Genomic DNA, 229,064 nt, shown 5'->3' on the forward strand with positions numbered 1-229,064 from the left:
CGTGTGCCGCTCCCCGTTGCCGCCGACCACGATCGGGATGCGCTCCTGCACCGGGCGGGGATAGCAGATCGCCTCGGGCACGGTGAGCACCCGGCCCTCGAAGCGCGGGCTGCCCTTGCCCCACAGCAGCGGCAGGAGCCGCAGCGCGTCCTCCAGTAACGCGTACCGGTCCGCGACACTCGGGAACTCCCAGCCGTAGGCCAGGTGCTCCTCCTTGAACCAGGCGAGCCCCAGCCCGCACACCGCCCGCCCGCCGGACAGCACGTCAAGCGTGGCGAGGATCTTGCCGAGGTGCGCGACGTTGCGGTACGTCACGCCGGTCACCAGCGCGCCGAGCCGCACCCGCTCGGTGCAGGCGGCGAGGTACGCGAGCGTCGTGTACGACTCGAGAAAGTCGTCCCAGGCCCGCCCGACCTGCGGGATCTGCCGGAAATGGTCCATGACGTACACCGCGTCGAACCCGGCCTCCTCGGCGGCGCGCGCGGTCGCCCGGACGTCGACCCCGTTGAACTCTCCCAGGTGCAGCCCGAACCGCAGCCGCGCGGGCGCGTCCGCCTGGCGCCGCGCCGCCTCGGGCGCCCCGGCGAAGACCGGCGGCACGGTCCGGACCGTTGTTTCCAGGTGTACCGCCGAAAAACCCTCATCGGCGAGCACCGTTTTCGTGCGGGCCCAGTCGCGCAGCTGGCGGGTCAGCGCGTCGGCGGGAATCCGCTGCTGCGCCCGGGCCCGGTTGCGCGCCCGGCACTCGGCCGCGGGCGTGTCGAACGCGATCGCCACGCATGGCACCCCGTGCTCCCGCGCGAGCCCGATCCACCGCTGCCGCCGCCGCGCATCCAGCCCGAGCGTGTCGACGACGGTCGTCAGCCGCCGCCGCACCCGCCGCTCGACCACGGTCTCCAGCAGCTCGAACGCGTCCGCACTGGCCGCGATGTCGTCGTCGCCGGCCCCGACCAGCCCCCGCAGCGCGTCGCTGGACACGACCCGATCCGCCCGGAAGTGCGCCGCCGCCCACGTCGACTTCCCGGACGCCCCCGGCCCGACCAGCACGACGAGACACGGCTCCGGCAACGTCAGCACGCCCCGATTCTGCACCCGGCACGTACGCTGGGACGATGCTGATCGCCGGCGGCTGGACCCTCGACCTGCCCGGCACCTGGCAGCGCCGCGCAGCCCGCCCCGGACCTGTGGACCGGCCCGCACGGCGCCATCGTTGGCGCTCGATGCGCCGCGCCGCCGGGCAACCCCGCGATTGACGGAACCGCCGCGCACCCTCCGCTTGCACGCTACGGACCTCCGCCCAGCGGCGACACACCCTCCGAGCTGCGCGGCCTGGGCGGCGGTATGTCTCCGTGATCATGATGTCCACGGTGGCCGCACACCGGGTTTGCCATGATCCCGGAGACTTGTGGTACACGGGTGTACATCAGCACTCCGTGATCATGAAAAACCGTTGGTGTCGATGCCGGGTGCGCATGATCACGGAGACTTCCGGTCGCTGCGCCGTGCTCCGCGGCGTGCGGCTCCGTCCGGGCGGCGGCACAATTCACGGCGATGTCGTGCATGCCGGAAATAGGCGACCGGCCGGTAGCGTCCGGCTCAACGTCGCCGCTGCCGAGCCAACAGCCAGCACGGCTGCGGCACCGTGGCGGCGCGTTCACCTGAGCAGCCGCGGGCGGGCGAAAGCTAGGATTGGCCGGCGGTAGCGGTGCGGCAGGGAACGGAGCGGTGTGTGAACGCGTGGGAGCAGGTCGAGGCGCTGGGGTTCCCGGGGCGGGAGTTCGATGCGCGGACCGGGGTCGCGCGGTTCCACTATGCGCTCGGTGACCTCGTGCTCACCGAAACCGTCGACTTCGGGCCGCCCAGCGTTGAGCATCCGGCGATCGAGCGGGTGCTCGACCTGTTGTACGTCGCGGCCTCCACGTCCTACTACAAGATCGCCGCGCCGCGGCGGGTGGAGCTCGGGGTCGCGCTGGCCGAGGGGGCGTTGCCCTGGGTGCGGGCGCTGTTCCACGACGGGCTGGGTGAGTTCGCCTACCGCAACAAGCTGGAGTACGTGCTCGACCTGCCGATCGAGGCGGGGGCGGCGGCGGAGGCGCCCGGGTGGCGATACCAGCCGGCCGGGGCGCCGCTGGCGGCGGTCGGGGGTGGCAAGGACTCGATCGTGACGATGGAGGCGCTGCAGCTGGCCGGGCTCGACCCGGTGCTGTTCTCGGTCAACCCCAACGCGATCATCCGCGGGGTGATGGAGGTGTCGGGGCAGCCGGTGCGGACCGTGCGGCGGCAGCTCGACCCGCGGATGCGCGAGCTCAACGAGGCCGGCGCCTACAACGGGCACATCCCGGTCACCGCGATCAACTCCCTGATCGCCGTCGCCGCGTCGCTCATGCACGGGCTCGGGCCGGTGGTCATGTCCAACGAGAGCTCCGCGTCGGTGCCGAATCTGCACTGGCTCGGGCGGGAGATCAACCATCAGTGGTCGAAGGGGCTGCCGGCCGAGGCGCACCTGCGGGACGCGCTGCTGGCGCACGCCGGGCTGGCCGACGCGTACTTCTCGCTGCTGCGCGGGCTGTCCGAGCTGCACATCGCCGGGTTGTTCGCAAAGTTCACCGCCTACGACGAGGTGGTGACCAGCTGCAACGCCGCCTTCAAGCTGCGCGACGCGTCCGAGCGCTGGTGCGGGCACTGCCCCAAGTGCCGGTTCGTGTTCCTGGCGCTGGCGCCGTTCACCGGGCGGGACCGCCTGCTGCACATCTTCGGCACCGATGTGTTCACGGACCTGACGCAGCTCGAGGGGTACCGCGAACTCATGGGCCTCACCGCGCACAAGCCCTTCGAGTGCGTCGGCGAGATCGAGGAGTCGCTGGTCGCGTTGCGGCTGCTGACCGAGCACCCCGACTGGCGCGACGCCCCGATCGTGAAGGCGCTCGCCGCCGAGGTGCCGGTGCTGCCGACGGACGCGGAGGTGGACGCGGCGTTCGCCGGGGACGGGCCCAACGTCGTACCCCCGAAATATCTGGCGGCGCTCAACGGCCTGGGGCGACCCCGCTCGGCGAGGCGATGAGCGCGCGGATGGCCGCGGCGATCCGCGGGATCTCGCGGCGCTCGAGCTGCGTGTAGCTGTCGCCGTAGGGCGCGTCGCGGACCAGCATGGCCAGGCCGTCGTCGAGGACGCGGCAGCGCGACAGGGCCCGGGCGACCATGGCGACCGGGTAGCCGCCGGACGGGTGGGCGAGCAGGCCGGTCGTCCATTCGCGGGTCTCCGGGATCTCCTGCATCTCGGTCCACTCGAACCGGCCGATCACCCACAGGCCGCCGACCTCGATCTCGTCGATCTCCTCGCGGGGCCGGCCGAGGCGCTGCTTGACGAAGCGGGAGCGCCGCTCGACCACGGTGGCCGGGGCGATGCCGGCCGCGTAGAGGTCCAGCACCGCCTGGCCGGAGGTGACCCAGTCGCGCTCGGTCGCCTCGCGGGCCTCGGACCGCCCGTCGCCGCGGCCGCGGACCCGCTGGCGCCGCTCCAGGCACTGGATGCACAGGGCCGCGTAGCCCTCGCCGGTCACCTCGTTGTGGGCCTGGTGCGACATGCAGAACGCCCGGCCGCACTCCCGGCACCGCCCGATCGCGAGGACCGCACACTTGTCGATGGCACACTCGGCCGGCATGGGCCCGACCCTATCGCGGCCGCTAATGTCTGCGCATGACCGGCGTACGCTCCGGACCGGCGATGCTGCTGACCCTCCTGGTCGTGGCGCTGCTGGCCGCCTGCGCCGCGCCCGCCGGCACCGACGGCGACCTGGTCGACGGCTGGCCGATGCTGCCCGCCGCCTCCTACGCGCCGCCGCGGCCGGGCGAGTGCCTGACCGGCGGGACGTTCAGCGCGTTCGAGCAGCCGGACCGGGCGGCGCCGGCCCCGGTCGACTGTGCTCAGCCGCACCTGGTCGAGGTCGTCTGGGCCGGCCCGATGCCGGACGCCGCCGCGGCGCCGGCGTGGGACTCCGACGCGACCCGGGCCGCCTACGCCGCCTGCGACGCGGCCGCGACCGCCTACGTGGGCGGGGACTGGCACGGCGGGCGGCTGCTGCCGTACCTCTCGATACCCGGCGCGGCGGCCTGGCGGGGCGGGGTGCGGACCGCGGTGTGCGGGCTGGCCGAGGCCGCCGACGACCTGTTCGCCCCGCTGGCGCGCACCGGGAGCCTGCGCGACGGGCTCAAGGACCCCCGCCCCCTGGCCCTGGACTGCGTCGACCTGCAGGGCGGCGACGTGTCCCCGGAGGGCTTCTACCGCAGCGTCGACGCGGTCACCCCGGTGCCGTGCGCCGACCCGCACGACACCGAGTTCGTCGGGGTGTGGACGGCGCCCGCCGGGCCGTTCCCCGCCGACGCGCAGGCGCTCAACGCGACGGTCAGCAAGGCGTGCTTCACGGCGGTGGCGGCGTTCCTGGGGTTGACCGAGACGCAGCTGTACAACCGGAAAGACGTCTACACCTTCTGGGACGGCCTGACCGTAGCCCAGTGGCGGCTGGGCGACCGGGCCGCCCACTGTTTCCTCAACGTCTCCACGAACAACCCGCTGCACCGCTCGTTGCGGGGCTTGGGCACCGCCCCGCTCCCGGCGAGCTAGTCCGCGGCGGCACCGGGGTCGAGGGTGAGCAGGGCGCGCAGGTCGGCGGTGGACAGCTCGGCGAGCCACTGCTCGCCGGTGCCGACAATCTTCGCGGCCAGGCCGCGCTTGTCGTGGATCAGCGCGGCGATCTTCTCCTCCACGGTGCCGGCCGTGACGAATTTCCGCACCTGTACCTCCCGGCGCTGGCCGATGCGGAACGCGCGGTCGGTGGCCTGGTCCTCCACGGCCGGGTTCCACCAGCGGTCGACGTGGATGACGTGGTTGGCGGCGGTCAGCGTCAGGCCGGTGCCGCCGGCCTTGAGCGAGAGCACGAACAGCGGCGGCGAGGAGGGCGAGGCCTCCTGGAAGCGGGCGACGAGCGTGTCGCGGGCCGCCTTGGCCAGCCCGCCGTGCAGGAAGGCGACCTCGCGGCCGAACCGGGCGGAGAGCTCCGCGCGCAGCATGGCGCCGAACTCGGCGTACTGCGTGAAGATCAACGCCCGCTCACCGGCGGCCAGGATCTCCTCGGCGAGCTCCTCCAGCCGGGCCAGCTTGCCGCTGCGCCCGGGCAGCCGGCTGCCGTCGTGCAGGGCGAGGGCGGGGTGGTCGCAGATCTGCTTGAGCCGGGTCATCGTGGCGAGCACCAGCCCGCGCCGCTCGATGCCCTCGCTGGACTCGATGCGGGCCAGCATGTCGTCGACCGTCGCCTGGTAGAGGCTCGCCTGCTCGCGGGTCAGGCTGCACACGACGTCCATCTCCAGCTTCTCCGGCAGGTCGGAGATGATCGTGCGGTCGGTCTTGAGCCGGCGCAGGACGAACGGCTGGGTGACGCGGCGCAGCCGGGCGGCGGCGTCGACGTCGCCGAAGCGCTCGATCGGCTCGGCGAAGCGCTCCTTGAACTTGGTGGCGCTGCCCAGCAGGCCCGGGTTGGCGAACTCCATGATCGACCAGAGGTCGGCGAGGCGGTTCTCCACCGGCGTGCCGGTGACCGCGACCCGGTGGCGGGCCGGCAGCTGCCGCACCGCGGTCGCCTGCCGGGTGGCGGCGTTCTTCACCGCCTGCGCCTCGTCGAGGACGACCCGATGCCACGGTACGGCGGACAGCGCCGCCGCGTCGCGGGTGGCGACCGCGTAGGTGGTGACGACGAGGTCGAACCCGGCCGGGTCGAGCGTGCGGACCCGGTCGGCGCCGTGGTGGACGTGCACCCGCAGGCCGGGTGCGAACCGCGCGGCCTCGCGCTGCCAGTTGCCGACCAGGGACATCGGGCAGACCAGCAGCGTCGGGCCGGGCGCGGCCCCGGCGAGGAGGGCCAGCAGCTGCACGGTCTTGCCCAGGCCCATGTCGTCGGCGAGGATGCCGCCGAGCCCGGCCTGCTCCAGGAAGCGCAGCCAGTTGAGGCCGCGCAGCTGGTAGGGGCGCAGGCTGCCGGCGAAGCCCGGCGGCGGCCCGGCCTCAGCGACGCGCAGCTCGGCCTCGCCGCTGAGCAGGTCGCCGAGCCAGCCGTCGGCGGTGACCTCGACGACCGGCAGCCCGCCCGGCGCCTCCGCGGCGCCGCCGGCGAGGTGGAGCAGGTCGGCGACGGTCATCGACTCGGCCTCGCGGTGCCGCTCCAGGAACGACAGGCCCTCGGCCAGCCGGCGCGGGTCGAGCTCGACCCACTGCCCGCGCAGCCGCACCAGCGGCGCCTTGAGGTCGGTGAGCCGGCGCAGCTCGTCCTCGGTGAGCGGCTCGTCGCCGACGGCCAGCTCCCAGCGGTAGTCCACGACGGCAGCCAGGCCCAGCCCGCTGTCGGTGGCGACGGTGCCGGGCGCGGCCCCGGTGGTCTTGGCGGTGAGCCGGGCGCCGAGGCGGGCCGGGGCCTTGCGCCACCACCCGGGCAGCACCACTCCGAAGCCGGCCGCGGCCAGCCGCGGCGCGTCCTCGCTGAGCAGCCGGTGGGCGCCGTCGGTGTCCAGGCGCAGCGCGACCGGGCGGGCCTCGCGCAGCGCGTCCTCCAGCGCCGGATAGAGCCGGCTGGCCCGGCCCAGCTCGGCCAGCAGCGTCTCCTGGGGTGCCGGAATGTGCCGCTGCAGTGCCTTGAGCGCGCCGCGGGAGCGCCACACCCGCTCGGCGGCGACGACCAGGCTGGGCTCGTCCGCGGCCTGCAGCGCGAACTCGAGCGTCCACCCCGGGTCGGCCGGCGGCTCCTCGCCGTCCTCCGGTTCGGGCGGCTCGACGAGGCGGAAGCAGGCCCGGACCGCGCCGCCGACGGCGTCGGCCTCCCAGGCGGCCAGGCTCGCCCGGAGCCGCTCCAGCTCGGCGGGCGGCAGGCCGGCGATGCGCCGGTCCGGCCCCGCGAGCGCGGACAGCAGGGCGCCGGCGGTCTCGCCGGGCGGCAGCGCGGCCCGGGCGGCGCTGTCGGTGAAGGCGTCGAGGACCTCGGCGGCCACCACGGCGCGGGTGGCATCCGGGGTGGCGGCGATGGCCGCCTGCGGCAGCGCGAGGGCGAGCGAGCGGGCGTAGGCGGCGTCGCGGCCGGTGAGCACGGGCAGCCAGCGGGCCTCGTCGCCGACGACCGCGGGCAGCAGGCGGCCGCGGGCGACGAGCCCGGCGGCGTAGCGGGCGACGGCCGTGAACCAGCGCGTGGTGTCGCCGAGCACGACGTCGTCACCGGACACGGCGGCCAGCCCGCGCAGCAGCCCGATCGCGTCGTCCGGGCGGTACTCGACGGTGGCGACCGTCCACGGCCGCAGCGTCGTGCGGCCCGTGGCCGGGGGCAGGGCGGCAGCCGGCGACGGCTCCGGGCGGCCGCCCCGGGAGGGCAGGACCAGCGTGCGGGTGACCGGGGTGCCCGCGTCGCCGTCGAGGTCGAGCCCGGTGACGGCGAACGGGTGCCGGCGGCCGGGGCGCGCCGGCTGCGGCAGCGACGGATCCTCGGCCCACAGGCCGAGCCGGCCTTCGACCCAGAGGGCATGGACCACGAGCACTCCGGAAGCCTAGTGGAATCCCTGCGTATCGACCGGATGCGACCTCTGTTCAGTGACGGACGTCGTTGTTACCATCCGGTAATCCGAGTCAATTTCACGTTGGCTTCGCCACCCCTCGGAAGGGATCCGCCCATGTCCCTGCCCGTCGTCAAACGCACCCTGGGTGCGCTCCTGCTCGCATCCGCGGTGCTCGTCGCGCCCACCGTGCTCGCCGGGCCGGCGCAGGCCGCCGTCCTGGCGCCCAACGACTACTGCCTCGACCAGTGCAACGACATCCTGCCCCCGGGCGAGAACGGCAACGCCACGCTCGCCGACATCCTGGCCCACCAGGTCTTCGGTACCCGGCCCGGACACTCGGCCGACCAGCTCGGGCCGTACTCGAACCTCGTCGCCGCCTACACCGGCCTCACCGACGAGCAGATCACCTCCTTCTACAACGACTCCTCGTTCGGCGTGCCGGCCGGCCAGGTCGACCGCACCTACAGCCCGCGCTCCGACGTGACGATCGTGCGGGACAAGGCGCTCGGCGTGCCGCACGTGACCGGCACGACCCGGGCCGGGACCATGTTCGGCGCCGGGTACGCCGGCGCCGAGGACCGGCTGTTCGTCATGGACCTGATGCGGCGGGTCGGCCGCGGCAAGGTCACCCCGTTCGCCGGCGGCGCGCCGGGCAACCGGGAGCTGGAGCAGTCCATCTGGCGCAGCTCCCCCTACACCGAGGCCGACCTGCAGGCGCAGGTCACGGCGCTGCGCAACCAGGGCACCCGGGGCGCGCAGCTCTACGACGACGTACAGCAGTACGTCGCCGGCATCAACGCCTACATCAGCGCCTGCATGGCCGCCCGCAACTGCCCCGGCGAGTACGTGCTCACCGGGCACCTCGACGCGATCACCAACGCCGGCGGCCCGGAGCCGTTCCAGATGACCGACCTCATCGCGATCGCCGGCGTGGTCGGCGGGCTGTTCGGCGGCGGCGGGGGCGGCGAGGTCGAGTCGGCGCTGGTGCGGGTCACCGCCCGGGCCCGCTACGGCGCCGCCGAGGGCGACCGGCTCTGGGCCGCCTTCCGCGAGCAGAACGACGAGGAGGCGGTGCTGACCCTGCACAACGGGCAGGCCTTCCCCTACGGCGCGGCCGACCCGGACGCGCCCGGCGTGGCGCTGCCGGACCTGGGCAGCGTGACGGCGCAGCCGATCGTGTTCAACCCGAGCGGATCGGCGTCCGGCGCGGCCACCCTCGCGCCCGGCTCGGCGACCAAGCGGGGCATGTCCAACGCCGTCGTGGTCGACGCGGCACACTCGGCCACCGGTCACCCGATCGCCGTCTTCGGGCCGCAGACGGGGTACTTCTCGCCGCAGCTGCTCATGCTGCAAGAGCTGCAGGGCCCCGGGATCAGCGCCCGCGGCGCCGCCTTCGCCGGGCTCAACCTTTACGTGCTGCTCGGCCGCGGGCAGGACTACGCGTGGAGCGCCACCTCCTCCGAACAGGACATCACCGACACGTACGCGGTCCCGCTGTGCAACACCGACGGCTCGCCGGCCACGACGCAGTCCACGGCGTACCGCTTCCACGGCGTGTGCACGCCGATGGAGGCGCTGGTGCAGAACAACGCCTGGACGCCGACCGTGGCGGACTCCACGCCCGCCGGGTCCTACCAGCTCATCGCGTACCGCACGAAGTACGGCCTGGTCGCGTGGCGCGGCGCGGTCGGCGGGCAGCCGGTCGCCTTCACCCAGCTGCGCTCCACCTACCGGCACGAGGCCGACTCGGCGATCGGGTTCCAGGCGTTCAACGACCCGGCCGCCATGGGCACCCCGGCCCAGTTCATCGCCTCGGCGTCCAACATCGGCTACGCGTTCAACTGGTTCTACGTCAACTCGACCGACACCGCCTACTTCAACTCGGGCAGCGATCCGGTGCGCAAGCCGGGCGCGAACCCGAACCTGCCGACGAAGGCCGACCCGGCATATGAATGGTCGGGCTGGAATGCGGACACGAATACCGCCGATTACATTCCGGTGGCCCAGCATCCGCAGTCGACTGGGCAGGATTATTTTGTCTCTTGGAATAACAAGCAAAGTAAGGACTCCGGGGCGGCGGACGGAAACTTCAGTTTCGGCGCCGTGCATCGCGCGGATCTGCTCGACAAGCGGGTCAAATCCGCGCTGGCGGCCGGCCCGGTCAATCGCGCCGGGGTGGTCCGGCTGGTCGAGGACGCCGCCGTCACGGACCTGCGGGCGGAGAACCTGCTGCCCGAGCTCCTGCGCATCCTCGATCCGTCCGGCACGAGCACCGACCCGAACGTCAGCGCGCTGCGGGCCTGGCAGGCGGCCGGCGCGAAGCGGGTCGAGACGTCGCCGGGATCGCACGTGTACCAGTACGCCGCCGCGATCCGCACCTTCGACGCCTGGTGGCCCAAGCTGGTCGACGCCACGTTCCGCCCGGGCCTCGGCGACGACGTCTACGCGTCCCTGACCAGGGCGTTGCAGATCGACGAGTCGCCGTCCGGGGCCACCGGGCCGACCAGCGCCGGCTCGCTGAACCAGATCCAGGGCCACAAGGGGTCTTCGTTCCAGTACGGATGGTGGGGGTACCTCGACAAGGACCTCCGCGCCGTGCTGGGCGACCCGGTGCGCAGCGGCCTCGGCCGCACCTACTGCGGCAACGGCTCCCTGACCGCCTGCCGGCAGGTGCTGTCCACGACCCTGACGGCGGCCGCCGCCGAGCCGGCGAACACCACCTACCCGGGCGACTCGTACTGCTCGGCCGGCGACCAGTGGTGCGCCGACACCATCGTCCAGTCCCCGCTGGGCGGCATCACGCACGACAAGATCTCCTGGCAGAACCGCCCCACCTACCAGCAGGTCGTGTCGTTCCCGGCCCGGCGCGGCGACGACATCACCAACCTCGCCCAGGGCCGGACGGTGACCGCGAGCAGCACCCAGTCGGGCAACCCGGCCGCGTCCGCGGTCGACGGCAACCCGACCACCCGCTGGGCCAGCTCGTGGAGCGACAACCAGTCGATCACCGTGGATCTGGGCTCGGCCCGGACCGTGTCCCGGGCCATCCTGCGCTGGGAGTCCGCCTACGGGTCGCGGTACCGCATCGAAGTCTCGGCGAACGGGACCAGCTGGACGCCCGCGGCGGTCATCGACAACGGCAACGGCGGCACCGACAACGTCACGTTCGCGCCGGTCAGCGCCCGCTACGTGCGGATGGTGGGCGTGGCGCGCGGGACGAGCTACGGCTTTTCGCTGTGGGAGCTGGAGGTGTACTCCACCTAGCCGCCTTTGCGCCTGACCGACCACAAGTCTCCGCGATCATGCGTCACTCGGCCCGGCACCCCGGGTTTCTCATGATCGCGGAGACTTCTGGTACACATAGGTACATTTTGGCTCCACGATCACGAAAAACCCGCGGTGCACACGATGGCTTGTGCATGATCACGGAGACTTGCGGTCGCGGTGTCAGGCTGGCGCGGTGGCTTTCGACGGCGCGGCGCTACAGCACCGGGCGCTGGCCTTTTCGTCGCACTACACGCTGCCTTTTTCACCGTGCTACAGCACCGGGCGGTGGCTTTTGCGCGGTGCTACAGCACCGGGCGGTAGCTTTTGCGCGGTGCTACAGCACCGCGCGGTGGCGGCCGGCGGGCAGTTCGCTCGCCGACCCGTCCGCCGCCGCCCAGGTGACGTGCTGCCCCGCCTGGCTGAGCACGCACGTGCCGACGAGCAACTCGACGAGCACATGCTGAGCGAAGCCGGGCGGCGGCGCGGCGAGCGCCCGCTCGGCCACGAACGCCGCCGACACGCTGCGCCGCAGCGCCTGGTCACGGGGGAAGATCGCCCGCCCGGTCAGGTAGAAGGCCTCCTCGCCGGCCTCCATGGGAAAGGTATGCAGCGCGAAGCGGTCGTCGCGCAGCAGGTCCTCGAGCTTCGGCGAGACCATGAGCAGCGTGTAGAGCCCGTCCTCGACCAGCAGCGGGCTGACCGGGTGCACCCGCGGACCGCCGTCGGCGCGCACCGTGCCCAGGTAGGCCAGCCCTACTCCGCTGCGGTAGAGCAGCGCGCGGCCGGCCGCGGCGAGGTCGGGGGCCGACCTCCGGAACCGCCCCCACGAGACCATGGCTGCCACCCTGACCTACGCCCGCCCACCCGGTCAATCGCGCCACGCATGTCGGAATTTCCGCCCGCTTGCACGCACCGCGACGACACCGCTACGATCCCGCCGCCGATTTTGTGGCGTGCTGTACGGTGAGTGAGAACGTGCACCGCCACCGGAGCCCGTCCCGTGTTCGCATCGCTCGACCAGCCACGTCGAACGACCAGACGCCTCGGAGACCACGGCAAAGCGCCTTACGAGCCACGACCAGGCGCCTCGCGGGCCGCGCCAGGCGCCTTGCGCTTGCGGGGCACGACTGGGGCCTCGCCGGGCCACGGTTAGGCGCCTCGCGGGGCAGGGCGGGGCGCCTCTCGACGTCTCTGCCGCAGCGCTGGTGGAGCGGAGCGGGCCGCGCCACGCGCCTTTCAGGGCATGGCTAGGCGCCTCGCGGGCCGCGCCACGCACGGATCAGGCCCTGGACCTCGTCGGCGACCTCGGCCGCGTCCAGGTCATCGGTGTCGATCACCTCGCCGAGCGCGCGCAGTTCGCGCCGCACGGTAAGGTAGGCGCCGAGGTGGTCCATCCGCCAGTCCTGCGGCCCCGGGTGATCATCGGCCTCGATCCGCTCCACCAGCGCCGCGGCCGAGACGTCGAGCAGCACGTGGCGCACGTCGTGGCCGCGCTCGCGCAGCCGGCCGAGGATCTCCTCGAGGTACCGCCGGCGCAGGATCGTCATCGGCACGATCAGCGGATCGGCGCCGCGGGCCTGCCACGACGCGGCCGCGACCGTCGCCGCGCGCCACGCGGGCAGGTCCTGGTAGTCACCCGGCCGGGTGAGCCCGATGGTGCGCTTGAGCACCCAGCCGATGCGCTCGGGGTCGAAGGCCCGGGCCCGCCGCTCGCGCCGGCACAGCTCCGCCGTGAGGGTGCTCTTGCCCACGCCGAACGGGCCGTTGAGCCACACGATCACGCCAGCCCTCCCCGCGCCGCCGACCTGCCATCATTCCGCCGCCGAGCTTCCACGATTTCCCGCGCCGCCGACCTTGGCCCTTGGCCCTTGGCCCGCCCCTTGGCCCGCCTCGACCCCGCCTTGGCCGTTTTGCCGGTCCAGACCGATTGCGGGTTTTGGGCGGGCGCCGAGCTTCCACTTTGCCGACCTAGGCGGGATTTTTCCTGTTCTTTCGGACTTGCTGAGGTTTGCCGCGATTATTGCCGCTTTCGGGGTGTTCCCCAGCCGGGCTTTGGAGCTGCGCCCCAGGATGGCCCCCGCAGCGCCGGCCTTCCAGGATTCTCGCAGGCGCCGCCGAGGGCGGTCGCAGCCCGGCACGCGATAAATGAGGCATGGCGATCTCGACCCTTCCCCAGCGCCCGGCCCTCGACCTCGACGACGAGCGGACCAGCGTCCTGCTGGTCGCCGCCGCCCACCGCCTCACCGACCTCGGCCGGCACCTGCCCCCGCAGTGGCTGGTCATCCGCCGAGAAGCGCTGGCGGCCGACGGTCGGGATCCGGACATCGTGGTACTCGACGACCCCGCCGCGCGGACGGTCAGCGCGGCCTGCATGCGCCATCCGACGTCGGCGATCGTGGCCGTGCTCGGGCCCTACAGCGACCACCAGCGGGTGGTCGACGTGCTGGAGGCCGGCGCCGACGCCTGCGTGCGCTCGGCCACCGCCGCGGTGATCGCCGCGCACCTCGAGGCCTGCCAGCGCCGCCAGGCCGCGTAAGCCGCCGCCGAAGACCCCAGCACCCGACAACCGCGGGCCGCGCCTCCGGCCATCGCCACGAGCGGTCGTCGTCCCGGCGCGGCGGGACTGGCCGAGCGGATGAAAGTCTCCGTGATCATGATGTCAGCGGTGGCCGCGCACCGGGTTTGCCATGATCCCGGAGACTTTCGGTACACAGGGGTACATCAGCACTCCGCGATCATGAAAAACCGTTGGTGCCGGTGCCAGTTGCGCATGATCACGGAGACTTCCGGTGGCTGCGCCGCGCCCCGAGGCGTGCAACGCCCCGACAGGAGAACAAAGCTTGGCGGTGCCCGCGCGGCGCGGGGCGGCTGCGGGCCGGCCGCCCCGGACCGCATACGGCACACTACGGACATGCTCGCCCATACACCCCGGCGGACGGGACCGCGGCGCCCGACGACCGGCGCGCCCAGGGACCCCGGCGGCGGCGCCGCGCGTCCGGAGACACGCACCTGGAGGCAAGCCGGCGCGGCCGGGCGGCATGATTGGGTTTTGGCGTTTCCCACAACATATTCCAGAGAGCGCTCTCAGCCGATTCCCTGATTGACATTGGGCTAGTCATGAGCCAGTCTGAATCCAGTCTTGAGAGCGCTCTCCGGCCGAGCGGCGGGACGGGTGACCGGCGGATCGGACCGGCGAAATCGTGATCAGGGTGAAACCGGTGTGAGGGTGCGACGGGCGATGGAGCGACTTGCTCCATCGCCCGTCTTCATTTGTGCGCTACACATCGCCGGGGCTCAGTCATGATGGTCCGGCAGAACAGATATGGGGGACACCACAATGGTGATGTCGGGGCGGGATCGGCCGACTCTGGAAAACGTCGCGCAACGCGCCGGGGTGTCGCGCGCCACGGCCTCCCGCGTGGTCAACGGCTCGACCTCCGTCGCACCCCACATTCGCGACAAGGTGCTCAGCGCCGTCGAGGCGCTCGGCTACGTGCCCAACCAGGCCGCGCGCAGCCTGGTCACCCAGCGCACCGACTCCATCGCGCTGGTCGCCTCCGAGACGGCCAGCCGGGTGTTCTCCGACGACCCGTTCTTCTCCAGCATCATCCGGGGCGTGAGCCTGGAGCTGGAGGCCGTGGACAAGCAGCTGGTGCTGATGATGGTCGGCCCGTCGGGGCCCAGCCACGACCGGGTGGAGCGCTACGCGACCGGCGGGCACGTCGACGGCGCGATCATCTTCTCGATGCACGGCGCCGACCCGCTGCCGGAGCGGCTGAGCCGGGCCGGGGTGCCGGTGGTCTGCAACGGCCGGCTGCTGATCCAGTCCTCGGTGCCGTATGTCGACGTTGACAACGAGGACGCGGCCCGCGCCGCCGTGCATCACCTGCTCGACACCGGCCGCCGGCGGGTGGCCACGATCGCCGGGCCGCAGGACATGAGCGCCGGCATCGACCGCCTGAAGGGGTACCGGGCGGCGATGCAGGACAGCGGGCGCCGCTCGCTGGTGGCGGTCGGCGACTTCACCCGGCAGTCCGGTGCGCTCGCGATGAGCCAGCTGCTCGGCGACGACCCCGAGCTCGACGCGGTGTTCGCCGCCTCCGACGCGATGGCCGAGGGCGCCTTGCGGGCGCTGCGGCAGGCCGGCCGCCGGGTGCCCGACGACGTGGCCGTGGTCGGCTTCGACGACATGGACTTCGCCCGCGACACCGAGCCGCCGCTGACCACGGTCCGCCAGCCGATCACCGACCTGGGCCGGATGGCGGCCCGTCAGGTGCTGCGCATGGCGGCCGGCGAGACCATCGAGCCGGTCCTGCTATTGCCCACAGAGTTGGTGAAGCGCGAATCAGCCTGAGGAAGACAGCAACCGCGACCTGGTGAGGCGGGAAACGGCCGGAAGGTGGCAAGGTGGCAGGCGTGAGACTTGCCACCTGGAACGTGAACTCGGTCAAGGCCCGGCTGCCCCGCCTGCTCGACTGGCTGGCGCAGGCCCGGCCCGACGTGCTGTGCGTGCAGGAGACCAAGGTCGCCGACGACGGGTTCCCGGTGGCCGAGGTCGCCGAGCTCGGCTACGAGACCGCCCACTACGGCGAGGGCCGCTGGAACGGCGTCGCCCTGCTGTCCCGGGCCGGCCTGGACGACGTGCGGCGCGGGTTCGCCGGCGACCCGGGCTGGGCCGGTGAGCCCGGCGGCGCCGAGGCGCTCTTCGACGAGCCGCGGCGGGAGGCCCGGGCGGTGTCGGCGGTCTGCGGCGGGGTCCGGGTCTGGTCGGTCTACGTGCCCAACGGGCGCACGCCGGAGTCGGCGCATTACGGGTACAAGCTCACCTGGCTCGCGGGCCTGCGCGACGTGGTGGCGGCCGATCTCGCCGCCGGCGGGCCGGTGACCGTCTGCGGCGACTTCAACGTCGCGCCGGCCGACTCCGACGTCTTCGACCCGGCCGCCTTCGTCGGCTCGACCCACGTCACCAAGCCGGAGCGTGAGGCGCTCGCCGCACTGCTCGACGCCGGGCTCGCCGATATCGTGCCCAAACCGATGAAAGGCCCTAACCCATTCACGTACTGGGATTACCGGGCGGGCATGTTCCATCAGGACAAGGGCATGCGGATCGACCTGGTCTACGCGAGCCCGTCGATAGCGGACGCGGTGACCGGCGCCTACATCGATCGCGAGGCGCGGAAGGGCAAAGGACCCTCCGATCACGCCCCCGTTGTGGTCGATTTCAATATTTGACCACCCTGTGTCACCATGAGGGCTGACCGGACCGTACTGTTAAGTGTGAAACGATCAACGATCGTCCTGGATAGCCCGTTCTCGTCGGTCTTGCCGCCATGTTTCCGCCACATTGCGTGATCGCACCGTTACGATTCGGCGGCAATTCGCCCGTTTAGGGGGTGTATGGTCCATAAGTCGCTGTGCTTGGATCACGCCCTCATCACGGCGCGGCGTGGACTTGGTTACAGGACAGGGGGTGACCCTTGACGATCGGCCGAACGGGAGACAGGGTTCCTCCAACGAAGGCGACACCACCAAGTCGGCTTCGTGCACGCTCTGCCCGTGGACCGAACCTGCGGATAGGGCACCAGGAGTCCACGAAGACACAGCCGATCGGCTGCTGCCTGCCAGGGGCCCCGGTCTGGCCGACGCGCGCTCGCTCCATGGTGCGACGGCCATCGCTGGCGGGCTCATTTGGCGGCAGGCGGCCGGGGAGAGGGGCACCACGCCCATGACTATGGGACCCGTCACGTCGAAGAGCGACGAGCAGGTGCCGACGGTCGAAGAGGCGACCGCTACACCCGCCGGTGTTCCCGCGAAGGCCATCGAAGGTCGCTCGCTCGGTCAGATAGCGTGGACCCGGCTCAAGCGCGACAAGGTCGCGCTGGCAGGAGCGGGGTTCATCATTTTCCTGGTGCTAGTCGCGGTGTTCGCCCCGGTGCTGAACAAGATCTGGGGCCACCCGGTCAACGAGTACCATTCAGACAAGATCGACCCGACCCTCGGCGGTATCCCGCCGGTCGGCACGTGGGGCGGGATCAGCAAGGACTTCATCCTCGGTGTGCAGCCGGTGACCGGCCGTGACCTGTTCTCGCAGATCATCTACGGCGCCCGGGTCTCGCTGCTGGTGGCGCTCTCGGCCACTCTCGTGGCCGTCACCATCGGGGTCGTCCTCGGCATCGTCTCCGGCTACTTCGGCGGCTTCATCGACAGCGCCATCAGCCGGTTGATGGACCTGATCCTCGCGTTCCCGTATCTACTGTTCTCGATCGCGCTCATCTCCGTCGTGCCGGTCAGCACCGGCTGGCGGATCGGCGTGGTCATCGCGGTCATCGCGTTCTTCAGCTGGCCGTACATCGGGCGTATCGTCCGCGGCCAGACACTCTCCCTGCGAGAACGCGAGTTCGTCGAGGCGGCCCGCAGTGTGGGGGCGGGCCCGGCCCGCATCCTGTTCCGCGAGCTGCTGCCGAACCTCGTCGCGCCGATCCTCGTCTACTCGACGCTGGTCATTCCCACGAACATCCTGTTCGAGGCCGCGCTGTCGTTCCTCGGTGTCGGTGTGCTGCCGCCCACTCCCTCGTGGGGGCACCTGCTCTCCGACGCCGTGAGCTTCTACGAGTTCGACCCGATGTACATGTTCGTGCCCGGCTTCGCGATCTTCCTCATGGTGCTCGCCTTCAACCTGTTCGGCGACGGCCTGCGTGACGCTCTCGACCCGAAGTCCAACCGGTAGTCCCCTCGGACCGCCGGCCGGGCTTCGGGCCTCGGCGCGCAACCCCAGCACCACTCCGTCCGGACCCGCGAGCCCGGGTCGGAACTGCGTGCACACCCCCGGCTTCACACGCACAGCAGCACAGCTCGGACGGCCCGTCCCTCGGCGGGTCGCGCCAAACAAGGAGGGAAAACCCAGTGAGAATGAGGACAGGGGCTGTGGTGGCCGGCTCGGCCGCCGTCGCCCTGATGCTGTCCGCCTGTGGGTCGGGCGGCGACACCAAGAGCACCGAGAGCGCGGCGCCGCAGGGGGTGTCCGGCTTCAACGCCGCCACCAAGGGTGTCGTGAACCCGTCCGAGAAGAAGGGCGGCACGCTCAAGCTCGTCAACAGCGCCGACCCGGACTCGTTCGACCCGGCGCGTGCTTACTACGCGTACGTGTGGAACTTCATGAAGGGCTACTACGTCCGCACCCTGGTGACCAACGAGGCGAAGTCCGGTGAGGACGGCCTCAAGCTGGTTCCCGACCTGGCGAGCGCGATGCCGGAAGTTTCCAGCGACGGCAAGACCTACACGTTCAAGCTCAAGGCGGGCGTGAAGTTCGAGGACGGCGCGCCGGTCACCTCCAAGGACATCAAGTACGGCATCGAGCGCGTCTTCGCGCAGGACGTGCTGTCCGGTGGCCCGACCTACATCATCGACGCGCTCGACCAGGGCCAGAACTACCCCGGCCCGTACAAGGACACGGACCCGAACAAGCTGGGCCTCAAGTCGGTGGAGACGCCGGACGACAACACCATCGTCTTCCACCTGGCGCAGCCGATGTCGGACTTCCCGTACCTGCTCGCCATGCCCGACACCAGCCCGATCCCGGCCGGGGCCGACAAGGGCGACAAGTACGGCGAGAAGCCGGTCTCGACCGGTCCCTACAAGTTCCAGTCGTACGACCAGGGCAAGAAGGCCGTCCTGGTCCGCAACGACCAGTGGGACGCGAAGACGGACACCGTCCGCAAGGCGCTGCCGGACCAGATCGACTTCACCATCGGCACCGCGCCGGAGGAGATCGACAACCAGCTGCTGTCCGGTGAGATCGACATCGACACCGGCCAGACGGGTGTCCAGCAGGGTGCGCAGCCGAAGATCCTGCTCGACGCGGACAAGAAGAAGAACGCGGACACCCCGAACACGGGCTTCATCCGGTACTTCGCGATCAACACCAAGGTCGCGCCGTTCGACAACATCCACTGCCGCAAGGCCGTGCAGTACGCCACGGACAAGACCACGATGCAGACCGCTCGTGGTGGCGCCGAGGCCGGTGGCGACATCGCCTTCAACATGCTGCCGCCGAACATCGCGGGCCACGACGACTACGACCCGTACAACACCAAGTCGGGCAAGGCGCAGATCGACAAGGCCAAGGAAGAGCTCACCGCCTGTGGCAAGCCGAACGGCTTCGACACGGTGATCGCCACCCGTAACTCGGGCAAGGAGCCGAAGACGGCCGAGGCCCTGCAGGCGGCGCTGAAGAACGTGGGCATCAACGCCCGCCTCGACCCGACCGACCCGTCGCTGTACTTCCGCTCGACCATCGGCGCGCCGTCCAACGTGCACGCCAAGGGCTACGGCCTGATGATGGCCGGCTGGGGTGCCGACTACCCGACGCCCGCCGGCTTCCTGCAGGTGCTGGTCGACGGCAAGAAGATCCAGCAGTCCGGTAACAACAACTACTCGGAGCTGGACGACCCGGAGATCAACGACCTGATCGTCTCGGCGGCCAAGGAGACGGACGTCAAGAAGGCCAACGACATCTGGGCCCAGATCGACCACAAGGTCATGGACTCGGCGACCTACGTGCCGTTCGTCTACGACAAGGCGCTCAACTACCGCAACCCCCGCGTCACGAACGTGTTCGTGACCGAGTACTACGGCATGTACGACTTCGGCAGCCTGGGCGTGAGCTGACCCTCGGGTCCGCTCGCGGCACCAGCGCCGGAGCAGCAAGTCCGAACAGCCGGTAACCCGCCCTTCACGAGTACAGAAGGCAGGTGAGGGCCACGGCGCCGGCCGGCGAGACGGGAACACCGTCGCGCCGGCCGGTGTCAGGCCGCACACGTGATCAACTACATCTTGCGCCGCCTGGTCACCGCGGCACTGCTCATCGTGGCCGTCTCCATGGTCACCTTCGCGATCTTCTTCCTGATCCCGAAAGCGGCGCACGCGGATCCGGCTGAGATGTACGTCGGTAAGTCGGCGACCCCGCGCGACGTCGAGGCGACCCGGATCAAGCTCGGCCTGGACAAGCCGGTCTACGTGCAGTACGGCCGGTTCGTGAAGGGCCTGGTCGTCGGGCGCGACTACAACAGCGGCCCCACGGTCACGCACTGCTCGGCGCCCTGCTTCGGCTACTCGTTCCGCACCGACCGGGAGGTGTGGCCGCTGCTGCTCGACCGGCTGCCGGTCACCATCTCCCTCGCCATCGGCGCGGCCATCCTGTGGCTCATCGGCGGCGTCGGCGGCGGCGTCATATCCGCGCTGAGACGCGGGAAACTCTCCGACCGCGTAGTCATGATCATCGCGCTCGCGGGCGTGTCGCTCCCCGTGTACTTCACCGGCCTGGTCTTCCAGTCGCTGTTCGTACACCAGTGGAAGATCTTCCAGGGCGGCGAGTACATCAACTTCGCCGACGACCCGCTCGGCTGGGCCAACAAGCTCTTCCTCGCCTGGGTGAGCCTCGCGCTGCTGTTCGCCGCCACGTATGCCCGGCTGACCCGCGCGACGATGCTCGAGACCCTCAGCGAGGACTACATCCGCACCGCCCGCGCGAAGGGTCTGAAGGAGCGGGTCGTGATCGGCAAGCACGCCATGCGCGCGGTGCTCACCCCGATCGTGACGATCTTCGGCCTCGACCTCGGCACGCTGCTCGGCGGCGCGATCCTCACCGAGCAGGTGTTCAGCCTGCCCGGCATCGGCAAGCTCAGCGTCAACGCGGTGACCCAGAAGGACCTGCCGATCATTCTCGGCGCCACGCTGTTCGCCTCGTTCTTCATCGTCATCGCCAACCTGATCGTGGACGTGCTCTACGCCGTGATCGACCCGCGGGTACGGCTCGGATGACCCCGCACGGCGCATTCGGAAAGGAATGAGCATGTCCAACAGCCTGCTCAGCGACACCGCACCCAGCCCGGGCGGACCGGCCACCGGGACCGCACAGTCCTTCCTGGACGTGCGCGACCTGCGCATCCACTTCAAGACCGACGACGGCGTGGTCAAGGCCGTCGACGGCCTCACGTTCCAGCTCGAGCGCGGCGAGACCCTCGGCATCGTGGGCGAGTCCGGCTCCGGCAAGAGCGTCACCAGCCTCGGCATCCTCGGCCTGCACCGGCGCGGCTCGGCGCAGATCTCGGGCGAGGTCTGGCTCGACGGCGAGGAGCTCATCGGGGCCTCCCCCGAGCGGGTCCGCCTCCTGCGTGGCGCCAAGATGGCGATGATCTTCCAGGACCCGCTGACCGCGATGCACCCGTACTACACGGTCGGCTCGCAGATCATCGAGGCCTACCGGGTGCACCACAAGGTCAGCAAGTCCGAGGGCCGCAAGCGGGCGATCGAGATGCTCGACCGGGTCGGCATTCCGCAGCCGCAGCGGCGCGTGGACGACTATCCGCACCAGTTCTCCGGCGGCATGCGCCAGCGCGCGATGATCGCCATGTCGCTGGTGAACAACCCGCAGCTGCTCATCGCCGACGAGCCCACCACCGCGCTCGACGTGACGGTGCAGGCGCAGATCCTCGACCTGATCCGGGACCTGCAGTCGGAGTTCAACTCCGCGGTCATCATCATCACCCACGACCTGGGTGTCGTGGCCGAGGTCGCCGACGAGATCCTGGTGATGTACGGCGGCAAGTGCGTCGAGCACGCCACTGCGGAGGCCATTTTCCGCCGCCCCGAGCACCCGTACGCCTGGGGTCTGCTCTCGTCGATGCCGCGCGTCGACCGGGAGGTGCGCGAGCGGCTGGTGCCGATCAAGGGCAACCCGCCGTCGCTCATCAACCTGCCGAGCGGCTGCTCCTTCCACCCGCGCTGCCCGTACGTGGAGCGCAACGGCATCCCTTGCAAGACGGTCGAGCCGACCCTGGCGGAGGGCACGCCCGAGCACGGCGTCGCCTGCCACATCCCGCCGGCGGAACGCGCGGCCATCTTCAAGTCGGATATCGCCCCGAACCTCTGAGGAGCACGACAGTGTCGACGAGCACCCAACCCCAGCCGGCCGCGGCACCCGAGCGCGGCGGCGAGAACCTCCTCGAGGTCCGGGGCCTGGAGAAGCACTTCCCGATCATGCGGGGCGCCTTCATCAAGCGGAAGGTCGGCGCCGTCCGCGCGGTCGACGGCATCGACCTGGCGGTGAAGTCCGGCGAGACGCTCGGCCTGGTGGGCGAGTCCGGCTGCGGCAAGTCCACCACCGGCCGGCTGATGACCCGGCTGCTGGAGCCCACCGCCGGCCAGGTGCTGCTGGATGGGCGGGACATCTCGCACTACGGCGTGGCCAAGATGCGCCCGCTGCGCCGCGAGGTGCAGATGATCTTCCAGGACCCGTACTCGTCGCTGAACCCGCGCCACACCGTCGGCTCGATCGTCGGCGCGCCGCTGCAGGTGCAGAACATCAAGACGCCGCACGGGCAGAAGCGGGAGGTCCAGCGGCTGCTGGAGCTGGTCGGGCTCAACCCCGAGCACTACAACCGCTACCCGCACGAGTTCTCCGGCGGCCAGCGGCAGCGCATCGGCATCGCCCGGGCGCTGGCGCTGCAGCCGAAGCTCATCGTCGCCGACGAGCCGGTGTCCGCGCTGGACGTGTCGATCCAGGCGCAGGTCGTGAACCTGCTGGACGACCTGCAGCGGGAGTTCAACCTGACGTACGTCTTCATCGCGCACGACCTCTCGGTGGTCCGGCACATCTCGGACCGGGTCGCGGTCATGTACCTGGGCAAGGTCGTCGAGGTCGGCCCGCGCGACGGGCTCTACGTGACGCCGCTGCACCCGTACACGTTCGCGCTGCTGTCCGCGGTGCCGGTGCCCGACCCGGCCCGGCGGGACAAGGCGCAGCGGGAGCGGATCCTGCTCACCGGCGACGTGCCGAGCCCGATCGACCCGCCGTCCGGCTGCCGCTTCCGCACCCGGTGCTGGAAGGCGCAGGACCTGTGCGCCCAGGAGGAGCCGCCGCTGCGCGAGCTGCTGCCGGGCCAGACGGTCGCCTGCCACTTCCCGATCACCGACGAGGAGCGCTCGGCCCGCGGCGCGGCGGCGGCCCGGGCGGCGGCGGCCGAGATCCCGGTCGACACGGCCGAGGACCCGTTCGCCGAGCCGATCGTCTGAGGAATCCCGCGGGGAGCCGTCGTTCTGGCGGCTCCCCGACTCCATCCGGTGTCCCGGCGATCTACGGTGTCCGGATGTACGCCGACGAAGTCTCCCGCCTGGCCCGCCTCGAGCGCCAAGTCGCATTCCTGTACCGCCATTTCGGCCTCGACCCGCAGCTGGCCGACGCATTCCCCGGCGCGGCGAACATGCCGCCGGAGTTCACGCAGGCGTTGCAGCAGCACAATCTGATCGCCGCGATCAAGATCTATCGAGAGGTCACCGGCGCCGGCCTGGCCGAGGCCAAGGACGCGGTGGAGCGCATCGCCCGGTCTGTCTGAAGAAATCCGCCCTTGCATCGAAGGAATCGCCGGGAAAGGGTTTCGCCGCCGCAACATCTCTTGTTCGATAGCCACATCCCCTCGACCAGGGAGGTTATGTGGGATTCAACAAGAAGCTCACCGGCGCCGCGGTTGTCACCGCGACGCTGACGGTGACGGCGGCCGGCCTCATGTCGGCCCCGGCCAACGCCGAAGCCGGGGCGACGACGCAATACACGGTCGTCGCCGCGGACAACGTCTCCACCGCCGACGCCACCGCCGCCATCAAGAAGGCCGGCGGCACGGTCATCGGCGGCAATGACACGGTGGGCATGTTCACGGTCGTCGCGCCGCAGCAGGGTTTCGTCGAGAAGGCCGCCGCATCGGGCCAGCTCGTCGGCGCGACGCACCAGGTCGCCATCGGCAAAGCTCCCAAGAAGGAGCTGCCCGGCGACGTCGAGCGCGAGGCCCAGCAGGCGGCCAAGGCCGCGAAGAACAAGGGCGGGAACAAGCCGGCCACGGCCGGGCTCGATCCGCTCGACGACAAGCTGTGGGGCCTCAAGGCGGTCAAGTCCGACAAGGCGCGGAAGGTCAACGCTGGGGACAAGCGAGTGACCGTCGGCATCCTCGACACCGGCGTGGACGCGTCGAACCCGGACATCGCCCCGAACTTCAACTGGGCGCTGTCGAAGAACTTCGCGCCGGACAAGACCGACATCGACGGCCCGTGCGAGGTCGCCAGCTGCCTCGACCCGGTCGGTACCGACGACGGCGGCCACGGCACGCACGTCGCCGGCACGATCGGCGCGGCGGCCAACGGCATCGGCGTGTCCGGTGTCGCGCCGAACGTGTCGCTGGTCGAGCTCAAGGGCGGCCAGGACTCCGGGTACTTCTTCCTGGAGCCCACCGTCAACGCGCTCGTGTACGCGGCCGACCACGGCATCGACGTGATCAACATGTCGTTCTACGTCGACCCGTGGCTGTACAACTGCACCGCCAACCCGGCCGACTCCCCGGCCTCGCAGGCGGAGCAGCGCACCATCATCAAGGGGATGTTCCGCGCCCTCACCTACGCGCACTTCAAGGGCGTGACCCTGGTCGCCGCGGCTGGCAACAACCACGAGGACGAGGGCCACCCGCGCACGGACATCTCCAGCCCGGACTACCCCGCCGACTCGGCGTACGACCGGCCGGTCGACAACCGGTCGTGCTGGGACCTGCCGACCGAGGGTCCCTTCGTCATCGGCGTGTCCTCGCTCGGCCCGTCGCTGAACAAGTCGGACTACTCCAACTACGGCCTCGAGAACATCAGCGTCTCGGCGCCCGGCGGATACTTCCGGGACGGCTTGGGTACCGACACCTATCGGACCGTGGGCAACGAGATCCTGTCCACGTACCCGAAGAAGGTGCTGCAGGAGGAGGGCTCGGTCGACGCCGCAGGCAACGTCCTGCCCGAGTTCGCCGACTCCGTGTTCAAGCAGTGCACCGCGGCCGGCCAGTGCGGGTACTACACCTATCTGCAGGGCACGTCCATGGCGTCGCCGCACGCGGCGGGCGTCGCCGCGCTGATCGTCAGCGCGCACGGCAGCAAGCAGGGCCGGGACTTCGGTCTCGAGCCTTGGAAGGTGGAGTACATCCTGGAGCACACGGCGGCGGAGCACGCGTGCCCGACGCCGCGGCTGCAGTCCTACGTCGACGTCGGCCGCCCGGCCGAGTTCGACGCGCTGTGCGAGGGCTCGACCGAGTTCAACGGCTTCTACGGCTTCGGCATCGTCGACGCCTACGCGGCCGTGACCACGCACACCTGGTGGGAGCACCACTAGCAGCACACCGACCGGGGCCGTCCCGTGCGCCCGACCTAGGATCATGGTCGTGGCGTACGAGGCGGCCCCGGGCCGATACCAGGACATGCTCTACCGGCGCAGCGGACGGAGCGGGCTCAAGCTGCCCGCCATCTCGCTCGGCCTGTGGCACAACTTCGGCACCGAGCGCGCGCTCGACACCCAGCGGGCGATCGTGCGCCGGGCGTTCGACCTCGGCGTGACCCACTTCGACCTGGCCAACAATTACGGGCCGCCGCCCGGCTCGGCGGAGTCGAACTTCGGCCGGATCCTGGCCGGCGACCTGCGCCCGTACCGCGACGAGCTCGTCATCTCCACCAAGGCCGGCTACCTGATGTGGCCCGGGCCCTACGGCGAGTGGGGTTCGCGGAAGTATCTGCTGGCGTCGCTGGACCAGTCGCTGGGCCGGCTGGGCCTGGACTACATCGACATCTTCTACTCGCACCGGCCCGACCCGGACACGCCGCTGGAAGAGACGATGGGGGCCCTCGACGCGGCGGTGCGGGCCGGCAAGGCCCTCTACGCGGGCATCTCGAACTACACCCCGGCGCAGACCGTCGAGGCGGCCCGCATCCTGCGCGAGCTCGGCACGCCGCTGCTGATCCACCAGCCGTCGTACTCGATGCTCAACCGCTGGATCGAGCCGGAGCTGCTCGACGCGCTGGAGTCCGCCGGGGCCGGCTGCATCCCGTTCTCGCCGCTCGCGCAGGGCCTGCTCACCGACCGGTACCTCAACGGCATTCCCGAGGATTCCCGGGTGCGCACCAGCCGGTTCCTCAACGAGAGCGACCTGACGCCCGCGCGCCTGGCGCTGATCCGTGCCCTGGACGAGGTGGCCCGCGAGCGCGGCCAGAGCCTGGCCCAGCTGGCGCTGGCCTGGGCGCTGCGCGACCCGCGGGTCACCTCGCTGATCATCGGGGCGTCGAGCGTCCGGCAGCTGGAGGACAACATCGGCGCCCTCGCCAACCTCGAGCTCTCCCCCGACGAGCTGGCCCGGATCGACGGGCTACTTGCTCAGGAAGGCGCCTAGCGCGCTGATCACCGGCTGGAGGGCGGGCGGGATGGCACCGTCCTTCGCCGTGATCTGCCGGCCGCTGTAGGTGATGGTGTACGTGTAGCCGTCGGCCACCGCGCCGTTGTCGTTGACCGACGGCATCTTGTTGAAGTCGGTCGAGGAGAGCGCCGTCTTGAGCGCGGCCAGCTCGCCGGCGCTCAGCGTGCCGTTCTTGCTGCCCTGCTTTGTCTGGATGGTGTACGACCCGTCGGGCCGCACGACGAGCGTGTCGTTGACGCCGGCCAGCCCGCCGGTGCGGTTGAACGTCACCAGGGTGTCGGTGGCGGTGACGTTGCCGCCGGTGTTCGCCGACGAGCTCGGGTCCGTCTGCGGCCCCGCGCTCGGGCCGCCCGCGGCGCTCCCGCTCGTGGCGCTGCTCACGCTGGGCGCGCCGGCCGGCCCGCTGCCACCACCGGCCGGCGAGGCCGACTGACCGGCGCTGCCGGTGTCGTCGGAGCACGCGGCGAGCGTCAGCGTGAGCAGGGCGGCAACGAAGATCCGGGACTTCATCGTGTCACTCCATCCATAGGTGATGCTCATTGGACTACGACCTGTCCCACGTGGTTCCCCCGGGGGCCCCGGGTTATCCGGTCGTTTTCTGTCGTACCCCCGCGACATGATGACCCCATGCGTCTCGACCCTTACCGCCGCGTCCTCGCCTTACCCGGCGTGCGGCCCCTCATGGTGCTGGCCCTGCTGGCCCGCATCCCGATCACCGCTATCGGGGTGACCTTGACCCTGCACGTCGCCCAGGACCTCCACCGAGGCTGGGGCGCGGCCGGCTTGGTGGGCGCGGCACTGACCGTCGGCACGGCCCTGGGCGGCCCGCTCAACGGCCGCTTCGTCGACCGCCGCGGCCTGCGCCCGATGCTGCTGATCACCACGACCGCCGAGGTGGCGTTCTGGGCCGCCGCCCCCTTCCTCTCCTATCCCGCGCTGCTCGCCGGCGCCTTCGTCGCGGGCGTGTTCGCGCTGCCGGTCTTCGCGGTGGTCCGCCAGTCCCTGGCCGCGCTGGTGCCCACCGAGCAGCGCCGCCAGGCCTACGCACTGGACGCGATGTCGGTCGAGCTGTCCTTCATGGCGGGCCCGCCGCTCGCGGTGCTGCTGACGAGCACCCTGTCCGGCCTGGCCGCGATGTGGTCGATCGGCGCCGCCCTGATCGTGTCCGGCGCCGCCCTCTACACCGCCAACCCGCCCGTCCACGAGTCCCCCTCCGCGCCCTCTTCGGCCGCCTCGTCTCCCTCGGCCGCGTCGTCCTCTTCGGCAGCGTCATCTCCCTTGGGCGCGTCGCCCTCTTCGGCAGCCTCGTCTCCGTTGGATGCGTCGCCCTCTTCGGCCGCGTCGTCTGCTGTGGGTGGGGCCGCCGATCGCCCGCGCCGCCGCGACTGGCTGACCCCGCGCTTCCTCGCCGTCTGCGCCGCCGCCTCGGCCACGACGGTCGTCCTGTCCGGCACCGACCTGGGCATCGTCGCCATGCTGCGCAACGCCGGCCGCGTCGAGCTGGTCGGCGCCTTGCTGGCCGCCTGGGGCGTCTACTCCCTGATCGGCGGCTTCATCTACGGCGTGCTCCCCCGCGCGGTCCCGCTCGTCGCCCTCCTCGGCGCCCTGGGCCTGTGCACGATCCCCGCCGGCCTGGTCGGCGACGCCTGGCCCCTGCTGTTCCTGACGTTGCTGCCGGCCGGCACCCTGTGCGCCCCGACCTTGAGCGCCAGCGCCGACCTGGTGAGCCGCCTGGTCCCCCCAACGGCCCGCGGCGAGGCGATGGGCTGGCACGGCTCGTCGCTGACCGCGGGCCTGGCGATCGGCTCCCCACTCGCCGGCTGGGCCATCGACCACGGCTCCCCCGCCTGGGGCCTCGCCACCGTCGGCCTCGTCGGCGCCGCGGCCGCCGCCGCCCTGCTCCCGTTCCACCGCCCGGACTCCCCCACCACCCCACCAGCGCCGTCGCCCTCCCCCACCACCTCCACCTCCGCCACCTCCGCCCCTTCCCCCGCCACCGCCTAGCCCCACCCACCGCGCCGCCACCTCGCCCCCACCCGCCTCGCGGCGCCCCGCCGCCACCCGCCGCACCGCGCGCCGCCGCCAAACCCCACCCCGCCACGCCGACGCCTCCCCGTCGCCGAACCACCGTCGGTCTCGTCGGCGTCTCGGCCGCCGCTGCCCCGCTCCCGTTCCACCACCCCGGGCCACCCCGTCACGTCGCGCACCTCGCCCACCGCCACACCAGCCGCCCGCCCGGTCACCCACGTCCCACCTCGGCCGCGCCGGCCGCCTAGCTCCCACGCCCCACGCCGACGTCACCCCACCACGTTGGGCACCTTACCCACCGGCACACCGCCAACCCGCCAAGTCACCCACGTCCCACAATCGGACCGCGCCGGACGCCTGCCCAACGCACACACCAGCGCCACCGCCTGTCTCGGCGCCGCGGTCACCGGTGGGCCGGTTGCCGCCCACTCGCAATGGCCCGCGCGGACTGCCCCAAGCCGTCGTGGCGGATCGAGGCGACGCGGGGCGGCCGATGGCGGCGAACTAGAAGGCGTGTTGACAGTTAATATTGAAAGACTGGGATGGTTCCAGTCTTCGGATGGCGCTACCGGTGCTCAGAGCAACGACGGGGCCGCGACGAAGGTGTAGCCCATTGACTGCATGCCATCAATCAACTGCGGTAAGTATTGCAAGCCCAGGAACGGGTGGTAGAAGAAGCTCGCCACGTTGTCGCGGACTACCAGTTGATGCTTGGCCGAAGCGAGAAGATCCGGGGCGAGTCGCAGGCCGTGTTGGTTAAATCTTTGTGTTGCCACGTTTCCAAGTGTTTCAGGAATGACCGGCGTACCGTATGCGTCTTTTACCGGATATGGGAAGTACTGGCTCACGGAGCGTGTACCGGTGCCGCCGAGGATGCCGTTGAAGTACAGGACCTGCTCGTAGCGGGCGCGGATGCCGGGGGCCGAGGCGATCGCGCGGTAGTCCGTCGCACTGGCCGTATAGTGCGGAAACTCCCAGATGTCCGGGGGCGTGAGGCCGGCCGCGGTCCACTCCTTGCGGGCCGCGTCCAGGCGGCCCAGCGCCCATTCCGCGGAGTCGCCGGGCACCGGGCCGTCGAGCTGCACCGCCCCGGCCGCATCCACGTGGGCGCGGTAGAACTCGTAGTCCTCGGCGCTGACGCCGTAGGGGTTCGGGCCGCCGGCGTATCCGTGCGTGTAGCCGTGCATGATCAGCGTTCCGCCGTGCCCGGCCATATACCGCAAAGCCTCCACGACCTGCGGCGATCCGCTCAGCGTGCGGTGGACGGGCACGCCGCCGGAATACACGCCCGCGGCGTCGTCGTAAACGGGAAAGACCGCCACGGCGAACGGGACATTGCGCGATTGCAGATAGTCGGCGATCTCGCGCAGCCGGGCCGGATCGGAGTGCGGGCCGACGTCCTCGATGCGCACCAGGGCCCGGTGCCGCACCGGCGTTCCCGGGGCGAGCAGGTCGAACAGCATGTCGGCCACGGCGAGGTACCGATCGTCGAAACTGACGTAGGTGAAGGGCACCTCGGCCACGTAGGTGAGCCCGCCGACCCGCACCGCCCAGGGCTGCGGCGTGCCGTCGGGGCGCACCGCCTCGGCCAGCGTCCGGGAGTACACCCCCTGGGAAATGGTGATCCTGACCAGCGCGCCGGCGGCCTGATTGCGCGTGAGGGCGGCGCCGCCGTATCTGATCTCGGTGACCGAAGCATCGTCGAGCGTCGCTGTCTGAAAACCGATTTGGGGGCACTTCCGGATCAGCTGCCACACGTTGCCCCCGAGCCACAGCACGGGCGCGCCGGCGGCCACGTCGGCCAGGAACGCGTCGGGCAGGGGTTCGTCATACGTCGATCCGATGTAGATCGTCAACCGGTGCCGGCGTGCCGATCCTGGCGTGTACTTCGTCACTGGCGCGGCCTCCCACGCGCCGAAGTGGGACGCCAGATTCCCTGCTTGCACGGCGTACAGCTCGCCCAGTGACCCGTATTGCCCGGTTGTGTCATACAGGACAAGCACGCCGGTCGCCGGGTATGCAGGAGAACGGCCCGGCGACGGGTCCGCCCCCGAAGTACCGATTGGAGAGGTTTTGCACCCGCTCAGCGAGCATGCGGCGACGACGGCCAGCACGATCCCGGTGACCATGACGGCGAGGCGCCGCTCGGGTCCGAAGGTGACAGCCAGTATTCGGCGCAATGCGTCTCGATGCATGAGCAACTCTCCGGAGAACTCGCCATCAACGCTAGCAAATCGGGCGCAATCGGCCCGCTGGTCGGGCGAATCTAGGGGGTCGGTCGACAAACGGGATGGTTGCGTCCGTCACTCAGCGCGGTACGATCCGGCAGAGCCGCCCTGCGGTGATCGGTGTGGAACCCCCTCCGCATCGCACCGCTCGTGGCATACCCGACGGAGGGCGATCTTGATTCGTTGCTGCCCGCTCGCAGCTCGCACGCCGGACACGCTCGGCCGTTCGCGGCCCCAGGGCGCGTCGGTGGCCAGGCGGCCGGCAGCCGCTCTCGGTTGGGCACGGCTCCATAATGCTGAGAGGTCCGCATGAGCACGGCGATGCAGGTGCGGCTGCGGCACTGGCCCGGGATGAAGGTGTCCTGGCTCGGTGCCGGTGCGGTCGTTCACTCCGGTGACGAGCCGGGCCCGGGCGTGGCGACCTTGGTCGTGTCGCCCCACGGCTCGACCGAGTGCGCGGTGGTGATCAGCTCCCACACGGTGAAGCTGCAGCCGGCGATGATCGAGGAGCTGGCCGAGGTCCTCGCCAACGGGCTGCCCCGCGGGTTCACCGCGATGCGCTTCGTCGCCTGGGACGGCGCCTGCGCCACCAACGAGCGCCCCGCCGCCGCCCACATGATCGCCATGCGCCTCGGCATCGACGTCATCGCCGCGGCCGGCCCGCTGCTGGGCGTGCCCGGCGGCTCGCTGTTCGCCCCGATCGGGCGCGGCGAATCGCGGCCCGGCGGCTTCTGGCGCTTCCGCACCGGTGTGCAGCCGGTCCGCGTCGGCTGGCGCTTCCCGGCCCCCGCGTGGGAGTCAGACCTGTGCACCGAGCTGCCCGAGCTGCCCGGCGACCTCGTGCTCGACCAGATCCCGGCCGGCCTGTGGCTGCACCGCCGGCGCGTCGGCAGCGTCACCGACCTGGCGTATTCGGTGCCCACCGACCATGAGCACCCGGCCCTGATCCTGGGCCACCCCGGCGACGAGCCGCTGCTGCGCGACGAGCTCGCGCACGCCGTGTCCGCCATGCCGACGCTCGCCTCCGACCGTTGCGTCTTCACGCCCTATGGTCAGGAGCCGATAGCCGACGGCCCGGTCGGGCCTGTCGTGGCCGACGTCGTCGGCCGCGCCGTCCACGTGCGCACCGGCCTGCCGCTGTGCGCGCCGGCCGGCCAGCGGGCCGTGGTCACCATCGACGACAAGGGCCTGCCCCGCTGGCGCACGTTCGCCCGGGAGCTGTGGCACGCGCCGCGCACCAGCGCGCCCCGCCCGGTCGACTGGGTCAACCCGTGCCCGGAGATCCTCGACACGCCCGCCGGCGCGGCGACCTTCTCGCTGGGGTCGGGCTGGGTCCTCGAGGTCGTGCAGGCCGGCCTGTGGCTGCGCCCCGAGCACCTCAACGACCCGGCGGACTGGATCCGCGGCCTGCCGGTCGACGTCAACCGCTGCGCCGTGATCGTGGGCGCGCCCAACGCGGCCGAGCTGCCGCCGCCGGCGCACACCATCGCGGAGGTGCTCGAAAAGCTGCCGATCGACGCCCGCAAGCGCGCCTACCTGGCCGTTCCGCGCGGCGCCGCGCCCAACGTCTTCATCCTCGCCACCGCGCTGCGCGAGTCGCTGCCGGAGCCGGGCGACGTCGAGCTGGTCGCCCCGTCCGCGGCCGCCCCCGCGACGACCAACACGGGCACCTTCCCCGCGGTCCAGGACACCGGCCGCCACGCCGGCCCGTCCACCGGCCGCCACGGCGACGCCAGCGGGCCGTATCTCGTCGACGGCCGCCCGGCCAACAATCACCCGTCCGGCGCCCACCCGACGGTGGCCCGCGACGCCGGCTACGACGACCGCGACTACGAGCCCCGCCCCACCGACCGGGGCTACGCCGCCGAGCCGCGCACGGGTTCGTTCTCCTTCGACGGATCGCGCGGCTCGCACACCGGCTCCTTCCCGGTGACCGACCCGGGCAGCCGCTCGTTCCCCGACCGCTCCGCGCCGGACCGCTCTGGGCCGGACCGCTCTGGGCCGGAGCCGACCCGGTCGTTCCCCGCGGACCCGCCGACGGGCTCCTTCGCGCCGCTGACGGCCAACGGCTCGCAGCGCCACGGCCGCAGCTATCCGGCCGAGCCCCCCGCGCCGCAGCCGCGCCAGCGGCCCGCGGACACCACGGGGGCCTTCCCGGCCGCCGGAGGCTTCCGTAGCGGCCCGGACGCGACCTCCCCGACAACTCCGATGGCCCCGGGGCCAAACGGCGCTCACGGGCCCGCTGGGGGCCACGGCCCGGCCGGCCTCCACGGCGCACCGGGCGACGGCTTCGGCACAAACGGCCTCCACGGGGCGCCCGGCGACAGCTTCGGCTCGAGCGGCCTTCACAGCGCACCCGGCGACGGCTTCGGCCCGGCCGGATCCCACGGCGCGCCCGGCGACGGCTTCGGCGCAAACGGCCTCCACGGGGCGCCCGGCGACGGGTTCGGCCCGGCCGGCCTCCACGGCGCGGCGGGCGACGGCTTCGGACCGGCCGGCAACGGCCGCGGTGGGCAGCCGGCCAGCGGTCACGCGTCGGTCAACGGCCACGGCTCGGCGGCCGTTCCCGGGCACCCGGGCCCGCACGGCCCGGCCGGCCAAGGCCCCGCAGTCCCCGGCGGGGCGAGCCGCGGCCCGGCCGGCCCCGGCCTCGGCGGCCACGGCACGGCGTCCGTCAACGGTCACGGCGCTAACGGACACAGCGGCAACGGTCACGGCACCAACGGCCATGGGCCAGCGGGCAACGGGCACGGTCCTGCGGTCAACGGCCACGGCGGCGCCGGCCACGGTGGGCACGGCGGTCCTGGGCTGGGCGGCAACGGGCTCAACGGCAGCCTCGGCGGACCGGGCGGCAACGGGCACGGCCCCGCCGTCAACGGCCACGGCCCCAACGGTCACGGCCCGGCCGTCAACGGCCACGGACCTGGCGTCAACGGGCATGGCCCGGCGGGCAACGGGCACGGTGCGGCCGTCAACGGGCACGGCCCGGGCGGCAACGGCCACGGGTCGGCGGGCAACGGGCATGGTCCGGGCGGCGCGTACAACGGCGCCGGCTACAACGGCGTCAACGGTCAGGGCGGCGGGCACGGCGGCAACGGCTACGGCGGGATGCACCCCGACCTGCACGTCGCGCCGCCGCACGCGTTCCACCGCGAGGACCAGCCGCTGCACCCGGGCGGCCCGAACGCGCCGCACGGTTACAGCTTCGACGCCCCCGACTACGACGAGCACCACTTCGACCCGGTGACGCCGCCGACCTCCCGGCCGCACGACGAGGCCACCGGCCGCATGCCGGCGCAGCGGGCCCCGATGCCGGACGAGCAGAACGACGGCGCCGAGGAGTCCTCCTCCATCAACACGGGCCGGGAGATCCGCTCGCACAACAAGAAGGGCAAGGCCGCCCGGCCGGACGACAAGACGAGCACGCAGGAACTGGACCGGCTGCTCGGCTTCTTCGACGAGATCCGTCGAGCGAAGGCCTGGGACGAAGACCCGAGCACCCCGGAGAAGCAGACCGCCGCACGCGCCGCGGCGGGCCAGCCCCCGGCCGGTCCGCGGCGGGCCCGGCAATAAGTAGACGCACCGAACCGGCCCGTCCGTTGCCACGGACGGGCCGGTTTTTTGCCACCACCTCGCCATCGCTGAACAGCCGGCCCCTGGGGCACCGCAGCCCCATGCGGGCCGAACCGCAGCCCAATGCGGGCCGGCAGCGGAATGTCAAGGCGCCTTGGCTACGTGCCGCGCCGAGCGGATCGCGGGCACAGCGGATGAAACGCTCCGCGATCATGCAGGTCGGCGCCCCCGGCACCACCGGTTTTTCATCTGCGTGGAGACATACCGCCGCCCTGGGTACATAGACCATCCGTGATCATGAAAAACCCATGGTGTTGACGGCGCCTTCAGCATGATCACGGAGACTTCCGGCCGGCGCGGCCGTCAGGAGCAAGAACCGGCATAACCGAAATGTCGGATATATCCGTCACGGAGTGGCGGATATATCCGGAAAGGCACCACGAAAGCCCGCGGAAGGGGGCGAGCCAAGCCGGGCCGCTACGATCGCCACGTGCTCGACATCATGCTGCCGCACTACGGCGAGCTCAGGCTGCTCAGGATCGCGGTGGAGAGCATCGTCGCGCAGACCGACGACCGGTGGCGGCTCACCGTGCTCGACGACAACCCCGCCGATCGGGAGACCGGCATCGCCGAGTACTTCGCGGCGCTCGGGCACCCGCGCGTGCAGTACCGCCGCAATCCCCGCAACCTCGGGATCACCGAGAACTTCCAGCAGGCCGTCGACCTCGCCGAGGCGCCGTTCATGAGCATCATGGGGTGCGACGACGTCATGCTGCCGCGCTATGTCGAGCGGGTGCACCAGCTCATCGACGGGCATCCCGGTGCGGTGCTCGTGCAGCCCGGCGTCGAGGTGATCGGGGCGGACGGCAGCGTCGTGCGGACGCTGGCCGACACGACGAAGCGGCGGGTCTACGCGCCGCGGTTCGCCGGCACGGTCACCATGGCCGGCGAGGAGCTCGCGGTCAGCCTGTTGCGGGGCAACTGGTTGTACTTCCCGTCGCTGGTCTGGCGTACCGAGGAAATCAAGGCGGTGGGCTTCGACCCGGCGCTGTCGGTGATCCAGGATCTCAAGCTCATCCTGCAGCTGGTCACCCGCGGCGGCACGCTCGTCGCCGACGACGAGGTCGTGTTCCATTACCGGCGGCACGGCGAGAGCCTGTCCGCGTCCTCGGCGGTGACCGGGAACCGGTTCAGCGAGGCGCGCGAGTTCTTCCTCGCCGTCGCGGCGCGCATGGACGAGCACGGCTGGCCGCGGGCCGGCAAGGCCGCGCGCTGGCACCTCTCGTCCCGCATCCACGCGCTCACCATGCTGCCGGCGGCCGCCAAGCAGCGCAGCGGGGACGGCGTGCGGGTGCTCACCCGCTACGCCTTCGGAAAACCGCGCTGAGGCGGACACTGCGGGAAGGGTGGGAGTCGAACCCACACGGGCTATGAACCCAACGCCGTTTTCGAGACGGGTGCCGGCACCAATCGGCTGGCCTTCCCAACGTACCCCTGGAAGGATTCGAACCTCCGGCCTCCCCGTTCGTAGCGGGGCGCTCTGCTCCACTGAGCTACAAGGGCTTGCTTGAACGCGGAGAGTGAGGGGATCGAACCCCCGCGGGGTCGTCCCCCGTCGACGGCTTAGCAAGCCGCAGCCTTACCACTCGGCCAACTCTCCACTGGCCGGCCGCGGCGACCTGGGCCGCCGCGGCCGCACGTACCCGGAAGAGGATTCGAACCTCCAACCTCCTGACCCTGAATCAGGCGCCTCTTCCCTTGGGCTACCCGGGCGTGGACGTGCGTGGACCCGGCCGGACTTGAACCGGCCGCCTCCGCTTTGCAGGAGCGGCGCTCTACCAGATGAGCTACGAGCCCGGAGGGCCCCGGCGGCGGGCGGTAGCGAGCCGCCGCCGGGGCCACACTCAGCGCTGGATCAGCGCGCCCCACGTCGGAATCGACGGCTTGACGCGCAGCACCATGCCCGCTTCGGCGGGGGTGCGGTCACCCTTGCGCTGGTTGCAGCCCGTGCAGGCCGCAACGGTGTTCTTCCAGCTGTTCCGGCCGCCGCGCGAGCGGGGCAGGATGTGGTCGATGGTCGTCGCCTCGGCCCCGCAGTAGCCGCAGCGGCGGCCGTCGCGGGCGTGGACGCCGGCGCGCGACCAGGCCGGCCCGCCGCTGAAGCGCCAGCGGGTGACGACGTAGGACACGAGCCGCACGACCCGCGGGAGCGGGTAGACCCCGATTAACCGGTCGGGCTCCGCCTCGTGAATGACGGCCACCTCGCGCAGCAGCATGCGGATGGCATGGCGGAGTGAGACTCGGTGCAGGGGTCCGAGGTCGGCGTTGAGTACGAGCACCGCGGTCACCGGGCCTCCTCCCTTCGGTACACCTTCGTATGCGGACCAGACGTTTTCGTGCGTGCCGCGGGCGGGAGTCGAACCCGCACCGACCCCCTTTTGAGGAGGGCGCCTCTGCCGATTGGGCTACCACGGCGTGGTGCGAATATGCATTTGTCAACGAACACGTTCAATGCACAAGGGCATAAGAATGCACGGGCGGCAGGATTCGAACCTACAACCGTCGGATTTGGAGGCCGGTGCTCTGGCCGTTGAGCTACGCCCGCGTGAAATTGGCACGAAAAAGCCGCCCGAACGGTGCCCGGGCGGCTGTGGAGGCTTGGGATGCTCCCCTAGCCCCGCCACCTGCCCGGACGGTCCGACCAGGACATCCCGGCCAGACCGCGCACTGACAGCGCGCTCGGTCGTAGCTCACGGTGCCCGCTCATCGGAAGGTCCTTTCGCTGGTCTGTGGTCGTCTTGACGCATTCAAAGATAGGCGCGCTCTCGCCGCTGCGCAAGAGATTAAATAGCGGCCGTGTAGTGCGCGAGGTAGAGGTTCATCTCGTCGGTGGACTCGTCGCCCTCGTTGACGCTGAACCAGAGCGAGTTCTCCAGCCAGAAGCGATGGACGAACTGTTCGAAGCCGTCGGCGGCGCGGACCATGTTGGCGATGAGCGTGTCCCGGTCGACGTCCTCGAGGCCGACGATCTCCAGCAGCCAGGGCGAGGCGATGACGAACGGCTCGGCGCCGGGGCGCAGGTAGAGGTACCAGATGACGGCGTCCTGCTGGTCGCGCAGGAACCGCACGAGCTGGGCGCCCTGCTCGACCGGGCTGGGCACCGGGCGCGGGGCCAGGTCGAAGTCGCAGCCGGTGCAGGACGGGATGGCGTCCATCAGTGCCTGGCTGCTCATGAACCGTTTGAACGGCGCCGGCAGCGCGATGTGCTCGCCCAGGGCGGCGACCGCCATGGCCCGCAGCGGGTCGTGCGGTGCCTGCGGGAGCAGCCAGGAGAAGCTGCCGTCGAAGCGCGACTCGTCCACTGCCGGCAGGGTCTCGGTGGGGTAGAGCTCGTAGGTGCCGATGCTCGCCCGGGCGGCGCCCAGGTCCGTGCCCCACCAGCCGTGCGGGAAGTCGATCGTCATGTGTCGCACGGTAGTTCGGTGCCTGGGGTTCTTCCGTCGCCTATCGGACCGAGAGCGCGGCGTTTCGGGTCGACGGCGCAGATCAAGCGCTGACGGCGGGCTGCACGTCGGTGAGCGGGACCAGTCCGAGGTACGTCAGTTTGTCGACGATTGCTTCCGTGGTGAACGGTTTGATCACATACTCGTGCGCCCCGGCCGCGAGGGCTCGCACGATCTGTCCGTGTTCGCTCTCGGTGGTGACCATCATGAGGGTCATCTGCCGCAGGTGTTTCTGCTTTCGTACGGCCGTGACGAACTCCAGCCCGTTCATCTCCGGCATGTTCCAGTCGATGAGCGCGAGCGCCGGCTTGAGGTCGTCGTCCCAGATCCGGTCGAGCGCGTCCTTGCCGTTGGTGGCCTCGCGCACCTCGAAGCCCAGCGGTACCAGGATGCGCTTCAGGATGCCCCTCATCGCGCGCGAGTCGTCGATGACCATGGCGAGCTTGTTGTCCATGCAGGCCCCTCCCTCGGGTGCCTGATCGGCCGCCCGGACGCCGACCTGAGCCCGCCCCGCGACAAACCTCGCCGGCCGGTCAGGGCGCGGCGCTGGTGCGCTTGAGCTGGAGGGTGGTGACGCCGTTGGTGAGGCTCATCGCGACGGAGCCGCAGTTGACCCGCATCGGCGGCGGGACGCGGGGCTCGAGCTTGCCCTGGTAGTCGGTGTGGCCGTTGCGGATGAACGTCTCGGTGCCGTCGGGGTGGGGCGCGGAGTAGGTCACCACGCCGTTCTCGAACTTGTACTGGTAGGAGATGAACCCGGCGAAGATGTACTCGAACTGGGTGGAGCCGTTGCTGCCGGTCAGCTTCATGCCGTCGCCGTAGTCGATGACGGCGCGGCCGGTGTCGCTGTAGCGGTGGTAGGCGCCGCTGCCGGTGAACGGGAACGTGCCGGTGTTGAGCACGGTGACCTGCTCGTCGTGCTTCTCCTCCAGCCACACGCCGAGGAGGCACGGGGCGGCCGAGGTGCTGGGGCGGGGGCTGCCGGAGGCCGAGGCGGAGCCGCTGGGGCCGGGCAGGCCGCCCGCGAGGCCGGTGGGCGACGGCTCGGGCGGGAGCGACGGCGTGACCGTGGTCTGCACGACCGGGTTGGTGGCGGCCGGCTCGGCGTCGTCGCCGGAGGTCACCGCGTAGACGATCACGGCGGCGACGAGCACCGCGCAGACGACGCCGAAGACGATCCCGGGGATCAGCAGCGGGTTGCGCCGGGCCGGTGGCGGCGGCCCGTAGCCGGGCGGCGGTGGCATCCACTGCGGCGGCGGGGCCATTGCCGGCGGAGGCGGCGGCGGGACCACCGGGTGCGGGGGCGCGGCGACCGGGGGCGGGGGCGGGGGCGGGACGACCGGGATCTGGGTCGTGGGCTGCGGGGGCGGCGGCGACTGCGGCGCCGGCGCGGCGGGGCCGCGATACAGCCGGCAGTTGACGCAATAGCCAGCGGGATCGATGCCCTCGGCTCCGCAACGTGGACAGCGCACGGGGTCAATCTACCGTGCCGTCCACTGTGGAGACAGGCCCGAGAAGCCTGACGGGTCCCCAAAAATGGTGAGACCGGCATCCACGGGGGAAGACGCCGGTCTCGGTGAAAACTGTAGAGGCAACCGCCGATTTACGCCAGCGGTGCACGAAGGCAATTCGCCGGAACCGGTTTCGAATTTCCGTGCGTCACTCTCCTGAGCTATCGAACTGTCACGGTGCGCTGTGGGTGCGCTCCCAAACTCCGCCGGTGCGGGCCGTGCGCCGGCGGCCGGGCCGGTAGGGTGTCGTGCCAGGCGATCACTGGGAGGAGGCGGATGTCGACCCTGTTGGTGGCCGGGCTCGGCCTCGCCGGCCTGGTCGTGCTGACCTTCGGCGCCGATCAGCTCGTCGTGGGGGCCGGGCGGCTCGCGACCGTGCTGCGGGTGGCGCCGGTGATCGTCGGGGTCGTGGTCATCGGCCTGGGCACGAGCGCGCCGGAGTTCGTGGTGTCCGGCACCGCGGCGCTGCGCGGCAACGCCGGGCTGGCGCTGGGCAACCTGGTCGGGTCGAACATCCTCAACCTGACACTGATCCTGGGCGTGGTCGCGGTCGTCTCGCCGGTGCTGGTGCGCTCGTCGGTGCCGGTGCGCGAGGCGCCGCTCATGGTCGCCGCCGTCACCGTGTTCGGCGCGTTCGCCCTGGTCGGGTTGAAGTTTGTGGCGGGGGTACTGCTGGCGCTGCTGAGCATCGGGGCCCTCGTGCTGCTGGTGCGCCTGTCCCGGGTACCACCGGATGATCCGCTGCCGGACGACGTCGCGGCGTTCGTCGAGCCGTCTCCGCCGCCCGGCCGGTGGTGGGTGGAGGCCACCCGGACCGCGCTCGGGCTGGCCGCGACCCTCGGCGGCGCCCAGCTGCTCGTCGCCAACGCCACGACGCTGGCCCACCGCTGGGGCGTGAGCGACACGGTGATCGGCTTCACCCTGGTCGCGGTCGGCACGTCGCTGCCGGAGCTGATGACGTCGGTGCAGGCGCAGCGGCGCGGCGAGGGCGATCTGATGGTCGGCAACCTGCTGGGCAGCAACCTGTTCAACAGCCTGATCGGCGGGGCGGTGGTCGGGCTCGCGGCCGGCCGGGACCGGATCGCGCCGTTCGGGTTCGCGGCGGTGACCGGGATGGTCCTGGCCGGCGTCCTCGCCTGGCTGCTGCTCAAGAGCGGCAACCGGATCTCCCGGCCGGAGGCGGCCGTGCTCCTGTGCCTGTACCTGCTGATGCTCCCGCTGTTGATCTCGGCCGGCCCGTGACGTTTCCGTTTCCGCGCGTTGGGTACGCGAGCAGGATGGGCGACGCGATGGTCCGGACGCACCGCTCCGGCGAGGTTCCGGGCGGCACAGTTGTGGTGGAAGTGCTGGGGCCGCTGGAGGCGGCGACCGTCGGGGCGCTGCGCTCCGTGGTGCTCGAGACCGTGGACGCCTACCGTCCCCGGGTGCTGACCGTCGACCTGCGGCGGGTGCCGTTCATGGACTCGGTCGGCATCGGCACGCTGGTCGCCGTCTTCAACAAGGCACGCGAGACGGGCGGCGCGATGGAGGTGCGCAACCCGTCCCCGTTCGTGCACCGGCTCCTGCAGATCACCGGCCTGACCGAGCTCTTCGGCCTGCCGGAGCTGCCCGAGGACGCGCCGGTGTCGGGGGTACCGGTGAATCTCGGGGATGCGCAGCCCTAGCGCCCTGCCTCACGGCGCCGTGCGGTCCACCACGACGCTGGAGATGCCGTTCGTGGCGTCGATGTCGTAGCGGTCCTTGGCGGTGTCCCAGCCTTTGGAGGGGTACACCGAGCCGGCGCCGACGCCGTTGTGCGCCACGCCGTCGATCGTGACGCCGCCCGCTCCGCCGCTCGCGTTCACCCGCACGGGCGCCGCCTCCGGCGCGTGCACCCGCAGCGTGCCGACTCCGCCGTCGACCTTGACCGGCACGGTGCCGGACGCCCCGGGCAGGGTGAGCTCGATGGCGGAGACGCCGCCGACGTACTCCACGCCGGCCAGCTTGCCCACTTCCCGCAGGTCGGCGGTGTTGCTCTGGGCGCCGCCGGTGAAGCGCACCGTCCACCGCACGCCGCGGTTGAGCTGGATCGCGACGACTCCGTCGCCGCCGGTGACCTGGACCTGCACGCGGCCGTCCCGGTCGGTGACGGTGGGCGACTGGGGGCTTTCCACGCGGTACAGCGTGCCGCCGAGGTCGGCGCCCTCCACGCTGACCGAGGTGACGCCGCTGAGCAGGTCGAGGGTGGCCGCGTCGCGCCCGGCGACGGGCCCGGTCACGGAGTACGCGGTCTGGGCCCGCTGCCCCTGCAGCAGCGGCCACGCGACGGCGGCCACCGCCGCCACCACGACGAGCGCGACGAAGATGAGCCCACCCACGAGGTACACGGTGCGCGGCGGCGGCCCCTGGGGCGGCGCGGGACGTGCGGCCGATGTATCGATGGCTGACATGCCGATTGTGGTCTCCGGGCACCCGGCCGAACAAACGTCTCCGCGCCGGCTTCCCGCCTTTACGTCGGCGGTGCCACTTCCACGGCTTAACTCACGCCCGCCGCGGCCGCTCTCGCGCCGACGCTTCCACGGCTTTGCTCGCGCCCGCTGCGTCCACTCTCCCGCCTGCCGCGGCCACTCTCGCGCTGACGCTTCCACGGCATTGCTCACGCCCGCCGCGTCCGCTCTCACGCCTGCTGCAGCCGCTCTCGCGCCGACGCCAGCGGTGCCGCTTCCACGGCTTTGCTCGCGCCCGCCGCGTCCACTCTCCCGCCTGCCGCAGCTGCTCTCCCGCCTGCCGCAGCTGCTCTCCCGCCTGCCGCAGCTGCTCTCCCGCCACGGCCGTCGCCCTCCCGCCGGCGCACGGCGCTGCGATGAGCCGTGCCCGCGGTCACGCGCTTGCGCGGGCCAAAGACCAGGGCCGCCGCCACGGGGGAAGCGGCGGCCCCGGCCGTCCTTGGGTTGCACGAAATGTACTCCCGTTGCGGGCCACTGCACAGTCCCCAATTTGTGCCGTCTTCCCCGTGCGTGCGGATCTGTCCAATGTGGAACACACAACCGCACACGACCGGACAATCCGTTGCCCCGGCAGGGTTTCCCGCCGCCTTCTCCAAACAACGTTTACGGTTCCCACCGGCCTGGGCCCGCCCGCCAAGCCGACCGAACTGCGAACACCGTTGCGCGACCGCAAGTAGCGAACCAGGCGACCCGAGCGGCCGGGGCGGACGGATGTCTCCGTGATCATGATGCTCGCGGTGACCGCACCACGGGTTTGTCATGATCCCGGAGACTTGTGGTACACGGGGGTACATCACCACTCCGTGATCATGAAAAACCGTTGGTGTCGAGGCCGGATGCGGCATGATCACGGAGACTTCCGGTCGCCGCGCCGGACGTGCATCGCCGATCGTGGCCCAAGCCATATGTCATCAAGGCCGGCGAGGCCCCCAAGGCGTTGGGACCGGCGCAGGCTGGGCACCGCGGCCACCCGAACCCGCGGCCACCCGAACCCCCCGCCACCCGAACCGGCCGCCACCCGACGTCAACCACCTCGGTAAAGCGGCGCAAAGACCGCGTGCAGGTCAGGTGAGGCGGGCGGCGCGGTGGCCGGCCTCGGCCGGGGTGAGCAGCTCGCCGTCGAGGATGACGGCCCAGAAGGCGTCGAGCGGGATGCGCTCGAACAGCGGCGAGCCCAGGCCCTCGAACACGTCCTCCGGCACCAGCTTCAGCGACGTGGTCACCACGATCGTGGGCACGGTGCGGGCCAGCTCCAGCGTCCCCCGGATGTTCAGCACCCGGGTCGGGCTGATCGCGTCGGCGCCGGCCAGGCCGGTGACCGGCTCCAGGCCCTCCGTGCCGGGGGCGTCCACGGTGCCCGCGGGCAGGCCGGCGACCGTAGCCTTGACCAGGGCGCTGCTCGGGGCGGTGCGGACCCAGCCGCCGCGCTGCCGCAGCACGCGGGTGGCCAGGGCGACCGAGCGCTCGACGTCGCGGTCGAGCTGCTCGCGGATCGCGTGCAGGGCGGTGCGCGGGTCGGGGCCGTTGGCGGCGCGGGCGATGTGCCACATCGAGGCGTACCCGGGCAGGAGACCCGGCAATGGGGCCACCATGGCGCGCAGCGCCGCCGGGTCGTCGACGAGCTCGGCGAGGCCGTCGAGCACCTGGCGGGCCACGCCGGTGGCCCCGGACGTGCGGTCCTGGACGGCGGCGGCGAGTAACGGCGACAACGTTGGCGCGTTCATGCTGCTCCGAATGCTCTCTTGTCGAAAACGGACATCGACCCCAGACGGACTCATGTATGAGACAGCTGGGGTCGATCTCCGTCAAGTAGACAAACGAGCAAGAAGCGCTCGGCGCTGCGGGTCTTTACCGGGCGGCAATGGGGGTGTAATCGCGGGCGCCGTAGCCGGTGTAGACCTGCCGGGGGCGACCGATCTTGGTGTCGGGGTCGTTGATCATCTCGCGCCACTGGGCGATCCAGCCGGGGAGCCGGCCGAGGGCGAAGAGCACGGTGAACATGGTCGTCGGGAAGCCCATGGCCTTGTAGATCAGGCCGGTGTAGAAGTCGACGTTGGGGTACAACTTCCGGGAGACGAAGAACTCGTCGGCCAGCGCGATCTCCTCGAGCTGCACGGCCAGGTCGAGCAGCGGATCGGGCTGCGCCATGCGGCCCAGGACCTCCTGGGCGGCCTTCTTGACCAGCGCCGCCCGCGGGTCGTAGTTCTTGTAGACCCGGTGCCCGAAGCCCATCAGCCGGACGCCGGCCTCCCGGTTCTTGACCTTGCGGACGAAGGCGTTGATGTCGCCGCCGTCGTGGTGGATCTGCTGCAGCATCTCCAGCACCGCCTGGTTGGCGCCGCCGTGCAGCGGGCCGAAGAGCGCGTTGACGCCGGCCGAGATCGAGGCGAAGAGGTTGGCCTGGCTGGAGCCGACGAGGCGGACCGTGGAGGTCGAACAGTTCTGCTCGTGGTCGGCGTGCAGCAGCAGGAGCATGTCGAGGACCTTGACCACGACCGGGTCGATCTCGTACGGCGTGGACGGCACGCCGAAGGTCATCCGCAGGAAGTTCTCGACGTAGCCGAGCGAGTTGTCCGGGTAGAGCATCGGCTGGCCGATCGCCTTCTTGTAGGCGTACGACGCGATGGTGGGCACCTTTGCCAGCAGCCGGATGGTGGAGATCTCCACCTGCTCCTTGTCGAATGGGTTGAGGCTGTCCTGGTAGAAGGTCGACAGCGCGCTGACCGCGGAGGAGAGCACCGCCATCGGGTGCGCGTCGCGGGGGAAGCCGTCGAAGAAGCGCCGCATCTCCTCGTGCAGCAGCGTGTGGTGCTGGATGTTCGACGTGAAGTCGGCCAGCTGCGCGGCGCTGGGCAGCTCGCCGTGGATGAGCAGGTACGAGCTCTCCAGGAAGGTGGATCCCTGGGCCAGCTGCTCGATCGGGTAACCGCGGTAGCGCAGGATGCCGGCGTCGCCGTCGATGTAGGTGATCGACGAAACGCACGATGCCGTATTCACGAAACCGGTATCGAGGGTGACCTGGCCGGTTTGTTTGAGGAGTGAACCGATCTCCAGGCCGGACGGTCCATCGGTCGCTTTACGTACCTTAAGGTCGAGCTCGCCGTCGGGGTATGTGATGTTGTACTCACTCATGCGCGTCGTTCCCGTCTCGTCCCGCAGTCCGGCTCCTGGCCGCGGCCCCATTGCCCGCGACCGGCGCTTATGGCGCCCTTCGCGGAGGATTACAGATGCGCGCGCCCGTCCGCGCGGCGGGGCGCGTTACTGCGATATTTCCTACTCCTAAATCATCGTCGCACCGGAAGAACTCCTAAACCAAGATCCCGGGATCGTCGCCCGCGCCGGGTGTGCGAGGTTCACCCCGTTTTCCGGTGAGATGTACCACATGCAGACTCTCCTCGCTGCGTTCGGTGCCCTCGCCCTCGCCCCGTCCGCCGGCCCCAGCGGAGCCGTCTCGCCCGACACGGTCCAGCCGGGCGGCCAGGTCACGTTCAGCGTGGTCTGCGCGGAGGACGTGCGTTCGGCCGACGTGGCCGGCACCACGCTCGGGCTCGCCGAGCGCATTCCGATGGAGCCGGGGAACGCCTCGGGCGTCTTCTCCGTGTCGGTCGAAATCCCGACGAACACCCAGGAGGGCACATTCAACGTCAGCATCGACTGCGGGGACGGCACGTCGGCGGTCGTCCAGCTCGTCGTGGCCCCGGCCGGAGGGGTGCCCACCGGCGGCGGGTCGAGCGCGCGCCGGCCGAACCACGCACTCATGGCCGCCGGCGGTGGACTCCTGGTCATCGGCGCGGCGGGCACGGTCCTGCTGCGCCGCCGGCCGGATTGAGCCTGCTCGTCCGGCCCGACGGGCGGTGGCGGGGACTGACGGCGCTGGGCATCATCGCGTTCGTGGTCGCCGGGGTGTCGCTGATCGGCTCGTCGCTGGGCGGCGCACCGCCGTTCCGGCCGGCCAACGCCGGTTTGTCGGGTGTTGCTGCCGATGTGGTACTGCGCCCGTCGGCGCCGGTGCGGGTCGCGATCGGCCGGATCGGCGTCGACGCGCCGGTCGAGCGCGTCGACGTGGACGGCGGCGGCACGCTCCAGCCGCCTTCGCTGAACGACCCCAAGAACATCGGGTGGTACCGCCGGGGGCCGACGCCCGGCGAGCGCGGGAACTCGGTGCTCGTCGGGCACGTCGACTCGGCCGCGAGCGGGCCGGCGGTCTTCTACGAGCTGGGCGCGCTGCGCCCGGGCGACCGAGTCTCGGTGGCCCGGGAGGACGGCTCGGTCGCGGCGTTCCGGGTCGACGCGGTGCGGCTGTTCCCGAAGTCGTCGTTCCCGGCCGGGCTGGTCTACGGCCCGGCCGGCTCCGCCCAGCTCCAGCTGGTCACCTGCGGCGGGGAGTTCGACCGGCGGCGCGGCTCGTACCAAGGCAACACCGTCGTCACCGCGTCGCTGGTCTCCGCTACGGGGACGTGAGCCGCTCCAGGGTCACGGCGTGGATGTGCCGTGGTGACACGTTGCGTTGCAGCAGCATGTTGCGCATGACGCCGACGGCGAGGGGGCTGCCGCTGAGGTACACGTCGTGCGAGGTCCACTCGCCGAAGTCGACGACGACCTGGGGCAGGGAGCCGCTGAGGTACGGGTGCGCCGGCCCGCGCGCCACCACCGGGTGGACGGTGGCGTGGGCGCAGCGGGCGGCGTGCTCGCGCAGCGACTCGAGGTCGTAGAGGTCGTCGCGGGTCGACACGCCCCAGAAGAGGTGCACGACCCGCTCGTCGTTGGCGGCGGCGAGCTCGGACAGCAGCGCCTTGACCGGGGTGACGTGCACGTCCTCGGCGACGATGAGCACCGCGCCGGCCGCGCCGCTTTCGATCACGAAGTCGCCCTCCGCCCGGTGCAGCCGGACCGGGTCGCCCACCCGCGCATCGCGGACCAGGGCGGCGGTGGCGCGATCCCCCGGTACCGCCTGGACGTGAATCTCGAGGTGATTGTCCGATGCCGGCGGGTCGCCGATCCAGCAGGCCCGCCAGACGCCGGGCACCTGGTGGCACTCGACGATCGCGCGCTGGCCGGCGCGGAAGGGGTACGGCAGGTCGGTGGCCACGGTGAGCACGGCGACGTCGTCGCGGCGCCGGTCGTGCGCGAGCAGCACGCCGGTCCAGAACGGCGTTTCGCCCTGGTGCAGCTGGGCGCCCTGGCGCAGCCAGCCGGTCGCGAACCGCCATCCGTCGCGCCAGGCGGTGGCGTCCTCGTCGCTCCATCGCTCGCCGCGCGCGTCGCGCACCGCGTCGAGCAGCGCCTGGCCGAACAGGTCGAGCTGGCGGCCGCGCGGCCCGATCAGCGCGTCGAGGGCCGGCGCCAGCCGCCCCAGGGCCGGCACGACGACGCTGGGCTGGTCGAAGTGCTCCAGCAGCCAGGCCAGCCCGCGCTCGGCCGCGGCCGGGTTCGCGGCGAACGCGGTGTGCAGGACCGTGCGCTGATCCGGCGGTACCGCCGCCAGACGACTCACGATCCGGTGGATCTCGGCGCTCGCGTCGCGCAGGCGCGCCTGCAGCTGTGGAAGATAGCCATGATCGCCCGCTTCCGGCCCGTCTTGTGGGATGCTGTCGGTTGGCCGCTGATTTTTCCGGCGTTGTTGCTTCTGTGGGGTTTCGTCCGCTTGCTCCAGCCGCTGCCGCCAGGTCCACAGCACGGTGAGGGGCTCGCCGCCGCTGCCCACGGGTCCGACCTGCGTCATGGGTCCCATTTTATCTGGATAAATACTCTTTTCGGCCGGTACCAAAAATGTCGTACCCGGCTCGTAGAGTGCCGTGCATGTCCTTGGATCTGCTGGAGCTCCTCCCCGCCGGCTGGCGTGACGTGATGAAGCCGCACCTCGACCTGGAGGTGGTGCATCGGTTGCAGGAGTTCGTCGAAGGCGAATATGCGGCCGGCCCGGTCTACCCGCCGCTGCCCGACCTGTTCACCGCTTTCCGGCTGTGCCCGCCCGACCAGGCCCGGGTGCTCATCCTCGGCCAGGACCCGTATTTCAAGGAGGGCCAGGCCCACGGCCTGAGCTTCTCCGTGCGCCCCGGCGTGTCCGTCCCTCCGTCGCTGCGCAACGTCTACAAGGAGCTGCGCGACGACCTCGGCGTCACCCCGCCGTCCAACGGCGACCTGACCCCGTGGGCGGCCGACGGCGTCCTGCTGCTCAACGCGGTCCTCACCGTCCGCGCGGGCAAGGCCGCCTCCCACGCCGGCCGCGGCTGGGAGCACGTGACCGACGCCGCCATCCACGCCCTCAACGCGTTCGACCGGCGCGTGGTGTTCGTGCTGTGGGGCGGCTACGCGCGCAAGAAGGCCGCCCTGGTCACCAACCCGCAGCACGTGGTCATCGAGGCCGGCCACCCCAGCCCGATGAACCCGGCGGGTTTCCTGGGCTCCCGCCCGTTCAGCAAGGTCGACGCCGCCCTCGCCGAGGCCGGCCTCCCCCCGGTCCACTGGACCTGACATGACCGCCACACCAGGCCGGCCGTTGGGGCGGGCATTGCTGCCGCCGGCCGTCCCCGGTCTTCCGCCGCTTTCGCCGGTGCGTCGGGTCTGACATGAGCGACGGGGTCGGGCGCGACGGGGTGCCGGGGCTGGAGGGCCCGCTGTGGCGGGCGCTGCTGGTCTTCCGCCTCGCCGCGCTCGGCTACGCCGCCGTGCTGATGGTCAACAACTTCCGCGACTACGCCTGGCCGCCCGGCGGCTGGCTGATCCTCGCGATCATGACCGCCTGGACGGCGGTGAGCAGCCTCGCCTATGCCCGCCCGGAGCGCCGCGGCTGGCCGCTGCTGACCGCCGACCTGCTCGTCGCGGCCGGCTGCCTGCTCGCCTCCCGCTGGATCGTCGACCCCGGCGGCCTGGGCGTCGGCTCACCCACCTTGCCGATGGCCTGGGTAGCCTGCCCGGTCGTCGCCTGGGCCATCTCGGGCGGCCGCCGCCGCGGCGCGATCGCCGCCATCCTGCTCAGCGCCGCCGACGTGGTCGTCCGCGACGGCCTGAGCCAGGCCACCGTCAACGGCCCGGTCCTGATGATCCTGGCCGGCATCGGCGTCGGCCACATCGCCCGCCTGGCCATCGACGCCGAGACCCGCATGCAACGCGCGACCGAGCTCGAGGCCGCCACCCGCGAGCGCGAACGCCTAGCCCGCGGCATCCACGACTCGGTCCTGCAGGTCCTAGCTCTGGTCCAACGCCGCGGCGCCGAGCTCGGCGGCGAGGCCGCCGAACTGGGCCGCCTGGCCGGCGAGCAGGAGTCCGTCCTCCGCACCCTGGTCACCGCCGCCGCACCGCCCTACCCCACCCCGCCGACCCCACCTCCCTCGCCCCCCACAACCCCGCCCACTGCTCCCGCCTCGGCACCCACCTCCCCGCCCGCCACTCCGGCCGTCTCCGCCGCCCCGCCAGCGGCCGCAGCGGATTCCGCAGCCACCACTGCCCCGCCCGCCGCTCTCGCCTCGGCACCCACTTCCCCGGCCGCCACTCCCGCCTGGGCACCCGCTTCGCCGGCCGCCACTCCCGCCTCGGCACCCGCTTCCCCGGCCGCGACTCCCTCCTCAGCCGCCACCTTCCCGCCGGCCGCTCCGCCCTCGGCGGCTGCTTCCGGCGCCACGGTCCGCGCCGACACGGCCGAAGGAGCCACGCACGCCTCATTCGCGGACCCGACCGGATTTGCGGAGCCGACCGGGGCGTCCGGCGCCCACATCCGCTGGCGCCGGCGCACCGGCCGCACGCCATCCCGCGTCCCGGCCTCTCCCCCACCGCCGCCGGACGTGACCGACCTCCGCTCGCTGCTCGCCCCGCATGCGTCGTCCACCGTCACCATCGCCGCCCCGGCCACCCCGATCCTGCTGCCGTCCGCGGTGGCCGCCGAGGTCACCGCGGCCGTCGCCGCCGCACTGGACAACGTCACCCGCCACGCCGGCCCATCCGCCCGGGCCTGGCTCCTGCTGGAAGACCTCACCGACACGATCACCGTGACCATCCGCGACAACGGCACCGGCATCCCGGACGGCCGCCTGGCCGAAGCCGAGCGCGCCGGCCGCCTCGGCGTCGCCCAATCAATCCGCGGCCGCATCCGCGACCTCGGCGGCACCGTCACCGTGACCTCACTGCCCAGCTCCGGCACGGAGGTAGAGCTACACATCCCCCGATAACCACCGCTCCCCCGCCCGCCGCCCGCCGCCCGCCGCCCGCGCCGCCTGTGGCACGCGCCGTCTGTGGCACGGTGGACGCGCCGTCTGTGGCACGGCAGGCGCGACGCGGCACGGCAGGCGCGGCACGGCACGGCAGGCGCGGCGCGGCACGGCAGGCGCGACGCGGCACGGCAGCACGCGGCGGGCGTGACGGGCACCCCATCTGCGCGGCCGAGCCGGACGTAAGTCTCCTTGGGGATTTAAGTCTTTGGTTTGGTTGTGGCGTTGGGGTTGCGGCCTTTGGGGTGGCCGGTGTTGGCGGGTCGGCCCTTCTTGATCACGGGTTGGCGGGTTCGGGGATTCTTGTTGGTCGATCCTTTGGGTCGGCCGGGGCCGGGCCGGGCGGGTTTCGGCGCACGGGCCGGGGTGGGCAGGGCGGCGACAGTATGGCGAAATACCCGGCGGACCCGGCGGGGGGAGAGCCGGTCGGGGTGGCAGGGTTGTTCCCAGGGCAGGCGCCGGTCGGCGGCCAGGGGTCTGGCCAGGTGGAGTTGGGCGAGGGCGAGGGCGACCAGCCAGGTCCACCGTTCGGCCTGGTCTGGATCGAGGGGGGTGTGCCGGGTCCAGCCGAGGTCTTGTTTGGCGAAGCGGAAGACGTGTTCGATGGTGTAGCGGTGTTGGTAGGCCTCGGCGAGCATGGGCAGGTCGAAGCTGCCTGGCGGGCCGGCCCACCACAGCCACCAGACTTGGGTGCGCCCGGCGGGGGTGGTGTGGTCCTGGCGGATCAGGGTGCCCTCGATGATGTCGGTGCCGGTCCATTTGCGGCGTTGGCGGGGTTCGGGGTGGTAGTGGTGCCAGGCCCGGGTCCGCACCGTGCCGCCGGCGCCGGCGCCGGCGCTGGTGGTGGTGGTGTGTTCGGCGTCGGGGTGGGCCAGGTGTCGGGCTCGTCGAGGGCGAAGCGGGGGCCGTGTTTGCGGGCCCGGCCGGGCGTGCCCGGCTGTTTTGCTGGGGGGCGGGCGAAGAACACCCGGTCGCTGCGCAGCCGCACGAGCAGTTGGGCGCTGTCGGGGCGGTGCTGGGTGAGGTAGATCGGGCAGTAGCGGGCGTCGAGCAGGAACACCAGCGGCACCCCGGCGGTCGCGGTGCCGGCGGCGTGCAGCCGGGTGGTCACGTCGGTGATCTGGGCGGCGGTGACCTCGTTGGCGTTGTCGGCGGTGCCGATCCGCCGCACGTCCACCGGCAGGCCCCACGACCCCCGCCTCACCCGGCCGGCCCCGCCGGTCGCGGGGGATGCGGCGCCGGGGCCGGTGTCGAGGCCGACCTGGCAGGCCCACTGCATCGACCAGCCCGGCACTGCCGGCGACCCGCCGGTGTGGTCGCGTTCGGCGGCGTACTGCATGCCGATGTCCGGGACGTACCGGGTGTCCGGCCGGGGGAACTTCGAGCTGTCCACCCCCAGCAGCAGTACCCGGCCGGGCCGGACCTGCCCGGCCAGCAGCGTCCCCGCCGCGGCCGGGTGCACCTGGCCGTGTTCCAGGGCCTGGTACACGCTGCCGTGCCCGCGGCGCAGCACCGGCTCGAACGTCAGTTCTGCCACCGACCCCACCCGCCCGCCCCCGGCCAGGGCATCGACCAGCTCGAACAGGGTGTCCGCCCACCGGCCGAAACAGCGGTACACCGCGGTGCGGAACTCGGCCAGCGCCCGCAGTGCCTGGTCGGGGGCGGATGATGGGACACCCAGCGGGTGCGGCACAATGATCTCCAACGGCTGGCTTGGCGTTTCCTGATCTTGGTCGATCTGGATCATGCCAAGACAGCCGCCCTTTTTGCACCCCCGTTACCGATCCGCAACCAAGATCACCGATGGCGCTTAAATCCCCAAGTCTCCGTGATCATGCAGTCCGCAGTCGCGCACCACGGGTTTGCCATGATCCCGGAGACTTCTGGTACACGGGGGTACATCAGCACTCCGTGATCATGAAAAACCGTTGGTGTCGGTGCCGGGTTAGGCATGATCACGGAGACTTCCGGTCGCTGCGCCGCGCAGCGTCCGACAGGTGGGACGTGATCGTCCCACCCTGGCACGCGCAGATCGGGCACCACATGGCCGCCGGCGCGCATCGCGGCTGGCGGTGCCGGTCCCGTGGCGGACACGCCAAGCTCATACACCACGCCGCCGGACGTGACCCAGCGGGCGCGGGCCGGAGACGCGGCGGGCGGTCGCGCTGCCCCCGGCTTCGCATCCCGGTGAAGGTCGATGGCGACGCTCGCGGCTGGGCCACGGCGCGCTTGTGCGTGGCGTTGTGGCGCACGAGGCACGCGGCGACGGGGTCGGCCTCCATGTGGGCGGAGTGACGAGGTGGTCGGCGGGCGGGGAGAAATCGGGGTGGCCCGGCGTTTATGGTGCTTGGGTGGACGAGGGGGCGACGACGCTGCGGGTGATGGTGGTCGATGACCATCCGATGTGGCGCGAGGGTGTGGCGCGGGATCTCACCGAGGCCGGATACGAGGTGGTGGCCGCCGTCGGGGAAGGGGCGCAGGCGGTGCGGATCGCCGGGTCGGTGCGGCCCGACGTGGTCGTGCTCGATCTGCAGTTGCCCGATCGGTCCGGGGTGGAGGTGATCCACGGCATTCTCGGTTCCTGTCCGGGCGCGCGGATTCTCATGCTGTCCGCGAGCGGCGAGCAGCAGGACGTGCTCGATGCGGTCAAGGCGGGCGCGACCGGGTACCTGGTGAAGTCGGCCGCGCGGCAGGAGTTCCTGGCGGCGGTGCGGCGCACCGCGGAGGGCGATCCGGTGTTCACGCCGGGGCTGGCGGGGCTGGTGCTGGGCGAGTTCCGGCGGCTGGCCCACGTCACGCGGGCCGAGGATCCCGACGCACCGCGGCTGACCGAGCGGGAGACCGAGGTGCTGCGGCTGGTGGCGAAGGGCGTGACGTACAAGGAGATCGCCGAGCGGCTGGTGCTCTCCCACCGCACCGTGCAGAACCACGTGCAGAACACGCTCGGCAAGCTGCAGTTGCACAGCCGGGTCGACCTGGTGCGGTATGCGATCGAGCGCGGCCTGGACGAGTGAGCGGTCAGTACTGGCCGTAGATGTCGAGCAGGTAGTGGCCGAGGACGGAGCCGGCGGCGAGGTCGAGCACGAGTACCAGGAAGACGTTCGGCTCTTCGCAGTTGACCAGGACGTGCTGCAGATTGCCATGTGGCATGTGCCACGCGTAGGTGACGTTCCCGGCGGAGAAGTCGTGGCCGCCGAGGTCCGCCTCCGGGATCTCGTCGACGTACGACCAGAAATCGAACGGTGGCTCCGCCTCCGGACCGATTCGTACCGGTTCGGGCTCCATTGTCGCTTTGTATTCCGCCTCGCTGAGCAACCGCATCACGTCAGCATGCCGGTACCGCTGCCACACCGGAACACACGGGTACTCACCCAGGATTGAGTAGCGACACCGATTCGCCGCGCTACGGACAGGCCCCATCCTGAGCGGCATGGTGAGCTATCCCTGCCCGTTCTGCGGCGCGCCGGCCGGCCTGGAGTCCGGCTGCGGCGGCTGCGGCCGCCCGCCGTTCCCGGACGCCGCGGAGGTGGTGCGCCTCAACGGCCGCACCATCGAGTTGTACGCCGAGGTCGAGTCGGCCCGCGCCCGCTACGGCACCGCCGTCCAACGCTTCAACGCGACGATGTCGCAGCGCAATATGCTCGCCGCCCGCGTCAAGGCCGCCGTCGCTGCCGCCCGGCCCATATCCACCCCAACGGGCTTGGCATCCGCCGTGAGCGGCGCGGCCGGGCACCCGGCCCCGGTCGGCGATCGGCTGACCGGCGCCAACGGCGCAGCGCAGGAGGTGGCCGGCGGGCTTGAGCGGCGGCCCGAGGCTGCGCCGCGGACCGTCCAGAATGTCCTGTTCATCCTCGGCGGGCTGCTGCTCGGCAGCGCCGCCATCGTGTTCGCCGCCGTGGCGTGGGCGAGCTTCGGCGTGTTCGGGCGGGCCGCCATTCTCGCCGTGGTCACGCTGCTGGTGCTCGCCGTGCCGCCGGTGGCCCTCGCGCGCGGGCTGCGGGCGACCGGCGAGACGTTCGCGGCGCTCGGGGTGTTGCTCGTGCTGCTCGACGGGTACGCCGCCTGGTACGTCGACCTGGCCGGGCTGGCCGGCGCCACCATGCCCAGCACGTACGCGGGGCTGGTCTGCGCCATCACCGCGGGCGTCGCCGGTGGTTACGCGGCGCTCACCCGGCTGCGCGCGCCGCGGCTGGCCGCGGTCGTCGCCGTGCAGCCGGTGTTGCCGCTGCTGGCGCTGCACCGCGGATTCGGTCCGACCGGATGGACCCTGGTATTCGTTGCGGTTGCGGCGATCGGGGTGCTGCTCGGCCGTACCGTCGAGCAAATGGCCTGGATCCCCGCGGGCCTTTCGGTCCTCTCGGCGCTGCCGCCCGCGCTGCACGCACTGGCCACTGTGGACGGTGTGCCGGCGGCCACACGGGACGCCGGGGTCATGGTGCTGCTCGCCGCCGTGGTCGCGGTCGCGGCGCTGGCCCACGAACGCACCGTGCCGGCCGGCTTCGGCGCGGCGATCGGCATCGTGACGCTGGGCGCGATGCGGCTGGCCGCGGAGGTGTTCCCGGCGCAACGGTATGCCGCGTTCGCCGCCGTGCTGCTGCTCGTGGCCGCCGCCGCGACCATTGCGCCGCAAAAGGTCCGCTCCGGCGTCCGGGTGGGGGCATTGGTCATGGTGGGCGGGTTCGCGCTCCCCTACGCGTACTTTGCCGTCCTCGCCGCCGCCCAATCGGTCCGCCGCGCGCTGCCCGCGTGGCATACCGATGGCCGGCCGGGGGCCGCGGGCGCTGACGGCGGGTGGTGGGCGCACCGGCTGTTCGACTGGCAGGAGCCGGTCGCCCTGGTGCTGCTCGCCGCCGCGCTGTGGCTGCTGCTGCGCCATCGGTCCGTGCCGTGGACCGCTGCGGCGCTCGTCGCGTTCGCCGTCCCCGCGGCGGTTCCGAACCCGCCGGTCGCGCTCGCGTCCATTGTGGACGGCGCGCTGCTGCTGGCGCTGGTGGTGTTCGCGTTGCGGTCCGACCGCTTTGCCACGTTGGCCATACCGTTCGTCGCGACGCACCTGGCGCTCACCGGACTGGCCACCCCGTGGACCACCGTTGCGGTGTACGGCGGCCTCTCGGCGCTGTCCACTGTGGTCGCGGCCCGCGCGGCCGAGCGCCGGCTCGGCCTCCCGGCGGCGGTGGTGTCCCTGCTCGGTCTGCCCGTCACGGCCGCCGCGGCAGACCATATCCTCCGCATCGGTACACCCCTATCGCCCGCGCTGCCGCCCGCGCTCATCGGGGCCACGGTCGGCCTGGTCGCGGTGACGGCGATCGCGTTGGTGCTGCACAACCGGGCCCACAACGCCGGCACGATCGCGACCGCCACGGCCGGCGCCGGCGTCACGGTCGCCGCAACGGTTCAGTCGGCGAGCGCCGGCGGCGCGACGTGGTTCGGCGCGTACGCGGCCGTCGCCCTCCTCGCCACCTGGCTCGCCGCCCGCGGCTTCCGCATACCGATCACCGCCGGAACGGACCAAACGGCGGCTCGGCTCGGGCACGCGGTGGCCGCCGTGGTGCCGGGTGTGCTGGTCGTGGTCTCGCTGGTTCCGGCGGTTGCCGAGGTGCTGCTGCGGCCGCTGGGTTGGCTCGGGGCGGTCTGGCAGGGTGCGCCGGTGGGCGTGGGACTGGGCCCCGGGGGTACCGAATGGTGGGGAACGACACCGGCGGCGTTCGGGCCTGCGGCGGCCGCTGCCGGGCTCGGTGTGCTGGCCGTGCTCGCGGTGCTCGTCGCGCGGCGGGTCGGTGCCGGCGTCTGGAGCTTCGCCGGGCCCGTGGTGAGCCTCGCGATCATGCTCGGGTGCGTGGCGGCGGCAGCGCCTTGGCCGGTGGTACCGGCGCTGAGCCTGGCTTTCGGGCTGGCAACGGGGCTCGGGGCCGCGCTGCGGCGGGCGTCGGCGGGGGCCGTGTTCGGGGGCGTGGCGTGCTGGTTCGGGATCGGTTCGGGGCTGGCCGGGCTGCTGGCCACCCGGGCGGCGACCCTCGCCGGGCTGGGCGCGCTCGTCGCGGCGGCGGTTGTCGCGGGGATCGCCGGGCGGACGGCCGGCGCGCGGATGGTCGCCTGGCCGGTCGCCGCGGCGGGCGGGGCGTGGCTGGCGTTCGCCGCCGCTCGGGCCGCGGACCTGCCGTTGCGGGCGGCGGCGTACTGGGTGCTGCTCGCGGCCGCGGCGATCCTCGCGGCCGGCTGGGTGCTGCGCGACCGGCGGCTGCCGGGACGTGCCGCGCGGGCCGGCGGGGCCGAGGGGCTGGTGCTCGACGCCGTCGCGCACGCGGTTGCGGTCGTGGCGGTGTTGCTCACCGTTGGCGACGCGGCGGCCGCGGCGGGAGTGGTCGGGCTTTGGGGGGTGGCGCTCGGGCTGCGGGCGCTGGCCGGTGCCGGCCGGGTCGGCTACGCGGTGGCGGCGATCGGGGCGGAGCTGCTCGCGTACGAGTTGGTGCTCGTCGGCGGCGGCGTTGCGGTGACCGAGGCGTACACCGTGCCGGCGGGGGCGGTCGCGGTGGGGATCGGGTGGTACGCCTCGCGGCGGAATCCGCGGCTCACGAGCTGGACGGCGTTCGGGGCGGGGCTGATCGCCGGCTTCGGGCCGAGCCTCGCGCTGGTGCTCGTCACGCCGGGTGAGCCATGGCGGCGCCTGGTGCTCGGTGCCGTTGCGGTTGCCGTGGTACTGGCCGGGGCGCGACTGCGGCTCAAGGCGCTGGTCACGACGGGTGGTGCGGTGCTCGTCGTGCTCGCGCTGCACGAGGTGTGGACCGTCTGGGACCACCTGCCGCGGTGGGTACCGCTGGCCGTCGCCGGGCTGGTGCTGGTCGGGCTGGCGGTGACCTACGAGCGGCGGCTGCGCGACCTGGGCCGGCTCCGGACCGCGATGGGGCGGATGCGGTGACGGCGCTCAGACCGCCACGATGGTGGAGGTGGAACGGGCGCGCTCGGCGGCCGACAGGATGCGGACCACCTGGGCGCCGAATGCGGCGTCACACGGGTGCGGCCGGCCGGTCGTGGCCGCGTCGAGCAGGGCGGAGACGGCGGTGCCGAACGCCTCGACCTGGGTGGCGTCCCACGGCGGGAGGGTGGTCGCGCCGTGCTCGCCGAAGTACGAGAAGCCGAAGCTCGTCGCGTCGGGGGCCGCGTCCAGCGTCAGGGACAGCGTGCTGGCGGCGCCGCCCTCGTGGCGCATGAGCAGGTGGGCGGTGCCGCGCGGGCCCTCGGCGGCGGAGAGGTCTACGACGGGTCCGAGCAGCGGCAGTACCACGGAAAGCGCGTGCGGACCCAGATCCCACAGGCCGCCGTGCTGTTTGCGCCAGACGGAGCCGGCGTAAGGATTTCCGGGCTGGAAGATGGAGGTGTACATCGTGCCGTGGGCCGCATACCAGCCGCCGAGCTTCACGTTCTCGTTCAGGAACGCGACGATGGAGGGTACGAACCGGTTGGTGAAGAAGACCACGGAGGCGACCCCGGCCTCGGCGACCGCGGCGACGACCTCGTCGGCGGCGGCCGGGTCGAGGGCGAGGGGCTTGTCGAGCAGCAGGTGCTTGCCGGCCCGCGCGGCGCGCACGGCCAGCGGCGCCTGCACGTCCGGGGGCAGCGCGATGGCGACCGCGTCGACGTCGGCGAACAGCGCGTCGACGTCGGCGTAGGCGGGGACGCCGTACCGCTCGGCGAGGATGGCGGTCTTTTCCGGGTCGCGGCCCCAGACGCCGGCGAGCGTCGCCGACGGGTGCGTCGAGAGGGCGGCCGCCTGCGTGACCGTCGCCCAGTGTCCCGTGCCCAAAACCCCGAATCGCATCAGCCCATTGTTCCCCACGCCCGGCCCGCGCCGATCACCACCCGCTGCACCGCCGTCCGCCCGCCGCCCCGGCGCCCGCAAACCGCCCGGCCCACGCCGATCACGACCCACTGCACCGCCGTCCGCCCGGCCCGCGCCGCCCGCAAAACGCCCGGCCCACGCCGACCACCACCCGCCGAACCACCGTCCGCCCGCCGTCCGCCGCCCGCCGCCCGCCCGCCGTCCGCCGCCCCCGCGCCGCCCGCCGTCCGCCCGCCGCCCGCCGCCCGCCGCCCGCCCGCCGCCCGTCCGCCGTCCGCCGCCCGCCCCCGCGCCGCCCGCAAACCGCCAAGCCCGCACCGACCACCACCCACTGCACCGCCGTCCGCCCGGCCCGCGCCGATCCCACCCGCTCAACCGCCGTTCGTCCGCCTCCGCGCTGCCGGAAAATCTGGCCCAACCGGATTTTTCGCCTGACAGGCGAAAAATCCGATAAGTCCGGACACGGAGTGTCTGGACTTATCGGCGTGATCCGCGCGCCGGAAAGGTCCACCCGGGCCGTGCGCCCCGGCCATGTGGGCGGCCCGGCCAGCAGCAGAGGCGGCCGGACGGAGAAACGGGCACGGCGCCCATCGACCATGTGAGCCGCCTGCACTCCGCGACCGGCCTCGTGACTCGCCGGCTGCGCCCGGAGCGACCGAATCTCTCCGCGATCATGCAACTCCCGCCAGCGTGCGGCGGGTTTCTCATGATCGCGGAGCCTTAAGGTACCTCTGGAGACTCGGTCAGGGGTTTTGTGGGGCGATTGTCAAGTTTGGTGGATTTGTGGTGTGTCGTGGTGCGGATCGTGGCTGGTGTGATGATCGTTGATGGATGACGACACAGTTTGTGGGTGCGGACGGGCCGTTGCGTGGTGGCGGGCTGGCTGGGCTGCTGGCGGATGACGATCCGATGTGGCTGGTCGCGGATGTGGTAGACGGGCTGGACCTGTCGGGGTTCGAGGCGGCGTACCGGGCGGACGGGTCGGGCGGGCGGCCCTACGATCCGCGGCTGTTGCTGACCGCGGTGCTGCACTGCTACCGGCTGGGCATCCGCGCGCCGGAGCGGATCAGCGCGGCGATCCGTGACCGGATCGATCTGCGGCTGCTGTTCGGTGGGCGGGTGCCCGCAGGGCGCACGGTGCGCCGGTTCGTGGTCCGCCACACCGCCGCGGTGCAGACGCTGTTCGTGCAGGTCCTGGCGGCCTGCGGCCGGGCCGGGCTGGTGGATGTGGCGGTGACCGCCACGGATGGTTCCCCGATGCGGGCGGCGGCGGCGTTGTCGGCCAACCGGTCCCGGGCCCGGATCGGGCTGGCGCTGGCCCAGGCCCGGCAGCGCCTGGACGAGTTGACCGAGGCGTCCGCCGCCGCGGCCGGCGCACTCGACCCGGGCGGACCCGACCCGGGCCGGGCGTGGCAGCCCCGCGCCGGCGACATCGACACTGACCTCGGCGAATACATCGAGACGGTCTGCCGGCGCATCCCGGCCGAGGCGGCCCGGCTGGGCCGGCGGATCACCCGGCTGCACCGGGCCGAGACAGTGGCCCAGACCCGCGCCCAAACCCACCAGGCCGCCGCCGCGGCCGCCGCCGCCCAGCGCCTCCACACCGCCCAGACCCGGGTCACCCGCCTGCAACAGCGACTCCACGAGATGATCACCGCCCAGGACGCGAAAGTCGCCGCCTACCAGACCCGCGCCGCGGCAGCCGCCGCCCGCGGCCGCCGGCCCGACGGCCGCGAACCCGTCCCCACCAGCCGCAGCCAGCACATCACCCGCCAGCGCACCGCCCTGGCCAACGCCCGCCACCGCCTCACCCACCTCCGCGCCGGCCACCACCCTTGACCCCCGCACCCCCGCCATCCCCCGCGCCAACCTGACCGACCCCCACAGCCGGACCATGCCCGGCAAACGCGGCCTCGCCTGGATCCAGGCCCACAACCTCACCATCACCACCACCCGCCGCAACCACCTCATCCTCGCCGCCACCATCCACGACAGCCCCACCGACCACGGCGGCCTGCACCCATCCCTGCACCAGGCCCGCGCCAACTGCGACCACGCCGGCATCACCGCCCCCATGCGCGCCCACCTCGCCGACGCCGGCTACGCCTCCACCACCACCTTCACCACACCCGCACCCGGCATCCTGCTCATCGCCACCAGCAACGAAGCCACCCAGACCGGCCGCACCACCCCCACCCAGCCACCCCCACCCAGCCAGCACCGCATGACCACCCGCCTCACCAACCCCGCCGGCGCCGCCCTCTACCGACGACGCAGCAGCAAAGTCGAACCCGCCTTCGCCCAGCTGTTCCACCACGGCGGCCGCCAACTCCACCACCGCGGCCCCACCACCGCCACCGAAATCACCCTCATGGCCACCGCCCACAACACCAGCAAACTCATCACCCACCTACACCGCAACACCCCCAACCACCACCAAACTTGACAAACATCCACAAACACCCACGTCCATCACTCGATGAGTACATCAACCTTCCGCGATCATGAAAAACCCGTGGTGCACACCGCGACTCGTGCATGATCGCGGAGACTTCCGGTCGCAGGCTTCGGCGGATAGTCAGACATTTCGCCTGTCAGGCGAAATGTCGGTTTGCGGGTGCGACTCGCTCCTCGCGCCCTTACGGCGGGCGGGCGGCGGGCGGGCGGCGGCCGGTGGGCGGCGGCGAGCGGTGGGCGGCGGCGAGCGGCGGGCGGCAGCGGGCGGCGGGCGGCAGCGGGCGGCGGGCGGCGGGCAGCAGCGGGCGGCGGGCGGCAGCGGGCGGCAGCGGGCGGCGGGCGGCGGGCGGCGGGCAGCAGCGGGCGGCGGGCGGCAGCGGGCGGCGGGCGGCGGGCGGCGGGCGGCGGGCGGCGGGCGGCGGGCGGTCAAGGGTTGTGGCGGTCGATCCAGGCGTCGATGCGGGCCCACCACTCGTACAGCCAGTCGACCCGCTCCTCGCGGCCAGCCGGCACGTCCTCCGGCTCGACGGACCACCAGCGCATGGTGATGGTCAGGTCCAGCGGCAGGTGGCGCCACACGTCGGCGACGGTCAGCAGGCGGTCGAGGCCGGTGTGCGCCACCCAGATCACGCCCGCCTCCGGGGCGGCGTCCAAGGCGGCCAGCGTGCCGCCGGGGCGCGGGGCCAGCACGTGCCGCATCCGGGCGGCGCGCTCCGCCATCGCGGTCAGGCCCAGTTCGCGGAGCCGGGCGATGGCCCGCTCGCGGCGCGACGGGGTGAAGTTGCCGCCCTCCGGGAACAGCACCAGGGCGTCGTTGTCGTCGAGGCCGGTGGCCAGGCTCGCGATGCGCTCCTCGCTGTCCGCGGCGACGGTGACGAAATGGTTGGGCAGGCGGTTGAGCATCACGTCGATGACCGGGTCCCACTGCATGGTCTGCTTGAGGACGATGCGCGGTTCGCGGTCGAACCAGTTGACCAGGGCGTGGATCAGCAGGAACGAGTCGCCGGGGCCGGCGTGGCGGCAGAAGACGAGCTCGGGCTGGCCGGGGGCGGCCACGTCCGGGTCGGTGCCGACCACGGCGACCTTGACGCCCAGGGCCCAGCGCGCCTGGCCGTAGAGGATCCGCAGGAACACGCCCGTGAGGACGTAGTGGGCGCGCTGGAAGCGGGGGCCGTGCAGGCGCCAGCCGAAGCCGCTGGCGACCCAGAGGGCGAAGAGGAGGATGAGGGCGACGACCTCCAGGGCCAGGTAGACGGCGACCATCCAGGTCACCCGCAGGGCGCGCAGGCGGCCGGAGCCGAAGGGGCCGAGCGCGCCGGCGAGCAGCAGCCAGGCGGGCATGGTGGCCAGGGCCGCGGCGATGAGGACCAGGGCGGCGGGGGTGAGCACCAGGCGGCGGAACCAGCGCGGCGGCATCAGCCCTGCGCCTCGAGGTAGGCGCGGGTGGCCTCGTCGGCGCGGTCGATGCGGCCGCGGGCCAGGGCGACCTTGCGGTAGGACAGCGGCGAGTCGTCGCGCGGGGAGCCGCCGCCGGTGGGTAGCACGTGGACCGTGACCCCGGCGGGCGCCTCCTGCAGCTCGCGGGCGAAGCGGTGGCGGCGGGCCACCTCGAAGGCGACCTGCGCCACGTCCCACGGCCGGCGGGGCGGGCGCAGCGGGCGTTCGATCCGGCCGACCTGCATGACGAACACCGTCCGGGCGCCCAGGGCCACGGCCCGCCCGACGGGCACCGAGTTGACGATGCCGCCGTCGATGAAGTGCTCATTTTCCAGGGGTACCGGCGGGAGCAGGCCCGGCACCGCGGAGGACGCGAGCACGGCGTCGACCAGCGGGCCCGTGGAGAACCAGTGCTCGGCGGCGCGCTCGATGCTGGCGGCGCAGCACTGGAACGGCACGGGCAGGTCGGCGAACGTGGTGGTGGCGCCGAGCTCGCGCTCCAGCAGGCGGCGCAGCGGGGCGGGCGAGTGCAGGTGGGTCCGGCGGGCGAAGCGGCCGAGCTGGCGGGGCAGGGAGTCGCCGTAGATGGTGCGGGCCTGGGCCGACGACCACAGCTCGGTGAGCCGCTCGGCGGCCCGCTCGTCGGGCGTGGCGGCCACGGCGGCGCCGTTGAGGGCGCCGATCGAGGTGCCGACGACGAGGTCGGGGCGGATGCCGTGGCGCAGCACGGCTCGTGCCATGCCCACCTCGTAGGCGCCGAGCACTCCCCCGCCGCCGAAGACGAAGCCCACGGGACCGGTGAGCCACCCGGGCGCGCGCTCAGACACGGACGGGGGCGCGCCAGGTGAGCTGGGTGAGCCGGCGACTGCCCAGGTAGTCGGCGGTCGGCCGGGCGGTGGGGCGGGCGCGGCGGCTCGGGTCGAAGCCGGGGGCGTTCGGGTCGCCGCCGGGCTGTCCGCCGGGGTCGTCGCCCGGCCCGCCGGGGCCACCCGGCCCACCCGGCCCGCCCGGATCACCTGGGCCGCCGGGCTGGCCCGCCGGGGGGCGGGACGGCTCGGGGGGCGCGTCGACGAGCTCGGTGATCGCCGGGAGGCTCTCGTCCGGGCCGAGCTGGGCGACGCGCAGGTCGCAGGCGGTGTCGTTGAGCATGAAGTCGCTCGGTGGCTGGGGCTTGCCGCCGTGGCCCCAGACGCCGAAGGTGACCGCCTTGCCCGGTGGCAGCGGCGACTGGCCGGTGACCTGCTGGCCGCCGACGCCGGGCTGGTTGCGGCCGACGCCCTCGAAGCGGTCGACCTGCTGGCCGCCGCGGAAGACGAACTTCAGCGTCCACGGGTCGAGGGTGCGGTTGCCGACGTTGGCGACGGTGACCCGGGCCTCGAACGGCCGGTCCGCGGTGGCGTCCATCAGCGGGTGGATGTAGAAGTCGACGTTGCAGCCGGGCTTGGGGGCCCATGGCTTCCACACGATCATCCCCGTCGTGGCGCCGGCGGCGGCCACGGTCACCGCGACGGCCGCCCAGGCGCGTTTGGTTTTGCGGTGGTACCCCCGGGATCGGCGCACCAGCGGCTCCGACCGTGGCCGGCCCGTCTCGCCGGGCGGCGGCGTGCGCACCTCCTGCGTCGACGAGCCGTCCTCGCCGGGCAGCACCACGTGGATGCCGGTCGCCTCGGCGAGGATGCGGGCCACCTCGACCGCCGGCGGCCGGGCGTCGGGGTCCTTGGCCAGGCAGCGGCCGACGAGCCGGACCACGTCGGCGGGCAGGCCGGGGATCTCCGGCAGCGGGTGCGGCGGCTCGTAGACGTGGTTGGCGATCATCTGGGTCGGCGTGTCCGCGTGCCAGGGCAGCCGGTCGGTGAGGCAGCGGTAGACGAGCAGGCCGACGGTGTAGACGTCGGTGGCGGGGATGACGCCGCCGCCGAGCAGGCGCTCGGGGGCGAGGTAGGCGGGGGTGCCGAAGACGGTGCCGTCGCGCTCGTCGTCGGGGTCGTAGGAGCCGGTGAGCCCGGCCACGCCGAAGTCGAGGATCTTCGCGCCGGCCGCGGTGAGCATGACGTTGCTGGGCTTGATGTCGCGGTGCACGACCCCGCGCTCGTGCGCGGCGGCGAGGCCGGCGGCGACCTGGGCGCAGATCTGGGTGGCCCGGCGCCACGACATCGGGCCGGCGCGCAGCCGGTCGGAGAGCAACTCGCCCTCGAGCAGCTCCATGACCACGTACGGCCGGCGGCCGTTGCGCCCGGCGGCGGGGTCGCCGGCCTCGCCGTAGTCGTGGACGGCGGTGATGTTGGGGTGCTGTAACCGGGCGACGACCTGGGCCTCGGCGCGGATGCGCTCGCGGTTGCCGGACTTGCTGGCCAGCTCGCCGGCGAGGAGCTTGATCGCGACGTCCCGGTCGAGCACGAGATCACGGGCCCGCCACACGACCGCCATGCCGCCAGACCCGACGGGTGCGATGAGCCGGTATCTGTTGCCGAGGACTTCGTCGGCGCTGCCGCTCAACCCAGTTGCCGTCCTGATCGATTCCGGTCGCTAATCGCTACCGGGGCAACCGTACCGGTGATGGAACGCCCTGGCGAGACCCAAAATGTGACCGACCCCGGCAAATCACGCGCTCGGAGCCGTCACAAGACCGTCAGAAATCCGATGCATTTGTCATCCAGTTACAGCGTCAAGAGGTTACCATCCGGTACGACGATCTTGGGGCGGCCCTGCTCCAGGATCGCGGCGGCCTGCTTGGCGGCGAAGCCGGGTGCCTCGGTGATCGCGGTGGAGTAGACGTCGGCGGTGTTGCCGGCGATCGTCGACCAGCCGTAGCGCTCGCTGACCATCGACCGGGCCTGCTTGGCGACCCGCCGGGCGAACGGCTCGTCCTCCAGCAGGGTGCCGACCGAGGCGGCGAGGGCCTCGGGGGTCTTGGCCGGGAACGTCACGCCGGTCACCCCGGGCTCGACGATCTCGGCGAGCCCGCCGGTGGCGGCGACGGCCAGCGGCGCGCCGGCCGAGGCGCCCTCCAGCGCGACCATGCCGAAGGGCTCGTAGATGCTCGGCACGACCAGCGCGTCGGTGGCGGCCATGAGCGCGGGCAGCTCACCCTCGCCCATGAAGCCGGCGAAGCTGACCGCGCGCTGCAACCGCAGCCGGCGCACCTCCTCCTGCAGCTCGGTGCGGTGCGGCCCGTCGCCGGCGATGACCACCCGCAGTCCGTTGTGCCGGGCGCGCAGCTCGGGGAGCGCGGCGATGAGGTCCTGCACGCCCTTCTCGTAGACCAGCCGGCCGGCGTAGCCGAGCAGCGGGCCCTCGCCGGCGAACCGGGCGCGGGCCGCGTTGACCGCCCGCGACGGCGCCCGCCAGACACTCGCGTCGACGCCGTTGGCCACGACCGACACCCGGGCGGGCGCGAGGTCGAGCAGCCGGGTGACCTCCCAGCGCATGTACTCCGAGCACACGATGACCCGGCACGCCTCGTGCCCGAGCCACCACTCGACGGAGTGGATGCACTTGTTCATCTCGTCGGGGAGCCAGCCCTGGTGCCGGCCCGCCTCGGTGGCGTGGATCGTGGCGACCAGCGGCAGGTCGAGGCACTCCTTGAGGGTCACCGCGGTGTGCGTGACCAGCCAGTCGTGGGCGTGGATCAGGTCATACTCGCCGGTCGCGGCGGCGCGCAGCGCGGCCCGGGTCAGCGTGTGGTTGAACGCCATCGTCCAGGCCAGCAGGGTGGAGGTGGCCAGCGGGAACAGCGGCGGGTCCTCGGCGGCGCGCACGATCCGCACGCCCTCGGAATACTCCTCCAGCGGAGCGCCCGGCGCGTGCCGCGTCACGACCGTGACCTCGTTGCCGGCCGCCACCAGCGAGGTCGCCAGGGCGTGGACGTGGCGGCCGAGGCCACCGACGACCACCGGCGGGTACTCCCACGAGAGCATCAGAATTCGCAACGGCTGTCCTGTCCCGGTCCCGATGGTCTCGCTCACGTGGCCGCCCCCACACATCGTTGATCAAAACGTCGCCCCAGATACCCACGCACAGCTCCGCATGCACACGCGCTTTCTCCCCCGCGTGTGAGCATGGTGGGTGGGTTTGAGGTTCATCCTGCCCGGCGAGGGTTACCGCAGCGGCAAATCTCATTTCTAGGGTGTAACGGTCAGCGGACATTCCTCCGAACTCGCAGGGACTCCGCGACCGACCAGGCCTGAAACGGACACCCCGTGGCCCGGTGCGGAGCCTCCCCATCAGCGGTTTCACTGACCGAGCCGACACCCCACTCCCATACGTGGGCCTCGATTCCGTGTAATACGTCACGATCCCGCGAAGTGGACCCAGCGCCGTGGGCGTCGGCGTAGGGGCCGATCAGCCACGGCCACACCGTGCCCTGGTGGTAGGCGGCGTCGCGCTGGGCCGGGCCGCCCGCGTGCGTGCCCCGGTAGGCCGGATCGGCGGCGCCGAGGCTGCGCGGCCCGAGCGGCGTGAGCAGGGCGGACGTGGCCGGCGGGGCGGGCCGGCCGCGCATCGGGCCGCGGGGCAGGCTCCACGCCAGCAGCTGGTTGGGGCGCAGCGCCGGGTCGTCGCCGCCCAGGCCGTCGACGACGTCGTAGAGGTACCCGGCGTCACAGGGGAACCGGCGCTCGAAGGAGGCCAGGGCGCGGCGGCGGACGCCGAGCACGTCGCCGGGGTCGCGGCCGAGGCGCTCGCGCAGTGCGGCGATCGCGCCGAGCCCGTTGATCCACAGCGCGTTCACCTCGACCGGCTTGCCGGCCCGGGGTGTGATCGGGATCTCGTCGACCCGGGCGTCCATCCAGGTGAGCGCGACCCCGGGGGCACCCTGTGTCACCAGGCCGTCACTATCCACCCGGATGCCGTAGCGGGTGCCGCGGAGGTGGGCGGCGACCACCTCGTCCAGCGCCGGGAGCAGCTCGGCGGCGAGGTCGTCGTCGCCGGTGCCGGCGACGTGCCGCTCGACCGCGTGCAGGAACCAGAGGGTGGCGTCGGCCGTGTTGTACTCCGTGCGCCCGGTGTCGGCGGTGTTGGCGAGCATGCCGTCGTCGAGCGTGGCCGAGTACGCGCGCAGCAGCTCCCGGCCCTCGTCGTACCACCCGGTGGAGAGAAACAGGCCCTCGTAGGACGTCATGGTGTCGCGCGACCACGGCCCGAACCACGGGTAGCCCGCCACCACGTCCGGCGCGCCGCCGGCGCCGGCCACCACGAACGCGTCCGCGGCCAGCACCAGCGCCCCGTCGACGGCGTCGGCCGCGTCGTGGGTGAGCGCGCGGTTGCGCTCCCGGGCCCGCTCGACGATCCGCCGCGCGCCGCGGGGCTCGTCGTCGCCGGCCCACGCCTCGACCTCGACGCTGTCGCCGGGCTCCAGCCGGGCGGTGAACTGCCCGGCGCACCACAGGTCCTCGTGGGCGGCCAACCCGCGCTCCGCCTCCAGCCGGGCGCGCGCCCCGCGGTACCACTGCGACAACGGCTCGAACCCGGGGCCCTCGATCCGGAAGGCCCCCTCGACCACGGCCCCGCGCTCGTGCGCCTCGACCTGCGGGGGAAGGCCGCCGGCGGTGCGTTCGCCGTGCACGTCGCGCCAGGTGACCAGCGCCTTGAGCGCGAGCGTCACCGGGCCGGGCGCGCTGACCAGCCGGTGCACGACGCCGAGGTGCGCCCGGCCGTGGACCATCGCCAGCTCCCGCTCGAGCACGACCGGGCCGATCCGCCAGCGCCACCGGGGCAGCCCGTCGACCAGGTCGAAGCGCTCCAGCAGGGTGTGCCCGGCCGGGGCGACCGCGCCGCCGGCCCACTCGTGCACGGCCAGCTCGGCGGTGGCGCCGGAGGGCAGGGTGAGCACCGGGTCGAGCGCGGCCAGGCCGAGCTGCCGGCGGCCGGGGCGGCCGGGCTCGGCGATCACGAGCAGCCCGTGGTACCGGCGGGTCCGCAGCCCGGGAACCGTACCCATGGCGTACCCACCCGCCCCATCCGGGACGAGCCACTCACGCGTAGCACCGACTGACAAATCCCCACATACCTGTGCACCGAACACCACCATGCGCACAATCTTGGTGGCTGATGGTGCTGGCGGGCGAGCGCTTCGCCACAGGATTATTGATCACACCGGTTCGTGGTGTAGGAACAAATGCCACGTAAGTGGTTCGAACGGTCGAGGCTCAACTTGACCGAAACATGTGCAACGGAGAATAGCCGCGTGATCGAGGACGATGGGAACGCCGAGCGCCGGCGGCTCGCCGAAGCCGACAGCGGGGAGCGCCCATGGCGGGGCTGGGGGCCCTACCTGTCCGAGCGAGCCTGGGGCACCGTCCGGGAGGACTACAGCCCGCACGGCAACGCCTGGGACTACTTCCCGCACGACCAGGCCCGGTCCCGCTGCTACCGGTGGAACGAAGACGGCATGGCCGGCATCTGCGACGACCGGCAGACGTTCTGCTTCGCCCTCGCCCTGTGGAACGGCAAGGACCCGATCCTCAAGGAGCGCATGTTCGGCCTCGGCGGCGACCTCGGCAACCACGGCGAGGACGTCAAGGAGTACTGGTGGTACCTGGACTCCACGCCGACACACTCGTGGATGCGATGGCGCTACCACTACCCGCAGGGCGCGTTCCCCTACGACGACCTGGTCGCCGAAAACACCCGGCGGGGCCGGGACGAGCCGGAGTACGAGCTGGTCGACACCGGCGTCTTCGACGAGGACCGCTACTGGGCGGTCGAGGTCGACTACGCCAAGGCCGGCCCGACCGACCTGTGCGTCCTGATCCGCATCCAGAACATGGGGCCCGACCCGGCGACCCTGCACGTGCTGCCGACCCTGTGGTTCCGCAACACCTGGGCCTGGGGGCTGCCCGGCCGCGACTACATGCCGGAGATCCGGGCCAAGGACAACGGCCTGCTGGCCGAGCACCGCCTGCTCGGCCGCCTGGCGCTGACCGGCGACGGGACGCCGCGCGCGCTGTTCTGCAACAACGAGACCAACGGGCCGCGGATCTGGGGCAAGCCCGGCCGGGAGTACCCCAAGGACGGCATCGGCGACCACATCATCCACGGCGCCGACAGTGTCAACCCCGACGGCGTCGGCACCAAGGGCGCCCTGCACTACCTGCTGTCGGTGCCGGCCGGCGGTACCCACGAAATCAGACTGCGGCTCAACCTCAACGCGCCCGGCGCCAAGGACCTCGCCCCGGCCGACCTGAAGGCCGACTTCGCCTCCACGATGGCGCGGCGCAAGGCCGAGGCCGACGTCTACTTCGCGTCGCTCGTGCCGGCCGCGGCGACGGCCGAGGAGAAGATGATCGTCCGGCAGGCGGTGGCCGGGCTCATGTGGGGCAAGCAGTTCTTCCACTTCGACGTGGCCCGCTGGCTGACCGGCGACCCGGTCTCCGAGCCGCCGCCGGACAGCCGCCGCTTCGGGCGCAACAGCCACTGGTGGCACATGAACAGCTGCGACGTGCTGTCCATGCCCGACCCGTGGGAGTACCCGTGGTATGCCGCCTGGGACCTGGCGTTCCACTGCGTGGCCATCGCCCGGGTCGACCCCGGCTTCGCCAAGGAGCAGCTGCTGTTGCTGCTGCGCGAGTGGTACATGCACCCCAACGGGCAGATCCCGGCCTACGAGTGGGCGTTCGGCGACGTCAACCCGCCGGTGCACGCCTGGGCCGCGCTGCGGGTGTTCGTGCTGGACGGCTCGCGCGACTTCGACTTCCTCGCCCGGGTGCTGCACAAGCTGCTGCTGAACTTCACCTGGTGGGTCAACCGCAAGGACGCCGAGGGCAACAACGTCTTCGAGGGCGGCTTCCTCGGCCTGGACAACGTCGGGCCGTTCGACCGCTCGGCGGCGCTGCCGGTCGGCGGGCGGCTGGAGCAGAGCGACGGGACCGCCTGGATGGCGATGTACGCGCTCAACCTGCTCGACATGTCGCTCACCCTGGCCGTGCACGACCGGGTGTACGAGGACATCGCGGCGAAGTTCCTGGAGCACTTCGCCTACATCGCCGACGCCGCCTACGAGTTCGGGCTGTGGGACGAGGAGGAGGCGTTCTTCTATGACGTACTGCGCACCGCCGACGGCCACCAGATCCCGCTCAAGGTGCGCTCCGTGGTGGGGCTGCTCCCGCTGACCGCCACCACGATCATCAGCTCCTCGACCCTGCGCCGGCTGCCCGACGTGGCCGCCCGGCTGCGCTGGTTCCTCACCAACAAGCCCGAGTACGGCGACGTGGTCGGGGCCAAGAAGAGCCGCGGCGGCCAGCAGCTGCGGCTGCTGTCGATGGTCGGCCCGGACCAGCTCATCCGCATCCTGCAGCGGATGCTCGACGAGGACGAGTTCCTCTCCCCCTACGGCCTGCGGACCCTCTCCCGGGCGCACAAGGACGAGCCGTTCACCGTCCAGCTCGGCGACCACGCCTACACGGTCGGCTACGAGCCGGGCGAGTCGACCAGCGGCCTGTTCGGCGGCAACTCCAACTGGCGCGGCCCGATCTGGATGCCGGTCAACTACATCCTGATCGAGGCGGTCCGCCGCTTCGCCGAGTTCTTCGGCGACGACCTGCAGGTCGAGTACCCGGCCAAGAGCGGCCGGATGGCGACGCTGGCCGCGGTCGCCGACGACCTCTCGCACCGGCTCGTCAAGCTGTTCCTCGACGACGAGCACGGCCACCGCCCGGTCTTCGGCGAGGCCGACCTGTTCCAGCACGACCCGGCCTGGCACGACCTGTTGCTGTTCTACGAGTACTTCCACGGCGACACCGGCGCGGGCCTGGGCGCGGCGCACCAGACCGGCTGGACGGCGCTCGTCCTCGACCTGATCCTGACCCTGCGCGGCTGATCTCTTAGCGCTCCTGCGCCACTTTGGTTTTTGGCGGCGGCTTGAGCGCTCCGGCGCCAAGTGGTGGCGGACTTTGGTTTTTGGCGTCGGCTTAGTGCTCCGGGGCCAGGCGGTGGCGGACCGCCCATAGAGCGGCCTCGGTGCGTGACGCGGCGCCGGTCTTGCGCAGGAGGTTGGACACGTGCACGGTGACGGTCCGGATGGAGATGCCCAGCGAGCTGGCCACCTGCTGGTTGGTCATCCCCGCCGCGAGGCAGCCGAGCACCTCCAGCTCCCGGGCGGTGAGGTCGCCGCCGGCCCGCAGGCTGTGCAGCAGCGTCTCGGCCTCGGCCAGCCGCCAGCCGGGCCAGTGCGCGAGCAGCGCCACCGCCCGCTCCGCGTGCCGGCGCGCCTCCCCCGCCCGGCCCAGCCGGACCAGCGCGTGCGCGACCGCGGTGTGCACGGCGGCCTGCTCGGCCCGCTCCGGCGCGTCGCCGAGCGCCTCGGCCAGCAGGCCCACCGCCGCCGCGTCCCGGCCCGCGGCCACGGCGAGCAGCAGCCGCAGCCGGTCCGGCGGGTCGGCGACGTGCTCCTCGACGGTCGCGGCCGGCACGCCGCCGTGCAGCGCCCAGCGGGCCGCCTCGGCCAGCCGCGCCGGCCCGCACCGCCCGACGCAGTCGCGCAGCACCTCGGCCGGGTCGGCCGGATGCACCCCGCGCGCCGCGACCGCGACCCGCAGGACGCGCACCAGTCCGGACTCGCGCCCCTCACCATCCGCGCGGGCCAGCATGCGCACGGCCAGGGGGTCGTCGCCGCGCTCCAGCGCCAGCAGCCCGGCCCGCGCGATGAACCGGACCCGCTCCACGGGATCGCCCTCGATCGGCAGCCGCGACCAGACGAGGCTCTCGGCGCGGGTCAGGTCGCCGGTGCGCAGGGCATGCTTGACGCCGAGGGTGGTGGTACGCCCGGCGCAGAACTCCAGGCCGTAGCGGGCGATGGTGGCCATCGCCTCGTCGAACAGCCGCCAGCCGAGCACCTCCCCCAGCCGCGGGAGACTCACCGCGACCAGGTTGTGCACGGCCCGCCCGATCGTGACCGGATCCCGCTCCCGCGTGGCGAGCTGCCGGGCCGCGCGCAGCAGTGCCACGCCCCGCTCGTGCGCCCCGGTCAGCGCCAGCGCCGTGCCCAGCGTCACCGACACGGGCCCGACCGGCACGTCGGCCTGCTCGGCCGCGGCCAGTGCCGCCTGCGCCAGGGGCAAGGCGGCCGCGGCGTCCTCGAGCCGCAGCGCGCTCTCCGCCTCCGCCGCGCGCTGCCGGGCCTGTGAGGCGGGCGAGCCCCCGATGGCGGCGGCGCGGTCGAGCGAGCGGCGGTGGCCGTCCGGATCGCCGACGCACCAGCGCACGGCGGCGAGCATCCGATGCCCGTCGGCCAGCTCATCCAGCAGCGGTACCGCCGGATCGGCCCCCATCGCCGCCCCGACCTCGTCGAGCCAGTCAGCGGCGTGATCGGCCGCCACCGCGAACCGTGCGCTGACGAACGCCGCCGCGGCCCCCACGGCGGCCAACGCCCGCCGCTGCCCGGCCCCGCCCTCCGCAGCGCTCGCGGTCGTCTCCGCCACGTCCGGCCTCAGCGGCCGCAGGCGCACGTCGGCTGCAGTTGGCGCGTCTGGCCGCTGGTTTATGGCGCCGCCCGTCGGCAGCGCCGCGCCGGCCTGCGCCGCCGGCAGGCGCAGGGCCAGGGTGACCAGGTCGAGCGCGTCCTCGGGCAGGCCGGCGGCGAGGTTGGCGGCGGCGCCGCGGGCGGCCGCGGCGCGGGCCTCGGCGGTGCGGCCCAGCGCCGCCGCGTGGCGGGCGAGGGCCGCGTCGTCGCCGAGTTCGACGGCGAGGCCGCGGGCCAGGGTGTGCACGCGGGTCCGCTCCCGCGGCATCGCGCTCGCCGCCAGGGCCTCGCGCAGCAGCCGGTGGCGAAAGCGCAGCGACCCGGCCGGCGCCAGGTCGGGCGCGATGAGCAGCATGCCGAGGTCGAGCAGCCGCCGCAGCGCCGGCTCGACGTCCCCGCCGCAGACGTGGAACAGCACGTCGCTCTCGATCGGCTCGCCCAGCAGCGCCGCCGCCCGGGCCACCCGCCCGACCAGCGCGGGCTCCCCCGACAGCGGCTCCACCAGCAGCCCGGCGACGTGCGCCGGGAGCGGGGCGGCGGCCAGGTCGTCCGCGGTGTCGAACGCGGCCAGCAGCTCGGTCAGCCAGAACGGGTTGCCGCCGGTGCGGCGCAACGCCCCCCGGACGGCCTCGGGCGCGGGGGCGCTGCCGTAGGCGGCCTCGATGAGCTCGGCGGTCTCCCGCGCGGTGAACGGCGCCAGGTGCGTACGCAACACCGACGGCCCGCCCCCGAGCCGGCGCAGCGTCCGCGCGGCCGCCGGCGGAAACGCCGCCTCCTGGGGCGGCCGGCTGGTGACGAACAGCAGCGCCGGCAGCGTCTCGGCCGCGGCCGCCGCGGCCAGCTCCGCGACCAGCGCCAGACTCGCCGGGTCGAGGTCATGCAGGTCCTCCACCACGACAATCCCTAGCGCGCCGGGCTCTCCACCGCGGCCAACCGCGACCTCCGGCTCCCCACCGCCGCCTCCGACCCCGGCGTGCGACTGCCCACCGCGGCCACCGTCCACGACCTCCCGCTCCCCGACCACGGCTCGCGAATCGCCGCCACCCCCGACCCCGGCCTTCCACCCCCCACCGCGTTCCCCGGCCACAGCCTGCTCGCCACCAGCGCCGCCGGCCACGGCCTGATCGCCACCAGCGCCACCGGCCACAGCCTGATCGCCACCAGCGCCACCGGCCACGGCCTGATCGCCGTCGCGGCCCCCGATCCCGGCCTCCCACGCCCGCCCGCGTTCCTCGACCGCGACCCGCGGCGTTCCAGCGCTGCTGGCCGCAGCCTGCGGCTCCTCGTCTCGGCCTTCCGCCGGCGCTTGCCCATCCCGGCCGCGGGCCACCGCGACCTGGGCCGAAACGGAAATATCGCCTGACGAGCCTAATTTGGTGAAATGTCGGATAAGTCCGGACACGGAGTGTCTGGACTTATCCGGGTCTTCCCCACCGATGGCGTCCTCAACGGGGCTGGTGGCGGCCGGCGGCTGGTGGAGCAGGGCGCGGACCACCTCGACCGCGGCGCGCAGGGTCGCGGCCGGGGCCAGGCGCGGTTGGGCCGCGCCCGGCAGGCCGTCGGGCGAGCGCTGGGCCAGGCGGTTGAGCAGCGACTCCTCCACCGGCAGGGCATCGCGGCGGCCGCTGAGCACCGAGGCGAGCCAGTCGTGCGGGGCGGCGCCGTGCGATCGGGCGGCACCGCGCAGCACCGTCGTCGCGGTCAGATCCAGCCGGGCGAGCGCCTGCGCCACCAGTCGGCTCTTGCCGCTGCCCGCCTCGCCGGTGATCAATATAATGCCAGGCCGGCGGGCCTGCCACGCCTCCGTGATCTCGGCGAGCTGGTGAGCTCGGCCGATAAACGGGGCGGTTGGCATGCGGCCACGATACGCACAAGTGCGTAGTGACGCCCGACGACTCGATGCGGCACGCTGTCTGGCATGGCAGAGGGTGTCGCAGAGGGCGTGGTCGACGGGGGACATCAACCGCTCGCGTTGCACTGGGCGGCGCGGACCGACGTCGGGCTGGTGCGCAGCGCGAACCAGGACTCGGTGTTCGCCGGGGATCGGCTGCTCGCGGTCGCCGACGGGATGGGTGGCATGGCCGCCGGTGACGTGGCCAGCCGGCTGGCCATCGAGGCGATGGGGCCGCTGGACGAGGAGTCCGCGGGCAACGACATACTCACCGCCCTGCGCACGGCGGTCTCGGACGCCAACCGGCGGATCCGCGACGAGGTCGAGGCCGACCCGGCGAAGCTGGGCATGGGCACGACGCTCACCGCGATCCTGTTCTCCGGCGACCGGATCGGACTGGTCCACATCGGAGACTCCCGGGCGTATCTGCTGCGCGGCGAAGAGTTCGGCCAGATCACCCGGGACGACACGTATGTCCAGCTGCTCGTGGACGAGGGGCGCATCACGCTCGAGGAGGCGACCACCCACCCGCAGCGCTCGCTGGTCAGCCGGGTGTTGCAGGGCCAGCCGACCGATCCGGTGTACTCCGTGACCGCCGCCCGGGCCGGCGACCGCTATCTGCTGTGCAGCGACGGGCTGTCGGGCGTGCTGCGCGCGGAGACGATCGAGGAGGCGCTGCGCGAGTACACCGACGTCGACGAGTGCGTGGAGCGCCTCGTCGACCTCGCGCTGCGGGCCGGCGGCCCGGACAACATCACGGCCGTGGTCGCGGACGTCGTCGGCGACGACGCGCCCGAGCGCAAGGGGCTGCGCAACCGGCTGCGGTCGTGGCTGGGCCGCGACGAGATCACCGGCGCGCGGCTGCCCGCCTGAGCTACCCCGACGCCGGCGCCTCCCAGGCGGTGGCCGGCTGGACCTGCGCGAGTCCGAGGGCGCCGAGCTGGCCGAGGTGCTGGCGCGCTGGGCGGTCTCGCCGCGCACCCGGGCGTGGTTCATGCTCATGCTCGACCCGCAGGCCCGGCGCGAGCTCGGCCCGGCGGCGGCGCGGCTGGCGGACGGGTTCGTCGAGCGGGCCGAGCGGCTCACCGGGTCCCGGGCGCGGGGCCGGCTGCTCATCGGGTTGATCGACGGGTTGCTGCTCGACGAGCTCACGCGCGGTACCGTCGCCGCGGAAGAACGGCAGGAGCGCCTCGACGCGATCGGCCGAATTGTCGGCATCGGCCGGTAACCGCGGACGTTCCGGCTCGTTGGGCACGATGAGCACATCCCCTAGGCGCGTCCCCCTCGCGAAAGCGACAACGCCAGTGGTCACCAACCCACGCACCTTCGCGCTCGTCCTGCTCACGACGGCGGCGGCCCTCGGCGCCGCCACGGTCACCGGGCCGGTCCTGGGCCGGTTCGCGGTCGCCGCCGCGGCCGGCGTCGCCGCCCTGGTGCACGCCGGCGCGCTGATCCGGCTGGCCCTGCACATCCACCGCGGCCGGCGCAGCTTCGGGCCGTGCCGCGGCGCCGGGTTCCTCGGCGTCGGCACGCTGATCGTCGGCGCCGGGGTGGCCCTCACCGGCCTGCCCGCGCCGGACCCGGGCCCGATCGCGGCCGCGACGACGCTGCTGGCCGCGCCGGTGTACCTCCTGGGCCTGCTCCTGCTGCCCGGCACCGCGCCCACCCTCGGCGCGCGGCTGCGCCGGCTGCTCGACGGCGCCGGCATCGGGGTCAGCCTGTTCTACTGCGCCTGGGTGCTGGCGCTGGGCCGCACGACTCCCGGCACCGCGCCGCTGCGCCTGGCCGTCGCGGTGACCGGATGCGTCGCCGTCGCGGTCGCGGTCGTCACCGGGCTGCGCGCGGTCCGGCACCGCCCGGCGGCGCTGAGCTGCAGCGGCGGCGCGGCCCTGGCCATTGTCGGCGTCGACGGGTACTCCTTGTTGCTCCTCGACCACCGCGGCACCTGGGCCGCGGCGCCGGCCGGCGTCAACGCCGGGCTGGTCGCCGCCGGGCTGGCGATGATCGCCGGGCCGTTCCTGATCACGGCCGGCGCCCGGCGCGCCGAGGACCAGCCGACCGTGCCGCACGCCGCCGACGAGGGCGGCACGTTCGCCGGCTACCCGCTGCTGGTCGGCCCGGCGCTGCTCGCCGTCGGGGTGTCGGCGTTCCACCTGCTCACCGGGGGCCGCTTCGACGGCACGTCGGTCGCGCTGGGCTTCACCGCGTTCGCCGCCCTGGCGGTGCGGGAGCTGCTCGCCGCGCGGGACATCCGGCGGTACGCCCGGATGCTCGCCGGCCGCGAGGCGCGCTTCCGCACGCTGGTGGCCGGCTCCACCGACGTGGCCGTGGTGCTCGACGCCGACCTGGTCGTGCGCTGGCAGTCCCCGGCCGCGGCCCGCCAGTTCGGCCTGTCCGACCAGGACGCGCTGGGCCGCCCGCTCACCGACCTGCTGCACCCCGCCGACGCCGGCCCGGCCGCGGCGGCGCTGCGCGCGGTGCTCGACGGCCGCCAGAGCGTGCTGGTCCAGGCCCGGCTGCGGGACGGCTTCGGCCGGTGGCGCGACACCGAGTCGACGGTCAGCGACCAGCGCTCCGCGCCCGAGGTCGGCGGCCTGGTGGTACACGTGCGCGACGTCGGCGACCGCGCCCAGCTGCAGCGCACGCTGGACGAGATCACCTGGACCGACGACCAGACCGGCCTGGCCAACCGGCGCAAGTTCGTCGCCGCCGCCGAGCAGGCCTGCCGCGACGGGCGCGCCGGGTCGCTGCTCATGCTGGAGCTGGACCGTTTCTCCAGCGTCGGCGACCTCTACGGGGCCGCGGTCGCCGGGGCGGTGCTGATCGAGGCGGGCCGCCGCCTGCGCGCCGCGACCGGCCGCGACGACCTGCCGGCCCGGGTGACGACCGCTGCCTTCGCGGTACTCACCGAAGCGCCGCTCGTGCACGCCTTCGCCCTGGCCACCCGCCTGGCCACGGCCCTGGCCGAGCCGTTCCACCTGCCCGGCCACACCGTCCACCTCGCCGCCGACGTCGGCGTCGCGGACCTGCTCGGCGCGGGCTCGGCCGAGGAGGCGCTGCGCCACGCCGACGTGGCCCGCCGCCGCGCCCGCCAGCTCGCCCGGGGCCGCGACGGCGGCCGGGTGGAGTGCTACGACAAGTCGTTCGAGGCCGCGCTGGTCCGCCGCACCGAGATCGAGCAGCAGCTCCCCGGCGTCATCGGCCGCGGCGAGCTCGACGTGGTCTTCCAGCCGATCGCCGACCTCGTCACCCGCGCCCCGGTCGGCGCCGAGGTCCTGCTGCGCTGGCGGCACCCCCGGCTCGGCCCGATCCCGCCCGCGGAGTTCCTACCGATCGCCGAGGAACTGGGCGGCGGCATCGCCGACGAGATCGGCGAGTGGGTCCTGCACAGCGCCTGCCGCCAACTCTCCCGCTGGCGCCGCGACGGCCGCGACCTGTACGTCTCGGTCAACGTCTCGGCCCGCCAGCTCGCCGGCGACGGCTGGCTGGCCGCGGTCGCCACCGCCGTCGACACGCACTGCGTCCCGGCCGAGGCGCTCGTCGTCGAGGTGACCGAGGCCGCCTTGCCCGACGACGCGTACGCCGTGGAGCAGCTCGCCGGCCTGCGCGCCCTCGGCGTACGCACGGCGCTGGACCACTTCGGCACCGGCCCGACCGCCCTGGCCCACCTGCGCCGCCTCCCGATCGACGTACTGAAGATCGACCAGTCTCTGTTCAGCGAGCCCGCCGGCCGCCGCGGCCCGGCCACCCCGATCGTCGACGTTGTGGTCGGCCTGGCCCGCCGCCTGGGCATCGACGTGATCGCGTGCGGCCTGGAGACGGAGTCCCACGTCGACGTGGTCCGCGCCGCCGGCTGCCCGCTGGGCCAGGGCTTCCTGATCAGCCCACCCGACCACGCCGAACACGTCGAGGCCTACCTGGAGCGCCACCGCACCCCCCTCCTCTGAAGCGCCCACCCCCGGGCCGCCTGAACCCGGACGCCCGGTCAGCGCCCGGACCGCGGGCCGCCCGGCCGCGCGGGGGCCGAGGCCGAGCGGGCTGCGGGCAGACGGAGCTGCGGGGCGGCGGACGGCGGGACGGCCAGCGCGGGCCGGGCGGGCAGCGCCGGGCGCCGGTGCGGCCGAGCTGCGGGCCGGCTGGGGCAGCGCGGCGGCCCGGGCGCGGGACGGCGGTTCCGGCCGGGCGGCGCAGCCGCCGCGGTGCGGGCAGTTGGGCGGCGGTGTGGCAGGGCGTATGGGGGGTGTTGGACGGCCCAGAGCCAGCGACGCCGCACACCCCGCGCGACCCACGCCCCCGCGCGCCGCGCATGGCCCGGGCGCGACCCACGCCCCCGCGCGCCGCGCATGGCCCGGGCGCGACCCACGCCCCCGCGCGCCGCGCATGGCCCGGGCGCGACCCACGCCCCCGCGCGCCGCGCATGGCCCGGGCGCGACCCACGCCCCCGCGCGCCGCGCATGGCCCGGGCGCCTGGAGGGCGACCGTAAGTCTCCGCGATCATGCAAAAGGAGCCTGGTGCACCAGGGGTTTTTCGTGATCACGGAGAGAACGTGTACCTATTGGTCAATGCCACTTAGCTTAAGTTGATCTTGTGGTGAGGGTGATGGTGGCTGGCCCGGCGTGGCGTACGCCGATGTCGGTGGCCCGTTTGACCCGGTAGCTGTTGTGCCGGCCGCGTTTGACCACGCGGGGGTAGCTGCGGTGGCGGCGTGGTGGGTTGAGGTGCCGGCGGTCGGTGATGTCGGCGTGGACCCTGGCGAGCAGTTGTGGCTGGTGCTCAGGGGGAAAATGCCGCCGGGTCGTCGATCCGGCGGCGCACGATCCGTACCGTGCGCAGGAACTTGACCCGGTCGGGGTCGATACCTGCCTCGGTCGCGGCGTGGCAGATCAGGGCGCTGATCGCGTAATGGGTCAGCAGGTAGCCGTAGATCTCCTGGACGACCAGGTCCGGGCTTTTCGAGCGCAGCACCCGGCCCGGTCCGCGCAGATGGGTCTTGAGCTGGTCGTTACCGGTCTCGTGCTCCCACCGGTCGTGGTAGGCCGCGGCCAGTTGCGTCGCGGCGGCGGCGGCCGGGTCGACGATCGTGGTGATCAGCCGGATCACCTCCGCGCCGGGCTCGCGGTCGCTGGAGCCGCGGTCAGGGACGGTGTACTCCACCACCCGCACCACCACCGCCTCATCCGGGTCCAGGCCGGCCCCCGCCGCGGCCGCGGCCTGCAGATCCCGACGGCGGAACCGGCTCTGGATCTTCGGGTTGATCAGCACCGACCGGTACGACCCGTCCGGCAACTCCCGCAGCACCGGCAGCAGCAGACCGGACTTGACCCGCCACAGCAACTGCGTCCCACCCCGCCGGGCGGCGTTCCAATTGGCCAGGCTGTAGAAGTTCCGGTCAGCCAGCAACAGCCAGCCACCGCCCAACCCGGTCAGCAACCCCCGGGCCACGGTCAGCTCACCCTGACCCGCCCGCCCCACCGCCGCAGCGACCACCGCATGCGACCCGCACTCCGACACCGTCACCACCCGCACCTTCGACAACGCCGCCCCACCCGACCCGAACCCGAACCGGGCAGCGTTCTCCTCGCTGTCCGGCGCGTCCCACTCGAACCCGTCAATCGCCATCAACCGCCACGGCCCGAGCCACGCACCCCGCGTCAACTCCGACGCCACCGGCACCGCCACCCGATCGAACAACTCCACCACCGGCGCCGACCCCAACCGCTGCCGCGCCTGCGTCAACCCACCCGACGTCGGCACCGACCACGCACCATCCCAACACCCCCACCCCAGCAACGTCCCCGCCAACCGGGCCGCGACCTCCTCATAGTCCTCATCAGCAAACAACGCCAACGCCATCACGAAATACACCACCACATGCGGCGGCAACTTCCCACCCGAACGCCGCGCCGCACGACCCGTCACCGCCACCACCTCATCCACCACATCCCGCGGCACCGACGACGCCAGCACGCCCAACGAAATCCAGTCCGTCAACAACCCCCGCACCAACCGCTGCACCATCCGCGGAAACTAACCCGCCCACGCCACAACCCAACCACCAACACACCACCACCCAAAGATCAACTTAAGCTAAGTGGCATTGACCTATTGGTACCTTATGTCTCCGCGATCATGGCCAACCCGCGGTTCGGGGACAGCAGCGTGCATGATCGTGGAGGGTTTCCGCCGGTCAAAACGGGACCTAGAGGGCGTCATGGACAAATACGAAATGTCGGATAAATCCGGATGCGGAGCATCTGGATTTATCCGGCTACAGGCGCGGGGACAGTGAGGTGGTGAAGGTCTTGCCGAAGTTGACGACAGCGGCGTCGAGTTCGGTGTAGGCGGCGTCGCTGATGGAGCCCTGGGCGCGGCGCGCGCTCAGGTTGCGCCGCAGCGACTCGATCCGAGGTGCCGCGTCCGTCGAGTCGGCGACCAGGTTGTTCACCTGGTTCCGGATGTCCATCACCACGTCGTCGCGGATCTCGCCGGCCTGTGAGCGGCGGTCCACGATGTCCAGCACCGCCCGGCCGGCGGCCAGCGGGGTCAGCGGGCTCGGCGACGCCGACGGAGCGGCCGACGAGTGGGGCGCGCCGGCGCTCGGGCGGGTCGGCGCGACGTGGCCCGGAGTGGTCGTCGCGCCGGCCGAGGCGGGCGGCGGGAGGACGATCGGCGGCGCGACGGAGACCACGATGCTGACCGACGTGGAGGGGGCGGCGGCGTCGCGGGCCGGGTCGTCGCGCAGCAGGAAGAGCGCCAGCACGGCGGCGGCCGCGCCCACCAACGGGATGACCAGCATGGCCCGGCGGCGGCTGAGCAGGGCGGCCGGGCCGGTGCCCGCGCCCAGGATCGAGGCCATCTCCGCGGCCGTCGGGCGGCGCAGCGGGTCGCGGGACAGGCAGCGCAGGCACGCGGCCGCGTGGGCGGCCGGCAGGCCCGGGACGAGCAGGACGGGACGGCGGCCCGTCTCCAGGGCGCGGTCCAGCTCCTCCCAGGTGGTCGCGGGATGCGGCGGCGCGCCGGTCAGCATCTCGAACAGCAGCACCCCGAGCGCGTAGACATCGGTCGCGCCGCTGGCGGGGGCGCCGACCAGGCGCTCGGGCGCGACGTACGGCGGGGTGCCGAACGTCATCGCCTCCTCGCGCTGGCCGATGTCGGCGGCGATGCCGAAGTCGAGCAGGCGTACCCCGTCGGTGGTGAGCATGACGTTCTCGGGCGTGACGTCGCGGTGCACGACGCCGCGGCGGTGGGCGGCGTGCAGCACGTCGGCGACCGTCGCGGCGACCGTGACCGCCTCCGGCCACGGCAGCGGGCCGCCGGCCAGGCGGGCGGCCAGGGACTCGCCCTCCAGCAGCTGCATGACCACGTAGGCGGCGACCCGGCCGCGCGGGGTCACCGTCTCGCCGTAGTCGTAGACGCCGATGGCGTGGGGGTGCTCGATGCGGGCCGCGGCGCGGGCCTCGCGGCGGATGCGGTCGCGCTGGCCGCCGTCGGACGCGATCGGGCCGTCGAGGACCTTGACCGCGACGGTGCGCTCCAGCGTGGTGTCCCAGGCCCGCCACACGACGGACATCCCGCCCGCGCCGACGGGCCGCTTGAGGAGGTAGCGGCGGGCGAGGAGGTCGCCCTCCCGCAGCTGTGCGCTCGGCATCCTACGTGGAGGCCCGCACAACGAGCTCGGTCGGCAGGATCGGGTTGTCGGCCCGCGGCTCGAGCAGCAGGGCGGCGGTCACCGCGCCGAGCTCCTCGACGGGCTGGCGGACGGTGGTCAGGGCGGGGCTGGTGAACGCGGCCAGCGGCGCGTCGTCGAAGCCGACCACGGCCACGTCCTCCGGCACCCGCCGGCCCGCCTTGCGCAGCGCCTGCAGGGCGCCGGCGGCCATCGCGTCGTTGGCCACGAAAAGCCCGTCGAGCCGCGGGGTGCGGTCGAGCAGCCAGGCCGCGGCGTGCAGGCCGGAGTTGGTGGTGAAGTCGCCGTAGGCGATCAGCGGCTGGCGGCCGGCGGCGGCCATGGCGGCGCGGTACCCCTCGAGCCGGTCGGCGGCGGCGGGCGAGGCGGGCGGGCCGGCGATGGTGGCGATGGTGCGGCGGCCGCGCAGGATCAGGTGCTCGACCGCCTGGCGGGCGCCGTCGGCGTTGTCGACGTCGGCGTAGGGGATGGACAGCGCCGGGCGGCCGGCGGCGCGCACCGGCACCAGGGAGGCGGCCAGCGACACCGCGACCGGGTGCTGCGGCGGCGGCCCGACGAGCAGCACGCCCCCGACGCCGCCGGCGGTCAGGAAGCTGGTGGTGCTGGCGACGGTACCCTGCGTGGCGGACATGGTCACCAGCGGCACGCCGCGGCGGCTGAGCTCCTCCTCGGCGCCGGCCAGCAGGCGGGCGCAGAAGCCGTCGCGGAAGAGCCGGGCGGTCGGCTCGAACACGACGGCGGCCACGGGCAGGCCGGCGGCGGCGTGGTCGGTGCGGCGGGGGGCGCGGTGGCGGACGTACCCGAGCCGGGCGATGGCGTCGTGGACCTGCACCCTGGCGGAGGTGCTGACCCGGACCCGGCCGGTGAGGACGCGGGAGACGGTGGCGGCGGAGACCCCGGCGGCGGCGGCGACCTCCGTGACGGTGGGCGGGACGGGTTCGGGGGTGTACTCGTCAGGCATCAGGTCTCCTGTGGGGAGCGATTCCTGCGGTCAGCGTCAGCCACGAGTTACCGCGATGTCAACTGTGGGTTTCGATCTCCCTTAAGGTCCCTGCAATTCCCCCTAAAGCGAGGTGTGTCGAGCGTCGCTGGGGCTACCGCAAGCCGGACCGAATAGGGAATAGTCGTCGTTTGTGTCGGGGATCGAGGTGGGCCGCCGGGTGCTCGACCATTACCTCCTGGTCCGGCCGATCGCCCGGGGCGGGATGTCGCTGGTCTATGAGGCGTTCGACCTCGAGCAGATCCGCGCGGCCGCGGTGAAGGTCCTCGCGCCCGCGTTCGCCAGCAACACCCGCGCCTGTCACGCGGCGCGGCGCGAGCCTCACCTCATGGAGCGGATGCGGCACCCGACCGTCCCCAAGGTTTTTGGGTACGGCGACGTCGAGGCCGACGGCGTGATCGTCCCCGCGGTCGCGATGGAGCTGCTCAACGGCGTGCCGCTGGCCACCCGCCTGGCCGAGGGCCGGCTGCCCTGGCCACAGGCGGTGGAGATCGCGGCCTCCATCGCGGAGCTGCTGGCCGTCGCGCACCGCCGCGGCATCGCGCACCGCGACCTGACCGCGGACAACGTCATGCTGACCAACGCCGGGGTGAAGATCATCGACTTCGGGCTGGCGGTGCCGTTCGCGCACCCCGCGTCGCGGGTCGAGCACGCGCCGGCCTGGGACGTCTACGCGCTGGGTGTCCTGCTGTATCACATGCTCACCGGCCGCACGCCGCACGCGCCCGGCGCCCGGTTGCTGCACGCCGCGCCGACGCCGGTGGTGCTCTCCCCCGGCCTGCCACGCTCAGTAGCGGAGCTGTGCCGCCAGTGCATGGCCAAGCGGCCCGACGACCGGCCGGACAGCGCCGCCGTCGCGCTGTCGCTGTGGGCCGAGTTCGCAACCGACTGGCACCGGCGGCCGGAGTTCACTGAGAGCTACGGCACACCGTCCGGACACGCTCTGTAATCGCCGCGTTTGGCCTGCGTAAGCGCTTTGTCGGGCGCTTGGTCGGACTTGCGCCGCACATCCCCATCACCCGTTGTAATCGCCGCCGGGGCGCGACAAGCTTCTGGCACAAGGTGCAGGACGGTTGCCGGCAGGGAGCCGCCAGGCACCACCAACGGATAGCCGAGGGGAAGCTGTCATGTCAGGTTCGAAGGTCACCGGCGTGATCGTGACCGGCGGAGCCACCGCCGGATCACTGCCAGTCACCGGAAGCCCGGTCATCGCCATCGCCATCGCCGGGGTCGCGCTCGTCGTCACCGGACTGCTGATGGTGCGGGCGTCCCGGTTCCACCGCAGCGCCGCCTGACCCATGGCGGCGATCCTTCTGGTCGGCTTCACGCTGATGACGCTGTGGCCGGCGTACAACCTGGCCCTGGTGGCGTTCTCGGCCGGTGACGCGGCCACGGCCGGGCGCCGCCGGCGGCGCGACGCCATCGCGCCGAACGGCAAAGAGCCGCTGACCTTCTGGATCGTCGTGCCCGCCCTCAACGAGGAGCGGGTCGTGGGCCGGACGGTCGCCGCCGCGCTGGCGCTGACCGGGCCGGAAGGCACGCGCACCAGGGTCCTGGTGGTCGATGACGGATCGGACGACGGCACCCCGCACGTGCTGGCCGCCATCGACCACCCGGGCCTCACCGTCCTGCGCCGCGACTTCCCCGACGCCCGCAAGGGCAAGGGCGAGGCGCTCAACGCGGCGTTCCGCACGATCCGGGATCTGTCCCTCGCCAATGGCGAGGACCCGGCCCGCATCGCGGTCGGCGTCATCGACGGCGACGGGCGGGGCAGCGCCAACATCCTGACCGAGGTGTCGCGGCTGATGCGCGACCCCGAGGTGGGCGCGGTGCAGACCCGGGTGCGCATCCACAACCGCGACCGGGTGCTCGGCGCGGTGCAGGACCTCGAGTTCGCCGCCATCGCCAACGCCAGCCAGCTGCTGCGCGACGCGGCGGGGACGGTCGGGCTGGGCGGCAACGGCCAGTTCGCCCGGCTGTCGTCGCTGATGCGGCTGGGCAACGCGCCCTGGTCGCACTGCCTGGTCGAGGACCTGGAGCTGGGCCTGCGCATGCACCTGGGCGGGGACCGCATCCGGTACACCTCCATCGCCAGCGTCAGGCAGCAGGGCCTGGTCGACGTCCGGCGGCTGGTGCGCCAGCGCACCCGCTGGGCGCAGGGGAACCTGCAGTGCATCGCCTACGTGCCGCGGCTCATCGCCTCCCGGCGGATCCGCAACCACGCGCTGCTGGAGATGCTGTACTACCTGCTCGCGCCGTGGATGAACGCCATCGGCACGGCCGCGGTCCTCGGGCTGTGGGTGTACGCGGGCTGGCGGCTCGTGCCCGGCCACGGCGAGCCGTTCCTGATCCACTCGTGGGGCGAGATGGCCGAGGTGGTGGCCTTCTGGGCGATCGGCATGAGCGTGCCGGGCCTGGTCTGGGCGGCCGTGCACCGCATCCAGCTGCGCGACGAGAAGCTGGCCCGGCTGCTGCCCGCGGCGCTGGCGTACTCCTTCTTCCTCATGCTCGGCCTGGTCGCGACCTGGCGGGCGATCGGCCGGCAGATCGGCCGCCGTCAGGCCTGGGCCAAGACGGAGCGGCTGGCCGAAGAGCCCGCCGCCGCATAAATCGGAACAAAACCTCCGCACGGACGCGGTACTGAACCAACCCTCAAGGTGGACCCAACCATGCTCCCTGAAGTCTTCCTCATCGCCGGTACCCGTCCGGAAGCCATCAAGCTCGCCCCCGTCGCCGCCGCCATGCGCGCCGCCGGGCGCCTCAAGCCCGTGCTGGTCGCCAGCGGGCAGCACCCGGCGATGGTGACCCAGGCGCTCGCCGCGTTCGACGCCGAGGCCGACGTGACCCTGCCGCTGCAGCGGGTCACCGGCAGCCAGCCCGAGCTGCTCACCGAGATGATCAAGCAGCTCGACGGGCTGCTGGAGCTCCGCCGCCCGGCCGCGGTGATCGTGCAGGGCGACACCACGACGACCCTGGCCGGCGCGATGGCCGCCTTCTGGCGCCGCATCCCGGTCGTGCACCTCGAGGCCGGCCTGCGCTCCGGCGACCTCGACTCGCCGTTCCCCGAGGAGGCCAACCGCAAGCTGGTCGGCCAGCTCGCCGCGCTGCACCTCGCCCCGACCGCGCTCGCCGCGACGAACCTGCTCGACGAGAGCGTCGCCCCGGCCAGCGTGCTCATCACCGGCAACACGGTGGTCGACGCGGCCCTGGAGATCGCCGCCAAGGAGCTGCCGTTCGACGACGCCCGGGTGGCCGCCGCGGTCGACGCCGCCGAGCACGGCGAGGCGCGCCTGGTGCTGGTCACCGCGCATCGCCGCGAGTCGTGGGGCGAGCCGCTGGATCGCATCCTGCGGGCCGTGCGCCGGCTGGTGGAGGCCTACCCCGACATCCGGGTCGTGCTCCCGGCCCACGCCAACCCCGCCGTGCGGGCGCAGGTGGAGCAGGGTCTGGCGGGGGTACCGCGGGTGACGATCACCGACCCCCTGCCGTACCCGGCCCTGGCCCGCCTGCTGTCGCACGCCTACCTGGCGCTGACCGACTCCGGCGGCATCCAGGAGGAGGCCCCGTCGTTCAAGGTGCCCGCGCTCGTGCTGCGCGAGGTCACCGAGCGGATCGAGTCGCTGCGGGCCGGCTGCGCCAAGCTGGTCGGCACCGACGAGGACCTTATCGTGTCGGAGGCCGGCCGGCTGCTCGACGACCCGATGCTGCGGCAGTCGATGACCGCCAGCGGCAACCCCTACGGCGACGGCCTCGCGTCGCAGCGCGCCGAGCAGGCCGTCGCGGCCCTGCTGGGCCTCGCGCCGATCCCCTCCCCGATGCCCACGTCCGCCTCGCTCGTCTGATTGGTAGCTCATGCGCAAGTTCTCCGCCCTGCTGGCGCTGGTCCTGACCGCGGTGCTCGGCGCCGCCGCGCCGGTCGCCGCCGCGACCACCGTCAAGGTGGCCACCGGCGCCGGCGCGCCCGGGTCCAGCCCGACCACCAAGACCCTCGTCCTCTACGACTCGACCGGCCCGTACGGCTGGCTCGGCGAGGACTACGCGATGATGACCACCAACCTGGTCTCGCACTTCGGCGCGTGGGCCGCCCACCCGGTCGGCACGTACACCGCCGGTGAGCTGGCCAAGTACAGCGCCGTGGTCTACGTCGGCTCCACCTACGACGAGCCGATCCCGACCGCCTTCCTCGACGACGTGCTGGCCACCAGCAAGCCCGTGGTGTGGATGTACGACAACATCTGGCAGCTGACCGCGCGCTCCGCGGACTTCGCCACGAAGTACGGGTACACCTGGAAAGGCTTCGACGTCTCCAGCGTCTCCGAGGTCGACTACCAGGGCACCGCGCTCACCCGCGACCCGGAGAACCTCGCCGGCATCATGGACTACGCCGTCTACGACAGCACCAAGGCGGTCAGCATCGGCGACGCGGTGCGCGCCGACGGCACGAAGTTCCCGTGGGGCATCAAGTCGGGCAACCTCACCTACATCGGGGAGATCCCGTTCGCCTACATCACCGCCAACGACCGGTACCTCGCCTTCTCCGACCTGCTCTACAGCGTGCTCGCCCCGCAGACCGTCGCGCGGCACCGGGCCCTGGTGCGCATCGAGGACGTCGGGCCGGACGCCGACCCGGCCGAGCTGCGCGCCGTGGCCGACTACCTGTCGAGCAAGAAGATCCCGTTCACCGTCGCCGTCTACAGCCGCTACCGCGACCCGAAGGGCGTGAACAACAATGGCAAGCCCGAGGACTACACGCTGCGCCAGCGGCCACTGGTGGTCAGCGCCCTGAAGTACATGCAGAGCAAGGGCGGCACGCTGCTCATGCACGGCTACACCCACCAGCTCGACTCGCTGAACAACCCCTACGACGCGGTCAGCGCGGACGACTTCGAGTTCTTCCTGGCCCACGTCGACGCCTCCGACGCGGTCGTCTACGACGGCCCGGTGCCGGGCGACTCCGCGGCGAACGTGACCGCCCGGATCACCGCGTCCCGCAACGACTGGAAGCAGGCCGGCCTGACCGCGCCGACGATCTTCGAGCCGCCGCACTACGCGGCCAGCGCGCTGGACTACAAGACGTTCAACTCGCTGTTCGGCGTGCGCTACGACCGGGGCCTGTACTTCCCCGGCGTGCTGTCCGGCGGCACGGTCGACAACAGCGTGACGCACATGGTCGGGCAGTTCTTCCCGTACACCGTGCGTGACGTCTACGGCTCGACGGTCATCCCGGAGAACATCGGCAACATCGAGCCGGAGCCGTTCAACCAGCACCCGGCGGTCCTGCCGGCCGACCTGATCTCCTACGCCAAGGCCAACCTGGCGGTCCGCGACGGCGTGGCGAGCTTCTTCTACCACCCGTACCTGGGCACCGACTACCTCAAGCAGGTGGTCGACGGCGTGCAGGGCCTGGGCTACACGTTCGTCTCCGCGGCGGCGATGACCGCCTCCTGACCCGGAAATTCTCGGATGCATCCGGTCACGCAGTGGCCGGATGCATCCGGTTCTTGGCACCGCGGGCCTGGCAGGGAGGGCCGCCAGGCCCGACCGGTCTCTGGCGGGAGCAACGGTCCGCAAGTGACGCGGCCCGAGCCAAAAGCTGGAAACTAGGTCACAGCTTGGCGTGTTTGCCGCACACCCGTGATGCGCCGTGTGTAATCCGGGCATGGCCGGCCCGCAGCCGCCCCGGCGCCGGCCGGCGCCGCCCGGGAACCGGCACCGCCGGCCGGCACGTCCCACCCGTCGGACGCTGCACACCGCGCGGCACGGCGCAGCGACCGGAAGTCTCCGCGATCATGCGCACCCGGCACCGACACCAAGGGTTTTTCATGATCACGGAGTGCTGATGTACCCCCGTGTACCACAAGTCTCCGGGATCATGGCAAACCCGGTGTGCGGTCACCGCGGGCATCATGATCACGGAGACATACGTCCGGCCCAGCCGCGCGGATCGCAGGTTGCGCCCGATGGGTGCGACATCCGCACCGGTCCGCCGCGCCGCCCCGGGGTCGGCGCCGAGGACCGCTTGTGCGCCACTGTCCGCCATCGACGCCCGGCCTGCGACGGCCGCCTGGGCGCCGGCCTCATACACCACACCGGCGGGCGCGGCCCGGAAACTACTGGCCGAGCAGCAGGTGTGGCAGCAGCCGCTCGACCGCGTCGAGGTCGTAGACCCGCCGGACCTCGGTGACGAGGCCAGCGGGGTCGACGGTGAGGAACTCGGCCAGCCGGAAGGTCTCCTCGCCCAGCGCGCAGTCGTAGACGATGGCGACCCGCCGGTCGATCACGGTCTGCGAGAAGACGGTGATCGAGTCCAGCGCGGCCGCGTAGTCGGTGAGGATCTCGATGAAGTCGCCGTCGGGGTCGAGGTTGGACTCGATCGCCGGCGCGGCGGCCAGCAGCCGGAACAGGTCGGTTGTGCGCCCGGTCGTCCAGGCCGCGACCCAGCGCCCGGCGACGTCCTCCACCGCGATGTCCATCGCGCCTATCCTCCCATCCGCCCGGTGCACCCGCCGCGAAGGGTCGGGGCTTATGGGAAAGGGCTTTCCTCGGTACCATCCGGGCATGCTTCGGATCGACGAGCACCTCACGGCGAAGGCCCTGCGGCCCGCCGTGGAGCGGACGTGGGAGCTTTCCGCCGGCAAGATCGCCGCGCTGGATCCGCGGGGCGGCGGCGCCTCGCCGGTGTTCACCGTCGACGGCCGCTACACCGCCCGCGGCTGGACCGAGTGGACCCAGGGGTTCCGGGTCGGCTCGGCGCTGCTGCAGTTCGACGCCACCGGCGAGCGCCGCTTCCTCGACCTCGGCGTCGCCCAGACCGCCCGGCTGATGCCCCCGCACGTCAGCCACGTCGGGGTGCACGACCACGGCTTCAACAACGTCAGCACCTACGGCACCCTGCTGCGGCTGGTCCGCGAGGGCCGCGCCGACGAGCGGGAGGCCCCGGCCGCCGAGCTCGCGCTGAAGGTGAGCGGCGCGGTGCAGGCGGCCCGCTGGCAGCCCACCGCCGACGGCACCGGTTACATCTACTCGTTCAACGGCCCGCAGTCGCTGTTCGTCGACACCATCCGCTCCTGCCGATCGCTGGCCGTCGCCCACCGCCTCGGGCACGCCCTGATGGGCGAGCACGACGAGCGCATCGACCTGCTCGACCGGCTGCGCCAGCACGCACACACCACCGCGCGGTACAACGTCTTCTACGGCACCGGCCGCGACGCCTACGACGTGCGCGGCCGCACCGCGCACGAGGCGCTGTTCAACGTCAACGACGGGCGTTTCCGGGCGCCTTCGACGCAGCAGGGGTATTCCCCGTTCTCCACCTGGACCCGGGGCCTGGCCTGGGCCATGCTGGGCTTCGCGGAGCTGCTGGAGTTCGCCGACGACGACGTCTGTGCCGAGGCGGCGCGGGCCACCTGCGACTTCTACCTCGACCACGCCGCCGCCGACGGCGTGCCCTACTGGGACACCGGCGCCCCCGGCCTGATCCACCTCGACCTCGACGCCCCCGCCGACCCGTTCAACGCGCACGAGCCGGTCGACTCGAGCGCCGCCGCCATCGCCGCCCAGGGCCTGCTGCGCCTCGGCCACCACCTCGGCGACGCCCGCTACCGCCAGGCCGGGCTGACCGTGGCGCGGACCCTGCTCGCCGAGCCCTATCTGTCCACCGACCCGGCCCACCAGGGTTTGCTGCTGCATTCGGTGTACCACCGCCCGAACGGCTGGGACCAGGTCCACGAGGGCCAACGCGTCCCCAACGGCGAGTCGAGCATGTGGGGCGACTACCACCTGCGCGAGCTGGCCCTCTATCTCACCCGCCTGGACGACGGCCCGTACTACACCTTTTTCTCCGGCCTTGTCCCGGTGGCCGCATCATGAGCGCCGCCCTGGTGACCGGCGCCTCCCGCGGCATCGGCCGGGGCATCGCCCTGGCCCTGGCCCGGTCCGGCTTCGACATCGTGGTCAACTACGCGAGCAACGCGGAGGCCGCGGCCTCGGTCGCCGCCTCGGTCCGAGAGATAGGGACAAAAGCCGCGATGGTACGGGCCGATGTCGCCCGCTCCGAAGACCGCACCCGACTCGTCGAGGAGGCGTACGACGCGTTCGGCGACATCGAACTGCTCGTCAACAACGCCGGCGTGGCCCCGGCCGTGCGCGCCGACATCCTGGAGGCCGGCGAGGAGTCCTTCGACCGCCTGATCGCCATCAACCTGAAGGGCCCGTACTTCCTGACCCAGCTGGTCGCCAACCGCATGATCGCGGCCGGTACCCGGGGCCGCATCGTGACCATCTCGTCGATGAGCGCCTACACGGCCAGCGTGAACCGCGGCGACTACTGCATCACCAAGGCCGGCCTGTCGATGCTGACCAAGCTCTACGCGGCCCGCCTGGCCGAGCACGGCATCACGGTCTTCGAGGTCCGCCCGGGCATCATCGCCACGGACATGACCGACGGGGTGAAGGAGAAGTACGACCGCCTCATCCACGACGACGGCATCACCCCGATCCGCCGCTGGGGCACCCCGGACGACGTCGGCCGCGCGGTGGTCGCCATCGCCACCGACCTGCTGCCCTTCTCCACCGCCCAGGTCATCGATGTCGACGGCGGCTTCCATCTCCACACCCTGTGACCCAGGGTCCCGGCAAAGTCGCTAGATGATGTCGAGCAGCGTCCTTGGTCGGTTCGGGTCGTGCGCATTGTGCCGTGTCAGGCGCGGTTCGTGGTAGTCAGGGCGCCGTGTATGAACAGGTCGACGAGTTGCTCGGCCGACAGTTGCGACGGTTGCGGGTGCGGGGTTCGTTTGCGGCCGGAGTACAGAGCGAGAAAGACGTTGGCCAGAGTTCCAGCTTGCAGTCGCAGGTGTTCCTGGTCTGGCTCCAACAGTTTGGTGACGGCTTGGCCGATGACGTCCATGCGGGCGGCGGCTCGGAAGTCCTCACGGCTAAAGGGTCGCGTGCGGGGTTCGCCGGCGGTGCCGCTGTCGGGCGTCGGTTGGCCCTGCGGGGTGCCGTAGGCGTCCAAGGGGGCAAGGAGGGTAGCGATGCGGCCGTGGTAGGTGTCGAGGGCGTGGATCGTTTCGACCAGGCGCGCGGCGAGTGGTTGGTCCAGGGGGATCGATTGCAGTTCCTGCACCACCTGGGTGGGGTCGAGGGCCGTCATCATATGTGCCTGTGCGGCGGCGATGAGGACGGCGTTCTTGTCGTTGAAGACGTGCAGGAGGGTGGCTTCGTCGATGCTTGCGGCGTGGGCGATCTGCGCATTGGTCACCGCATCCCACTCGGCGATAAGCGGTATGACCGCCTGCACGATGGCCTCACGGAGTTGTTCTGGGCTCATTCCCGACGCCCGGCTTTCGGAGTTCGTCATGCTCCAACGCTACGGAGGTCGGCCAATGTGTCGCGACAGAACGTCGACCGGGTAGGGCCCCAGTAAGGCCGTTAAGTGATGCCGAGCAGAGCCAGTGGTCGGTTGGCGTTGCGGGCGTGGTGGCGGTGGCTGCGGTGGTGAAGCGTCGCGGCTCATCGAGCCGGCGCCGGCGGCGCCGGATCTGCATGGCCTGCGCGGCGTGGGGGAACTCGATGCCGGGGGCCCCGGACAGAATCTTCAGGGTGTGGATCTCCCGGCGGCCGTGCCCGTCTGCGATGTCACGGTCAGAATCCAGGTGCGCGCCGTGCCGGGCGAAGTAGGTGACGTGGTCGCGCTGACAGTGCAACGAATCGGCGGTCACCACGCGCTGGTGCGGGGATCCCGGCGGCGAACCAGATCCCGATCGCTGCGGCGAGCCGATCGGGGTCGATGCCCGGCAGCACCGCCGTGTCGGTGGTGGGTTCGCGGCCCATTCCCCAATCGCGGTACAGGGTTTGTCCGCTTTGATAGCGCTGCTGACGGTGGCCGCAGCGCCATTCGAGGCGCTGGGCTCCGGATGGATCGCTTCTGCCGTCGGGTGTCTCGTCGCGATGGTCGGCTTGCTGCTCGGCTCGCGGCATCTCGAGACCAGCGAACGGTCGAACGATCCCCGCAGCAGAACCGCCTTCCGGTCTGCCCGGTAGCTGCGGACCGTACGGTACGGGCATGGCGTCCTTCATCCGCAATGTCGCGTTCGACTGTGCCGATCCGTATGCTCTGGCCGAGTTCTGGAGCGGCGTGGTCGGCCACCCCGTGCACCCGCAGTGCCGGCCCGGCGACGATGAGGTGGTCATCGAGCCGCCGGCCGGTCCGCGGCTGTTCTTCCAGGCCGTCCCGGAGCCGAAGGTCGTCAAGAACCGCGTCCACGTGTGCCTGCAGCCGGCCGCCGGCGGCCGGGACGCCGAGGTCGAGCGGCTGCTGGGCCTGGGTGCCACGCCGCTGGCCGACCACCGCACCGGCGACGGCGGCGGCTGGGTGGTGCTGCGGGATCCGGTCGGCAACGAGTTCTGCGTGACCCGCGGCGAGGCCGAGCGACAGCCCTGACCGCCGGTCCGGGCCGCGCATCGGTGGCGGAGGGCGGCCCGGGTCGCTATCTTCGCGGGGTCGGATCTCTCCGAACGACACCTGGCCTCGAGATGGGTACCTGACGGGATGACCGCGGCCGACAGCGAGGGCGACGGCGATTCGCTGCGCGTGCCGCCTTGGCTCGCCGCGCCTCCTCCGCCTTCGCCGCCTGCTCCGCCTCCGGTGCCTTCCGCGCCGGACGATCCCGATCCGGCCCCTCCGGACGAACCGCCCGCCGAGGACGTCGAGGACGTCGAGGACGTCGAGGACGTCGAGGCTCCGGACGACGACCCGGAGCCGGACGAGGAGCCCATCGACGAGCGGCCCTCGGGACCGCGCCGGGCGAGGCTGCTGCTGATCGCGGCGGCCCTGGTGGTGCTGGCGATGTTCGTGGTGGACGCGCGGCGCGACGGCGGGCGGATCGACGAGCGCATCGGCGCCGGCGCCGTCGGCGTGACCGCCCGGCCGACGACCCAGCCCGCGTCGCCGTCCCCCGCACAGCCCGCACCCTCGCCGAGCGCGGCCGCGCCGTCCGGCCCCTCCCCCACCCGGTCGGAGCACCGCTCGGTCCCGCCGCCATCCCGCTCGCCGACGCCGATCCGCTTCGGCCCGGTCACGTTCGAGGCCGAGGCGGACGGCAACACCCTCGGCGGCTCGGCGTTCGCCGCGCCGTACCCGGGCGCGTCGGGCGGCCGCATCGTGCGCAACATCGGCGACTGGGACACCCGCGAGGGCGACGGCTTCCTGCGCTTCGAGGACATCACCGTGCCGGTCACCGGCCGCTACACCCTGAAGCTCTTCCACGTGAACATCGACAACCAGCCCGCCCGCACGGTCACCATCGCGGTCTCCGGCGCCGACCCCCGCCCGTTCACCTTCGCCGGCAACTCCACCTGCTGCACCGCCTCGACGGTGCAGGTCGACCTGCGCGAGGGCCGCAACACCATCACCTTCGCCAACCCGGACGGCCACGCCCCGTCCATCGACCGCATCGTCCTGAGCCTGCCCTGACCCCCGGCCGGCCCCGTAGGCTGCCGCCGTGTTGCGAGCACTGGACCGGGTCGACTGGGCCGCGCTGAGCCACGCCTACGGGCCCGCCGACGACACGCCCGCGCTGCTGCGGCAGGCGGGCTCGGCGGACGGCGAGGTGGCCCGGGCGGCGGTCTCCGAGCTGTACGGGAGCATCTTCCACCAGGGCACCGTGTACCCGGCGACGGTGGCGGCGGTGCCGTTCCTGACGGAGCTGGCGCGGACGGCCCGGCACGACCGGGCCGGCCTGGTGTGGATGCTCGGCGGACTGGCCGATCCCAGGTATGCCTACGGTCCGGCATTCCCCGACGTGCGCGCGGCCGTCGCGGCACAGCTGCCGGCGCTGCTGGCGCTCCTGCCCGACGACGACCCGGCGGTCCGGGAGGCCGCGGCGTACGCGGCGGCCTGGGCCGGGACGCCGGCCGAGCCGCTCTGGCAGCGCTGGCGGGCCGAGACCGGCGAAGCGGTCCGGGCGTCGCTCGCGCTGGCGTTGGGCGCGGTCGATCCGGTCGCCGCCGAGCCCGAACTGGCCGGGTCGGTGCTGCACGCGGCGCCGGAGGTGCGAGTGGCCGCCGCCATCGCGCTGCTGCGGGTCGCGAAGCCCTGGCCGGACGGCGCGACGGCCGCGATCGCCGCGGCGATCGACGACGGCGCCGCGGTCTCGTACCACTGGGCGGGCAACGGCGGCGCGTGGTCCGAGGAACTGCTGGTGGCGCCGCCCGCGCCGGTCGCCGCGGAGCTGCTCGGCCGGCTGCTGCACGGCCGCGAACCGGGCACCCGCACGCACGGGCTGTGGGCGGCCGCGGCCCGGTGCGACGCCCGGCGTTCGGCGCCGGCGCAGCTCGTCGAGCCGGTCGCGGCCTGCTGGCACGACCCGGACCCCGAGGTGCGGCGGCAGGCGGTCGACACGCTCAGGCGGGCCGGCCGGGCCGCCGGCCGGTTCGCGGACCTGCTGGCCGGCGTGGCCGCCGGGTTCCCGGAGGCGGCTGCGGGGCGGGCGATCACACCCGCGCACGCCGCGATCGGTGCGCTCGCCCGTCTCGGGGATCCTCGGTGGATCGATCCGGTGTGCGCGGCCGCGGCTGCCGGGCACCCGCCGGCACCGCGGATGCTGGCCGCCGCCCGCCGCGAGCCCGCCCTGCTGGAGGCGATCCGCCGGCGGCTGGCCGCCGAACCGGCACGGGCCGACGTGCTGGCCGAGCCGCTCGGTGCCTGGCGCGCCGCGGAGGCCGTACCGGAACTGCTCGCCGCCCTGCCGCACGCGGGCCCGCCGGTCGTCCGGGCCCTGCTGCGGATCGGCCACGACGACGTGGCGGCCGTACCGTACCTGCGCGAGCAGGCTGCGGCGGCCGGCGACCTCGCCGCGGCGCTGGCCGTGCACCGGATGACCGGCGACCCGCGACCGCTGCGCGACCTGCTGCACACCACCCTGTCCGGCACGAGGTGGCCGCCACGCGGCGAGTGGACCGCCCTTTCCGAACTGGGCGACGCGCTGCTCCCGCTGCTGCCCACGGCTCGCGAACGCATCACCGGCGCGGCGGCCCGAACTCACCCGGAGCGGGAGGCATTTCGGCCGGCGCCGCCGCCGAGTTCGTCGCCGACCTGGCCCCGGCCCACGGCGACCTGCTGAGCGACCTCGAGCCGCTGCTGCGCGACCGGCTCGGCGACCAAGGGAGCCGGGTGGCCGCGGCGCGCGCCCTGGCCCGGCTCGGCACCCCGGTCGCGGACCTGACCGACTTCCTGGTCCGCGGCGTGACCGGCTACGCCGGCCGCGACGGGCTGGTCACGATCCTCGAACTGCGCGCGGTACGGACGATCCCCGCCCTGGAAGAACTCATCGCGGCCGACGACCGCCTCCCCGTCCCCGGCTCCGTCGACGACGTGGTCTGGGCCGACGAACTCCTGGCCGAGCGCATCCATGCGACCGTCGCCTTGCTACGCGCCGGCTGACGCGGCCATCAGGGCGTCGCCGCCTCCGCGGCCGCTCGGGCCTGCAGCAGCGCGTGCACCTCGGCGATGTCGGCCGGCGCGGTCTTCGAGGCGCGCCAGAACATGAACCCGGTCGGGATGAAGAACACCTGGAACGCGGCGAGCCCGATGGCCAGGTTCGCCGGTGGCGGGAAGCTGCGCGCCAGGGCCGCGAACACCGCACCGACCAGCCCGTTGCCGGCCGCCCGGCCGACCCCGTTGACGAGGTTGACCAGGGAGTACACCGTGCCGCGGTGTTCCGGCGGGTTGACGTCGGCGATGAGGGCGAACCAGTTCGGGGCGTTCGCCGAGGTCAGCGCCAGGGCCACCAGCGCCAGCAGGAACGCGCCGAGCAGGCTCGGCGAGGTGAACAGCGACCCGAACACGAGGGCCGCCGCCGAGCCGCCGTGCCCGGCCGGCTCCGGCAGCCGCAGCGGGGCGAAGAACAGCAGGACGTACAGCGGTACGCCGGCCAGCATGCCGATCGCCGCCACCTTGGCCCGCCCGCCCGGATCGCGCCGCTGCCAGCGGTCCCCGAGCAGCCCGCCGACGATCGACAGCACGCCGCCGAGCTGGAACAGGATGGTCAGCAGCCCGCCGATCTGGATGGCGGTGTTCTCGTCGTACCCCTGCGCCTCGGCCCGGGCCTGGAAGAGGCGCGGCAGCCACACCAGCGACCCGAACGCGGCCTGCGCGGTGAGCCCCTGCAGCACCAGCCACAGGTTCGTCCGCCGCGCCGCGATCCCCGGCAGGTCGGCCCGGGAGATGCGATGCTCGTATTCCACCCCGGAGGCGAAGACGGCGGCCAGATCCGGCTCGCTCTGCCCGCGCCGGATGTCGGCCGTGGTGAAGTACGCGATGCTGGCCGCCACGCCGAGCCCCGCCAGCACGTAGAACGGCGTCCGCCAGTCTTTCCCGCCCAGCTGGCTGGCCACCAGCACCCCGGCGAGCGTGCCCACCCCTTGCGAGAGCCCCCACAGGCTCATCACCAGCCCCCGCCGCCGCGGCGAGATGAGGTCGCTGACCACGGAGAAGCCGACCGACCCGACGGCCCCGAGCCCGATCGCCGCGAACAGCTGCGCCGCCAGAAACCCCCAGTACCCACCGGCGAGCACGGTCCCTCCGGTCCCGACCGCCCAGATCAGCGTGCCGATCATGAGCATCGGCTTGCGGTCGGTGCGGTCCCCCGCGTAGGCCCAGGCGACCGCGGCCACGGCGGTGAAGAGGTAGCTGATCGCGGTGACCACCCCGAGCGCCCCTTCGGGCACCCCGAGATCCCGGCTGATCGGCGAGTACAGCGGCGGCACCAGGCCGATCGCGACGTTGTCGAGCGAGGCCAGGATGATGAAAACGACCACGCTGTACACCCGATGCACGCCAACACCCAACCATCACCGGCCGCGTTTGGCCAGCTGAACCAACATTGACTCGGGCCGCGTCACTTGCAGACCGTTGCTCCCGCCAGACACCGGTCGGGCCTTGCCGGCCCTCCCTGCCACGTCCGCGGTGCCAAGCCCCTCAGCCGAACCAATCGGCAAGGCTAGGGTCCTCCCAGACTCGCCCGCTCCACCCCGTACCGATAATCCTGATCCTGGAACACCTGCCGCTAACAGGTGGTCCACGTGGTCAGGCTCGGCTGCCAACCACCGGACGCAGTCCATGCTTTGCAGTAGTAGAGGCCGGTCGTCCCCAGGACCTTCAGTGCAATCCAGTCCGAGTAGTAGTTCAGAAAGACAAGAGGATCGGCACTGTTGAGCTGTTGCCCGGTGTTGATGGTGACCGAGCTTCGGCCGATCCCGCCAAGGTCGCGCCAACTGGTCCAGCTGGAGTTGTTACCGGGAATTGATTGATAACTGTCGTAGATGTGGTCATTGGTGCCGACAAGGAAATACTGACCGTGGTTGTCAGGCCATCCGACATAAGTGACGGTGTATTCGCAGATGTAGGATCCCGCTGGCATCGGATACCAGGTGGAGCACGTCGAGGCGGACGCCGCCGTGGGCGCTGTCAGGACGATGCTCGCGACCAGTGCCGCGCTGAGCGCCAGCCCCGTGAGGACTCGTCTGGAACGGTTCACGGTTCTCCCTTCCATCATCCGCACGTCGGAGCCGTCGCCGCGCTGACGAAACAGGCCCGCCACAACGCTTTCCCCGCTACCAGCCGCGGCCGCGGCTTCCAGGCATGGTGAGTAGCCCATGGCAGCATGAAAAGTCGACAATTGTCAATGCCTGACCGGAAAGGGCCCGCCGCCGGCACACGCCCGGTCACTTCCGCTGGCGTGGTGTATGAGGCCGGCGCCTGATCGTGCTGGTGATGTCAGACCGGCAGGCCACCGCCGCAGGCCGGACGTCGATGGCCACCGGCGAGGCGCGGCGGTCATCGCGCCCGGCCGCGGCCGGCGCGGCGGGGCGGACGTTGCGGATGTCTCGCCCCTCGGGCGCAACATCCGGTCTGCCCGGCGGTCTGCCCGGCCGGGGTGGACGCAATGTATCCGTGATCATGATGCTCGTGGTGGCCGCCGCACGGGTTTTTCATGATCCCGGAGACTTGTGGTACACGGGGGTACATCGACACTCCGTGATCATGAAAAACCGTTGGTGTCGGTGCCCGATGCGCATGATCGCGGAAACTTCCTGTCCGCTGCGCCGTGCTTGGCGGCGTGCGGCGCCTGACGTTGGGGACGTGATCGCCGAGCGGGCCGGCCCTGGGCGTCGGGACGCGCAGGCCGGGCACCGCTGACCGTCAGTGGTGCCGGTTCCTGGGCGGCGCCGGTCGGCACGGGTGCGGGCGTAGCAGGGCGGGCTGCGGGCTGGCCACGCCGACCGCACGCCGAGCACCACGGCCGTGCCGGTGCCGGTGCGTCGCGGCACGACATGGTCACCACGCGCCGCGCAGCACCACCGCACAAGCAGGCACTGCCACCACCGAATTCTGGCCACCTCATACACAACGCCGGCGGACGTGACCTCCAACTGGCGGGCATGGATGGATGTCACACCACGCCGGTGAGTGTCAGCGCGAACGCCGGCCCCGACTGTGCGGGCTGCCAGCCGCCGGTCAACGCTTCGCGGATGCCCGTCGCCACTGTTGCGGGACGCACGGGCGGCTCGGCAGTCCGATCCAGTTGCCCGGATGCGCACACGGCAACGAGACAACCAGCGGAGCGCCGGGCTTCTCGGCGAGCTTAAGCGCTTGGACAACGGGCCGGGTCACGTCAGTTGCCGAAGGCGCGAGCGTGGCTGGGCGAGGTGAAGTTCACCACCGGCTGGCCGGCCAGGCCCGCTTTGAGGGTGTACGCCACCGCGTTGTTGATGACCGGGTGCGACATCGACTTGTCGGTCTGCGGATTGTCCGGGTCGGTGAGGATGCCGGCGACCGCGAGCTGCTTGGTCATCGCGACGAACGTGGCGCTCTTGCCGCTGTCGGTGGTGCCGGTCTTGCCCGCCACCGGGCGGCCCACGTCGCCGCGGACGCCGGTGGCCGTGCCACCGTTGGGGCAGGCGTTGAACGCCGACTGGTCGCCGACCGGGCAGCGGGCCATGTCCACCGCCGCGCGGGCGACGTCGGGGTCGACGACCTGCTTGCACTGCGGGCTGCCGGCGTCGATCTTGTTGCCCTTGAGGTCGCGGATCTCGACCACCGGGTCCGGCGCGCAGTACGTGCCGTCGGCGGCGAGCGTGGCGTAGGCGTTGGCGAGGTCCAGCGGGGTCGTGTCGGACACGCCGAGCGTGAACGCGCCCCACAGCTTCGGGTCCTTGGCCAGCGACGCGTCGACCGGCGAGCGGAACTGGATGCCCAGCCGCTTCGCCACGTCGACCGCGTGGTCGGCGCCGACGCGCTGCTCGAGCGGTACGAAATAGGTATTGAGCGACAGGCCGAACGCCTGCCACATGTTGAACTGGCCGGTCGGGTCGCCGCCGGAGTTCTTCGGGCACCAGTGCGGGCCGTTGCAGGCGGCCGGGTTGCTGGCGTCGATCGGATAGTCGGAGACGAACTGCGCCTGCACGTCCTCGGCGTGGCTCAGCGGCCACCCGGCCTCCAGCGCCGCGACCGCGGTGAACATCTTGAACGACGAGCCGGCCTGATAGCCGGGCACGTCCGGGCCGCCGGTGATGAGCGGCACGGTCGTGTTGGGGTAGTTGCCCTTCTGGCCTTTGCGCTTCGGGTTGGTGCTGGGCCCGTTGGCGCTCTGGTCGTTGCTGAAGTTGCGGTTGGTCGCGAGCGCCTGCACGTGCCCGGTCCCGGGCTCCACCGCGGCGACCATGACCGCCTCCGGGTTGCCCATGCCGACCTTCTCGCCGGAGCCGACGTTCGGCTGGTCCTTGGCGTACTTGAACGCGGCCGCCTGCGTCTGCACGTTCAGCGAGCTGATGATGGTGTATCCGCCGGAGCGCAGCTTGTTCTCCCGCTCGAACGGGTCGGCGCCGAACGCCGGCTGGTCCCCCCACCAGCGGCGCAGGTAGTCGCACAGGAACCCGGCGCCGAGGTCGGGCCGCTGCACCGACTCGCACCCCTCGGGCGTGCGCTGCCCGACGATGGTGAGCTTGGTGGCCTGCGCCTCGGTGCGCTGCTGCGGCGTGATGTACCCCATGGTCACCATCTGGTTGAGCACATACGTCTCGCGGGCGATCGCCCGCGGCAGCCCGTCCTCCGTCGCCGGGTCGTTGGTCGAGGGCGCCTTCACCAGCCCCGCGATGAGCGCCGACTCGGGCAGCGTCAGATCCTTCGGGTCCTTGCCGAAATACACGTGGGCGGCGGCGTATATGCCGTAGGCACCGTGCCCGAACGACGATATGTTCAGATACCGCTCAAGAATCTGCTGCTTGGTGAGCTTCTTCTCCAGCGCCATGGCCAATTTCATCTCGCGCAGCTTGCGATCGGGCGTCTTCGCGGTCGCGTCGACGACCTCCTGCGGCGTCTTTGCCGAATATGCGGTCACCTGCCGCACATATTGCATGGTCAGCGTCGACGCACCTTGCTGGTCGCCCCCGTTCTCGTTGTTGACGAACGCCCGCGCCACACCCTTGAGGTCAACCCCGTGATGCTGGTAGAACCGCGTGTCCTCGGCCGCCACGATGGCCTGCGTCATGAACGTCGACATGTCAGATATCGGCACGTCGCGCCGATTCTCGTCGTACATCATGGCGAGCAACGTCTTGCCGTCGGACGCGTAAACGTAGGATATCTGCGGCGCCGGCAGCACATCGAGATCGGTCGGCAGCCCTTCGAACGAGTCGGCCCCACTCTTGGCGGTCAACCCGGACACCGCCAGCCCCGGGAACACCGCGGCCGCCACCACCACCCCGGCGAACAGCCCGCACAACAGCAGGGACGCAACGGCTTTCATCGCAACGGTCGGACGCAGACGCACCTTATAAGCCCTACCCTGTGACTCGCCCGGCGACACGTGAAAAATGACACCGGGATCTATGACAACCAAAGCGCGGCTTCGCCGCAAAAGCCACAAACCTGTTCTGACTCGGGCCGCGTCACTGACAGACCGTTGCTCCCGCCAGACACCGGGCCGGGGCCCAGCATTCGCTGGCCCTGGCCCTGCCAGGCCCGCGGTGCCAAGAGCGAAGCCGTCCTGCCAAGTCGGCAGCCGTCGTCCCGAGAGTGTCGCACCATGACGGTATGGCCATCCCCATGGGCATGGGCGTCCGCGACGTGGCATCGCCACTGACCGCCCAGATGCTGCTCCCGCCGGACCCCGACTGCCACTACGTGCAGTTCGCAAGCCCGTTGTCCGACCCGGAGTACCGCGCGCTGGCGGAGTGGCTCGAGCGCTATCCGACGGTCATCCTGCGGGCCTACGGCGACGGCACCGGCACCGACCTGGGCTTCCTGCGGCACTTCCCCAACGTCCGCGCCTTCCGCGCCGATGCCAGCTACCGCCTCCTGACCAGCCTCGACGGCCTGCGCCACCTCCCGCCCGACCTGCGGCACCTGGGCCTCGGCCAGACCGCCAAGCGGTTGTCCCTCGCGCCGCTGTCCCGGTTCACCGCCCTGCGCCGCCTGTACCTGGAGGGCCAGACCCGCGACATCGACGTCATCGCCACCCTGGACACGCTCACCAGCCTGACCCTGCGCTCGATCACGCTGCCCGACCTGTCGCTGCTGCAGCCACTGACCCGCCTGCGAGCGCTCGACCTCAAGCTCGGCGGCACCAACAACCTGCGCCTGCTGCCCCGGATCGGCGCGCTGCAGTACCTGGAACTGTGGCGCATCCGCGGCCTGCACGATCTGGCCCCGGTCACCGAGCTCCCCGAACTGGAGCACCTGTACCTGCAGTCGCTGGGCCGGGTCAGGACCCTCCCGTCCTTCGCCGAGTCCGCCGCCCTGACCCGCATCGACCTGTTCGGCATGAAGTCGGTGACCGACCTGCGCCCGCTGCTGAGCGCCCCGGCGCTGACCCGGCTGACCCTGTTCGACATGCCCCAACTGCAGCCCGCCGACGTCGCCGTCCTGGCCGCACACCCGACCCTGCGGCAGCTCAGCATGTCGCTCGGCAGCCCGCGCAAGAACGACGCCGCCCACCGCCTGCTCCCCCTGCCACCGGTCACCGACCACGACCGCCACCCGTCCCTCGAAACCCCAAACCCGTAGCGCCGCACCTCGACCACACGCCGACCACCGTCGCCGGGCGCCGGAACCGAGGCGGCGGCGCACGTTCTCTCCGCGATCATGCACGACGCCCGGTCGACACCACCGCACCGGCGGCGGCCAGCGCCACGCGGGAACCGGCACAACCGGCCGCCATGCTCGCCAGCCGCCGCGATGCCCGGCATGCGCGTCCCAACGCCGCGGCGGGCACGATCCGCGATCACCTCCCACATAGCGGGCGCGGCACGCCGCGGAGCGCGCCACAGCGACCAGAAGTCTCCGCGATCATGCACTACGCGCCGCCGACACCACGGTTTTTCATGATCACGGAGTGCTGATGTACACCCGTGTACCACAAGTCTCCGGGATCATGGCAAACGCGGTGTGCGGCCACCGCGCACATCATGATCACGGAGACATACTGCCGCCCAGGCGGCGCCGATCGGCGGTCGGCGCGATGGCCGCCTGCCGCCGGACATCAACCATCACGATCAGGCGCTGGTCACCTCATACACCACGCCGGCGCGGACGTGGCCTGCAGGAAGGCCCGCTACCGCCGGGGCGGTAGCGGGGCATCCCGGCGGATCAGGCGAACTGGGACAGCAGCGCCGCCGGGGCGGGTTGCACGTCCGCGTCCGCCGGCTTGCTGATCGAGACCGGCTTGCCGAAGTCGCTGAACGTCGTCGTGGACGTCGTCGCCGGGACCTGGCCGGCGGCGGGCATCTTCACGGTCAGCGCGGTGAGGTAGCCGTCGGCGCCGACCGTGGCCTCGAACGGCACCGACTTCGCCGCGTCGCCCATCTGCTGGAGCATCGCGGTGCTGGCCTCCGGGAGGTTGCGCTTGGTCATGTCGAACGTGCCCTTGTAGCCGCCCGGGCCGTCCCGCTCGACCGTCGCGATCGCGTCGGCCAAGCCTTTGACGTTGGCCGGGTCGTCCGGGCTGCCCAGGCCCAGCTTGCTCAGCGACGTCTTGGCGCCGTCGATGTACAGCCACTTCTTCGGGTCGATGCCAGGGAGCGGCACGCTGAGCTTCAGGTACACGTCGGTGCCCACGACGACGAGGTCGGCGGTGATCTGCGTGCCCTGCGCGCTGATGGTCATCGAGCCGCTGGCGGCCTTCTTGACCGGGTCGCTGGAGCCGTTCAGCTTGGTGGTCGCGACCGTCCCCGTTTCGGTGTTCGCCGTGTAGGCGAGGGTGACGGTGTTGAGCTTGTTGAACGCGTTGATCAGCTCCGTGCGCGCGTCGGCCTGCGGTGACGCCGCCGCGCTGGCCGATCCGCCGGCCGCCGGGGCGGTGCCGCCGTTGTCCTTTTTGTCCCCGCAGGCGGCGGTGACCGTGAGCGCTCCGGACAGTACCAAGGCAAGCAGCAGACTTCTGCTGGTTTTCATCGGATTCCTCCCGTTGGCGGCCCGCGCCGCCACGGCGAGGGTAGCCACGCCGCGCTACCCGGGGCCCGACGCTGTCGTAGCCCCTCAGCGGGACCGGCGGGTGTTGAGCCGGGCGGCCTGGCGGGTCAGGTGGTCGCGTTCGGCGAGGTTGGGGGCCTGCCGGGCGGCCTCGGCGTACAACCGGGCCGCCGTGGCCAGGTCGCCGTCGCGCTCGTGGAGGTATGCCGAAACCGCGGTGTGGCGGGGCAGCGTGTCGTCCAGCGCCGCGAGCGCGGCCAGCCCGGCGCGGGGTCCGTCGGCCTCGCCGACCGCCACGGCGCGGTTGAGCCGGACGACCGGGCTGTCGGTCAGGCGTACCAATTCGTCGTACCACTCGACGATCTGGACCCAGTCGGTCTCCTCGGCGGCGGGCGCGTCGGCGTGGAGCGCCGCGATGGCGGCCTGGGCCTGGAACTCGCCCAGCCGGTCACGGGCGAGGGCGGACTGCAGGATCTCGACGCCCTCGGCGATCAGATCGGTGTCCCAGCGGGCGCGGTCTTGTTCGGCGAGGGGTACGAGGCTGCCGTCGGCCGCGGTGCGGGTGGCACGCCGGGCGTGGTGGAGCAGCATGAGGGCGAGCAGCCCGGCCACCTCCGGGTGGTCGATCGCGGCCGCGAGCTGCCGGGTGAGCCGGATGGCCTCGGCGGCGAGGTCGACGTCGCCGGAGTAGCCCTCGTTGAACACCAGGTAGAGCACGCGGAGCACGGTGGCGACGTCGCCGGGCCGGTCGAGCCGCGCGCCGGAGACGGTGCGCTTGGCCCGGCTGATGCGCTGCGCCATGGTCGCCTCGGGCACCAGGTACGCCTCGGCGATCTGGCGGGTGGTCAGCCCGCCGACCGCGCGCAGCGTGAGCGCGACCGCGGACGACGGGGTCAGCGACGGGTGGGCGCACAGGAAGTACAGCCGGAGCGTGTCGTCCACCTCGGCCGCGGGCCCGGGCGCCGGCTCCTCGTTGACGAGGTCCTCCCGCCGGCGCCGGGCGGCGTCCGCCCGGGTCGCGTCGAGGAACCGGCGCCAGGCCACGGTGACCAGCCAGCCCTTCGGGTCCCGCGGCGGGTCGCCCGGCCAGGCGCGGACCGCCTCGACCAGCGCGTCCTGCACGGCGTCCTCGGCCGCCGCGAAGTCAGCTCCGCGGCGGACGAGGATCCCGAGCACGTTCGGCGTGAGGCTCCGCAGCAGGGCCTCGTCCATCGCAGCGGTCACTCCGTGATGGTGGGCGGCGCGGCCAGGAACGGGCGCACCTCGAGCCACTCGTGGATCGGCTTCCCGCCCGCACCGGGAGCGGCCGACAGCTCCCCGGCCAGCTCGACGGCGCGCTCGTAGCTGTCGACGTCGATCACCATCCACCCGGCGATGAGATCCTTGGTCTCGGCGAACGGCCCGTCGGTGACCGGCGGGCGCCCCTCCCCGTCGTACCGGACGAACGTCCCCTCGGGGGCGAGCGCCTGCCCGTCGACGAACTCGCCGGTCTCCGTGAGCCGGGCCGCGAAGTCGTGCATGTACTGCACGTGCGCCGTGATCTCCTCCGGCGTCCACCGGTCCATGGGCACGTCGTTGACCGGAGCCGGGGCGCCGCGGTAGTGCTTGAGCAGCAGGTACTTCATCGTGGTTCTCCTCGGTGCGGGTGCGACCCATTCTGGTCACATTCACCGCGGGGACGGAGCCGGTCCCGGGTTCTCGACATCACCGCCCAGATTTTTTCGGATGAGCAGGGTCAGCTCGCCGCCAGGACCCGTTCCAGCGTGGCGTAGCCCGCCGCTTCCCAGGTCGGCTTGCCCCCGGGCAGACCGAGCCGGCCGTTCTTCCCGATCCAGATCAGGCCCAGGGCGCGCAGGACGGCCCAGCCGCGGGCCCGGGTGACGGTGGCCTCGTCGGCCCGCTCGTAGGCGTCGAAGAACCGGCTCGCCGCGCCGGCAGGCAGCAGGATCCACGCGGCCGAGAGATCGGTCGCGGGATCGCCCGCGCACAGCTCGCCGAAGTCGATCACCCCGGCGAGTACCCCGTCATGGACGACCACGTTCGCCGGGTGCAAATCGCCATGCAGCCACAGCGGCGCGCCCTGCCACGCGGGCGCGGCGACGGCCTGCTCCCACACCGCCCGCGCAGCGGCGGCGTCCGCGTAGTCGGCGATGACCTCGAACCAGCGGCCGGACCCCGGCAATCCGGCCAGAGGTACGCCCCGCGCGGGGTTGGCCGGGGCGTCGGCCGGCGCCCGGTGATGCAGCGCCTTGAGGAACTCCGCGAGGATCTCGGCCGCCGCGATGCGGGTGATCGGCGCGCGATCGGCCGGCTCACCCTCGACCCAGCGCGCGACCGTCCAGGTGTGCTCGAACAGCCGCGACGGCCGGCCGATGCGCACCGGGGTGGGCGTCGGCAGCGGCAGGCGCCCGGCCAGCACCGGCAGCCACGTCTGCTCCGTGCGCAGCAGCGCCGGCGCCCGCTCGGTGCGCGGCAGGCGCACGGCCAGCTCCTCCCCGAGGCGCCACTGCTGGTTGTCCCAGCCTCCGCTGACATCACGCAGCGCAAGGTCCGCGAGATCCGGATGCTGATCCCGCAGCAGCGCCCGCACCAGGTCCTGCCCGAACCGCAACTCGTCCATCGAGGCCACTCCCAGTTCGACGCCGGCCGCTAAATCCATCGACGTTGCCGGCCCGTCGTGTGATCCTGCCCGGATGATCGATGGGCTGCGGCACCGGCCGCCCGGTCCATGATGTGGCATCCGGCGTCCGTGCGCGAACCCGCACCACGGCACAGACCCGTGGGCGGGCTGCTGCGGACACGAAGCTTCGGCCTGCTGTGGATCGGGCAGTCCACCAGCGCGGTCGGCTCCGCGATGACGACGGTGGCGCTCCCGGTCCGCCATGTGGGCGCTCGCCGTCCTCTACGTCGTCGCCCCGGTGCCCCTGCTCGCCACCGAGGCCCGCACGCTGCGCGACTTCCCGGCCCAAGGCACGCCAACCGCTGTTCCGTGACGCACCGCAAAGCAAGGCGTCAGTCGGCGGTCATCGCTTCCTCCTTGGCAAATCATTGAACCTGGGCCCGGGTTGTGCGCATCACCCCGGTGGAGCCCAGTGAGGGAGGCGGCTGTTGCGCACCGAGCAGGAGCATGAGTACGTCCAGTATGTGCAGGCCCGGTTGCCGTCGCTGCGACGGACCGCGTACCTCGTGCTGGGCGACGGCGACCGGGCCGACGACGCGGTGCAGGACGCGCTGACCGTGCTGTACCGGCGCTGGGGACGGCTCACCGAGGTCGCGAGCCTGGACGCGTACGTGCACACGATGGTGGTCCGGGCCTGCCTGGCCTACCGGCGGCGCAGCTGGTCCCGGGTGCTGCTGCGCGGCGATCCGCCGGACTCGGCGGTCGATTCCGGCAGCGGCCGGGTCGACGACCGGCTGGTGGTCCGCGCGGCACTGGACCGGCTGCCGGTGCGGCAGCGGATCGCGGTGATTTTGCGGTACCTCTGCGATCTGCCGGTCGCCGACGTCGCCCGGGTGCTCGGCTGCTCCGAGGGCACCGTCAAGAGCCGCACCCACCACGGGCTGCGGGCCCTGCGGGCCGCCCTCGGCGAACACTCGTCCGCGCCGGTTCCCACCAGAGGGAGGCAATCATGATCGAGGACACCTTGCAGCGGTACGCCCGGCAGGACGTACCCCCGTCCCGGCTTCAGGCGGCGGACGTGCTGGTCGAGGCGCGCCGCCGCAACCGGCGCCGGACCCGGCTGACGGGCGCCGTGGCGGGCGCGGCGACGGTGCTGGCCGCGTTCGGCGGGGTCGCGGTGGTGCGCGCCGTCGTCACCGCGCCGATCGCGGCGGCCGGAGCCGGCTGCACCGTCGTTCAGTTGGAGATTCCGGGGGGTACCTCCGGTGGCGTGGTCGCCAGCGGGATCGACCCGTCCGGACGGTACGTGATCGGGAAGACCGGCGCCCGGGACGCGCCACGGGCGGTGCTCTGGACCGATGGGATCCCGGCGGTACTGCGCGAGGCGTTCACGCCCCAGGCGGTCAACGCGTCCGGGGTGATCGCCGGCTTCACCGGCCCGGACCGGCACGGCGGCGAGGCGCAGCAGCGCCCGGTCGTCCACGACGGCACCCGGCTCGTCCAGCTGCCGCTGCCCGACGGCGCGACCGGCGGCGCCGCATACGCGGTGAACGGCCACGGCGACGTTCTCGGCACGGCGGTCCGCGCCGACGGGTCGCCGATCGCGGTTCGCTGGCGCACCGGCGGTACCGCCGCCATCGTGACCACCGTCGCGGGAGCGTCCGGACTCGGTCTCACCGACGACGGCGTGGCGGTCGGTTTCGACCTGCCCAACCCGCACCCGCTGCGCTGGGCCGCGGACGGCGTGACGACCGCGCTGCCGGTGCCGCGCGGGGCCGAGTCGGCCACGGCGGCGGCCGCCGCGGGCGACTGGGCCGTCGGCGACGCGACGCTGCCCCCGACCGGCAGCAAGGACGACCTGACGGCGGAGGCGGCGGTGCGGTGGAACCTGCGGACCGGCGCCGTCGAGCTGATCCCCGGCGTCGGCGGCCACCGGGTCAGCGCGAGCGGAACGGTCGCCGGCACCACCGGCACGGGCGCACCGGCGCTGTGGCACGGCGGCCGGATCTTCACGCTCCCCCTGCCCCCGGGCGCGGCGCAGTTCAACGTCACCCTGTCCGGCATCACCGCCGACGGGCACGGCCTGGCCGGCGGCGTCGAGATCTCGGCGGGCCCCATCGCCACCTCGGGCCCGAACGGCGACCCGGTGGTGAGCGACCGGACGGTACCGGTCCTCTGGCACGGGTGCTGATCGATGTCCGGCCGGCTACGGCGTGTCGTGGATGCGTCGCAGCGCCGCCGCCGTGCTCCGCGGCCGGGCCGGCTACCGCACCGCGTTGCGCAGGCGGATACCGCTGAACCCCACGGTGCTGGCGACCACCGCGTCCCAGAACGTCCACAGGTTGTTCAGCACGCGCAGCTGGATGCCGGCCCGCGCGTGACACTCGAACAGGTCGCCCACCGGCTCCGCCGGGCCGAGCGGCACGACGGGCTCGACGGCGACGTGGGCGTGCGGCTCGGGGGTGCCGAACGGGCGGAAACGGTCCGCCGGCAGCCGGTAGGCGAACAGCCGTACCTCGCGCATCGCCGTCAGCCAGCCGTACTCGACGGCATGGACCCGGTCGCCGCAGCCCGTCCCGATGATTCGGTCGCGGTCGGCGGCCGAGGTCGTGTCCCGGACCCAGGCCATCGCCCGCGGACACTGGCGCGGGAACCAGTAGCCGGGCGCGCGGTCGTGGTCGACGGCCCAGACGTACGCCTCGGGCTGCCGGGCGGTCGCGGCCACGTGCGGCACGAACCGGGTGATCGTCGGGTCCTCTGAGAAGTGCAGCACCTGCCCGGGTTCCGGTCGCATCAAGCCGTCATACGCCAGCGCCTCACCCAGCACTGAACCGCCCTGGGGGCCAAACCTGAGAAGAATCACAGGTTGTACCCCTAAGGAACGGCTTTCAGGTGCAGCCCGGATAGTCGCCGGGGTGCACGTTCCGTAGTCTCGGCGACGTGACACTCATCGAGACGCGTGCGCTGACGAAGCGCTACGGGGGTGGCGTCACCGCCCTGTCGGATCTGACCCTGGCCGTGCAGCCGGGGATCATCGGGCTCGTCGGGGCCAATGGCGCCGGAAAGTCCACCTTTATCAAGATCATGCTGGGCCTGCTCCAGCCGACCGCCGGTGAGCTGCGTGTCCTCGGGCTTGACCCGACCACGCGGGCCGAGGAGGTGCGCGCGCGGGTCGGCTACATGCCCGAGCACGACTGCCTGCCGACCGAGGTCTCCGCCGCGGAGTTCGTGACGCACCTGGCACGCATGAGCGGCCTGCCGGCCACCGCCGCCCGCGAGCGCGCCTCCGAGGCGCTGCGCCACGTGGGGCTCTACGAGGAGCGGTACCGCCAGATCGGCGGCTACTCGACCGGCATGAAGCAGCGGGTCAAGCTCGCCCAGGCCCTCGCACACGACCCCGACCTGCTGTTGCTGGACGAGCCGACCAACGGCCTCGACCCGGCCGGCCGTGACGCCATGCTGGAGCTGGTGCACCGCATCGGCACCGAGTTCGGCATCTCCATCGTGGTCTGCTCCCACCTGCTCGGCGAGGTCGAGCGCATCTGCGACTCGATCGTCGCCATCGACGGCGGGCGGCTGCTGCGCTCGGCCACCGTCGAGGACATGACGACCAGCCGCGACGTGCTCACCGTCGAGGTCAGCGAGGGTGTCGAGCAGCTCACCGCGCGCCTGGCGGAGCTGGGCATCCCGGCCACCCGTGACGGCCTCGCGCTCAGCGTGCCGCTGGACGGCGAGGACGTCTACGACCGCATCCTCATCGCGGTCGCCGAGCTGGACCTGCCGCTGCACCGGCTCGACCAGCGCCGGCACCGGGTCGCCGAGCTGTTCCAGCCGCCGGCCGTCACCTCACCCGTCACCGTCGCTCAGGAGGCCGGCCGTGGCGCCGCAGACTAGTGTCATTCATGACATCGGCTATCAGCGGTACTCCGGGCCGCGCCTCGGCCGGTGGTACGCCAACCGCTCCCTCTACGAGCACAGCGTGCGCAGCGCCTTCGGCATCGGCCGCGGCGCCAAGGCGAAGGTCTTCCCCTGGATGATCATCGGGATCGTGCTGCTGGTCGCCGTGGTCGTGATCGCGTTCCGCTCGATCAGCGGGCAGACCCTGATGACCTACCGGCAGTACGAGGCCGGCCTGAGCTACCCGGTGATGCTCTTCCTGGCCATCGTCGCGCCCGAGCTGGTCTCCCGCGACCTGCGCGACCGCACGCTGCCGCTGTACTTCTCCCGGCCGCTGGCGCGCACCGACTACGCGCTGTCGAAGTACGCCGCGCTGGTCACCGCGGTCATCCTGCTGCTCGGCGTGCCCCAGCTGCTGATCTACCTCGGCGCCGTGTTCACCCGCACCGACGGCTTCCACGGCGCCTGGCTGGAGCTCGGCGACCTGGCCCCGGGCCTGGCCGGCGCGCTGATCCGGGCCTTGGTGCTGGCCGCCATCTCGTTGCTGGTGGCCTCGCTGACCAGCCGCCGGGCGTTCGCCGCCGCGTTCATCGTCGGGGTCTTCCTGATCACCTCGCCGATCGTGGGCATCCTCAGCGTGCTCGGCAACGACACGGTGAAGAACCTGGCGTTCCTGGTCAACCCGATGTTCCTGCTGCTGGCCCTGGAGCAGTGGGCGTTCGGCGTGGAGAACAACAACGGGCTGCCCCTGGGCGACTACGGCCCGGTGTACGGCGCCGCCGCACTGATCCTGCTCGGCGGGGCCGTGGCGCTCCTGCTGCAGCGTTACCGGAAGGTGGCCGCCTGAGATGAGCACCGTCGATCTGCAGCACGTTTCGCGGTGGTACGGCAACGTGGTGGCGGTCAACGACGTCACCATGACGCTCGGGCCGGGCGTGACCGGCCTGCTCGGCCCGAACGGGGCCGGCAAGACCACCCTGCTGCACATGATGTCCGGGTTCCTCGCCCCGTCGCGCGGCACGCTCACCGTCGACGGCGCCCCGGCCTGGCGCAACCCCGACGTGTACCGCACCCTCGGCCTGGTCTCGGAGCGCGAGAGCGTGCACGGGTTCCTCACCGGCATGGAGTTCGTGGTCGCCAGCGCCAAGCTGTTCCGGCTCACCAACCCCGAGGAGGCGGCCCGCCGGGCGCTCGCCCTCGTGGAGATGGAGCCCGCGCAGGACCGGCGGATCGAGACGTACAGCAAAGGCATGCGCCAGCGCATCCGGGTCGCCGCCGCCCTGGTCCACGAGCCGAGCGTGCTGCTGCTCGACGAGCCGTTCAACGGCATGGACCCGCGGCAGCGCTTCCACATGATGGACCTGCTGCACAAGATGGGCGACGACGGCCGCACGGTGCTGTTCTCCTCGCACATCCTGGAGGAGGTCGAGCAGGTCTCCGGCACCGTGCAGGTGATGGTGGCCGGCCGGCTCGCCGCGTCCGGGGAGTTCCGCACCATCCGCCGGCTGATGACCAACCGCCCGCACGTCTTCACCATCCGCTCCAGCGACGACCGCCGCCTGGCGGTCGCCCTGATGGCCCAGGAGTCGGTGGCCGGCGTCGACATCGACGCGACCGGCCTGCAGGTGCGCGCCTCCGACTACGGCACGTTCACCCGCGCGCTGCCGCGCGTCGCGCTCAAGGAGGGCGTGCGGGTGCGCCGGCTGCTGCCGGCCGACGAGTCCCTGGAAAGCGTCTTCTCCTACCTGGTGGGTGCCCGATGAACGCCACGATCGCGATGATCACCACCCGCGGCCTGCTCGGCCGCCGCCGGATCTGGCTGCTCGTGCCCATGCCGCTGCTGCTGATCGGCCTGGCCCTGCTCGCCCGCGGCGTCGGCGCCGAGCCGGCCGAGTGGGGCGAGGCCGTCATCGGCGGTCTGGGCTTCACCGCGGTACTGCCGGTGATCGCGCTCATCATCGGCACGGGCGTGCTGGGCTCGGAGATCGACGACGGCACCATCACCCACATCCTGTCCAAGCCGATCCCGCGCTCGGAGATCATCTTCACCAAGCTGTTCGTCGCCACCGGCGTGACCGCCCTGTTCGCCGGCATCCCGCTCTTCGTCGTCGGCCTCATCGCTGGCCAGCCCGCCCTGGCCTTCGCCCTGGTCGTCGGCGCGGTGATCGGGTCGCTGGCGTACTGCTCGCTGTTCCTCATGATGAGCGTGCTGACCCGCCGCCCGGTCCTGGTCGGCCTGGCCTACGTGGTCCTGTGGGAGGGCGTGCTGGGCAACATCCTGAGCGGCACGCAGAAGCTGTCGGTGCAGCAGTACGTGCAGGCGATCGTCGACGCGCTGGCCCCGACAGACCTGCTGCACGGCAACGTGGCGGTACCACTGTCCTGCGTCATGGCCGGCGTGTTCGTCGTGCTCTCCACGGCCTACGCCGTGCAGCGCCTGCGCACCCTCTCGGTCGCCGGCGAGACCGGCTGACCGTCCCCGAAGCCCCGGACCTCACACCGGTCCGGGGCTTCGCCGCGTCACCCAGGCCAGCATCGCCGCCCAGTCGTCCGGCGACGGCGTGTGGCCCGCGTCCTCGCCGATGCGGACCTCGGCGCCGGGTACCCGCGCGGCGACCAGCGGCGCGTCGAGCACCGCCGCCATGCCCGCCGTCGACCAAGCGGTGCCCGGCCTGCGTGTGCCAACGCCCCGGGGCGGGCACGATCCGCGACGCGGTTCCCGCACGCCGGGCGCTGCATACCGCGGAGCACGGCACAGCGACCGGAAGTCTCCGCGATCATGCTGCACCCGGCCTCGGCACCAAGGGTTTTTCATGATCGTGGAGTGCTGATGTACCCCCGTGTACCGGAAGTCTCCTGGATCGAGGCAAACCCGGTGTGCGGCCGCCGCGGACATCATGATCACGGAGACATACATCCGCCCCTGGTCCTGCTCCGCCCGGGCCGGGCCGAGCCGGTCGGCGGGTCAGTAGCGGGAGCGGGACACGAGGGTCTGCAGGCGGGTCGACCTGCCCTCCAGTTCGCCGGCGGCGTCGCGGGTGTCGTCCACCGTGGAGGCGGTGCGGCGGGTCGCCTCCGACACGTCAGCGATGGTGGCGGCGATGGCGCCGGCGCCTCGACGACGACCTGCGGCGCTTCGGCCCCGACGACCCGCGCGCGGGCGCCGCCGCGGCCGAACTCGACCGCGTGCCCGCCACCGAGGTCAAGTCGCTCCTACTGCGCCCGGCCGGCGGGTCCCGCCCAAAAGTTCGTACCCGGAGTACATCACCCTAGGCGGATTCTAGGGTAAATATGCCGGTTGACCAGGGACCGTGGCCTGCCTATCGTCCGCATACGAACGAATTTGGCAACGGGGGTCAACCGAGGAGCTGAGACGGCATGGGTACCGAGCGGATTCGTCAGTTCTACGTCACTGCGGCCGGCCCCGGAATGTATGTGGAGCAGTGGGGATCGTCCGGGGCTTCGCCGGGCCGGATCGTCTTCGTCCACGGCGGCGGCCACACCGGCGTCTGCTGGACCCAGCCGCCCGGCGGCGAGCAGGGCTGGGCGCCCTACTTCGCGGGGCTCGGCTGGGAAGCGTACGTCGTCGACTGGCCGGGCGTGGGGCGCTCCGGCTACGGGCCCGACTTCGCCTCGACCGGCGCCGCGGCCATCGTCGACGCCGTCGAGCAGCTCCTCGTCGAGGTCGGCCCGAGCTTCCTGATCGGGCACAGCATCGGCGGCGCGGTGGCGCTGAAGGTCGCGGACCGCCGGGCGGAGCTGGTCCGGGGCATCGTCGCCGCGATGCCCGGTGTCGTCGGCAACGTCCCCTTCGACGTTCCGGCCGCCGACGAGTCGCAGCCCATCTTCGTCTCCGAGGAGATGGCCCGCTTCATGTTCGCCGCGAGCGAGCGGTTCCCCGCCGACGACTTCGCCGGCTACTTCGGCTCGCTGGTGCCGCTGAGCCCGCGCGTCTACAACGCACTGGGCGCGCGGACCGGTGACGACCTGGTCCTGGAGCACCCCGACGCGGTGCGGAGCGTGCCCACGCTGCTGCTCGCGGCCGACACCGACGTCGTGGCCACGCGCCCGTCGACGGAGGCGCTCGCGGAGTTCCTGAAGATCGATCACGTGGTACTGGGGCCGGACTGGGGCCTGCCCGGCTTCGGGCACATGGCCCCGATCGAGCGCGGGACGGGCGAGATCGCGGCGCGGGTCGCGCGGTGGATCGACGGCCACACGACCCGCTGAGCGGTGCACCGCCAGGCGGGCGGCGTCAGGCTCCGTCGCGCTCGGCGAGCGTGCGGCCGCCCACGGCCCACAGCGGGGCGGGAACCTCGGTGACGATCACCCTGATCGTCGGCAGCGGAGCCTCGACCGCCTCGTGCACCGCCCGGGTGACCGAGCGCACCAGGGCGGTGAGCTGCTCGGGGCTCCGCCCCTGACGAAGGCTGATCTGGACCAGCGGCATCTTGTGCTCCTGCTTCCGGCCGGGGAGATCATCTCCCAATACGAAACGGGCTCTTGGAATCCGAGAGCAACGTATGGCATAGTGCCGGGTATGGCAACCGTCGGGAGTGGCTCCGGAGCTGGGCGAACCGTCGTCAACGCGGGCGACGGGGACGGCGCCGCGGACGGCCCGGGGCAGCGGTCCGCCGGGTCGCAGATCGCGGTGATCGGCAAGGCGGCCGCGGCGATGGAGGCAATCCTGGAGTCGTCCGGCGGACTCACCCCGTCCGAGCTGGCCGGCCTGCTGCCCACCAACCTCAGCACCGCGTTCCGGCTGCTGGTCTCGCTGGAGCAGGCCGGCTGGGTGGATCGCGACGACAAGACCGGCCGCTACCGGCTCGGCGTGAAGCTGCTGCAGTATGGCGACGCGGTGCGCGAGGGCAACGGGTTGATCATGCGGGCCGAGCCCATCCTGCTCGAGCTCCGCGACGAGGTCGGGCAGACCGTCTGTCTCTCGGTGCGGTCCGGCTGGGGGGCCCTGCTCCTGCACCGGCTGTCCGGGCCGGCCGTGGACGTCGTGGCCTGGAAACCCGGCAACCGCCTGCCGTATTACGTGGGCGCCGGCCCCCTCGCGCTGCTGGCCGCCCTCACCGACGACGACCTGGCCACGTATCTGGACCTGCCCGAGGAGCGCCACACCCGGCACGGGGCGCTCACCGCGGAGCAGCTGCGCGAGGAGGTCCGGCTCACCCGCGCCCGCGGGTGGTCGCTCAACGACGGTGCCCTCACCGAGGGCATCTCCTCGATCGGCGTGGCGGTGCGCACCCGCGCGGGCGCGCCGCTGTGCGCCATCTCGCTGGCCGGCCTGTCGAGCCAATACCGCGGACAGCGGCTCGACGACATGGCGGCCGCCCTGGTGAACGCGGCCGGGCGGCTCGCCCGGGACCTCGCGATCGCGTAACGACTCCCAGAGCCCGCCCAGCTCTGGCACACCCCACGGAGGAGGGCAACGATGCCTGTGGATCTCGACGTGCGCGAGGCCCTGCTGACGACCGTCACCGCGCTGTGGTTCGACATCGACCACCGCAACGGCGCCAACGCGGCCGGCTTCTTCACGCCCGACGCCGAGCTGCGCTTCTCCGCCGCCTCGTTCCGGGGAACCGCCGCCATCGAGGACGTCTACGCCAACCGCGCGGCGCGCGGCCCCCGGGTCTCCCGCCATATCGTGACCAACCTGCACGTCATCGAGCATCGCCTGCACCGGGCGCGCGCCGTGTCGGTGCTGCTGCTGTTCGCCGAGGACGGCGAGGCGCCCCGGCCGTCGACCGCGCCGACGCTGATCGCCGACGTCTACGACCAGTTCGAGCATCGCGACGGCCGCTGGCTGATCGACAGCCGCCGCATCGAGAACCTCTTCATCGATCCGGCAACGCAGCTCGCCGTCCCCACGAAATAGCGATCCGAACGCCATCCGCCCGGACGCTATCCAGATCGTTTGTATACGTTCTATATCCATGATGATCGTTCACATGTGGCATATAGCCGCAGGTAATCATCTAGCCTTCGAATCGTACTGATACGGAAGGTGCGCATGTCTGCAGGAATCGTGGAAGCGTCGAGCGCGCCGCGACCGCCATCGTTCTTCGAGCTCAACGGCCAGCACGTCGCGGCCGGCGTCTCGGTGGGGCAGCGCTCGTGGAATGTGCGGGCGCAGAACTGCTGCGCCGTCGTCTCCTGGCTCGCCGAAGGGGAGACCCTCCAGCAAGAAACGACCGAGGACGAGCACGCGATCCTCGTGTTCGACGACAGCGCCGTCGAGGTGGACGCCGGTCCCGCGGGACGCGTGATCGCCGAGGCCCCCGCCCTGGTGATCGTGCCGGCGGGCCGCGCGACGGTGCTCGCCCGGCGGGCCGGGTTCGTGATGCGGGTCTTCACCTCGCGCGCGAAGGTCGTCGCGAGCGCCGTGAACGACGCGGACTACCGGACCGCCGACCCCGCCGTCGCTGCGCTACCGCCGAAGCCCGTCGAGCCCGGGCCGGGATCGCTTCGGGTCCACCCGATGTCGGACGTCGCCGAGGAGCCGGGCCGGCTCGGCCGGATCTTCCGCACCGACTCACTGATGATCAACTGGTTCGCGCCGCAGCCGGGTCCGCGCGACACCGCCCGGCTGACGCCCCACGTTCACGACGACTTCGAACAGGTCTCCGTCACCGTGGCGGGCGAGTACGTGCACCACGTGCGCCGGCCCTGGACCAGCCGGCTCGGCGAGTGGCGCCCGGACGAACACGTCCAGTGCTCCAGCCCGTCGGTGACGGTGATCCCGCCCGGCAACGTCCACACGACCCGGGCCGTCGGCGAGGGCCTGCACGTGCTCGTCGACGTCTTCGCGCCGCCGCGCCCGGACTTCGTGGAGCGCGGGTGGGTGCTCAACCAGTCCGACTACGCCGGCGCCGCGCCGGTGGACGATCGCCGCGCCGCGGCGGACCTGCTGGCCGGCTACGGGCCGCGGGAGGCGGAGCTGCCGGTCGTCGACGGCATTCTGCACGCGGACCTGCTGCCCGAGGTCGCGCGCTGGGAGCTGTCGGCGGCCCTGCGGCACTACCGCGATCCGTTCGTGGGGGTCACCACTGACGGCGTGGTCGCCGAGGGCCTGTACCGGCTCGCCGGCACCGGCGCCTCGGCCAAGCCGGCGGTCGACGCGGCCCGCGGCTTCCTCGCCGCGCTCGAACAGCACCAGCGGCTCGTCGCCCAGCTGCCCATGGACTCCCCGGACTGGCGCCTGTGGACGAACGCGTTCCCGGTGTGGACCCCCAAGGGCATCCGGCTCGATCGGGTCACCGCCGTGCAACGCGACGCCGCGCTCGCGCTGGTCGAGGCCAGCCTGAGCCCGGACGGGTTCCGCGCCGTGCGCGACGCGATGCGGCTCAACGGCGCCCTCGGCGAGCTGGTCGAGCGGTACCGCGACAGCCTGACCGAGTTCACGTACTACCTCACCGTGTTCGGCGATCCCCAGCCGTCCGAGCCGTGGGGCTGGCAGCTGATGGGCCATCACGTGGACGTGCACTGCGTCTTCGTCGGTTCCCAGCTGGTGCTCGCCCCGGTGTTCCTGGGTGCCGAGCCGACCTTCGGCATTCGCGGGCCGCACGCCGGGGTGCGCGTGCTCGACCTGGAGACGACGCGCGGTCTCGCCCTGCGCCGCGCCTTGGGCGCCGGCCAGGAGAGCGCGTTCCTGCTGGGCGACTCCCTGCGCTCGGCGGACCTGCCGGCCGAGCTCGGCGGCCCGTTCAACGGCCGCCACCTGGCCGGCGCGGGCCGCGACAACCTCGTGCTGCCGTACGAGGGCGTCCGCGGCGACGACCTGACCCTCGACCAGCAGCGGCTGCTGCGCGATCTCGTGGACGTCTACGTCGGGCGGCTACCGGCGGAGCACGCCGAGCGCAAGCGCCGGCAGGTTCACGACCATCTCGACGAGACCTACTTCGCGTGGCGCGGCAAGGCCGGCGATACGGACGCCTTCTACTACCGCGTCCACTCGCCCGTGCTCCTGGTCGAGTACGACAACCACCCCGGGATCTTCCTGAACAACGAAGAGCCCGAGCGGTTCCACGTCCACACGATCGTGCGCGAGCCCAACGGCAACGACTACGGCAAGAGCCTCCTGGCGCAGCACTACGCCAGGTACCACTCGTAACCAGAAAGGAAGACCGGTGACTACAGTTGCCCCGCCGGCTCCCGCCACCGAGGCGCCGAGCCCGTTCCAGTCCGGTCCGGGGACTCCGGCCGGCCGGTACCTGCGCAGTTACTGGCAGCCCGTCCGGCTGTCCGAGGATCTGCCGCGCGGCCAGGCGCAGCCGCTGGCGGTCATGGGCGAGCGGTTCACGCTCTACCGCGGCGCCAACGGACGTGCGGTCGTGATGGCGCCCGGGTGCGCGCACCGGCTCACCCGGCTCTCGGTCGGGACGGTGGAGGACGACGCCATCCGCTGCCTGTTCCACGGGTGGAAGTTCGGCCCGGATGGCCAGTGCCTCGAGGCGCCGGGCCAGAGCCCTTCGCTCGTCAGGCGGACGTCGGTCAAGACCTATCCCACCCGCGAGGAGCACGGCCTGATCTTCGCCTACTTCGGCGACGGCCCCGAGCCGCGATTTCCCGACATCGCCGGGTTCTCGCGCACCCACGGCCGCGACATGATGTCGGCGCTGGTCGTGGACAACAGCACGTACCGGCGAAACTGCAACTACTACATCAACGTCGAGAACGCGCTCGACATCGCCCACGCGCCGTTCACGCACCGGCTCTCCGCCGACCCGACGGCCACCGAGGTGGGCTTCGCGACCAAGGTGGGCGTCATCCGCGACATCACCGTCGAGCGCACCGCCATCGGGGTGCGGGTCAGGGAGATCGACGACGAGGGCCTGCCCACCGAGTCGATGGTCATGCTGCCCAACGCGATGCACCTCATCGTGGGGCAGCGCAACGGGACGCTGGAGCAGATCGCGTGGCGGGTCCCGATCGACGACGACGCGCACATGAGCTTCGCGATCACCGCGCTGCACACCGACGAGGAGGGCGCGCGCCAGTATGCGGCGTACCGGGCCAGGCAGCGGGAGCTCATCGCGAAGTACCCCCCGACCGAGGAATGCGCCGAGCAGATCCTGCGCGGCGAGAAGACCCTGCGGGACTTCGTCGATCACCCACTGCTGGTGAACATCGAGGACCACGTCGCCCAGATGGGCATGCGGTTCATCGCCGACACGGGCAAGGAGAACCTCGCCCAGTCGGACAAGGGCGTCATCCAGTTGCGCCGCATGTTCATGAGCCGGATCTCGGACTTCCTCGCTGGTGCGCCGTTCGGCGACAGCGAATGGTGACCACGGCCGGGTCGCGGCGATGACCGCGACGACGAGCACATCGGATCCGTCGGTCGCATCGGTCCACCTCGCCAGGGTCGTGGCCGGCGGCTGGCAGCCCCTGGTGCTGCTGCTGTTGATCGTCTTCGGTACGCCCCTGTTCGGCCGGAGCGACGTCTACCCGCTGCTGATCCTCGCCGGCATCTACGGCATCGCGGTGGTCGGCGTCTCCGTGCTGGCCGGGCTGGGCGGCCAGCTCACCCTGGGGCACGCGGTGTTCATGGCGATGGGGGCCTACGCCTCGGCGCTGTGCACGGTCAGATGGGGCCTGCCCGCCATCGTCGGGGTCGCCGCCGGCGTCGGGTGCGCCCTGCTGCTCGCCCTGGTCACCAGCCCGATCCTCCGCCTGCGCGGCTGGTACCTCGCCATGGCCACGATCGCGCTCGCCTACATCCTCCAGCGGGTCCTGGTCAACCTGCACTCGCTGACGGGCGGCAACAACGGGCTCTACGGCATCCCCGCCTTCTCCATCGCCGGCTGGACGGTGCAGGGCGACCAGCAGTACTTCATCCTCGCCTGGACGCTCACCCTCGTCTGCTTCGTGCTCGGCCGGAACATCGCGCGTTCGCGGTACGGCCGGTCCCTCTCCGCCATCCACAAGGACGCCAACGCCGCCGCCACGCTGGGCATCAACCCGGTCCGGGCCAAGGCCGTCCTCTGGCTGATCGCCTCGGTTCCCGCCGCCGTCGCCGGATCGGTGTTCGCCCACTACAGCGCCTTCATCGCGCCCGGCGACTTCACCTTCGCGACGTCACTGGTGCTCTTCGCCGCCGTCATCATCGGCGGAGCGCGCAGCATCTTCGCCGGTCTCGTCGCGGTGACGTTCCTGGTCACCATGCCGGCCTACTCGTCGGGCCACCTCACCGGGGAGCTCATGGAGGCGACGGCGATGATCGTCGTGTACCTGACGTCCCCGGACGGCGTCGCGGGCATCGTCGATGCCGGCAGGCGGCGCCTCGCAGCCCGCAGCGGCCGCGATGCTTGACGCGCGCGGCATCCGGGTCGAGTTCGGGGGCGTCGCCGCGCTCGATTCCGTCTCCTTCAGCGTCGAGCCGGGCAGCGCGGTCGGGCTGATCGGCCCCAACGGCGCCGGCAAGTCCACCTTCATCAACGTCGTGGCCGGCTCGCTCGCCCCGGCCGCGGGCCGCGTCTGCTGGCGGGGCCGGCAGGTCAGCGCGCGGCGGCCGGACCTCGTGGCCCGGCTCGGCGTTGCCCGGACCTTCCAGCACGCGCACCTGTTCCCCGGGCTCACCGCCCTGGAGAACGTCATGATCGGTGCGCACCTGAAGGGCCGGTCCGGGGTCTTCGACGCGATGGTCCGCTCCCCGCGGTGGCGCGACGACGAGCGCCGCCTCCGCGCGATCGCGGCCGAGGCGATGGAGCAGGTGCACGCCGGCCACCTCGCGCACAAAGTCTGCGACGACCTGACGGCCGGGCAGCAACGCCTCGTCGCGGTCGCCCGCGCCCTGGCCGGTGCGCCGTCCCTGCTCCTGCTCGACGAACCCGCGGCGGGGCTCACCGACACCGAGCGGGAGCGGCTCTCGGCCGACCTCAAGGCCTACTTCGCCACGCACGGCCTGACGGTGCTCCTCGTCGAGCACCATCTCGGATTCCTGATGTCACTGGTGTCCCGCATCGTCGTCTTCGACCGGGGCACCGTCCTCGCCGACGGCGAACCCGCGCGGATCCGCCGCGACCCCGCCGTCATCGCCGCCTATCTGGGAGCCGACCATGCTACGAGCTGAGTCGCTGGTCGCGGGCTATCTGGGCGCGCCCGTGCTCCACGAGGTGAGCCTCAGCGTGGCGGCCGGCGAGGTCTTCTGCCTGCTGGGCGCCAACGGGGCCGGCAAGAGCACCATCGCCAGGGCGCTGGCCGGGATCCTGGCCCCGCGCAGCGGCACCGTCACCGTCAACGACCTCGACGTGACCGGCTACCCGCCGAACCGGCGGGTCCGGGCCGGGCTGTCCCTCGTCCCCGAGTCGCGGCACCTGTTCGGCCGATCGACGGTGCGCGACAACCTCCTGCTCGGCGGGTACACCCGCTCCCGCACCGGCCGGGCCGAGACCTTCGACCGCGTGCTGAACCTCTTCCCGCAGCTCGGTGCGCTGCTCGGCCGGCGGGCCCGCGACCTGTCCGGCGGCGAACAGCAGATGGTCGCGATCGGGCGCGCGCTCATGGCCGATCCGGCGTTCCTCATCCTCGACGAACCGAGTCTCGGGCTGGCGCCGATCTACGTCGACGTCATCCTCGAGCAGGCGGCCGGGCTGGCGGAGCGCGGCGTCGGGGTGCTGCTCATCGAGCAGAACGTCGGCAAGGCGCTGGCCGTCGGCCACCGCGGCGCCGTCGTCGAGGCCGGCCGGATCGTCCTGACCGGCCCGGCCGCCGAGCTCCGCACCGACCCCACCGTGGTGGACTCCTACCTCGGCGGTGTGGCATGAGCACGCTGCTGCAGCTGACCTTCGCCGGCCTCAACGTCGGCGTGCTCTACATGCTGGTCGCCCTGGGAATGGTCGTGACACACCAGGTCGCCCGCGTGGAGAGCCTCGCGCAAGGGGTCTTCGTCGTCTACGGAGCCCTGATCTTCGGTACCGTCCGCGACGGGCTCGGGCTGCCGCTCGCGGTGGCGGTCGCGGCGAGCCTCGTGGCGTGTGCCGCGATCGCGGCCGTGCTCCACGTCATCATCCTCAACCGGTTCACCGCCCGCGGCTCCACCGGGCCGGTCATCATGTCCCTCGGGTGCGCGCTGCTGTTCAGCGAGCTCGCCCGGCAGTTCTGGGGCCTGAACGACCGCAGCGCGGCGCCGTACCTGCCGAGCCGGCCGCTGCAGGTCCTCGGCGCCACGGTGCTGCCCCAGTCGCTGCTGATGTGGACCGGCGCCGCCGTGCTGGTCGTCGTCGGCTACCTGCTGTTCGAGCGGACGATGGCCGGCAAGGCGCTGCGCGCGGCCGCCGACGACGCGGCGGGCGCCCGCCTCGTCGGCATCAACGTGCGCCGGATGCGGTTCATCAGCTTTCAGCTCGCCGGTCTCCTCGGCTGCGTCGCCGGGATCCTGCTGGCGCCGGTCATGGCCTTCGGCTGGTCAGCGGTGCTCCCGATGGCCGTCGTGGGCGCGATCGGCGCGATCGCGGGCCGGTGGGAGTACGCGCCGGCCGCCCTGGCCAGCCTGGCCATCGGACTGTTCGCCAGCTACGCCGGCGGTTACGTCTCCACCGGCTGGCAGGACGTGTACGTCTACGGCGCCTTCATCGCCGTGCTGTTCCTCCTCAGGGAGGACAAGAGGCCCCGCGCCGGCATCCGCCTTCACCCGCTTCGTCCCCGGACGACGACACCCCCTCAGGAAGTGCGATGAACACGAGCCCACGGCCGGTCCTCGCGGCCGGACTGGTGATGATGGTATCCCTGGCGGCCGCGGCCTGCGGATCGACCGGGAACGCCGCCGCGGACGGCGGCGGGACCGTCCAGATCGGCGTGGTCCTGGACCGGACCGGCGTGCTCGCCGCGACGGCGGTACCCGCGATGAACGGCATCCAGCTCGCCGTCGACGAGGTCAACGCCAAGGGCGGAATCCACGGCCGCAAGGTCGAGCTGCTGGTCGAGGACGGCACCTCCGATCCCGCGGTGGCCGCCGCGGCGGCCCGCAACCTCAGCCGGAAGGTCCCCGTCGTGCTCGGCTCCGCCGCCGGCGCCGGGTGCCGGGCGATGCAACCCATCCTCGACTCGGCGAAGGTGCTGCAGTACTGCATCTCCCCGCAGCAGTTCAACCTGACACCGCTGTTCTTCTGGGGCCTGGCGCCGACCACCGACTACCCGGCGGCCACCCTGCCGTGGCTGCGCAGCATCAAGGCGCACAAGCTCGCCTTCATCGGCCAGGACGACGCCAGCGGCGACGGCTACCTCAGCCTGTTCAAGTACATCGCCCAGGCGAACCCGACCGAGTTCCAGATCGTCGCCCAGGAGCGATTCGGGTCCGGCACGACGAATCTGGAGACCCAGCTGACCCACCTCCGCGACGCCAAGCCCGACCTGGTCATCGCCGGCACGTCGGGCGGCAACATCGTGCCCGTCGCGCGGGCGATGAACGCCCTGGGCATGGACCAGCCCGTCTGGGTCGGCACCGGCTCGGCGACGCTCGACGCGCTCAAGCCGCTCGCCAACGACATCCCCAAGGGCGGGCTCTTCGCCAACGCGTTCTGGGTGGACGTGCCCGACAAGGTGCCGGGCAGCGTCGGCTACGCCCCGAAGGTGACCGCCTTCACCGAGGCGTACTCGAAGCAGTACGGCCAGCCGGGCGCGCTGGCCGGCGGGGCGTACGACGCGACGAGGCAGATCCTCGACGGCTTCGACTCGGGCGCGTCCACCGGGCCGGCGCTCGCGGCCTACCTCGAGCAGAACGCGCACACCGGCGTGCTCGGCCCCTACGAGATCAACGCGAAGCGCCACCAGGGCGCCACCCTGCCGCCCGTGATGATGACCTACGACGGAGGCCCGGCGTTCAAGCTGGCCTACTCCGGCTCCTGACGGACCGGACCGACGCGGGACCGGCCCGGTCCCGAGGGGCCGGCTCCGGCCGGCCCCGGACAAGGAGCACCGCAATGACACCCCTCACCTTCGCGGCGCCGCAGGCCGCGCCGGCCCCGGACCGGCCGGGCGACCTCGCGCTGCGCGTCACCGCGGTCCGGCTGGAAGCCGACGACGTGATCTCCCTGGTCCTGGCCTCCCCGGCGGGCGCCGACCTGCCGGGGTGGGCGCCGGGAGCGCACATCGAGCTGCTCCTGCCGAGCGGGCGGATGCGCCAGTACTCGCTGTGCGGCCCCACCGAGAACCGCAAGGAGTACCGGATCGCGGTCCTGCGCGAGCGGGCGGGCCGGGGCGGCTCCGCGGAGATCCACGACTCGCCGCTGGTCGGCCGCGTGTTCCCGGTCCGGGGCCCGCGCAACCACTTCGAGCTGCGGCCGAGCCGGCGGTACCGGTTCATCGCCGGAGGCATCGGCGTGACGCCGGTCCTGGCGATGGCCCGCTCGCTCGGGCGCGACGTCCCGTGGACCCTGCACTACGGCGGGCGCTCGCGGGCGAGCATGGCGTTCGTGGACGAGCTGCGCGCCGCCGGCGGCGAGCGGGTCATCGTGACCGCCCAGGACGAGCAGGGCATCCTGGACGTCGACGCCATCGTCGCCGGCGCCGACGCGGACACGGCCATCTACTGCTGCGGACCGGCCGGTCTGCTGGCGGCGGTCGCGGCGTCCCGCGAAAGCCTCGCTCCGCGCAGCCCCCTCTATGTCGAGCGGTTCACCGGTTCGGGCGGGTCGGCGGCGGCGGGTACCGCGACATCCGCCGGCGAGCGCGAGTTCGAGATCGAGCTGCGGCGCTCGGGGGTCACGGCCGTGGTGCCGCCCGGCCGGACGGTCCTCGACGTCATCCGGGAATTCGTTCCGGACGCGCCGTTCTCGTGTGCGGAGGGCTACTGCGGCAGCTGCGAGACCGCCGTCCTTGCGGGCACGCCCGACCATCGCGACGAGATCCTGACCGAGGCGGAGCGAGCGCGGAACCGCACCATGTTTCCCTGCGTGAGCCGGGCCCGCTCGGATCGCCTGGTGCTCGATCTCTAGCGCGACGGCGGGGAGCGTGGACGGCGGCCCGGCGCGGTGGTGCGACACTGGTACCTGGACCTGGGGGAGGTGGGATGCAGGGCACCGGGGGAGGCGGCCACAGCGCGACCCGAGACGCCGGCCGCCCGCGGCCGGCCGTCGTGTTGCCGCTGGATCTGACGCCGGGCCATCTCCTGCGCCGGGCACAGCAGGTGCACACGGCGCTGTGGCTCGCCGAGTTCGACCGGGAGGTCACCGGCCCCCAGTTCGCGCTGCTCCTCGCGATGACGCAGAACGGGCCGCTGGACCAGAACTCGGTCGGTCAGCTGGTGTCCCTCGACAAGTCCACGGCGGCCGACGTCATCGTGCGCCTGCAGAAGTACGGCTGGCTCGACCGGACGCGCGATCCGTCGGACGCCCGGCGCAACCTGCTCACGCTCACCCGGGCCGCCCGGACCGCGGTGCGCCACCTGACCGCGGGCGTCGTCGCCGTGCAGCAGCGCCTCGTCGAGCCCATCGCACCGGCGCGCCGCCACTGGTTCGTCGAGAAGCTCGCGCTCCTCGCCTACGCCGGCCAGGTGCCGGCGCCGCGGGCCGCGCGGCCCGCCGGCGAGCGGGCGGAGATCGCCGTCCCGCTGAGGCTGGAAGGGGCGCCCGGGCACCTCATCCGGCGCGCCGAGCAACTGCACGGGTCGCACTGGCTCACCCGGGTGGGACCGCGGCTCACGCCGTCGCAGTACGGCCTGCTCTCCGCGATCGCCTCGCAGCACCTGCTCGACCAGCGCGACGCGGGCGACCGGGCGTCGCTGGACAAGTCGAGCACGTCCGACATCGTGGGCCGGCTGACCCGGCGCGGCCTCATCGGGCGCGAGGGGGACGAGCGCGACCGGCGGCGCAAGCTGCTCTACCTCACCGACGAGGCGTGGCAGCTCATGGAGGAGGTGGAGCCCGCGGTGCGGGCCGTCCAGGCGGCGCTGGTCCAGCCCCTCCCCGAGGATGACGCGGCGGAGCTGACCGAGCTGCTCCGCAACGTCGCATACCGCAGGTAGCCGGCCCATCGCAGGCCTCCTCTGCCGGTCCGTCGCCGTAGACTGGGCCGATTGTTTGGATACGGAGTACTGACATGGAGCGTGCGGTGGAAGCATCCCGGCTCGACGTGGCGGACGCGCATCAGGCGCTGGCCGTCGCGGGCCAGACGGACATGGTTTGGGGACACGCCAGCCTGCGCGACCCGCAGGGCCGCGGCGTGTGGATGAAGGCGGCGGGCTGGGGCTTCGAGGAGATCACCGCCGAGCGGGTCATCCTGGTCTCGCCGGGCGGTGACGTCGTCGAAGGCGACGGACGCCGGCACATCGAGTACCCGATCCATACACAGCTCATGGCGGCTCGGCCCGATGTCGCGGCCGTTGTCCACGGCCATGCCCCGGCGACGGCGGTGTTCGCCTCGCTCGACGTCCCGCTGCGCGCGCTCTCCCACGACGCGGTTCCCTTCCTCGACCCCGACATTCCCCGCTTCACCGAGAGCGGGGACCTGATCCGCGACGACCGGCTCGGTGCCGCGCTGGCCGCCGCGGTCGGCTCCGCCGCCGGTGCGCTGATCCCGGGCCACGGCTTCGTCGTCGCCGGGCCGAGCCTCGCCGTGGCCGTGATGCGCGCGGTGCTGCTGGAGCGGGCCTGCGGCAACCACCTGGCGGCGCTGAGCGCGGGCGGGCCGGCCCGGTGGTCCGACGAGAGCGAGGTCGCCAGCAAGCGCGAGTCGGTGTGGTCGCCGGGGCAGTATCAGGCCGGCTACGACTACCTGCTGCGACGCGCGGGCGTCGGCAAAGACTCGTAGGTTCGCGGCCCTGGCGCGCGAATCGCGCCGCGCCCCATAATAGTTCGTGTACGTAGTGATTCGCGATTCTGGAGGGAGGTGGCGGTGGACGACGAAGCGACACCGTTCCTCGTGGTGGGCGGCGGCATCGGCGGGATGGTGCTCGCGCTCGCCCTGGCCCGGCGCGGGCAGCGCTCGCTGGTGCTGGAGCAGGCGCCCGAGATCGGGGAGATCGGCGCCGGAATCCAGCTGGCCCCCAACGGCCTGCGCGTGCTCGACCGGCTGGGCGTGTTCCAGGCGCTGCTGGCCACGGCGGTCGCGCCCCCGGCCGCTACGCTGCGGGACGCGACGTCCGGCGAGGTCCTCGCCCGGCTCACGTTCGACGATCGGTTCCGTGGGGAGTATGGGTACCCGTACCTCGTCATCCACCGCAGCGATCTGCACAGCGGTCTGGTCGACGCCGCCCTGGCGACCGGGCTGGTCGAGATCCGCACCAACAGCAGGGTCGCGGGGCTCCGGCAGGACCCGGCCGGGCCCGCCGAGGTCGCGCTCGCCACGGGGGAACGCCTCCGCGCACAGCGCGTCGTGGGCGCCGACGGCCTGCACTCGGTCGTGCGCGAATACGTCTCCGGCGGGGACGACCTGGTGCACCTCGGCGACTTCGCATACCGCGGCACGGTCCCGTATGACGAGATCGCCGATCGCGAGGGCAAGGACGACGTCACGTGGTGGGTGGGCCCGTCCATGCACCTGATCCAGTACCCGGTCCGCGGTGGCAGCCTGATCAACCAGGTGGCCGTCTTCACCAGCGACGCCGACCGCCCGGACCTCGGCGCGCCGGCCGACCCCGCGGACTTCGACCGGCTCCTCGACGGCAAGCACCCGCTGGTCGCGCAGGGGGCCGCGCTGCTGGACCGGCAGCGCCACTGGGCCATGATCGACCGGAATCCGCTCGGCCGCTGGACGCGCGGGCGGGTCACGCTCCTCGGCGACGCCGCGCACCCCATGGTGCAGTACCTCGCGCAGGGCGGCTGTCAGGCGCTGGAGGACGCCGCCTGCCTCGCCGAGTGCGTCGCGTCGAACGATGACGCCGAGTCGGCCTTCAAGGACTACGAGAGCCGCCGGATTCCGGTCACGGCGACGGTGCAGCGCTGGGCGCGCAACATGGGCGCTATCGTCCACGCCGGCGGACTCATGCGGGACCTGCGCGACGAGCTGCTCCGCTCCCGGACGACCGACAGCTTTCCGCACGTCGACCGGCTCTACGGCAACCACGCAACGGAGGCACGAACATGACCACCATCACCTACCTCGGACACTCGTGCCTGCTGCTGGAGGTCGAGCGGCCGGGCGGCCCGTCCAGCCGGATCCTCCTCGACCCCGGAAACCTCAGCTCATCGGTCGGGGGCGTCGGCCGCGTCGACGCGGTGCTGGTGACGCACGCGCACCCGGACCACATCGACCCGGCGCAGATCGAGCGGCTGCGGGAGGCCGGTCCGGTCTCGGTGTACGGACCCGCCGACGCCATGGAGTCGCTGCGCTCGGCCGACGTGACCACGACGACCGTCGAACCGGGCTCGTTCGAGGTGGCGGGGCTGGCCATCACGGTGCTGCGGACCAGCCACGAGACGCTCTACCCCGGCATCCCGCTCCCGGCCAACTTCGGCTACGACCTGGGCGGCATCGTGTTCGCGCCGGGCGACTCGCTGACCGTGCCGCAGGTGCCGGTCGACGTGCTGCTCGCGCCGCTGGGCGGCCCCTGGATGAAGCTCTCCGAAGGCATCGACTACGTGCGCGCCGTGGCCCCGCGCCGGGTGATTCCGATCCACGACGCGGGCCTGGCGCCCGCGCATCGCGGCCTGCACCGCACGCTGTTGTCGTCGTTCGCGCCGGAGGGCAGCGAGATCCACCCGCTGGAGCTGGGCGAATCCCTGTCCCTGTCGAGCACGCCGGCACCGTAGCCGGCCGGCGACGGCGCTCGGCCGGCGGTGCCTTACTGCTTCGGGCCGCCGGCCGGCTCCGCGGTCAGCAGATAGTCATCGGCGTCCGGATTCCAGCTCAGCCGCACCGCGCCGCTGGTCGCGGCCGCCTTGCAGAACTGCAGGAACGTCCGGTAGCCCAGCTTCTTCTCGCTGAAGTCCGGCCGGACCCGGCGGATCTGGTTCTTCAGCCCCGACAGCGCGACCCCGCCGTTACCGGCGGCCGCGTCCTGCACGACGGCTCGCAACAGCGCGAACGCCACCTCGGCGTCGCCGTGCTCCGGCAGCGCCACCTCCGGGTCGCCCTTGGCCGGGCCCTCGACCAGCTCGACCACGTTGCGCTCGGCCAGGTGGCGCAGCAGCTCACCGAACGCGCGGAACCCGTAGTCCGATTCGCTGAAGGTCGGATCCTTGCGCAGCAGCGTCCGCTTCAGCATCGACGCGGTGACCTCACCGCCGGAGCTGCCCTGCAGCCCGGCGACGGTCTGCGCGACGAGCACCGCCAGCTCGTCGCCGTCGCGCACGGGCTCCGCCGGCGGCGGGGCCTTCTCGGGCTCCGGCTCGACGGCGCGCCCCGGGCGGCTGCCGCGGGCGCGCGCCGCGGGGACCTCGACCCCTTCGAGCCGGTCGTAGTAGAGGAACTCGTCGCAGGCCGGCGGCAGCAGCGCCGACGTGGACTTCTCCACGCCGACGCCGATGACCCGCTTGTTGAGGCCGCGCAGCTTGTCGACCAGCGGGGTGAAGTCGCTGTCACCGGTACACAGCACGAACGTCGAGATGTACTCACGCTCGAACGCCAGCTCCATGGCGTCGACCGCCATCTTGATGTCGGCGGCGTTCTTGCGCGCGGCACCCATCCGCTGCGGCATCTCGATCAACTCGACGTGGGACCGCGTGAGCATCCGGCGATCCTCGTCGAAGTAGGACCAGTCGGCGTACGCTCGGCGGACCACCACCCGTCCTCGCTCGGCGAGGGCGTCGGCGATCGGACGGAAGTCGAACGTCATGCCGCCGAGGTGGTCACGCGCCCCCAGCGCCAGGTTCTCGTAGTCGAGGAACAGCGCGATCCGGTCTTCCTGATCCACATCCGTCAGCGTACGCCCGCCCACCGGCGCTCACCCGACGACGTGAAAGCCAGGGTGGCCGGCCCACGCCCCCATCGCCGCCGCGTCGAGGCAGACGGCGTCGCCGACGCGCACGCAGCGGCCGGCGTCGCCCAGCCGACGCAGGAGGTCCGCGGCGGGCGGGGAGCGGAACTCGACGAACACCCAGCCGTCGACCCGCCGCGCCATTTCCCGAGCGATCCGCGCGAGGGCCGGTCGCCCGCCGACGTCGCTGACGAAGATGTGCAGCACGATGTCGCAGCGCATGGTCGTCCCGCTGGCCCGCTCGACGAGCCGGAGCTCCTCCGGCTCGATCTCGGCGCCCGGCGGCTGGATGTCGTAGCCGTAGGGCAGGCCGGCGGCGGAGTACCAGAGGCGTGGGTCCGGTTCGTACCGGGTCATGCCCGCGGCGATCAGCTCCTCCACCAGGATCGGCTCGACCTGCCCGGCGGTGCGGGGACTCAGGACGCTCAGCGCTGTTCCACCCACAGCGCGGAAGTAGACAACATCCGACGCCCGGGCGGAAGTCTCCGTGATCATGCGCAACCCGGCATCGACACCAAGGTTTTTCATGATCGCGGAGTGCTGATGTACCCCTGTGTACCGAAAGGTTCCGGGATCATGGCAAACCCGGTGTGCGGTCAGCGCGAGGGTCATGATCACGGAGACATACGTCCGGCCCGGCCGCGCCGCCCCCGGGGGTGTACCTATGGGCGGCGTCGGCGTCGCGGGCGTCGGTCTTCGTGGTGCCGGGGTGCGGGACGGCCAGCCGGCGCATGACCAGGCCGGGCAGGTAGGCCACCTGATGCCCGCACACGCGGGCGACCGCGACGGGCAGCGCGCCCGCCCGGCGGCTCGTGGCCGCCGACGCCGCCGGGGAATTCTTCGGGCGCTGAGGCTCAGCTTCGCCGCGGTGCGGCCGATGGCCAGGGTGTCCAGTGTTCCGGTACGGGATGACGGGGTACCACGATGGGCCTGAGCTCGGCATTCGACGATCGCTCCCTGCGCACCAAAATCACCACGGCGGTGCTGGTCGCCGCGGTCAGCGGCATCATTGTGGGCGGGGTCGCGATCGGCACCGTGCGCTCGATGCGCACCGACGCGGCCACGGCCGAGCGCACCAGCATCACGTCGCTCGGCGCGGCCGGGGCGTTCGCCAAGAACATCGAGGCCTTCGGCGGCAACGTCTCCGCGATGCGGCTGTACCCGTCGCTGGCCGACCGCATCAGCCAGAGCATGGAGAACGACCGCAAAGCCGTCGAGGACGCGCTGTCCAGCCTGGACACCAGTCTCGCCGGCACGGCGGGCGGGCAGGACATCGTGGTCAAGGCGCGCAAGGACTGGCAGGCCTACACCGACTTCCTCAACACCGACCTCAGCAAGGCCACCCCGGCGCAGCTGGAGACGGCGCTCCAGCAGTACAACACCCTCTACGGCGCGCTGGGCCAGGACCAGACCGCGCTGGAGAACGCGGCCCGGGCCCAGGCGGAGGCGAGCGTCAAGGCCGCGTCCGACCGCGCGTCGAGGGCCACCCTCGTCATCGCGATCGTCCTGGCCGCCGGCCTCGTGCTCAGCCTGCTGATCGCGCTGCGGGTCATGGGCCGGGTACGCCGGGCGGTGCAGGGCGTGCTGCACGTCGCCGACGGCCTGGCCGACGGCGACCTCACCCGCTCCTCCGGCGTGACCACCCGCGACGAGGTCGGCCGGATGGCCGCCTCCCTCGACCGGGGCATCGAGCGGCTGCGCGAGGACCTGGTCGGCCTGGCCGGCAACGCGGGCACCCTGCAGCAGGCGGCGCAGCGGCTGACGTCGGTGTCGCAGTCGGTCGACTCCACCGCCGGGGCCGCCTCCACCCAGGCCTCCACCGTCGCCGCCGCGGCCGGCGAGGTCTCCAGCGACCTGCAGGTCGTCTCGGCCGGCTCGGCGCAGATGGGCGCCTCGGTCCGCGAGATCAGCCGCTCCACCTCGGAGGCCACCACCGTCATCGCCGAGGCGGTCCGGGTCGCCGACGCGACCAGCGCCACCGTCGCCCGACTCGGCGACTCCTCGACGGAGATCGCCACCGTGGTCAAGGTCATCACCGCGATCGCCGAGCAGACCAACCTCCTCGCGCTCAACGCCACGATCGAGGCCGCCCGGGCCGGCGAGGCGGGCAAGGGCTTCGCCGTCGTCGCCAGCGAGGTCAAGGACCTGGCTCAGGAGACCGCCAAGGCCACCGAGGACATCGTCGGCCGGGTCGGGACCATCCAGTCCGACACCACCAGCGCCGTCGCGGCGATCGGCGAGATCTCCGGCATCATCGAGCGGATCAACAACATCCAGCTCACCATCGCCTCGGCGGTCGAGGAACAGGCCGCGACCACCGACGAGATGAGCCGCTCCCTGTCCCGCGCCGCCGGCGGCGCCGGCGCCATCGCCGCCACCATCGCCGACGTGTCGGAGGCGACCCGCCGCACCGCCTCCACGGTGGGCGACACCCGCGACGCCGCCGGCGAACTGGAGGGCATGTCGACCCGCCTGCAAACCCTCGTGTCCCGCTTCCGCTACTGAGCCCGGCGGCAGGCCGGAACCCGGGCACCGGCGCGCCCTGGCCGGCGATCAGCTTCCGGTGAAGCCCTGCTGACGCAGGCGGTCGACGGCGACGCCCAGCAGGCGCTCGGTCTCGGCGAGGTCGGGCGGCTCCGGCCCGGTGTGGCTCAGGATGACCACGACCCGCCCCACCCGGCACACGGCGAGGTTCTCCGCCACCGAGAAGCCGGTGGCCTGCGCGGTCACGGCGGCGGTGACGCGCTCGGGCGAGGCGGACCGCACGGCGACCGACACAGTGATGACCGTGCCATCGGCGTAGGAGAGGGTGAACCGCGGGCAGCGGGCCAGCGCCGCGCCGGCCGCGGTGACCACCCCGGCGGCGCGGCCGTCGGCGTAGTCGCGCAGCACCTCCTGCAGCATCGCGAACGGGCCCGGCGTGGCGTAGACCACCCGGGCCTCGGTGACGCCGGCGCCCGCGGCCGGCAGGGTCTCCAGTTCGTCGAGCCGGCGGGCGCAGTCGGCGGGATCGCCGCGGTGCGGCTCGGTGGGCGGCTGGGTGGTCCGGGTGAAGCCGGCCGGCACGTCGGCCGGGCCGATGAGCGCGTCCCGCAGCGACCCGGTGCCGGAGCGGGCCGGCCCGGGCAGCGGCCGGGCCGGCGCCGGGCGGGGCGCGCCGGCCTCGCAGGCGGCGGCGCCGAGGGCGGCGAGGGGCCCGAGCACGGCCAGGACGATGGTCAGCCGGCGAACGGCGGGCATGGTCATCCTCTTCATCGGCCACTTCCTCGACTCGGCGCGACTCCGTAGCGCAGCAGCAGGTCGCAGCGCCGGTCCAGGCCGCGCACCGCGGTCGCGGCCAGGTCGGCGTCGTGGCGGTCCGCGGCCAGCAGCAGGGTCCGGCCGATGTCGCGCAGCGCGGCGTCGTCGGTCCCGGCGAGGTACCGGCCGAGCGCCCGGGTCTGGTCCTCGTCGCCGCCGGGGCGGGCGGCGGGGCCCGACAGCTGCCACCAGAGGCACGCGTAGCCGCCCTGCGCCGTCGAGGGGCGCGGCAGCGGCCGCGCCGGACCGGGCGGGCGCGGGTCGGCGGTGGCGAGGCCCGGCAGCGCGGCGAGCAGCCCGGCAGCGAGCAGCCAGGCCAGGGCGGCGGCGGGCACGAGGGGGCTCGGGCGGCGCGGCGCGGCCGGGCCGGCGCGCCGGCGCCGCCGGACCGCCCCCAGGGCCACGAACGCCCAGCCCGCCGCGGCCGCGACCAGCAGCGCCCGGCGATAGGGGGCCACGCCGGCCCAGAGCAGCGGCGTGGGCGGCCAGCCGCTGCCGGCGGCGAGCCGGACCAGCAGCAGCCAGGTGCCGAGCGGCACGGCGAGGACCGCGGCGCCGCCGGCCAGGGCGGCGGTGCCCCAGCCGCCGTCCGTGGGGCAGGCCCGGGCGACGCTCGCGCACCACAGGCCGATGAGCGCGCCGATCGCGACCGCCGCCGCGACGATCAGGGCCCCGGACGCGGGATCGGCGCGGCCAAGGTTCAGCTCGGCGGCCCGGCCCCCGGCGGTGGCGAACACCCGCCACCAGTCCGCCGACGCGCGGGGCGCGAGCTGGGCGCCGCACACCAGGCCGAGCCCCAGCGCCGCGCCGGCGGCCGGCGCCCGACCGCCCGGGGGCGGCGCCCCGGGCCGCCAGCAGCCCCAGCCGAGGACGCCCAGCACGGGCCCGGCCGTGACCGCGGCGGCGGCCAGGTAGGCCGGCCACGGGCCGAGCGGCAGGATCACGTCGATCAGCGGGCCCAGCTCGGTGCCGCACAGGCCGGCCGCCGTGCCCGCGACGAACGCGTCCGCCGCCGAGGGGCGCAGGTGCCGGCCGGGGTCGCGCAGCACGGCGGCCCGGCGGGCGGGCGACGGGTGGAAGCGCGGCCGGCCGCGCCGGGCCGGCGCGGTGGCCGGATCGACCGGCACGCCGCCGGAGGCGAGGTCGGCGTCGTGCTCGCGGTGCCGGACGGCGGCCAGCAGCGCGAGATACAGCAGCGCGCCGATGGCCAGCAGCCGCCACGACAGGGCCGGGCCGGCGCTCGGCGCGTGCCGGACGGCGTCCAGGGCGAGCGGCGGCAGCACGAGCGCCGCGGCGACCAGCCAGGCCGACCCGGTCAGGTAGACGCGGCCCACGTCGCGGGCGCGCACGTGCGCCAGCTCGTGGCGCAGCAGCGCCGTGTCGCGAGCCGACCCGCGGACCGCGTTGAGCTCCATGATCTGCGGCACGAGGATGCGGTACGGCCACCGCCGCCCGTAGACCGACGGCGTGTCGCCGGAGCCGATGCCGTGGCCGGCGACCTCCACCACCGGATGGGCGCGCAGGCCCGCCTCGGCCGACAGCGCGGCGACGAGCCGGAACAGCGGGCCGGCCGGGTCCGCCGGGCGGGCCCGGCGCAACCGCCGGATCAGCGGCGGAAACAGCAGGTAGCCGCCGCCGGCCAGCAGGGCCACGGCGACCGGCCAGGCCAGCGTGGCCAGCGCCGCCCGCCGGTCGGCGGCGTCGGTGCAGCCCAGCAGGGCGCGCACCGACGCCGCCGGATCGCCCGCGACGGACGTCGCGGCCGCGGCCGCGCCGACGCACGCCTGGTGCGCCGCCGCTCCCCCTCCTCGCAGCCGTACCCTCCAATCGCCGGCGAACAGTGCGGCCGACAACACGGACAGCCAGACCAGGACCAGGCCCGACGTGCTCGGGGACCGCACGGGATCACGGCCGCGGCCCGGGCGGCGCCGGGGCGTCCACGCTCAGCACCAGCACGATGACCGCGGCGAAGCGGGCCTGGTCGGACTCGCCGCGCCCGGCCCCGGCCGCCGCCCGAGCCGCCGCCGCCCGGATCCCGGCGAGCTGCTCCGGCGTGAACCGCGGCAGCGGCTGCGCGCCGGCGCGCTGCCGGGCCCGCCGCTCGGCCCGCCGGGACCGCCACCGCACGAGCAGCCCGCGCCCGGTGCGCGCCACCCGGCCGGCGCCGGCCTCCACCGCCATGGTCGCGACCACCTGTGCCACGAACGCGATCACCAGCGGCGTCCAGGCGGCGAGCTGATCGGCGGGGATCCCGGCGCCGAGCGGCCGGTCGAGCCGCGAGCCGCGGTCGTGCTCGAACGGGTCGGCCGTGTAGGCCCGCCAGGTGACCTCGAGATAGGGCAGCTCGTCGGCGTTGAGGGCGGCGACCGCCGCCCGCATCGCGTCCAGGCCGGTGCGCTCGGTCATCGGACCACGACCTCGCCGTGGTACATCGAGGCGCTGGCCGAGGCGAAGTTCTGCCCGTTGACGACCGCCCCCTGGCCGCTGCTCGTCGACCAGGTGAAGGTCAGCGAGCCGGTGGACAGGTCCAGCTCGCCCTCCATCGTCGCGGAGGCGCTGCCGACGGTGTTGGTCGCGGAGCCCTGGCCGGAGAACGACACCGTCGTGCCGGCGGCGCGGTAGGTGCCGCGCAGCGGATACAGGTCGGTGCGCACATCGGTGGTGGCGAACACGAACGTGCCCGAGGAGAACTTCCAGCTCGCGTCGGCGACCCGCTGCCGGTCGCCGGCGAGCCACTGCGGCTTGCCCTGGTCCTGCTCCATCGACACGATGGAGCGGGTGCGCAGGGTCGCCGGCAGCGTGACGGCGGCACGCGACCGCTTGCTCGGCTTCGCCGGCGGCGTGGTGGCCTCGGCCGCGCCGTCGGTGGTGCTTTCCGCCCCGGCGGTGGCCGGCGCGCCGCCGGTCGCGCTCGTGCTGTCGTCGTCCCCCGAGCCGCACCCGCCCAGCGACAGGGCCGCGGCGACCGCCACGCCCGCCGCCGCGAGCCGCCAGTCCCCCCGGCGCATCATCGTCCCCATCGGCTTGCCGCCTTCCCTCGACGCATCGGCCTGCGTCCGACGCTAGGCAGCGGCGGGGTACCGGAAAATCCCAGAAATCCGGGACGGCGGGCGTCATCCGATCAAGCGACCGTCCGTGGTGAGCGGCGCCCGGTTGAGGCTCGGCAGATAGTGCCGGGTGAACACGACGCCGACGAGCTCGCGGCGGCTGTGCACGCCCGTCTTGCGGAACACCGACTTGAGGTGGTCCTGGACGGTGTCCTCGGTGATGTGCAGCGCCTGCTGGATGTGCGCGGTCGAGCGGCCGAGCAGCACCAGCTGCGCGATGTCGTGCTCGCGCGGCGTCAGGCCGTAGGCGTTGAGCACGATCGCGCACAGCTCGCCGGGCTCGACCGGGCCGATCGACACCGTGGTCGTGGTGCCGCCGGGATGGGTCATGGGCATGGCGTGCACCGCCAGCCACTGCCCGTTGCGCCCGCGCAGCCGCGCCACCGCGTGCCCGCCGGCGCTCGCCCGGGCCCGGGCCACCACGGCGTGCACCGGATACGGCAGGGTGTCCCGGCCGGCCCGGCCCGCCTCGGGGATCAGGTCGAGCCACGACTTCGCCGCGTCCGTCGCTGCGGACACCCGTTCGTCCGGGCCGAGCGTCAGCACCGCCGGCGCGTCCGGCGCGCCGTCGCACTCGGCGCCGGTCACCAGCAGCGAGCGGCGCAGCGCGGTGACGGCGGGCCCGATGCCCCGGCCGGCCACGGCGAGGTCGTCGGCGGTGAACGGCGCCGACGCGCGGTGCCGGCAGAGCACGAGCAGCCCCCAGACCCGCTGCTCGTCGCGGATGAGCACGCGCAGCTCGTCGGCCAGGTCGAGGGGCCGGAGGATCTCGCGGTAGTAGCGGCAGGCCGCCGGGTCGCCGCCGGTGCTGAGGCTGAGCAGCCGGGCCGGCGCGGCCTGCCGGACGAGCCGGCGCAGGGCGTCGACGCCGTCCTGGTCGATGTGCTCGATCTGGAACAGCCGGGGCATCACCGCCTCGGGGAAGCCGTGGGCGTGCTGGCCGCCGGTGTCGAGCAGCGTCGAGGGGTCCAGCAGCACGGCGCACCAGATGTCGGCCGGGACGTGCCGGAGCAGTTCGGTTGCCGTGCGGTGCAGAACGTCCAGGGGATCCCCACCGTCGGACCAGCCGGTGCGCAGGCGTTGCCGAAGCTCCCGGCCGCGTCGCGCGGCGTCAGCGCGAGGCATGGAACGAGTCAACCATTGTCGATGGCCGCTTTGGATGGACCGTCCGGCGGACCCGTTCCGTGAGTCCGCCGCCCGCGCCCGGTCCCGCGCGCGGTCAGCGGCGCGGCGGCCTGATCCGGCGCGCCTGATCAGGCCGGCCGGCAGCCGGTGGCTCGTCCGCTCAGCCGAGCCCGGCCAGGCGCAGCAGGAGCGACTTGACCTCGGTGGCCGGCACGCGGTCCGGGGTGACGGCCGGGTCGTCGCACAGCCAGACCGGGCCGTCCTCGGCGCGGGACGGGAGCAGGCCGTGGGAGCCGCGCACCGCCTGGGCGCCGGCGTCCAGGCCGACCACGCTCATGAGGTACCGCATCCCCAGCTTCTTGCGCAGCAGCGCGAGCCCGGCCCGGCCCTTGGCGGCGCCCGGGGCGGCCGGGTCGAAGAACAGCTCCGCCGGATCGTAGCCGGGCTTGCGGTGGATCTCGACCAGCCGGGCGAAGTCGGGTCGGCGGGCCTCGTCGAGCCAGTAGTAGTACGTGAACCAGGCGTCGGGCTCGGCCAGCAGCACGAGCTCGCCGGAGCGCTCGTGGTCGAGGCCGTGGCGGGCCTTGCCGGGCTCGTCGAGCACCTCGCCGACGCCGGGCAGCGCGGCGCACAGCTTGGCCACGACGGGCAGGTCCTGCGGGTCGCGCACGTAGACGTGGGCGACCTGGTGGTCGGCGACGGCGAACGCCCGGGAGGTCCACGGGTCGAGGTACTCCATGCCGTCCTGGGTGTGGACGTTGAGCAGCCCCTCGGCCCGCAGCAGGCGGTTGACGTCGACCGGCCGGCTCGCGCCGGTGATGCCGTACTCCGACAGCGCCACCGTCGTCGCGCCGCGCGCCCGGGCCGCGTCGAGCAGCGGGGCGAGCACACTGTCGAGCTCGGCCGCGGCGGCGCCCGCGCGCGGGTCGTCGGGGCCGAAGCGCTGCAGGTCGTAGTCGAGGTGCGGCAGGTACACCAGGGTCAGGTCCGGCGACTTGTCCGCCATGATCTGCTGCGCCGCCTTCGCGATCCACGCCGAGGACGGCAGGCCGGCGTTCGGGCCCCAGTAGGTGAACAGCGGGAACGGGCCGAGCCGCGCGGTGAGCTCGTCGTGCAGCTGCGGCGGGAAGGTGTAGCAGTCGGGCTCCTTGCGCCCGTCGGCGTAGTAGATCGGCCGCGGGGTGACGGTCCAGTCGACGTCGGCGCCCATCGCGTACCACCAGCAGACGTTGGCCACGGTGTAGCCGGGCTCGGCGCGGCGGGCGGCGTGCCACAGCTTGTCGCCGCCGACGAGCGCGTTGTGCTGCCGCCACAGCAGCACCTCGCCGAGGTCGCGGAAGTACCAGCCGTTGCCGACGATCCCGTGCCCGGCCGGGGTCTCGCCGGTCAGGAACGTCGACTGCACCGAGCAGGTGACGGCCGGCAGCACCGGCTCGAGCGGCACGGCGGCGCCGAGCCGGGACAGGTTGGGCATGTGCGGCAGCAGCCGCGGGGTCAGCCCGACGACGTCGAGCACCAGCAGCGGGCGGCTCATATACGCTCCAGGGTCTTGAGCCCGAGGTCCTGCAGGGTGTCCCGGGCGTAGGCGAGCTCCGCGGCCATCCCGTCCGCGAGGGCCTGCGGGCCGGCCGGGCGCTGGCCGGGCGGCAGGACGTTCCAGGTGTACGTCTCCACCTCGAGGTGATCGCAGGCGGCGATCGGCCCGCCGACCAGCGCGCCGAGGCCGGCCCGCAGCACGGGCGTGGTCGAGGCGAGCGGCGGCTCGGGCGCGGCGTGCAGCGGCACGTGGTAGTGCACCCGCCACGGCCCGTCCGGGCCCGCGTCGAGGGCCTCGTCGAGGTCGTCGTAGGCGTGACGGCAGCCGGCGGTGCGGGTCTGGTGCAGGAAGCGGGGCTCGGCGTAGCCGGACACGACCTCGCGCGCGCCGCCCGGGTCGGCGACCTCCAGCGCCGCCGACACCTGGATCTTCACCACCGGCAGGCCGGCCCGGGACAATCGCTGCACCGCGGCGACCGGGTCCTCCCAGGCGCACGCCAGGTGCGCGAGGTCGAGGCAGACGCCGAGCCAGCGGCGGTCCACGCGGGACAGGTGCACCGTGGCCTGGAGCGTGTTCTCGATGACACAGCCCGGCTCCGGTTCGAAGGCCACCCGGATGGTACGACCGGTCAGCACCTCCAGCGCCGCGAGCCCGTCGGCGAGCGCGTCCAGGGCCCGCCACACCCGCTCCGCCTGCCGGCCGTCCCACGGATCGCGCCAGCCCAGCGGCAGCGTCGAGATCGAGCCGCGGGCCGCGTCCTCGGGGAGGAGGTCGACGAGGATCCTCGCCAGGTCGAGGGTGTACCGCAGGCGGGCCGGCTCGGCCCAGTCCGGCCGGTACACGGCGCGCTTGACCACCGGGGCGTGGAACTCCCGGTACGGGAAGCCGTTGAGCGTCACCACCTCCAGCCCGCGCGCGTCGAGCTCGCGGCGCAGCCGCCGGCGCCGGGCGCTGTCGGCGGCGAGCTCCGCGGCCACGTCGGCGCCGAGCCACAGCCCGAGGCCGAGCACGCCGGTGCCGAGCCGCTCGCGCATCGGCGTGGCGTAGGTGTCCAGCTGGCGGACGATGCCGGGCAGGTCCTCGGCCGGGTGCACGTTGGTGCCGTACGCCAGGTGCACGATCTGCCCGTCGCGGTGCCGCAGCCGCATCAGGATCCCCCGCGCAGGATCGAGTTGCCCTCGAACGTGGCGTCGGCGTCCACCGGCCCCAGATCCAGGCGCTTGGACTGCCCGTAGAACTCCACCGGGTTGCGCCACAGCACCCGGTCGACGTCATCGTCGGAGAACCCGGCGGCCAGCATCGCCTCGCCGGTACGCCGGGTCAGCAGCGGATCCGAGCGCCCCCAGTCGGCGGCGGAGTTGACCAGCATCCGCTCCAGGCCGTACTCCCGCAGGATGTGCACCATGCGCTCGGCGGTCATCTTCGTGTCGGGGTAGATGGAGAAGCCCATCCAGCAGCCGCTGCCGGCGACCGCGCCGACGGTGACCTCGTTGAGGTGGTCGACGGCGACCCGGCCGGGGTCGATGCCCGACTCGCGCACCACGTCGAGGGTGCGAGCAGAGCCGCGGGCCTTGTCCCGGTGCGGGGTGTGCACGAGGGCGGGCAGCTCGTGCTCGATGGCGAGGGCGAGCTGCGCGGCGAACGCGTCGTCCTCCTCCGGCGTCATCGAGTCGTAGCCGATCTCGCCGACCGCGACGACCCCGTCCTTCTCCAGGTAGCGGGGCAGGACGCCGAGCACCTCGCGGCAGCGCGGGTCGTTGGCCTCCTTCGGGTTGAGCGCGATCGTGGCATGGTGGCGGATGCCGAACTGGCCGGCCCGGAACGGCTCCCAGCCGACGAGGGAGTCGAAGTAGTCGGTGAACGAGCCGACGCTGGTGCGCGGCTGCCCAAGCCAGAACGCGGGCTCGACGAGCGCCCGCACGCCGGCGGCGGCCATCCGCTCGTAGTCGTCGGTGGTCCGGGACGTCATGTGGATGTGGGGGTCGAAGATGCGCATCACGAGACCCTCCCCGTGGTGGTGAGTCGGTGCAGCAGCTCGCTCGCGTCGGCGGCCAGCGCGCGACCGGCCGCGCGGCGCTCCTCGGCGAGCCCGGCGAGCATGGTGGCGAGCTCGGCGTCGGCCCGCTCGCCGAGGTCGGCGACGCCGGCCAGCGGCAGCCCCATGAAGACGGCCTTGAGCACGCCCTGCCGCCAGGCGGCGGCGTCGAGGTGGCGGGCCGCGGGCCCGAGCGCGGTGGCCACCAGGCGGGTGTCGTTGGTGCGCAGCGCGTCGAGCAGCAGCGGCGCGGCCACCTCGGCCGAGATGTCGAGCAGCGCCAGGGCGTGCAGCACGGCGCGCTTCTCGGCGGCGTCGCCGTAGCGGTAGAGCGCCTCGGCCTCGGCGCCGGCGTTGTGCTGTGGCAGCGCGGCCAGCAGTAGCACCCGGGCGGCGTCCTCGACGCTCCAGCCGGCCGGCCGCTCCAGCAGCCGCCGGCCGCAGCGGCGCCCGACGGCCGGGAACAGCCGCCCGATCGCCGCCGGGTCCCGGGCCACGGTGGCCAGCGCCGTGTCGAGCCACTCGCGGTCGGCGAGCTTGCCCTCGATCGCCGCGCGAAGGTCTTCGGTGGTCATAACGCCTCCTTCTCAGCGGCGCGCAGGAACGCCAGCGAGTCGCGGGCCACGCCCGGCGCGGCGTGGCTGTGGCGGGGCAACTCGACCGCGACGAGGCCGCCGTAGCCGATGTCGGCCAGCGCGCGCAGCACCGGCGGGAAGTCGACCTCGCCCTGGCCGAACTCCAGGTGCTCGTGCACGCCCCGGCGCATGTCGTCGATCTGCACGTTGACCAGCGAGCCGGCCGCCCTCCGCACGCACTCGTCGGCCGGCACCGGCTCCAGGCAGCGGCAGTGGCCGATGTCCAGGGTCAGCCCGAAGCGGGCCGGGGCGCCGAGGTCGGCGCGCAGCCGCTCCCAGTCGTCGACGGACTCGACCAGCATGCCGGGCTCGGGCTCGAAGCCGAGCATCATCTCCGCGCCCTCGGCGGCGGCCAGCACCTCGGCGCAGCCGGCCACCAGCCGCCGCCACGCCTCGCGCTCGTCCAGGCCCGCGGGGCGTACCCCGGCCCAGAAACTCACCGCCTCCGCGCCCAGGTCGGCGCCGATGCGCACCGCCCGGTGCAGGAACTCCAGCCGCCGCTCGGGCTCGTCGTCCTGCAGGGTCGGGGCGTGCTTGTGCCACTTGTCGAGCAGGTACCGCGCGCCGGTCTCGATGACGACGCCGAGCCCGAGCCGTTCCAGCCGCCGGTGTACGGCGCGCACCTCCCGCCACACCTGGGCGTCGAACGGGTCGAGGTGGTGGTGGTCCAGCGTGAGCGCGACGCCCGCGTAGCCGAGCTCGGCGATGACGTCGAGCGCGTCGTCGAGCCGGTGGTTGCTGAAGCCGTTCGTGCCGTAGCCGAACCGCAGCCCGGTCATGTCGGCGACACCAGCCGCGCCAGCCGCCGCCCCAGCGGCGCCGCCGCGGCCACGGCGATCCCGGCGATCGGCGCACCGGCCCGCGCGGTCAGCGCGCCCTGCAGCGCCGGCAGGTTGACGATCCCGGCGCCGACCGCGGCCCGGACCTTGGCCGCCGCGGGCTCCCGGACGGCCGCGACCTGCGGCGCGCCGTAGCGGGCGGCATACCACGCGGCGAGCGCCGCCGGGACGGGCCGCCTGCCGGCGCCGGCCGCGGCCGTGACCGCCGCCGTCCCGGCCAGCGTCGCCGCCGGCAGCGCGGGTGTCGCGCCGTGCACCTCGGCCCGGGACAGCGCCGTCACCGTGTACGTGTGGGCGAAGACGGTCGCGGCCGGCCAGGCCGCGCGGCGCAGCCGCCCGCCGGACGCCCCGAGCAGCACGTCGAGCGCGCGGCAGGCGGCCATCGCCGCCGGCCCGGCCGCGGTGTTCTTGAGCCCCAGGTCGTAGGCCCACACCGCCCCGGCCAGCGGCGCCGCGATCGCCAGGGCCCGCCGCCCACCGGCCAGCCCGGCCGCCGCGACGCCGGCCGCGGTCAGCCCCGCCGCCACGCCGAACGCCGCGGCGGGGGCGATCCGGCCCGACGGAATGGGCCGCTCCGGGCGCTCCTTGGCGTCGACCTCCCGGTCGGCCCAGTCGTTGGCGGCCATGCCGGCCCAGTAGAGCAGCACGCTGCCCGCGGCCAGCCCGGCCGTGCGCGGCCCGAGCCGCCCGGCCGCCGCGGCCCCGGCGACCACGTCACCCGGCACCGACAGCGCGGCGGGCGCCCGCACCAGCTCGACCAGGTCCCGCCACCGGAGCTTCATCGCAGGCTCGCGACGAACGCGCTGAGGGCCTCGAACTGGGCGGCCAGGCCGTGGTCGACGTCGCCGAGCGGGTCCTTGAAGAAGAACGCCAGCTCCGGCAGCGGCCCCACCCGTCCGGCGGCGTCCGCGGCGGCGGCGAGCCGGGCCAGGTCGAGCACGAGCGGCGCGGCGAGCGCGGAGTCGCAGCCGTGCCAGGTGAACTCCATGCGCATCGGCGTGCCCAGGAAGCCGGCGAACGTGATCAGGTCCCAGGCGGTCTTGAAGTCGCCGATGTCCGGGACGTACTCGATGCGGGTGTGCCCGTCGGGCACATAGCCGAGGGTCTCGCCGAGCACGCGCTGCTTGCTGGCCGACTTGGCGGCGTTCGCGGCCGGGTCGGAGAGGGTCGCGCCGTCGCCGCCGCCGAGCAGGTTGACCCCGGACCAGGAGCGCACCTGCAGCCGCCGCATCGCGAACATCGGGGCGAGCACCGACTTCAGCAACGTCTCGCCGGTCTTGCCGTCGTGGCCGGCATACGGCACGCGCCGCTCCACGGCGAGCTCGTGCAGGGCCGGCAGCCGGGCGCCGGTGGACGGGGTGAAGTCGACATACGCGCAGCCTGCGGTGAAGGCGGCGTATGCGGCAAGGGCGCTTGGTGGAAGTACCACTTCGTGGGTCTGCAAGGCATCGCGGAGCGCGCCGAGCGCGGCGTGCGCCGGGTGCGGGGCCGGCGCCGCCTCGGTGGACGCCACGTTGACGACCACGACCCGGTCCAGCCCGTGCCGCTCCCGGAACGCCACCAGGTCACCCGCGATGGCCGCCGCGACCTCCCCCTGCGTGGCCGCGAGCGGCAGCGGACGCAGCTCTTCGTCGACTGTGGACAGTTCACTGTGGAGCGCGGCGACGAGCCGCCCCGGCACGACCCCCGCGGCGGCGAGCGCCTCGGCCCGCTTGAGCAGCCCCGTCGTGGCGATGTCGTGGCCGCCGAACACCAGGTCGGCGAAGCCCGGCAACGCCGCGCTGCGCAGGTCGGGGTGCTCGGTGACGCACCCGATCGGCTCGGACAGCCCGGCCCGCACCGCCGCGGCGCCGACAATACTGGTGACGGCGACGGAACCGCGCGCGCCAACCAGCCAGACACCCGTACGCACGGGCCCCTCCTAGCGGTGAGCAAACGTGTGTGACGATCTGGAGGGTCACTGAGGTGCGACATCGCCGACTGTCGCTGGACTAGGAGCGTAGATCCCCGCGCCCCTCTTCCGCCAGAGGCAGCCGAACTTTTCTATGTTTCGAATAAACTTCCGCGTGGTACTGCTAAAGTCTGCCGATATTCCGGCGCCGCCCTCCGCCCTTGCGCCTCCTGGCGTCGGCACCGACCGTACGCCGCTTGTCCGCCGCCACCGCTACCGGGACCACTGCCGGGACCGCCGCCGGGACAGGGGCTGGGACTTTCGCCGGGACCGGGGCCGGGGCCGGGTCGTTCGGCATCGCCCGCCGGAAGATCCAGCGCTCGGCGGCCGTCCACACTCCGGTAGTCACCAGGTACAGCCCGGCGGCGAGCGGCACGAAGACCGCGAACCCCACCGTCAGGAACGACAGCACCCGCGCGAACCACGGCGATCCGGCCGGCAACTGCCGCACGTTCCACACCGCGATCAGCGCGAGGGCGACGACGACCAGCCATCCCGCGAGCAGCGCCGGGTGCCCGATGAGCCGAGCGGTGAGATCGCCGCCGAGCAGTGTGTGCCCGTGCATGCCGGTGCCGGTGAACTCCCGGTACAACAGCCAGACGAACGGCGCCTGCGCCAGCATCGGCAGCAGTCCCGCGAACGGCCCCGCCCCTTCCTCCCGCAGCAGCGCCGAGGTCTGCTCGGCGAGCACGGCCGGCTGGTCCCGATACCGCTCCCGGAGCTCGGCGAGCCGGGGCGCGAACCGGGCCCGCACCCGCTCCCCCCGATACGCCCGCAGGCTCAGCGGCAACAACAAGCCCCGCAACAGCAGCGTGGCGACGACAATGGCCAACGGCACGGACCCAAGCAGCCCGGCCAGCACAATCAGAACATGGTGAACCACGGAGAGTGACCCTTCTCGGTCAGCGTGAACGTCTCAGCGAGGATTTGGCGCGCAACGCGGCTTCTTGAGCGGGGTTGCTTGCCGCCTCGCGGGTGGAGCGACGAGAACGCCGGACACGACGCCCGGCGCGCGCAGGCGTGCTGCGGGGTTGCTTGCCGCCTGGCCGGTGGAGCGACGAGAACGCCGGACACGACGCCCGGTGCGCGCAGGAGTGCTACCGAACCCGAACCGCCGACAGCGGCGCGGGGCCGCGGTCGCCGAGGGCCGGCTCAAGGCCAGACCCGGGCCACCATGGCCGCGGGAGAAGGGTCAGAACCCGGGCGCTCGGGGCCGCGGCCGGCCGGCGGCATCCGGATCGACAACGCGGATCACCTGTCCGCGAGCCGCCCGAGCCCGGGCGGGAACGGCATGCATCCGCGCGGGCGCGACGGGCGCCCCGGCCACCAGCCGCGCCGCCAGCACAACGGCCAGCGCCGCCAGCACCGCGGTGGCCACGGCGACAAGCTCGCTCGGCGTGGCGACCGACGTCCACGCACCGAGCAAGGTGGTCATCGACCACGTCATGACGTCGATGCTACCCGCCCGCGCCAACACCCGCGGCAGGCCGCACCAGGAGCAACAGCAGCAGCCCGGCGGCGCACAGGAGGGCGCCCATGGCGTACGCGGACCGATAACCGACCTGCGCCGCCACGCCGAACAACGGCCCGGCGACGACCGCACCGACCGGGAACGTGTTCGTAAACAGGGTCGTGGCCCGCCCCGGCCGGCCGGGCATCAGATCCTGCATGTACGAGATGCCGACCCCGGACACCGCGGCGATGAAGAACGCGTTGACCACCTGCGCGGCCCCGAGGACCCAGATGTTCGGCGTCACCGACGCGGCCGCGTAGTAGGCGACCCCGCAGGCCCCGCCGACGAGAATGAGCGTGCGAAGCCGGAACCGGGTCGTCAGGGTGCCGAGCCCGAGCATCAGCGGTATTTCGAGGGCGGCACACAGCCCGAGGATGACCCCCGCCTCGGAGGCCCCGCGGTGCAGATCTTGGCCGACGAACAGCGGCAACGCCTGCACCCCGAGCGTCAGCGGGACCTGCAACAGCACGAACGCGAGCGCCGTCAACAGCAGCACCGCACGCGGCGGCTCGGCCCCCTCGGCTCTCTCGGCCCCCTCGGCTCTCTCGGCCCCCTCGGCTCTCTCGGCCCCCTCGGCTCTCTCGGCCCCCTCGACTCTCTCGGCCCCCTCGGCTCTCTCGGCTCTCTCGGCTCTCTCGGGTCTCTCGGCCATGAGCCCGTCGCGGCCCTCAACGGGCGCGGGGCCTCCAGCCACGCCGACCTCTTCGAGCCGGAACAGCGCCACGAGCGCCGCCAGCGCGTACATCGCCGCGGCCAGCCCGTACACCAGGCGGAAGCCCCCGAGGTCGAGCATGAGCGCACCGACCGGCGGCCCCGCCACCCAAGCGAGCGAGAACACCGTACGCATCGCACTGATGCCGACCGCGACGCGGGCGGGATCATCCCGCTCGAGGATCTGCCGCGCATACGCGAACGTCTGCGGAAACAGCGAGCCCGCCACCGCCGTGGCCGTCACGGTCAGCCCCAGCAAGACCCAGTAATCCCGGACGAACGCCGTCAGCCCGGTCCCCACCAGCCCCGCCACCGCCGCACCCACGAGGATCAACCGCCTGATCGCCCTCCGATCCGACAGCCGCCCAATCACGCTAGCCGCAACCACCCCAGCCAGCGGCGCCGCGACGAGGAACACGGTGACCCGCACCGGCCCCGCATGCACGGCCGTACTGAGAAACAGCGACATGAACGGCAGCACGAGCGCGGGAGACAACCCAACCGCAAGAAACATCAGCCCCAGCGGAACCAACGCCCAACCAACACTTCGCATACGCACCGGGGCGGCCAGGGTCATAACCGCACTGTACCGATAAAGTCGCGATCCCCCGCCCCAGCCCGACCCCCGCCCGCGGCGAGGGCCGACAGACGGCGATAGCGCCGGATGCGAATGCACCACGCAGCCCGAACGCAGCCCCAGACCCAGCGCCGGACGCCACGCAGCCCGCACCACACGCCGCAGAGCACAGCAGCGACCAGAAGTCTCCGCGATCATGCCCCACCCGCCCCCGACACCAACGGTTTTTCATGATCACGGAGCGCTGATGTACACCCGTGTACCGAAAGTCTCCACGATCATGACAAACCCGTGGTGCACCCACCGCGAGCATCATGATCACGGAGACATTCGACCGCGCCAGCTACGCCGGTCGGACATTTCGCCCTCCAGGCGATAAATCCGGAACGTCCGCCGCGGACCCAAGCACGCCGCTGGGCGGGACCGGCGGGGCGGGCTGGGTCGACGGGGCCGAGCGGGCGGGGCAGGACCGGCCGGGGCGGAGCGGGCCGCGGCGCGGCGGGGCGGGCTGGGTCGACGGGGCCGAGCGGGCGGGGCGGGACCGGCCGGGTCGGCGCGGCGGGGCCGTGCGGCGCGGGCGGGGCCGGGCGGCTGGGTCCGCGCAGCCGGCGGGGGCACGACCGGCTGGGTCGGCGGGGGCCGAGGGGCAGGGCCGGGCCGGCTGGGTCGGCGGGGGCCGAGCGGGCGGGGCGGGGCCGGCTGGCTGGGTCGGGCGGGGCGGGGCGGGCGGGGCCGGCTGGCTGGGTCCGCGCGGCCGGCGGGCGGGGCGGGGCGGGGCCGACGGGCGGAGCGGGTGGGGGGTTAGGGGACGGGGGTGCGGGACTTGACCCAGGCGGCGACCTGGGTGCGGGAGTCGAGGTTGAGTTTGTTGAGGATGTTGGAGACGTGGACGGCGGCGGTGCGGGGGGAGATGTAGAGGCGGCGGGCGAGCTCGGCGTTGGTGAGGCCCTCGGCGAGGAGGGTGGCGACCTCGCGCTCGCGGGGGGTGAGGGCCTGGTCGGCGGCGCCGGCGCCGGCGGGGATGGGGGTGGCGAGGCCGAGGCGGCTGCGGAGGGCGGTCAGCTCGGCGAGGCGCCAGCCGGACCAGCGGGCGAGGTGGGGCTCGGCGGCGCGGACCTGGTCGCGGGCGGCCTCGGCGGCGCCCTGGGCGAGCAGGCAGCGGGCGGCGGCGAGGTGGGCGGTGCCGCGCTGGGCGGGCAGCAGCATGGTGGGCTCGGCGGTGGCGGCGCGGTAGCCGCGCAGGGCCTCGGCGGTGTCGCCGGTGGCCTCGGCGAGTTGGGCGTCGGCGAGCCAGCGATACGCATCGTCGAACAGCGGGTCGTCCATCGCGGCGGCCAGCGGGCGCAGCTCCTCGGCGCCCAGGCCGGCGGCGAGGCCGGCGGAGATGAGGTCGTGGGCGAAGTCGCGGCCGGTGACGCCGGTGACGCGGACCGCGTCGAGGACGGTGCGCAGCAGCTCGCGGGCCTGCTCGACGCGGCCGAGCCGGCAGGCCAGGTGGAACTGCAGGCCGGGGACCGACGTCTGGGTGAGCATCGTGTAGGTCTCGGTGGACTGCTCGATCATGCCGCGGATCACCGTGTCGGCCTTGTCGAGCTCGCCCGCCTCCAGCAGCAGCCCGGCGAAGAACACGCCGTGGTAGTCGCTGCCGTTGCGGGTGCGCAGCACGCCCCGGTCGCGGCGGCGGGCGGCCTCGAGCTCGGCGATGGCGGCGCCGAGGTTGCCCTCCTGGACGGCGAGCCGGGCCCGGCCCTGGAAGTAGGACGCCACGGCGAGCGACTCGAACCCGGCCCGCTCCGCGAACACGCGCATCCGCTCCAGCGCCGCGGACCAGTCCGCCGGGCCGCCGGGCAGCAGGTTGTAGAGGTTGTTGAGCGACCGGGCGGCGAGCAGCCACTCGCCGGCCTCCTCGGCCTCCTGCGCGGCCTCGTTGAGCAGCTTGACGCCCTCGTCGACGCCGGCCGCGACGTTGACGAGGGCGGAGCCCTTCTCGACCTTGCCGGCCAGCCAGACGGCGGGCAGCCCGAGCTCCTCGCCGAGCGCGATCGCCATGTCGGCCCAGGCGACGGCCCGCTCGGTGTCGTCGTGCAGCATGTAGGCCTGGGCGATCGCCGCGAACGCCTGCGCCTTCGCCGGCCCGTCGTCGAGGTGCGCGATCTCGGCCCGCAGCTGCGCGGCCCGCTGCTGCATGCTCCCGCTGCTGCCGATCTCCCAGCTGAGCCGCACCAGCAGCCGCAGCGCGTCGCAGCGCTCCTCGCGGGTGGCGGCCGCGTCGAGCCAGCGCCGTCCCAGCTCCTGCGCGTCGTCGAGCAGGCCGGCGAGCCAGGCGGCGCGCGCCCCGCACGAGAGCAGCTCCACGTCGTCGGGCAGCTCGTCGAGGCCCATCTCCGCCAGCTGGAGCGCCTGATAGGGCGAGCCCATCGCCAGGTAGACGTGCAGCCCGCGGCGGGCGGCCTCGACCATGTCGAGGTAGCGCCCGGCCCCCTTGCCGTGGTGCGCGATGAGCGCGTAGTCCTTGCTGCCCGTCGACAGCAGCGTCTCCAGCGCCAGCTCGTGCAGCCGGCGCCGCTGCCGGGCGAGCATCTCGTCGACGAGCGCCTCGCGGGTCAGGGCGTGCCGGAAGCTGAACTCGTCGTCGCCGGTCTCGACCATCAGCCCGCGCCGCACCAGGTCGCGCAGGCCGTCGATGAGCTCCTGCTCCTCGAAGCCGGTGACGGCGGCCAGCAGGTCGAACGGGACCTTGCGCCCGAGCACGGCCGCCGCCTCCACAACGCGCTTCTCCGCGTCGTCGAGGTCGTCGACCTGCCGGCGCAGCGCCTCGGCGATGTTCCACGGCAGCGGCCGGTCGCACAGGGTGTCGAGGTCGGCGTCGCCGTTGGCCTTGAGCAGCTCCTCCAGGAAGAACGGGTTGCCGCCGGTGCGGTTGTGCAGCGACAGGGCGGTGCGATAGGCGGGCGGGCGGCCGGTCGCCGACTTCAGGAACATCGAGGTGTCGGCCAGGCTGAGCCGCTCCAGCCGCACATTGGTGACCGCGTATCGGCGCTCGAGCCGGGTCAGCAGGTCGGCGAGCGGGTGCCGCCGGGTGACCTCGTCGGGCCGATACGTGCCGATCAGCAGGTGACTGCCGGGCAGCTCGGCGATCCGCTCGAACAGCGCGACGCTCTCCGAGTCGGCCCAGTGCAGGTCCTCGAACACGACGATCGAGGACCCCGGCGTCGTCAGGTGGCGCACGATCTCCAGCCCCGCCTGGATCCGGTCGATCATCGACCGGGACGCGTCGGTGACGACCCGCAGCAGCTCCGGGTCGAGGCTGTCGGAACGGTGACAGCCGTCGATGGCGTCGAGCAGCACCTCGAACGGCCGGCTGAGCGTGCCGGCATCGGCATGGCCGTCCAGGACCGGGACCGTGTCGGGCAACCCGGCGATCAGCTCCTGCACCAGACGGCTCTTGCCGATGCCCGGCTCGCCGCCGAGCATGGCGATGGAGGGCTCGGACCCGTCGACGAGCCGTCGCAGTCTGCGCAGCTCGTCGTCGCGGCCGACCATCACCTGGCTCATTCCGCTACGGCTGGCCCGCACAGCACCAGCCTACCGGCGGAGGGACGGTCCTCCGGTTGTGACGGTCGCGACCTGCGCCACCAGGAACGGCGCGCGACGCGGACCGCGCGGCGGTCGCCCAGGTCCAGCCCGAGCAGGCCCTGCTGGCGGTGCTGGAGCTGGCTGTAGAGGAACACCGGGTGCATCATCTCGACTCCTTGTCTCGGTCCCGTGGGGGGCGTGACTTCATCCTGTCGAGGTAAGGACCTGGTGGCATCTGCATCTGTTACGTATTTTGTGTCGGCGGGGCGACCTAGTCATCGGTCGCCGGCTCTAAAGCGAAGCCCCAGAAACCAATGCGGCCCCGGCGCACGGGGCGCCGGGGCCGCACTCCCCCGCGGTTCGGTCGCGAGGGATCCCCATCAGGCGATCACGCGCTCGCGCGACGCTCGGCGCCGCAGCTTCACGCGGCTTGACCAGTGCTTCGCCTCGTCGAGCAGGTGCAGGCGGCGCTGGCGGACGAGCTCGGTGAGCAGACCATCGTGCACGTTCATCATCTCGAGAACCTCGCTGTGAAGCCGTTACCGGACCACTCCATGGTGTCCGAGTAAGGCCTGTGATCCATCGGTATCGCTTACGTAATCCCGAGGGCCCGACATACGTAGACGGCCGCCGACGCCATCTACGTATCCGTAGAAGCGCAGGTTACGGGTGCCGCGCGGCGGGGAACGGGTCCGGGCATGATGCGTATCGGTACCTCCGGCTGGCAGTACAAGGACTGGCGCGGCCGCTTCTACCCCCGGGAGGTCCCGCAGCGGCTGTGGCTGGAGCACTACGCGGCGGCGTTCGGCACGGTCGAGGTGAACAACGCGTTCTACCGCCTGCCGGAGCGCGCGACGTTCGAGCAGTGGCGTCGACGTACCCCCGAAGATTTCATCCTGGCGGTCAAGGCCAGCCGCTTTCTCACCCACGTCAAGCGGCTCCGCGAGCCCCGCGAACCGGTCGCGCGGCTGCTCGGGCGGGCCGCCGGCCTGGGCGGCAAGCTCGGCCCGGTGCTACTGCAGCTCCCGCCGACGATGCCGGCCGACCCGGCCGCGCTCGACGAGACGCTCGCCGCCTTCCCCCGCGACGTCCGCGTGGCCGTCGAGCCGCGGCACGAGTCGTGGTGGACGGCCGAGGTTCGCGACGTGCTGCAGTCGCACGATGCCGCACTGTGCTGGTCGGATCGCAAGGGCCGCCCCCGGTCCCCGCTGTGGCGCACCGCCGGCTGGGGCTACCTACGCATGCACGAGGGACGCGCCACCCCTTGGCCCCGCTACGGCCGCACCGCCCTCGATACCTGGGCCGGCCGCCTGGCCGAGACGTTCGAGGAATCTTACGTGTACTTCAACAACGACCCGGGCTGCGCCGCCGTCACCGACGCCGTAGCCCTCGCCCACCTGGCCCAACGCCGCGGCATCGAGATCACCCGGGCCCCGGGCCGCGTCCCGCGGTGGTCGTAGTCTTCGACCGTGGCCAAGTTCTGCTGCGCGATCTTCGTGGTCGCCGCCTTCCTCACGCTGCTGGTCTGGCAGCGCCGCCGCCTGCTGAACCGCGACCGCGACGACCGCCGGTAGCCGGCAGCCCGTTCAGCACCGCCCGAGGAGCGCCAGGTCGAGCGCCTCGGTCACCGCGCCCACGTGCAGCCCGGGCTCGGGCCCGCCCGGCAGCGTGACGAGCGACGAGCCGACCGCGACCATCCCCAGGCCGTGGCGCGGATGCGGCATCGGCGGGAGCGTCCGCCACGACCCGCCCGCCCCGTCGGCCGGCACGAAGGCCTCGACCTGCGCGAACGTGTGCTCCCCCTCGCCCCCGGCGGCGATCACGACCCCGTCGCAGGCGCCGGTCGCGGCCAGCCCGCCGCGGGCCGTGGGCAGGTCGGGGCGGCGCGTCCAGGCGCCGGTGGCCGGGGAGTACGACTCGACGACGCTCATGTTGCCGCCCGCCGCGGTCCGCCCGCCGACGGTGTAGAACGACCCGCCCGCGGCGGCCCCGCCGAGGTGCTCGCGCCGGGTCGGCGCGCCCGGCCCGGACGACCACCGGTCGGCGACGGTGTCGTAGACGAGCATGGAGTCGGCCAGCGCATCCCGGCCCGGCCCGATCCCGGCGGCGACGTAGATGCGATCCCCCAGCGCGGCGGCCGCCCCCGCGGCCCGGGCCGACGGCATGTCCGCTACGGAGCGCCACCGCCAACCGGCAGAAACGGCGGCAGAAGGACCGGCAGAACTCGGGGGCGGGTCGAGGCGGAACGCGGCCGCGCTCGGGGTGCCGTCCGAGAGGTACCCACCGATGACGTACACCACCCCGCCGACCGACGCGGACATGGCGTGATTGACCGGGAGGGGCAGCGGCGGACCGGCCGCCCAGGTGCGGGTGCGGGTGTCGAAGACCTCGACGGTGGTCACCGTGCCGTTGTCGGCGCGCAGGCCGCCGGCCACGACTACGGAGGTACCACTCAAGGCAGCGGCAACCTCCGTGCGCTGCGACGGCGCATCCGGCAGGCGCACCCAGGACGCACCCGTCGCGATCGATGTATCAGACGGGCCGGCTCCCGACTCTTCTGCAGTGGAGGTGCAGGCCGAAGCACCCAGGAAGCCACCAACGAGGGACGGGACCAGTGCGGCCGTCGACAGCCACGGACGCATGGGGCCAGTCTCGCAGAGACCATCACAAGTTTCAATTCCCCGATATTCGGCGAAAGCCGCACGAACCGGCCGTCGACTCGCTCAGCGTGATGACGGAGCAACGGAACTGGCACGGTGCCGATATTGTGGGTATTCGATGTGGGGACCGGAGGGGGGCCGCCCATATGGGCAAGCGCGCGGTTGGATCGATTCGACTACCCCGGCGCAGGGCACGGTGACCGCAACGGTGAGCAGGGACTCCGGAGCGTTCACCGGTGCGACGGAGACCGTGCTCCACCTGCATCGCGCCGCCAACGCAGTACGCCAGCACGTCGAGCAGGAGGTGCTCCGCCCCCGGCAGCTCACGTGGACCGGCTTCGTCGTGCTCCGCACGGTGTGGGCGGCGCGGCTGATCGAGACCCGGCACGTGGCCGAGCAGGCCGCGATCTCCAAGGCGACACTCACCGGCGTGGTCGACACGCTGTCCGGGCGCGGGCTGATGCGGCGGGTCAACCACCCCGGCGACGGGCGCCTGGTGCTGCTGCAGCTCACGCGCAAGGGCCACCGGCTGATCCGCGAGCTGCTGCCCGAGTCGGAGTCGGCCGAGGCGTTCGCGCTGTCCTGTCTCGAGCCGGCCGAACTCGCCCGGATCACCACTGCGCTACGTGGACTGGTCGATCACCTGGAGCGACCCCGCTAGCCGGACATTGTCCGGATAGCGCCCGATACGGGGAATTACGTCATTCCGGCGGCTGCCGATCGTTGGAGAAAGACCAGAACAGTGGCATAACAGTCAGGCCCTCGCAGCAGTCGAAGGGGCCTTGCTGGACTACTGTTCGACCCAGCGACGGCCGGTCGTACCGCTCCCGGAATAGGGCGTCCGAACGGGCATAACGGTTACATCCAGCACGGTCTTTCCAGAATCCGGCGGACAGACCAAACTGCACGTGAACAACACTCAGATCCGCGACGGAAGACCGTGGAAGGACCCCGATGACCGAGGCAGGCAAACACGACGACGCCGGCGAGTCCGGCACGCCGGACCTGCCGCCGCTGCGCTCGGCCGCGCCGGCCAAGCGCGCCACCGTGGGCGATCTGACCCAGAACGACCCGGTCCGCATCGACGACTACCGGCTGATCGGCCAGCTGGGCATCGGCGGGATGGGCACGGTCTATCTGGCGCAGTCCCCGGAGGGCACGCGGGTCGCGGTCAAGCTGGTCCACCAGCACCTGGCCCGGGACCCACGCTTCCGGGTGCGCTTCGCGGGCGAGGTGCGCGCCGCCCAGCGGGTGCCGGGGTTCTGCACGGCCCGGGTGCTGGATTCCGGGGTGTACGAGGAGCGCCCGTACCTCGTCACGGAATATATCGACGGCATCCCGCTGTCGCGCCTCGTCGCCGACGACGGCCCGCTCGACCCGGCGATGCTGCACAGCGTCGCACTCGGCGTCGCGGCCTCGCTCGCCGCGATTCATAACGTTGGTTTGGTACATCGCGATCTCAAGCCGAGCAATCTCATGATCACGCTCGGCGGGGTGCGCATCATCGACTTCGGCATCGCCCGGGCACTCGACGCCGCCAGCGACATCACCGGCACCGGCAACATCGTGGGCAGCCTCGGCTGGGCCTCCCCCGAGCAGCTGCGCGCCGAGGAGCCGACGGCGGCGATGGACATCTTCGGCTGGGGCTGCCTGGTCGCGTTCGCCGCGACCGGCCGGCACCCGTATGGCGGCGAGGAGGCGGCCGCCCGCGCCTGGAAGATCCTCGAGGGCGACCCCGACCTCAGCGGCGTGCCCGACCCGGTCCACGACCTGGTCGCGGCCGCGCTGAGCCGCGACCCGGCGGACCGCCCCGACGCCCGGCAGCTGCTGCTCGGACTGGCCATCGACGACCTCGAGGCGGTCACGGTCCCGGTCCAGCGCCGCTGGCTGCGCGGCGCACCGCAGCTGTCGCGCCGGCGCGTGACGTCGATGGCGATCGCGGTACCGATGGCGCTGGCCCTGGTCTTCGCGGCGGCCGAGACGACGTCGGACCTCATGGGCGGCAACCCCGGCTCCGACTCGCACCACGGCACCACCGGCGGCGACTCGGTCACGACCAACCTGTCGCCCCAGCCCGGCCCGCACGTGACCGCCGGCAACGGCCCCGGCGTCCGCCCCAACAACGGCCCGACCCAGACCCTGATCGGCAACCCGACCAACGTCGCGCAGACCCCAGCCGCGACGCTGACCGACGGCGGCCCGGCGACCCCGACGACGACGCCGAGCGCGCCGATCACGCCCACCACGACGGCGGCCCCGCCGCCCACCACGCCGGCGGACCCGACCACGGCGCCGCCGCCCCCACCGCCCACGACGACCGATCCGACGCCGACCGGCGGCCCGATCGACGGCGCCGGCGCGCTGCCGATCGCGGCGCAGTAGCGCTCAGAGCACGTGCTCGCGGAAGCGCCGGATCGTCTCCTCGAGCACCTCCGCGCCGGGGCGTGACCACACGTCCTCGTGGAACACCTCGACCTCGATCGGCCCGGCGTAGCCGGTCGCGTCGACGGCCTCGCGGAAGCGGCGCAACTCGATGCAGCCGGTCCCGGGCAGCCCGCGGCCGAGCAGCACACCGGCCGGCAGCGGCGTGATCCAGTCGGCGACCTGGAAGCACGCGATCCGCCCGCCGGCGCCGGCCCTGGCCAGATCCGTCCAGACCCGGTCGTCCCACCACAGGTGGTACGTATCGATCGCCACCCCGACGACCTCCGCCGGATACGGCGCCGCCAGATCGAGCGCGTTACCGAGCGTGGCGACCGCGCAGCGGTCCGAGGCGAACATGGGGTGCAGCGGCTCGATCGCCAGCCGTACGCCGGCCGCCCGCGCGTGCGGCACCAACTCCCCGACCGCGTCGCCGATGCGCCGCCGGGCGCCGTCGACGTCACGGCTACCCTCGGGCAGGCCGCCGCTGACCAGGACCAGAACCGGCGCGCCGAGCGTCGCGGCCTCGTCGATGGCCCGCAGGTTGTCGTCGCGCCAGTCCTCGTCGGTGAAGAACCCGCCGCGGCACAGCGTGGTGACGCTGAGGCCGGCGGCGCGGACGAGCGCAGCGGTGCGCTCGACGCCGAAGGTCGCCACCTGATCGCGCCACAGGCCGATGCCCGGCACGCCGGCGGCGACGCAGCCCGCGACGGTGGCGTCCATCGGCCAACGCTTGGTGGTCGCCTGATTGAGCGAGAACCGCGACAGGTCGGACATTTTCCCTCCGTCACCTTTGTTGTTGTCGCCCGCGGTCCGCGTGCGACTCCGGGCCGGAAATATCCGCCGCTCCGCGACGGATATTTCCGACATTTCGGTTATGTGGCGAACCCGCCGCACCCTTGCGGGCAAGGCGTCGAGCGCCGCACCCCGACCGAGGCCAAGCCGCCGCCGGGCGAGGCCGGGCCGGGCCGGGGGCCGGGCCGGGGGCCGGGCCGGGGGCCGGGCCGGGGGCCGGGCCGGGGCCGAGCGCGAGCCGAGCCGGGGCCGAGCGCGAGCCGAGCCGGGGCCGAGCGCGAGCCGAGCCGGACGTATGTCTCCGCGATCATGCGCGTGCCGCAGCCGAACCGCGGGTTTCCCATGATCCCGGAGACTTGTGGTACACAGGTGTACACGTTCGCTCCGTGATCATGAAAAACCCGTGGTGTCGCAGCGGGTGCGGCATGATCGCGGAGACTTCCGGTCGCTGCGCTGTGCTCCGCGGCTTGCAGCGCCCGCCGTGCGGGACCGCCCAACGTGCGGCGACCCGCATCACGGATCGTGCTCGCCGCGCGTGCCTGGACGCGCGCAGGACGGGTCTCGCCGGCCACCGGCCACCGGCCACCGGCCACCGGCCACCGGCCACCGGCCACCGGCCACCGGCCGCCGGCCGCCGGCCGCCGGTGGAACGGTCGCCAGCCGCCGGCCGCCGGTGGAACGGTCGCCAGCCGCCGGTGGAACGGTCCGACGCCACAGGAAGGCCGAGGTCGCAAGAGCGCGCATCCAGTTCCACACATAACCGAAATGTCGGATTTATCCGTCGCGGAGCGGCGGATAAATCCGCCCAACACCGGTGCATCTCTCGGATACCGGGCTTACAGGTCCAGCGGTGGGATCTCGAGGCGCCGGCCGGTGCGGGCCGATTCCAGGCCGAGCTCCGCCAGCTGGACCCCCCGCGCGCCCGCGGCGAAGTCCCACGGGAACTCCGCGTCCTCGTGGACGTGGCGCAGGAACTGCTCCCACTGCACGCGGAAGCCGTTGTCGAACGGTTCGTTGTCGGGAACGAGCTGCCACTGCTCGCGGAAGCGCTCCGTCGCCGGCAGGTCCGGGTTCCACACCGGCTTCGGGGTGGCGCCGCGGTGCTGGATGCGGCACTCGCGCAAGCCCGCGACGGCGGAGCCGTGCGTGCCGTCGACCTGGAACTCGACGAGCTCGTCGCGGTAGACCCGCACGGCCCACGAGGAGTTGATCTGGGCGATGATGCCGCCGTCGAGCTCGAAGATGCCGTACGCCGCATCGTCCGCGGTGGCCTCGTAGGGGGTGCCGGACTCGTCAACGCGGGACGGGATGTGGGTGGTGACCGTCGCCTGCACGGTGCGGACCGGGGCGAAGATGCGCTCCAGCACATACTGCCAGTGCGGGAACATGTCGACCACGATGCCGCCGCCGTCCGCGGCCCGGTAGTTCCACGACGGGCGCTGGGCGGCCTGCCAGTCGCCCTCGAAGACCCAGTAGCCGAACTCGCCGCGGACGGAGAGGATGCGGCCGAAGAAGCCGCCTTGCACCAGGCGGGCCAGCTTGCGCAGGCCGGGCAGGAACAGCTTGTCCTGCACCACGCCGTGCTTGACGCCGACGGCGCGGGCGGCCCGGCAGAGGTCCACGGCGGCGGCGGTGTCGTCGGCGAGGGGCTTTTCGGTGTACACGTGCTTGCCGGCCTCGATCGCGGCCCGGATCGCCTTCTCCCGCTGCTGGGTGACCTGCGAGTCGAAGTAGATGTGCACGTCGGGGCGGGCGAGCACGGCGTCGAGGTCGGTCGTCCAGTCGGTGAGGCCGTGCCGCTCGGCGATCTCGGCCAGCTTGGCCGGGTTGCGGCCGACCAGGACCGGCTCGGGCCACAGCCGCCGGCCGTCGGCGGTGGGCAGGCCGCCGTCGGAACGGATGGCCAGCAGCGAGCGGACCAGATGCTGGCGGTACCCCATGCGGCCGGTCACGCCGTTGATCGCGATGCCGATCGGAACGCGGTTCACGGAACTCCTTACGCGGCGGGCGGGATGTAGGTCTCGAGCAGGCCGCACATGCCGTGCTTGCCCCGCTCGGTGGGCGCGGGCAGCACCTCGATGCCGCCGTTGGCCAGGTGCGCGATCTCGGACTTGTCGAGCGCGTCCAGCTGCCGGCCGGTCTCCAGCGCCACTTCGAGGGCGCCGGATTCCCAGCGCTTGCGCCAGTCGGCGAGCTTGGGCGCGACCAGCGCGGCGGCGGCGCGGCAGAAGTCGGTGAACGCGCCGGGCCCGGCCGAACGCATGGCGAGGAACCCGGTGACGGCCAGGTCGCGCCGGCGGTAGGCGGGGGCGAGATCGCTGCCGGAGCCGCCGGGCAGGGTGGCCGCCGCCCGGTAGGCGGCGGGATCGGCGAGGACCTCGGGCGGGAAGGTCAGCACCGCGTCGCCCGCCTCCGGCAGGCCGCTGTTCTGCATCAGCACCACGATCTGCAGGCCGCCCTCGTTGACGAGCCGGTGGATGGTGCCGGGCCGGAACCAGGCGACCGTGCCCGGGCTCAGCGGCGTCTCGCGGTAGCCCTCCCCGGACAGCGTCTGCACGTGGCCGGAGCCGGCCACCACCACATACCCCTCCGAGCACGTCAGGTGCATGTGCGGCGTGCCGCCGTGCAGCCCGTCGGGCGCCGTCGTGTCGTACACCGATAGCCGCGACACACCGACCGCACCGGGCAGATGGGACATCGCAACCCTCCCGGGACTCAGGAAACCGCTTTCCCGAGGCTAGCCGGTACGCTGAGCGCGGGTCAATGGAGAGGGGTCTGCGATGGCGACGCTCGCCGATGTCGCTCGCCGCGCGGGCGTGTCACCGGCCACCGCATCCCGGATCGTCAGCGGCAGCACGAAGCTGGTCACCGACGAGCTGCGGGCGCGGGTGCTGCGGGCCGTCGACGAGCTGCACTACGTGCCCAACGCGCACGCCCAGCTGCTGGCCCGCGCCCAGCGCACCGCCGTCGGCGTGATCGTGCACGACGTCTCCGACCCGTACTTCGCCGAGATCACCCGCGGCCTGCAGCAGGTGGCGACCGCGCACGGCCGGCTGGTCATCATCTGCAACAGCTACCGCGACCCGAGGCGCGAGCTGGAGTACGTCGAGCTGCTGCGCGCCCAGCAGGTCGCCGCGATCGTGCTGGCCGGCTCCGGCTACCACGACGCCGCGTTCACCCGGTCGCTGAAGGCCAAGCTCGCCGCGTACACCCGCACCGGCGGCCGGGTCAGCGTCATCGGCCGGCACGAGCTGCCCGGCGACGCCGTCATGCCGGCCAACGAGGAGGGCGGCTACCTGGCCGGCGCCGAGCTGTTCGGCGGCGGGCACCGCAAGGTCGGGGTGATCGCCGGCCCACGGGTGCTCACCACGACCACGGACCGGCTGGCCGGGCTGCGCCGGGCCGCCCGCGAGTCGGGCCGCACGCTGCCGGCGCGGCGCATCGCGTACGCCGGCTTCGACCGCGACGGCGGCGCCGAGGCCACCGCCGCGCTGCTGGACGCCTCCCCCGACCTGACCGCGATCGTGGCGCTCAACGACTCGATGGCCGTCGGGGCGCTGAGCACGCTGCGGGAGCGCGGGATCGCCGTGCCGGAGCGGGTCAGCGTGGTGGGCTTCGACGACATGCCGATCGCCCGCGACGTGACCCCGGCGCTGACCACGGTCCGGCTGCCGCTGGCCGACATGGGCGCCCGGGCGATGTCCCTGGCGCTGGACGGCACCGACGACGCCGCGGCCCGCATCGAGCCGGCGCCGGCGGTCCTGGTGCGCCGGGCCAGCAGCCAGCCGTTGACCTCCTGATACGAGGGCAGCCCGGCGCGGACCGGCGCACTTGCCCGTACCGCTGCGGCAGTCTCGACGGTCGCGGCCAGGCCTGGCCGGCGCCCGCCTGCGCGAACGGTTCTTCGCCGAGCGATGGCTCATCCGCATCGGCTCGGGCCGCGCCGTGAAGCTCACGCCCGCGGGCGCCGCCGCGCTGCGCGACCTGCTGGGTATCGATTAGCTTTCGCCGCCGCTGGGTAGACAGCGCTCATCAACCTGGCTTCTCCTCCCGGAGGCTGACGTGTTCGCTGTGATCGCCGCGATCCTGTTCGCGGTCGCCCTGCTGATCGACCTGCTCGGCATCAACTCCGGCCCGGTGCTCGACGTCGGCACGCTGAGCCTGGCCGGCTTCCTGTGCATCGCCCTGCACCTGGCGGGCGCGGGCGCCTGGACGACCACCCGCTGGGCCAGCCGCCGGCGCCGCTACGCCCGCCGCTGACTCCGCGCGAATCACCGAGTTCCGATCAGCGATAGTTGCCACTGCGTTCCCGTGACGCTCTGCAGGCCGTCGGATTTCTGCCGTGCACCGTTCCCGCGGCCTGCACAAGCGCTGCATGTAGGGTCGGGTCTCGTGATCGTGTGGCTCAACGGCACTCACGGTGCGGGCAAGACGACGACCGGTGCGCTCGTGCAGCCGCTGATCCCGGATTCGCGGGTGTTCGACGCGGAGAAGGTCGGCGGGACACTCATGGACATCACGCCGGGGCTGCCCGAGACGGACAACTCCCCGTTCCGCCTCAAGTACCTCGAGCCCTATGCCGAGGCGGCCCGCACGTGGCTGCATGCCGAGGCCGAGGTCGTCGACACCACGCACCTCACGCCGGCCCAGGCCGCCCTGCAGATCGCGGAGGCCGTCAAGAGTTGAGGCGTGGGATTTTGCGTCGCTGCGCATCGTTCGTTCGTGGATACTGCCGCCATGAGAGGGCCGCAGGGGTGGGCGATTGCTCATGTGACGGCGTTGGCGGCCGGCGAGGCGGTGGATCCGTCGTGGCGGGTGACGTTGCATTTTCACCCTGATCGGCTCGTGGCCGGTGTGCCGATGCTGGAGGTGCTGGCCCGTGAGGGGCTGTACCGGTCGCAGTTTGAGACGGGGACGAGTAATGGCGGGCTTACTGCCCATCACGGCGGCGACCGGTGGCGGTGGGAGAGCCGGATCTTCGCGGGGGCGTATGACGAGGCGGCGGCCTCGGAGCGCCCCAAGTACGGGTCGTTGAACTTCCGGATGCGTTCGGTCGGCGGCTCGCCGCGTTTCGGCTCGGCGTACCTGCGCGTGGCCGCAGGTGCGCTGGCCCGCACGACGTTCTGCTATCCGGACAGCTTCTTCGAGCCCGTGCATTTCGGTGTGGCGTCGAAGATGTCGGCCCTGGTGGCGATGGCCGAACGGGATGAGACGGATCCGCTCGACGACTACATCGAGGCACAGGTTCACGGCATTGTGGATCTCACCCGGGATGTTGAAGCCGTCGTCCTTGATCCCTGTTACCGCGGCTCCTCGGTCGAGACGATGGCCGGCCGGCTGGGCTGCCCGGTGCAGTGGCACGGCGGCTTCGTGCTGACCAGTACCGAGCTTCGCCGGCATCCGGAGTACCGGGGATCGGAGTTCGTCAGCCTCGGTCTGTCGTTGGCTCGTGGTGGGCGACTCGACCCGCGGATCATCGGAGCTGCGGCTCGAACCGGTCGATACGATGAGCAGGCGCTCAAGCGGGTCTGGCACTACGTGGCCAGGTTCGGTAGCCCCGAGATGCGGGGATGAAGAGAGTGCGTGAGGGCCGTCAGACGTGTTCCGGGCGGAGGCCGACGCCGATCAGGCGGGCCGGGAGCGTGCGCAAGGGTGGGTAGCGGTCCAGCAGGCGTAGCGGCAGGGGCGGGGACAGCGGGCGGCCGGTGAGGGCCGGCGCGAGCACCGCTCGTTGCAGGGCGCGCTGGAGAAGTTGGGTACCGGCCGTGGGCAGGGCGCGGCGGCGCTGGACCGTGGCCAGCTCGCGCTCCGTCGGTGGGCGGCCCGAGGCGAAAGCGTCGCCGATCACCCGGGCCGCGGCCACCGCGTCCTGGATCGCCAGGTTGATGCCCACGCCGCCGACCGGGGACATCGCGTGCGCCGCGTCGCCGATCAGCAGGGCGCCGGGGACGTGCCAGCGGTACAGCCGGTCCATCCGGACGGTCAGCGTGTGGACCTGCTCCCAGCCCTCGATCTCGCTCACCCGGTCGGCGAGGTAGGGCACGCTGTCCGCGATCCCGGCCCGGAACGCGGGCAGGCCGGCCGCGCGGAGCTGCGCCTCGCCGCCCTTGGGTACCACCCAGCCGATCTGCCAGTAGTCGCCGCGGTCGATGCCGACGAAGAGGCGGCCCTCGTCGATGCGGCCGGCCAGGCCCTCCGGATCGGCAGGCCGGCGCGAGAGCCGGAACCAGAGCACGTCGATGGGCGCGCCGAAGACCTTTGAGCGAAGGCCTAGCTCCCGGCGTACCGTCGAATCGCGCCCGTCGCAGGCGACCGTGAGCGGGGCGACCACCTCGACCGGCCCCTGCGTTGTCCCTGCGGTGACGCCGACCACCCGCCGGTCGCGGCGGTTGACGGCGATCACCTCGGCCTCGCGACGGAGCGCGAAGTCGCCGCGCGAGACGAGCAGCTCCAGGAAGTCCCACTGGGGCAGCATCATGACGTAGGGGTGCGGCGTCCGCAGCCGCTCGAAGTCGACCGGGCGGTAGGTCCCGGTGGCGTAGGTGACCTGGAGCTGGCGCACGACTCGGTGCGGCAGCCGGACCAGGTCGTCGTAGAGGCCGAGCTCGTCCATGAGCTGCAGCGTCGACGGGTGCACGGTGTCGCCGCGGAAGTCGCGCAGGAAGGTCGCGTGCCGCTCCAGGACCACGGCGCCGACCCCGCGCCGGCCCAGCAGCAGCGCCAGGACCAGCCCGGCCGGCCCGCCGCCCACGATGCACACGTCGGCCTTGACGACCATGCCTGAGCCCATCCCCGATCCGCGGGCGGACAAACGTCCGCCGGGTTACAGGGTGGCGGGGTCGGTGTTCGCCCCGCACAGCACGACGACCGCCGCGCCCGGGTCGGCGACGAGGTCGAGCCCGGCGAAGGCGGCCGCGGCCCCGTGCTCCACGGCGAGGCGGTGCTCACGCCACAGCCGGTGGCGGGCATCGACGATCGCCTCATCGCTCACGAGAATGCTTTCGACTTTATGGTGTACCGCCAAATCAAAGGCGATCCCGCCGACCCGACGGGCACCGAGCGAGTCCGCGGCCACGCTCTCCACCGGGACGTCGACCGGATGGCCGGCGGCGAGCGCGGCATGCAGGGTCGGCGCCCCGACCGGCTCCACGGCCACGATCCGGGCCCGGTCGCCGACGGCGGCGGCGATCCCGCCGATCAGCCCGCCGCCCCCGACCGCGACGAGGACCGTGTCGGCCTCCGGCAGCTCCAGCCCGACCGTGCCCTGTCCGGCGACGATCTCCGGCTGGTCGTAGGCGTGCACGACCAGCGCCCCGGTCTCCGCCGCCCGGGTCTGCGACGCGGCGTGGGCCTCGGCATACTCGCGGCCGTGCTGGTACACGACGGCGCCGTACTCCCGCAGCCGCGCCACCTTCGTCGCCGGCGCCGTCACCGGCAGGAACACCTCGGCCCGCACGCCCAGCCGGGCCGCCGCGTAGGCCACGCCCAGCCCCGCGTTGCCCCCGGACGCTACGACTACCCCGCTGTCCGGCAGCGCCCCCGCTTCCCGCGCGGCGAGGATCCGGTTGAACGCGCCCCGCGCCTTGAACGACCCGCTGTGCTGCAGCAGCTCCAGCTTGAACCAGAGCCCGGGGCGCACCTCGTACGACGGGGTGTGCCGGACGTGCCCGCCGATCCGCCGCGCCGCCGCTTCGATGTCAGTCTTGTCCACCACGAAGATCACCCTAGCCCGGTCCCGTGCCGCCCTTCCCCCGCCGCGAACCGCGCCGCCCCCTCCCGCGCCCCGCGCGCCAGCGAGTCCGCCCCGTAGCGGTACTCGACGGCGAGCCCTTCCTCGACGCTGCGGCCGAGGCTGTCGTACACCGACAGCCGGTCGTTGCGCAGGCACGCCTGCGGCAGCGCGGCCAGCTCCGCGGCGAGCTCCTCCGCCGCCGCCCGCGCGGTGCCGGTGGGCACGACCCGGTCGGCGAGCCCGATCCGGTGCGCCTCCTCGGCGTCGACGCCGCGCCCGGTCAGGATCAGGTCGAGCGCCCGCCCCGCCCCGATGAGCCGGGGCAGCCGCACGGTACCGCCGTCGACGAGGGGGACACCCCAGCGCCGGCAGTACACCCCGAACACCGCGTCCCGCTCGACCACCCGCAGGTCGCACCAGATCGCCAGCTCCAGCCCGCCGGCCACCGCATGCCCGGCGACGGCCGCGATCACCGGCTTGGACAGCCGCATCCGGGTCGGCCCGAGCGGCCCGTCCCCGTCCGGCTCGACCCGGTTCGCCCGCCCGTCCGCCACGGCCTTGAGATCGGCGCCCGAACAGAACGTGCCCCCGGCCCCCCACAACACCGCCACGGCCGCGTCAGAATCGTCATCGAACGCCCGAAACGCCTCCGCCAACGCCTCAGCGGTGGCCCGATCCACGGCATTACGCGTCTCCGGCCGATCCAGCACGACGGTGTACACCGCCCCGCGGCGCTCCACTCGCACGGTCATACCGATAGTGTGGTCCCACGGTCGCGGCGGGCGCTTCTCCGCCCCATTCAAAAACCGACCGCAGGGTATGCAAATTGCAACAATCCCTTGTCATGGGGCGGTCGGTGATACGCCCCTCGGCCGCCTGACAACCAGCGATACGGCACTTTTATTCTTACATGAATGAATGGGCGATTGCACCGCCGACTCCGCGATAATGCAGGAAGGTGCCACACGCGAGGGGGCGGCATGTCGGCACGCAAGGTGATAGATCTCGACCGGTCGGTACGGCTGCTCGCCAGGCTGCTGCAGATCGCAGCGCTGCTTTCGGGCCTGGTGGCGGTCTTCTGCGTCGTCGCGCTATCGCCGAAATTGATCTCCTCGATGTACGAGGACAATCGAGACTGGAACCGCCTCGGAGACATCGGCCAGGCGTACGGTCCGGCTTCGGCATTGTTGTCGACCGCCGCCTTGATCGTTGTTGCGGCCTCGCTCGCCGTGCAGCGCAAGAACTTTCAGCGCGCATTGCGTGGTGAGTACCGCCGACTGAATCGGGACACCGTGCTGCTGTCGATGGCCGAGCCGGCATACGCCCAGTGCTGGGGGCCGCGCTTCGCGCCGCCCCACGTGGACGAGAGGCTGTTCTTTTATGCCGGTTTCGTGGTGCTGAACTGGTCCTTCTCCTGGGAGGACCGAATCCTCAACGAGCCGGAGCTACGGACGTTGCTGCGGACCTACTTCGACTCCGAGGTTCCGCGGATGTACTGGGAGCGGCACGGCGACTGGCACGATCCGAAACGGCGATGGCCGCGCCGTGAGCGATTCCGGGCCATCGTCAACGAGGAATACCTGCGGGCGATCAAGAACGGGCCGCCGGCTCGAGCCTATGAACCGATGGCGCCCGGTCGCACCCGGCTCGCCACGCCGAGAGACGATTGGTGACCTTCGAACGCGTCGTTCTTCAGCAGCGTGACGAACGACCGCCAGTCATCGGCGGCAAACGTCAGCGCCACGGCGGGGATGACCGAGTCACGCACCGATATCGACGGGCCGCGGTCGGAGAACTCGACGCAGTTGTGCTCACTGACGCAACGCGAAGCTCGGCGCCATGCCGAACGATCCGGACCCACAATGCTCCTCAACAATGGACGTCAGCCACCAGACCAGCACGGATACCTACAAAAGGCCCGAACCCGCACAATACGGACAGGCGGCGACGACTTTACGGCATCGAATCCGGGGAGCTACCGGAGGGGTTACCTCACGGCGAGTCGCCACCGTACTAAAGCGCGAACCCGTCTCGCGCTTCGCCCCCGCCCGATGGGGACACGTAGGATCCCGTCTATGGGATCGGAGGTGCGGTCGGGGACGTTCCCGTCAACGGCGGCATCGCAGGGGATTCAGGTGCGCCACCGGGTGTACTGCGAGGGCCGGCTGATGGCGTCCTGCCCGGTCGCCCGGTCGCCCGGTCCACCGACCCGCACGATGCCGCGGACGAGGATCCCGGGACGACCCACTTCGTGGTCGCCGAGGACGGGCGGGCGGTCGGGTCGATGCGGTTGATCGCCGGCATGGAGCACGGCCGGCGGTTCTGGGGCGGCTGGCCGGCGGAGCTCACCGGGCAGGTGTGGGAGGCCTCCCGGGTGTCGATGCTGCCCAGCCACCGGCGCCGGCCCGAGGTGCTGCTGCGGCTGCTCCTCGCGGCGGGGCGCGAGTCGCTGGAAGCGGGATGTGAGACCTGGATCGCGGTGCTGTCGCCGAACATGCTGAGCTCGCTCACCCGCCTCGGCATCCCCGCCGAGCTCCTCAACAACGCGGAGCCGATCGACTACTCGAGCGCGTCCGGAGTCCAGCTGCCGGCCGACGGCCGAACTTTGATCCCGGCCATCATCAGAGTTCGGGAGGCCTACCGACCGTTCGCGGCCGCGGAGGCGCCCGGGGCCGGCCGCCTTGGCAGTGCGGGCCGCGGGAGGGAGGGCTCGTGACCGAGTTCCACGACTGGGATGACATTCGCGCCGACCTGCAAGACGGCGACGATGAGGCGCTCGCCGCCGAACGGGCCCGCACCGAAGCGTGGGTCAACGCCTTCCATCTTGCCGAGGAGCGCAAGCGCCTGGGCCTGACGCAGCGGCAGGTGGCCGAGATCATGGCGTCTCGCCCGGCCGGGTGAGCCAGATCGAGAACGGCGATCTCGACGTCAACGAGGTCGCAACCCTGAGCCGGTACGCGCGGGCGCTGGGCGCCCGCATGCGGATCTCGGTTGAGCGCGGCATCGACCGTCATGGCGGTGATGCGTACTGCAGACAGTCACCAGGCCGTACCCGTAAGCATGGAAGTTGCGACGAATGAGCGATGACCGTTAGTGAAAGAACGGACATGTCGGATTCGTCCATCGACCGTGGAGACTACCGCTTGCCACAACCGGTACCTTCTTCGCATGGCCACGGTGCTACTCGTTGAGGACGATCACGTCGTGCGGGGCGCGCTGCTGCGCTCATTGACCGACCGGGGTCACACGGTGCACGCGGTCGGCACGGCTCTGGAGGCGCTGCGCCGCTTCGCCGCCGAGACGCCCGACCTGGTCGTGCTGGATCTCGGTCTGCCCGACCTCGATGGCGCGGACGCGCTGCGGATGCTGCGCGGCATCGCCGACACACCGATCATCATCGCCACCGCCCGCGACGACGAGGCGGAGATCGTCCGGCTGCTCAAGGCCGGCGCCGACGACTACATGATCAAGCCGTTCACCTCGGCCCACCTGGACGCCCGGATGACCTCCGTGCTGCGCCGCACGGGACGGGCGAGCCGCGAGGAACCCACCGCCATCGAGGTGGGAGGCTTGCGGGTGGACATCGGGCAGCGGCAGGCATACCTGCACGGCGAGCCGCTGACCCTGACCCGCAAGGAGTTCGACCTGCTGGCGTACCTCGCCGCCCGGCCCGGCCGGGTGGTCTCACGCCGTGAGCTGTTGGAGGAGGTATGGCGGCAACCCTCAGTGGGCGAGGACCAGACGATCGACGTGCATCTGTACTGGCTGCGCCGGAAGCTCGGCGAGAGCGCGTCGGCGCCCCGGTACCTGCACACCGTGCGGGGCGTGGGCTTCAGGTTCGCGGCGCCGGACTGAGGCGAACCCTCGCCTACGTCTCCGCGGCGGTCACCACGATGGTGGCCCTCGCCTTCCTGATCCCGCTCGGGCTCGTCGTCCAGCAGCTCGCCCGCGAGCGCGCGCTCGCCGACGCGGAACGCCAGACCGCCGTGGTCGTGGCGGTCCTCACCGTGACCACCGACCCGCTGAGCATCGAGCGCGCGGTCGCCAGCACCGGCGGGCCGGCGGTGACCCGCGTCTCCGTGCACAACCTCGGCGCCAACGGCACGGAGATCGGCTCCGGGCACGCCACCGGCGGCGACCTCGTGCGCGCCGCCGACCAGGCCGCGCCGCTCATCGCGGACGTGCCGGGCGGTCAGTCGTACCTCGAACCGGTCGACCTGGGCGCGGGGCACACCGCCGTGGTCGAGGTATTCATCCCCGACGCGGAGCTGGAGAGCGGGGTGGCCGGCGCCTGGTGGGCGCTCGCCGCGGTCGCGCTCGGCCTGATCATCGCCTCGGTCTGGGTCGCCGACCGGCTGGCCGCGAAGATCATCCTCTCCGCCCGGCAGCTGGCCGGGGCGGCGGGCGCGCTCAGCGAGGGGTACCTCGACGTGCGCATCGACCCGCAAGGCCCGCTGGAGCTGGCCGAGGCGAGCTCCGCGCTCAACGTGATGGCCGACCGGATCATGGCCCTGCTGTCCAACGAGCGCGAGCTGGTCGCCGACCTGTCGCACCGGCTGCGCACCCCGCTGACCGCGCTGCGCCTCGACGCCGAGACGCTGGACGACTCGCAGGACGCCGACCGCATCCGCGACGCGATCGCCGCGCTCGAGGTCGAGATCGACAAGCTGATCCGGGCGATGCGCGAGCCGATCGACGCCCACTCCCCCACGCCCGACCGCGGCGAGCGGGCCGACGGGGCGGCCGCCTCGACCGGCGAGGAGGGCTGCGACGTGGCGGAGGTCGTGCGGGACCGGATGATGTTCTGGTCGGCGGTCGCCGGCGACCAGGAGCGCGAGTGCAAGGCGATCGGCGTCGACCAGCCGGCCCCGGTCACCGTCCCCAAGAGCGAACTGGCCGCAGCCCTGGACGCGCTGATCGGCAACGTCATCCGGTACACCCCCCAGGGCGTGCCGTTCGAGGTCGCGGTGACCCGCCGGGAGGACGGCTACGTCGTCCTGCGCGTCGAGGACGGCGGGCCGGGCATCCCCGATCCGGAGCGGGCCATGCAGCGCGGCGAGAGCCAGCAGGGCTCCACCGGCCTCGGCCTGGACATCGTGCGGCGGGTCGCGGTGGCCGGCAACGGCACGGTCAACATCGGCCGGGGCGCCCTCGGCGGCGCCAGCGTGGCGGTCGTCATGGCCGACGCCGACCCGACGCCCAAGGAGACCCCGCCGCCGAGCCGCTGGCTGGTCGGCCGCCTGTCCCGCGAGCCCAACGAGCGCCGCCCCCGCCGCTGGCGATCCCCGGGCCGCTAGCCCGCCCGCGATAAGTCGGGCGCTGGCGCGCCACGACTTATCGGACATATCACGATTTATCGCTATCTGCTGGCGTGACGCGTAGGGCGGCCAGCAACTGATCATGATGGCCGATGCCAGGCGGCCGCCACGGCGGGTGAATGTCTCCGTGATCATGCCGCCCCGGTGGCCGCACCACGGGTTTGCCATGATCCCGGAGACTTCCGGTACACGGGTGTACATCAGCACTCCGTGATCATGAAAAACCGTTGGTGTCGGTGCCAGTTACGCATGATCGCGGAGACTTCCGGTCGCCGCGCCGTGCGGGCAGCGCAGATAGACGTGACTGAAAAAGCAGATGGCTCGGGTCCGCGTCACTTCCAGACCGTTGCTCCCGCCAGACACCGGTCGGGCCTGGCGGCCCTCCCTGCCGGGTCCGCGGTGCCAAGGGCCGCCGGTTATTTGTAAGAAGGTTGGCCATAGCGCGGGAACAAGAGTCGATTATTTGTGCCTTAACTGCGCTCATACGGCTGGAACGGACACCGCCACCTGGCTACCGTGAGCGCGTTCCCACGTGGACGACCGGCTCTCACCCGCCTTGCCACCCTCGAAGGCCGGCGTCCCGCGCGCGGCGGGGTCCAGTACCTCTGCCCTGTGCCGGCCCCCGCCGCGCGCTCCTTTCGGTCCCCCCTCCCCCGCTAGGAGTCGAGCGTGCCCGCGCGACCCGTGAAGTCCCGCCTGCTGCGCCGTGCCCTGACCGCCACCGCCGTCGTCGTGCTCGGCGCGGGCGCGGCGCTCGTCGGCCCCGGCGCCGTCGAGTCGCTGTTCCAGGAGCACGACCGCGGGCCGACGGCGATCGGCCGGGTGCCGGCCGACAATCCGGAGCAGGGTCTGGTGTACCAAGGGCTGACGCCCGCGAAACGGGGGGAGCCCTGCGTCGGCGGGTACGTGCTCACCGAACGCGACCAGTGCAGCCACGGCCCGGACGTCCCGCCGCCCGGCCTGAGCGTGCACACCGACGTCCAGCCGGTCGCCGCGGTGACCGAGCAGCCGGCCGTGGCCGACACGGACGCCGCCGCGGCCCCGCCGGAGCAGACGGTCCTCGCCGACGAGGGGGCGGCCGAGGGTGCTGACGGCGGGCTCGCGGTCGTGCCGGACGCGACGGGCGGTACCGCCGCCGCGACCGGCCCCGGCGGCGTGGTCTGCGACGGCGACGGCGTCGCCGGCAAGCGCGTGCAGGTGCTCTACGTGCGCGACGCGAACACGGCCAGCCGGTTCAGCCAGTACCTCGAGTCGTTCCGCACCTGGTCGGCTGGGGTCGACGCGATCTACAACGCGAGCGCGCAGGAGACCGGCGGCGAGCGGCACGTGCGGTTCGTGACCACCGCGGACTGCAAGGTCGACGTCCGCGAGGTCGAGCTGCCGGCCGGCGGCCTGGGCACGTTCGACGCGACGATCAACGGCCTGAAGAACCTGGGCTTCAACCGCACCGACCGCAAGTACATGATTTTCGGGGAATCCAAGGTGTACTGCGGCATCGGCACCTTCGCCGGTGACACGCAGCCGGGCGCGAACAACCGCAGCAACGGCGGCCCCGGCTACGGCCGCAGCGACTCGGGCTGCTGGGCGGCCAGCGTGGCCGCGCACGAACTGGGCCACAACCTCGGCGCCGTGAACAACAACGCGCCGAACTCCAGCAAGGCCGGGCACTGCCTCGATGAGTACGACATCATGTGCTACAACGACTCGGGCGGGCTCAAGACCGTCGTGAAGTGCGCCGACAAGTCGCACGAGGACCGCCTCGACTGCAACCACGACGACTACTACAACACCAACCCGAGCCCGGGCAGCTACCTCGCGACCAACTGGAACGTCGCCAACAACCAGTTCCTGATCGCCAGCGGTGGCTCGACCACCCCGCCGCCCTCGCCGACGGCCTCGGCCTCACCGTCGAAGCCCGCACCGTCGAAGACCAGCGCGCCGCCCTCGCCGACGCCGTCGCGCACGACGGCCTCGCCCAAGCCCTCCGCGTCGCGGTCGAGCGCCGGCCCGACCCCGACGAAGACGTCCACCGGCGGACCGAAGGAGCTGCGGACCAGTGCTGTCGATGCGACCTCTGTTCGTCTGTCCTGGGATCCGGCCGCGCCCGGCAGCCGATACGCCGTCGTGCTCGACGGCCGATCCATCGGCCGGGTCGCCACCACCAGCGTCCGGATCGTCGGCATGCGCCCCGACACCGACTATCAGATCGGGATTTCGCTCGCGCAGAACAGCGCCCTGACCCCCTGGACCGCCACGATCACCGTGCACACCCCCGCGGCGGCCGCCCCGGCCGCCGGCAGCTGGCTCGTGCTGGGCAACAGCCTGACCGGCACGGTGGCCGACGTGTTCGGCGCCCGGCGGGCAGCGGGCACGCCGATCGTGCTGTACGGTCAGCACGGCGGCGCCAACCAGCAGTGGCGGCTCGAGCAGGCCGGCACCGGTTACCTCGTGCGCTCCAAGGCGACCAACGAGTGCCTGACCACGACCGGCAACCGCGACACCGCCGGCGCGACGCTGGTGCAGGCCGACTGCGCGGCCGCCCTGCACTGGACGCTCGCCCGCACCGACTACGGCGTGGCCCTCGCCACGCCGGGCGGGCTGGTGGCCGGGGTGAGCAACAACGAGTTCTACGGCAGCCGGCTGCTCGCCCTGCAGAAGCCCGACGGCGCGCGGTACCAGAGCTGGATCTCGCTGCCGGCATGACCATCCGCCGACTGATCGGCCTGACGGCGACCGTCCTCGCGGCGGCCGCCGTCGCGGTCCTCGGCTTCGCCGGGCCGGCCCGCGCGCACGGCGCGGTCGTGCTGACCCTGCACGGCGACGGGCGCGGCTCGGTCTGGCTCACCGTGGTGTGGCAGGACGGGCATCCGGTCACCGAACCGGTCGGCATGACGATGCTGGCGACGTCGGACACCGGGCAGCGGGTGGGCCCGGTGGCGCTGAGGCGCAATGGCGACGCGTTGACGTACACCGGCACGCTGAGCCCCGGCGCCTGGACCGTCGTCGCCGACATGGGCACACCGGCGATCGGCCGCTGCCAGGGCCTGCTGCACGTGGCGCCCGGCGGCGCCAGTCCCGCCCCCGACGAGATCACCTGCGCGCCACCACCGCCCGCCGCACCACCGGCGCCCGCGCCCGCTCCACCGCCGTCGCTGACCTGGGTGTGGTACCTCGCGGGCTTCGCCGTCGCCGCCGCGATCGGCATCGGCATCTTCTTCCGCAAGCGCCGCTAATATCCACTTGACCGGTACAGTCGTGCCGGTCTACTGTACCGGTATAGGCCCGCTATACCGGTACAGTTGGAGGAGATCCGCATGAGCACGTTCCCGTTCGCCATGATCGTGTCGCAGACCGCGATGTCCGAGCAGTTCGGCTTCGAGCACGCCAGCGCACTGCCCCACGCTCCCGAGGTGGTGGACCCGCCGACCCGCACGCCGCGGTCCTACCGCGCCCGCACCGCCCTGGCCGCGACCCTGCGCCGCGCGGCGGAGGCGGTCGCCCCCGGGCCGCAGAGCCACCCGGCGAGTTAAGGTCACACTCGTATCGGGAGCATCAAGGAGTCGCGGTGGCGAGGGTTACTCTGCAGACGATCGCCGACCGGGTCGGCGTGAGCCGGATGACCGTCTCCAACGCGTTCTCCCGCCCCGACCAGCTCTCGCCCACGCTGCGCGACCGGATCCTGGCCGTCGCGGACGAGCTCGGCTACGTCGGGCCCGACCCGGCCGCCAGGGCCCTGGCCCGCGGCACCACGGGCGCCGTCGGCATCCTGCTCACCGAGTCGCTCAGCGGCGCCTTCGCCGACGAGGTCGCCACCACCTTCCTGGGCGCGATCGCCGACGAACTCGCCCCGACCGGCCTGGGCCTCACTCTGCTGAGCACCACCACGGCCGGCAGCGTCGTCCCGGCCCGCGACGTGGCCATGGACGGCGCCCTGGTCTACTCCTGCGACCCGGAGTCGACCGCCGTCGACTGGCTGCTGCGCCGCAAGATCCCCGTCGTCTTCATCGACCAGATCCCCGCCACCGGCGTCCCCGCCGTGAACGTCGCCGACCGCGCCGGCGCCCGCGCCGCCGCCCAGCACCTGGTCGACCTTGGCCACCGCCGCATCGGCATCGTGACCTCAGGCGTCCGCGGCCGCCACGGCCTGGTCAGCCCCGAGGACGTGGTCGACGGCTACGTGGGCGCCCAGCGACTGTCGGGCTGGCTCGACGCCCTGACCCCGGCCGGCATCACCCCGCCGATCGCCCGCCAGCCCCACGGCGACCCCGACGCCGGCTACGAGGGGGCCCGCCTGCTGCTCACCGCCGCCGAGCCCCCGACGGCCATCCTGTGCTTCTCGGACGCCCTGGCCCGGGGGGTACTGGCGGCCGCGCTCGACCTCGGCCTCGCGGTCCCGGACGACCTGTCGGTGGTCGGCTTCGACGACAGCCCGGCCGCGGCCCGGATGCGCCCACCGCTGACCACGGTCCGCCAGGACATCCACGCCAAGGGCCACGCGGCCGCGGCGTCCCTGACCCAGGCGATCGAGGCGGCCCGCACCGACACGCCGGGCCCGTCGGACCACCTGTGCCTGCCGGCCGAACTCATCGTCCGCGCCAGCACAGCCCCACCCCACCCCTGACCGCGCCACTACCCCGCCCGGCCCCGCCCCGCCCGGCCCGGCCCCGCCCCGCCCGGCCCGGCCCCGCCCCGCCCGGCCCCGCCCCGCCCGGCCCGGCCCCGCCCGGCCCAGCCACTGACCGGCCCCACCCGGCCACTGACCGGCGCCACTCGCGCCCTCGGCCACGACGCCGATCCAGCGGTGCCACCCCGCCCTCACGGCCCGCGCTTACCGCCGTCGGCACCCCGGCTCGCGCCATCCGCGGCGCCGGCCTTGGTCCGCCGACCGTGCCGCCTTTCGACGCAGCGCCGTCGGGCCACCCGACTGAAACTCTCCGCGATCATGCGTAGTCGCCACCCGTATCGCGCGTTTTCCATGATCGTGGAGTGTCTATGTACCCATAGGTACCATATGTCTCCGTGATCATGGAAAACCGGCCGCGCGCCAGCGGGAGTCGCATGATCACGGAGAGATTCGTTCGCTCCGCCATGCCCTGCGGAAGGGAATGCCCCACAACACGGAAAATGATGATAAGTCCGAAATATCCGGCGCCGAAGGCGCCGGATATTTCGGTTATTCCAGTATTAGTTGCTCGGCTGGATGTGGGGAGTGGTCACTGAACGGGATTGTTGACTTGCGGAATACTTGGTGGGCAAGTACGGTTTGAGGTGGGGACAACAGCCGTAACCGCAGCACCGGAGGCGTCACATGCCCGCGATCACCGTCGAAAACGTTCTCGCGCTGCCGCGCGTGGCCACGCCCGACCCCGTCGCGGCCCGGCCGCGGCCGGTGGTGTCCGTGACGACCGCGCCGAAGGGCTACGAGGGCGAGGGCTTCCCGGTCCGCCGGGCGTTCGCCGGCGTCGACCTGCGCGCGCTGGACCCGTTCATCCACATGGACCAGATGGGCGAGGTCGAATATGCCCCGGGCGAGCCGAAGGGCACCCCGTGGCATCCGCACCGCGGCTTCGAGACCGTCACCTACATCATCGACGGCGAGTTCGTGCACCACGACTCCAACGGCGGGGGCGGCGTCATCACCGACGGCGACACCCAGTGGATGACGGCCGGCAGCGGCATCCTGCACATCGAGACGCCGCCGGAGCACCTGGTGGTCAGCGGCGGGCTGTTCCACGGGTTCCAGCTGTGGGTCAACCTGCCCAAGGCCGACAAGTTCGCCGCCCCGCGCTACCAGGACATCCGCGGCGGCCAGGTCGCGCTGCTGACCTCGCCGGACGGCGGCTCGCTGCTGCGGGTCATCGCCGGCGAGCTCGACGGCCACGCCGGGCCCGGCATCACCTACACGCCGATCACCCTCGTGCACGCCACCATCTCCCCCGGCGCCTCGCTGACGCTGCCCTGGCGCAAGGACTTCAACGCATTGGCGTACACCTTGGCGGGCAAGGGCACCGTGGGCGCGAAGGGGCGCCCGGTCGAGCTGGGCCAGCTGGCCGTGTTCGGCGAGGGCGACACCGTCACCGTGACCGCCGACGCGAAGCAGCACCCGCGCCACCCCACGATGGATGTGCTCTTCCTCGGCGGTCAGCCGATCCGCGAGCCCGTCGTGGCGTATGGTCCGTTCGTCATGAACACCAAGGCCGAGGTCATGCAGGCGTTCGAGGACTACCAGGCCGGCCGGCTCGGCAGCATCCCCGCGGCGCACGCAGACGTGCGGGGAGAGGCGTCCTGAGTGGACTTCCAGGTCGTTGACAACACCGAGCAGCAGCGGTTCGAGATCCGGGTCGACGGCGAGCAGGCGGGGGCGGCGTATTACCGCCTCCACCCCGCCGAAGCCGGCGAGCCCGAGCGGATCGTGTTCACGCACACCGAGGTGGATCCGAAGTTCGAGGGCAAGGGCGTGGGCAGCCGGCTGGCCGGCGGCGCGCTGACTCTGGCCAAGGAAAGCGGGCTGCAGATCGTCGCGCAATGCCCATTCATCGCGGCGTACCTCAAACGCCACCCCGAAATGGCGTAGCTCAGGATTCGCCCCCGGCCGGCATCGGCAGGCGGATCCACACCGGATACTCCGGCAGCAGCCGGGCGAGGCGGGCCGCGATCGGCTCGAGCAGCGCGGCGCAGCGCTCGGTCGACGCCCGGCCGAGCGCGTGCCAGGGGCCCGCGGCGAGCTGATCGGTGGTTTCTTCGATGGTTCGGTACGCCGAGTTCGCCTTCTCCGTCGCCCCGCCCTCGCCGTCGAGGTAGCCGCGCTGGTGTAGCCGCAGCCGGGCGGCCTCCCACTGCTCGTCGTTCCAGCCGCGCGCGGGCTGCGCGGCCTCGCGCCCGCCGCCGACCAGCCCGATCCGCCACACCATCGACTCGCAGCCGTCCAGTCCCTCGACCAGCAGCGCCGCGACGTGGCCGTCGCCGCGGTGCTCGCGCAGGACGGTCGCGGCCTGCCACAGCACGTCCAGCGGGTCCTGCGGCCACGGGAGGGCGGCGTTGGCCGCGCCGAGCACCCTGCCGTACCCCTCGGCCTCCAAAGCGGCGGCCTTGAGCAGGCTCGCGGCCTCGTCGACGCCGCTCAGGCCGGCGGTCGCCTCGGCCAGCGCCCGGTGCGCGCCCAGCCGGCGGGCCTCGAGTGCCCCCTCCGGACTGACCCTGGTCCAGACGTCCGGCAGCGCGCGGGTGACCATGGCCGGCGCGAACCCGTAGAACGCCGCGATGACCGGCGCGGGGTTGACGGCGCCGAGCGGGGCGCTGCGGCCGGCGAAGTACCCCCGCCAATAACCGCGCAGACCCGCCTCCTCGAACGCCTGGCGGGCGGCCGGGGCGAAGTAGGTGACCGCGTGCACGGGCTCGAACAGCGACCACATGCGCCGTTCGGTCGACAGCTCAGTCATGCAGCGACCTTAAAACGTGCGCACGGCGCGCGGTGTGGTCCCCCTCACAGAAAAGGTGTACGGAACCGTTTCGTTCCGCTCCCGGGGCGAGCTAGGTTTCGAGACGGAACCGTTCCGTACACCTGCCGCAGGGGAGATCACCATGGCGACGGCGACGAAGCCGGACCGCCGCGAGGCGATCTGCGAAGCGGTGTTCGAGCTGCTCAGCGAGGTGGGCTACGACCGGATGTCGATGGACGCCGTGGCGGCGCGGGCCCGCGCCAGCAAGGCGACCATCTACCGGGGCTGGCCCAGCAAGCCCGAGCTGGTGATGGACGCGATCGAGCACCGCTTCGGCGGCCCGGCCGAACCACCCGACACCGGCTCACTGCGCGGCGATCTCCACGCCCACGTGTCCACCGTCTGCAAGGTCGCCGACGGGGCCGACGGGGCGATCATCACCGGCCTGCTGACGGCGTGCGCGCACAACGCGGAGCTGTCCGAGGTCATGTACCGCTGCGTCTACGAGACCAAGCACCAGCTGTACGAATCGATGATCAAGCGTGCGGTCGAGCGCGGTGAGATGCCCGAAGGGTCCAGCGCCGAGCCGGTGCACGAGGTGTTGCAGGCCATGGTGCTGAGCCGGCGGCTGTGGCAGACCGGCCCGTTCGACGAGGCGTTCGTCAACCGGATGGTCGACCGGATCCTGCTGCCGATCCTGCGCCAGGACGGCTGAGCGCCTTCTTCCCAAAAATTGTCGTACCCCGTCCGTAGTCTCTGCGGACGGAGGCTCCCACCTGCCCAGGAGGCTGGCTCATGGCGAACGACGCGGTCGTCGCACCCGACATATCGGTTAAATCATCTTCTGCGGTGCCGCCCGATCCACGACGCTGGCTCGCCCTCGCCGTCATCGCGGTGGCGCAGCTCATGGTGGTGCTCGACGCCACGATCGTGAACATCGCGCTGCCCTCGGCCCAGCAGGCGCTGCACATCTCCACCGCCGACCGGCAGTGGATCGTCACCGCCTACACGCTCACCTTCGGCGGCCTGCTGCTGTTCGGCGGGCGCATCGCCGACTACTTCGGCCGCAAGCGCACGTTCCTCATCGGCCTGCTCGGCTTCGCCGGCGCCTCGGCGCTGGGCGGCGCCGCGGTCAACGCGGGCACCCTGTTCGCCGCCCGCGGCCTGCAGGGTCTCTTCGGCGCCCTGCTCGCCCCGGCCGCGCTGTCGCTGATCACGGTCACGTTCACCGAGCCCCGGGAGCGCGCGCAGGCGTTCGGCGTGTTCGGCGGCATCTCCGGCGGCGGCGCCGCGATCGGCCTGCTCGCCGGCGGTGTGCTGACCGAGTATGCGGACTGGCGCTGGTGCCTGCTGGTCAACATCCCGATCGCGGTCCTCGCGTTCGTCGCGGCGATCCCGCTGGTCCGGGAGAGCAAGGCCCACGGCGACACGCGCTACGACATCCCGGGTGCGGTGCTGGCCACGGCCGGGCAGGTCGCGCTGGTCTACGGCTTCACGAAGGCGGCCACCGACGGCTGGAGCTCGGCGGTCACCATCGGCTGGCTGGCCTCGGCGGTCGTCCTGCTGGGCGCGTTCCTGTTCTGGGAGTCGCGCACCAGCCATCCGCTGCTGCCGCTGCGCGTGCTGTTCGACCGCAACCGCGGCGCGTCGTACATTGTCTCGATCATGATCGGCGCCGGTCTGCTCGGCATGTTCCTGTTCATGACGTTCTACCTGCAGCAGACCCTCGGCTGGTCGGCGCTGAAGAGCGGCGTGGCCTACATGCCCTTCTCCGGCGGCATCATCGCGGCCGCGGTCGTGGCCTCCCGGCTGCTGCCCCGCACCGGCGCCAAGGCGCTGATGACGGTCGGCGGCGTGCTCGCCACCGCGTCGATGATCTGGCTGACCCGGCTCGACCTCGACTCGTCCTACGCGACGGCCATCCTGCCCTCGTTCATCGCGATGAGCTTCGGAATGGGCCTGGTCTTCGTCCCGCTCAGCAGCCTGGCCCTCTCCGGCGTGGCCAACCACGACGCGGGCGTGGCCAGCGCGATGGTCAACACGACCCAGCAGGTCGGCGGCTCCCTCGGCACGGCATTGCTCAACACCATCTTCACCACGGCCGTGGCCGGCTACATCACCGACCATGCCGCCCGGGCCTCGGAAAGCCCGGGCGCGGCCCAGCTGCTGCAGGCCCACGCCGCGATCCACGGCTACAACGTGGCCTTCACGGCCAGCGCCATCCTGCTGGCCGTCGCCACCGTCGTGGTCATCGTCATGGTCCGCAATTCGTCCGCGGACCGCGCCACTCAGCCCGCGACCGACGCCGCCCCGGCCCACTTCGGCTGACCGCCTCCCACCGCCTCCCGACAAGGCGGAGCCATCCACCGGAGCCGCCCGGGCGTGTGTGCTACCACACGCCCGGGCCGCGCCACTTCCGGGCCGCGCCACTTCCGGCCCGCGCCACTTCCGGGCCGCGCCACCCCCGGCCCGCGCCGCTTCCGGGCCGCGCCGCTTCCGGGGGCGGAGTCACGTCCGCTGGGGTGGTGTTTGAGGTGGCCAGCGATTGATCGTGTTGGTTGCTGTGTTGCTGTGAGGCGGCGGCCGGTTCGATGGTGGCGGTGCTCGGCACACGTAGGTGACCATGGGCGTGCCGGCCACGGACCGGCAGCGGCGCGGCCGTGGTGCTCCGCGTGCGGCCAAACGTGGCCGGCCGGCAGCCACCGCGCTGCGCCCGCACCCCCACCGGCCGGCGCCGCCTGGGAATCGGCGCCGCTGCCGCCAGCGGCCGCGACGCCCGGCCTGCGCGTTCCACCCGCCCGGGGGATCCCGTCCCACAGTTCGGGCGCTGCACGCCGCGAAGCATGGCGCAGCGACCGGAAGTCTCCGCGATCATGCGCAACCGGCATCGACACCAACGGTTTTTCATGATCGCGGAGTGCTGATGTACCCCCGTGTACCACAAGTCTCCGGGATCATGGCAAACCCGGTGTGCGGTCACCGCGGCGTCATGATCACGGAGACATTCGTCCGTCCGGCCGCGCAGATCGGCTGCTGCGCTAAAGCTGTCCCGCCCCCGCGTCACCCGGGCCCGCTCCTCGTGCTCTCCCGCGCGGACCGACGTGCCTCGCGCTCCCTCGCGCCACGTTGGACGCTTGGCCGCCGGCGTGCGCCGAGGTTCCGTCTGGCTACAGAACGGTGATGCGGTGCCGATGTGACGGTCACGTACGAATCGGGGCGTAGGGAGCTGCGAACATGCCCGGAGTGCTGTCCTGGCTGATGCCGAAGGTCACGCTCAGCGATGCGGCGTTCCGGTCGCGGCACCGGGCGCTGACGGTCGTGTTGTGGCTGCACCTGCCCGTGCTGGTGGTGATCAGCCTGGTCAACGGGCACGACGTGGCCGGGGAGCATGCGCACGCGGCGGCCTGGCTGGTCTGGTCGTTCAACGCGGGGGTACTGCTCAGCGCCATGGCCGCCGGCATGGCCCGCAGCCGGCGCGGCGGCTCGATCGCGGTCACCGTCGGGCTGCTGCTGGCCGCGATGGCGCTGGTCCACGCCGGAAACGGGCTGACCGACCTGCACTTCCACTTCTTCGTGGTGATCGGGCTGGTCAGCCTGTACCAGGACTGGATCGCCCTGTGCCTGGGCGTGCTGCTGGTCGCCGCGCACCATCTGGTGGTCGCGCTGAGCATGCCGGACATGCTGTTCTCCAGCCCCCAGGCGCGCAATCACCCCATCCTGTTCGTGCTGCTGCACGCCGGGTTCGTGCTGGCGATGTGCCTGACGCAGCTGACGTACTGGCGCTTCGCCGCCACCGCCGAGGCGGAGTCCGAAGCGCAGCAGCAGCGCCTGGCCGCGGAGAACCAGGACCAGTTGCGCGCCGCCGCCGAGTCCGCGAACCGGCGTGAGGGCGACGCCGCGCGCAACGCCGCCGAGCAGGTGGCGCGCAGCGAGGAGCTGGGGCGACGGCTGGAGACGGTGCTCGCCGAGGTGGCCGACGCCGGGGTACGCCTGGGCGCGGAAGCCGGCTCGGCGATGGAGTCGTTCCAGTCGGCGCTGGCCGGGATGAACACCACCGTGCAGGGCACCGTCCGCGACATCGAGGCCGCGCTGCACGACTCCGGCCACGCACGGGGCGTCATCGGCGAACTGGAGTCCGCGATCTCCGACATCGCCACCGTCGCCGGGCTGATCCAGGCGGTCGCCGACCAGACCAAGCTGCTCGCCCTCAACGCCACCATCGAGGCCGCCCGGGCCGGCGAGGCCGGCAAGGGCTTCGGCGTGGTCGCGAGCGAGGTGAAGGACCTCGCCGCGCAGACCGCCGCGGCCACCGCCCGGATCGAGACCACCGTCGGCCAGGTGACCGCAGGCGCCGCTGCGGCGGCCGCGGCCGTGGGTGGGGTGGCGGACCGGCTCGAGACCGTGGCCAGCGCCCAGCGCGGCGTGGCCACCTCCCTCAACGAACAGACCGATCTGGCCGCCACCACCCGCGGCTCGGTCGCCGCGGCCGCGGGCAAGGTCAGCGCGACCGCCCGTCGCTCCTGACGCCGCGCCCTTCGCACGGCTGTACCGCTCGCGCTCGGGTTGCTTTACCGGCAACCTGCCGCCGCACCGCCTGGCCCTGCACGAAACGACCAACCGGACGAAGCCGATGAGGCCGACGAAGCGGGCATTGCCCAGACCCCGGCATGGGTGGCGTCGTCCCAGGCCCCGGCGTGGGTGGTGTGGGTGTGCGTAGCGTCGGCGGGGCCGGCCCGGGCTACGCGGACGGCGTGGGGCCGCGGGCGGGGCGGCGCGGGCTCTACGCGGACTCGGCCGGTGGGCTCTACGCGGACTCGGCCGGCGTGGGCTACGCGGACGCGGCCGGCGTGGGTGGCGCGGGCGGGGCCGGTGCGGGGGATTCGGCGGGCGGAGTGGAGGTCGGGGCCGGGGTCGGGGCGTGGGTGCGGAAGGACGGGGCCAGGATCACGATGCCGGCGGCCAGAACGGCTGGTACCACGAAGGCCCAACGCAGCGACAGGGTTTCCGCCACCGCGCCGATGAGGCCGGCGCCGACCACGAAGCCGACGTAGTTGAACAGGTTGACGCGGGCGATCGCGATGCCCGTGCCGGCCGGGTCCAGGCGGCCGGCGGCGGAGAACGACTGCGGGACCACCAGCGACAGGCCGAGGCCGACGATGGCGAAGCCGGCGATGCTCATGGCCGGCGTGCCGGAGGCGGCGACCAGGAGCAGGCCCAGGCCGCCGACGACGCCGCCGATGCTCACCGCGGCGGTAGGGCTGAAGCGGCTCACCAGGCGGTCGCCGGCCGTGCGGCCCAGCAGCATCGTGGTCTGGTAGGCGGCCAGGCCCAGCGCGGCGACGCTCGTGCCGGCGTGCAGGACCTTCTCGATGAAGACCGAGCTCCAGTTCGACACCGCGGAGTCGGCGATGAACATCAGCATCATCGCGACGCCGACCAGGATGACCGGGCGCCAGGGGATGCGGGCCTCGATCGCCGCCTCCGTGGCGGCGGGTGCCTCCACGGCCTCCTCGGCGCGGCGCAGCTGGCCGGGGCCCGCGATGACCGCCAGCACGGCACCCACCCCGGCGACCGTGCCCAGCGAGGCCGCGACCGACCAGCCGAGGTGCGCGGTGCCGGAGGTGGCCAGCGCACCGAGGATCGCGCCGGCGCTCCACACGGCGTGGAACGAGTTGAGCACCGGCCGGCCGTAGCGGCGCTCGACCGCGACGCCCTGCATGTTCATGGTCGCGTCGACGGTGCCGACGGCCAGGCCGACGAACGTGACGGCGAGGTACAGCTGCCAGCGGTGCGCGGCGAAGCCGGTCAGCAGGATCGCCAGGGCGACGGCCGGGCCGCCCGTGCGGAGCACCGGCGAGCTGCCGAGCCGGGCGCTGAACAGGCCGGCCAGCACGCTGCCGACGCCGGCGACGACCGGCAGGGCGAGCAGGAGCAGCGACAGCTGGGTGTCGTCGAAGCCGAACTTGCGCTGCAGCGTGGCGACCTGGGTCAGCAGGCCGGCGAAGCAGAAGCCCTGCACGAAGTACGCGCCGGCGACGGCGACGCGGGCCCGGCGGTCACGCTGATCCACGGCCGGCTCCTCGAAGAAAGGTGTGTAAAGAGAAGTGAAATTATTTCGGAGCATTGTCGACCCGGCCACGGAACGCAAGTGCACCGCACCGCGCGCCCGCGCCACACCCCGAGCCGCCCCAGGCCACCGCGCACTCCGACCACCGCGCGGCGCCTGGGCCACCGTTGGCTTCGCGCCACACCGCGCCGAGACCACGGCGCACTCGGACTGCCGTGTGCACCCTGCCACCCGCCGGACTTCGGGGCCACCGCGCGGTGTCCAGGTCGCCGCGCACACCCGCCACCGCGCACTCGGGCCACCGCGCACTCGGGCCACCGCGCACTCGGGCCACCACGCACTCGGGCCACCACGCACTCGGGCCACCGCGCGGCGCCCGAGGCCACCGCGCGGCGAGCACGGTCCAAGCGCGCGGCTGCGCGGCGGCGGCGACCGGGTGTGCGTGGCGGTGTCTACTCGGGAGCGGGCGCGGTGATCGCCGGGGCGTCGAGCAGAACGGTCAGCAGGTCCCGCAGAATGTCGATACCGTGCTGGCTGAGCACCGACTCCGGGTGGAACTGCACGCTTGCGAAGGTTCTGCCGCGCAGGGCGTGGACGTCGCCGTTCGCGGGGTCGCGGGCGACGTCGACGGGGCCGTAAGATGAGTGCAGCACGGCGGCGGCGTGCGTGGCGGTGAAGGTCGAGTAGAAACCGACCGTTGCCGGGTGGCCAAACAGGTCGATGTTGCGTTGCATGCCCTGATAGGGCGATGCCTTGCGGCGCAGCGGGAGGCCGAGCAGTCCGGCGAGCAGTTGGTGGCTGAGGCAGACGGCGAGCATCGGCGCGCCGGCGTCAAGGCGGTCGGCGATGATGCCGCGCATGCGGGCCATCTTCGGGTCGTCCAGGCGGCGCGGGTCGCCGGGGCCGGGCCCGGGGATCACCAGATCGACATTGCCGATGTCGATGTGGGAGTCGTGCCTGACGAGCGAGGTCGACAGGCCCAGCACCCGCAACTGGTGCACCAGCATGCCGGTGAACGTGTCCTCGGCGTCGATGACGAGCGCGCGCCGGCCCACGAGCGCCGGGTCGGCGGCCAGGCCATCGCGCGGCCGCAGCCAGAACGGCGCCAGCGTCGCGTTGCGCGCCACCAGCGCGGCCTGCACCTCGGGATCACCGCCCAGCCGCACGTCCGGCGACCCGGCCCCGCCCGCCGGCCGCCCGGCCGCCGCGCCAACAGCTTGCGCCGCCTGCCCGGTCGACGCCGCAACATCCCGCGCCAGCCCCCCAGCCGGCCCGGCGATGGCGCCTGCCGGCCGCGCGGCCGACGCCGCGACAGCGCCCGTCGACTGCGGGATCGGCCCGGCGATGGCGCCTGCCGGCCGCGCGGCCGACGCCGCGACAGCGCCCGTCGACTGCGGGATCGGCCCGGCGATGGCGCCTGCCGGCCGCGCGGCCGACGCCGCGACAGCGCCTGTCGACTGCGGGATCGGCGCGGCGATGGCGCCTGCCGGTGGCGCGGTCGACGCCGCGACAGCGGCTGCCGGCTGCGGGATCGGCGCGGTGGCGCCCGCCGGGCGCGCGGTCCGCGCAGCGAGAGCATCGGCCGAGGGAACGGCCCGCGACCCGGCATTGCCCACCGGCTGCGCGGCCGGCACGGCGATGGCGCCTGCCGATGGCGCGGTCGGCGCCGCGGCTGCGTCCGTTGACTGCGGGTGAGGTGCGACGGCGCTGACCGGGCGCACGGTCCGCGCGCCAAGGAGGTCGGACCGGGGACCGGCGCCGCTCGCCGGCTGCGTGGCGACGGCGCTCACCGGGCGCATGGTCCGCGCGCCGAGGAGGTCGGGCGGCGGTTGGCGGTCGTTCGCCGGGTGCGGGGTTGATGCGCTGGCGGCGTCGGGCAAGAGGATAGCCGGCGGAACGGGTCCAACAGTGTCCACAGTGGACGGGGACGTGGTGAGGCCTAGGGCGTGGAGGACGGCGGCGGCCTTGGTGTGGGTTTCCTGGACCTCGCCCGAAGGGGTGGAGTGGCGGACCAGCGTCGCGCCGACCGGGACTCGCAAGCGGCCCGTGTGGTCGATGTCGGCGGTGCGGATCAGGATGGGGGCGTCCAGGGTTTGGCGGCCCTCCTCGTCGCGGCCGATCAGGGCCAGGACGGCGCCGTAGTAGCCGCGGCCGCGGCGTTCGTGGCGGGCCACCACGCGGCAGGCGTTCTCGATCGGGCTGCCCACGACCGTTGGGGCGAACATGGTCTCGCGCAGGACCTCGCGGACGTCGCGGGAGCCGCGGCCCGCCAACAGATACTCAGTGTGGACCAGGTGGGTCATCTCCTTGAGGTAGGGGCCGATGACCTGGCCGCCCAGGTCGGCGACGGTGGCCATCATCTTGAGTTCCTCGTCGAGGACCATCGAGAGTTCGTCGATCTCCTTGCGGTCGGCCAGAAAGTCCAGGATGCGCTGCTTGGTGGGAGTGCCGCGCAGGGTGCCGCTGATCGGGTTCATCATGATCAGGCCGTCCTCGACGCTGACGTGGCGTTCGGGGGTGGCGCCGGCCAGGAGGCGGTCGCCGGTGTTGATGACGAAGGTCCAGTAGGCGCCGCGTTCGCGGGTGAGGAGGCGGCGGAAGACGGTGAGGGCCGCCTGGAGCGGGTCGCCGGTGACGGTGGCCTCGAAGGTGCGGTGGATGACGAAGTTCGAGCCCTCGCCGCGGCCGATCTCCTCGCGGAGCACGGTGTCCACGATGGAGGCATAGCTGGCGTCGTCGACGTCGAAGCCGGCATCCGTGAGAGCGATCTCCGCGTCGGGCAGGGCGGCCAGCGCATCGGCGATGGGGACCTCGTGGCGGTGTGCGATGTGCAGCACCGACAGCGGGGTGCCGTCGTCCACGCAGTCGAAGCCGCGTTCGCGGATCTGGCGGTACGGGACCAGGGCCAGCGATTCGTCGGGGATCTCGGCGAGGGTGTCCACGGTGGACACCGGGCCGGTGAGCACCTCGACGGTGGCCCGGCCCTCGCGTCGCAGCAGGGCGAACGGGGTCCTCGGGTCGATCAGCATGGGCTTCCCTTCGGGTCGGGTGCCGCCGTTCCAGGCTCGGGCCGTACCCCCCGGGAAAGCAGAACGGCCGCCTCGAAGGGCGGCCGCGGTGGGTGTCACGCGGAAGTGGGCCGCCTCGTCAGGCGGGCCACCACATGTTGTTCAGTCGCGCGGACACGCAGCAGAGCGTACGTGGGATTCCCCGCCGGCGCCAGGACGTCGGCGGGGAATCCCACTCCTATTTGTTGAGGGGGCCCATCTCCGCGTAGCGGGCGCCGGCCACGTCGCGGCCGATGGCGAGCTTCTCGATGGCGGCCAGCTCGTCGGGGCTGAGCTCGATGTCGGCGGCGGCGATGTTCTGCTCCAGGTACTGGCGGCGCTTCGTGCCGGGGATGGGCACCACGTCGTCGCCCTGTGCGAGCACCCAGGCCAGCGCGAACTGGGCCGGGGTCACGCCCTTCGCCGCGGCGAGCTGCTTGACCTCGGCGACCAGGTCGAGGTTGCGGGTGAAGTTCTCGCCCTGGAAGCGCGGGTTGCTGGCCCGGAAGTCGCCGGGGGCGAACTGGTCGGGGCTGGTGATCTCGCCGCTGAGGAAGCCGCGGCCGAGCGGGCTGTAGGCGACCAGACCGATGCCCAGCTCGCGGAGCAGCGGCAGGAGCTCGGCGTCGGGGTCGCGGCTCCACAGGGAGTACTCGTACTGTCCCGCGGCGATCGGGTGCACGGCGTGCGCGCGGCGGACCGTGGCCGGGGCGGCCTCGGAGATGCCCAGGTGGCGCACCTTGCCGGCGGTGACCGCCGCGGAGAGCGCGCCCCAGGTGTCCTCGATCGGGACCGTCGGGTCGACGCGGTGCTGGTAGTACAGGTCGATGTGGTCCACGCCGAGCCGCTGCAGGGAGGCGTCCAGCGCCTCGCGCACGTAGTCGGGGTGGCCGTTGATCCGCCGCGCGCCGTTCATGCGCTGGACGCCGAACTTCGTGGCGAGCACGACCTCGTCGCGGCGGCCGGCGATGGCGCGGCCGACGAGCCGCTCGTTGGTGAACGGGCCGTACATGTCGGCGGTGTCGAGCAGCGTGACGCCGAGGTCCAGGGCCCGGTGGATGGTGGCCACGGACTCCGCGTCGTCGCCGGGGCCGTAGAACTCGCTCATGCCCATGCAGCCGAGGCCGAGCTCGGACGTGGTCAGGGCGCCCAGGTTTCTCGTTCGCATAGGCCCCACGTTGCCCCTTCGAGCGCGCTCTAAGTCAAATACACTGGTCAGGATGGAGCACGGGTACACCATTGCCGAGGTCGCCGAGCGCACCGGGCTGAGCGCGCACACCCTTCGGTATTACGAACGCGCCGGGCTGCTCGACCCGCCCACGCGCGGCGCCAACGGCCACCGCCGCTACTCCGAGGGCGATCTGGGGATGCTCTGGATTCTCACCCGGCTGCGCAAGACGGGCATGCCGATCCAGGGCATGCGGCGGTACGCCGAGCTGTGCCGCGTCGGGCCCGAAACCACCGAGGAGCGGCGGGTCCTGCTGGAGGACCACCGTCAGCTGGTGCTGGAGCGCATCGCGGCGCTGCAGTGCGACCTGAGGCTGATCGAGGGCAAGATCAAGACCTACGCCGAGGGCGCGACCCGCGACCTGGCCAGCCCGTAGAGGCACAGCAGCGCGGCGAGCACCATCGGGATGCCGTCGCGGAGCAGGCCGTCGTAGCCGAGCAGCAGGTAGCACAGGGCGGGCTGCACCAGCAGTACCAACAGGGAAATGGCAACCAGCACCAGGCGGGCCCAGGAGTGCCCGAACAGCGCCACGAAGCTGATGATGCCGGCCGCGAGCCCCACCGCCAGCGAGAGCGCGAACCAGGAGATGACCAGCGGCACCGAAAGCTCGGGCCGCAGGCGGGGCGCGTCGAACAGCGAGCCGAGCGCCACCAGGCACGGCACGAACATGAGCGCGGAGTACGACAGCGCGGCGACCCGGGCGGTCAGCACCCACGGCGGCACCACCCGCCGCGGCTTGCGCCGGGTCAGGTGCGCCTCGATGCCGGGCGAGCGGAACAGCTGCCACACCACGGCCGAGCACAGCGCGGCGACGACCAGCAGCCCGACGACGACCGGCCCGCGGGGCAGCAGCGCGCCCTCCTTCGGCTGGACCAGCCGCGCGGACGCGAACACGGTGGTCACCGCCAGGATCAGCCCCAGCGGCCGGGCGGTGAGCCGGCCGAAGCGCACCTCGCGCATGAGGAACAGGAAGCCGATCGCGCGCAGCACGGCCCACACCGTGCGCACGGCCAGGCCCAGGCCGGCCTCGGCCGCGTAGTGCAGGTTGACGACGTCCACGGCCACGGTCGCGAGGGCGGTGACCAGCAGCAGCCGGCGCAGGCGGCGACTTGCCGGGGTGGCCGGGGGCGGCCGCTCGAACCGCACGAAGTCGCCGAGCGAGCGCCCGGTGCCGTTCATGGAACCGCACCGTAGCACCCGATGCGCGGCATATCGTGGGGGCATGCTCGATCACCTGCGCATCCTGGTCGTCGACGACGAGCCGGACCTGTGCGAGATCGTGCGGCGGGTGCTCAGCCGGGCCGGTGCCGAGGTGCTGACCGCGTCCGGGCTGGCGGGGGCGCAGCGGGCCTGCGCGGAGTACCCCCGGGGGATCGACCTGGCCATCACCGACCTGAAGCTCAATGACGGCTCCGGCGTGCAGGTCGCCGAGGCGGTGCGGGCCAGCAGCCCGGACGCGATGATCATGTTCATGTCCGGGCTGCCGTACTTCGACGCCGCGGTCATCGAGCTCGGGCCGGACGCCTCGGTGATCGCCAAGCCGTTCCGGGCCACCGAACTGGTCGACACGGTGCAGACGGCGCTGATCAGGGCCGGAAGGGTCGCACCGGAACGTTAACCGGCAACCGTCCGGGGGCATAGTGCCTATACACCGACCCGGACCGAGGTGGCAGGCGATGGCTTCTTCCGCTGCACCAGACGCTGAACCGACCGAGGGCGGGCCGGAGCGCCCGACCCAGCTGAGCCGCCGCTCGTGGCTCGACGTGCTGAAGCGGACGGTGAAGGAGTTCAACAACGACAACCTCACCGACTGGGCGGCGGCGCTGACGTACTACGGCGTGCTGTCCATCTTCCCGGGGATCCTGGTCCTGCTGTCGGTCTCCGGGATGCTGCTCACCGACACCACGCAGGCCGCGGTGCTCAAGAACGCACAGGCGCTGTTCCCCGGCTCGATCGCCGGCCCGGTCACCGGCGCGATCACCGAGCTGAAGAAGGGCTCCGGCGCGGCCGGCGTACTGGCGTTCGTGGGCCTGCTCGGCGCGGTGTGGTCGGCCTCGGGGTACGTGGGCGCGTTCATGCGCGCCGCGAACGCGATCTACGACGTGCCGGAGGGCCGGCCGATCTGGAAGGTGCTGCCGATCCGGCTGGGCATCACGGTCGCGGTCGGCATCCTCATCGCCATCGCCGCGCTCAGCGTCGTGTTCACCGGCAAGTTCGCGGAGCAGGCGGGCGGCTGGGTGGGGCTGTCGAGGCAGGCGGTGCAGGTGTTCGACATCGCCAAGTGGCCGGGGCTGCTGCTGGTGGTGCTGCTGATCCTGGCGCTGCTCTACTGGGCCTCGCCGAACGCCCGCCAGCACGGCTTCCGCTGGATCACGCCGGGCGGCGCGCTGGCGGTGTTCATCTGGCTGGTGGCGTCGGGCGGCTTCGCGATCTACGTGTCGAATTTCTCGTCGTACAACAAGACGTACGGCGCGCTCGGCGGCATCATCGCCTTCCTGGTCTGGCTGTGGATCTCCAACATCGCGATCCTGCTCGGCGCGGAGTTCGACGCGGAGCTGGAGCGGGGGCGGGCGATCGAGGCCGGGCAGCCGCCCAAGGAGGAGCCCTACGTCCCGCTGCGTGACGATCGCCACATCAATGAGGACCACCAGATCGGGTTATCCGACTGATCCCGGTATCGGGCGGATCGGCGCGGCCCGGTCAGCGGGTGGTCGGGGTCAGCGCGGCGCCGACCTGGTCGACCAGGCCGGTCATCTCGAAGGCGACCTCGCCGACGTCGCAGCCGGGCTGGACCATCGCCGCGAGGCTGGCCAGGGTGTCGCCGTCGCCCAGGGCCATCACGAACAGCAGGCTCTTGCCCATCTCCACGATGGTGCGCAGGACCGGGCCGGCCTCGGTGCACGCGGAGAGGCCCTGCGCCAGCGAGACCACGCTGGCCACCATCGCGGCGAGTTGGTCGGCGCGCTCCGGAGGCAGTTCGTTCGACGCGGCGACGAGCAGGCCGTCGCCGGAGACGGCCACCGCGTGGCGCACTCCGGAGACACGCTGCGTGAAACCGCTCAGTAACCAGTCCAGCCCGGTGGTGGGTGTCATGCGGACGGACGTCCTTCCGTGTTCGTCGCCGCCGTCACCGGATGGTCGGTGCTTGCTGGCTGGTGGCCGGCGAGCAGTTCCCGGACGACGCCGGGCTCGATGTCCACGGTAGGACCGTCGGGTGTACGCACGGGACCCGGGATCACCGGCACGAGGGTCGAACGCGGGTGCGGCACGTCCACCGGCTCGCCGCCGGGCAGCTCCAGCCGGCGCAGTGCCACCGGAGCGGCCGGTCCCGCCGCGACGGAGCCTCCCGGGAGGATCGGGGCGACGGAGCCTCCCGGGAGGATCGGGGCGACGGCGGTGACGGGCGGGGCGGGCCGCGGCTCGGGGGCGATGAGCGACGCCGGCAGGTGGACCACCGCGCGCAGGCCGACGCCGGACTGGGGGCGGTTCAGCCGGACGGCGACCCCGTGCCGGGCGGCGAGGCGGGCGACGATCAGCAGGCCGGTGCCGGATCGCTCGGCCCCGTCGGTGGCGGTGGCCGGCGAGGCGGTGCCGGGCCGGTCCGCCGGGCGCCGGACGGGCGGCGGGGGCGCGCCGGCCAGCCGGGCGTTGAGCTGGGCCAGCCGGGCCGCGTCCAGGCCGGGGCCGCGGTCGGCGATCTCGACGACGGCGCCCTGGCCGGCGCGGCGCCCCTCGACCAGCACCGGGCGGCCGGCCGGGCCGTTGCGGGTGGCGTTGTCGAACAGCTCGGCCAGCAGGTGGGCCAGGTCGTCGACGGCCTCGCCGGCGACGTGCAGGCCGGGTGCGACGCGGGCGTACTCGATGCGCTGGTAGTCCTCGATCTGCGACTGCGCCGCGCGGAGCAGGTCCAGCAGGGTGATCGGGTCGCGGCGGGCGATCGGCGAGTCGGCGCCGGCGAGCACGAGCAGGCTCTGGTTGTCGTGGCGGATGCGGGTGGCCAGGTGGTCGAAGGCGAAGAGCTCGGCCAGGCGGTCCGGGTCGGCCTCGTCGCGCTCGGCCGCGTCGAGCCGCTCCACGAGCGCTTCGGCCAGCCGCTGGCTGCGCCGGGCCAGCTCGGCCAGCTTGCCGTTCCGGATATCTCCCGAATCATCCGGTTCATCCGGTTCATCGTCCTCGAGCGAGATCGGCGTCACGGTGATGTCGGAAATCGTCGACCCGCCCACCGAGGCACGGCCGAAGCCGGAACGCGACGGTCCACCGGGAGCCGCGGGCCAGCCCGAGCCGGTCTCGCGGCCGGACGACCCACCGGCAGACCCGGCCGAACCGGTGGACGCCTCCGAGGCCGAGGCGGAAGCCGCGGCGCGGGCGGCCCGCGCGGCCCGGGCCGGTGAGCGCGACAGCGAGCGGGCCACGAACACCGCCAGCAGCACCGAGGCCACGGCCAGGCCGACCACCAGCGCCAGGCCGACGAGCACGACGCGGTCCTGCCGGTCCAGGGCGCCGGCCGCCAGGGCGGTCTCGTCGGCGCCGGCGAACGCGGAGAGGTCGGTGAGCACGGCCAGGGCCGGCCGGGCGTCGCCGGACAGGCCGATCGGCATCGCGTCCAGCCGGGCCTGCCACGCGACCGGGGCGGCGCCGGTGAAGCGGCGCAGCGCGTCCAGGTGGGCGGAGCTGTGCGCGGCCAGGCTCTCCCGCCGGGCCGGCGTGTCCGCCCCGCGCACGTCGATGAGCTGCACCCGGGCCAGTTCCTCGCGGGCCACGGCGAGCCAGCCGGACGCGCGCGCGGCGGCGACGACCGCGTCCGGGCCGGGCCGGGCGGCCACGTCCTGGCGGAGCTCGACGAGATCGTCGATCACTTGGGTGTACTGCGTGAGCCACTCCCCCGCCGCGGCCTCCGCCCCGCCGTCGGCGATCCCGGCCCGCAGCGGGGCCAGCCCGTCGAGGTCGGCGGCGAGCGCGGGGGTGAGCAGCCCGGCGCGGGTCGCCCGGTCGCGGAACGTGCCGATGGCGGCGTCGCTCGCGGCGGCCTGCCCGTCGAGGGCGGCCCGGGCCAGGTCGGTGCCGGACTGCAGGCGGTTCGCCGCGGCATACCGCTCCAGGGTCAGCTCGCCGGCGGCCCGGTCCGCGGCCACGCCGGCCGCGATCGCGGCGCGCAGCGCGAGGGCCTCGTCGCCCTGCCGGGAGAAGCCCGACGCGGCGGCGCCGGCCAGCCCCAGCAGGCCGAGCAGGGGAACCAGCAGGACGAGGCCGATCCGGGCACCGGGCCGGACGGGCGCAGCCGCAACCACCACCGCTACCCCCTGCATCTGAGTGCTTATCTATGGGTACACCCTTGAGCACTGCGTAGGGAAGACGTGACTTTTCGTAATCATGTTCAATCATGTTCAGCCCGGCGTTTTCTCCCGATTTCGCGGAGAACGCCAGCGACTTAAGCAAGAAGAAAGGCAAAGTTGAGGCGGCACCGGCCCGCCCGGCTTGAGGGGCGATCACCGGCTCACTACATTCCGAGGCGTGCCTGAACGGCTCTTCTCGGATGACCCGGGCGACGCGCCCAAGAAGGTGAAGGGCGCGTTCTTCTCCGACTACACCGGCGAGTTCCCGGTGCCGCGCGTCCTGCGGTCCCGGCCCGGCGACGACGCCGCGCCCGGCGGGCCTGCCGACGGGGCCGCCCAGGGCGGCACCGGCGCGCCGGACGGCCGGCGCAAGGCCGGCGGACCGGCGCCCGCGTGGCTGCGCACCGGGCGGCCCGCCCTGCACGAGCTGATGCGCAACCGCCGGCACGCGCTCATGGCGCTGGGCGGCGGCGCGGTCGCGCTCGGCGCGCTGGGCTCCGGCGCCGCGGCGATGCTCGGCACGCCCGGGCTCGACCCCGACGACTTCGTCAAGACCGGCAGCGGCGGCGGCAACGTCTCGCCCCGCGACGCCGGCTCCTTCTCCAACCGCGACGCCAGCTACACCAGCGGCCAGGGCGACCTCAACGACCTGGGCGCGTCCGGCCTCGCCGACACGCCCTCGGCCGCGGCGGTCGCCGCGATGCGCGCGACGCCGCGCTTCCCGACGCCGCTCAACCGCGACCCGGTGCTGCACCTGCTGCGCCGGGCGACGTTCGGCCCGACGCCGGCCGACGTGGCGCTGGTGAAGCAGATGGGCATCGACGCCTGGATCGACCAGCAGCTGGAGCCCGACAAGGTCGCCGATCCGGTCGCCGACGCGGCGCTCAAGGCCGTACCCACCGCCACCATGACCACCGCCGAGATCCGCGCCACGATCAAGGACAACGACGGCCAGGCGATGGAGGATCTGACCCGGGCCGTCATCGCCCGGCAGATCTGGAGCAGCCGCCAGCTCTTCGAGGTCATGGTCGACTTCTGGAACAACCATCTCAACGTCACCAGCCCGTTCGACGGCGGCTGGGACGTGCGCGGCCCCTACGACGTGGGCGTCATCCGCAAGTTCGCGCTCGGCAAGTTCTCCGACATGCTCATCGCCTCCGCGCGGGATCCCGCGATGATGCGGTACCTGGACAACACCTCCTCGGACAAGCGCAACGTCAACGAGAACTACGGCCGGGAGCTGCTGGAGCTGCACACCGTCGGCATCGACGGCGGCTACAACGAGAAGGACGTGCGCAACTCCGCCTACCTGATGACCGGGCGCACCGCGACGCGCGACGGCACGTTCAAGTACGACCAGAACAAGCACTGGACCGGAGCGGTGAAGGTGCTCGGGTTCCAGCACGCCAACAAGTCCGCCAAGGACGGGCTGGCGGTCGGCGACGCCTACCTGCTGTACCTGGCCACGCACCCGTCGACCGCCCGCTACGTGGCCCGCAAGCTGGCCGTGCGGTTCGTCTGCGACACGCCGCCGCAGGGGCTGGTCGACCGGCTGGCCAAGACCTACCAGGAGAGCGGCTCGGCGATCGCGCCCGTGCTCAAGGTGCTCTTCCGGTCGCAGGAGTTCTGGATCGCCACGGGCCTGAAGACCCGCCGGCCGCTGGAGAACTTCGTGGCCACGGCGCGGGTGGTCGGTACCAAACCCGGATCCGACACCGCCAAGGCACTGGACGACCTCTACAACTTCACCAACAAGCTCGGCCAGCCGCCGCTGGGCTGGGGCCCGCCGGACGGCTACCCGGACGTGGCCACCGCGTGGAGCTCCGCCGCCGGCATGCTGGAGACCTGGAACGCGCACCGGGCGTTCGTCCAGGGGCAGTTCAAGGGGCTGGACAACCCCAAGGCCGAGACGCTGGTGACCCAGCCCGCCGCCACCCTGGGCACCTACCTCGACGTGCTGTCCAACCGGCTGGTCTTCCAGCCGATGCAGCAGAACGAGAAGGACGCGCTCATCAAGTTCCTGGGTTCCAAGGCCGAAGCCCGGATCACCGACACCAACCTCGGCGGCAAGCTGCCGCTGGTCGCACCGATCATCCTCGACTCCGTCTACCACGCGCTGCGGTGAGGCAGATGAACGACTACCCCGAGGGTGAACGCCGCCCGGAGAGCCTGGAAGAACTGCGCCGGCACGGTCCCAACCTGTGCGAGGCTGCCCTGCGCGTGCACGCCGACAAGGTCACCGACGAGCTGGCCGCGGAGCGGGACCAGTGGAGCAAGGGCTTCACCCGCCGCCGGCTGGTGCAGGGCGCCGGCTTCGTCGGCGTCGCCGCGCTCGGCACGCAGCTGGTGACCAGCCGCGTCTCGTTCGCCGCGCCGGAGGACAACAAGAACACGCTCATCGCCATCTTCCTGCGCGGCGGCATGGACGGGCTGTCCGTCGTCGCGCCCGGTGACGACGCGAACTACAAGTCGATGCGGCCGAACATCGCGGTACCGATGGCGGCCATGAAGCCGGCCGGGCGCGGCTTCGGCCTCAATCCGGCCATGACGTCGCTCTACCCGCTCTGGGACGCCGGCAAGATGGCCGCGGTACACGCCGTGGCCTCACCCGACGCCAGCCGCAGCCACTTCCAGGCCCAGGACGCGCTGGAGCGCGGCGCCGCCTCCGTCGCGGTGCGCACCGGCTGGCTGGACCGGGTGCTCGCGCAGATGGGCCCGGGCACCACCTTCCGCGCCATCGCGCAGGGCTCGGCGCTGCCCCGCTCGCTGGTCGGCGGCGAGCAGGCGATCGTGCTCAACGGCATGCGCGACTTCCGCATCGACAACGACCAGATGCGGGCCCAGACCATGGACGCGCTGAAGGCGCTCTACACCGGCCTGGACCACCCGCTGGCCACCACCGCGGGCAGCACGCTGCAGGCCATCAACACCGCGCAGAAGCTCGCCACGACGCAGTACAAGCCGGCGGAGGGCGTGCAGTACCCGGGCGGCGGCCTCGCCGACCGGCTGCGCGACATCGCCCAGCTGCTCAAGGCCAACGTGGGCCTGCGGGTCGCCGCGCTTGACGTCGGCGGCTGGGACATGCACACCAACCTGGGCCGGGTCGACGGCGGCGACATGAAGAACTCGCTGACCAACCTCTCCGACGCGATCGGCGCGTTCCTCACCGACATCGGCCCGCTCATCGAGAACACGAACGTCATCACGATGAGCGAGTTCGGCCGCCGCGTGCAGGAGAACGGCAACGTCGGCGTCGACCACGGACACGGCAACGCGATGCTGCTCTTCGGCGGCGGCCTCAACGGCGGCAAGGTGCACGGCAACTGGCCCGGCCTCGCGCCCGCGGCCCTCGACCAGGGCGACGTGGCCGGCGCCAACGACTACCGGGACATCCTGTCGGAGATGCTCAAGAAGCGCTTCGGCGTCGCCGACTCGGCGGCCATCTTCCCCAACCACGACTTCAAGACGCTGGGCGTCTTCAAAGGCTGAAGACGGGCCCGGTCGTGGTCGCGAGCGTGCACGCGTTGCCGAACGTGTGCCGGTAGGCGACCTTGCGCCCCTTCCACCGCCCGGTGGCGGTCACCGTCACCGGGTCCCACTGCATCGTGCAGACCCCGCCGCCCAGCTGCAGCCGCTCGAAGTCGCCGCCGACCTTGGCCAGCTCGGCGCACGCGCTGCGGGCCTGCCGGTGCGTGCCGCCGGGCGGCTGGCAGGTCAGCACGGCCCGGCGCGGCACCTTTGCGCCCGTGCCGCCCTTTGCGCCCGTGCCGCCCTTGTCGTTCTTTGCGCCCGTGCCGCCCTTGGCGCCCGTGTCGTTCTTTGCGCCTGTGTCGCCCTTGGCGACGGTCAGCACCAGCTCCGCCCGGGCGGCCGCCTCGAGCGTTTGCCGGCCCGGGCCGGCCGCCTGTGCCGTGCCCGGCATCGTTTCCGCCGCTGCGGCCGCCGCCAGCAGGAGCGTCGCCGCGAGCAACCGTCGTGCCACCATCTTGCTTCCCCCGTCTCTTGGCCCGGGAGTCTACGCCCCTTTACCGCACTTTTCGGACATTTCCGTTTTATCGGGTACCACGGAAGCTTAATTCATTCGCGTCGAGTCCCCCGTTGATCGGTGTGCGGGATTAGGGTTCTGTACACGCACGCCCCGCCTTGGAGGTTGCTGTGACCCTGGAAGTGCAGGCGCAGAAGCTCGTGGCCGGGCTGGTCCGGGTGGCCGTGATGGCCCCGGCCGACGGCCCGGCGCCCGACCACGGCCTGCCACCCGCCCACCGCCAGGTCATGCTGTTGCTGGGCCGCCGCGAGCGGGCCTACCGGCTCTCGGACCTCGCCGGCGAACTGGGCTCGACGGTGGCCGCGACGATGGCGTTGCTGTCGCCGCTCATCGCCGAGGGCCTGGTCGAGATGCGCCCCGCCCCGTCGTACGCCGCCCGCGACATGCTCGTCGCCGCCACCGACCGCGGCCTGTCCACCACCCCGGCCCCGGCCAACTGGGCCGACCAGCTCATCGGCCAGGTCGACACGCTCAGCGACAACCAGCAGCAGCGCCTGCTGCGCATGGTGACGGCCAAAATCGGCCACCTGCAGCAGCACGGCGCCATCCCGGTGACGCGGATGTGCCTGTCGTGCCGCTTCTTCGAGGGCTACCGCCACCCCGGCACCGAGACCCCACACCACTGCTGGTTCGTGGACGCCCCGTTCGGCTACCGCGAGTTGCGACTGCACTGCCCCGACCACATCCCCGGCGGCCCGCCCAAGCCTTCGGCGTGACCTGCCCCACACCTACCGGTGAAGCCGCCCCCTCCACGCGCTGCGACCCACCCAAACTGCACTTATGCTGGCCGCGTGACGAGCTTGGAATCACCATGAGCATGTCGGTCACGATCAACGTGACGATGGACGGATCGACGGTACTCTCGGTGCGCGGCGAGATCGACCACAGCAACGCCGATACGCTGCGTCAGGAGATCGTGTCAGCGGCGACCCATCGCCGCCCTGGCACACTACGGGTCGACTTAGGCCTGGTGACATTCTTGGACTCGGCGGCGGTGGGCGCTCTGGTCGCCGCCCAGCGCGAGTCCGGCGCCGAGGGGGTCCGCGTGGTGGTCTGGCGGGCCAGCCCCTTCGTGCACCGCCAACTCCGCATCGCCGGCGTCCACGAAATGCTCGGCGCCCCCACCGAACAGGACACCGACCACATCACCTTCTGACCCACCCCGCCGCGCGCCGCCCGAACCCGCCGCCCACCGCCCCGGCCCGCCGCACGCCCCCCGGGGCCCGCCGCACGCCGACCCGGCCCGCCACGCCGCCCAGGCCCGCCGAGCCTCGGCCCGCCGCACGCCACACCCCTCCACGTCCGCCGAGCGCCGCCCCGGCCCGCCACGCCACGCCACGCCACCCAGGCTCGCCGAGCGCCGTCAGCCCGCCACGCCGCCCGGACCCGCCGCGCGCCACGCCAGGCCCGCCACGCGCCACGCAACGCCGCCCAGGCCCGCCGAGCGCCGGCCCGGTCCGCCGCGCGCCTTGCCGCATTCCGCCCAGCGCAAACTCGAGCCCGCGCGGGCGCCCATCCATGCCCGAAATTTCCGGCGTGGGGCGATAAATCCGACATGTGGTCACGTCCGCCGGGGTGGTGCATGAGACCAGCGCCGGATCGCGTGGCGGTTGACGTCGGGCGGCCGGCCGGGGCGGCTGTATGTCTCCGTGATCATGATGCTCGCGGTGGTCGCACACCGGGTTTGCCATGATCCCGGAGACTTGATGTACACGGGGGTACATCAACACTCCGTGATCATGAAAAACCGTTGGTGTAGATGCGAGTTGCGCATGATCGCGGAGACTTCTGGTCCCTGCGCCGCCCTGCTCCGCGGCGTGCGCTGCGGGTCCGCCCGCCGCACCGACGCGGCAGAGGGGACACCCACGGGGCAGGACAGCTGCGTGGGCGGTGAAAGACGGTGCGGAGGGCTCGCCGCGCGGCCGGAGGGGGCGCGGGTGGTGGAGGTCAGGCGCCGGTGGTGTCGGAGGCTACGGGAGCCGGGACGGCGGCGGCCTGGGTGGGGACCTCGTAGCGGTTGGGCGCGGGGCGCACGTCGTCGTGCGGGAAGACCCATACGCGGTAGGCCCACAGGCGGAACACCATGGCCAGGGCGACGCCAATGATCATGCCGAAGACGAAGTCGGAGAGTTCCTCGACGGTGCGGCTGACGTTGGGGACGTGCAGGCCGAACATGTACTGCGCGATCCACAGCGGTGCCGAGTTGACGGCCACGCCGATGCCGTTGACCACGGTGTAGAGCAGCATCTCGTGGTGGCGGCGGCGGCCGCCGCGGGTGCGGAAGGACCACTCGCGGTTCAGGAAGTACGAGACGACCGTGGCAATCACATTGGCGATCGTCAGCGCGGTGACCGGCTTGGCGTCGAACACCGTCAAACGGAGCGCGTAGTTCACAACGAGGCTCACCACGTAGCAGAAACCGCCGACGATGATGAACTTCACCGTCTCGCGATGATTGCGCAGTAGCTCTGCCATTGGCCGGGGCAGCCGGTTGAGAGTCCGGTCAGTTAGCCGCATCGGCCGGACTATACCCGCCGAATGTTGCGATAACCGCACCGCGGTCAGCGAATACGTTCAGCGACGGCCCGTGCACACCGACGCGGCGGGCGTCACGGCGGCGCGGTCGTCGAGCGGTCCGACCACCACACAGTAGGGCACGCCGGGATCGACATTTCGGACAATGTACTGCGCGGTGCCCGGCGGCACGCGGGCGAGCACGACCGCGGGCGCCTCCGCGCGGGACAGCGCGACCACCACCGTCACCGGCAGCGCCGACCAGGTGACCGTCAGCTGGGTGCGATCGTCGCGCAGCCGCAGGTCGCGCACCACCGGCGCCGCCGACGCCGAGGCCGGCGCGGACGGGGCTGACGGGGAGGGGGTTGACGGGGAGGGGGCCGACGAGGACGGGACGGAGGCGGCGGAGGACATCGCCAGCACCGGCGACGCGGGCGGGTTCGCGCGGTGCCAGAGCAGCAGCACCGCGAGTACCGCCGAGCCCAAAGCCACGACGACCACCACGGACAGCAACGGCCACAGCGACCGCGCCGGACGCGCGGGCCGGGGCTTCGACTCCGCCGGCCGCGGAACCTGCACCGGCAGGGGCGGCGTCGACACCGGAGCGGAGGGCATCGGCGGCTCCACGGCGGCCAGCTCCCACTCCATCGCCTTGGTGAACGGGTGCCGGGTGCCCAGCCGCGCCCGGGCGGCCGCGTGGGCCAGCGTGAACAGGCGGCGGGCCGCGGCGAGGTCGCCGGTGGCGTGCTGCAACGCGGCGAGTTCGGCGGCGATGCGGATGGTGTCGAGGTCCTCCGCGCCGTATTCGCGCCGGTGCACCGCGTAAGCGGCGTTGAGCATGGCCAGGGCCAGCTCGGTCTCGCCGCGGTCGCGCTGCAGGAGGGCGAGGTTGACCCGGGCGAGGCGGACGGCCCGGCCGACGGAGGCGTCGACGCCGCTGTTGAGGACCCGGTGGTAGAGCCGCTCGGCCTCGTCCCACTCGTCGTAGTCGTGCCGCACCGCGGCGAGCACCGCGACCGCGTGGACCGTCTGCGGGTGGGCGGGGCCGTAGCGGCGCTCGGCCTGGGTGGCGACGGCGTCGGCCAGGTCGTAGGCGGCATCGAGCTCGCCCAGCTCGCGCAGCACCTCCGCGAGCAGCCGGCGGGCGGTGAGCCGGTCGTCGTCGGCGAGACCGGGCTCGTCCAGCAGGGCCTGGACCGCCGTGCGCGCCTGGGGGAATTCCCAGTTCACGATGCGGTGCTCGACCTCGTCCAGCCGGTCGGTGACATCGACAGTACTCACAGTTTCCCTCCGCCCAGAGAGCTTAGGGATGTCGATGACGCAACGCCAGCCTTTGATCACAGTAAGAAATCGCTGACGGCATCGGCTCCGGCAGCCTGCCACGTCGCTGCCGGAGCCGAGCCGTCCGCGTTACCGCGACGTGAAACCGTTCGGCCGCGGGGAGGGGGTGTTGAGGGATTCAGGCCACGATTCGGCGGTACAGCCGCAGATAGTCCTCGACCATCCGGTCGGCGGAGAAGCGCTCGAGCGCGCGGGCGCGGACCCGGGCGCGGTCGAGCTTGAGCGCGTCGTCGAGCACGCCGGCCGCCTCGGCGGCGGAGCCGGCCAGGTAGCCGGTGACGCCCTCGTCGACGACCTCCGGCATCGATCCCAGCGGATAGGCGACCACGGGGGTACCGCAGGCCATCGCCTCGACCACCGACAGCCCGAACGGCTCGGCGAACCCGATCGGGTGCAGCAACGCGGCGGCCGAGCCGAGCACCTCGGCGCGCTCGGCCGGGCCGACGTTGCCGGCGTAGACGATCTGCTCGCCGTCGACGTGCGGCAGCACCTCCTCGGCGTGGTACCGCTCGTCGTGCACGGGCCCGCAGATGAGCAGCCGGCGGCCGGCCGCGCGGGCGATCCGGATCGCCTCGGCCGTGCCCTTGTCCGGGTGGATGCGGCCGAACGCGACGAGCGCGTCGCCGGGCTCGGCGCGGAACGGGAACTGCCGCGCGTCGATGCCGTGGTAGATGGTCGCCGCGTAGTCCAGGCCGGGGCCGCGGTCGGCGTCGGAGATGGAGACGTACGCCGAGCGGGCCCGCTGGTAGGCCGGCAGGATCGCCGGCGAGCAGAACCCGTGCACGGTGGTGACCAGCCGGGTCCGGCAGAACTCGCTCATCGCCAGCGGCAGCCAGTCGAGGTGGTTGTGCACCAGGTCGAAGCCGCCGCTGCGGGCGTAGCAGTGCGCGACGTGGATCGCCTCCCACACCCGCCCGTCGTAGCCGGTGTCCTCGTTGTAGGGCCGCTCGACGACGCCGTCGAGGCGGGCGGCGGTGATCGAGTCGAGGCTGGCGAAGAGGGTGACGTCGACGCCGCGCGCGACGAGCCCCTCGGCGAGCAGCGAGACGACCTGTTCCCACGGCCCGTACGCGCGTGGCGGCGTGCGCCAGGCGATCGGGCCGAGCAGTGCGACCTTCATTCGGGTCCCCCTACCCACGAATCCCCGTCCTCATCATGGCGCCGGACCTCAGTTCCCGGGCCCGGCGGCCGATAAGAGATCAGCCGATCCAGCGAAAGTTCCGGGGGTCCGATGCGCGCATGGCGCTGGTATGCGGGCCTCGGCCTGGGTGCCGTCGCGGCCGGCGGGTTCCTGCCCGTGATGCCCCGCCAGGCCCTGTACAGCCTGGTGGGGGCGTCGGCGGCGGTCGCCGTGGCGGTCGGCACGCGCCGCTACCGCCCGGCGGAGCGGCGCAGCTGGCGGCTGTTCGCCGGCGCGATCTGGTGCTCGGTGCTGGCCGCGGCGGCGTGGGCGGTGCAGTTCGCGATCGCCGGCTCGGTCGGCTTCCCGGCCGTGAAGGATCTGGCGTTCGTGGCCTCGTACACGATGATGGCGCTGAGCATCCTGGCCTGGGTCCGCCCCGATCCGCAGCGGCCGCGCGGCGAGCGGTTCATCGACTCCGGGATCGTGACCGCCGGGGTCGCCGCCCTGTCCTGGACGTTCATCGCGCACCCGCTGCTGTTCCGCCAGCACCTGCCGGGGACGCAGGCGGCCGGGCACCTGACGTACTCCCTCTTCGACCTGGTCCTCGTCGTGCTCACGGCGCGGATGATCTTCACCACCAGCGGCCGCGGCCCGGCGCAGTCGCTGGTGTCGTGGGCGTTCTGCACGTTCATCACCGGTGACGTGGTGTACTACGCGAGCCTGGCCTGGACCGGCGACCCCGCCGGCGACCGGGTGTCCACGGTGCTCTACCTCTGCGCGTACATCCTGCTCGGCACCGCCGCCCTGCACCCCTCGATGGCCCAGGCGGCCGGCCGGCCCGAGCGGTCGCAGCAGGTCATTCCCAGGCACCGGATCTACCTGTACTCCGTGCTGGCGCTCATCGGCCCGGCGGTGGCGATCGCCGTGCTGCTCGTCGCCGAGCGCGGCACGTCGCGCTGGCAGGTGGTCGTCCCGCTGGCCACGTCCGTGGTCGCCTCGGTGCTGCTCGTCGCCCGGTTGAGCCAGTTGGTACGGCTGGCCAACCGCCGCGTGCGCGAGCTGGACGCGCACGCGGTCGCGCTCGGCGCCGCGCTGCGCGAGCAGGAGGCGCTGCGCCACCAGCTCAGCCACCGGGCGCTGCACGACGCGCTGACCGGCCTGGGCAACCGGGCGCTGCTGCACGAGCGGCTCGAGCACGCGCTGACCCGTACCACCGCCACGCACGGCCTGCTGCTGCTCGACCTGGACGGCTTCAAGGACGTCAACGACACCTACGGCCACCCGTCCGGCGACGCCCTGCTCATCGAGGTGGCCGCGCGGCTGCTCGGCGTGGTGGAGAACTCCGACACGCTGGTGCGCCTCGGCGGTGACGAGTTCGCGATCCTGCTGGAGGACGCGGGTGCGGCCCGGGTGTCGCGGGTCGGGCACCTGGTCATCGAGGAGCTGGACCGGCCGTTCCTGGTGCACGAGCGGGAGCTGGTGGTGACCGCGAGCGTCGGCTCGCTGCTCTTCGCCGCCCCGGCCACGCCGTCGGAGGCGCTGCGCAACGCCGACCTGGCGCTCTACGCGGCGAAGGCGGCCGGGAAGAACCGGCTCGTGGGGTACGAGCCGAGGCTCGCCAGCGAGCGCACCGAGCACATGCGCGTCGCCGCGGACCTGCGCCGGGCCGTGGCCGGCGAGGAGTTCTCGGTGAACTACCAGCCCGTGGTGGACCTGCGCACCGGCCGGGTCACCGCGGTCGAGGCGCTGCTGCGCTGGACCCGCGACGGGCAGCCGATCCCGCCGCTGGACTTCATCCCGGTGGCCGAGCAGTACGGGCTGATCGTGCCGATCGGCGCGTGGGTGCTGCACCGGGCCTGCCGGGACGTGCGGGCGTGGCACGAGCGGTTCGGCATCTCGGTCACGGTGAACGTCTCCGGCCGGCAACTGCGCGAGCCCGACTTCGCCGGCACGGTGGTCTCGGCCCTGCGCGAGGCGGGGCTGCCCGGCTCCGCGCTGATCCTGGAGATCACCGAGTCGGTGCTGGTCTCCGCCGGTCCGGCCACCGACGAGGTGACGGCGCTGCTGGCCGGGCTGCGGGCCGAGGGGGTGCGGATCGCGGTCGACGACTTCGGCACCGGGTACTCCTCGCTGGCCTACCTGCGCCACCTGCCGGTCGACATCCTCAAGATCGACCGGGCGTTCACGCCCGTCGGCGGGCTGGCCGAGGAGCTCGCGTTCACCCGGGCGATCGTCGAGCTGGGCAACAGCCTGCGGCTGTCGGCGATCGCCGAGGCGGTGGAGACGCCGGAGCAGGCCGAGCGGCTGCGCCGGATGGACTGCCCGCAGGCGCAGGGCTTCCACTTCTCCCGGCCGCTGCCGGCGGCGGAGCTCGACGCGGTGCTGACCGCCTCGGGCGGCATCCTGCGCGGGACTACGCCTTCCGCAGCAGCCGGTGCTGCCTGACCACGGGCACGGACAGCGTCTTGTACCCCACCTCGTCGAACAGCACCGTCATCTGCTCACCGGCATAGGACAGCACCAGGCCACGGCCCCACTCGCCGTGGCGGACCTCGGTGTGCACCGGGAACGGCGCGTCCGCGGCGGCGGCCAGGCCCGCGGCGGCGCTGCCGTCGAGGCAGTTGTCGCAGTGCCCGCAGATGCCCTCGAGGTGCTCGCCGAAGTACGCCAGCAGCGTGCGCCCGCGGCACTGCTCGGTCTCGGCGAAGTTGCGCATCATGTCCAGCCGCGACCGGGACACCGTCTGCTGCCGCTCGGCCTGCGCGTCCGCGAGCTCCGCGGCCCTGGCCGGGGTCGGCGCCCAGTGCGGCGCCTTGACCCGCCCGCCGGTGAGCATCCGGGCGCCGCCGACCTCCTCCAGCAGGGTGAGCAGCTGGCCCAGCCGGCGGTTGCTCAGCCCGGTGCGCTCCTCCAGCTCGTCGCGGGTCAGCGGCTTCTCCGCGGCGCGCAGCAGCGCGGCCAGCGAGGCGACCTCCTCGCGGTCGACGGAGACGTTGGTGAAGAACTTGCGCAGGCCGCTGTCCTCGGTCCGGTGCAGCAGCAGCACCTGCGCGGGCTGCCCGTCGCGGCCGGCCCGGCCGATCTCCTGCAGGTAGGAGTCCGGCGAGTCGGGCAGCGACACGTGGTTGACCCAGCGGATGTTGGGCTTGTCGATACCCATGCCGAACGCGGTGGTGGCGACCATGATCGGCACCTCGTCGGCAAGGAACGCCTCGTGCGCCCGCTCCCGCTCCCCCGCGCTCATGCCGCCGTGGTACGCCACGGTAGGTATTTGCAGTTCATTGAGGCGTTCGGCCAGCTCCTCCGTAGCGCGGCGGGTCGGCGCGTAGACGATGCCCGGCGGTTCGGACTCGCGCAGCCGGGCGACGAGGCGCCGCCAGCGGGTCTCCTCGTCCGGGCAGTGCACCGACTCCAGGAACAGGTTGGGCCGGTCCAGGCCGGTGATCACGACCTCCGGGTCGCGCATGCCGAGCCGCTCGACGATGTCGTCGCGCACCGGCGGCGAGGCGGTCGCGGTCAGCGCCACCACCGGCGGGCGGCCCAGCTCCCGGATGAACTGCCCGAGCTGCAGATAGTCGGGCCGGAAGTCGTGGCCCCAGGCCGACACGCAGTGCGCCTCGTCGACCGCGACCAGGCTCGGCTTGAGCGCCTTGATCTGGGCCACCCGGTCCGGGTCGGCGAACTGCTCCGGGGTCAGGAAGACGAACTCGGCGTCGCCGGCCCGCAGCGCCTCCAGCGCCTCGGCCCGCTCGCTCTTGCCCTCCGCCGAGGACAGCCGCACCGCGACCAGCGACTCGTGGTGGCGCGCGGTCAGCGACGCGATCTGGTCCTGCTGCAGCGCCAGCAGCGGCGACACGACGATGGTCGGCCCGGGCAGCAGCGGCGCCGGCACCTGGTAGATGGCCGATTTGCCGGCCCCGGTGGGCAGCACGGCGAGGGTGTCGCGCCCGGCCATCACCGCCTGCATCGCGCGCAGCTGCTCGTCGCGCAGCCGCTCCCAGCCGAAGCGGTCTTTCGCGATCCGCCGTAGGTCCTCCGCCGTCATGGCCGCCTTCTCTGGTAGTAACGCCTGTATGCCTATCGAGACGCAAGGCGTGGTCGCCCTCGGCAAGGGCCGACCCGTCAGCCTGGAGACCATAGTCGTCCCCGAGCCGGGCCCCGGCGAGGCCCGGGTGGAGATCCAGGCCTGCGGGGTCTGCCACACCGACCTGCACTACCGCGAGGGCGGTATCAACGACGACTTCCCGTTCCTGCTCGGCCACGAGGCGGCCGGCGTCGTGGAGTCGGTCGGCCCGGACGTGACCGACGTGGCCCCCGGCGACTTCGTGATCCTCAACTGGCGGGCCGTGTGCGGGCACTGCCGGGCGTGCCTGCGCGGGCGCCCGTGGTACTGCTTCAGCACCTACAACGCCACGCAGAAGATGACCCTGACCGACGGCACGCCGCTGTCCCCCGCCCTGGGCATCGGCGCCTTCCTCAAGCACACGCTGGTCGCCGCCGGCCAGTGCACCAAGGTCGACCCGCAGGCCCCCGCCACGGTCGCGGGCCTGCTCGGCTGCGGCGTCATGGCCGGCATCGGCGCCGCGATCAACACCGGCAACGTCGGCCGCGGCGACTCGGTCGCGGTCTTCGGCTGCGGCGGCGTCGGCAACGCCGCGATCGCCGGCGCCCGCCTGGCCGGGGCGACGACGATCATCGGGGTCGACGTCGACGCGCGCAAGCTCGCCTGGGCGAGCGAGTTCGGCGCCACCCACGTGGTCAACTCCCGCGAGACCGACCCGGTCGCGGCGATCCGGGGCCTGACCGGTGGCTTCGGCGCCGACGTGGTCATCGAGGCGGTCGGTTTGCCGCAGGTGTACGAGCAGGCGTTCTTCGCCCGCGACCTGGCCGGCACGGTGGTGCTGGTCGGCGTGCCGCGCCCCGACATGCAGCTCACCTTGCCGTTCCTGGAGGTCTTCGGCCGCGGCGGGGCGCTCAAATCCAGCTGGTACGGCGACTGCCTGCCGACCCGCGACTTCCCCGTCCTGATCGACCTGTACCAGCAGGGCCGCCTACCTTTGGACAAGTTCGTGACGGAGACCGGCTCCCTCGGCGACGTGGAGGAAGCTTTCCACAAGATGGAGCGCGGCGAGGTCCTGCGCTCGGTGATCGTCCTCGACTAGCCCCCGTTTATCACGAAAAGTCCGGCGACTCCGTCGCCGGACTTTTCGGACATTTCACGATTTAGCGGGTTCTGATCGAACTCGGGTGCACGAATGTTCCGTGATCATGCGTGCCGCCTCGGCCGCACCGCGGGTTTTCCATGATCGCGGAGACTTGGGGATTTAAGCGCCATCGGTGATCTTGGTTGCGGATCGGTAACGGGGGTGCAAAAAGGGCGGCTGTCTTGGCATGATCCAGATCGACCAAGATCAGGAAACGCCAAGCCAGCCGTTGGAGATCATTGTGCCGCACCCGCTGGGTGTCCCATCATCCGCCCCCGACCAGGCACTGCGGGCGCTGGCCGAGTTCCGCACCGCGGTGTACCGCTGTTTCGGCCGGTGGGCGGACACCCTGTTCGAGCTGGTCGATGCCCTGGCCGGGGGCGGGCGGGTGGGGTCGGTGGCAGAACTGACGTTCGAGCCGGTGCTGCGCCGCGGGCACGGCAGCGTGTACCAGGCCCTGGAACACGGCCAGGTGCACCCGGCCGCGGCGGGGACGCTGCTGGCCGGGCAGGTCCGGCCCGGCCGGGTACTGCTGCTGGGGGTGGACAGCTCGAAGTTCCCCCGGCCGGACACCCGGTACGTCCCGGACATCGGCATGCAGTACGCCGCCGAACGCGACCACACCGGCGGGTCGCCGGCAGTGCCGGGCTGGTCGATGCAGTGGGCCTGCCAGGTCGGCCTCGACACCGGCCCCGGCGCCGCATCCCCCGCGACCGGCGGGGCCGGCCGGGTGAGGCGGGGGTCGTGGGGCCTGCCGGTGGACGTGCGGCGGATCGGCACCGCCGACAACGCCAACGAGGTCACCGCCGCCCAGATCACCGACGTGACCACCCGGCTGCACGCCGCCGGCACCGCGACCGCCGGGGTGCCGCTGGTGTTCCTGCTCGACGCCCGCTACTGCCCGATCTACCTCACCCAGCACCGCCCCGACAGCGCCCAACTGCTCGTGCGGCTGCGCAGCGACCGGGTGTTCTTCGCCCGCCCCCAGCAAAACAGCCGGGCACGCCCGGCCGGGCCCGCAAACACGGCCCCCGCTTCGCCCTCGACGAGCCCGACACCTGGCCCACCCCCGACGCCGAACACACCACCACCACCAGCGCCGGCGCCGGCGCCGGCGGCACGGTGCGGACCCGGGCCTGGCACCACTACCACCCCGAACCCCGCCAACGCCGCAAATGGACCGGCACCGACATCATCGAGGGCACCCTGATCCGCCAGGACCACACCACCCCCGCCGGGCGCACCCAAGTCTGGTGGCTGTGGTGGGCCGGCCCGCCAGGCAGCTTCGACCTGCCCATGCTCGCCGAGGCCTACCAACACCGCTACACCATCGAACACGTCTTCCGCTTCGCCAAACAAGACCTCGGCTGGACCCGGCACACCCCCCTCGATCCAGACCAGGCCGAACGGTGGACCTGGCTGGTCGCCCTCGCCCTCGCCCAACTCCACCTGGCCAGACCCCTGGCCGCCGACCGGCGCCTGCCCTGGGAACAACCCTGCCACCCCGACCGGCTCTCCCCCCGCCGGGTCCGCCGGGTATTTCGCCATACTGTCGCCGCCCTGCCCACCCCGGCCCGTGCGCCGAAACCCGCCCGGCCCGGCCCCGGCCGACCCAAAGGATCGACCAACAAGAATCCCCGAACCCGCCAACCCGTGATCAAGAAGGGCCGACCCGCCAACACCGGCCACCCCAAAGGCCGCAACCCCAACGCCACAACCAAACCAAAGACTTAAATCCCCAAGGAGACATTTGGTACACAGGGGTACATCGTCGCTCCGTGATCATGAAAAACCGGTGGTGTCGATGCCGCGTTCGGCATGATCGCGGAGACTTCCGGTCGCCGCGGGCGCGGGGTCACGGTGGCCGCGATCGGGTGGGCGCGATCGGGTGGGCGGCGCGGCGCCGGATCGGTTACGGCGGCGGCCCCGGCGCGGAGCGCCTGGTGTCACGGAGCGTGATCGATCGCCGCCGCGCCGCGACATGTCGAGCAAGAGACTATCGGGAGGGGTTGTCGGCGATAGGTTCCCGATATATCGTCGAGGTATCAGGAACGTAGTTCGACGAATGGGGGATGCGATCATGAGGTCGCGACACGGATTCTTCGACGCCGGCTCGTGGCAACGCGGGTTCGGCGGCTTCATCCCGCCCTTCCCGCCGCCCGGCGGCGGGCGTGGCTGGGGGCACGGACACGGGCACGGCCGGGGGCGCTCCCGCGGCGGCCGGCCAAACGTCCGCCAGGCGGTGCTGGCGCTGCTGCACGAGCGGCCCATGCACGGCTACGAAATGATTCAGGAGCTGGAGCAGCGCACCGGCGGCATCTGGCGGCCCAGTCCGGGCTCGATCTACCCCACGCTGCAGATGCTCGAGGACGAGGGGCTCATCACCGCCGAGGAGAGCGGTGGGCGCAAGCGGTTCGTGCTCACCGACACCGGTCGACCCGAGGCCGAGACCGCGGCGCAGAACGCGCCCTGGCAGGAGTACGGGGAAGAGAACGTCTCCCAGGCGCAGGAGTTCCGCGACGCCGCGTTCGGGATCATGGACGCCCTGCGGCAGGTCGGCTTCAACGGCACGGACGAGCAGCGCGCTCAGGCGCTGGCGGTGCTCACCGAGACCCGGCGCAAGCTGTACGCCATCCTCGCCGACTGACCGAACACACACGCGGTTTCCGGGGCGTGCGGGCCCCGGAAACCGGCCGCGCGGAAGGGATCACCATGCGATGGTGGACGATCCGCCCGGCGCCCGCGCCCGCTCCGGCGCCGGTGCCGCCGGGCGGCACGACGGTCACGGCCGCCGCGCCGGATCCTCGTTCCGGCCGCCCAGCGCCGCCCACACCTGGTTGACGGTGTCGTACACCTGACCCTCGGGCAAACGCTCGAGCACCGTCAGCACCTCGTCCGGCGCGTTCATCTCGGACGCGCCGGCGATCAGGTCGTCGCGGTCGCCCGGCAGGCTGGCTTTCGGGATGTACCGTCCGAGATTGCTCCGCGCCTCGACGTCGTCGGCCGTCATGCCGGGCGGCGCGCCGCCGGTGCGCGTACCCTCGCCTTCCGGGTCGACCCGGCGCACCTCGTCCACGGCCTCCCGCTGGAGCCGGTCGTCCAGGACGGCGCCGTGCTTCGTGTTCCCTCGCTGCATGGCATCCATGAAAGCGGAGGTACCCGGGCAAAGCTCCCCCAAACTGCTCACCCTCGATTGAGACTCGGCGCGTCTGGGTACGCGAGTGGCATCTCGCCCGATACCCGCACACCGAGACTCCCCCCGGCGTGCCGGACCGGGCGCTTCGCAGGAGGTGAGCACACAGTGGCACGCATCGGGCAGCTGTTCGGCGGTCGCAGCGCGACCGACCACGACGGCGACGGGGTCGACGACGGCGCCGAGCGGCCCCACGGGTTCCGCGTCGAGCAGCCCGCGGTCGACCGCGACGGCGACGGCGTGGACAACCGGACGGAGCGCCGCGGGGTCGACCCTGACCGCAACGTCGTGGCAGAACGGGCGGAGCGCCGCGGGGTCGACCGTGACCGCGACGGCGTGGCGGACCGCACGGAGGCCGCGGGCGAGACCCGGACCTGGCGGCTCGGCCGCCACCGCAACGGCAACAGTGTGGACGACCGGGCCGAGGCCGGCGCGACAGGTACCATTCCCGCCGTCGGCGTGGTGGACCGGGACCGCGACACCGCGTCGCTCAAGCGCACCATCGATCGCGAGCCGGACACGGTCGCCGAGCCGGTGCCGGCACGCCAGGCGCCCGCCCGGGTCAGCCTGCTGGCCACCCTCGGACTCATCCTCGGCATCGTGGGCGTCGCGGCGGCGCTGACCGGGCTGCTCGCCCCGTGGGCGATCGCCGTCGGCGCGCTCGGCCTGGTGTTCTCGTTCGGCGGTATCATCGCCGGCGTGCGCCCCAACGTGGCCGGGCGGGGCTTGGGGACGCTCGGGGTGCTGGTGAGCGGTACCGCCGTCGTCTTCGGCATTCTCGCGCTGACCGGCCAGGTCGGCTGGCTCGACAGCCACACCGACCAGGTCGCCCGGCTCAAGGACTGGCTGGACACCCAGCTGCCCTGGATGAAGGACTGGTGATCCGGATGGCTCCCAGGAACCGGCTCAGCTGACACCGAACCGGCCCGGCGTCGGGGCGCGGCCCACCCCGGGCCGCGCCCCGACGCATCAGACCGACCGCCTTACCGCCAGCGATGCCGCCTCTTCCCCCGTGCGAGCGATCCACGCTGGGGCGCCGGTCCGGCGCACGGCTGGGCGAGCGGCGCGACGCTGTCACGTCCACAGCCGCGACTCCCGGTGCCTGCGTCGGCCCGGCCGCAACCGGCACAAACTCTCCGCGATCCTGCACCCGCCGCCCCGGCACCACGGGTTTTCCATGATCGCGGAGACAAACGGTACCTATGTGTACATTTTCGCTCCGTGATCACGAAAAACACGTGGTGCGGGAAGCGCGTCAAGCATGATCACGGAGACTTCTCGCCGACGAGGCCGCCGCAATTTCGCACATATCGGACTTTTCGCCTGACGGGGTATAAGTCCGATAAGTCCGGACACGAAGTGTCTGGACTTATCGGTCGGCCGTTGGTTCGAGGGCCGGTTGGCCAGGGGCGGCGGCCGGTTGGTCAGGGGCGGCGGCCGGGTTCGTTGGAGAGGTGGCGGTGCGGCGGCGAGTGGCCAGGACCGAACCGGCCAGGATCAGCGCGAACGCCACCACCGTGAGCGGCGTGACGTCCTCGCCCAGGACCAGCGCGCCGAGCAGCACCGCGACCGCCGGGTTGACGAACGTGATCACGGTGGCGCGTACCCCGCCGACCTCCGCGATCAGCGCGAAGAACAACACAAACGCCAAAGCGGTGCACACCACGGCCAGGGCGAGAGCGGCCAGCGCGGGGCGAGGACTCACGTGCCGCGCCAGTTCCGGCAGATTTGGTACCGCCACCGGCGCGAACATCACCGCGCCCACCACCAGCGACGCCGCGGCTACGCCGTAGCGGGGCACCGAGGACAGCCGGCGTTCGATGATGAGCGGGCCGATCGCGTAGCAGACCACGACGCCCCCGAGCTCGATCAGCGGCACCACGCCGCCGGCGCCGGTGTGGAAGCCGAGCAGCACCGCGACCCCGCCGAAGCCGACGAGCAGGCCGGTGACGCGGGTGGCGGTGAGGCGCTCGGCGCGGTTGGTCAGGCGGGCCAGGACGGCGGCGACGAGCGGTACCCCGGCGATGACCAGACCGGTGAAGGAGCTGTCCACGTGCCGTTCGGCGTCCGAGAGCAGCAGCCACGGCAGGCCGATCTCGACGACCGTGTACACGATCAGCGACAGCCACGGCCGCAGCGACGCGCGCAGCTCGCGGCGGGCGAGGGCGATCGGCAGTAACAGGAGGGCACCCAGGGCGGTGCGCAGGAAGACCAGCTCGGCGGGGCCGATCTCGCGGACCGCGATCTTGATCAGCAGGTAGGGGATGCCCCAGACGACGCACATGGCGCCGAAGAGGATCCAGCCACGACGACTCATGCCCCCGATTGCACGCGGGCGGGACGGGTGGCGTCTTGAACGCTGTTGCGGAATGCGGCCGGGGTGACGCCCGTCACGCGCTTGAACCAGCGGGTCAGGTGGGCCTGGTCGGCGAAACCCGCGGCGCCGGCGACCTCGACCGGCGTGCGGCCGGCAGCCAGGAGATGGCGGGCGTGGCAGACGCGTTCGAGCACCAGCCAGGCGTGCGGCGGGAAGCCGGTGGCGTCGCGGAAGACACGCAACATGTGGTACGGCGAGAGCTCCACTCCGGCGGCAAGCTCCCGCAGGCTCGGCGCACAGCGCAGGTCGGCCAGCAGGCGGTCGCGGATCTCGGCGACCTTGCGGACGGCGGCGGGATCGGCCGCGCGCGGGCCGACCGGGCGCGGGCGGGCGGCGCGCGGGCCGCCGGGGCGTGGGTGGGCGGTGCCGTGCCGCTCGATGACGGCCGCGAAGGCCCAGACCAGCTTGGAGTGCGCGGCCAGCGGGTCGGCGCCGGCCGTGAGCTCCTCGTGCGCCGAGCGGACCAGGTACACCGTGCGCGGGTCCTCGACGATCGGCTCGCGGAACGCCGCCCGCCCGGAACGGCCGTCGAACAGCAGCTCCTCCGTCGGGTACAGCACCCGGTAGGTCCAGCCCTCGGGCCGCGCCGCCATGCCGTCGTGCGGCTCGTCCGGCTCGAGGATCGCCAGGCTGCCGACGCCCGCCCGGCGCAGGGCGCCGCGGTAGTGGAACTGCTCCTCGCCGCGCGTCACGACGCCGATCGCGTACGTTACGTGCGAGTGCCGGGTGAAGGCGTGCCGCCGGTAGCTGGCCGTCAGCAGGTCGAGCGAGTGGCAGCCGTCGTCGAACCGGGTCCAGCGCGCCGTCTCACCCATCCACCGAACTTAACCCGGAAACCGGCCGGCGTGACCCGCGACGCTGAGCACCCGATGTCCGCCGAACGCGGACCCCGAAGCGGGTCAGGCGTGACCCGCGACGCTGAACGGCCGGCGGCCGCAGAACGCAACCCCGAAGCGGGCCGGGCATGATCCGCGACGCTGAACGGCCGGCGGCCGCAGAACGCAACCCCGAAGCGGGCCGGGCATGATCCGCGACGCTGAACGGCCGGCGGCGGCCGAACGCAACCCCGAAGCGGGGCCGGGCATGACCCGCGAGTCCGCCGAACGCAACCCCCGCAGCGAGGTTAGGCGTGACCCGCGACGCTCAGTACGCGGTCGGTCAGGGTCGGGTCGCGGCGCAGTTCGTCGGCGGTGTGGGTGGCCGCGACCATGCCGTCCGCGAGCAGCGCGACCCGGTCGGCGACGGCGAGGGCGTGCTCCGGTTGCTGCTCCACCAGCAGCACCGTCAAGCCGCCGCGGGCCAGCTCGGCCACGACCGCGCGGACGCGCTCGGCCAGCTCGACCGCGAGCCCCTCGCACGGCTCGTCGAGCAGCAGCAGCCGGGGCTGGGTGAGCAGCGCGCGGGCGATGGCGAGCATCTGCGCCTCGCCGCCGGAGAGCTGGTCGCCGTGGTTGCGGCGGCGCTCGCCGAGGCGGGGCAGGAGCTCGAGCACCCGCTTCACCGTCCACTCGCCCCGGCGGCCGGACAGCCGCAGGTGCTCGTCGACGGTCAGGCTCGGGAACACCCGCCGGCCCTGGGGCACCAGCGCGACGCCGGCCCGGGCCACCCGGTGTGCGGGGCGGCCGGCCAGCTCGGCGTCGTCGAGCCGCACGCTGCCGCCCTTCGCCTTCAGCAGCCCGCAGATCGTGTGCACGAGCGTGGTCTTGCCCGCACCGTTGCGCCCGAGGACGGCCAGCGCGGTGCCGGTCGGGACGGTGATATCGACGCCGTGCAGGACGGTACCACCGCCGTATCCGGCCCGCAGCCCCTCGACGATGAGCGTCACGGCTTGCCTCCCGAGCCATCGAGGCGGATCATGGTCTTACCCAGGCGGAGACGGCGGCGACCTCCGGCGAGCGACGCGTCTCCCGAGCCATTCGGGCCGATCACGGCCGACCCCCGGCGGAGACGGCGGCGACCTCCGGCAAGCGACGCGTCTCCCGAGCCATTCGGGCCGATCACGGCCGAACCCCGGCGTAGGCGGCGGCGACCTCGGGCGAGCGGCGCGTCTCCGCGACGGTGCCGGTGTGGACGTGGCGGCCGGAGTGCAGCACGGTGACCCGGTCGGCGAAGCCGTAGACCAGGTCGAGGTGGTGCTCGACCAGCAGCACCGCGACCCCGGCCGGCAGCGTGGCGAGCAGGCTCGCGAGCAGCTCCACCTCCGGCGGGGCGAGGCCGGCGGCCGGCTCGTCGAGCAGCAGCAGCGCGGGCTCCCCGGCCAGGGCCATGGCCAGCTCCAGCTGGCGGCGCTGGCCGTGCGACAGTGCCCCGGCCGGCGTGCGGGCGACGTCGGCCAGCCCGACCGCGCCCAGGAAGTCCCGCGCGCCCGGCCGCAGCCGGCCCCACGGGCGGCGCGCGGCGACGAGCACGTTGTCCAGCGCGGACAGGGTGGGGTAGACAGCCGGGTGCTGGTGGGTGCGCCCGATGCCCAGCCGGGCCCGGCGGGCCGGCGCCATCCGGGTCACGTCCCGCCCGGCGAAGTGGATCCGCCCGGAGGTCGGCCGCTGCGCCCCGGCCACGAGGTTGAGCAGCGTCGACTTGCCGGCGCCGTTGGGACCGATGAGGGCCCGCCGCTCCCCCGGCTCCAGCTCGACGGCGACGCCGTCGAGCGCGGCCAGGTCGCCATAACGGCGGCCGAGGTTCTGCACCCGCAGGATCACCGCGCCACCCCCGATCCCAGCGCATCGGCGGCGCCGGAGAGCCCGGCAGGGCGAACCGGGATCATCGCGCCACCCCAGGCCTCATGGCGCCGGCCGTGCCCCCCACGCCGGACGGCGCGGGCGGCGGAGCGGAGCAGGATCATGGCGCCACGCTCGGCCCCGAGGCGCCGGCCGTGGCCGCCGCGCCGGGTGGCGCAGGCGGAGCGGAGCTGTGTCATCGCGCCACCCCCGAGCCGGGGGCGTCGGCCGTGCTGGCCGCGCCGGAGAGGGCGGTGCCGGGGGCCGTGGGCGGAGGTGCGGAGGGCGGCGGCGGGGCGGCCCGGCGGCGGCGCCGGAAGAGGGCGTTCAGCGGGGCGTGCTCGCCCAGCAGGCCGTTGGGCAGGACGTACACGCAGACGATGAACAGCAGCCCGAGGAACAGCGGCGCGTGCCCGGCATCGGCCAGCCAGTCGCGGGTGGCCACCACCAGGCCGGCGCCGATCAGGGCGCCGATCATCGAGGTGGCGCCGCCGATCACCACCGCCAGCAGGATCAGGGCCGCCACGTCGAAGCCGCCGTCGCCCGGGGAGACGTACGACTGGGAGGTGATCAGCAGCGCGCCGGCGACGCCGGCCAGGGCGCCCGCGCCGACGTAGGCGCCGGTGAGGTAGCCGCCGACGGGGTGGCCGCTGGCTCGCATCCGGCGCGCGTCGTCGCGGGTGGCGCGCAGCAGGGCGCCGGCCGGGGAGCGCAGCACGAGCAGCAGCAGGCCGACGAGGATCGCGACGACGGCGAGCGTGTAGAGATACACCGAGTCGTCCGTCTTCAGGGCCGCCAGGCCGGGCAGCGGCGTGACGGTGCCGAGGGCGATCAGGCCGTCGGTACCGTGCGTCACCGACTTCCAGCGGCCGGCGATGGTCGAGGTCAGCTCGCCGAGGGCCAAGGTGATCATGAGCACCACGACGCCCCGGGCGTAGACCACCAGCGGGGCGGTGAGCAGGGCGAAGAGGGCGCCGGCGGCGGCCGCGGCGAGCAGTTGCACGATGCCGAGGTCGACGTCGTGCTGCACGAGGATGGCCGTGGTGTAGGCGCCGACGAGATACGGCGCGGTCTGGCCCAGGGTTGGCAGGCCGGCGACGCCGGTGAGCAGGGCGACGCTGACCGCGAGCAGGCCGATGATGAGGATCCGGGTCAGCATCTCGGTCGCGAACTCGTTGAGCGTCCACGCGAACGAGACCAGCAGCGCGAGCAGCGCCGCCGTCACGAGGTACCACAGAAATCTCATGCGGATCGCCTCGAGGGCAGCAGGCCGCGGGCGCGCGCGGCAAGCGCGATCGCCATGGCGCCGAACAGCAGGAAGGGGGCGACGACCGGGGCCACCGTGACGCCGACCGTCTGCACCTCGCCGACCGCGATCGCGGCGACCAGGGCGCCGGAGATCGAGCCCATGCCGCCGAGCACGACCACGACGAGGGAGAGCATGAGGACCAGGTCGGCGGTGCGCGGGCCGGGGCCGATGATGGGGGCGCCGAGCGAGCCGGCCAGCCCGGCCAGGGCGCCCGCGCCGGCCAGGACACCCGTGCGCACCGCGAACGGGGAAACGCCGAGCATGGCGACCATGTCGCGGTCGTCGACCGTGGCCCGGACGAGCCCGCCGACGCGGGTGCGGGCCACCAGCAGGCCGAGGCCGGCGGCGATGAGCGCGGCGACGATGATGAAGGCCAGCCGGTACCCGGGGTAGACGTGCCCGGCCAGGCTGACCGGCTTGTCGAGCGCCCCGGGCACGACCACCGGGAGGTCGTCCTTGCCGAACAGGGCGGTGAGCCGGTCGCCGGCGACGAGGGCGACGCCGAACGTGAGCAGGGCCTGCGCGAGGTGGCCGCGGCCGGACAGCGGGACCAGCATGACCGACAGCAGCGCCCCGCCGCCGCCCGCGGCCGCGGTGCCGACAAGCACCGCGAGCGCGAGCGACAGCCAGCTCCCGTCACTGATCTTCGCGGCGGCGTAGGCGCCGAACACGAAGAGCGTGCCGTGAGCCAGGTTGAGCACATCTCCGACGCCGAAGGCGAGGGTGAGCCCGGCGGCGACGACGAACAGCAGCAGGCCATAGGCCACGCCGTCGACCGCCGGGATCAGGTATGTGTCCAAGGAACTAAGCGCCGACCGTCGCCAGGTCCTGCACCAGGACGTTGGCCAGGGCGCGGCCGTCGTTGCGGACCTGACGCAGGTACCACTTCTGGATGGGCGCGTGGTTCTTGCCGAACTGCCACTGACCGCGCGGGCTGGAGATCTGGCCCAGCTTCGCGACCTGCGCGTTGATCGCCTCGGGGGTCGGGTCGGCACCGGCGGCGCCGATGGCCCGGTCCAGCACCGCGGCCGCGTCGTAGGACGCCATCGCGTAGGTGGTCGGGGTGGCGTCCGGGTAGGCCTTGCGCCACTCGGCGACGAACTTGCGGTTCTCCTCGTTGTCGAGGTCGGGCGAGTAGTTGCAGACGGTGTAGACGTCCTTGGCGGCGTCACCCTCGGCCTGCAGCACGGAGCCCTCGGTCACGAACGCCGCGTACAGCGGGATGTCCTTGATGTCGGACTGCTTGTACTGCTTGATGAAGTCGATCGCGGCCTTACCGGCGTAGAAGGTGTAGACCGCCTTGGCGCCGCTGGACTTGATCTGGCTGAAGAACGGCAGGAAGTTCGTGGTCTGCGGGAACGGCGTCCACAGCGTCTTGCCGGTGGGGTTGGCGAGCGTCCCGCCGACCTTGGCGAACTCGGTGGTGAAGCCGCCGACCTCGTCGTAGCCACCCTGGTAGTCCGGGCCGATGGCGAAGACCGGGCCGTTGACCTTGTCCTTGATGTACTGCGCGATCGACTGACCGGGGTCGGACGACATGAAGCTCGTCGTCCACACGCCGTCGACCTGGTCCTTGAGGTCGGGCCGGCCGTTGGAGCCGATCAGCGGGATCTTGGCCTCCTTGAGCAGCGGCACGACCGCGGCCACCGAGCCACCGCCGACCAGGCCGGTCATGGCGACGACCTTCTCGTCCTTGATGAGCTTGGTCGCGGCCGGCACCGCCGTCTGCGCGCCGTCACCCTCGTCGGCGACCTTCAGGTCGATCGGGTGGCCGCCGAGCTTGCCGTCGTGCATCTTGAGGTACAGGTCGAAGCCGTTCTTCAGGTCGGTGCCGACCGCCTGGTAGGTGCCGCTCAACGAGCCGAGGAAGCCGATCTTGAGCGTGGACGCGGTTCCTCCGGAGCCACCGGAGGATGAGTCGTCCGAGTTGGCGCACGCAGCGGCGCCGAACACCAGGCCGACGGCCGCCACGAGGCTGACCAGTCGTCGTTGCAGGGGCATGGTTCTCCTTGAGAGAGGGGGTTCTCTATCGGCAGAATCGGTGGCGCTATCGGCGAGCCGTGGCGCGCTGCGCGAGGGCGTGCTCGGTCACGGAGACGAGGATCTCCTTGGCCGATGCCCGCGACCGCACGTCGGCGTTGAGCATGGGCACGCTGCGGTGCACCGCTAACGCGTCGCGGATGTCCTCGAGGTGGTACCGCGGCGCGCCGTCGAAGTTGTTCACGGCCACGACGTAGGGCAGACGGCGGTTCTCGAAGAAGTCGATCGCGCCGAAACAGTCCGCCAGCCGCCGGGTGTCCGCGATGACGACCGCACCGATCGCGCCCCGGCACAGCTCGTCCCACATGAACCAGAAGCGTTTCTGGCCCGGGGTACCGAACAGATAGAGGACGAGATCGGAGTAGAGCGTGATGCGGCCGAAGTCCATCGCCACCGTGGTGCTGCCCTTGTCCGGCACCAGGGAGGCGTCGTCGTGCGGGAGGCTGGCGGCGGTCATCACGGCCTCGGTCGTGACCGGGGGGATCTCCGAGATGGCACCGACCAGCGTGGTCTTACCCGCGCCGAAGCCGCCCGCGATGATGATCTTTACTGCGGTCGGGCGTCCGCGACGATGGGGGTCGGTCACGACGGGCCCCGCACGGCGGGGGTGAGGGCGTCGCCGATCCGGTTGGCCAGTTCGGTCATCTCGTAGGAGACCTTGCCTACGTCCGCGTGGGGCGAGGCGAGCACCAGCATCGATGCGCCGTCGCTGAACGCCATGCAGAACATGAACCCGCCGTCGAGCTGGGTCACGTTCGAGATGACCTGGCCGGCGTCGAAGAAGCGGGCGGCACCGGCGAGAAGCGCAACGAGACCACTGCCGGTGGCGGCGAGCTGGTCGGCCCGATCCCGGGGCAGCGCCCGGGTATGAGCCAGCACGAGCCCGTCGGTGGAGATCGCCAGCGCATGGCTGACGTCTGGCGTGCGGCTCGCGAAGCTATCCAGCAGCCAACCGAGATTACTCGGGTCGGTCACAGAAGTGGTCCTCTCCAGCTGTTGCAGATACATCGACGGTTCCCCCCGGAATCCCGGCTCAGCCTTGCTGGCGCCGGTTCGCGACGCCGCGAGCATAGGCCGACATAGCTGCGGCCACCGCCGAGGGATCGCGTTTCTGCGCGACCACGGTCGGCGTGCCGGGGCGCTGGGTCGGCTCGACGGCGCCCGGCACGAGGTGCCGACCGGCCGCTCGGACCGGCAGGCCCGCGGAGGTCGTGGAGCTGACCTCCGGCGTCGCGGCCTGCGCCGCGACCTGCCAACCGACGTCCGCACCGGATTCCCAGTTCAGCGGCTCCGTTGCTGTTACTGCTGTTGGTTCCTCGTAGCCGCCACCCCCCAGCGGCTCGGTGGTGCGGAACCAGCCGTTGACCGACTGGAAGATGGGTAGCTCGATCGCCTCGTCGGCCGCGGAGAGCAGCGCCGGCACCGGCGGCTCGGGCAGCGGCGGCCACATCCCGGGCCCGGGCGGCGCGGGCTGCGGCGGCGCCGGGCGGGGCGGGGCCACCGGCGCCGCCACCGTCGTCAGCTCCTGCGTCGGCCACTGCTGCGCCGGCACATCGAACAGGCTCGGCTCGGCCGGGCGCTGCTGGGGCGTGAACAGGTCGCCGCCGGGGCGGGAACCGTTGCCGCTGTTGCGCTCGGGCGCCCCGACGGTGACGGTGGCCGGTGGCAGCTGCGGTCCGCGCTCCGAGGCCATGATCGGGCGGAACACTTCCTTGGGGATGACCACCTCGGCGAGGGTCCCGGTGTGCTGGCCGGGGCGTAGCTGCACGGAGATGTGGTATCGCGCGGCGATGTGTCCGACCACGGTGAGACCCATGGCTCGCACGGCGGCGATGTCGATCGCCGGCGGGTGCGCGAGCAGCACGTTGAGCTGGTCACGCCGCGTCGGGGAGAGGCCGACGCCGTTGTCCACGACCTGCACGATGACCCGGTCGCCCAGCGCCCGGCCGGTCACCCAGACCTCGGACTCCGGCGGCGAGTAGCCGGTCGCGTTGTCCAGCAGCTCGGCGAGCAGGTGCACGATCTCGTCGACCGCCTCGGCCACGACCGCGACGTCGTCGTCGACGCTGCCGAAGCGGACCCGCACATAGTGCTCGATCTGGGAGATCGCGGCCTGCAGGACCTTGCCCAGCGGCGCGTCCTCGCGGCGCACGCGGGCCGCGCCGGAACCACCGAGCACCAGGAGGCTCAGGTTGATCCGGGCCATCCGGGTGGCCAGGTGGTCGAGCTGGTAGAGGTCCTGCAGCCGGTCCGGGTCGGTCTCGTCGCGCTCGACCTTGTCGACCTGGGCCAGCACCGCGTCGACCAGTCGCTGCTCGCGGCGGGAGAGGTGGACGAAGATCTCGGCCACGTTGGAGCGCATGACGGCCTGCTCACCGGCGATCCGGACCGCCTCGCGGTGGACCGCCCGGAAGGCCTGGGCCACGTCGGTGACCTCGTCTGAGCCGCCGACCACCAGGGTGGACGAGGCGCGATCGGCGACCTCGTCCGGATCGACCGTGCCCGGTGCCGCGGCGCGCAGCTCGGCCACGACCGCGGGCAGCTGTTCGTAGGCGACGGTCTGGGCGGCGTCCTGCAGGTAGCGCAGCCGCCGGGTCAGCCGCCGGGCGACGAAACCGGTGAGGACGATCGCGACGAGCAGCACGACCGCCACGCCGGCGCTCTGCACCGCGGCGCGGGTCAGCTGCTGGTCGTGCAGGCTGGCGACGGACTGCTCGATGCTCTCGTCGACCTGCTGCTCGACCTGGTACATCAGGCCTTCCCAGCCGGACATCGCGTTGATCCAGGCGGCCGAGTCGAGCCCGCCGCCGCCCCCCATGACGGCGCCGACCGCGGTGCGCCCGACCTGGTCCTGCAGCCGCTGCGCGACGATGACCTGGTCGCCGACGTTGGCCTGCTCGTACCAGGTGCGCCACTCGGCCGGGGCGAGCTGGGAGAACGACACCGACGCCTCGGTGAAGCTGGTGCGGGTGGCGGTGATCTCCTGCTGCAGCGCGGGGGTCAGCTGACCGGCCGCGAGCGCCCGCAGCACGGCCGCCTGCTGCTGGCCGATCGCCTCGGAGGCGCGGGAGAGCGCGGCCGCAGCGCGGATCTCGTCGGCCAGGTCCGTGGGCGCACCCGAGCGGGCCACCGACTCGCGGTAGGCCAGCAGGTCGGCGATGAGGATGCGGTACCCGAAGGCGACAGCGGAGACCGACGCCCGCTTGTCGTTGCGGACCTGGTCGCGCAGGCCGGCGAGGGCCGCGAGACCGCTGTCGATGCGGTTGAGGGTGTCCGCGTCGCCACCGCCGGAGAGGCTCTGGCGTCGCTGCTGGTAGTTGTGGACGGCGTCATCGGTCAGCATCGTCTGCTGCTGGAACGCGTCCGTCAGGGACGGATCGTTCCGGAGCACGACGTTGACCGCCGCGGCCCGTTCGCGCTGGAGCGCGTGGGCGAGGCCACCGGCGTTGGTGGCGAGCGCGGCAAGGTCCTGCAGGGTGCGCGCCCGGTTCACCTCCTGCACGGTGGAGACGAACGCGACGCCGGCGAACACGACCACGGCGACCAGCGGCAGCGCGACGATCAGGCGCAGCTGGTCGACGATACGGCGGCCCGTGCGTTGCTGGCCGCGCTCCACGCCGCGGCGCGGCGGTGGGGGCGGCTGATCGCGCCGGACCAGCGCAGCGGTGTGGCGGGTGGGCCGGCGGTCGGGGCTTTGCCGTGGGTCGCGACCCTGCCGTTGGGCGGGCACGGGAAGCGAGCTCTGGCTTTGGGTCACGAAAAGTCCCCGCAGGCATCCGAGATTGACAATACACGTCAGACGCGGAACCGAGCCGGAACGGACACACTCGGCGTCCAATACCCCGGCTCTCGCATCGACGTTGTGCACAATCACAGGTCGGCCGATCTGTGTCAATACCGACGTACGTGATCGAGCGACGTTCGCCTCATTCCTACTCATCCGTTCGCTGGTTGTTAGGCAACCCGTACGGACCCAAACGGCTGTACCGGCGGGATATTTGACTGACATCTTCCGATGGAAGCAACCCCCACGTGACTCAGACTTTACGGAACCGAAACAGTCACAGAATGCGATGTCAACGACACGCGGGGTTACTCATTGTCTCGCAGAAATATGTTTTCCAGGCAATGTCATGCGCATACAAATATCCGCGCGGCAAGCTCCAGCTGCTCCGGCCCGGCGCAGAGCCGCCCGCCGAAGCCGAGCCGGCGCAGGTTGGCCGACGACTCGGCAAACCGCCCCTGATCAGGGCAAACGTCGGCGACCGGCGGTCCGACGCGGGCCGCGGCGCTGGCCGTCACGACCGTCGAGCGCACCGAGAGCAGCTCGCGCTCGTCCGGGCCGGGCACCAGGCGCAGCTCGGCCACCAGGGCCGCCTCGGCGAGCAGCAGCCGCACGACCCGGGGCACCCGGGCGAGCTCGGCGGCCGCCAGCACCCCGGCCGCCGTCTCCACCGCCGGCATGACGGCGAGGTGCCCGACCGGCAGCCCGGCCGCCTCCTCCGCCTCGGCGAGCGCCGCGGCGAGGGCGGCCAGTTCCGGGGCGGAGGCGGCCGCGGACGGGCAGACCCCGGCCAGGCCGCCGACGGCCATCCGGCGGACCGCCTGCCGTCCTGCATCGCCGCGTTCGAGCAGGTCCGCATCGCGGAGCTCGCGGTCGCTGGCATCCGGGTGTAAGTCGTTCCAACGGTTGCCGATTGGCCTGCCTTCGGTACAGTCGGGCAGGTCATGGTCAGTTTCGGCGGCCTTACCGGCGGCCACACCGGTGACCCCGTCGGCGCGGCGCGACTCAGCGACCTGCCGGTCGGGCGCTCACCCGTGCGGACCGCCGACCACGTCGTCATCCTGGTCAGCGCCGGGCAGGGCACGCACGGGCTGGATTTCGTGACCTACGGCTGCCGCCCCGGCACGCTGTTATGGGGCCGCCCAGGCCAGGTGCACCAGTTCGGCGGGCAGGCCGGCTTCGACGCGACGGTGTTGAGCTTCTCCCCGGCGATCCTGCCCGAGCTGCCGCTGTCCGACCTGCCGCTGTCGCTGCCGGAGCTGGTCACCGACCCGTTCGCCCCGGCCTGCTGGCAGCCCGCCGGGGAGGACGAGGAGGCGATCGTCGCCGAGATCGCGCAGATCGGCGTCGACCAGGTCCGCTACGGCGGCACCCCGTTCGGCGAGACGCTGCTGGCCCACTCGGTGGCGGTGCTGCTCATGCGCATCGCGGCGCTGGCGCCCGAGCCCCGGCGCGGCCCGGCCGACCTGCTCATCGGGATGCTGCGCCGCGAGCTGGAGCGGGAGGTGCGGCACCGGCGGGTGGAGGACTACGCCGAGCAGCTGCGGTGCTCGGTGCGCACGCTCACCCGGGCCAGCCTCGCGGTCACCGGGCGCAGCGCCAAGCAGCTCATCGACGAGCGGGTGGCCCTGGAGGCCAAGCGCCTGCTGGCCACCAGCTCCCTGCCGGCCGCCGACGTCGGCCGGCAACTGGGCTTCGACGAGCCGACCAACTTCGGCCGCTTCTTCGCCCGCGAGACGGGGCAGTCGCCGGGCTCGTTCCGCGCGCTGCTGCACCGCTCGCCCGCGCCCCGGGTGCCGCACCAGCGCTCGGCGCTGCCGGGCCGGCTGACGCCGCGCACCGCGTAGCCGCATTCATCGACGATTCCGCCCGCCCGTGCGTCCGTTTCGAAAACCGGCCGTAACGCCGAGGGAGCGACAATCGTTGATTCAGTGGTACCGCATAGTGCTTCGCCATTTGCGACAACTCATTTAAAGGAAATGTCGGATAAATCGGGCACAGCCCGGCGGCGGAATTCCCGGTTCGCAGGTCGGTTTCCGCAAAAGCGGGGAATCAGGGGCCGATGCGGCATTCCGCCGGTTTGCCCGACAGTTCCCGCGCCGCCTCCTGCGGGCCGACGAACGGCACCAGCGTGAAGTACGACAGGGTCGGCAACAGCGCCGGCAGCCGGTCGACGCGGCCGGCGGCGACGTAGCGGTACACCGTCGCGTAGATCCCGCCGATGACGGTCTCCACCAGCTCCTCCGGCATCGGCAGGCCGGGCGCGCGCGGGGCGTCGGCGAAGAAGCGATCGAAGCGGCGCAGCAACCGGGCCCGCTCCGCGCGGGCGTGCGGGCCGGCCGCATCGATCTCCACCACCGCCGTCGTGGCGAAGGCCGGCAGCTCGGCGAGGACCTGGAGCATGACCCGCAGGGCGGCGCGGGCGCCGTCGCGCCAGGCGGGCTCGGCGCGGTAGGCGTCCTCCATGAGCTTGAGCAGCAGGTCGGTGCCGTGGCGGTAGGTCGCGATCAGGGCGTCGTCCTTGCCGGCGAACAGGGCGTAGAATGCCGGGCGGGTCACGCCGGCGGCCCGGCAGATGTCGCTGACCGTCGCGTTGGCGTAGCCCTTCTCCGCCACGGTGTGCACCAGCGCGTCGAACAGCCGCTCCCGCTGGTTGGCCGCGACGACCTCGGGCGGCACGCGGCTCGGGCCGCGCTTGATCGCCCGTGCGGGATCCCGGCCCTCGCGCGCGCCGGGCAGCGGGCCCCGCGGTTCCTTCGCCACCCGACCAGTATCCGGCGACCGGACAAGCCGATCCGTTGGCCGGCCGAGTGGCGAACGGGAGGGGGGACAAGGCACAGTATCGGCGTGTCCGCGTCCGCGCAGTTGGCCAACGCCGTGCAGGGAGCCCGGGCGATCGCCGCACAAGGGGACAAACGGGGCGCGATCGCGCTGCTCGGCCGGGCGGTCTCCACCGCCGCCGCGGCGACCGGGGCCGACGACCCCGACGTGCTGACGGCGACCGCGGAGCTGGCCCGCTACTACGTCGAGATCGACGAGCTGGGCGATGCGCGGCGGCTGCTCGAGGAGGGGCTCGAGGCCGGGGCGCGGCGGCTCGGCGACGGTCACGCGGTCATGCTCGGGCTGTCCTTCGAGCTGGCGAAGCTCGCCGTGGAGCTCGACAACGTGTTCGAGGCCAAGCGGCGGTACCGCCAGCTGGTGAAGCTCGGGCCCGAGGCGCTCGGCGAGGAGCATCCCAGCGTGCGCGCCGCCCGCGAATACCTGGGCCTGCCCTCGTCCTCCGCGCCGGTCCACGTGCCCGCTCCGGTCCCGCCGCCGCCTGCTCCCGTCCCGGCGCCGCCTCCCCCGGTCTCGCCGCCCGCGCCGGTTTCGCCGCCCGCGCCTCCCGAGGAGCTGTTCGCGCCTCGGGAGGAGCTGTTCGCGCCTGCCGAGGAGCTGTTTGCGCCCGCGGAGGAGCCGCCTGCGCCGCCGGAGGACGACTACTACGCGGACGAGGACGAGGACTACTACGAGCCGGCGCCGTGGCAGCGGGTGGCACCGGGCGTGCTGCAGCGCGCCGACTACGAGCCGATGTCCGGCCCGCAGTGGCAGGTCGCGGCCGCGCCCTCGTCGGCCACCGCACCGCCGCTGCCGATGGGCCCGGCCCCCGGCCGGCCGCGCCGCTCGCCGCTCGCCGCCGTCCTCGTCATCGTCGTCGTGGCCGTGCTCGGCGGCGGGATCGCGGCGGGCGTGGCGTATCTCGCCGCGAGCCCCGAGGACACCACCGCTCCCCCGCCGGCCGCCGGGCCGTCCGTCATGCCGTCGCCGGAGCCGGCCGAGCCGTCCGGCGGACAGGGCGGCAACCCGCGGGCGCCGGGCAACCTCACGCTCAAGGACAACAAGACGAGCGTCACGCTGACCTGGACCGATCCGTCGAAGGGCACCGTGCCGTTCATCGTGGCCGGCGGCGCCCAGGGCGCGATGCGCGAGCTGCAGGGCCTGACCGCGGGCACCACGCGGGCCACCATCAACGGGCTCAACGCCAAGCTCGAGTACTGCTTCACCGTGGCCGCCGTCTACGGCACGCAGGACGTGCAGCTGTCCGACCTGGTCTGCACCAAGCGCACCTGACCACGCAGCACCCCGCGTATCGGTGAGGACACGGACCGCGCCCGCGGGTATCCCCCACCCATCGACGGGAATATGATGGGCGCCGGTTTCGGGGAGGGGGCCGGGATGGTGACGGAATGCGACTGAACCTGCGCTCGCGCAAGAGCGGCGCGCTCGTCACGCTCGGCACCGTGGTGCTCCTGGTCGTCGTGCTGGGGCTGACCCTGTTCGGCACCGGCGCCGCCAACCACGCCGTGGCCAGCTTCGACGTGAGCTCCTGGCTGTGGAGCACCGACAAGGGCGAGCTCGCCCGGGTCAACGGCGTCACCGGCAAGGTCGACACCCGCACGAAGATCACCGATGCGCAGGGTCACACGATGCAGGTGACCCAGAGCGACCGGTTCGTGGTGCTGCGCGACCTCAACACCGGCAAGATCAGCGTGCTGGACCTGTCCAGCCTCAGCCTCGGCGCGACCACGCAGTCCACGCCCGGCCTGGGGGTGACCGTGGCCGTGCACGACGACACCGCGTTCATCGTCGACACCGTGCAGGGCCAGGTCCGCCAGCTCGACCCGGCGACGCTGCTGCCGGTCGGCGAGACGATCGCGTTCCCGCCCGGCATCTCCGGCGGCGCGTTCGACGACAGCGGCCGGCTGTGGCTGCTGGTGCCCTCCGAGGGCACGGTCGTGGCGATCCAGCCCGCGCCGGCCCGCAAGCCCTCCCCCGGCGGCGGCCAGGGCGGCGGGTTCGCCGGCGACCCGGTGAAGGTGAAGACGGTCACGGTCGCCGACCCCAGCCACGACCTGGCACTGTCCATCCTGGACTCCGGGGCGGCCGTGCTGGACAAGACCGCCACCACGCTGACCACGCTGCGCGGCGACACGGTGAAGAAGGTGCCGCTGCGCCTGGACGGCGAGGGCGCGATGCCCGGCCGCACCGTCGGCGGCGACGTGCCGGTGACCGTGATCGACGGCAGCCACGTCTACGTGGTCAGCAACGAGAAGGTGACCGACTTCCCGGTGCCCGGCAACAGCCCCAAGCTGCAGCCGTGCGTGGCCTGGTCGGCCCGGTTCTACTGCGCCGACGACACCAGCGGCACCGTCTACGTGCTCGACGCGCAGGGCAAGGCGCTCGAGCCGATCCGGATCCGCTCCGACGGCCAGCCGCTGGAGCTCGAGGTCCGCGAGGACCGCATGTTCATCAACGCCCCCGGCGGCTCCACCGCCCGGGTGGTGGACGCCAAGAACCACGTGACCACCGTCGACAAGTATGCCAACGACGTTCTCGGCGGCGACGCCCCACCGGCCCCGCCGCCCCCGCCGGCGACGAAGCCGCCGGTCGGCCCGCCCGGCGCGCCGGGCCGGGTCACCGCCGTGGCCGGTAACGCGACGGCCCGGGTGAGCTGGACCGCGGCCCCGCCCAACGGCAGCGCGGTGACGAAGTACGTGGTCGAGGGCGACGGGCAGGTGCACGAGGTGGGCGCGAGCCTGCGCTCGCTGGACATCGCCGGGCTGACCAACGGCCAGACGTACAAGTTCACCGTCTATGCGGTCAATGCCAAGGGCAACGGCCCGAAGAAGGCGGCCAGCCCGGTGGTGCCGACCTCCGCCGTGCCCGACCCGCCGGCGAGCGTGGCCGCGACCGCCAACCCCGACGGCACCGTCGCGGTGACCTGGCCGGCCGCCAACGGGCAGGGCCACAAGATCGCCAAGTACGTCGTGACCACCGTGTCCAGCGCCGAGGCCAAGTCCTACGAGTCCGCGCAGCCGCAGCTGACGGTGCCGGCCGGAGACCTGCCCTACGGCACGCAGGTGGCCTTCAAGGTGGCCGCGATCAACGACCTCGGCGCGAGCTCGACACAGTCGCCGCTGAGCCCGTCGGTGGTGCCGTTCAACAAGCCGGGCGCCCCGGGCGCGCTGAGCGTCAAGGCGGTGCTCACCAAGCGCGGCACGGTCGTGGCCAGCTGGAAGGCGCCGGCCGACAACGGCGCGCCGATCACCGGCTACGAGGCCACGGTCAACGGCCAGAAGACGACCATCGACACGGCGCTCAGCCACGAGTTCGGCGGGTTCAAGGACGCCGAGCACGTCACCGTCGCGCTGCGCGCGATCAACAA

198 protein-coding genes, 7 tRNA genes and 4 pseudogenes (2 of these 209 running past the window's edge) are annotated in these 229,064 nt (G+C 72.7%); 106 read left to right on the plus strand and 103 right to left on the minus strand.

The genetic code is table 11. From position 1 onward, the window contains the following. A protein-coding gene (locus ACQPXD_RS40820) for an LLM class flavin-dependent oxidoreductase (RefSeq protein ID WP_432827831.1) crosses the window boundary here: on the minus strand, nt 1-1,077 show its 5' portion. 351 nt of this gene lie to the left of the window's left edge; 1,077 of the gene's 1,428 nt are visible here — the first part of the coding sequence; the start codon lies at nt 1,075-1,077; its stop codon lies off the left edge, out of view. A gap of 35 nt (nt 1,078-1,112) precedes the next feature. Between ACQPXD_RS40820 and ACQPXD_RS40825 the strand changes: the two genes are divergently transcribed. Beyond that, a complete protein-coding gene (locus tag ACQPXD_RS40825; RefSeq protein WP_432827833.1) occupies nt 1,113-1,253 on the plus strand; it encodes a hypothetical protein in 141 nt (46 codons plus the stop codon). Nucleotides 1,254-1,729: 476 nt separating this feature from the next. After that, on the plus strand, nt 1,730-3,061 hold the full coding sequence (locus ACQPXD_RS40830; RefSeq protein WP_432827835.1) for a hypothetical protein: 1,332 nt from the start codon (nt 1,730-1,732) through the stop codon (nt 3,059-3,061). On the opposite strand, the gene ACQPXD_RS40835 is transcribed toward ACQPXD_RS40830, so the two are convergent. Continuing rightward, complete coding sequence (locus ACQPXD_RS40835) at nt 3,024-3,662, minus strand: hypothetical protein (RefSeq protein WP_432827837.1); 639 nt, start codon at nt 3,660-3,662, stop codon at nt 3,024-3,026. The genes ACQPXD_RS40830 and ACQPXD_RS40835 overlap by 38 nt on opposite strands. 35 nt (nt 3,663-3,697) lie before the next feature. Here ACQPXD_RS40835 and ACQPXD_RS40840 point away from each other — a divergent pair, with 35 nt between their 5' ends. Next, nucleotides 3,698-4,621 (plus strand): septum formation family protein, encoded by a 924-nt coding sequence (locus ACQPXD_RS40840; RefSeq protein WP_432827839.1) that lies wholly within the window; start codon nt 3,698-3,700, stop codon nt 4,619-4,621. Here ACQPXD_RS40840 and ACQPXD_RS40845 read toward each other — a convergent pair. Continuing rightward, complete coding sequence (locus ACQPXD_RS40845; protein WP_432827841.1) at nt 4,618-7,569, minus strand: DEAD/DEAH box helicase; 2,952 nt, start codon at nt 7,567-7,569, stop codon at nt 4,618-4,620. The two genes, ACQPXD_RS40840 and ACQPXD_RS40845, sit on opposite strands and share 4 nt — an antisense overlap. A 132-nt stretch (nt 7,570-7,701) precedes the next feature. Between ACQPXD_RS40845 and ACQPXD_RS40850 the strand changes: the two genes are divergently transcribed. Then, nucleotides 7,702-10,851: a penicillin acylase family protein gene (locus ACQPXD_RS40850; protein WP_432827843.1), complete on the plus strand. Its 3,150-nt coding sequence runs from the start codon at nt 7,702-7,704 to the stop codon at nt 10,849-10,851. A 337-nt stretch (nt 10,852-11,188) separates the two neighbouring features. Here ACQPXD_RS40850 and ACQPXD_RS40855 read toward each other — a convergent pair whose 3' ends face one another. Together ACQPXD_RS40855 and ACQPXD_RS40860 are read right to left on the minus strand one after the other, a co-directional pair. Continuing rightward, entirely contained in the window at nt 11,189-11,689 is a 501-nt protein-coding gene (locus ACQPXD_RS40855; RefSeq protein ID WP_432827845.1) for a pyridoxamine 5'-phosphate oxidase family protein, read from the minus strand. Between the two features lie 412 nt (nt 11,690-12,101). Next, entirely contained in the window at nt 12,102-12,635 is a 534-nt protein-coding gene (locus ACQPXD_RS40860) for an AAA family ATPase (protein WP_432827847.1), read from the minus strand. A gap of 371 nt (nt 12,636-13,006) precedes the next feature. Between ACQPXD_RS40860 and ACQPXD_RS40865 the strand changes: the two genes are divergently transcribed. From ACQPXD_RS40865 to mgrA, 11 genes are all read left to right on the plus strand, one after another. Continuing rightward, complete coding sequence (locus tag ACQPXD_RS40865; RefSeq protein WP_432827849.1) at nt 13,007-13,390, plus strand: hypothetical protein; 384 nt, start codon at nt 13,007-13,009, stop codon at nt 13,388-13,390. A gap of 807 nt (nt 13,391-14,197) precedes the next feature. Continuing rightward, the gene (locus ACQPXD_RS40870) at nt 14,198-15,208 is read left to right on the plus strand and encodes a LacI family DNA-binding transcriptional regulator (protein WP_432827851.1); all 1,011 of its coding nucleotides are present in this window, start codon (nt 14,198-14,200) and stop codon (nt 15,206-15,208) included. 62 nt (nt 15,209-15,270) lie between these two features. Further along, nucleotides 15,271-16,086 (plus strand): exodeoxyribonuclease III, encoded by an 816-nt coding sequence (locus tag ACQPXD_RS40875; protein WP_432827853.1) that lies wholly within the window; start codon nt 15,271-15,273, stop codon nt 16,084-16,086. A gap of 493 nt (nt 16,087-16,579) precedes the next feature. Further along, entirely contained in the window at nt 16,580-17,581 is a 1,002-nt protein-coding gene (locus ACQPXD_RS40880; RefSeq protein WP_432827855.1) for an ABC transporter permease, read from the plus strand. 182 nt (nt 17,582-17,763) lie between these two features. Next, nucleotides 17,764-19,521 carry an ABC transporter substrate-binding protein gene (locus tag ACQPXD_RS40885; RefSeq protein WP_432844136.1) on the plus strand — a complete coding sequence of 586 codons (1,758 nt, stop codon included), beginning with the start codon at nt 17,764-17,766 and terminating at the stop codon, nt 19,519-19,521. A 150-nt stretch (nt 19,522-19,671) separates the two neighbouring features. After that, on the plus strand, nt 19,672-20,673 hold the full coding sequence (locus ACQPXD_RS40890; RefSeq protein ID WP_432827857.1) for an ABC transporter permease: 1,002 nt from the start codon (nt 19,672-19,674) through the stop codon (nt 20,671-20,673). Between the two features lie 31 nt (nt 20,674-20,704). Continuing rightward, nucleotides 20,705-21,784 carry an ABC transporter ATP-binding protein gene (locus ACQPXD_RS40895; RefSeq protein ID WP_432827859.1) on the plus strand — a complete coding sequence of 360 codons (1,080 nt, stop codon included), beginning with the start codon at nt 20,705-20,707 and terminating at the stop codon, nt 21,782-21,784. 107 nt (nt 21,785-21,891) lie between these two features. Next, nucleotides 21,892-22,926: an ABC transporter ATP-binding protein gene (locus ACQPXD_RS40900; RefSeq protein WP_432844138.1), complete on the plus strand. Its 1,035-nt coding sequence runs from the start codon at nt 21,892-21,894 to the stop codon at nt 22,924-22,926. A 74-nt stretch (nt 22,927-23,000) separates the two neighbouring features. Beyond that, a complete protein-coding gene (locus ACQPXD_RS40905) occupies nt 23,001-23,246 on the plus strand; it encodes a ribosomal protein L7/L12 (RefSeq protein ID WP_432827861.1) in 246 nt (81 codons plus the stop codon). A gap of 98 nt (nt 23,247-23,344) precedes the next feature. After that, the gene (locus ACQPXD_RS40910; protein WP_432827863.1) at nt 23,345-25,048 is read left to right on the plus strand and encodes a S8 family serine peptidase; all 1,704 of its coding nucleotides are present in this window, start codon (nt 23,345-23,347) and stop codon (nt 25,046-25,048) included. A gap of 43 nt (nt 25,049-25,091) precedes the next feature. Then, entirely contained in the window at nt 25,092-26,096 is a 1,005-nt protein-coding gene (gene mgrA, locus ACQPXD_RS40915; protein ID WP_432827865.1) for an L-glyceraldehyde 3-phosphate reductase, read from the plus strand. Here mgrA and ACQPXD_RS40920 read toward each other — a convergent pair. Further along, nucleotides 26,073-26,630 carry a hypothetical protein gene (locus ACQPXD_RS40920; protein ID WP_432827867.1) on the minus strand — a complete coding sequence of 186 codons (558 nt, stop codon included), beginning with the start codon at nt 26,628-26,630 and terminating at the stop codon, nt 26,073-26,075. The genes mgrA and ACQPXD_RS40920 overlap by 24 nt on opposite strands. Nucleotides 26,631-26,747: 117 nt before the next feature. Here ACQPXD_RS40920 and ACQPXD_RS40925 point away from each other — a divergent pair, with 117 nt between their 5' ends. Beyond that, nucleotides 26,748-28,124 carry an MFS transporter gene (locus ACQPXD_RS40925; protein WP_432827869.1) on the plus strand — a complete coding sequence of 459 codons (1,377 nt, stop codon included), beginning with the start codon at nt 26,748-26,750 and terminating at the stop codon, nt 28,122-28,124. A gap of 599 nt (nt 28,125-28,723) precedes the next feature. Here the strand turns inward: ACQPXD_RS40925 and ACQPXD_RS40930 are convergent. After that, entirely contained in the window at nt 28,724-30,343 is a 1,620-nt protein-coding gene (locus ACQPXD_RS40930) for a DUF2334 domain-containing protein (protein WP_432827871.1), read from the minus strand. A gap of 342 nt (nt 30,344-30,685) precedes the next feature. Here ACQPXD_RS40930 and ACQPXD_RS40935 point away from each other — a divergent pair, with 342 nt between their 5' ends. Both ACQPXD_RS40935 and ACQPXD_RS40940 read left to right on the plus strand, forming a co-directional pair. Beyond that, entirely contained in the window at nt 30,686-33,949 is a 3,264-nt protein-coding gene (locus ACQPXD_RS40935; protein WP_432827873.1) for a hypothetical protein, read from the plus strand. Nucleotides 33,950-34,439: 490 nt separating this feature from the next. Next, nucleotides 34,440-35,336 (plus strand): glycosyltransferase family 2 protein, encoded by an 897-nt coding sequence (locus ACQPXD_RS40940; protein WP_432827875.1) that lies wholly within the window; start codon nt 34,440-34,442, stop codon nt 35,334-35,336. An 11-nt stretch (nt 35,337-35,347) separates the two neighbouring features. Here ACQPXD_RS40940 and ACQPXD_RS40945 read toward each other — a convergent pair. From ACQPXD_RS40945 to ACQPXD_RS40995, 11 genes are all read right to left on the minus strand, one after another. Beyond that, a tRNA-Ser gene (locus ACQPXD_RS40945) sits at nt 35,348-35,434 on the minus strand. A gap of 4 nt (nt 35,435-35,438) precedes the next feature. After that, nucleotides 35,439-35,512 (minus strand) — tRNA-Arg (locus ACQPXD_RS40950). 11 nt (nt 35,513-35,523) lie between these two features. Beyond that, nucleotides 35,524-35,609 (minus strand) — tRNA-Ser (locus ACQPXD_RS40955). A 40-nt stretch (nt 35,610-35,649) separates the two neighbouring features. After that, a tRNA-Leu gene (locus ACQPXD_RS40960) sits at nt 35,650-35,722 on the minus strand. 11 nt (nt 35,723-35,733) lie between these two features. After that, nucleotides 35,734-35,806 (minus strand) — tRNA-Ala (locus ACQPXD_RS40965). A 47-nt stretch (nt 35,807-35,853) separates the two neighbouring features. After that, nucleotides 35,854-36,297, minus strand: a complete 444-nt coding sequence (locus tag ACQPXD_RS40970; RefSeq protein ID WP_432827877.1) for an HNH endonuclease — start codon at nt 36,295-36,297, stop codon at nt 35,854-35,856. 53 nt (nt 36,298-36,350) lie between these two features. Next, nucleotides 36,351-36,424 (minus strand) — tRNA-Leu (locus tag ACQPXD_RS40975). Between the two features lie 57 nt (nt 36,425-36,481). Then, nucleotides 36,482-36,554 (minus strand) — tRNA-Trp (locus ACQPXD_RS40980). Between the two features lie 238 nt (nt 36,555-36,792). After that, nucleotides 36,793-37,413 (minus strand): hypothetical protein, encoded by a 621-nt coding sequence (locus tag ACQPXD_RS40985; protein WP_432827879.1) that lies wholly within the window; start codon nt 37,411-37,413, stop codon nt 36,793-36,795. An 82-nt stretch (nt 37,414-37,495) separates the two neighbouring features. Then, on the minus strand, nt 37,496-37,906 hold the full coding sequence (locus ACQPXD_RS40990) for a response regulator (protein ID WP_432827881.1): 411 nt from the start codon (nt 37,904-37,906) through the stop codon (nt 37,496-37,498). A 79-nt stretch (nt 37,907-37,985) separates the two neighbouring features. Further along, nucleotides 37,986-38,924, minus strand: a complete 939-nt coding sequence (locus ACQPXD_RS40995) for a hypothetical protein (protein WP_432827883.1) — start codon at nt 38,922-38,924, stop codon at nt 37,986-37,988. 315 nt (nt 38,925-39,239) lie between these two features. On the opposite strand from ACQPXD_RS40995, the gene ACQPXD_RS41000 reads away from it, so the two are divergent. Next, on the plus strand, nt 39,240-40,205 hold the full coding sequence (locus ACQPXD_RS41000) for a sodium:calcium antiporter (RefSeq protein WP_432827885.1): 966 nt from the start codon (nt 39,240-39,242) through the stop codon (nt 40,203-40,205). A 35-nt stretch (nt 40,206-40,240) separates the two neighbouring features. Continuing rightward, nucleotides 40,241-40,627 carry an STAS domain-containing protein gene (locus ACQPXD_RS41005; RefSeq protein WP_432827887.1) on the plus strand — a complete coding sequence of 129 codons (387 nt, stop codon included), beginning with the start codon at nt 40,241-40,243 and terminating at the stop codon, nt 40,625-40,627. A 9-nt stretch (nt 40,628-40,636) separates the two neighbouring features. Here ACQPXD_RS41005 and ACQPXD_RS41010 read toward each other — a convergent pair whose 3' ends face one another. The 3 genes from ACQPXD_RS41010 to ACQPXD_RS41020 form a co-directional block, all read right to left on the minus strand. Beyond that, on the minus strand, nt 40,637-41,392 hold the full coding sequence (locus ACQPXD_RS41010; RefSeq protein WP_432827889.1) for a hypothetical protein: 756 nt from the start codon (nt 41,390-41,392) through the stop codon (nt 40,637-40,639). Between the two features lie 1,121 nt (nt 41,393-42,513). Next, entirely contained in the window at nt 42,514-43,173 is a 660-nt protein-coding gene (locus ACQPXD_RS41015) for a hypothetical protein (protein WP_432827891.1), read from the minus strand. A gap of 124 nt (nt 43,174-43,297) precedes the next feature. Next, nucleotides 43,298-44,581 (minus strand): citrate synthase, encoded by a 1,284-nt coding sequence (locus ACQPXD_RS41020; RefSeq protein ID WP_432827893.1) that lies wholly within the window; start codon nt 44,579-44,581, stop codon nt 43,298-43,300. Nucleotides 44,582-44,831: 250 nt separating this feature from the next. On the opposite strand from ACQPXD_RS41020, the gene ACQPXD_RS41025 reads away from it, so the two are divergent. Then, complete coding sequence (locus tag ACQPXD_RS41025) at nt 44,832-45,278, plus strand: hypothetical protein (RefSeq protein ID WP_432827895.1); 447 nt, start codon at nt 44,832-44,834, stop codon at nt 45,276-45,278. Beyond that, nucleotides 45,275-45,910, plus strand: a complete 636-nt coding sequence (locus tag ACQPXD_RS41030) for a class F sortase (protein ID WP_432827896.1) — start codon at nt 45,275-45,277, stop codon at nt 45,908-45,910. Before ACQPXD_RS41025 ends, ACQPXD_RS41030 begins: the two co-directional genes overlap by 4 nt. On the opposite strand, the gene ACQPXD_RS41035 is transcribed toward ACQPXD_RS41030, so the two are convergent. Further along, nucleotides 45,897-47,171, minus strand: coding sequence for a hypothetical protein (locus ACQPXD_RS41035; RefSeq protein WP_432827898.1), 1,275 nt, complete (start codon nt 47,169-47,171; stop codon nt 45,897-45,899). The two genes, ACQPXD_RS41030 and ACQPXD_RS41035, sit on opposite strands and share 14 nt — an antisense overlap. A gap of 77 nt (nt 47,172-47,248) precedes the next feature. Here ACQPXD_RS41035 and ACQPXD_RS41040 point away from each other — a divergent pair, with 77 nt between their 5' ends. Both ACQPXD_RS41040 and ACQPXD_RS41045 read left to right on the plus strand, forming a co-directional pair. Beyond that, nucleotides 47,249-47,923: a uracil-DNA glycosylase gene (locus ACQPXD_RS41040; RefSeq protein WP_432827900.1), complete on the plus strand. Its 675-nt coding sequence runs from the start codon at nt 47,249-47,251 to the stop codon at nt 47,921-47,923. A 95-nt stretch (nt 47,924-48,018) separates the two neighbouring features. Continuing rightward, nucleotides 48,019-49,614 (plus strand): DUF5931 domain-containing protein, encoded by a 1,596-nt coding sequence (locus ACQPXD_RS41045; RefSeq protein ID WP_432827902.1) that lies wholly within the window; start codon nt 48,019-48,021, stop codon nt 49,612-49,614. A gap of 239 nt (nt 49,615-49,853) precedes the next feature. On the opposite strand, the gene ACQPXD_RS41050 is transcribed toward ACQPXD_RS41045, so the two are convergent. Then, a complete protein-coding gene (locus ACQPXD_RS41050; protein WP_432827904.1) occupies nt 49,854-50,465 on the minus strand; it encodes a transposase in 612 nt (203 codons plus the stop codon). Further along, on the minus strand, nt 50,378-51,346 hold the full coding sequence (locus ACQPXD_RS41055) for a transposase (RefSeq protein ID WP_432827906.1): 969 nt from the start codon (nt 51,344-51,346) through the stop codon (nt 50,378-50,380). Before ACQPXD_RS41055 ends, ACQPXD_RS41050 begins: the two co-directional genes overlap by 88 nt. A gap of 688 nt (nt 51,347-52,034) precedes the next feature. Here ACQPXD_RS41055 and ACQPXD_RS41060 point away from each other — a divergent pair. Then, nucleotides 52,035-52,667, plus strand: a complete 633-nt coding sequence (locus tag ACQPXD_RS41060) for a response regulator (RefSeq protein ID WP_432844140.1) — start codon at nt 52,035-52,037, stop codon at nt 52,665-52,667. A 4-nt stretch (nt 52,668-52,671) separates the two neighbouring features. Here the strand turns inward: ACQPXD_RS41060 and ACQPXD_RS41065 are convergent, their stop codons facing one another. After that, complete coding sequence (locus tag ACQPXD_RS41065) at nt 52,672-52,938, minus strand: hypothetical protein (RefSeq protein ID WP_432827908.1); 267 nt, start codon at nt 52,936-52,938, stop codon at nt 52,672-52,674. Nucleotides 52,939-53,083: 145 nt separating this feature from the next. Between ACQPXD_RS41065 and ACQPXD_RS41070 the strand changes: the two genes are divergently transcribed. Next, nucleotides 53,084-56,569: an SCO7613 C-terminal domain-containing membrane protein gene (locus ACQPXD_RS41070; RefSeq protein ID WP_432827910.1), complete on the plus strand. Its 3,486-nt coding sequence runs from the start codon at nt 53,084-53,086 to the stop codon at nt 56,567-56,569. A 6-nt stretch (nt 56,570-56,575) separates the two neighbouring features. Here the strand turns inward: ACQPXD_RS41070 and ACQPXD_RS41075 are convergent, their stop codons facing one another. Beyond that, complete coding sequence (locus ACQPXD_RS41075) at nt 56,576-57,472, minus strand: Gfo/Idh/MocA family protein (protein ID WP_432844142.1); 897 nt, start codon at nt 57,470-57,472, stop codon at nt 56,576-56,578. Between the two features lie 849 nt (nt 57,473-58,321). Between ACQPXD_RS41075 and ACQPXD_RS41080 the strand changes: the two genes are divergently transcribed. Both ACQPXD_RS41080 and ACQPXD_RS41085 read left to right on the plus strand, forming a co-directional pair. Further along, entirely contained in the window at nt 58,322-59,329 is a 1,008-nt protein-coding gene (locus ACQPXD_RS41080) for a transposase (RefSeq protein ID WP_432827912.1), read from the plus strand. A gap of 55 nt (nt 59,330-59,384) precedes the next feature. Next, entirely contained in the window at nt 59,385-59,936 is a 552-nt protein-coding gene (locus tag ACQPXD_RS41085) for a transposase (protein WP_432827914.1), read from the plus strand. A 437-nt stretch (nt 59,937-60,373) separates the two neighbouring features. On the opposite strand, the gene ACQPXD_RS41090 is transcribed toward ACQPXD_RS41085, so the two are convergent. The 5 genes from ACQPXD_RS41090 to ACQPXD_RS41110 all read right to left on the minus strand — a co-directional run bounded on the left by ACQPXD_RS41090 (nt 60,374) and on the right by ACQPXD_RS41110 (nt 67,412). Next, nucleotides 60,374-61,363 carry a 1-acyl-sn-glycerol-3-phosphate acyltransferase gene (locus tag ACQPXD_RS41090; RefSeq protein ID WP_432827916.1) on the minus strand — a complete coding sequence of 330 codons (990 nt, stop codon included), beginning with the start codon at nt 61,361-61,363 and terminating at the stop codon, nt 60,374-60,376. Then, the gene (locus tag ACQPXD_RS41095; protein WP_432827918.1) at nt 61,363-62,211 is read right to left on the minus strand and encodes a patatin-like phospholipase family protein; all 849 of its coding nucleotides are present in this window, start codon (nt 62,209-62,211) and stop codon (nt 61,363-61,365) included. The genes ACQPXD_RS41090 and ACQPXD_RS41095 overlap by 1 nt, the downstream gene beginning before the upstream one ends. After that, a complete protein-coding gene (locus ACQPXD_RS41100) occupies nt 62,204-63,811 on the minus strand; it encodes a protein kinase domain-containing protein (RefSeq protein ID WP_432827920.1) in 1,608 nt (535 codons plus the stop codon). The genes ACQPXD_RS41095 and ACQPXD_RS41100 overlap by 8 nt, the downstream gene beginning before the upstream one ends. 230 nt (nt 63,812-64,041) lie before the next feature. Further along, nucleotides 64,042-65,367 (minus strand): glycosyltransferase family 4 protein, encoded by a 1,326-nt coding sequence (locus ACQPXD_RS41105; protein ID WP_432827922.1) that lies wholly within the window; start codon nt 65,365-65,367, stop codon nt 64,042-64,044. A 152-nt stretch (nt 65,368-65,519) separates the two neighbouring features. Further along, nucleotides 65,520-67,412, minus strand: a complete 1,893-nt coding sequence (locus ACQPXD_RS41110) for an amylo-alpha-1,6-glucosidase (RefSeq protein WP_432827924.1) — start codon at nt 67,410-67,412, stop codon at nt 65,520-65,522. A gap of 87 nt (nt 67,413-67,499) precedes the next feature. Here ACQPXD_RS41110 and ACQPXD_RS41115 point away from each other — a divergent pair, with 87 nt between their 5' ends. Next, the gene (locus ACQPXD_RS41115; protein WP_432827926.1) at nt 67,500-70,199 is read left to right on the plus strand and encodes an MGH1-like glycoside hydrolase domain-containing protein; all 2,700 of its coding nucleotides are present in this window, start codon (nt 67,500-67,502) and stop codon (nt 70,197-70,199) included. Between the two features lie 91 nt (nt 70,200-70,290). Here ACQPXD_RS41115 and ACQPXD_RS41120 read toward each other — a convergent pair whose 3' ends face one another. Then, nucleotides 70,291-72,732, minus strand: a complete 2,442-nt coding sequence (locus tag ACQPXD_RS41120) for a LuxR C-terminal-related transcriptional regulator (protein ID WP_432844144.1) — start codon at nt 72,730-72,732, stop codon at nt 70,291-70,293. A gap of 81 nt (nt 72,733-72,813) precedes the next feature. Between ACQPXD_RS41120 and ACQPXD_RS41125 the strand changes: the two genes are divergently transcribed. Continuing rightward, nucleotides 72,814-73,203 carry a hypothetical protein gene (locus ACQPXD_RS41125; protein WP_432844372.1) on the plus strand — a complete coding sequence of 130 codons (390 nt, stop codon included), beginning with the start codon at nt 72,814-72,816 and terminating at the stop codon, nt 73,201-73,203. 171 nt (nt 73,204-73,374) lie between these two features. On the opposite strand, the pseudogene ACQPXD_RS41130 reads toward ACQPXD_RS41125, so the two are convergent. Continuing rightward, nucleotides 73,375-73,800, minus strand: a pseudogene (locus tag ACQPXD_RS41130) (ATP-binding protein); the annotation flags it as partial. On the opposite strand from ACQPXD_RS41130, the pseudogene ACQPXD_RS41135 reads away from it, so the two are divergent. The 3 genes and pseudogenes from ACQPXD_RS41135 to ACQPXD_RS41145 form a co-directional block, all read left to right on the plus strand. After that, nucleotides 73,759-74,529, plus strand: a pseudogene (locus ACQPXD_RS41135) (PP2C family protein-serine/threonine phosphatase); the annotation flags it as partial. The pseudogenes ACQPXD_RS41130 and ACQPXD_RS41135 sit on opposite strands and share 42 nt — an antisense overlap. 151 nt (nt 74,530-74,680) lie before the next feature. Continuing rightward, nucleotides 74,681-74,959: a hypothetical protein gene (locus tag ACQPXD_RS41140; RefSeq protein ID WP_432827928.1), complete on the plus strand. Its 279-nt coding sequence runs from the start codon at nt 74,681-74,683 to the stop codon at nt 74,957-74,959. A 76-nt stretch (nt 74,960-75,035) separates the two neighbouring features. Then, nucleotides 75,036-77,678 (plus strand): putative bifunctional diguanylate cyclase/phosphodiesterase, encoded by a 2,643-nt coding sequence (locus ACQPXD_RS41145; RefSeq protein ID WP_432827930.1) that lies wholly within the window; start codon nt 75,036-75,038, stop codon nt 77,676-77,678. A gap of 827 nt (nt 77,679-78,505) precedes the next feature. On the opposite strand, the gene ACQPXD_RS41150 is transcribed toward ACQPXD_RS41145, so the two are convergent. From ACQPXD_RS41150 to ACQPXD_RS41160, 3 genes are all read right to left on the minus strand, one after another. Next, nucleotides 78,506-79,750, minus strand: a complete 1,245-nt coding sequence (locus ACQPXD_RS41150) for an IS4 family transposase (RefSeq protein WP_432827932.1) — start codon at nt 79,748-79,750, stop codon at nt 78,506-78,508. A 250-nt stretch (nt 79,751-80,000) separates the two neighbouring features. Continuing rightward, complete coding sequence (locus ACQPXD_RS41155) at nt 80,001-81,380, minus strand: serine/threonine-protein kinase (RefSeq protein ID WP_432827934.1); 1,380 nt, start codon at nt 81,378-81,380, stop codon at nt 80,001-80,003. Nucleotide 81,381: 1 nt separating this feature from the next. Then, a complete protein-coding gene (locus ACQPXD_RS41160; protein WP_432827936.1) occupies nt 81,382-82,380 on the minus strand; it encodes a LacI family DNA-binding transcriptional regulator in 999 nt (332 codons plus the stop codon). Between the two features lie 172 nt (nt 82,381-82,552). Between ACQPXD_RS41160 and ACQPXD_RS41165 the strand changes: the two genes are divergently transcribed. The 5 genes from ACQPXD_RS41165 to ACQPXD_RS41185 all read left to right on the plus strand — a co-directional run bounded on the left by ACQPXD_RS41165 (nt 82,553) and on the right by ACQPXD_RS41185 (nt 87,867). After that, nucleotides 82,553-83,368: a serine/threonine-protein kinase gene (locus ACQPXD_RS41165; protein ID WP_432827938.1), complete on the plus strand. Its 816-nt coding sequence runs from the start codon at nt 82,553-82,555 to the stop codon at nt 83,366-83,368. A 178-nt stretch (nt 83,369-83,546) separates the two neighbouring features. Beyond that, nucleotides 83,547-83,714 (plus strand): LPXTG cell wall anchor domain-containing protein, encoded by a 168-nt coding sequence (locus tag ACQPXD_RS41170; protein ID WP_432827940.1) that lies wholly within the window; start codon nt 83,547-83,549, stop codon nt 83,712-83,714. A 3-nt stretch (nt 83,715-83,717) separates the two neighbouring features. Then, nucleotides 83,718-85,028, plus strand: coding sequence for a glycosyltransferase (locus tag ACQPXD_RS41175; protein WP_432827942.1), 1,311 nt, complete (start codon nt 83,718-83,720; stop codon nt 85,026-85,028). A 60-nt stretch (nt 85,029-85,088) separates the two neighbouring features. Continuing rightward, nucleotides 85,089-86,261 (plus strand): non-hydrolyzing UDP-N-acetylglucosamine 2-epimerase, encoded by a 1,173-nt coding sequence (gene wecB / locus ACQPXD_RS41180; protein WP_432827944.1) that lies wholly within the window; start codon nt 85,089-85,091, stop codon nt 86,259-86,261. A gap of 10 nt (nt 86,262-86,271) precedes the next feature. Beyond that, nucleotides 86,272-87,867, plus strand: a complete 1,596-nt coding sequence (locus tag ACQPXD_RS41185) for a DUF2334 domain-containing protein (RefSeq protein WP_432827946.1) — start codon at nt 86,272-86,274, stop codon at nt 87,865-87,867. Nucleotides 87,868-88,529: 662 nt separating this feature from the next. On the opposite strand, the gene ACQPXD_RS41190 is transcribed toward ACQPXD_RS41185, so the two are convergent. Next, nucleotides 88,530-88,892: a hypothetical protein gene (locus ACQPXD_RS41190; protein ID WP_432827948.1), complete on the minus strand. Its 363-nt coding sequence runs from the start codon at nt 88,890-88,892 to the stop codon at nt 88,530-88,532. A gap of 85 nt (nt 88,893-88,977) precedes the next feature. On the opposite strand from ACQPXD_RS41190, the gene ACQPXD_RS41195 reads away from it, so the two are divergent. Continuing rightward, nucleotides 88,978-90,288, plus strand: a complete 1,311-nt coding sequence (locus ACQPXD_RS41195) for a hypothetical protein (protein ID WP_432827950.1) — start codon at nt 88,978-88,980, stop codon at nt 90,286-90,288. After that, the gene (locus ACQPXD_RS41200; protein ID WP_432827952.1) at nt 90,285-91,040 is read left to right on the plus strand and encodes a 3-ketoacyl-ACP reductase; all 756 of its coding nucleotides are present in this window, start codon (nt 90,285-90,287) and stop codon (nt 91,038-91,040) included. Before ACQPXD_RS41195 ends, ACQPXD_RS41200 begins: the two co-directional genes overlap by 4 nt. 77 nt (nt 91,041-91,117) lie before the next feature. Here the strand turns inward: ACQPXD_RS41200 and ACQPXD_RS41205 are convergent, their stop codons facing one another. Continuing rightward, nucleotides 91,118-91,777 (minus strand): TetR/AcrR family transcriptional regulator, encoded by a 660-nt coding sequence (locus ACQPXD_RS41205; protein ID WP_432827954.1) that lies wholly within the window; start codon nt 91,775-91,777, stop codon nt 91,118-91,120. 705 nt (nt 91,778-92,482) lie between these two features. On the opposite strand from ACQPXD_RS41205, the gene ACQPXD_RS41210 reads away from it, so the two are divergent. From ACQPXD_RS41210 to ACQPXD_RS41225, 4 genes are all read left to right on the plus strand, one after another. Then, complete coding sequence (locus ACQPXD_RS41210; protein WP_432827956.1) at nt 92,483-92,860, plus strand: VOC family protein; 378 nt, start codon at nt 92,483-92,485, stop codon at nt 92,858-92,860. Between the two features lie 204 nt (nt 92,861-93,064). Next, nucleotides 93,065-93,892, plus strand: coding sequence for a hypothetical protein (locus ACQPXD_RS41215; RefSeq protein WP_432827958.1), 828 nt, complete (start codon nt 93,065-93,067; stop codon nt 93,890-93,892). A 28-nt stretch (nt 93,893-93,920) separates the two neighbouring features. Further along, nucleotides 93,921-95,540 (plus strand): hypothetical protein, encoded by a 1,620-nt coding sequence (locus ACQPXD_RS41220; protein WP_432827960.1) that lies wholly within the window; start codon nt 93,921-93,923, stop codon nt 95,538-95,540. A gap of 50 nt (nt 95,541-95,590) precedes the next feature. Beyond that, a complete protein-coding gene (locus ACQPXD_RS41225; RefSeq protein ID WP_432827962.1) occupies nt 95,591-95,860 on the plus strand; it encodes a hypothetical protein in 270 nt (89 codons plus the stop codon). Nucleotides 95,861-95,868: 8 nt separating this feature from the next. On the opposite strand, the gene ACQPXD_RS41230 is transcribed toward ACQPXD_RS41225, so the two are convergent. From ACQPXD_RS41230 to ACQPXD_RS41240, 3 genes are all read right to left on the minus strand, one after another. Next, nucleotides 95,869-97,266, minus strand: a complete 1,398-nt coding sequence (locus ACQPXD_RS41230) for an MFS transporter (protein WP_432827964.1) — start codon at nt 97,264-97,266, stop codon at nt 95,869-95,871. Between the two features lie 218 nt (nt 97,267-97,484). Beyond that, nucleotides 97,485-98,075, minus strand: coding sequence for a hypothetical protein (locus ACQPXD_RS41235; protein WP_432827966.1), 591 nt, complete (start codon nt 98,073-98,075; stop codon nt 97,485-97,487). Nucleotides 98,076-99,092: 1,017 nt separating this feature from the next. Next, complete coding sequence (locus ACQPXD_RS41240; protein WP_432827968.1) at nt 99,093-101,225, minus strand: transglycosylase domain-containing protein; 2,133 nt, start codon at nt 101,223-101,225, stop codon at nt 99,093-99,095. Nucleotides 101,226-101,512: 287 nt separating this feature from the next. On the opposite strand from ACQPXD_RS41240, the gene ACQPXD_RS41245 reads away from it, so the two are divergent. Next, a complete protein-coding gene (locus ACQPXD_RS41245; protein ID WP_432827970.1) occupies nt 101,513-102,484 on the plus strand; it encodes a hypothetical protein in 972 nt (323 codons plus the stop codon). A gap of 582 nt (nt 102,485-103,066) precedes the next feature. On the opposite strand, the gene ACQPXD_RS41250 is transcribed toward ACQPXD_RS41245, so the two are convergent. From ACQPXD_RS41250 to ACQPXD_RS41265, 4 genes are all read right to left on the minus strand, one after another. Further along, complete coding sequence (locus ACQPXD_RS41250) at nt 103,067-103,870, minus strand: hypothetical protein (protein WP_432827972.1); 804 nt, start codon at nt 103,868-103,870, stop codon at nt 103,067-103,069. An 84-nt stretch (nt 103,871-103,954) separates the two neighbouring features. Then, entirely contained in the window at nt 103,955-105,100 is a 1,146-nt protein-coding gene (locus ACQPXD_RS41255) for an RNA polymerase sigma factor (RefSeq protein WP_432844146.1), read from the minus strand. 8 nt (nt 105,101-105,108) lie between these two features. Then, the gene (locus tag ACQPXD_RS41260; RefSeq protein WP_432827974.1) at nt 105,109-105,513 is read right to left on the minus strand and encodes a YciI family protein; all 405 of its coding nucleotides are present in this window, start codon (nt 105,511-105,513) and stop codon (nt 105,109-105,111) included. 110 nt (nt 105,514-105,623) lie between these two features. After that, nucleotides 105,624-106,508: an aminoglycoside phosphotransferase family protein gene (locus ACQPXD_RS41265; RefSeq protein ID WP_432827975.1), complete on the minus strand. Its 885-nt coding sequence runs from the start codon at nt 106,506-106,508 to the stop codon at nt 105,624-105,626. Between the two features lie 488 nt (nt 106,509-106,996). Here ACQPXD_RS41265 and ACQPXD_RS41270 point away from each other — a divergent pair, with 488 nt between their 5' ends. Together ACQPXD_RS41270 and ACQPXD_RS41275 are read left to right on the plus strand one after the other, a co-directional pair. After that, nucleotides 106,997-107,521: a SigE family RNA polymerase sigma factor gene (locus tag ACQPXD_RS41270; RefSeq protein WP_432827977.1), complete on the plus strand. Its 525-nt coding sequence runs from the start codon at nt 106,997-106,999 to the stop codon at nt 107,519-107,521. Further along, nucleotides 107,518-108,699, plus strand: a complete 1,182-nt coding sequence (locus ACQPXD_RS41275; protein ID WP_432827979.1) for a hypothetical protein — start codon at nt 107,518-107,520, stop codon at nt 108,697-108,699. The genes ACQPXD_RS41270 and ACQPXD_RS41275 overlap by 4 nt, the downstream gene beginning before the upstream one ends. 72 nt (nt 108,700-108,771) lie before the next feature. On the opposite strand, the gene ACQPXD_RS41280 is transcribed toward ACQPXD_RS41275, so the two are convergent. Next, a complete protein-coding gene (locus ACQPXD_RS41280; protein ID WP_432827981.1) occupies nt 108,772-109,302 on the minus strand; it encodes a DUF6886 family protein in 531 nt (176 codons plus the stop codon). A gap of 146 nt (nt 109,303-109,448) precedes the next feature. Here ACQPXD_RS41280 and ACQPXD_RS41285 point away from each other — a divergent pair, with 146 nt between their 5' ends. Genes ACQPXD_RS41285 through ACQPXD_RS41300 form a run of 4 tightly spaced genes read left to right on the plus strand, consistent with a single transcriptional unit; the run spans nt 109,449 to nt 112,878 of the window. After that, the gene (locus tag ACQPXD_RS41285) at nt 109,449-110,402 is read left to right on the plus strand and encodes an ABC transporter ATP-binding protein (RefSeq protein ID WP_432827983.1); all 954 of its coding nucleotides are present in this window, start codon (nt 109,449-109,451) and stop codon (nt 110,400-110,402) included. Next, complete coding sequence (locus ACQPXD_RS41290) at nt 110,386-111,252, plus strand: ABC transporter permease (protein ID WP_432827985.1); 867 nt, start codon at nt 110,386-110,388, stop codon at nt 111,250-111,252. The genes ACQPXD_RS41285 and ACQPXD_RS41290 overlap by 17 nt, the downstream gene beginning before the upstream one ends. A 1-nt stretch (nt 111,253) precedes the next feature. Next, nucleotides 111,254-112,168 carry an ABC transporter ATP-binding protein gene (locus tag ACQPXD_RS41295; protein WP_432827987.1) on the plus strand — a complete coding sequence of 305 codons (915 nt, stop codon included), beginning with the start codon at nt 111,254-111,256 and terminating at the stop codon, nt 112,166-112,168. Next, a complete protein-coding gene (locus ACQPXD_RS41300) occupies nt 112,165-112,878 on the plus strand; it encodes an ABC transporter permease (protein ID WP_432827989.1) in 714 nt (237 codons plus the stop codon). The genes ACQPXD_RS41295 and ACQPXD_RS41300 overlap by 4 nt, the downstream gene beginning before the upstream one ends. Nucleotides 112,879-112,899: 21 nt before the next feature. Here ACQPXD_RS41300 and ACQPXD_RS41305 read toward each other — a convergent pair whose 3' ends face one another. Then, complete coding sequence (locus ACQPXD_RS41305; RefSeq protein ID WP_432827991.1) at nt 112,900-113,049, minus strand: hypothetical protein; 150 nt, start codon at nt 113,047-113,049, stop codon at nt 112,900-112,902. Nucleotides 113,050-113,783: 734 nt separating this feature from the next. Here ACQPXD_RS41305 and ACQPXD_RS41310 point away from each other — a divergent pair. Continuing rightward, nucleotides 113,784-114,635, plus strand: a complete 852-nt coding sequence (locus ACQPXD_RS41310; protein WP_432827993.1) for an alpha/beta fold hydrolase — start codon at nt 113,784-113,786, stop codon at nt 114,633-114,635. Nucleotides 114,636-114,660: 25 nt separating this feature from the next. Here the strand turns inward: ACQPXD_RS41310 and ACQPXD_RS41315 are convergent, their stop codons facing one another. Continuing rightward, nucleotides 114,661-114,855 carry a 2-hydroxymuconate tautomerase gene (locus ACQPXD_RS41315; RefSeq protein WP_432827995.1) on the minus strand — a complete coding sequence of 65 codons (195 nt, stop codon included), beginning with the start codon at nt 114,853-114,855 and terminating at the stop codon, nt 114,661-114,663. A 90-nt stretch (nt 114,856-114,945) separates the two neighbouring features. Between ACQPXD_RS41315 and ACQPXD_RS41320 the strand changes: the two genes are divergently transcribed. From ACQPXD_RS41320 to ACQPXD_RS41385, 14 genes are all read left to right on the plus strand, one after another. Continuing rightward, nucleotides 114,946-115,794 (plus strand): IclR family transcriptional regulator, encoded by an 849-nt coding sequence (locus tag ACQPXD_RS41320; RefSeq protein WP_432827997.1) that lies wholly within the window; start codon nt 114,946-114,948, stop codon nt 115,792-115,794. Between the two features lie 51 nt (nt 115,795-115,845). After that, entirely contained in the window at nt 115,846-116,289 is a 444-nt protein-coding gene (locus tag ACQPXD_RS41325) for a nuclear transport factor 2 family protein (RefSeq protein ID WP_432827999.1), read from the plus strand. Nucleotides 116,290-116,424: 135 nt separating this feature from the next. Next, entirely contained in the window at nt 116,425-118,524 is a 2,100-nt protein-coding gene (locus ACQPXD_RS41330; RefSeq protein ID WP_432828001.1) for a DUF3500 domain-containing protein, read from the plus strand. Nucleotides 118,525-118,540: 16 nt separating this feature from the next. Next, nucleotides 118,541-119,701, plus strand: a complete 1,161-nt coding sequence (locus ACQPXD_RS41335; protein ID WP_432828003.1) for a Rieske 2Fe-2S domain-containing protein — start codon at nt 118,541-118,543, stop codon at nt 119,699-119,701. Between the two features lie 19 nt (nt 119,702-119,720). Continuing rightward, nucleotides 119,721-120,725, plus strand: coding sequence for a branched-chain amino acid ABC transporter permease (locus ACQPXD_RS41340; RefSeq protein ID WP_432828005.1), 1,005 nt, complete (start codon nt 119,721-119,723; stop codon nt 120,723-120,725). Then, on the plus strand, nt 120,718-121,485 hold the full coding sequence (locus ACQPXD_RS41345; protein WP_432828007.1) for an ABC transporter ATP-binding protein: 768 nt from the start codon (nt 120,718-120,720) through the stop codon (nt 121,483-121,485). The genes ACQPXD_RS41340 and ACQPXD_RS41345 overlap by 8 nt, the downstream gene beginning before the upstream one ends. After that, on the plus strand, nt 121,472-122,179 hold the full coding sequence (locus ACQPXD_RS41350) for an ABC transporter ATP-binding protein (protein ID WP_432828009.1): 708 nt from the start codon (nt 121,472-121,474) through the stop codon (nt 122,177-122,179). Before ACQPXD_RS41345 ends, ACQPXD_RS41350 begins: the two co-directional genes overlap by 14 nt. Next, nucleotides 122,176-123,090, plus strand: coding sequence for a branched-chain amino acid ABC transporter permease (locus ACQPXD_RS41355; protein ID WP_432828011.1), 915 nt, complete (start codon nt 122,176-122,178; stop codon nt 123,088-123,090). The genes ACQPXD_RS41350 and ACQPXD_RS41355 overlap by 4 nt, the downstream gene beginning before the upstream one ends. Next, nucleotides 123,087-124,259: an ABC transporter substrate-binding protein gene (locus ACQPXD_RS41360; RefSeq protein WP_432828013.1), complete on the plus strand. Its 1,173-nt coding sequence runs from the start codon at nt 123,087-123,089 to the stop codon at nt 124,257-124,259. The genes ACQPXD_RS41355 and ACQPXD_RS41360 overlap by 4 nt, the downstream gene beginning before the upstream one ends. A gap of 74 nt (nt 124,260-124,333) precedes the next feature. Further along, on the plus strand, nt 124,334-125,347 hold the full coding sequence (locus ACQPXD_RS41365) for a PDR/VanB family oxidoreductase (RefSeq protein ID WP_432828015.1): 1,014 nt from the start codon (nt 124,334-124,336) through the stop codon (nt 125,345-125,347). Nucleotides 125,348-125,421: 74 nt separating this feature from the next. Continuing rightward, on the plus strand, nt 125,422-126,375 hold the full coding sequence (locus ACQPXD_RS41370) for a MarR family winged helix-turn-helix transcriptional regulator (protein ID WP_432828017.1): 954 nt from the start codon (nt 125,422-125,424) through the stop codon (nt 126,373-126,375). An 86-nt stretch (nt 126,376-126,461) separates the two neighbouring features. Further along, complete coding sequence (locus ACQPXD_RS41375) at nt 126,462-127,160, plus strand: class II aldolase/adducin family protein (protein ID WP_432828019.1); 699 nt, start codon at nt 126,462-126,464, stop codon at nt 127,158-127,160. An 84-nt stretch (nt 127,161-127,244) separates the two neighbouring features. Next, a complete protein-coding gene (locus ACQPXD_RS41380; RefSeq protein ID WP_432828021.1) occupies nt 127,245-128,435 on the plus strand; it encodes an FAD-dependent monooxygenase in 1,191 nt (396 codons plus the stop codon). After that, a complete protein-coding gene (locus ACQPXD_RS41385) occupies nt 128,432-129,100 on the plus strand; it encodes an MBL fold metallo-hydrolase (protein ID WP_432828023.1) in 669 nt (222 codons plus the stop codon). Before ACQPXD_RS41380 ends, ACQPXD_RS41385 begins: the two co-directional genes overlap by 4 nt. Before the next feature lie 32 nt (nt 129,101-129,132). Here ACQPXD_RS41385 and ACQPXD_RS41390 read toward each other — a convergent pair whose 3' ends face one another. From ACQPXD_RS41390 to ACQPXD_RS41400, 3 genes and pseudogenes are all read right to left on the minus strand, one after another. After that, nucleotides 129,133-130,203: an NYN domain-containing protein gene (locus tag ACQPXD_RS41390; protein ID WP_432828025.1), complete on the minus strand. Its 1,071-nt coding sequence runs from the start codon at nt 130,201-130,203 to the stop codon at nt 129,133-129,135. A 30-nt stretch (nt 130,204-130,233) separates the two neighbouring features. Beyond that, a complete protein-coding gene (locus ACQPXD_RS41395) occupies nt 130,234-130,710 on the minus strand; it encodes a hypothetical protein (protein ID WP_432828027.1) in 477 nt (158 codons plus the stop codon). A 232-nt stretch (nt 130,711-130,942) separates the two neighbouring features. After that, a pseudogene (locus ACQPXD_RS41400) lies at nt 130,943-131,065 on the minus strand (IS110 family transposase); the annotation flags it as partial. Nucleotides 131,066-131,190: 125 nt separating this feature from the next. Between ACQPXD_RS41400 and ACQPXD_RS41405 the strand changes: the two are divergent. After that, entirely contained in the window at nt 131,191-132,771 is a 1,581-nt protein-coding gene (locus ACQPXD_RS41405; RefSeq protein WP_432828029.1) for a methyl-accepting chemotaxis protein, read from the plus strand. A gap of 48 nt (nt 132,772-132,819) precedes the next feature. On the opposite strand, the gene ACQPXD_RS41410 is transcribed toward ACQPXD_RS41405, so the two are convergent. The 18 genes from ACQPXD_RS41410 to ACQPXD_RS41495 form a co-directional block, all read right to left on the minus strand. Further along, nucleotides 132,820-133,521 carry a hypothetical protein gene (locus ACQPXD_RS41410; protein WP_432828031.1) on the minus strand — a complete coding sequence of 234 codons (702 nt, stop codon included), beginning with the start codon at nt 133,519-133,521 and terminating at the stop codon, nt 132,820-132,822. Continuing rightward, nucleotides 133,518-135,467: a hypothetical protein gene (locus ACQPXD_RS41415; RefSeq protein WP_432828033.1), complete on the minus strand. Its 1,950-nt coding sequence runs from the start codon at nt 135,465-135,467 to the stop codon at nt 133,518-133,520. Before ACQPXD_RS41415 ends, ACQPXD_RS41410 begins: the two co-directional genes overlap by 4 nt. A 4-nt stretch (nt 135,468-135,471) precedes the next feature. Next, nucleotides 135,472-135,972, minus strand: a complete 501-nt coding sequence (locus tag ACQPXD_RS41420; RefSeq protein WP_432828035.1) for a hypothetical protein — start codon at nt 135,970-135,972, stop codon at nt 135,472-135,474. Further along, complete coding sequence (locus ACQPXD_RS41425; protein WP_432828037.1) at nt 135,969-136,586, minus strand: hypothetical protein; 618 nt, start codon at nt 136,584-136,586, stop codon at nt 135,969-135,971. The genes ACQPXD_RS41420 and ACQPXD_RS41425 overlap by 4 nt, the downstream gene beginning before the upstream one ends. Nucleotides 136,587-136,679: 93 nt before the next feature. Next, nucleotides 136,680-137,798 (minus strand): LuxR C-terminal-related transcriptional regulator, encoded by a 1,119-nt coding sequence (locus ACQPXD_RS41430; RefSeq protein ID WP_432828039.1) that lies wholly within the window; start codon nt 137,796-137,798, stop codon nt 136,680-136,682. Nucleotides 137,799-137,958: 160 nt separating this feature from the next. Beyond that, entirely contained in the window at nt 137,959-139,332 is a 1,374-nt protein-coding gene (locus tag ACQPXD_RS41435; protein ID WP_432828041.1) for an alkaline phosphatase family protein, read from the minus strand. Beyond that, the gene (gene eboE, locus ACQPXD_RS41440) at nt 139,329-140,483 is read right to left on the minus strand and encodes a metabolite traffic protein EboE (RefSeq protein WP_432828043.1); all 1,155 of its coding nucleotides are present in this window, start codon (nt 140,481-140,483) and stop codon (nt 139,329-139,331) included. Before eboE ends, ACQPXD_RS41435 begins: the two co-directional genes overlap by 4 nt. After that, entirely contained in the window at nt 140,483-141,331 is an 849-nt protein-coding gene (locus ACQPXD_RS41445) for a TatD family hydrolase (RefSeq protein ID WP_432828045.1), read from the minus strand. Before ACQPXD_RS41445 ends, eboE begins: the two co-directional genes overlap by 1 nt. After that, nucleotides 141,331-141,945, minus strand: coding sequence for an EboA domain-containing protein (locus ACQPXD_RS41450; protein ID WP_432828047.1), 615 nt, complete (start codon nt 141,943-141,945; stop codon nt 141,331-141,333). Before ACQPXD_RS41450 ends, ACQPXD_RS41445 begins: the two co-directional genes overlap by 1 nt. Next, the gene (locus ACQPXD_RS41455) at nt 141,942-142,784 is read right to left on the minus strand and encodes a sugar phosphate isomerase/epimerase family protein (protein WP_432828049.1); all 843 of its coding nucleotides are present in this window, start codon (nt 142,782-142,784) and stop codon (nt 141,942-141,944) included. The genes ACQPXD_RS41450 and ACQPXD_RS41455 overlap by 4 nt, the downstream gene beginning before the upstream one ends. Next, nucleotides 142,781-143,626, minus strand: coding sequence for an SCO3242 family prenyltransferase (locus tag ACQPXD_RS41460; RefSeq protein WP_432828050.1), 846 nt, complete (start codon nt 143,624-143,626; stop codon nt 142,781-142,783). Before ACQPXD_RS41460 ends, ACQPXD_RS41455 begins: the two co-directional genes overlap by 4 nt. Next, nucleotides 143,623-144,756, minus strand: coding sequence for an inositol-3-phosphate synthase (locus tag ACQPXD_RS41465; protein WP_432828052.1), 1,134 nt, complete (start codon nt 144,754-144,756; stop codon nt 143,623-143,625). Before ACQPXD_RS41465 ends, ACQPXD_RS41460 begins: the two co-directional genes overlap by 4 nt. 163 nt (nt 144,757-144,919) lie before the next feature. Next, the gene (locus tag ACQPXD_RS41470; protein ID WP_432828054.1) at nt 144,920-145,678 is read right to left on the minus strand and encodes a YidC/Oxa1 family membrane protein insertase; all 759 of its coding nucleotides are present in this window, start codon (nt 145,676-145,678) and stop codon (nt 144,920-144,922) included. A gap of 309 nt (nt 145,679-145,987) precedes the next feature. Further along, nucleotides 145,988-146,242, minus strand: coding sequence for a DUF6412 domain-containing protein (locus tag ACQPXD_RS41475; RefSeq protein WP_432828056.1), 255 nt, complete (start codon nt 146,240-146,242; stop codon nt 145,988-145,990). Nucleotides 146,243-146,252: 10 nt separating this feature from the next. Continuing rightward, nucleotides 146,253-147,596 (minus strand): sugar efflux transporter, encoded by a 1,344-nt coding sequence (locus ACQPXD_RS41480; RefSeq protein ID WP_432828058.1) that lies wholly within the window; start codon nt 147,594-147,596, stop codon nt 146,253-146,255. 801 nt (nt 147,597-148,397) lie between these two features. Further along, nucleotides 148,398-151,151, minus strand: a complete 2,754-nt coding sequence (locus ACQPXD_RS41485; protein ID WP_432828060.1) for a helix-turn-helix transcriptional regulator — start codon at nt 151,149-151,151, stop codon at nt 148,398-148,400. Further along, the gene (locus tag ACQPXD_RS41490; protein WP_432828062.1) at nt 151,148-151,339 is read right to left on the minus strand and encodes a hypothetical protein; all 192 of its coding nucleotides are present in this window, start codon (nt 151,337-151,339) and stop codon (nt 151,148-151,150) included. Before ACQPXD_RS41490 ends, ACQPXD_RS41485 begins: the two co-directional genes overlap by 4 nt. 213 nt (nt 151,340-151,552) lie before the next feature. Further along, nucleotides 151,553-151,687, minus strand: a complete 135-nt coding sequence (locus tag ACQPXD_RS41495; protein ID WP_432828064.1) for a hypothetical protein — start codon at nt 151,685-151,687, stop codon at nt 151,553-151,555. Nucleotides 151,688-151,870: 183 nt separating this feature from the next. On the opposite strand from ACQPXD_RS41495, the gene ACQPXD_RS41500 reads away from it, so the two are divergent. Then, nucleotides 151,871-152,632, plus strand: coding sequence for a DUF72 domain-containing protein (locus tag ACQPXD_RS41500; RefSeq protein ID WP_432828066.1), 762 nt, complete (start codon nt 151,871-151,873; stop codon nt 152,630-152,632). Between the two features lie 126 nt (nt 152,633-152,758). Here ACQPXD_RS41500 and ACQPXD_RS41505 read toward each other — a convergent pair whose 3' ends face one another. Then, nucleotides 152,759-153,628: a Kelch repeat-containing protein gene (locus tag ACQPXD_RS41505; protein WP_432828068.1), complete on the minus strand. Its 870-nt coding sequence runs from the start codon at nt 153,626-153,628 to the stop codon at nt 152,759-152,761. A gap of 412 nt (nt 153,629-154,040) precedes the next feature. Between ACQPXD_RS41505 and ACQPXD_RS41510 the strand changes: the two genes are divergently transcribed. Continuing rightward, nucleotides 154,041-154,493: a MarR family winged helix-turn-helix transcriptional regulator gene (locus ACQPXD_RS41510; protein WP_432828070.1), complete on the plus strand. Its 453-nt coding sequence runs from the start codon at nt 154,041-154,043 to the stop codon at nt 154,491-154,493. Nucleotides 154,494-154,786: 293 nt separating this feature from the next. Beyond that, nucleotides 154,787-156,214, plus strand: coding sequence for a serine/threonine-protein kinase (locus tag ACQPXD_RS41515; protein ID WP_432828072.1), 1,428 nt, complete (start codon nt 154,787-154,789; stop codon nt 156,212-156,214). Between the two features lie 3 nt (nt 156,215-156,217). Here ACQPXD_RS41515 and ACQPXD_RS41520 read toward each other — a convergent pair whose 3' ends face one another. From ACQPXD_RS41520 to ACQPXD_RS41530, 3 genes are all read right to left on the minus strand, one after another. Beyond that, nucleotides 156,218-157,030, minus strand: a complete 813-nt coding sequence (locus ACQPXD_RS41520; protein ID WP_432828074.1) for a sugar phosphate isomerase/epimerase family protein — start codon at nt 157,028-157,030, stop codon at nt 156,218-156,220. 854 nt (nt 157,031-157,884) lie between these two features. Continuing rightward, the gene (locus ACQPXD_RS41525; RefSeq protein ID WP_432828076.1) at nt 157,885-159,036 is read right to left on the minus strand and encodes a Gfo/Idh/MocA family protein; all 1,152 of its coding nucleotides are present in this window, start codon (nt 159,034-159,036) and stop codon (nt 157,885-157,887) included. A gap of 8 nt (nt 159,037-159,044) precedes the next feature. Then, entirely contained in the window at nt 159,045-159,746 is a 702-nt protein-coding gene (locus tag ACQPXD_RS41530) for a cupin domain-containing protein (RefSeq protein WP_432828078.1), read from the minus strand. 82 nt (nt 159,747-159,828) lie between these two features. Here ACQPXD_RS41530 and ACQPXD_RS41535 point away from each other — a divergent pair, with 82 nt between their 5' ends. The 5 genes from ACQPXD_RS41535 (at nt 159,829) to ACQPXD_RS41555 (ending at nt 162,622) form a co-directional block, all read left to right on the plus strand. After that, nucleotides 159,829-160,848 carry a LacI family DNA-binding transcriptional regulator gene (locus ACQPXD_RS41535; protein ID WP_432828080.1) on the plus strand — a complete coding sequence of 340 codons (1,020 nt, stop codon included), beginning with the start codon at nt 159,829-159,831 and terminating at the stop codon, nt 160,846-160,848. A gap of 31 nt (nt 160,849-160,879) precedes the next feature. Beyond that, nucleotides 160,880-161,050: a hypothetical protein gene (locus ACQPXD_RS41540; protein WP_432828082.1), complete on the plus strand. Its 171-nt coding sequence runs from the start codon at nt 160,880-160,882 to the stop codon at nt 161,048-161,050. Between the two features lie 60 nt (nt 161,051-161,110). Beyond that, a complete protein-coding gene (locus ACQPXD_RS41545; protein WP_432828084.1) occupies nt 161,111-161,308 on the plus strand; it encodes a hypothetical protein in 198 nt (65 codons plus the stop codon). A 132-nt stretch (nt 161,309-161,440) separates the two neighbouring features. Then, nucleotides 161,441-161,734 (plus strand): hypothetical protein, encoded by a 294-nt coding sequence (locus tag ACQPXD_RS41550; protein WP_432828086.1) that lies wholly within the window; start codon nt 161,441-161,443, stop codon nt 161,732-161,734. Between the two features lie 51 nt (nt 161,735-161,785). Next, a complete protein-coding gene (locus tag ACQPXD_RS41555; protein WP_432828088.1) occupies nt 161,786-162,622 on the plus strand; it encodes a DUF3626 domain-containing protein in 837 nt (278 codons plus the stop codon). Between the two features lie 19 nt (nt 162,623-162,641). Here the strand turns inward: ACQPXD_RS41555 and ACQPXD_RS41560 are convergent, their stop codons facing one another. From ACQPXD_RS41560 to ACQPXD_RS41570, 3 genes are read right to left on the minus strand one after another with little or no spacing between them, the layout of a single operon-like run. Then, nucleotides 162,642-163,838 carry an FAD-dependent oxidoreductase gene (locus ACQPXD_RS41560; RefSeq protein ID WP_432828090.1) on the minus strand — a complete coding sequence of 399 codons (1,197 nt, stop codon included), beginning with the start codon at nt 163,836-163,838 and terminating at the stop codon, nt 162,642-162,644. A 33-nt stretch (nt 163,839-163,871) separates the two neighbouring features. Further along, nucleotides 163,872-164,762 carry a threonine/serine dehydratase gene (locus tag ACQPXD_RS41565; RefSeq protein ID WP_432828092.1) on the minus strand — a complete coding sequence of 297 codons (891 nt, stop codon included), beginning with the start codon at nt 164,760-164,762 and terminating at the stop codon, nt 163,872-163,874. 5 nt (nt 164,763-164,767) lie between these two features. Then, entirely contained in the window at nt 164,768-165,532 is a 765-nt protein-coding gene (locus ACQPXD_RS41570) for a crotonase/enoyl-CoA hydratase family protein (RefSeq protein ID WP_432828094.1), read from the minus strand. A gap of 228 nt (nt 165,533-165,760) precedes the next feature. On the opposite strand from ACQPXD_RS41570, the gene ACQPXD_RS41575 reads away from it, so the two are divergent. Next, complete coding sequence (locus ACQPXD_RS41575; protein WP_432828096.1) at nt 165,761-166,453, plus strand: DUF6082 family protein; 693 nt, start codon at nt 165,761-165,763, stop codon at nt 166,451-166,453. Here ACQPXD_RS41575 and ACQPXD_RS41580 read toward each other — a convergent pair. After that, nucleotides 166,396-166,641, minus strand: a complete 246-nt coding sequence (locus ACQPXD_RS41580) for a DUF397 domain-containing protein (RefSeq protein ID WP_432828098.1) — start codon at nt 166,639-166,641, stop codon at nt 166,396-166,398. The genes ACQPXD_RS41575 and ACQPXD_RS41580 overlap by 58 nt on opposite strands. Before the next feature lie 390 nt (nt 166,642-167,031). Here ACQPXD_RS41580 and ACQPXD_RS41585 point away from each other — a divergent pair, with 390 nt between their 5' ends. The 11 genes from ACQPXD_RS41585 to ACQPXD_RS41635 all read left to right on the plus strand — a co-directional run bounded on the left by ACQPXD_RS41585 (nt 167,032) and on the right by ACQPXD_RS41635 (nt 176,672). Further along, nucleotides 167,032-167,496 (plus strand): hypothetical protein, encoded by a 465-nt coding sequence (locus ACQPXD_RS41585; RefSeq protein WP_432828100.1) that lies wholly within the window; start codon nt 167,032-167,034, stop codon nt 167,494-167,496. Beyond that, entirely contained in the window at nt 167,493-167,681 is a 189-nt protein-coding gene (locus ACQPXD_RS41590) for a hypothetical protein (RefSeq protein WP_432828102.1), read from the plus strand. Before ACQPXD_RS41585 ends, ACQPXD_RS41590 begins: the two co-directional genes overlap by 4 nt. After that, nucleotides 167,678-167,860, plus strand: a complete 183-nt coding sequence (locus tag ACQPXD_RS41595; RefSeq protein ID WP_432828104.1) for a hypothetical protein — start codon at nt 167,678-167,680, stop codon at nt 167,858-167,860. Before ACQPXD_RS41590 ends, ACQPXD_RS41595 begins: the two co-directional genes overlap by 4 nt. An 88-nt stretch (nt 167,861-167,948) precedes the next feature. Further along, a complete protein-coding gene (locus ACQPXD_RS41600; protein WP_344620299.1) occupies nt 167,949-168,635 on the plus strand; it encodes a response regulator transcription factor in 687 nt (228 codons plus the stop codon). Between the two features lie 38 nt (nt 168,636-168,673). Then, on the plus strand, nt 168,674-170,077 hold the full coding sequence (locus tag ACQPXD_RS41605; RefSeq protein ID WP_432828106.1) for an ATP-binding protein: 1,404 nt from the start codon (nt 168,674-168,676) through the stop codon (nt 170,075-170,077). A 690-nt stretch (nt 170,078-170,767) separates the two neighbouring features. Beyond that, on the plus strand, nt 170,768-172,801 hold the full coding sequence (locus tag ACQPXD_RS41610; RefSeq protein ID WP_432828108.1) for an RICIN domain-containing protein: 2,034 nt from the start codon (nt 170,768-170,770) through the stop codon (nt 172,799-172,801). Beyond that, nucleotides 172,798-173,331, plus strand: a complete 534-nt coding sequence (locus ACQPXD_RS41615; RefSeq protein ID WP_432828110.1) for a hypothetical protein — start codon at nt 172,798-172,800, stop codon at nt 173,329-173,331. Before ACQPXD_RS41610 ends, ACQPXD_RS41615 begins: the two co-directional genes overlap by 4 nt. 81 nt (nt 173,332-173,412) lie before the next feature. Continuing rightward, entirely contained in the window at nt 173,413-173,628 is a 216-nt protein-coding gene (locus ACQPXD_RS41620; protein WP_432828112.1) for a hypothetical protein, read from the plus strand. 35 nt (nt 173,629-173,663) lie between these two features. After that, nucleotides 173,664-174,719 (plus strand): LacI family DNA-binding transcriptional regulator, encoded by a 1,056-nt coding sequence (locus ACQPXD_RS41625; RefSeq protein ID WP_432828114.1) that lies wholly within the window; start codon nt 173,664-173,666, stop codon nt 174,717-174,719. Between the two features lie 687 nt (nt 174,720-175,406). Then, nucleotides 175,407-176,387, plus strand: a complete 981-nt coding sequence (locus ACQPXD_RS41630) for a pirin family protein (RefSeq protein WP_432828116.1) — start codon at nt 175,407-175,409, stop codon at nt 176,385-176,387. Continuing rightward, nucleotides 176,388-176,672, plus strand: a complete 285-nt coding sequence (locus ACQPXD_RS41635) for a GNAT family N-acetyltransferase (protein ID WP_432828118.1) — start codon at nt 176,388-176,390, stop codon at nt 176,670-176,672. It abuts the gene before it with no gap. 1 nt (nt 176,673) lies between these two features. Here the strand turns inward: ACQPXD_RS41635 and ACQPXD_RS41640 are convergent, their stop codons facing one another. Beyond that, nucleotides 176,674-177,537 (minus strand): SCO6745 family protein, encoded by an 864-nt coding sequence (locus ACQPXD_RS41640; RefSeq protein ID WP_432828120.1) that lies wholly within the window; start codon nt 177,535-177,537, stop codon nt 176,674-176,676. 142 nt (nt 177,538-177,679) lie between these two features. On the opposite strand from ACQPXD_RS41640, the gene ACQPXD_RS41645 reads away from it, so the two are divergent. The 3 genes from ACQPXD_RS41645 (at nt 177,680) to ACQPXD_RS41655 (ending at nt 182,061) form a co-directional block, all read left to right on the plus strand. Then, complete coding sequence (locus ACQPXD_RS41645) at nt 177,680-178,252, plus strand: TetR/AcrR family transcriptional regulator (protein WP_432828122.1); 573 nt, start codon at nt 177,680-177,682, stop codon at nt 178,250-178,252. Nucleotides 178,253-178,386: 134 nt separating this feature from the next. Next, nucleotides 178,387-179,865 (plus strand): MFS transporter, encoded by a 1,479-nt coding sequence (locus ACQPXD_RS41650; protein ID WP_432828124.1) that lies wholly within the window; start codon nt 178,387-178,389, stop codon nt 179,863-179,865. A 906-nt stretch (nt 179,866-180,771) separates the two neighbouring features. Next, a complete protein-coding gene (locus ACQPXD_RS41655; RefSeq protein ID WP_432828126.1) occupies nt 180,772-182,061 on the plus strand; it encodes a methyl-accepting chemotaxis protein in 1,290 nt (429 codons plus the stop codon). Nucleotides 182,062-182,365: 304 nt separating this feature from the next. Here the strand turns inward: ACQPXD_RS41655 and ACQPXD_RS41660 are convergent, their stop codons facing one another. From ACQPXD_RS41660 to ACQPXD_RS41675, 4 genes and pseudogenes are all read right to left on the minus strand, one after another. Beyond that, entirely contained in the window at nt 182,366-183,607 is a 1,242-nt protein-coding gene (locus ACQPXD_RS41660) for an MFS transporter (protein ID WP_432828128.1), read from the minus strand. Between the two features lie 449 nt (nt 183,608-184,056). Next, nucleotides 184,057-185,403, minus strand: coding sequence for an aminodeoxychorismate/anthranilate synthase component II (locus ACQPXD_RS41665; protein ID WP_432844148.1), 1,347 nt, complete (start codon nt 185,401-185,403; stop codon nt 184,057-184,059). Between the two features lie 36 nt (nt 185,404-185,439). Continuing rightward, a pseudogene (locus tag ACQPXD_RS41670) lies at nt 185,440-186,633 on the minus strand (chorismate-binding protein); the annotation flags it as partial. A gap of 217 nt (nt 186,634-186,850) precedes the next feature. Then, a complete protein-coding gene (locus tag ACQPXD_RS41675) occupies nt 186,851-187,819 on the minus strand; it encodes an aldo/keto reductase (protein ID WP_432828130.1) in 969 nt (322 codons plus the stop codon). Between the two features lie 52 nt (nt 187,820-187,871). On the opposite strand from ACQPXD_RS41675, the gene ACQPXD_RS41680 reads away from it, so the two are divergent. After that, on the plus strand, nt 187,872-188,255 hold the full coding sequence (locus ACQPXD_RS41680) for a MerR family transcriptional regulator (protein WP_432828132.1): 384 nt from the start codon (nt 187,872-187,874) through the stop codon (nt 188,253-188,255). On the opposite strand, the gene ACQPXD_RS41685 is transcribed toward ACQPXD_RS41680, so the two are convergent. Beyond that, nucleotides 188,216-189,058 carry a hypothetical protein gene (locus ACQPXD_RS41685; RefSeq protein ID WP_432828134.1) on the minus strand — a complete coding sequence of 281 codons (843 nt, stop codon included), beginning with the start codon at nt 189,056-189,058 and terminating at the stop codon, nt 188,216-188,218. The genes ACQPXD_RS41680 and ACQPXD_RS41685 overlap by 40 nt on opposite strands. Nucleotides 189,059-189,101: 43 nt before the next feature. Here ACQPXD_RS41685 and ACQPXD_RS41690 point away from each other — a divergent pair, with 43 nt between their 5' ends. Next, nucleotides 189,102-189,497 (plus strand): response regulator, encoded by a 396-nt coding sequence (locus tag ACQPXD_RS41690; RefSeq protein ID WP_432828136.1) that lies wholly within the window; start codon nt 189,102-189,104, stop codon nt 189,495-189,497. Nucleotides 189,498-189,555: 58 nt separating this feature from the next. Then, on the plus strand, nt 189,556-190,548 hold the full coding sequence (locus tag ACQPXD_RS41695) for a YihY/virulence factor BrkB family protein (protein WP_432828138.1): 993 nt from the start codon (nt 189,556-189,558) through the stop codon (nt 190,546-190,548). A 31-nt stretch (nt 190,549-190,579) separates the two neighbouring features. Here the strand turns inward: ACQPXD_RS41695 and ACQPXD_RS41700 are convergent, their stop codons facing one another. Then, entirely contained in the window at nt 190,580-190,972 is a 393-nt protein-coding gene (locus ACQPXD_RS41700) for a roadblock/LC7 domain-containing protein (RefSeq protein ID WP_432828140.1), read from the minus strand. Next, nucleotides 190,969-193,170: a sensor histidine kinase gene (locus tag ACQPXD_RS41705; protein ID WP_432828142.1), complete on the minus strand. Its 2,202-nt coding sequence runs from the start codon at nt 193,168-193,170 to the stop codon at nt 190,969-190,971. Before ACQPXD_RS41705 ends, ACQPXD_RS41700 begins: the two co-directional genes overlap by 4 nt. Nucleotides 193,171-193,390: 220 nt before the next feature. On the opposite strand from ACQPXD_RS41705, the gene ACQPXD_RS41710 reads away from it, so the two are divergent. Both ACQPXD_RS41710 and ACQPXD_RS41715 read left to right on the plus strand, forming a co-directional pair. Further along, a complete protein-coding gene (locus ACQPXD_RS41710) occupies nt 193,391-195,337 on the plus strand; it encodes a DUF1800 domain-containing protein (protein WP_432828144.1) in 1,947 nt (648 codons plus the stop codon). A 5-nt stretch (nt 195,338-195,342) separates the two neighbouring features. After that, complete coding sequence (locus ACQPXD_RS41715) at nt 195,343-196,701, plus strand: DUF1501 domain-containing protein (protein WP_432828146.1); 1,359 nt, start codon at nt 195,343-195,345, stop codon at nt 196,699-196,701. On the opposite strand, the gene ACQPXD_RS41720 is transcribed toward ACQPXD_RS41715, so the two are convergent. Then, nucleotides 196,691-197,182 carry an SSI family serine proteinase inhibitor gene (locus tag ACQPXD_RS41720; protein ID WP_432828148.1) on the minus strand — a complete coding sequence of 164 codons (492 nt, stop codon included), beginning with the start codon at nt 197,180-197,182 and terminating at the stop codon, nt 196,691-196,693. The two genes, ACQPXD_RS41715 and ACQPXD_RS41720, sit on opposite strands and share 11 nt — an antisense overlap. Before the next feature lie 185 nt (nt 197,183-197,367). On the opposite strand from ACQPXD_RS41720, the gene ACQPXD_RS41725 reads away from it, so the two are divergent. Together ACQPXD_RS41725 and ACQPXD_RS41730 are read left to right on the plus strand one after the other, a co-directional pair. Beyond that, entirely contained in the window at nt 197,368-197,973 is a 606-nt protein-coding gene (locus ACQPXD_RS41725; RefSeq protein WP_432828150.1) for a hypothetical protein, read from the plus strand. Between the two features lie 95 nt (nt 197,974-198,068). Beyond that, complete coding sequence (locus ACQPXD_RS41730; protein WP_432828152.1) at nt 198,069-198,413, plus strand: STAS domain-containing protein; 345 nt, start codon at nt 198,069-198,071, stop codon at nt 198,411-198,413. 791 nt (nt 198,414-199,204) lie between these two features. Here the strand turns inward: ACQPXD_RS41730 and ACQPXD_RS41735 are convergent. The 3 genes from ACQPXD_RS41735 to ACQPXD_RS41745 all read right to left on the minus strand — a co-directional run bounded on the left by ACQPXD_RS41735 (nt 199,205) and on the right by ACQPXD_RS41745 (nt 202,232). After that, on the minus strand, nt 199,205-199,699 hold the full coding sequence (locus tag ACQPXD_RS41735; RefSeq protein WP_432828154.1) for a GtrA family protein: 495 nt from the start codon (nt 199,697-199,699) through the stop codon (nt 199,205-199,207). A 132-nt stretch (nt 199,700-199,831) separates the two neighbouring features. After that, nucleotides 199,832-201,052: a tetratricopeptide repeat protein gene (locus tag ACQPXD_RS41740; RefSeq protein WP_432828156.1), complete on the minus strand. Its 1,221-nt coding sequence runs from the start codon at nt 201,050-201,052 to the stop codon at nt 199,832-199,834. A gap of 178 nt (nt 201,053-201,230) precedes the next feature. Next, nucleotides 201,231-202,232 carry a glycosyltransferase family 4 protein gene (locus ACQPXD_RS41745; protein ID WP_432828158.1) on the minus strand — a complete coding sequence of 334 codons (1,002 nt, stop codon included), beginning with the start codon at nt 202,230-202,232 and terminating at the stop codon, nt 201,231-201,233. A gap of 111 nt (nt 202,233-202,343) precedes the next feature. On the opposite strand from ACQPXD_RS41745, the gene ACQPXD_RS41750 reads away from it, so the two are divergent. Beyond that, a complete protein-coding gene (locus ACQPXD_RS41750; RefSeq protein WP_432828160.1) occupies nt 202,344-204,680 on the plus strand; it encodes a putative bifunctional diguanylate cyclase/phosphodiesterase in 2,337 nt (778 codons plus the stop codon). On the opposite strand, the gene ACQPXD_RS41755 is transcribed toward ACQPXD_RS41750, so the two are convergent. Continuing rightward, nucleotides 204,649-206,280, minus strand: coding sequence for a RecQ family ATP-dependent DNA helicase (locus tag ACQPXD_RS41755; RefSeq protein ID WP_432828162.1), 1,632 nt, complete (start codon nt 206,278-206,280; stop codon nt 204,649-204,651). The two genes, ACQPXD_RS41750 and ACQPXD_RS41755, sit on opposite strands and share 32 nt — an antisense overlap. Nucleotides 206,281-206,308: 28 nt before the next feature. On the opposite strand from ACQPXD_RS41755, the gene ACQPXD_RS41760 reads away from it, so the two are divergent. The 4 genes from ACQPXD_RS41760 (at nt 206,309) to ACQPXD_RS41775 (ending at nt 210,086) form a co-directional block, all read left to right on the plus strand. Then, nucleotides 206,309-207,397, plus strand: a complete 1,089-nt coding sequence (locus ACQPXD_RS41760) for an S-(hydroxymethyl)mycothiol dehydrogenase (protein ID WP_432828164.1) — start codon at nt 206,309-206,311, stop codon at nt 207,395-207,397. A 283-nt stretch (nt 207,398-207,680) separates the two neighbouring features. Continuing rightward, nucleotides 207,681-208,649, plus strand: a complete 969-nt coding sequence (locus ACQPXD_RS41765; protein WP_432828166.1) for a transposase — start codon at nt 207,681-207,683, stop codon at nt 208,647-208,649. Then, entirely contained in the window at nt 208,562-209,173 is a 612-nt protein-coding gene (locus tag ACQPXD_RS41770; protein WP_432827904.1) for a transposase, read from the plus strand. The genes ACQPXD_RS41765 and ACQPXD_RS41770 overlap by 88 nt, the downstream gene beginning before the upstream one ends. A 346-nt stretch (nt 209,174-209,519) precedes the next feature. Continuing rightward, the gene (locus tag ACQPXD_RS41775) at nt 209,520-210,086 is read left to right on the plus strand and encodes a PadR family transcriptional regulator (RefSeq protein WP_432828168.1); all 567 of its coding nucleotides are present in this window, start codon (nt 209,520-209,522) and stop codon (nt 210,084-210,086) included. 135 nt (nt 210,087-210,221) lie between these two features. Here ACQPXD_RS41775 and ACQPXD_RS41780 read toward each other — a convergent pair whose 3' ends face one another. After that, entirely contained in the window at nt 210,222-210,575 is a 354-nt protein-coding gene (locus tag ACQPXD_RS41780) for a DUF2795 domain-containing protein (RefSeq protein ID WP_432828170.1), read from the minus strand. Between the two features lie 165 nt (nt 210,576-210,740). Here ACQPXD_RS41780 and ACQPXD_RS41785 point away from each other — a divergent pair, with 165 nt between their 5' ends. Then, on the plus strand, nt 210,741-211,514 hold the full coding sequence (locus tag ACQPXD_RS41785; protein WP_432828172.1) for a DUF308 domain-containing protein: 774 nt from the start codon (nt 210,741-210,743) through the stop codon (nt 211,512-211,514). Between the two features lie 487 nt (nt 211,515-212,001). On the opposite strand, the gene ACQPXD_RS41790 is transcribed toward ACQPXD_RS41785, so the two are convergent. The 11 genes from ACQPXD_RS41790 to ACQPXD_RS41840 form a co-directional block, all read right to left on the minus strand. Continuing rightward, complete coding sequence (locus ACQPXD_RS41790; protein WP_432828174.1) at nt 212,002-212,949, minus strand: DMT family transporter; 948 nt, start codon at nt 212,947-212,949, stop codon at nt 212,002-212,004. Continuing rightward, the gene (locus ACQPXD_RS41795; protein ID WP_432828176.1) at nt 212,946-213,824 is read right to left on the minus strand and encodes an AraC family ligand binding domain-containing protein; all 879 of its coding nucleotides are present in this window, start codon (nt 213,822-213,824) and stop codon (nt 212,946-212,948) included. The genes ACQPXD_RS41790 and ACQPXD_RS41795 overlap by 4 nt, the downstream gene beginning before the upstream one ends. Nucleotides 213,825-214,132: 308 nt before the next feature. Next, nucleotides 214,133-214,834: an ABC transporter ATP-binding protein gene (locus tag ACQPXD_RS41800; protein WP_432828178.1), complete on the minus strand. Its 702-nt coding sequence runs from the start codon at nt 214,832-214,834 to the stop codon at nt 214,133-214,135. 172 nt (nt 214,835-215,006) lie between these two features. Beyond that, entirely contained in the window at nt 215,007-215,708 is a 702-nt protein-coding gene (locus tag ACQPXD_RS41805; protein WP_432828180.1) for an ABC transporter ATP-binding protein, read from the minus strand. 214 nt (nt 215,709-215,922) lie between these two features. Then, nucleotides 215,923-216,972, minus strand: coding sequence for a branched-chain amino acid ABC transporter permease (locus ACQPXD_RS41810; RefSeq protein ID WP_432828182.1), 1,050 nt, complete (start codon nt 216,970-216,972; stop codon nt 215,923-215,925). Continuing rightward, nucleotides 216,969-217,835 carry a branched-chain amino acid ABC transporter permease gene (locus tag ACQPXD_RS41815; protein ID WP_432828185.1) on the minus strand — a complete coding sequence of 289 codons (867 nt, stop codon included), beginning with the start codon at nt 217,833-217,835 and terminating at the stop codon, nt 216,969-216,971. Before ACQPXD_RS41815 ends, ACQPXD_RS41810 begins: the two co-directional genes overlap by 4 nt. A gap of 4 nt (nt 217,836-217,839) precedes the next feature. Further along, nucleotides 217,840-219,036, minus strand: coding sequence for an ABC transporter substrate-binding protein (locus ACQPXD_RS41820; protein ID WP_432828187.1), 1,197 nt, complete (start codon nt 219,034-219,036; stop codon nt 217,840-217,842). 46 nt (nt 219,037-219,082) lie between these two features. Then, on the minus strand, nt 219,083-219,661 hold the full coding sequence (locus tag ACQPXD_RS41825) for a GTP-binding protein (RefSeq protein WP_432828189.1): 579 nt from the start codon (nt 219,659-219,661) through the stop codon (nt 219,083-219,085). After that, nucleotides 219,658-220,050: a roadblock/LC7 domain-containing protein gene (locus tag ACQPXD_RS41830; RefSeq protein WP_432844150.1), complete on the minus strand. Its 393-nt coding sequence runs from the start codon at nt 220,048-220,050 to the stop codon at nt 219,658-219,660. Before ACQPXD_RS41830 ends, ACQPXD_RS41825 begins: the two co-directional genes overlap by 4 nt. A 58-nt stretch (nt 220,051-220,108) precedes the next feature. Next, on the minus strand, nt 220,109-222,832 hold the full coding sequence (locus ACQPXD_RS41835; RefSeq protein WP_432828191.1) for a sensor histidine kinase: 2,724 nt from the start codon (nt 222,830-222,832) through the stop codon (nt 220,109-220,111). 374 nt (nt 222,833-223,206) lie between these two features. Next, entirely contained in the window at nt 223,207-223,668 is a 462-nt protein-coding gene (locus ACQPXD_RS41840) for an aldolase/citrate lyase family protein (RefSeq protein WP_432828193.1), read from the minus strand. A gap of 135 nt (nt 223,669-223,803) precedes the next feature. Between ACQPXD_RS41840 and ACQPXD_RS41845 the strand changes: the two genes are divergently transcribed. After that, the gene (locus ACQPXD_RS41845) at nt 223,804-224,706 is read left to right on the plus strand and encodes an AraC family transcriptional regulator (protein WP_432828195.1); all 903 of its coding nucleotides are present in this window, start codon (nt 223,804-223,806) and stop codon (nt 224,704-224,706) included. A gap of 205 nt (nt 224,707-224,911) precedes the next feature. On the opposite strand, the gene ACQPXD_RS41850 is transcribed toward ACQPXD_RS41845, so the two are convergent. Beyond that, nucleotides 224,912-225,622 carry a TetR/AcrR family transcriptional regulator gene (locus tag ACQPXD_RS41850; RefSeq protein WP_432828197.1) on the minus strand — a complete coding sequence of 237 codons (711 nt, stop codon included), beginning with the start codon at nt 225,620-225,622 and terminating at the stop codon, nt 224,912-224,914. An 84-nt stretch (nt 225,623-225,706) separates the two neighbouring features. Here ACQPXD_RS41850 and ACQPXD_RS41855 point away from each other — a divergent pair, with 84 nt between their 5' ends. Both ACQPXD_RS41855 and ACQPXD_RS41860 read left to right on the plus strand, forming a co-directional pair. Beyond that, complete coding sequence (locus tag ACQPXD_RS41855; RefSeq protein ID WP_432828199.1) at nt 225,707-226,969, plus strand: tetratricopeptide repeat protein; 1,263 nt, start codon at nt 225,707-225,709, stop codon at nt 226,967-226,969. 116 nt (nt 226,970-227,085) lie between these two features. After that, nucleotides 227,086-229,064: the 5' portion of a fibronectin type III domain-containing protein gene (locus ACQPXD_RS41860; RefSeq protein WP_432828201.1), read on the plus strand. 601 nt of this gene lie beyond the right edge of the window; the window shows 1,979 of its 2,580 coding nt (coding positions 1-1,979); it begins with the start codon at nt 227,086-227,088; the stop codon falls past the right edge of the window.

The sequence above is a fragment of the Dactylosporangium sp. CA-092794 genome (genome assembly GCF_050948465.1).
Taxonomy (GTDB): domain Bacteria; phylum Actinomycetota; class Actinomycetes; order Mycobacteriales; family Micromonosporaceae; genus Dactylosporangium.

Excerpts from the sequence above, each read along its gene's own strand:
- ACQPXD_RS41240 (WP_432827968.1), bottom strand. The coding sequence starts at position 101,225 with ATGAAAGCCGTTGCGTCCCTGCTGTTGTGCGGGCTGTTCGCCGGGGTG.
- ACQPXD_RS41755 (WP_432828162.1), bottom strand. The coding sequence starts at position 206,280 with ATGACGGCGGAGGACCTACGGCGGATCGCGAAAGACCGCTTCGGCTGG.
- ACQPXD_RS41310 (WP_432827993.1), top strand. The coding sequence starts at position 113,784 with ATGGGTACCGAGCGGATTCGTCAGTTCTACGTCACTGCGGCCGGCCCC.
- ACQPXD_RS41460 (WP_432828050.1), bottom strand. The coding sequence starts at position 143,626 with ATGAAGCTCCGGTGGCGGGACCTGGTCGAGCTGGTGCGGGCGCCCGCC.
- ACQPXD_RS41405 (WP_432828029.1), top strand. The coding sequence starts at position 131,191 with ATGGGCCTGAGCTCGGCATTCGACGATCGCTCCCTGCGCACCAAAATC.
- ACQPXD_RS41340 (WP_432828005.1), top strand. The coding sequence starts at position 119,721 with ATGACCGCGACGACGAGCACATCGGATCCGTCGGTCGCATCGGTCCAC.
- ACQPXD_RS41245 (WP_432827970.1), top strand. The coding sequence starts at position 101,513 with ATGGCCATCCCCATGGGCATGGGCGTCCGCGACGTGGCATCGCCACTG.
- ACQPXD_RS41715 (WP_432828146.1), top strand. The coding sequence starts at position 195,343 with ATGAACGACTACCCCGAGGGTGAACGCCGCCCGGAGAGCCTGGAAGAA.
- ACQPXD_RS41775 (WP_432828168.1), top strand. The coding sequence starts at position 209,520 with ATGAGGTCGCGACACGGATTCTTCGACGCCGGCTCGTGGCAACGCGGG.
- ACQPXD_RS40930 (WP_432827871.1), bottom strand. The coding sequence starts at position 30,343 with ATGCATCGAGACGCATTGCGCCGAATACTGGCTGTCACCTTCGGACCC.
- ACQPXD_RS41360 (WP_432828013.1), top strand. The coding sequence starts at position 123,087 with ATGAACACGAGCCCACGGCCGGTCCTCGCGGCCGGACTGGTGATGATG.
- ACQPXD_RS41280 (WP_432827981.1), bottom strand. The coding sequence starts at position 109,302 with ATGCGACCGGAACCCGGGCAGGTGCTGCACTTCTCAGAGGACCCGACG.
- ACQPXD_RS41305 (WP_432827991.1), bottom strand. The coding sequence starts at position 113,049 with ATGGCGGCGGTGCTCGACGCGCCGCTGGTCGCCGCGCGGGTACCCGGC.
- ACQPXD_RS41200 (WP_432827952.1), top strand. The coding sequence starts at position 90,285 with ATGAGCGCCGCCCTGGTGACCGGCGCCTCCCGCGGCATCGGCCGGGGC.
- ACQPXD_RS41150 (WP_432827932.1), bottom strand. The coding sequence starts at position 79,750 with ATGGTGCAGCGGTTGGTGCGGGGGTTGTTGACGGACTGGATTTCGTTG.
- ACQPXD_RS41665 (WP_432844148.1), bottom strand. The coding sequence starts at position 185,403 with ATGCGCCCGGTGAGCGCCGTCGCCACGCAGCCGGCGAGCGGCGCCGGT.
- ACQPXD_RS41025 (WP_432827895.1), top strand. The coding sequence starts at position 44,832 with ATGCAGACTCTCCTCGCTGCGTTCGGTGCCCTCGCCCTCGCCCCGTCC.
- ACQPXD_RS41730 (WP_432828152.1), top strand. The coding sequence starts at position 198,069 with ATGAGCATGTCGGTCACGATCAACGTGACGATGGACGGATCGACGGTA.
- ACQPXD_RS41005 (WP_432827887.1), top strand. The coding sequence starts at position 40,241 with ATGGGCGACGCGATGGTCCGGACGCACCGCTCCGGCGAGGTTCCGGGC.
- ACQPXD_RS41780 (WP_432828170.1), bottom strand. The coding sequence starts at position 210,575 with ATGCAGCGAGGGAACACGAAGCACGGCGCCGTCCTGGACGACCGGCTC.
- ACQPXD_RS41275 (WP_432827979.1), top strand. The coding sequence starts at position 107,518 with ATGATCGAGGACACCTTGCAGCGGTACGCCCGGCAGGACGTACCCCCG.
- ACQPXD_RS41330 (WP_432828001.1), top strand. The coding sequence starts at position 116,425 with ATGTCTGCAGGAATCGTGGAAGCGTCGAGCGCGCCGCGACCGCCATCG.
- ACQPXD_RS40985 (WP_432827879.1), bottom strand. The coding sequence starts at position 37,413 with ATGACGATCGACTTCCCGCACGGCTGGTGGGGCACGGACCTGGGCGCC.
- ACQPXD_RS40850 (WP_432827843.1), top strand. The coding sequence starts at position 7,702 with ATGTCCCTGCCCGTCGTCAAACGCACCCTGGGTGCGCTCCTGCTCGCA.
- ACQPXD_RS41795 (WP_432828176.1), bottom strand. The coding sequence starts at position 213,824 with ATGGGTGAGACGGCGCGCTGGACCCGGTTCGACGACGGCTGCCACTCG.
- ACQPXD_RS41655 (WP_432828126.1), top strand. The coding sequence starts at position 180,772 with ATGCCCGGAGTGCTGTCCTGGCTGATGCCGAAGGTCACGCTCAGCGAT.
- ACQPXD_RS41620 (WP_432828112.1), top strand. The coding sequence starts at position 173,413 with ATGAGCACGTTCCCGTTCGCCATGATCGTGTCGCAGACCGCGATGTCC.
- ACQPXD_RS41425 (WP_432828037.1), bottom strand. The coding sequence starts at position 136,586 with ATGGGGACGATGATGCGCCGGGGGGACTGGCGGCTCGCGGCGGCGGGC.
- ACQPXD_RS41315 (WP_432827995.1), bottom strand. The coding sequence starts at position 114,855 with ATGCCGCTGGTCCAGATCAGCCTTCGTCAGGGGCGGAGCCCCGAGCAG.
- ACQPXD_RS40895 (WP_432827859.1), top strand. The coding sequence starts at position 20,705 with ATGTCCAACAGCCTGCTCAGCGACACCGCACCCAGCCCGGGCGGACCG.
- ACQPXD_RS41235 (WP_432827966.1), bottom strand. The coding sequence starts at position 98,075 with ATGGGCTACTCACCATGCCTGGAAGCCGCGGCCGCGGCTGGTAGCGGG.
- ACQPXD_RS41520 (WP_432828074.1), bottom strand. The coding sequence starts at position 157,030 with ATGTCCGACCTGTCGCGGTTCTCGCTCAATCAGGCGACCACCAAGCGT.
- ACQPXD_RS41820 (WP_432828187.1), bottom strand. The coding sequence starts at position 219,036 with ATGCCCCTGCAACGACGACTGGTCAGCCTCGTGGCGGCCGTCGGCCTG.
- ACQPXD_RS41255 (WP_432844146.1), bottom strand. The coding sequence starts at position 105,100 with ATGGACGAGGCCCTGCTGCGGAGCCTCACGCCGAACGTGCTCGGGATC.
- ACQPXD_RS41325 (WP_432827999.1), top strand. The coding sequence starts at position 115,846 with ATGCCTGTGGATCTCGACGTGCGCGAGGCCCTGCTGACGACCGTCACC.
- ACQPXD_RS41690 (WP_432828136.1), top strand. The coding sequence starts at position 189,102 with ATGCTCGATCACCTGCGCATCCTGGTCGTCGACGACGAGCCGGACCTG.
- ACQPXD_RS41695 (WP_432828138.1), top strand. The coding sequence starts at position 189,556 with ATGGCTTCTTCCGCTGCACCAGACGCTGAACCGACCGAGGGCGGGCCG.
- ACQPXD_RS40835 (WP_432827837.1), bottom strand. The coding sequence starts at position 3,662 with ATGCCGGCCGAGTGTGCCATCGACAAGTGTGCGGTCCTCGCGATCGGG.
- ACQPXD_RS41250 (WP_432827972.1), bottom strand. The coding sequence starts at position 103,870 with ATGAAAACCAGCAGAAGTCTGCTGCTTGCCTTGGTACTGTCCGGAGCG.
- ACQPXD_RS41115 (WP_432827926.1), top strand. The coding sequence starts at position 67,500 with ATGCCACGTAAGTGGTTCGAACGGTCGAGGCTCAACTTGACCGAAACA.
- ACQPXD_RS41700 (WP_432828140.1), bottom strand. The coding sequence starts at position 190,972 with ATGACACCCACCACCGGGCTGGACTGGTTACTGAGCGGTTTCACGCAG.
- ACQPXD_RS40905 (WP_432827861.1), top strand. The coding sequence starts at position 23,001 with ATGTACGCCGACGAAGTCTCCCGCCTGGCCCGCCTCGAGCGCCAAGTC.
- ACQPXD_RS41435 (WP_432828041.1), bottom strand. The coding sequence starts at position 139,332 with ATGAGCCGCCCGCTGCTGGTGCTCGACGTCGTCGGGCTGACCCCGCGG.
- ACQPXD_RS41745 (WP_432828158.1), bottom strand. The coding sequence starts at position 202,232 with ATGAAGGTCGCACTGCTCGGCCCGATCGCCTGGCGCACGCCGCCACGC.
- ACQPXD_RS41110 (WP_432827924.1), bottom strand. The coding sequence starts at position 67,412 with ATGGTGGTGTTCGGTGCACAGGTATGTGGGGATTTGTCAGTCGGTGCT.
- ACQPXD_RS40920 (WP_432827867.1), bottom strand. The coding sequence starts at position 26,630 with ATGAAGTCCCGGATCTTCGTTGCCGCCCTGCTCACGCTGACGCTCGCC.
- ACQPXD_RS41560 (WP_432828090.1), bottom strand. The coding sequence starts at position 163,838 with ATGGGCTCAGGCATGGTCGTCAAGGCCGACGTGTGCATCGTGGGCGGC.
- ACQPXD_RS41105 (WP_432827922.1), bottom strand. The coding sequence starts at position 65,367 with ATGTGTGGGGGCGGCCACGTGAGCGAGACCATCGGGACCGGGACAGGA.
- ACQPXD_RS41080 (WP_432827912.1), top strand. The coding sequence starts at position 58,322 with ATGACGACACAGTTTGTGGGTGCGGACGGGCCGTTGCGTGGTGGCGGG.
- ACQPXD_RS41035 (WP_432827898.1), bottom strand. The coding sequence starts at position 47,171 with ATGACGCAGGTCGGACCCGTGGGCAGCGGCGGCGAGCCCCTCACCGTG.
- ACQPXD_RS40840 (WP_432827839.1), top strand. The coding sequence starts at position 3,698 with ATGACCGGCGTACGCTCCGGACCGGCGATGCTGCTGACCCTCCTGGTC.
- ACQPXD_RS40870 (WP_432827851.1), top strand. The coding sequence starts at position 14,198 with ATGTCGGGGCGGGATCGGCCGACTCTGGAAAACGTCGCGCAACGCGCC.
- ACQPXD_RS41445 (WP_432828045.1), bottom strand. The coding sequence starts at position 141,331 with ATGCGCATCTTCGACCCCCACATCCACATGACGTCCCGGACCACCGAC.
- ACQPXD_RS41530 (WP_432828078.1), bottom strand. The coding sequence starts at position 159,746 with ATGTCCCATCTGCCCGGTGCGGTCGGTGTGTCGCGGCTATCGGTGTAC.
- ACQPXD_RS41490 (WP_432828062.1), bottom strand. The coding sequence starts at position 151,339 with ATGATGCACCCGGTGTTCCTCTACAGCCAGCTCCAGCACCGCCAGCAG.
- ACQPXD_RS41630 (WP_432828116.1), top strand. The coding sequence starts at position 175,407 with ATGCCCGCGATCACCGTCGAAAACGTTCTCGCGCTGCCGCGCGTGGCC.
- ACQPXD_RS41370 (WP_432828017.1), top strand. The coding sequence starts at position 125,422 with ATGCAGGGCACCGGGGGAGGCGGCCACAGCGCGACCCGAGACGCCGGC.
- ACQPXD_RS41160 (WP_432827936.1), bottom strand. The coding sequence starts at position 82,380 with ATGCCTGACGAGTACACCCCCGAACCCGTCCCGCCCACCGTCACGGAG.
- ACQPXD_RS41475 (WP_432828056.1), bottom strand. The coding sequence starts at position 146,242 with ATGACGTGGTCGATGACCACCTTGCTCGGTGCGTGGACGTCGGTCGCC.
- ACQPXD_RS41485 (WP_432828060.1), bottom strand. The coding sequence starts at position 151,151 with ATGAGCCAGGTGATGGTCGGCCGCGACGACGAGCTGCGCAGACTGCGA.
- ACQPXD_RS41810 (WP_432828182.1), bottom strand. The coding sequence starts at position 216,972 with ATGAGATTTCTGTGGTACCTCGTGACGGCGGCGCTGCTCGCGCTGCTG.
- ACQPXD_RS41355 (WP_432828011.1), top strand. The coding sequence starts at position 122,176 with ATGAGCACGCTGCTGCAGCTGACCTTCGCCGGCCTCAACGTCGGCGTG.
- ACQPXD_RS41840 (WP_432828193.1), bottom strand. The coding sequence starts at position 223,668 with ATGGCCGTCGGCGGCCTGGCCGGGGTCTGCCCGTCCGCGGCCGCCTCC.
- ACQPXD_RS41265 (WP_432827975.1), bottom strand. The coding sequence starts at position 106,508 with ATGGACGAGTTGCGGTTCGGGCAGGACCTGGTGCGGGCGCTGCTGCGG.
- ACQPXD_RS41605 (WP_432828106.1), top strand. The coding sequence starts at position 168,674 with ATGGTGGCCCTCGCCTTCCTGATCCCGCTCGGGCTCGTCGTCCAGCAG.
- ACQPXD_RS41495 (WP_432828064.1), bottom strand. The coding sequence starts at position 151,687 with ATGATGAACGTGCACGATGGTCTGCTCACCGAGCTCGTCCGCCAGCGC.
- ACQPXD_RS41600 (WP_344620299.1), top strand. The coding sequence starts at position 167,949 with ATGGCCACGGTGCTACTCGTTGAGGACGATCACGTCGTGCGGGGCGCG.
- ACQPXD_RS41645 (WP_432828122.1), top strand. The coding sequence starts at position 177,680 with ATGGCGACGGCGACGAAGCCGGACCGCCGCGAGGCGATCTGCGAAGCG.
- ACQPXD_RS41515 (WP_432828072.1), top strand. The coding sequence starts at position 154,787 with ATGACCGAGGCAGGCAAACACGACGACGCCGGCGAGTCCGGCACGCCG.
- ACQPXD_RS41430 (WP_432828039.1), bottom strand. The coding sequence starts at position 137,798 with ATGCCTCGCGCTGACGCCGCGCGACGCGGCCGGGAGCTTCGGCAACGC.
- ACQPXD_RS41760 (WP_432828164.1), top strand. The coding sequence starts at position 206,309 with ATGCCTATCGAGACGCAAGGCGTGGTCGCCCTCGGCAAGGGCCGACCC.
- ACQPXD_RS41185 (WP_432827946.1), top strand. The coding sequence starts at position 86,272 with ATGCGCAAGTTCTCCGCCCTGCTGGCGCTGGTCCTGACCGCGGTGCTC.
- ACQPXD_RS41555 (WP_432828088.1), top strand. The coding sequence starts at position 161,786 with ATGAGAGGGCCGCAGGGGTGGGCGATTGCTCATGTGACGGCGTTGGCG.
- ACQPXD_RS41205 (WP_432827954.1), bottom strand. The coding sequence starts at position 91,777 with ATGACGAACTCCGAAAGCCGGGCGTCGGGAATGAGCCCAGAACAACTC.
- ACQPXD_RS41170 (WP_432827940.1), top strand. The coding sequence starts at position 83,547 with ATGTCAGGTTCGAAGGTCACCGGCGTGATCGTGACCGGCGGAGCCACC.
- ACQPXD_RS41190 (WP_432827948.1), bottom strand. The coding sequence starts at position 88,892 with ATGGACATCGCGGTGGAGGACGTCGCCGGGCGCTGGGTCGCGGCCTGG.
- ACQPXD_RS41045 (WP_432827902.1), top strand. The coding sequence starts at position 48,019 with ATGAGCGACGGGGTCGGGCGCGACGGGGTGCCGGGGCTGGAGGGCCCG.
- ACQPXD_RS40900 (WP_432844138.1), top strand. The coding sequence starts at position 21,892 with ATGCGGGGCGCCTTCATCAAGCGGAAGGTCGGCGCCGTCCGCGCGGTC.
- ACQPXD_RS41500 (WP_432828066.1), top strand. The coding sequence starts at position 151,871 with ATGATGCGTATCGGTACCTCCGGCTGGCAGTACAAGGACTGGCGCGGC.
- ACQPXD_RS41535 (WP_432828080.1), top strand. The coding sequence starts at position 159,829 with ATGGCGACGCTCGCCGATGTCGCTCGCCGCGCGGGCGTGTCACCGGCC.
- ACQPXD_RS41685 (WP_432828134.1), bottom strand. The coding sequence starts at position 189,058 with ATGAACGGCACCGGGCGCTCGCTCGGCGACTTCGTGCGGTTCGAGCGG.
- ACQPXD_RS40885 (WP_432844136.1), top strand. The coding sequence starts at position 17,764 with ATGAGGACAGGGGCTGTGGTGGCCGGCTCGGCCGCCGTCGCCCTGATG.
- ACQPXD_RS41750 (WP_432828160.1), top strand. The coding sequence starts at position 202,344 with ATGCGCGCATGGCGCTGGTATGCGGGCCTCGGCCTGGGTGCCGTCGCG.
- ACQPXD_RS41575 (WP_432828096.1), top strand. The coding sequence starts at position 165,761 with ATGTCGGCACGCAAGGTGATAGATCTCGACCGGTCGGTACGGCTGCTC.
- ACQPXD_RS41295 (WP_432827987.1), top strand. The coding sequence starts at position 111,254 with ATGAGCACCGTCGATCTGCAGCACGTTTCGCGGTGGTACGGCAACGTG.
- ACQPXD_RS41790 (WP_432828174.1), bottom strand. The coding sequence starts at position 212,949 with ATGAGTCGTCGTGGCTGGATCCTCTTCGGCGCCATGTGCGTCGTCTGG.
- ACQPXD_RS41385 (WP_432828023.1), top strand. The coding sequence starts at position 128,432 with ATGACCACCATCACCTACCTCGGACACTCGTGCCTGCTGCTGGAGGTC.
- ACQPXD_RS41085 (WP_432827914.1), top strand. The coding sequence starts at position 59,385 with ATGCCCGGCAAACGCGGCCTCGCCTGGATCCAGGCCCACAACCTCACC.
- ACQPXD_RS41010 (WP_432827889.1), bottom strand. The coding sequence starts at position 41,392 with ATGTCAGCCATCGATACATCGGCCGCACGTCCCGCGCCGCCCCAGGGG.
- ACQPXD_RS41455 (WP_432828049.1), bottom strand. The coding sequence starts at position 142,784 with ATGACCGGGCTGCGGTTCGGCTACGGCACGAACGGCTTCAGCAACCAC.
- ACQPXD_RS41345 (WP_432828007.1), top strand. The coding sequence starts at position 120,718 with ATGCTTGACGCGCGCGGCATCCGGGTCGAGTTCGGGGGCGTCGCCGCG.
- ACQPXD_RS41070 (WP_432827910.1), top strand. The coding sequence starts at position 53,084 with ATGGTGAGCTATCCCTGCCCGTTCTGCGGCGCGCCGGCCGGCCTGGAG.
- ACQPXD_RS40825 (WP_432827833.1), top strand. The coding sequence starts at position 1,113 with ATGCTGATCGCCGGCGGCTGGACCCTCGACCTGCCCGGCACCTGGCAG.
- ACQPXD_RS41350 (WP_432828009.1), top strand. The coding sequence starts at position 121,472 with ATGCTACGAGCTGAGTCGCTGGTCGCGGGCTATCTGGGCGCGCCCGTG.
- ACQPXD_RS41320 (WP_432827997.1), top strand. The coding sequence starts at position 114,946 with ATGGCAACCGTCGGGAGTGGCTCCGGAGCTGGGCGAACCGTCGTCAAC.
- ACQPXD_RS40855 (WP_432827845.1), bottom strand. The coding sequence starts at position 11,689 with ATGGTCTCGTGGGGGCGGTTCCGGAGGTCGGCCCCCGACCTCGCCGCG.
- ACQPXD_RS41420 (WP_432828035.1), bottom strand. The coding sequence starts at position 135,972 with ATGACCGAGCGCACCGGCCTGGACGCGATGCGGGCGGCGGTCGCCGCC.
- ACQPXD_RS41000 (WP_432827885.1), top strand. The coding sequence starts at position 39,240 with ATGTCGACCCTGTTGGTGGCCGGGCTCGGCCTCGCCGGCCTGGTCGTG.
- eboE (WP_432828043.1), bottom strand. The coding sequence starts at position 140,483 with ATGCGGCTGCGGCACCGCGACGGGCAGATCGTGCACCTGGCGTACGGC.
- ACQPXD_RS41090 (WP_432827916.1), bottom strand. The coding sequence starts at position 61,363 with ATGCCGCCGCGCTGGTTCCGCCGCCTGGTGCTCACCCCCGCCGCCCTG.
- ACQPXD_RS41845 (WP_432828195.1), top strand. The coding sequence starts at position 223,804 with ATGGTCAGTTTCGGCGGCCTTACCGGCGGCCACACCGGTGACCCCGTC.
- ACQPXD_RS41175 (WP_432827942.1), top strand. The coding sequence starts at position 83,718 with ATGGCGGCGATCCTTCTGGTCGGCTTCACGCTGATGACGCTGTGGCCG.
- ACQPXD_RS41065 (WP_432827908.1), bottom strand. The coding sequence starts at position 52,938 with ATGGAGCCCGAACCGGTACGAATCGGTCCGGAGGCGGAGCCACCGTTC.
- mgrA (WP_432827865.1), top strand. The coding sequence starts at position 25,092 with ATGGTCGTGGCGTACGAGGCGGCCCCGGGCCGATACCAGGACATGCTC.
- ACQPXD_RS41100 (WP_432827920.1), bottom strand. The coding sequence starts at position 63,811 with ATGGCGGTCGTGTGGCGGGCCCGTGATCTCGTGCTCGACCGGGACGTC.
- ACQPXD_RS41015 (WP_432827891.1), bottom strand. The coding sequence starts at position 43,173 with ATGAACGCGCCAACGTTGTCGCCGTTACTCGCCGCCGCCGTCCAGGAC.
- wecB (WP_432827944.1), top strand. The coding sequence starts at position 85,089 with ATGCTCCCTGAAGTCTTCCTCATCGCCGGTACCCGTCCGGAAGCCATC.
- ACQPXD_RS40865 (WP_432827849.1), top strand. The coding sequence starts at position 13,007 with ATGGCGATCTCGACCCTTCCCCAGCGCCCGGCCCTCGACCTCGACGAC.
- ACQPXD_RS41680 (WP_432828132.1), top strand. The coding sequence starts at position 187,872 with ATGGAGCACGGGTACACCATTGCCGAGGTCGCCGAGCGCACCGGGCTG.
- ACQPXD_RS41640 (WP_432828120.1), bottom strand. The coding sequence starts at position 177,537 with ATGACTGAGCTGTCGACCGAACGGCGCATGTGGTCGCTGTTCGAGCCC.
- ACQPXD_RS41020 (WP_432827893.1), bottom strand. The coding sequence starts at position 44,581 with ATGAGTGAGTACAACATCACATACCCCGACGGCGAGCTCGACCTTAAG.
- ACQPXD_RS41155 (WP_432827934.1), bottom strand. The coding sequence starts at position 81,380 with ATGCCGAGCGCACAGCTGCGGGAGGGCGACCTCCTCGCCCGCCGCTAC.
- ACQPXD_RS41040 (WP_432827900.1), top strand. The coding sequence starts at position 47,249 with ATGTCCTTGGATCTGCTGGAGCTCCTCCCCGCCGGCTGGCGTGACGTG.
- ACQPXD_RS41675 (WP_432828130.1), bottom strand. The coding sequence starts at position 187,819 with ATGCGAACGAGAAACCTGGGCGCCCTGACCACGTCCGAGCTCGGCCTC.
- ACQPXD_RS41615 (WP_432828110.1), top strand. The coding sequence starts at position 172,798 with ATGACCATCCGCCGACTGATCGGCCTGACGGCGACCGTCCTCGCGGCG.
- ACQPXD_RS41450 (WP_432828047.1), bottom strand. The coding sequence starts at position 141,945 with ATGACCACCGAAGACCTTCGCGCGGCGATCGAGGGCAAGCTCGCCGAC.
- ACQPXD_RS40990 (WP_432827881.1), bottom strand. The coding sequence starts at position 37,906 with ATGGACAACAAGCTCGCCATGGTCATCGACGACTCGCGCGCGATGAGG.
- ACQPXD_RS41260 (WP_432827974.1), bottom strand. The coding sequence starts at position 105,513 with ATGAAGTACCTGCTGCTCAAGCACTACCGCGGCGCCCCGGCTCCGGTC.
- ACQPXD_RS41060 (WP_432844140.1), top strand. The coding sequence starts at position 52,035 with ATGGTGGTCGATGACCATCCGATGTGGCGCGAGGGTGTGGCGCGGGAT.
- ACQPXD_RS40880 (WP_432827855.1), top strand. The coding sequence starts at position 16,580 with ATGACTATGGGACCCGTCACGTCGAAGAGCGACGAGCAGGTGCCGACG.
- ACQPXD_RS41365 (WP_432828015.1), top strand. The coding sequence starts at position 124,334 with ATGACACCCCTCACCTTCGCGGCGCCGCAGGCCGCGCCGGCCCCGGAC.
- ACQPXD_RS40935 (WP_432827873.1), top strand. The coding sequence starts at position 30,686 with ATGAGCACGGCGATGCAGGTGCGGCTGCGGCACTGGCCCGGGATGAAG.
- ACQPXD_RS41210 (WP_432827956.1), top strand. The coding sequence starts at position 92,483 with ATGGCGTCCTTCATCCGCAATGTCGCGTTCGACTGTGCCGATCCGTAT.
- ACQPXD_RS40925 (WP_432827869.1), top strand. The coding sequence starts at position 26,748 with ATGCGTCTCGACCCTTACCGCCGCGTCCTCGCCTTACCCGGCGTGCGG.
- ACQPXD_RS41480 (WP_432828058.1), bottom strand. The coding sequence starts at position 147,596 with ATGACCCTGGCCGCCCCGGTGCGTATGCGAAGTGTTGGTTGGGCGTTG.
- ACQPXD_RS41570 (WP_432828094.1), bottom strand. The coding sequence starts at position 165,532 with ATGACCGTGCGAGTGGAGCGCCGCGGGGCGGTGTACACCGTCGTGCTG.
- ACQPXD_RS41195 (WP_432827950.1), top strand. The coding sequence starts at position 88,978 with ATGCTTCGGATCGACGAGCACCTCACGGCGAAGGCCCTGCGGCCCGCC.
- ACQPXD_RS41300 (WP_432827989.1), top strand. The coding sequence starts at position 112,165 with ATGAACGCCACGATCGCGATGATCACCACCCGCGGCCTGCTCGGCCGC.
- ACQPXD_RS41410 (WP_432828031.1), bottom strand. The coding sequence starts at position 133,521 with ATGAAGAGGATGACCATGCCCGCCGTTCGCCGGCTGACCATCGTCCTG.